The organism is Enterococcus sp. DIV0970a (assembly GCF_051711265.1).
GTDB lineage: Bacteria > Bacillota > Bacilli > Lactobacillales > Enterococcaceae > Enterococcus_D > Enterococcus_D casseliflavus.
In genome coordinates this window covers 1,384,111-1,614,796 of the sequence record NZ_JBIOMF010000001.1, presented here as the reverse complement: position 1 = coordinate 1,614,796, position 230,686 = coordinate 1,384,111, and the positions used below count along the sequence as shown (strand labels likewise).

Annotated in this window: 229 protein-coding genes and 3 pseudogenes (1 of these 232 cut by a window edge); 40 read left to right on the top strand and 192 right to left on the bottom strand. The window is 40.7% G+C overall.

Translation table 11 applies throughout. The annotated features are described in order from the left end of the window. Positions 1-38: 38 nt before the first annotated feature. The 5 genes from IGK14_RS07625 (at position 39) to IGK14_RS07605 (ending at position 3,528) form a co-directional block, all read left to right on the top strand. On the top strand, positions 39-368 hold the full coding sequence (locus tag IGK14_RS07625; protein ID WP_010748221.1) for a helix-turn-helix transcriptional regulator: 330 nt from the start codon (positions 39-41) through the stop codon (positions 366-368). Between the two features lie 8 nt (positions 369-376). Beyond that, positions 377-850: an ImmA/IrrE family metallo-endopeptidase gene (locus tag IGK14_RS07620; RefSeq protein ID WP_010748220.1), complete on the top strand. Its 474-nt coding sequence runs from the start codon at positions 377-379 to the stop codon at positions 848-850. Positions 851-861: 11 nt separating this feature from the next. After that, complete coding sequence (locus IGK14_RS07615) at positions 862-1,929, top strand: type I restriction endonuclease (RefSeq protein ID WP_010748219.1); 1,068 nt, start codon at positions 862-864, stop codon at positions 1,927-1,929. Between the two features lie 9 nt (positions 1,930-1,938). Continuing rightward, on the top strand, positions 1,939-2,280 hold the full coding sequence (locus IGK14_RS07610) for a hypothetical protein (RefSeq protein WP_010748218.1): 342 nt from the start codon (positions 1,939-1,941) through the stop codon (positions 2,278-2,280). 96 nt (positions 2,281-2,376) lie between these two features. After that, positions 2,377-3,528, top strand: a complete 1,152-nt coding sequence (locus IGK14_RS07605; RefSeq protein ID WP_010748217.1) for a site-specific integrase — start codon at positions 2,377-2,379, stop codon at positions 3,526-3,528. 109 nt (positions 3,529-3,637) lie between these two features. On the opposite strand, the gene lepA is transcribed toward IGK14_RS07605, so the two are convergent. Beyond that, a complete protein-coding gene (lepA, locus tag IGK14_RS07600; RefSeq protein WP_005226023.1) occupies positions 3,638-5,473 on the bottom strand; it encodes a translation elongation factor 4 in 1,836 nt (611 codons plus the stop codon). A gap of 145 nt (positions 5,474-5,618) precedes the next feature. On the opposite strand from lepA, the gene IGK14_RS07595 reads away from it, so the two are divergent. The 4 genes from IGK14_RS07595 to IGK14_RS07580 all read left to right on the top strand — a co-directional run bounded on the left by IGK14_RS07595 (position 5,619) and on the right by IGK14_RS07580 (position 8,498). Beyond that, a complete protein-coding gene (locus tag IGK14_RS07595; RefSeq protein WP_438711966.1) occupies positions 5,619-6,833 on the top strand; it encodes a GNAT family N-acetyltransferase in 1,215 nt (404 codons plus the stop codon). Between the two features lie 51 nt (positions 6,834-6,884). After that, the gene (locus IGK14_RS07590) at positions 6,885-7,370 is read left to right on the top strand and encodes a nucleoside 2-deoxyribosyltransferase (RefSeq protein ID WP_010748216.1); all 486 of its coding nucleotides are present in this window, start codon (positions 6,885-6,887) and stop codon (positions 7,368-7,370) included. Further along, positions 7,371-8,036, top strand: a complete 666-nt coding sequence (locus IGK14_RS07585; RefSeq protein WP_010748215.1) for a hypothetical protein — start codon at positions 7,371-7,373, stop codon at positions 8,034-8,036. Between the two features lie 276 nt (positions 8,037-8,312). Further along, the gene (locus IGK14_RS07580) at positions 8,313-8,498 is read left to right on the top strand and encodes a hypothetical protein (RefSeq protein ID WP_005226019.1); all 186 of its coding nucleotides are present in this window, start codon (positions 8,313-8,315) and stop codon (positions 8,496-8,498) included. Positions 8,499-8,559: 61 nt separating this feature from the next. Here the strand turns inward: IGK14_RS07580 and lepB are convergent, their stop codons facing one another. The 4 genes from lepB to clpB all read right to left on the bottom strand — a co-directional run bounded on the left by lepB (position 8,560) and on the right by clpB (position 14,554). Then, a complete protein-coding gene (gene lepB, locus IGK14_RS07575; protein ID WP_010748214.1) occupies positions 8,560-9,129 on the bottom strand; it encodes a signal peptidase I in 570 nt (189 codons plus the stop codon). Between the two features lie 166 nt (positions 9,130-9,295). After that, positions 9,296-10,249, bottom strand: coding sequence for an ABC transporter ATP-binding protein (locus IGK14_RS07570; RefSeq protein WP_010748213.1), 954 nt, complete (start codon positions 10,247-10,249; stop codon positions 9,296-9,298). Continuing rightward, positions 10,246-11,787 carry an ABC transporter permease/substrate-binding protein gene (locus IGK14_RS07565; RefSeq protein WP_010748212.1) on the bottom strand — a complete coding sequence of 514 codons (1,542 nt, stop codon included), beginning with the start codon at positions 11,785-11,787 and terminating at the stop codon, positions 10,246-10,248. Before IGK14_RS07565 ends, IGK14_RS07570 begins: the two co-directional genes overlap by 4 nt. A gap of 163 nt (positions 11,788-11,950) precedes the next feature. Next, positions 11,951-14,554, bottom strand: a complete 2,604-nt coding sequence (gene clpB, locus IGK14_RS07560; protein ID WP_010748210.1) for an ATP-dependent chaperone ClpB — start codon at positions 14,552-14,554, stop codon at positions 11,951-11,953. 309 nt (positions 14,555-14,863) lie between these two features. Between clpB and IGK14_RS07555 the strand changes: the two genes are divergently transcribed. Beyond that, entirely contained in the window at positions 14,864-16,390 is a 1,527-nt protein-coding gene (locus IGK14_RS07555; RefSeq protein WP_010748209.1) for an ABC-F family ATP-binding cassette domain-containing protein, read from the top strand. A gap of 38 nt (positions 16,391-16,428) precedes the next feature. On the opposite strand, the gene IGK14_RS07550 is transcribed toward IGK14_RS07555, so the two are convergent. From IGK14_RS07550 to IGK14_RS07495, 12 genes are all read right to left on the bottom strand, one after another. Next, positions 16,429-17,460, bottom strand: a complete 1,032-nt coding sequence (locus tag IGK14_RS07550; RefSeq protein WP_010748208.1) for a lysylphosphatidylglycerol synthase transmembrane domain-containing protein — start codon at positions 17,458-17,460, stop codon at positions 16,429-16,431. Positions 17,461-17,487: 27 nt separating this feature from the next. Then, positions 17,488-17,760 (bottom strand): DUF1294 domain-containing protein, encoded by a 273-nt coding sequence (locus IGK14_RS07545; RefSeq protein ID WP_010748207.1) that lies wholly within the window; start codon positions 17,758-17,760, stop codon positions 17,488-17,490. A 33-nt stretch (positions 17,761-17,793) separates the two neighbouring features. Beyond that, positions 17,794-18,702, bottom strand: a complete 909-nt coding sequence (locus IGK14_RS07540; RefSeq protein WP_010748206.1) for a diacylglycerol/lipid kinase family protein — start codon at positions 18,700-18,702, stop codon at positions 17,794-17,796. 99 nt (positions 18,703-18,801) lie between these two features. Next, a complete protein-coding gene (gene pepT / locus IGK14_RS07535) occupies positions 18,802-20,034 on the bottom strand; it encodes a peptidase T (RefSeq protein ID WP_010748205.1) in 1,233 nt (410 codons plus the stop codon). Positions 20,035-20,045: 11 nt separating this feature from the next. Continuing rightward, entirely contained in the window at positions 20,046-21,164 is a 1,119-nt protein-coding gene (locus tag IGK14_RS07530; RefSeq protein ID WP_010748204.1) for a Nif3-like dinuclear metal center hexameric protein, read from the bottom strand. Next, positions 21,161-21,856: a tRNA (adenine(22)-N(1))-methyltransferase gene (locus IGK14_RS07525; RefSeq protein WP_010748203.1), complete on the bottom strand. Its 696-nt coding sequence runs from the start codon at positions 21,854-21,856 to the stop codon at positions 21,161-21,163. Before IGK14_RS07525 ends, IGK14_RS07530 begins: the two co-directional genes overlap by 4 nt. Positions 21,857-21,951: 95 nt before the next feature. Continuing rightward, positions 21,952-22,413: a hypothetical protein gene (locus IGK14_RS07520; protein ID WP_010748202.1), complete on the bottom strand. Its 462-nt coding sequence runs from the start codon at positions 22,411-22,413 to the stop codon at positions 21,952-21,954. 24 nt (positions 22,414-22,437) lie between these two features. Further along, complete coding sequence (gene dnaI, locus IGK14_RS07515; RefSeq protein ID WP_005226006.1) at positions 22,438-23,367, bottom strand: primosomal protein DnaI; 930 nt, start codon at positions 23,365-23,367, stop codon at positions 22,438-22,440. Further along, entirely contained in the window at positions 23,367-24,743 is a 1,377-nt protein-coding gene (locus tag IGK14_RS07510; protein ID WP_010748201.1) for a replication initiation and membrane attachment family protein, read from the bottom strand. The genes dnaI and IGK14_RS07510 overlap by 1 nt, the downstream gene beginning before the upstream one ends. A 13-nt stretch (positions 24,744-24,756) precedes the next feature. After that, positions 24,757-25,227, bottom strand: a complete 471-nt coding sequence (nrdR, locus tag IGK14_RS07505) for a transcriptional regulator NrdR (RefSeq protein ID WP_005226004.1) — start codon at positions 25,225-25,227, stop codon at positions 24,757-24,759. Positions 25,228-25,430: 203 nt separating this feature from the next. After that, positions 25,431-26,072, bottom strand: coding sequence for a FusB/FusC family EF-G-binding protein (locus IGK14_RS07500; RefSeq protein WP_010748200.1), 642 nt, complete (start codon positions 26,070-26,072; stop codon positions 25,431-25,433). Positions 26,073-26,319: 247 nt separating this feature from the next. Continuing rightward, a complete protein-coding gene (locus IGK14_RS07495) occupies positions 26,320-26,658 on the bottom strand; it encodes a hypothetical protein (protein ID WP_016609515.1) in 339 nt (112 codons plus the stop codon). A 168-nt stretch (positions 26,659-26,826) separates the two neighbouring features. Between IGK14_RS07495 and IGK14_RS07490 the strand changes: the two genes are divergently transcribed. Beyond that, on the top strand, positions 26,827-27,606 hold the full coding sequence (locus IGK14_RS07490) for an ABC transporter ATP-binding protein (protein WP_154694445.1): 780 nt from the start codon (positions 26,827-26,829) through the stop codon (positions 27,604-27,606). A 174-nt stretch (positions 27,607-27,780) separates the two neighbouring features. Here the strand turns inward: IGK14_RS07490 and coaE are convergent, their stop codons facing one another. From coaE to IGK14_RS07355, 27 genes are all read right to left on the bottom strand, one after another. After that, complete coding sequence (coaE, locus tag IGK14_RS07485) at positions 27,781-28,374, bottom strand: dephospho-CoA kinase (RefSeq protein WP_010748198.1); 594 nt, start codon at positions 28,372-28,374, stop codon at positions 27,781-27,783. Then, a complete protein-coding gene (mutM, locus tag IGK14_RS07480; RefSeq protein ID WP_010748197.1) occupies positions 28,371-29,213 on the bottom strand; it encodes a DNA-formamidopyrimidine glycosylase in 843 nt (280 codons plus the stop codon). Before mutM ends, coaE begins: the two co-directional genes overlap by 4 nt. Before the next feature lie 15 nt (positions 29,214-29,228). Then, on the bottom strand, positions 29,229-31,874 hold the full coding sequence (gene polA / locus IGK14_RS07475; RefSeq protein WP_154694444.1) for a DNA polymerase I: 2,646 nt from the start codon (positions 31,872-31,874) through the stop codon (positions 29,229-29,231). A gap of 125 nt (positions 31,875-31,999) precedes the next feature. Further along, positions 32,000-32,692: a Bax inhibitor-1/YccA family protein gene (locus IGK14_RS07470; RefSeq protein ID WP_010748195.1), complete on the bottom strand. Its 693-nt coding sequence runs from the start codon at positions 32,690-32,692 to the stop codon at positions 32,000-32,002. Beyond that, entirely contained in the window at positions 32,685-33,158 is a 474-nt protein-coding gene (locus IGK14_RS07465; protein ID WP_005225996.1) for a MaoC family dehydratase, read from the bottom strand. Before IGK14_RS07465 ends, IGK14_RS07470 begins: the two co-directional genes overlap by 8 nt. A 141-nt stretch (positions 33,159-33,299) precedes the next feature. Then, the gene (gene murC, locus IGK14_RS07460; protein WP_005225995.1) at positions 33,300-34,634 is read right to left on the bottom strand and encodes a UDP-N-acetylmuramate--L-alanine ligase; all 1,335 of its coding nucleotides are present in this window, start codon (positions 34,632-34,634) and stop codon (positions 33,300-33,302) included. 114 nt (positions 34,635-34,748) lie between these two features. Then, complete coding sequence (locus IGK14_RS07455) at positions 34,749-35,213, bottom strand: SprT family protein (RefSeq protein ID WP_010748194.1); 465 nt, start codon at positions 35,211-35,213, stop codon at positions 34,749-34,751. Then, the gene (locus IGK14_RS07450) at positions 35,210-37,396 is read right to left on the bottom strand and encodes a Tex family protein (RefSeq protein ID WP_010748193.1); all 2,187 of its coding nucleotides are present in this window, start codon (positions 37,394-37,396) and stop codon (positions 35,210-35,212) included. The genes IGK14_RS07455 and IGK14_RS07450 overlap by 4 nt, the downstream gene beginning before the upstream one ends. Positions 37,397-37,533: 137 nt before the next feature. Next, on the bottom strand, positions 37,534-38,268 hold the full coding sequence (locus IGK14_RS07445) for a metallophosphoesterase family protein (protein ID WP_010748192.1): 735 nt from the start codon (positions 38,266-38,268) through the stop codon (positions 37,534-37,536). Between the two features lie 165 nt (positions 38,269-38,433). After that, a complete protein-coding gene (locus IGK14_RS07440) occupies positions 38,434-38,805 on the bottom strand; it encodes a VOC family protein (protein WP_005225991.1) in 372 nt (123 codons plus the stop codon). A gap of 22 nt (positions 38,806-38,827) precedes the next feature. Next, a complete protein-coding gene (locus IGK14_RS07435; RefSeq protein ID WP_005225990.1) occupies positions 38,828-39,241 on the bottom strand; it encodes a DUF1149 family protein in 414 nt (137 codons plus the stop codon). A gap of 92 nt (positions 39,242-39,333) precedes the next feature. Continuing rightward, a complete protein-coding gene (locus IGK14_RS07430; protein WP_010748191.1) occupies positions 39,334-40,386 on the bottom strand; it encodes a SepM family pheromone-processing serine protease in 1,053 nt (350 codons plus the stop codon). After that, on the bottom strand, positions 40,376-40,870 hold the full coding sequence (gene coaD / locus IGK14_RS07425) for a pantetheine-phosphate adenylyltransferase (RefSeq protein ID WP_005231326.1): 495 nt from the start codon (positions 40,868-40,870) through the stop codon (positions 40,376-40,378). The genes IGK14_RS07430 and coaD overlap by 11 nt, the downstream gene beginning before the upstream one ends. Before the next feature lies 1 nt (position 40,871). Next, positions 40,872-41,426: a 16S rRNA (guanine(966)-N(2))-methyltransferase RsmD gene (gene rsmD, locus IGK14_RS07420; RefSeq protein ID WP_010748190.1), complete on the bottom strand. Its 555-nt coding sequence runs from the start codon at positions 41,424-41,426 to the stop codon at positions 40,872-40,874. 100 nt (positions 41,427-41,526) lie between these two features. Then, the gene (locus IGK14_RS07415) at positions 41,527-41,871 is read right to left on the bottom strand and encodes a YlbG family protein (protein WP_005225986.1); all 345 of its coding nucleotides are present in this window, start codon (positions 41,869-41,871) and stop codon (positions 41,527-41,529) included. Then, positions 41,858-42,286 carry a YlbF family regulator gene (locus IGK14_RS07410; protein WP_005225985.1) on the bottom strand — a complete coding sequence of 143 codons (429 nt, stop codon included), beginning with the start codon at positions 42,284-42,286 and terminating at the stop codon, positions 41,858-41,860. The genes IGK14_RS07415 and IGK14_RS07410 overlap by 14 nt, the downstream gene beginning before the upstream one ends. Beyond that, entirely contained in the window at positions 42,273-43,403 is a 1,131-nt protein-coding gene (locus tag IGK14_RS07405) for a CAP-associated domain-containing protein (RefSeq protein ID WP_010748189.1), read from the bottom strand. Before IGK14_RS07405 ends, IGK14_RS07410 begins: the two co-directional genes overlap by 14 nt. Positions 43,404-43,418: 15 nt before the next feature. After that, entirely contained in the window at positions 43,419-46,847 is a 3,429-nt protein-coding gene (locus tag IGK14_RS07400; RefSeq protein WP_010748188.1) for a pyruvate carboxylase, read from the bottom strand. A gap of 22 nt (positions 46,848-46,869) precedes the next feature. Next, the gene (locus IGK14_RS07395) at positions 46,870-48,033 is read right to left on the bottom strand and encodes an FtsW/RodA/SpoVE family cell cycle protein (protein ID WP_005225982.1); all 1,164 of its coding nucleotides are present in this window, start codon (positions 48,031-48,033) and stop codon (positions 46,870-46,872) included. Positions 48,034-48,035: 2 nt separating this feature from the next. Next, the gene (locus tag IGK14_RS07390; protein WP_010748186.1) at positions 48,036-48,335 is read right to left on the bottom strand and encodes a YlaN family protein; all 300 of its coding nucleotides are present in this window, start codon (positions 48,333-48,335) and stop codon (positions 48,036-48,038) included. A 370-nt stretch (positions 48,336-48,705) separates the two neighbouring features. Continuing rightward, a complete protein-coding gene (locus tag IGK14_RS07385; protein ID WP_438711953.1) occupies positions 48,706-49,740 on the bottom strand; it encodes a diacylglycerol kinase in 1,035 nt (344 codons plus the stop codon). 10 nt (positions 49,741-49,750) lie between these two features. Beyond that, positions 49,751-51,181: an Asp-tRNA(Asn)/Glu-tRNA(Gln) amidotransferase subunit GatB gene (gene gatB, locus IGK14_RS07380; RefSeq protein ID WP_005225979.1), complete on the bottom strand. Its 1,431-nt coding sequence runs from the start codon at positions 51,179-51,181 to the stop codon at positions 49,751-49,753. Next, the gene (gene gatA, locus IGK14_RS07375) at positions 51,178-52,650 is read right to left on the bottom strand and encodes an Asp-tRNA(Asn)/Glu-tRNA(Gln) amidotransferase subunit GatA (RefSeq protein ID WP_010748184.1); all 1,473 of its coding nucleotides are present in this window, start codon (positions 52,648-52,650) and stop codon (positions 51,178-51,180) included. The genes gatB and gatA overlap by 4 nt, the downstream gene beginning before the upstream one ends. Further along, positions 52,650-52,955, bottom strand: coding sequence for an Asp-tRNA(Asn)/Glu-tRNA(Gln) amidotransferase subunit GatC (gene gatC, locus IGK14_RS07370; protein ID WP_010748183.1), 306 nt, complete (start codon positions 52,953-52,955; stop codon positions 52,650-52,652). Before gatC ends, gatA begins: the two co-directional genes overlap by 1 nt. A gap of 215 nt (positions 52,956-53,170) precedes the next feature. Then, positions 53,171-55,201, bottom strand: coding sequence for an NAD-dependent DNA ligase LigA (gene ligA, locus IGK14_RS07365; RefSeq protein ID WP_438711951.1), 2,031 nt, complete (start codon positions 55,199-55,201; stop codon positions 53,171-53,173). 13 nt (positions 55,202-55,214) lie between these two features. Then, positions 55,215-57,458, bottom strand: a complete 2,244-nt coding sequence (gene pcrA / locus IGK14_RS07360) for a DNA helicase PcrA (protein ID WP_010748181.1) — start codon at positions 57,456-57,458, stop codon at positions 55,215-55,217. Positions 57,459-57,670: 212 nt separating this feature from the next. Next, positions 57,671-59,137 carry an alpha-amylase gene (locus tag IGK14_RS07355; RefSeq protein WP_010748180.1) on the bottom strand — a complete coding sequence of 489 codons (1,467 nt, stop codon included), beginning with the start codon at positions 59,135-59,137 and terminating at the stop codon, positions 57,671-57,673. 205 nt (positions 59,138-59,342) lie between these two features. On the opposite strand from IGK14_RS07355, the gene IGK14_RS07350 reads away from it, so the two are divergent. From IGK14_RS07350 to IGK14_RS07340, 3 genes are read left to right on the top strand one after another with little or no spacing between them, the layout of a single operon-like run. After that, on the top strand, positions 59,343-60,098 hold the full coding sequence (locus tag IGK14_RS07350; protein WP_005225973.1) for a DeoR/GlpR family DNA-binding transcription regulator: 756 nt from the start codon (positions 59,343-59,345) through the stop codon (positions 60,096-60,098). Beyond that, complete coding sequence (pfkB, locus tag IGK14_RS07345; protein ID WP_010748179.1) at positions 60,095-61,012, top strand: 1-phosphofructokinase; 918 nt, start codon at positions 60,095-60,097, stop codon at positions 61,010-61,012. Before IGK14_RS07350 ends, pfkB begins: the two co-directional genes overlap by 4 nt. Positions 61,013-61,025: 13 nt before the next feature. Next, the gene (locus tag IGK14_RS07340) at positions 61,026-62,951 is read left to right on the top strand and encodes a PTS fructose transporter subunit IIABC (protein ID WP_010748178.1); all 1,926 of its coding nucleotides are present in this window, start codon (positions 61,026-61,028) and stop codon (positions 62,949-62,951) included. Positions 62,952-63,056: 105 nt separating this feature from the next. Here the strand turns inward: IGK14_RS07340 and IGK14_RS07335 are convergent. Both IGK14_RS07335 and IGK14_RS07330 read right to left on the bottom strand, forming a co-directional pair. After that, a protein-coding gene (locus tag IGK14_RS07335; protein ID WP_438711948.1) for an IS3 family transposase occupies positions 63,057-64,468 on the bottom strand; the annotation gives its coding sequence in 2 pieces (ribosomal slippage) (positions 63,057-64,000 and positions 64,000-64,468; 1,413 coding nt in all). A 71-nt stretch (positions 64,469-64,539) separates the two neighbouring features. After that, entirely contained in the window at positions 64,540-65,871 is a 1,332-nt protein-coding gene (locus IGK14_RS07330; RefSeq protein WP_015509617.1) for a hypothetical protein, read from the bottom strand. Positions 65,872-66,000: 129 nt separating this feature from the next. Between IGK14_RS07330 and IGK14_RS07325 the strand changes: the two genes are divergently transcribed. Next, the gene (locus tag IGK14_RS07325) at positions 66,001-66,177 is read left to right on the top strand and encodes an SPJ_0845 family protein (protein ID WP_010748176.1); all 177 of its coding nucleotides are present in this window, start codon (positions 66,001-66,003) and stop codon (positions 66,175-66,177) included. Positions 66,178-66,290: 113 nt separating this feature from the next. Here the strand turns inward: IGK14_RS07325 and IGK14_RS07320 are convergent, their stop codons facing one another. The 8 genes from IGK14_RS07320 to IGK14_RS07285 all read right to left on the bottom strand — a co-directional run bounded on the left by IGK14_RS07320 (position 66,291) and on the right by IGK14_RS07285 (position 74,043). Beyond that, complete coding sequence (locus IGK14_RS07320; protein WP_010748175.1) at positions 66,291-67,172, bottom strand: helix-turn-helix transcriptional regulator; 882 nt, start codon at positions 67,170-67,172, stop codon at positions 66,291-66,293. Between the two features lie 171 nt (positions 67,173-67,343). Further along, complete coding sequence (gene yihA / locus IGK14_RS07315; RefSeq protein WP_005225967.1) at positions 67,344-67,928, bottom strand: ribosome biogenesis GTP-binding protein YihA/YsxC; 585 nt, start codon at positions 67,926-67,928, stop codon at positions 67,344-67,346. A gap of 69 nt (positions 67,929-67,997) precedes the next feature. Then, on the bottom strand, positions 67,998-69,242 hold the full coding sequence (clpX, locus tag IGK14_RS07310; RefSeq protein ID WP_010748174.1) for an ATP-dependent Clp protease ATP-binding subunit ClpX: 1,245 nt from the start codon (positions 69,240-69,242) through the stop codon (positions 67,998-68,000). A 226-nt stretch (positions 69,243-69,468) separates the two neighbouring features. Beyond that, positions 69,469-70,752 carry a trigger factor gene (gene tig / locus IGK14_RS07305; protein ID WP_005225965.1) on the bottom strand — a complete coding sequence of 428 codons (1,284 nt, stop codon included), beginning with the start codon at positions 70,750-70,752 and terminating at the stop codon, positions 69,469-69,471. A gap of 119 nt (positions 70,753-70,871) precedes the next feature. Then, positions 70,872-71,819 carry a hypothetical protein gene (locus tag IGK14_RS07300; RefSeq protein WP_010748173.1) on the bottom strand — a complete coding sequence of 316 codons (948 nt, stop codon included), beginning with the start codon at positions 71,817-71,819 and terminating at the stop codon, positions 70,872-70,874. Between the two features lie 37 nt (positions 71,820-71,856). Then, positions 71,857-72,687 (bottom strand): RDD family protein, encoded by an 831-nt coding sequence (locus IGK14_RS07295; RefSeq protein ID WP_010748172.1) that lies wholly within the window; start codon positions 72,685-72,687, stop codon positions 71,857-71,859. Positions 72,688-72,689: 2 nt separating this feature from the next. Beyond that, positions 72,690-73,721, bottom strand: coding sequence for a signal peptide peptidase SppA (sppA, locus tag IGK14_RS07290; RefSeq protein WP_010748171.1), 1,032 nt, complete (start codon positions 73,719-73,721; stop codon positions 72,690-72,692). A gap of 31 nt (positions 73,722-73,752) precedes the next feature. Beyond that, positions 73,753-74,043, bottom strand: a complete 291-nt coding sequence (locus tag IGK14_RS07285) for a hypothetical protein (protein ID WP_005225961.1) — start codon at positions 74,041-74,043, stop codon at positions 73,753-73,755. Between the two features lie 445 nt (positions 74,044-74,488). Between IGK14_RS07285 and glmS the strand changes: the two genes are divergently transcribed. Beyond that, on the top strand, positions 74,489-76,300 hold the full coding sequence (gene glmS / locus IGK14_RS07280) for a glutamine--fructose-6-phosphate transaminase (isomerizing) (RefSeq protein ID WP_010748170.1): 1,812 nt from the start codon (positions 74,489-74,491) through the stop codon (positions 76,298-76,300). 293 nt (positions 76,301-76,593) lie between these two features. Here the strand turns inward: glmS and glmM are convergent, their stop codons facing one another. The 4 genes from glmM to nifJ all read right to left on the bottom strand — a co-directional run bounded on the left by glmM (position 76,594) and on the right by nifJ (position 83,910). Then, a complete protein-coding gene (gene glmM / locus IGK14_RS07275) occupies positions 76,594-77,949 on the bottom strand; it encodes a phosphoglucosamine mutase (RefSeq protein WP_005225959.1) in 1,356 nt (451 codons plus the stop codon). Positions 77,950-77,988: 39 nt separating this feature from the next. Beyond that, positions 77,989-79,080 carry a CdaR family protein gene (locus tag IGK14_RS07270; protein ID WP_010748169.1) on the bottom strand — a complete coding sequence of 364 codons (1,092 nt, stop codon included), beginning with the start codon at positions 79,078-79,080 and terminating at the stop codon, positions 77,989-77,991. Next, complete coding sequence (cdaA, locus tag IGK14_RS07265) at positions 79,077-79,958, bottom strand: diadenylate cyclase CdaA (RefSeq protein WP_010748168.1); 882 nt, start codon at positions 79,956-79,958, stop codon at positions 79,077-79,079. The genes IGK14_RS07270 and cdaA overlap by 4 nt, the downstream gene beginning before the upstream one ends. A 268-nt stretch (positions 79,959-80,226) precedes the next feature. Beyond that, positions 80,227-83,910, bottom strand: coding sequence for a pyruvate:ferredoxin (flavodoxin) oxidoreductase (nifJ, locus tag IGK14_RS07260; protein WP_438711944.1), 3,684 nt, complete (start codon positions 83,908-83,910; stop codon positions 80,227-80,229). Positions 83,911-84,137: 227 nt separating this feature from the next. Between nifJ and IGK14_RS07255 the strand changes: the two genes are divergently transcribed. Next, positions 84,138-84,653 (top strand): DsbA family protein, encoded by a 516-nt coding sequence (locus IGK14_RS07255; protein WP_438711942.1) that lies wholly within the window; start codon positions 84,138-84,140, stop codon positions 84,651-84,653. A gap of 86 nt (positions 84,654-84,739) precedes the next feature. On the opposite strand, the gene whiA is transcribed toward IGK14_RS07255, so the two are convergent. Genes whiA through rapZ form a run of 3 tightly spaced genes read right to left on the bottom strand, consistent with a single transcriptional unit; the run spans position 84,740 to position 87,582 of the window. After that, on the bottom strand, positions 84,740-85,675 hold the full coding sequence (whiA, locus tag IGK14_RS07250; RefSeq protein WP_005225954.1) for a DNA-binding protein WhiA: 936 nt from the start codon (positions 85,673-85,675) through the stop codon (positions 84,740-84,742). A gap of 18 nt (positions 85,676-85,693) precedes the next feature. Next, positions 85,694-86,695: a gluconeogenesis factor YvcK family protein gene (locus IGK14_RS07245; RefSeq protein WP_010748165.1), complete on the bottom strand. Its 1,002-nt coding sequence runs from the start codon at positions 86,693-86,695 to the stop codon at positions 85,694-85,696. Next, positions 86,692-87,582 carry an RNase adapter RapZ gene (gene rapZ / locus IGK14_RS07240; RefSeq protein WP_005225952.1) on the bottom strand — a complete coding sequence of 297 codons (891 nt, stop codon included), beginning with the start codon at positions 87,580-87,582 and terminating at the stop codon, positions 86,692-86,694. Before rapZ ends, IGK14_RS07245 begins: the two co-directional genes overlap by 4 nt. 320 nt (positions 87,583-87,902) lie before the next feature. Here rapZ and IGK14_RS07235 point away from each other — a divergent pair, with 320 nt between their 5' ends. Then, positions 87,903-89,090, top strand: coding sequence for an IS110 family transposase (locus IGK14_RS07235; protein WP_010748508.1), 1,188 nt, complete (start codon positions 87,903-87,905; stop codon positions 89,088-89,090). A 225-nt stretch (positions 89,091-89,315) separates the two neighbouring features. Here IGK14_RS07235 and IGK14_RS07230 read toward each other — a convergent pair whose 3' ends face one another. The 4 genes from IGK14_RS07230 to uvrB all read right to left on the bottom strand — a co-directional run bounded on the left by IGK14_RS07230 (position 89,316) and on the right by uvrB (position 96,413). Continuing rightward, positions 89,316-90,026, bottom strand: coding sequence for an amino acid racemase (locus IGK14_RS07230; RefSeq protein WP_005225951.1), 711 nt, complete (start codon positions 90,024-90,026; stop codon positions 89,316-89,318). Positions 90,027-90,029: 3 nt separating this feature from the next. Continuing rightward, positions 90,030-91,283, bottom strand: coding sequence for a carboxylate--amine ligase (locus IGK14_RS07225; protein WP_034695572.1), 1,254 nt, complete (start codon positions 91,281-91,283; stop codon positions 90,030-90,032). Between the two features lie 308 nt (positions 91,284-91,591). Further along, a complete protein-coding gene (gene uvrA / locus IGK14_RS07220; RefSeq protein ID WP_010748163.1) occupies positions 91,592-94,408 on the bottom strand; it encodes an excinuclease ABC subunit UvrA in 2,817 nt (938 codons plus the stop codon). 13 nt (positions 94,409-94,421) lie between these two features. After that, positions 94,422-96,413, bottom strand: a complete 1,992-nt coding sequence (gene uvrB, locus IGK14_RS07215; RefSeq protein WP_010748162.1) for an excinuclease ABC subunit UvrB — start codon at positions 96,411-96,413, stop codon at positions 94,422-94,424. Between the two features lie 270 nt (positions 96,414-96,683). Between uvrB and IGK14_RS07210 the strand changes: the two genes are divergently transcribed. Both IGK14_RS07210 and IGK14_RS07205 read left to right on the top strand, forming a co-directional pair. Continuing rightward, complete coding sequence (locus IGK14_RS07210; protein WP_438711937.1) at positions 96,684-98,837, top strand: amino acid ABC transporter substrate-binding protein/permease; 2,154 nt, start codon at positions 96,684-96,686, stop codon at positions 98,835-98,837. A gap of 1 nt (position 98,838) precedes the next feature. Beyond that, positions 98,839-99,576, top strand: a complete 738-nt coding sequence (locus IGK14_RS07205; protein WP_010748160.1) for an amino acid ABC transporter ATP-binding protein — start codon at positions 98,839-98,841, stop codon at positions 99,574-99,576. Between the two features lie 48 nt (positions 99,577-99,624). On the opposite strand, the gene IGK14_RS07200 is transcribed toward IGK14_RS07205, so the two are convergent. Then, positions 99,625-99,864, bottom strand: a complete 240-nt coding sequence (locus IGK14_RS07200; protein ID WP_010748159.1) for a hypothetical protein — start codon at positions 99,862-99,864, stop codon at positions 99,625-99,627. A gap of 396 nt (positions 99,865-100,260) precedes the next feature. Here IGK14_RS07200 and IGK14_RS07195 point away from each other — a divergent pair, with 396 nt between their 5' ends. Beyond that, positions 100,261-100,674, top strand: a complete 414-nt coding sequence (locus tag IGK14_RS07195; protein WP_010748158.1) for a hypothetical protein — start codon at positions 100,261-100,263, stop codon at positions 100,672-100,674. Between the two features lie 12 nt (positions 100,675-100,686). Here the strand turns inward: IGK14_RS07195 and IGK14_RS07190 are convergent, their stop codons facing one another. From IGK14_RS07190 to IGK14_RS07170, 5 genes and pseudogenes are all read right to left on the bottom strand, one after another. Continuing rightward, complete coding sequence (locus IGK14_RS07190) at positions 100,687-101,367, bottom strand: IS6 family transposase (protein WP_010748113.1); 681 nt, start codon at positions 101,365-101,367, stop codon at positions 100,687-100,689. A 394-nt stretch (positions 101,368-101,761) separates the two neighbouring features. Next, a pseudogene (locus IGK14_RS07185) lies at positions 101,762-102,007 on the bottom strand (MerR family transcriptional regulator); the annotation flags it as partial. A 952-nt stretch (positions 102,008-102,959) separates the two neighbouring features. Next, positions 102,960-103,097: a hypothetical protein gene (locus tag IGK14_RS07180; RefSeq protein WP_231435016.1), complete on the bottom strand. Its 138-nt coding sequence runs from the start codon at positions 103,095-103,097 to the stop codon at positions 102,960-102,962. Between the two features lie 86 nt (positions 103,098-103,183). Next, positions 103,184-103,399 (bottom strand): hypothetical protein, encoded by a 216-nt coding sequence (locus IGK14_RS07175; RefSeq protein WP_010748155.1) that lies wholly within the window; start codon positions 103,397-103,399, stop codon positions 103,184-103,186. A gap of 66 nt (positions 103,400-103,465) precedes the next feature. Next, positions 103,466-103,666, bottom strand: coding sequence for a cold-shock protein (locus IGK14_RS07170; RefSeq protein ID WP_005237682.1), 201 nt, complete (start codon positions 103,664-103,666; stop codon positions 103,466-103,468). 295 nt (positions 103,667-103,961) lie between these two features. Between IGK14_RS07170 and IGK14_RS07165 the strand changes: the two genes are divergently transcribed. After that, positions 103,962-104,111, top strand: a complete 150-nt coding sequence (locus IGK14_RS07165; RefSeq protein ID WP_005237684.1) for a hypothetical protein — start codon at positions 103,962-103,964, stop codon at positions 104,109-104,111. 75 nt (positions 104,112-104,186) lie between these two features. On the opposite strand, the gene IGK14_RS07160 is transcribed toward IGK14_RS07165, so the two are convergent. From IGK14_RS07160 to IGK14_RS07120, 9 genes are all read right to left on the bottom strand, one after another. Then, entirely contained in the window at positions 104,187-104,390 is a 204-nt protein-coding gene (locus IGK14_RS07160; protein ID WP_005225249.1) for a hypothetical protein, read from the bottom strand. Positions 104,391-104,717: 327 nt separating this feature from the next. After that, complete coding sequence (locus IGK14_RS07155; protein ID WP_051095333.1) at positions 104,718-105,008, bottom strand: hypothetical protein; 291 nt, start codon at positions 105,006-105,008, stop codon at positions 104,718-104,720. 218 nt (positions 105,009-105,226) lie between these two features. Next, positions 105,227-106,297, bottom strand: a complete 1,071-nt coding sequence (locus tag IGK14_RS07150; protein ID WP_010748154.1) for a chromate transporter — start codon at positions 106,295-106,297, stop codon at positions 105,227-105,229. Between the two features lie 403 nt (positions 106,298-106,700). Beyond that, entirely contained in the window at positions 106,701-107,180 is a 480-nt protein-coding gene (locus tag IGK14_RS07145; protein ID WP_010748153.1) for a GGDEF domain-containing protein, read from the bottom strand. 510 nt (positions 107,181-107,690) lie between these two features. Next, positions 107,691-108,881, bottom strand: a complete 1,191-nt coding sequence (locus tag IGK14_RS07140) for an IS256-like element ISLgar5 family transposase (RefSeq protein ID WP_121262237.1) — start codon at positions 108,879-108,881, stop codon at positions 107,691-107,693. Positions 108,882-109,229: 348 nt separating this feature from the next. Then, positions 109,230-109,586, bottom strand: coding sequence for a hypothetical protein (locus IGK14_RS07135; protein WP_010748150.1), 357 nt, complete (start codon positions 109,584-109,586; stop codon positions 109,230-109,232). A 120-nt stretch (positions 109,587-109,706) separates the two neighbouring features. Further along, complete coding sequence (locus IGK14_RS07130) at positions 109,707-111,374, bottom strand: FAD-dependent oxidoreductase (protein WP_010748149.1); 1,668 nt, start codon at positions 111,372-111,374, stop codon at positions 109,707-109,709. 17 nt (positions 111,375-111,391) lie between these two features. Further along, positions 111,392-112,471 carry an ACR3 family arsenite efflux transporter gene (gene arsB, locus IGK14_RS07125; protein WP_005237696.1) on the bottom strand — a complete coding sequence of 360 codons (1,080 nt, stop codon included), beginning with the start codon at positions 112,469-112,471 and terminating at the stop codon, positions 111,392-111,394. A 13-nt stretch (positions 112,472-112,484) separates the two neighbouring features. Then, the gene (locus tag IGK14_RS07120; protein ID WP_010748148.1) at positions 112,485-112,799 is read right to left on the bottom strand and encodes an ArsR/SmtB family transcription factor; all 315 of its coding nucleotides are present in this window, start codon (positions 112,797-112,799) and stop codon (positions 112,485-112,487) included. 1,165 nt (positions 112,800-113,964) lie between these two features. Between IGK14_RS07120 and IGK14_RS07115 the strand changes: the two genes are divergently transcribed. Continuing rightward, positions 113,965-114,132, top strand: a complete 168-nt coding sequence (locus tag IGK14_RS07115) for a hypothetical protein (protein ID WP_010748147.1) — start codon at positions 113,965-113,967, stop codon at positions 114,130-114,132. Positions 114,133-114,486: 354 nt separating this feature from the next. On the opposite strand, the gene IGK14_RS07110 is transcribed toward IGK14_RS07115, so the two are convergent. The 32 genes and pseudogenes from IGK14_RS07110 to IGK14_RS06955 all read right to left on the bottom strand — a co-directional run bounded on the left by IGK14_RS07110 (position 114,487) and on the right by IGK14_RS06955 (position 136,948). After that, a complete protein-coding gene (locus tag IGK14_RS07110; protein WP_010748146.1) occupies positions 114,487-115,728 on the bottom strand; it encodes a serine hydrolase domain-containing protein in 1,242 nt (413 codons plus the stop codon). Between the two features lie 45 nt (positions 115,729-115,773). Continuing rightward, the gene (gene dltD, locus IGK14_RS07105; RefSeq protein ID WP_010748145.1) at positions 115,774-117,048 is read right to left on the bottom strand and encodes a D-alanyl-lipoteichoic acid biosynthesis protein DltD; all 1,275 of its coding nucleotides are present in this window, start codon (positions 117,046-117,048) and stop codon (positions 115,774-115,776) included. Next, complete coding sequence (gene dltC / locus IGK14_RS07100) at positions 117,045-117,287, bottom strand: D-alanine--poly(phosphoribitol) ligase subunit DltC (protein WP_010748144.1); 243 nt, start codon at positions 117,285-117,287, stop codon at positions 117,045-117,047. Before dltC ends, dltD begins: the two co-directional genes overlap by 4 nt. 14 nt (positions 117,288-117,301) lie before the next feature. Next, positions 117,302-118,501, bottom strand: a complete 1,200-nt coding sequence (dltB, locus tag IGK14_RS07095; protein ID WP_005237703.1) for a D-alanyl-lipoteichoic acid biosynthesis protein DltB — start codon at positions 118,499-118,501, stop codon at positions 117,302-117,304. Then, a complete protein-coding gene (gene dltA, locus IGK14_RS07090; RefSeq protein WP_010748143.1) occupies positions 118,498-120,015 on the bottom strand; it encodes a D-alanine--poly(phosphoribitol) ligase subunit DltA in 1,518 nt (505 codons plus the stop codon). The genes dltB and dltA overlap by 4 nt, the downstream gene beginning before the upstream one ends. A gap of 11 nt (positions 120,016-120,026) precedes the next feature. After that, on the bottom strand, positions 120,027-120,164 hold the full coding sequence (locus tag IGK14_RS07085; RefSeq protein WP_080646975.1) for a teichoic acid D-Ala incorporation-associated protein DltX: 138 nt from the start codon (positions 120,162-120,164) through the stop codon (positions 120,027-120,029). A gap of 655 nt (positions 120,165-120,819) precedes the next feature. Beyond that, a complete protein-coding gene (locus IGK14_RS07080; protein WP_034695559.1) occupies positions 120,820-121,212 on the bottom strand; it encodes a hypothetical protein in 393 nt (130 codons plus the stop codon). A gap of 518 nt (positions 121,213-121,730) precedes the next feature. Further along, on the bottom strand, positions 121,731-122,018 hold the full coding sequence (locus IGK14_RS07075; protein ID WP_438711929.1) for a hypothetical protein: 288 nt from the start codon (positions 122,016-122,018) through the stop codon (positions 121,731-121,733). A gap of 705 nt (positions 122,019-122,723) precedes the next feature. Then, positions 122,724-123,140 (bottom strand): hypothetical protein, encoded by a 417-nt coding sequence (locus IGK14_RS07070; RefSeq protein ID WP_438711928.1) that lies wholly within the window; start codon positions 123,138-123,140, stop codon positions 122,724-122,726. Then, positions 123,089-123,757, bottom strand: coding sequence for a YcaO-like family protein (locus IGK14_RS07065; RefSeq protein ID WP_438711926.1), 669 nt, complete (start codon positions 123,755-123,757; stop codon positions 123,089-123,091). Before IGK14_RS07065 ends, IGK14_RS07070 begins: the two co-directional genes overlap by 52 nt. A gap of 220 nt (positions 123,758-123,977) precedes the next feature. Then, positions 123,978-124,727, bottom strand: coding sequence for a hypothetical protein (locus tag IGK14_RS07060; RefSeq protein ID WP_438711924.1), 750 nt, complete (start codon positions 124,725-124,727; stop codon positions 123,978-123,980). A 1-nt stretch (position 124,728) separates the two neighbouring features. Further along, on the bottom strand, positions 124,729-125,352 hold the full coding sequence (locus IGK14_RS07055) for a hypothetical protein (RefSeq protein WP_034695557.1): 624 nt from the start codon (positions 125,350-125,352) through the stop codon (positions 124,729-124,731). Further along, positions 125,345-126,187 carry an McbB family protein gene (locus IGK14_RS07050; RefSeq protein WP_010748136.1) on the bottom strand — a complete coding sequence of 281 codons (843 nt, stop codon included), beginning with the start codon at positions 126,185-126,187 and terminating at the stop codon, positions 125,345-125,347. The genes IGK14_RS07055 and IGK14_RS07050 overlap by 8 nt, the downstream gene beginning before the upstream one ends. Positions 126,188-126,276: 89 nt before the next feature. Beyond that, positions 126,277-126,522, bottom strand: a complete 246-nt coding sequence (locus tag IGK14_RS07045; protein ID WP_010748135.1) for a hypothetical protein — start codon at positions 126,520-126,522, stop codon at positions 126,277-126,279. Between the two features lie 347 nt (positions 126,523-126,869). Then, the gene (locus tag IGK14_RS07040) at positions 126,870-127,238 is read right to left on the bottom strand and encodes a BlaI/MecI/CopY family transcriptional regulator (protein ID WP_010748134.1); all 369 of its coding nucleotides are present in this window, start codon (positions 127,236-127,238) and stop codon (positions 126,870-126,872) included. Between the two features lie 605 nt (positions 127,239-127,843). Beyond that, entirely contained in the window at positions 127,844-128,080 is a 237-nt protein-coding gene (locus tag IGK14_RS07035; protein WP_010748132.1) for a DUF6075 family protein, read from the bottom strand. A 28-nt stretch (positions 128,081-128,108) separates the two neighbouring features. Continuing rightward, positions 128,109-128,231 carry a hypothetical protein gene (locus IGK14_RS07030; protein WP_438711922.1) on the bottom strand — a complete coding sequence of 41 codons (123 nt, stop codon included), beginning with the start codon at positions 128,229-128,231 and terminating at the stop codon, positions 128,109-128,111. Positions 128,232-128,273: 42 nt separating this feature from the next. Further along, on the bottom strand, positions 128,274-128,630 hold the full coding sequence (locus tag IGK14_RS07025; protein ID WP_010748130.1) for a hypothetical protein: 357 nt from the start codon (positions 128,628-128,630) through the stop codon (positions 128,274-128,276). Next, on the bottom strand, positions 128,587-128,832 hold the full coding sequence (locus IGK14_RS07020) for a hypothetical protein (protein WP_010748129.1): 246 nt from the start codon (positions 128,830-128,832) through the stop codon (positions 128,587-128,589). The genes IGK14_RS07025 and IGK14_RS07020 overlap by 44 nt, the downstream gene beginning before the upstream one ends. 26 nt (positions 128,833-128,858) lie before the next feature. Continuing rightward, positions 128,859-129,521 carry a DUF2786 domain-containing protein gene (locus IGK14_RS07015; protein ID WP_010748128.1) on the bottom strand — a complete coding sequence of 221 codons (663 nt, stop codon included), beginning with the start codon at positions 129,519-129,521 and terminating at the stop codon, positions 128,859-128,861. 113 nt (positions 129,522-129,634) lie between these two features. Then, positions 129,635-129,814 carry a hypothetical protein gene (locus tag IGK14_RS07010; RefSeq protein WP_010748127.1) on the bottom strand — a complete coding sequence of 60 codons (180 nt, stop codon included), beginning with the start codon at positions 129,812-129,814 and terminating at the stop codon, positions 129,635-129,637. A 92-nt stretch (positions 129,815-129,906) separates the two neighbouring features. Beyond that, complete coding sequence (locus IGK14_RS07005) at positions 129,907-130,236, bottom strand: hypothetical protein (RefSeq protein WP_010748126.1); 330 nt, start codon at positions 130,234-130,236, stop codon at positions 129,907-129,909. A gap of 44 nt (positions 130,237-130,280) precedes the next feature. Next, positions 130,281-130,484 (bottom strand): hypothetical protein, encoded by a 204-nt coding sequence (locus tag IGK14_RS07000; RefSeq protein WP_010748125.1) that lies wholly within the window; start codon positions 130,482-130,484, stop codon positions 130,281-130,283. A gap of 315 nt (positions 130,485-130,799) precedes the next feature. Next, positions 130,800-131,126 (bottom strand): annotated as a pseudogene (locus tag IGK14_RS06995) (DNA cytosine methyltransferase); the annotation flags it as partial. Between the two features lie 846 nt (positions 131,127-131,972). Further along, positions 131,973-132,176, bottom strand: a complete 204-nt coding sequence (locus IGK14_RS06990; protein ID WP_002290540.1) for a hypothetical protein — start codon at positions 132,174-132,176, stop codon at positions 131,973-131,975. 232 nt (positions 132,177-132,408) lie between these two features. After that, on the bottom strand, positions 132,409-132,888 hold the full coding sequence (locus tag IGK14_RS06985; RefSeq protein ID WP_010748123.1) for a hypothetical protein: 480 nt from the start codon (positions 132,886-132,888) through the stop codon (positions 132,409-132,411). A gap of 108 nt (positions 132,889-132,996) precedes the next feature. Continuing rightward, positions 132,997-133,461, bottom strand: coding sequence for a single-stranded DNA-binding protein (ssb, locus tag IGK14_RS06980; RefSeq protein WP_010748122.1), 465 nt, complete (start codon positions 133,459-133,461; stop codon positions 132,997-132,999). Beyond that, the gene (locus tag IGK14_RS06975) at positions 133,458-135,638 is read right to left on the bottom strand and encodes a DNA topoisomerase 3 (RefSeq protein ID WP_231435465.1); all 2,181 of its coding nucleotides are present in this window, start codon (positions 135,636-135,638) and stop codon (positions 133,458-133,460) included. Before IGK14_RS06975 ends, ssb begins: the two co-directional genes overlap by 4 nt. A gap of 95 nt (positions 135,639-135,733) precedes the next feature. Continuing rightward, complete coding sequence (locus IGK14_RS06970) at positions 135,734-135,925, bottom strand: hypothetical protein (protein WP_010748120.1); 192 nt, start codon at positions 135,923-135,925, stop codon at positions 135,734-135,736. 109 nt (positions 135,926-136,034) lie between these two features. After that, positions 136,035-136,325: a hypothetical protein gene (locus IGK14_RS06965; RefSeq protein WP_010748119.1), complete on the bottom strand. Its 291-nt coding sequence runs from the start codon at positions 136,323-136,325 to the stop codon at positions 136,035-136,037. Beyond that, complete coding sequence (locus tag IGK14_RS06960) at positions 136,318-136,593, bottom strand: DUF2089 family protein (RefSeq protein ID WP_010748118.1); 276 nt, start codon at positions 136,591-136,593, stop codon at positions 136,318-136,320. Before IGK14_RS06960 ends, IGK14_RS06965 begins: the two co-directional genes overlap by 8 nt. A 130-nt stretch (positions 136,594-136,723) precedes the next feature. Beyond that, entirely contained in the window at positions 136,724-136,948 is a 225-nt protein-coding gene (locus IGK14_RS06955) for a CPBP family intramembrane glutamic endopeptidase (protein ID WP_230209467.1), read from the bottom strand. On the opposite strand from IGK14_RS06955, the gene IGK14_RS06950 reads away from it, so the two are divergent. Further along, the gene (locus IGK14_RS06950) at positions 136,875-137,066 is read left to right on the top strand and encodes a hypothetical protein (RefSeq protein WP_230209474.1); all 192 of its coding nucleotides are present in this window, start codon (positions 136,875-136,877) and stop codon (positions 137,064-137,066) included. The genes IGK14_RS06955 and IGK14_RS06950 overlap by 74 nt on opposite strands. 112 nt (positions 137,067-137,178) lie before the next feature. On the opposite strand, the gene IGK14_RS06945 is transcribed toward IGK14_RS06950, so the two are convergent. Continuing rightward, positions 137,179-137,352, bottom strand: a complete 174-nt coding sequence (locus tag IGK14_RS06945) for a ChbG/HpnK family deacetylase (RefSeq protein WP_369521902.1) — start codon at positions 137,350-137,352, stop codon at positions 137,179-137,181. A gap of 283 nt (positions 137,353-137,635) precedes the next feature. Between IGK14_RS06945 and IGK14_RS06940 the strand changes: the two genes are divergently transcribed. From IGK14_RS06940 to IGK14_RS06930, 3 genes are read left to right on the top strand one after another with little or no spacing between them, the layout of a single operon-like run. Then, positions 137,636-138,082 carry a hypothetical protein gene (locus IGK14_RS06940; RefSeq protein ID WP_010748117.1) on the top strand — a complete coding sequence of 149 codons (447 nt, stop codon included), beginning with the start codon at positions 137,636-137,638 and terminating at the stop codon, positions 138,080-138,082. 21 nt (positions 138,083-138,103) lie between these two features. Beyond that, entirely contained in the window at positions 138,104-138,553 is a 450-nt protein-coding gene (locus IGK14_RS06935) for a hypothetical protein (protein ID WP_231435464.1), read from the top strand. Between the two features lie 50 nt (positions 138,554-138,603). Continuing rightward, entirely contained in the window at positions 138,604-138,780 is a 177-nt protein-coding gene (locus IGK14_RS06930) for a hypothetical protein (protein WP_010748115.1), read from the top strand. A 115-nt stretch (positions 138,781-138,895) separates the two neighbouring features. Here the strand turns inward: IGK14_RS06930 and IGK14_RS06925 are convergent, their stop codons facing one another. Together IGK14_RS06925 and IGK14_RS06920 are read right to left on the bottom strand one after the other, a co-directional pair. Further along, on the bottom strand, positions 138,896-139,234 hold the full coding sequence (locus tag IGK14_RS06925) for a hypothetical protein (protein ID WP_005225232.1): 339 nt from the start codon (positions 139,232-139,234) through the stop codon (positions 138,896-138,898). Between the two features lie 342 nt (positions 139,235-139,576). Next, on the bottom strand, positions 139,577-140,257 hold the full coding sequence (locus IGK14_RS06920; RefSeq protein ID WP_010748113.1) for an IS6 family transposase: 681 nt from the start codon (positions 140,255-140,257) through the stop codon (positions 139,577-139,579). Positions 140,258-140,378: 121 nt separating this feature from the next. On the opposite strand from IGK14_RS06920, the gene IGK14_RS06915 reads away from it, so the two are divergent. Then, positions 140,379-141,134: a Tat pathway signal sequence domain protein gene (locus tag IGK14_RS06915; protein WP_231435057.1), complete on the top strand. Its 756-nt coding sequence runs from the start codon at positions 140,379-140,381 to the stop codon at positions 141,132-141,134. A gap of 95 nt (positions 141,135-141,229) precedes the next feature. On the opposite strand, the gene IGK14_RS06910 is transcribed toward IGK14_RS06915, so the two are convergent. The 11 genes from IGK14_RS06910 to IGK14_RS06860 all read right to left on the bottom strand — a co-directional run bounded on the left by IGK14_RS06910 (position 141,230) and on the right by IGK14_RS06860 (position 153,456). Next, positions 141,230-141,685 (bottom strand): S-ribosylhomocysteine lyase, encoded by a 456-nt coding sequence (locus IGK14_RS06910; RefSeq protein WP_008382180.1) that lies wholly within the window; start codon positions 141,683-141,685, stop codon positions 141,230-141,232. Positions 141,686-141,697: 12 nt separating this feature from the next. Then, on the bottom strand, positions 141,698-142,342 hold the full coding sequence (locus IGK14_RS06905; RefSeq protein ID WP_010748111.1) for a class I SAM-dependent methyltransferase: 645 nt from the start codon (positions 142,340-142,342) through the stop codon (positions 141,698-141,700). Between the two features lie 2 nt (positions 142,343-142,344). Then, positions 142,345-143,490, bottom strand: coding sequence for a cystathionine gamma-synthase (locus tag IGK14_RS06900; protein ID WP_010748110.1), 1,146 nt, complete (start codon positions 143,488-143,490; stop codon positions 142,345-142,347). Further along, entirely contained in the window at positions 143,480-144,445 is a 966-nt protein-coding gene (locus IGK14_RS06895) for a PLP-dependent cysteine synthase family protein (protein ID WP_010748109.1), read from the bottom strand. The genes IGK14_RS06900 and IGK14_RS06895 overlap by 11 nt, the downstream gene beginning before the upstream one ends. A 409-nt stretch (positions 144,446-144,854) precedes the next feature. After that, positions 144,855-145,955, bottom strand: coding sequence for a glycerol dehydrogenase (locus IGK14_RS06890; protein ID WP_438711914.1), 1,101 nt, complete (start codon positions 145,953-145,955; stop codon positions 144,855-144,857). A gap of 187 nt (positions 145,956-146,142) precedes the next feature. Further along, positions 146,143-147,312: a molecular chaperone DnaJ gene (gene dnaJ / locus IGK14_RS06885; RefSeq protein ID WP_010748106.1), complete on the bottom strand. Its 1,170-nt coding sequence runs from the start codon at positions 147,310-147,312 to the stop codon at positions 146,143-146,145. A 126-nt stretch (positions 147,313-147,438) separates the two neighbouring features. After that, a complete protein-coding gene (gene dnaK / locus IGK14_RS06880) occupies positions 147,439-149,268 on the bottom strand; it encodes a molecular chaperone DnaK (RefSeq protein ID WP_005225936.1) in 1,830 nt (609 codons plus the stop codon). Between the two features lie 52 nt (positions 149,269-149,320). Further along, positions 149,321-149,908, bottom strand: coding sequence for a nucleotide exchange factor GrpE (gene grpE, locus IGK14_RS06875; protein ID WP_010748105.1), 588 nt, complete (start codon positions 149,906-149,908; stop codon positions 149,321-149,323). A gap of 38 nt (positions 149,909-149,946) precedes the next feature. Continuing rightward, on the bottom strand, positions 149,947-150,990 hold the full coding sequence (gene hrcA / locus IGK14_RS06870; protein ID WP_005225934.1) for a heat-inducible transcriptional repressor HrcA: 1,044 nt from the start codon (positions 150,988-150,990) through the stop codon (positions 149,947-149,949). A gap of 183 nt (positions 150,991-151,173) precedes the next feature. After that, on the bottom strand, positions 151,174-152,364 hold the full coding sequence (gene hemW, locus IGK14_RS06865; protein ID WP_010748104.1) for a radical SAM family heme chaperone HemW: 1,191 nt from the start codon (positions 152,362-152,364) through the stop codon (positions 151,174-151,176). A gap of 444 nt (positions 152,365-152,808) precedes the next feature. Further along, positions 152,809-153,456, bottom strand: coding sequence for a hypothetical protein (locus IGK14_RS06860; RefSeq protein ID WP_010748103.1), 648 nt, complete (start codon positions 153,454-153,456; stop codon positions 152,809-152,811). A 117-nt stretch (positions 153,457-153,573) separates the two neighbouring features. Here IGK14_RS06860 and IGK14_RS06855 point away from each other — a divergent pair, with 117 nt between their 5' ends. Continuing rightward, positions 153,574-154,440, top strand: a complete 867-nt coding sequence (locus IGK14_RS06855; protein WP_051095331.1) for an aldo/keto reductase — start codon at positions 153,574-153,576, stop codon at positions 154,438-154,440. 137 nt (positions 154,441-154,577) lie between these two features. Here IGK14_RS06855 and iadA read toward each other — a convergent pair whose 3' ends face one another. The 4 genes from iadA to truB form a co-directional block, all read right to left on the bottom strand. Then, positions 154,578-155,762, bottom strand: a complete 1,185-nt coding sequence (iadA, locus tag IGK14_RS06850; protein WP_010748101.1) for a beta-aspartyl-peptidase — start codon at positions 155,760-155,762, stop codon at positions 154,578-154,580. A gap of 30 nt (positions 155,763-155,792) precedes the next feature. Beyond that, positions 155,793-157,484: a putative basic amino acid antiporter YfcC gene (gene yfcC / locus IGK14_RS06845; protein ID WP_170927566.1), complete on the bottom strand. Its 1,692-nt coding sequence runs from the start codon at positions 157,482-157,484 to the stop codon at positions 155,793-155,795. A gap of 239 nt (positions 157,485-157,723) precedes the next feature. After that, on the bottom strand, positions 157,724-158,677 hold the full coding sequence (ribF, locus tag IGK14_RS06840; protein WP_010748099.1) for a riboflavin biosynthesis protein RibF: 954 nt from the start codon (positions 158,675-158,677) through the stop codon (positions 157,724-157,726). Between the two features lie 2 nt (positions 158,678-158,679). Then, positions 158,680-159,606 (bottom strand): tRNA pseudouridine(55) synthase TruB, encoded by a 927-nt coding sequence (truB, locus tag IGK14_RS06835; protein ID WP_010748098.1) that lies wholly within the window; start codon positions 159,604-159,606, stop codon positions 158,680-158,682. Positions 159,607-159,728: 122 nt separating this feature from the next. Between truB and IGK14_RS06830 the strand changes: the two genes are divergently transcribed. After that, the gene (locus IGK14_RS06830) at positions 159,729-160,307 is read left to right on the top strand and encodes a phosphatase PAP2 family protein (protein WP_005235629.1); all 579 of its coding nucleotides are present in this window, start codon (positions 159,729-159,731) and stop codon (positions 160,305-160,307) included. 51 nt (positions 160,308-160,358) lie between these two features. Here IGK14_RS06830 and rbfA read toward each other — a convergent pair whose 3' ends face one another. The 12 genes from rbfA to IGK14_RS06770 all read right to left on the bottom strand — a co-directional run bounded on the left by rbfA (position 160,359) and on the right by IGK14_RS06770 (position 170,818). Continuing rightward, positions 160,359-160,709: a 30S ribosome-binding factor RbfA gene (gene rbfA, locus IGK14_RS06825; protein WP_005225925.1), complete on the bottom strand. Its 351-nt coding sequence runs from the start codon at positions 160,707-160,709 to the stop codon at positions 160,359-160,361. 32 nt (positions 160,710-160,741) lie between these two features. Then, positions 160,742-163,501 (bottom strand): translation initiation factor IF-2, encoded by a 2,760-nt coding sequence (gene infB, locus IGK14_RS06820; protein WP_016249837.1) that lies wholly within the window; start codon positions 163,499-163,501, stop codon positions 160,742-160,744. A gap of 12 nt (positions 163,502-163,513) precedes the next feature. Next, complete coding sequence (locus IGK14_RS06815) at positions 163,514-163,816, bottom strand: YlxQ-related RNA-binding protein (protein WP_005235626.1); 303 nt, start codon at positions 163,814-163,816, stop codon at positions 163,514-163,516. After that, entirely contained in the window at positions 163,809-164,105 is a 297-nt protein-coding gene (gene rnpM, locus IGK14_RS06810; protein ID WP_005225922.1) for an RNase P modulator RnpM, read from the bottom strand. The genes IGK14_RS06815 and rnpM overlap by 8 nt, the downstream gene beginning before the upstream one ends. Positions 164,106-164,121: 16 nt before the next feature. Next, positions 164,122-165,336 carry a transcription termination factor NusA gene (gene nusA / locus IGK14_RS06805; RefSeq protein ID WP_008378144.1) on the bottom strand — a complete coding sequence of 405 codons (1,215 nt, stop codon included), beginning with the start codon at positions 165,334-165,336 and terminating at the stop codon, positions 164,122-164,124. Between the two features lie 21 nt (positions 165,337-165,357). After that, positions 165,358-165,831 (bottom strand): ribosome maturation factor RimP, encoded by a 474-nt coding sequence (gene rimP, locus IGK14_RS06800; protein ID WP_005225920.1) that lies wholly within the window; start codon positions 165,829-165,831, stop codon positions 165,358-165,360. A gap of 207 nt (positions 165,832-166,038) precedes the next feature. Continuing rightward, positions 166,039-166,377: a DUF2752 domain-containing protein gene (locus IGK14_RS06795; protein ID WP_170927565.1), complete on the bottom strand. Its 339-nt coding sequence runs from the start codon at positions 166,375-166,377 to the stop codon at positions 166,039-166,041. Next, positions 166,377-166,811, bottom strand: a complete 435-nt coding sequence (locus IGK14_RS06790) for a DUF4234 domain-containing protein (RefSeq protein ID WP_008378150.1) — start codon at positions 166,809-166,811, stop codon at positions 166,377-166,379. The genes IGK14_RS06795 and IGK14_RS06790 overlap by 1 nt, the downstream gene beginning before the upstream one ends. A 150-nt stretch (positions 166,812-166,961) precedes the next feature. Continuing rightward, a complete protein-coding gene (thrS, locus tag IGK14_RS06785) occupies positions 166,962-168,902 on the bottom strand; it encodes a threonine--tRNA ligase (RefSeq protein ID WP_010748094.1) in 1,941 nt (646 codons plus the stop codon). Positions 168,903-169,213: 311 nt separating this feature from the next. Continuing rightward, positions 169,214-169,390 (bottom strand): 2-hydroxymuconate tautomerase, encoded by a 177-nt coding sequence (locus IGK14_RS06780; protein WP_005225916.1) that lies wholly within the window; start codon positions 169,388-169,390, stop codon positions 169,214-169,216. Between the two features lie 88 nt (positions 169,391-169,478). Further along, positions 169,479-169,976 (bottom strand): ASCH domain-containing protein, encoded by a 498-nt coding sequence (locus IGK14_RS06775; RefSeq protein WP_010748093.1) that lies wholly within the window; start codon positions 169,974-169,976, stop codon positions 169,479-169,481. Next, complete coding sequence (locus IGK14_RS06770) at positions 169,946-170,818, bottom strand: aminoglycoside 6-adenylyltransferase (protein WP_010748092.1); 873 nt, start codon at positions 170,816-170,818, stop codon at positions 169,946-169,948. Before IGK14_RS06770 ends, IGK14_RS06775 begins: the two co-directional genes overlap by 31 nt. Before the next feature lie 140 nt (positions 170,819-170,958). Here IGK14_RS06770 and helD point away from each other — a divergent pair, with 140 nt between their 5' ends. Beyond that, positions 170,959-173,238 (top strand): RNA polymerase recycling motor HelD, encoded by a 2,280-nt coding sequence (gene helD / locus IGK14_RS06765; RefSeq protein ID WP_010748091.1) that lies wholly within the window; start codon positions 170,959-170,961, stop codon positions 173,236-173,238. 57 nt (positions 173,239-173,295) lie between these two features. Here helD and IGK14_RS06760 read toward each other — a convergent pair whose 3' ends face one another. The 24 genes from IGK14_RS06760 to fabT all read right to left on the bottom strand — a co-directional run bounded on the left by IGK14_RS06760 (position 173,296) and on the right by fabT (position 191,995). Beyond that, positions 173,296-173,955, bottom strand: coding sequence for a hypothetical protein (locus tag IGK14_RS06760; RefSeq protein WP_005225912.1), 660 nt, complete (start codon positions 173,953-173,955; stop codon positions 173,296-173,298). A 215-nt stretch (positions 173,956-174,170) separates the two neighbouring features. After that, positions 174,171-174,893: a YebC/PmpR family DNA-binding transcriptional regulator gene (locus tag IGK14_RS06755; protein WP_005225911.1), complete on the bottom strand. Its 723-nt coding sequence runs from the start codon at positions 174,891-174,893 to the stop codon at positions 174,171-174,173. 79 nt (positions 174,894-174,972) lie between these two features. After that, positions 174,973-176,139 carry a nucleotidyltransferase gene (locus tag IGK14_RS06750; RefSeq protein WP_010748090.1) on the bottom strand — a complete coding sequence of 389 codons (1,167 nt, stop codon included), beginning with the start codon at positions 176,137-176,139 and terminating at the stop codon, positions 174,973-174,975. Positions 176,140-176,166: 27 nt separating this feature from the next. Next, positions 176,167-176,895 carry a class I SAM-dependent DNA methyltransferase gene (locus IGK14_RS06745; protein WP_034695540.1) on the bottom strand — a complete coding sequence of 243 codons (729 nt, stop codon included), beginning with the start codon at positions 176,893-176,895 and terminating at the stop codon, positions 176,167-176,169. Beyond that, complete coding sequence (gene rsfS, locus IGK14_RS06740; protein WP_034695537.1) at positions 176,895-177,236, bottom strand: ribosome silencing factor; 342 nt, start codon at positions 177,234-177,236, stop codon at positions 176,895-176,897. The genes IGK14_RS06745 and rsfS overlap by 1 nt, the downstream gene beginning before the upstream one ends. A gap of 11 nt (positions 177,237-177,247) precedes the next feature. Then, entirely contained in the window at positions 177,248-177,847 is a 600-nt protein-coding gene (gene yqeK, locus IGK14_RS06735; protein ID WP_005225907.1) for a bis(5'-nucleosyl)-tetraphosphatase (symmetrical) YqeK, read from the bottom strand. Continuing rightward, a complete protein-coding gene (locus IGK14_RS06730; protein ID WP_005225906.1) occupies positions 177,837-178,478 on the bottom strand; it encodes a nicotinate-nucleotide adenylyltransferase in 642 nt (213 codons plus the stop codon). The genes yqeK and IGK14_RS06730 overlap by 11 nt, the downstream gene beginning before the upstream one ends. A 12-nt stretch (positions 178,479-178,490) precedes the next feature. Next, positions 178,491-178,802, bottom strand: coding sequence for a ribosome assembly RNA-binding protein YhbY (gene yhbY / locus IGK14_RS06725; RefSeq protein ID WP_154694434.1), 312 nt, complete (start codon positions 178,800-178,802; stop codon positions 178,491-178,493). A gap of 15 nt (positions 178,803-178,817) precedes the next feature. Next, positions 178,818-179,936: a ribosome biogenesis GTPase YqeH gene (gene yqeH, locus IGK14_RS06720; protein ID WP_154694433.1), complete on the bottom strand. Its 1,119-nt coding sequence runs from the start codon at positions 179,934-179,936 to the stop codon at positions 178,818-178,820. A gap of 1 nt (position 179,937) precedes the next feature. Beyond that, a complete protein-coding gene (locus IGK14_RS06715) occupies positions 179,938-180,462 on the bottom strand; it encodes a YqeG family HAD IIIA-type phosphatase (protein ID WP_154694432.1) in 525 nt (174 codons plus the stop codon). 360 nt (positions 180,463-180,822) lie between these two features. Further along, on the bottom strand, positions 180,823-181,548 hold the full coding sequence (locus IGK14_RS06710) for an amino acid ABC transporter ATP-binding protein (protein ID WP_154694431.1): 726 nt from the start codon (positions 181,546-181,548) through the stop codon (positions 180,823-180,825). 16 nt (positions 181,549-181,564) lie between these two features. Further along, the gene (locus IGK14_RS06705) at positions 181,565-182,254 is read right to left on the bottom strand and encodes an amino acid ABC transporter permease (RefSeq protein ID WP_154694430.1); all 690 of its coding nucleotides are present in this window, start codon (positions 182,252-182,254) and stop codon (positions 181,565-181,567) included. Positions 182,255-182,276: 22 nt separating this feature from the next. Next, a complete protein-coding gene (locus tag IGK14_RS06700; protein WP_005225899.1) occupies positions 182,277-183,122 on the bottom strand; it encodes a transporter substrate-binding domain-containing protein in 846 nt (281 codons plus the stop codon). Positions 183,123-183,312: 190 nt separating this feature from the next. Beyond that, positions 183,313-184,098 (bottom strand): acetyl-CoA carboxylase carboxyl transferase subunit alpha, encoded by a 786-nt coding sequence (locus tag IGK14_RS06695; protein WP_015509573.1) that lies wholly within the window; start codon positions 184,096-184,098, stop codon positions 183,313-183,315. Beyond that, entirely contained in the window at positions 184,091-184,960 is an 870-nt protein-coding gene (accD, locus tag IGK14_RS06690; protein ID WP_005225897.1) for an acetyl-CoA carboxylase, carboxyltransferase subunit beta, read from the bottom strand. Before accD ends, IGK14_RS06695 begins: the two co-directional genes overlap by 8 nt. 12 nt (positions 184,961-184,972) lie before the next feature. Next, complete coding sequence (locus tag IGK14_RS06685; protein WP_005225896.1) at positions 184,973-186,337, bottom strand: acetyl-CoA carboxylase biotin carboxylase subunit; 1,365 nt, start codon at positions 186,335-186,337, stop codon at positions 184,973-184,975. 7 nt (positions 186,338-186,344) lie between these two features. Further along, complete coding sequence (gene fabZ, locus IGK14_RS06680; protein WP_005225895.1) at positions 186,345-186,773, bottom strand: 3-hydroxyacyl-ACP dehydratase FabZ; 429 nt, start codon at positions 186,771-186,773, stop codon at positions 186,345-186,347. Between the two features lie 4 nt (positions 186,774-186,777). Next, positions 186,778-187,260, bottom strand: a complete 483-nt coding sequence (gene accB, locus IGK14_RS06675) for an acetyl-CoA carboxylase biotin carboxyl carrier protein (RefSeq protein ID WP_128487921.1) — start codon at positions 187,258-187,260, stop codon at positions 186,778-186,780. Next, complete coding sequence (gene fabF, locus IGK14_RS06670) at positions 187,261-188,499, bottom strand: beta-ketoacyl-ACP synthase II (RefSeq protein WP_005235583.1); 1,239 nt, start codon at positions 188,497-188,499, stop codon at positions 187,261-187,263. It abuts the gene before it with no gap. 12 nt (positions 188,500-188,511) lie between these two features. Further along, entirely contained in the window at positions 188,512-189,249 is a 738-nt protein-coding gene (gene fabG / locus IGK14_RS06665) for a 3-oxoacyl-[acyl-carrier-protein] reductase (protein ID WP_008378189.1), read from the bottom strand. 9 nt (positions 189,250-189,258) lie between these two features. Further along, entirely contained in the window at positions 189,259-190,182 is a 924-nt protein-coding gene (gene fabD / locus IGK14_RS06660) for an ACP S-malonyltransferase (RefSeq protein WP_154694429.1), read from the bottom strand. Between the two features lie 123 nt (positions 190,183-190,305). Next, entirely contained in the window at positions 190,306-190,530 is a 225-nt protein-coding gene (locus tag IGK14_RS06655; RefSeq protein WP_005225890.1) for an acyl carrier protein, read from the bottom strand. A gap of 52 nt (positions 190,531-190,582) precedes the next feature. After that, positions 190,583-191,545: a beta-ketoacyl-ACP synthase III gene (locus IGK14_RS06650; protein WP_005225889.1), complete on the bottom strand. Its 963-nt coding sequence runs from the start codon at positions 191,543-191,545 to the stop codon at positions 190,583-190,585. Between the two features lie 9 nt (positions 191,546-191,554). Then, complete coding sequence (gene fabT, locus IGK14_RS06645; RefSeq protein WP_008378199.1) at positions 191,555-191,995, bottom strand: fatty acid biosynthesis transcriptional regulator FabT; 441 nt, start codon at positions 191,993-191,995, stop codon at positions 191,555-191,557. Between the two features lie 320 nt (positions 191,996-192,315). Between fabT and IGK14_RS06640 the strand changes: the two genes are divergently transcribed. Continuing rightward, a complete protein-coding gene (locus IGK14_RS06640; RefSeq protein WP_154694428.1) occupies positions 192,316-193,257 on the top strand; it encodes a GIY-YIG nuclease family protein in 942 nt (313 codons plus the stop codon). A 68-nt stretch (positions 193,258-193,325) separates the two neighbouring features. On the opposite strand, the gene IGK14_RS06635 is transcribed toward IGK14_RS06640, so the two are convergent. The 7 genes from IGK14_RS06635 to IGK14_RS06605 form a co-directional block, all read right to left on the bottom strand. Further along, the gene (locus tag IGK14_RS06635) at positions 193,326-193,556 is read right to left on the bottom strand and encodes a YkuJ family protein (RefSeq protein ID WP_005225886.1); all 231 of its coding nucleotides are present in this window, start codon (positions 193,554-193,556) and stop codon (positions 193,326-193,328) included. 83 nt (positions 193,557-193,639) lie between these two features. Continuing rightward, positions 193,640-194,515, bottom strand: coding sequence for an NAD(P)-dependent oxidoreductase (locus tag IGK14_RS06630; RefSeq protein WP_016610191.1), 876 nt, complete (start codon positions 194,513-194,515; stop codon positions 193,640-193,642). A gap of 74 nt (positions 194,516-194,589) precedes the next feature. After that, positions 194,590-195,822, bottom strand: a complete 1,233-nt coding sequence (locus IGK14_RS06625; protein WP_005225884.1) for a glycosyltransferase family 4 protein — start codon at positions 195,820-195,822, stop codon at positions 194,590-194,592. 31 nt (positions 195,823-195,853) lie between these two features. Next, on the bottom strand, positions 195,854-196,864 hold the full coding sequence (locus IGK14_RS06620) for a glycosyltransferase (protein WP_154694427.1): 1,011 nt from the start codon (positions 196,862-196,864) through the stop codon (positions 195,854-195,856). A gap of 266 nt (positions 196,865-197,130) precedes the next feature. Next, positions 197,131-198,858, bottom strand: coding sequence for a phosphoenolpyruvate--protein phosphotransferase (gene ptsP / locus IGK14_RS06615; RefSeq protein WP_005225882.1), 1,728 nt, complete (start codon positions 198,856-198,858; stop codon positions 197,131-197,133). Beyond that, complete coding sequence (locus IGK14_RS06610; protein ID WP_003126335.1) at positions 198,858-199,124, bottom strand: phosphocarrier protein HPr; 267 nt, start codon at positions 199,122-199,124, stop codon at positions 198,858-198,860. The genes ptsP and IGK14_RS06610 overlap by 1 nt, the downstream gene beginning before the upstream one ends. A gap of 160 nt (positions 199,125-199,284) precedes the next feature. Next, positions 199,285-199,476 (bottom strand): hypothetical protein, encoded by a 192-nt coding sequence (locus tag IGK14_RS06605; RefSeq protein WP_154694426.1) that lies wholly within the window; start codon positions 199,474-199,476, stop codon positions 199,285-199,287. 270 nt (positions 199,477-199,746) lie between these two features. Here IGK14_RS06605 and IGK14_RS06600 point away from each other — a divergent pair, with 270 nt between their 5' ends. Continuing rightward, on the top strand, positions 199,747-202,011 hold the full coding sequence (locus IGK14_RS06600) for an ATP-dependent Clp protease ATP-binding subunit (RefSeq protein WP_231473511.1): 2,265 nt from the start codon (positions 199,747-199,749) through the stop codon (positions 202,009-202,011). Between the two features lie 148 nt (positions 202,012-202,159). Then, a complete protein-coding gene (locus IGK14_RS06595) occupies positions 202,160-202,471 on the top strand; it encodes a DUF1827 family protein (protein WP_005225878.1) in 312 nt (103 codons plus the stop codon). A gap of 162 nt (positions 202,472-202,633) precedes the next feature. On the opposite strand, the gene IGK14_RS06590 is transcribed toward IGK14_RS06595, so the two are convergent. Both IGK14_RS06590 and IGK14_RS06585 read right to left on the bottom strand, forming a co-directional pair. Next, positions 202,634-203,761 (bottom strand): helix-turn-helix domain-containing protein, encoded by a 1,128-nt coding sequence (locus IGK14_RS06590; RefSeq protein WP_438711900.1) that lies wholly within the window; start codon positions 203,759-203,761, stop codon positions 202,634-202,636. A gap of 640 nt (positions 203,762-204,401) precedes the next feature. Continuing rightward, positions 204,402-204,869: a hypothetical protein gene (locus tag IGK14_RS06585; protein ID WP_154694423.1), complete on the bottom strand. Its 468-nt coding sequence runs from the start codon at positions 204,867-204,869 to the stop codon at positions 204,402-204,404. Positions 204,870-205,901: 1,032 nt separating this feature from the next. Between IGK14_RS06585 and IGK14_RS06580 the strand changes: the two genes are divergently transcribed. Further along, the gene (locus IGK14_RS06580) at positions 205,902-206,405 is read left to right on the top strand and encodes a hypothetical protein (protein WP_081117359.1); all 504 of its coding nucleotides are present in this window, start codon (positions 205,902-205,904) and stop codon (positions 206,403-206,405) included. A 20-nt stretch (positions 206,406-206,425) separates the two neighbouring features. Continuing rightward, on the top strand, positions 206,426-207,481 hold the full coding sequence (locus IGK14_RS06575; protein WP_154694422.1) for a hypothetical protein: 1,056 nt from the start codon (positions 206,426-206,428) through the stop codon (positions 207,479-207,481). Positions 207,482-207,661: 180 nt separating this feature from the next. Here IGK14_RS06575 and IGK14_RS06570 read toward each other — a convergent pair whose 3' ends face one another. The 8 genes from IGK14_RS06570 to IGK14_RS06535 form a co-directional block, all read right to left on the bottom strand. After that, positions 207,662-208,360: a hypothetical protein gene (locus IGK14_RS06570; RefSeq protein WP_081117357.1), complete on the bottom strand. Its 699-nt coding sequence runs from the start codon at positions 208,358-208,360 to the stop codon at positions 207,662-207,664. Between the two features lie 664 nt (positions 208,361-209,024). Further along, positions 209,025-210,605, bottom strand: coding sequence for a peptide chain release factor 3 (locus IGK14_RS06565; protein WP_005225872.1), 1,581 nt, complete (start codon positions 210,603-210,605; stop codon positions 209,025-209,027). A 191-nt stretch (positions 210,606-210,796) separates the two neighbouring features. After that, on the bottom strand, positions 210,797-211,612 hold the full coding sequence (locus IGK14_RS06560) for a MetQ/NlpA family ABC transporter substrate-binding protein (RefSeq protein ID WP_081117356.1): 816 nt from the start codon (positions 211,610-211,612) through the stop codon (positions 210,797-210,799). A gap of 5 nt (positions 211,613-211,617) precedes the next feature. Then, positions 211,618-212,286 (bottom strand): methionine ABC transporter permease, encoded by a 669-nt coding sequence (locus IGK14_RS06555; RefSeq protein WP_010748069.1) that lies wholly within the window; start codon positions 212,284-212,286, stop codon positions 211,618-211,620. Then, positions 212,273-212,998 (bottom strand): ATP-binding cassette domain-containing protein, encoded by a 726-nt coding sequence (locus IGK14_RS06550; RefSeq protein ID WP_081117354.1) that lies wholly within the window; start codon positions 212,996-212,998, stop codon positions 212,273-212,275. Before IGK14_RS06550 ends, IGK14_RS06555 begins: the two co-directional genes overlap by 14 nt. Positions 212,999-213,009: 11 nt before the next feature. Further along, positions 213,010-214,026 (bottom strand): lipoate--protein ligase, encoded by a 1,017-nt coding sequence (locus IGK14_RS06545; protein WP_074934723.1) that lies wholly within the window; start codon positions 214,024-214,026, stop codon positions 213,010-213,012. A gap of 238 nt (positions 214,027-214,264) precedes the next feature. Continuing rightward, positions 214,265-215,641, bottom strand: a complete 1,377-nt coding sequence (locus IGK14_RS06540) for a hemolysin family protein (RefSeq protein ID WP_005225867.1) — start codon at positions 215,639-215,641, stop codon at positions 214,265-214,267. A 112-nt stretch (positions 215,642-215,753) separates the two neighbouring features. Then, positions 215,754-216,869, bottom strand: coding sequence for an AI-2E family transporter (locus IGK14_RS06535; protein WP_005225866.1), 1,116 nt, complete (start codon positions 216,867-216,869; stop codon positions 215,754-215,756). A gap of 144 nt (positions 216,870-217,013) precedes the next feature. On the opposite strand from IGK14_RS06535, the gene IGK14_RS06530 reads away from it, so the two are divergent. Then, positions 217,014-217,448, top strand: a complete 435-nt coding sequence (locus tag IGK14_RS06530; protein ID WP_010748065.1) for a GNAT family N-acetyltransferase — start codon at positions 217,014-217,016, stop codon at positions 217,446-217,448. Positions 217,449-217,515: 67 nt separating this feature from the next. Here the strand turns inward: IGK14_RS06530 and IGK14_RS06525 are convergent, their stop codons facing one another. The 4 genes from IGK14_RS06525 to recX all read right to left on the bottom strand — a co-directional run bounded on the left by IGK14_RS06525 (position 217,516) and on the right by recX (position 221,203). After that, the gene (locus tag IGK14_RS06525) at positions 217,516-218,478 is read right to left on the bottom strand and encodes an N-acetylmuramoyl-L-alanine amidase (protein ID WP_081117297.1); all 963 of its coding nucleotides are present in this window, start codon (positions 218,476-218,478) and stop codon (positions 217,516-217,518) included. Between the two features lie 159 nt (positions 218,479-218,637). After that, on the bottom strand, positions 218,638-219,171 hold the full coding sequence (ntdP, locus tag IGK14_RS06520; RefSeq protein WP_005225863.1) for a nucleoside tri-diphosphate phosphatase: 534 nt from the start codon (positions 219,169-219,171) through the stop codon (positions 218,638-218,640). Positions 219,172-219,264: 93 nt separating this feature from the next. Further along, complete coding sequence (gene mutY, locus IGK14_RS06515) at positions 219,265-220,416, bottom strand: A/G-specific adenine glycosylase (protein WP_081117298.1); 1,152 nt, start codon at positions 220,414-220,416, stop codon at positions 219,265-219,267. Then, a complete protein-coding gene (gene recX / locus IGK14_RS06510) occupies positions 220,409-221,203 on the bottom strand; it encodes a recombination regulator RecX (protein ID WP_270792441.1) in 795 nt (264 codons plus the stop codon). The genes mutY and recX overlap by 8 nt, the downstream gene beginning before the upstream one ends. Before the next feature lie 114 nt (positions 221,204-221,317). On the opposite strand from recX, the gene rlmD reads away from it, so the two are divergent. After that, positions 221,318-222,694, top strand: coding sequence for a 23S rRNA (uracil(1939)-C(5))-methyltransferase RlmD (gene rlmD / locus IGK14_RS06505; RefSeq protein ID WP_081117300.1), 1,377 nt, complete (start codon positions 221,318-221,320; stop codon positions 222,692-222,694). A gap of 71 nt (positions 222,695-222,765) precedes the next feature. On the opposite strand, the gene IGK14_RS06500 is transcribed toward rlmD, so the two are convergent. From IGK14_RS06500 to IGK14_RS06485, 4 genes are read right to left on the bottom strand one after another with little or no spacing between them, the layout of a single operon-like run. Next, positions 222,766-223,326 carry a hypothetical protein gene (locus IGK14_RS06500; protein WP_179135488.1) on the bottom strand — a complete coding sequence of 187 codons (561 nt, stop codon included), beginning with the start codon at positions 223,324-223,326 and terminating at the stop codon, positions 222,766-222,768. Positions 223,327-223,342: 16 nt separating this feature from the next. Further along, positions 223,343-224,548: an ABC transporter permease gene (locus IGK14_RS06495; protein WP_154694420.1), complete on the bottom strand. Its 1,206-nt coding sequence runs from the start codon at positions 224,546-224,548 to the stop codon at positions 223,343-223,345. Further along, positions 224,545-225,219 carry an ABC transporter ATP-binding protein gene (locus IGK14_RS06490; RefSeq protein ID WP_081117303.1) on the bottom strand — a complete coding sequence of 225 codons (675 nt, stop codon included), beginning with the start codon at positions 225,217-225,219 and terminating at the stop codon, positions 224,545-224,547. Before IGK14_RS06490 ends, IGK14_RS06495 begins: the two co-directional genes overlap by 4 nt. Next, positions 225,203-226,432: an efflux RND transporter periplasmic adaptor subunit gene (locus IGK14_RS06485; protein WP_438711895.1), complete on the bottom strand. Its 1,230-nt coding sequence runs from the start codon at positions 226,430-226,432 to the stop codon at positions 225,203-225,205. The genes IGK14_RS06490 and IGK14_RS06485 overlap by 17 nt, the downstream gene beginning before the upstream one ends. Before the next feature lie 244 nt (positions 226,433-226,676). Here IGK14_RS06485 and IGK14_RS06480 point away from each other — a divergent pair, with 244 nt between their 5' ends. Continuing rightward, positions 226,677-227,822 (top strand): sensor histidine kinase, encoded by a 1,146-nt coding sequence (locus tag IGK14_RS06480; protein ID WP_081117305.1) that lies wholly within the window; start codon positions 226,677-226,679, stop codon positions 227,820-227,822. Between the two features lie 18 nt (positions 227,823-227,840). Further along, a pseudogene (locus tag IGK14_RS06475) lies at positions 227,841-228,517 on the top strand (response regulator transcription factor). A gap of 145 nt (positions 228,518-228,662) precedes the next feature. Here the strand turns inward: IGK14_RS06475 and glyS are convergent. Beyond that, positions 228,663-230,686, bottom strand: partial view of a glycine--tRNA ligase subunit beta gene (glyS, locus tag IGK14_RS06470; protein WP_034868511.1) — the 3' portion only. Its footprint extends 49 nt past the window's final position; only the last 2,024 of its 2,073 coding nucleotides appear in the window; its start codon lies beyond the right edge, outside the window; it ends in the stop codon at positions 228,663-228,665.

Sequence of the window (230,686 nt, the reverse complement as noted above, 5' to 3'; positions counted from 1 at the left end):
AATATGTAGTATATAATTTTTGATGAAGGAGGGATCCCATGTTAAAAGATAGGCTTAAAGAGTTACGAGCATCTAAAAAAATGACACAAGTTGAATTAGCAAAAAAGCTCAATGTGTCACAGCAAACAGTAGGTAGTTGGGAAGTTGGCAGGGCCGAACCCAGTTCTGAAGCTTTAACAAAGATAGCGACCCTCTTCGATACTACAGTGGATTACTTACTTGGAATAGAAGATAAGAAAGCTGCCATTAAGATTTCATCCAAAGTGGACACCATAGCAGCTCATATAGATGACAATGTTACCGATCAACAAATGGATGAAATTTTAAACTTCATTGAATTTATTAAAAATCGGGACCATAAAAAGTAGGTGATCGATTGCAATTGTCCGAAGAATTAATGTCAATGTTTCCTGACCTTACTTATAATATAGAACCATCTATGCCTGATTCTCAGAAAGGGTTACTGATTAATGATGTGATCTATCTCAATCCCAACCAAGAACGATATGAAATGAATAGCACCTTGGCAGAGGAACTAGGTCATTACCTCACCTCTTACGGGAATATTGTATTACAGGATACGAATGAGAAACGTAAACAAGAACGCCGGGCCAGAGATATTGGCGCTACTTTGGTAGTTACACCATACGATATAATAAACTGTTTTGAAGACGGTTGCAGAACCGTTTTAGATTGTGCGGTTCATCTTGAAGTCAGCGAAGAAACTTTTAAAGACGCTGTTAAGTATTACGCTCGTAGGTTCACAGGGATTAAAACAGAAAACAACTACACTCTCCTATTCCAACCGGATGGGACCGTAGCAGTTTTAAAATCATTTAATAATTTTTAGGAGGGGTTTCGTTGGAATTAGAAAAGTTTAAAGATGATTTGAAAAATTTGGGTAAAAGAGTTACGACGCTAAAAGATAATATTGCTACTGAAGAAGCCACAAAAACATCTCTAATTATGCCTTTCTTTGCTAGTTTAGGATATGACATATTTAATCCTACAGAGTTTGTACCTGAGTTTACAGCTGATGTAGGTATAAAAAAAGGTGAAAAAGTTGATTACGCAGTAGTATTAGATGGAAAACCTATGATACTTGTCGAAGCAAAATCTATTAATGAAGTATTAACAAAACATGATTCTCAGCTGTTCCGCTATTTTGGTACAACCGAATCAAAATTTGGAATTCTAACAAACGGAAAAGAATATAAATTTTTTACTGATCTAGACGAACCAAATAAAATGGATCTAACCCCTTTTCTTTCCATTGATATAACGAAAATTAAAGATTCTCAAATACCTGAATTAGTTAAATTCCATAAAGATAACTTCGACATAGATAAAATTATAAGTAGTGCATCAGAACTTAAATACTTAAGCAATCTAAAGACTTATCTTGATAAAGAATGGGAAAACCCTAGTGATGACTTCGTTAAATATTTATTAGGTGAAATATACGATGGAATGAAAACAAAACAAACCGTAGATAGATTTCAACCTATTATCAAGAAAGGTTTAAATCAATATATCCAAGAGAAAGTTAACGACAAACTTAATGCTGCGTTAAAGACTTCTACAACACCAGATGAAGTTATTATCGAAGACAATGATGAAGAAATCATAATTAAAGATGGTGGAGAAATTGTTACCACACCAGAAGAATTGGAATCATATACTATAGTTAAAATCGTTCTAAAAGATTTGATTTCTCTAGACCGTCTGTTTTATAGAGATAACAAAAGTTACTTTAACATTTTGCTAGATGACAACATTAGAAAATGGATATTACGTGTGAGAATTGGAAGTGCAACTAGTAAAATTGAACTCAACAATGAAGAAAAAACAGTATTTGAAATTGACTCACCTATAGATATTTACAACTATTCAGATGATATTATCAATGTAACGAAAAAATTCTTGTAGGAGGATAATATGAGACTCTTTAGTAAAAAAAATAAAAACGCTCCTACTGCAATGCAAAAAGCTACGCAATCTGTAATGCTAAGCATTCAATCTGATAGTAGAGGTAAGGTTAAACTGACTCAAAGCTCGAAAAGGCTTATACAAATGAATCCTGGAGAAGTTCAATTCATTGAAGAAAAAGGCAAGATTTATACTTTAAATAAGGTTGATCTAGACATCATTCCTAATTCAAAACATTCAAGCGGATTGCTTTACCTAACTGATAAAGATAATGGTCAAAAAATCGTTATCGGGTTTCAAGTTTCAAAGGACGCAGGAATGTTCTTGAAAACATTCATACCCGCTTTTTGATTAGCCTTCGGGCTTTTCTTTTTCAATACAAAAGAACATACGTTTGTATGTTTCTGGCGTATTTATATACAAAACAGGTTTTAAGGAGGGATTGTCATGAATGGACATGTGCGGAAAATTGGCGGTAAATGGCATTACGTAATCGAAATGGCAAAAGTTGGGGGCAAACGCCAACGTATACAAAAAGGCGGTTGGAATACAAAAACAGAGGCACAAGAAAAACTAAGAGAGGCCTTAAGTCTTTATAAAGATGGAGGAAAAGTTGATATTAAGGAAATGAGTGTTTCTGATTACTTTGACTACTGGATGGAAAACTATGTTGAAAAGAAGTTAAAATACAACACTCAGAAAAATTATCAAAATGCGGTTAACAAATACATAAAACCAGAAATTGGCAAATACTATCTCAGCTCTATTGGGCCAGCAAGATTGCAAGAGTTGGTAAATAAATTACCTGATGGGTTTAGTACCCCACTATCTAAACATTCAGTTGAAATTATGTTTACTGTTTTAAAAGGTGCATTCAAAAGAGCAGTCTATCCTTGGCAAGCAATCAATAACAATCCAATGATCTACGTTGAGATGCCATCTTTTGAAAACAAGCCTAAGCAAACACGTGACGATATGAAAATAATCACTATGGAGCAGTATCAGGCTATTTTAGATAGCAATCCACCTTCTAGCCCCTTTCATCTACCATTAATGATCGGGTTTCATACTGGATTACGCCGCGGTGAGGTTTGCGGTCTCCAATGGTCCGATATTTCATTTGAGGATCAAACATTGACTGTGGATCGCATCATGCTTCAAGATAAACATGGCATACAGTTAGGAACACCAAAAACGCAATCTAGTTTTCGAACAATAGCAATAGATGATATTTTGCTCCAAGAATTAAAGAGAGTCCGCAAGCGCCAGTCTGAGAATAAACTTCGTCATGGAAAATACTATTTTGATAGTCAATTTGTTTGCACTAAGGAAAACGGTGAACCTGTCACACCGAATTCAATCAAATGGCATAGTGGAAAAGTAAAAAAAGAATTAGGATTCGATTTCAACTTTCATTCCCTTAGACACACACATGCCACTATGCTTTTGGAGGATGGTGTAAAGCCTAAAATAGTACAAGAAAGACTTGGCCATTCCAGAATTTCAACTACCATGGATAAGTACGTCCATGTAACGAAAAAAATGAGAACAGAAGCTGTTGATATATTCGCCCAAAGACTAAGAAGATCATCAAATTAGAATTTAGTTTTCATAAAAAATGTCGCCCTAAAATAAATTAGGGCGACAAATGGGCGAATAAAAAATGAAAATTAGATTTTATTATCAAATATTTTCAAACAAACCCTTGCTATTTCTTCGGTTCATCCTCATCCATTTTCAGAACAGCCATGAAGGCTTCTTGCGGTACTTCGACGGAGCCGATTTGTTTCATCCGCTTTTTCCCTTCTTTTTGTTTCTCTAGGAGTTTGCGTTTTCGAGAAACGTCACCGCCATAACATTTCGCCAATACGTTTTTACGCAAGGCTTTGATGTCGGAACGCGCAACGATTTTTTGTCCGATGGCTGCTTGGATCGGTACTTCAAATTGTTGTCGTGGGATCAGTTTTTTCAGTTTTTCAACGATGGCTTTACCGCGTTCATAAGCAAAGTCACGGTGAACGATAAAGCTTAACGCATCGACTTTTTCAGTATTCAGCAAGATGTCCATCTTCACTAGCTTGCTAGTTCGGTAACCAGACATTTCGTAATCGAGTGATGCGTACCCTTTGGTGCTGGATTTCAATTTATCAAAGAAATCAAAGACGATTTCCGATAGTGGGATCTCATAAACGACGTTCACTCGATAATCATCCAAGTAATCCATCGTGACAAAGTCTCCCCGTTTGCGTTGGGACAATTCCATTACAGCACCGACGTAATCATTAGGCACCATGATTTGTGCTTTGACGTAAGGTTCTTGTACGTTTTCAATCGTGACTGGTTCAGGAAATTCTGCTGGGTTATCAACGACCACCATTGAGCCATCTGTCTTGTTGACATGATAGATTACGGATGGTGCAGTCGTAATCAACTCAAGGTTAAATTCACGTTCTAGCCGTTCTTGCACGACATCCATGTGTAATAGGCCTAAGAAGCCGCAACGGAACCCAAATCCTAATGCTTGAGAGGTTTCTGGTTCAAATTGCAATGCTGCATCATTCAATTGTAATTTTTCCAATGCTTCTCGAAGGTCGTTGTAGCGTGAAGTATCGATTGGGTACAATCCGCAATAAACCATCGGATTCATTTGACGATAACCAGCTAAGGCTTCTTCTGCTGGATTGTTGGCTAATGTCACCGTATCCCCGACTTGGGTATCTTTAACGGTCTTGATGGCAGCAGTGATATACCCAACATCGCCCACCATCAACGCATCTCGTTGAATGGCTTTTGGTGAAAAGACACCAACTTCCGTAACATCAAAGGTCTTGCCATTGCTCATCATTTTGATTTTATCTCCAGGTTTGACCATCCCGTCCATGATGCGGACGTTTAAGACCACCCCACGATAGGAATCGTACACGGAGTCAAAGATCAACGCTTTTAGCGGTGCTTCAATATCACCTGCTGGAGCTGGGACATACTCAACAATTTGTTCCAAAATGTCTTCGATCCCAATACCTGCTTTGGCACTTGCTAAAACAGCTTCACTGGCATCGATACCGATCACATCTTCGATCTCTGTTCGTACTCGCTCAGGATCGGCAGCTGGCAAGTCTATTTTATTAATGACTGGTAGGATCTCTAAATCATTGTCTAACGCCAAGTAGACGTTTGCCAATGTCTGTGCTTCGATCCCTTGAGCTGCATCAACGACGAGCACGGCGCCTTCACAAGCAGCCAAACTGCGGGAAACTTCATAGGTGAAATCGACGTGCCCTGGGGTGTCGATCAAATGGAAGATGTAGGTTTCGCCGTCTTTGGCGGTATAGTTAAGTTCCACGGCATTTAATTTGATTGTGATTCCTCGTTCACGTTCAAGATCCATGGAGTCTAATAATTGGTTTTGCATTTCTCGTGACGTCACCGTATGGGTTTGTTCCAAAATACGGTCCGCCAATGTTGATTTCCCATGGTCGATATGGGCGATAATGGAGAAATTACGAATCTTCTCCTGTCGTTTTTTCATTTCTTCTATGTTCATGGATACGTTCCTCATTTCTTTTAGTCAGCTTTTCTATTATACCAACGAAACGCCAATAGATAAAGTATTTTTCTTAACCGTTATTTAGACATATTCATTCAGGTTTTGCTATACTAGAGCTAGCAAATAAATTGGAGTTGAAAGAATGGACAATAATTTTCATCAAAATCTACATATTCGAGCGGTGGAAGAAAAAGACGTTGATCAGTTCAATGAACTGTTAAGCTATGTTTTTCAGATCACTGAATCGGATATTGAAGAAAGCGGCTATGAGAGCAAACGGGAAATGATCAAATCTAAGCGCCCGATCTTAGAGCTTTCCAAGGTCTTTGGCTGGTTCAATGAAGACAAGTTGATCTCACAAATCGCCGTTTATCCTTGTGAAGTCAATATACACGGCAAATTGATCAAAATGGGCGGAGTGACCGGTGTTGGGACCTACCCAGAATATGCCGGACATGGCCTGATGAAAGACTTGATCAAGCTTGCCTTAGAAACGATGCGGGAAGATCAGCAATGGATCTCCTACCTTTATCCATACAATGTGCCCTACTATCGTCGCAAAGGCTGGGAGATCATGTCCGACAAGCTGACCTTCAAAATTCGTGATACCCAGCTTCCGAAAACCAAAGAAGTCCCTGGGATCGTAGAGCGCAAAGAAGTGGATGACCCTGATGTCTTTACTGTCTACAACCAATTCTCCCGCGACAATCATGGTGCCTTGCAGCGGACCTCTTTTCACTGGGAAGAGTATTGGCGCTATGAAAATGAAGAAGAGCGCACCGCGGCTGTTTATTACAATGCCAGTGGTCATCCGACTGGTGTACTTTTTTATTGGGTAGCCGAAGAAGTCTTCCATGTAAAGGAAATGTTCTACTTGAATCAAGAAGCCCGCAATGGTCTTTGGAATTTTATCTCTGCCCATTTCTCAATGGTTTATTGGGTCAAAGGAGACATATATTCAAATGAACCCCTGTCCTTCTACTTGGACGATAGCCAAATCAAAGAAACCATCGAGCCTTATTACATGGCGCGGATCGTCGATGTTGAACAGTTTTTGAAAAACTTCCCATTTGAAGCCTTCCAAACACCCATTCACTTTGTTGTTTCCGACCCAGTTGCCGATTGGAACAACGGGATCTTCGGTGTCCAATACAATCACGGGGAGATCGTGGTTTCAAGAGAAGCCATCGGAAAAGCGGTCCAGCTGGATATTCAGACATTGTCTTGTCTGTTGATGAATTACCGCCGCCCAGCTTACTTAGAGCGTGTGGAACGGCTAAATACCGATTCAGAAACACTGGCATTACTGGAATCGATCATCCCTGATATGGAAGCCTATTTCAGCGATTATTTCTAAACAACGAATCAACAAAATGTACAACTATGAATGATTAAGGAGTGTTTTTGAATGAAACTATATTTTGCTGCTCCCCTGTTTGCTGCTAGTGACCTGCGCTACAACGCCGAACTTGTTGCGTCGATTCGTCAGCAGTATCCGCAGCTGGAGATTTATTTACCTCAAGAAAATGCCGCGATCAATGATAAATCCGCCTACGCGGATAGCAAAATGATCGCTTTGGCAGATACCGAAAAAGTGCTGGAAAGTGATTTGATGATCGCTTTGCTGGATGGTTTGACCATCGATGCTGGGGTTGCCTCTGAGATCGGTGTCGCTTATGCAAAAGGCATTCCTGTTTTAGGGCTTTATACGGATAGTCGCCAACAAGGTGCCGACAATCAGCAAAAGCTGGCAGCATTACAAACCGTTGCGGAAAATCAGTTCCACTATGTCAATCTTTATACGGTGGGGTTGATCAAGCTAAACGGGGAAATTTACTCCTCTGAAGCAGCCCTTTTAGCTGGCTTAGCCGACTATCTTTCGGAGGACAACTAAATGGGGCAAAATTATCAGCGACTGCAAAAGGTATTCACTATTTTCGGTATTCTCGTGTTTTGTTTTTCTTTGTGGGAATTTTTCCGCGGGGTCTATCCGCAAACACAAGGAATGATTTTTCTCGCCCAAGCCTTGCTTGGGATTTTATTGATCTTCGTCCCAGAAATGAGTAAAAAGTTCTTAAAAATCCAGCTACCAAATGCCACCGTCTACTTTTATTGGTTTTTCTTGCTGATCTCTGTATTTATGGGGACGATCTTACATTTGATCGAAACCATTGCTTTCTGGGATAAAATTCTGCATGCGGTAAGCCCAATGGTCTTGACGGCTGTCGGCTATGGACTGATCTGTCTCTTACTAAAAGAAGTGCCTGTTTCAAAAGTTTCGCCTTGGTTATTTTTACTGATGGGCTTTGCTTTTGCTGGCTTGTGTGGTATCTTCTGGGAGTTTTGGGAGTTTATCTGCGATTCCGTTGGTGGAATGAACCTCCAACGTTATGCAACCTTAGATGGCACCCCATTTATCGGTCGTGAAGCATTAATGGATACGATGGGCGATTTACTGACCAACACGATTGGTGCTGCCTTGATGGGCGTGATCGCATATGTGCAAGGTCGAGGGAAACCTGATTACTTTGAAAGTTATCGAATTAAAAAATTATCATAAACGACCATAAAAAGCTTGTTGAAACCAGCGTTTTTCAACAAGCTTTTTTCTTTTGTTCTTTTATTCATAAAGAAAAATTTATAAAAATACTTAAATAACACATCTTATTTTTATAGATTCGCTGTCTATCAAGGTTTGACCTTTCTTACACTTCCCTATAAAACGGTTACAACTACAAGAAAATTCCCTCGTTTAATCATTTTTATTTCCCCAAAAAACCATGGTCTGTTATAATTACATTATTCATTTGACATTGCGTCAGTAAAGGAGAGGCTTATGGTTCTAACAGTGTTTTTTATTTTATGCTGCTTGATTTTTTCATCGATCACCTATGCGTTCTCTAAAGATGCCCGAAAATTTGTCCAACCTTTATCAATCAAAATTATTTTTATTGCATCAGCTATTATTGCGGTTTGGACAATGTTCTTTTCTATGGTTGCATTTGTCGCTTGGGTCATCTAAAAAACATTCTTGCCAGTTGCGATCGTTTTCGCTGCACTGGCAAGAATGTTTTTTCTTTTGATTAAAATAGTTTGATTTGATTCAATGGCCAAAAGCGCAGCAGCACTTTCCCTTCCATTTGATCTTCCGTTACAACCCCGAAACTGCGACTGTCTCTAGAGATCAAACGATTGTCTCCCATCACAAAATAGCTGCCATCAGGCACCGTTACTGAGAAATCTTCCGTAAACTGTTCCGCACCAGCGGCGATTTGCTGAAACATTTCGCGATAAGAATATTCGTCTTGTAATTGATCGTCTGCAAATTTCTCTTTAAACTCATCTAAATAGGGTTCTTCGTATACTTCTCCATTGATCGTTAGGACATCATCTTTCATCTCGATGGTATCACCGGGTAAACCAATCAACCGCTTGACAGCGATTTTACTTGGATCATCTGGTTCAACACATATCACGATGTCTTGTCGGTCATAGGAGGAGATTTTTGATGCAATCAAACGCTGTTTATCTGCCAACGTCGGGTCCATAGAATGGCCACTGACTTGAACAGGGGTCAGGACAAACAGACGGATGAGAACCACGGCGACGATAAAGAAAAGCAGTAACCAATTTTCTTTGAGAATTTTTACCATAGCTGCTCTTTCGCTCCTTTAATGCATCTTTTGTCATCAGCGACAGCTTGTTCTGCCATTTTGACAAAAGATATCTTCCTCAATCTTACGTGGAATTTTTGCTTTGAGCAAGAGAAATCATCGATTTTAAAAAATTTATGATATTTCTCGTTGAGAAAAGAATCGTTTACGTTCGATCACGACTCAAGAAAGCAAACACATCTTTTCGACGTAGACTCCCTATCAGTTGGTGATTTTCTTCGATCACCACCGTCTCATGACTCGCAAATAAAGTATACAACTCATTTAATGGCGTAGATGCTGCAATTTTCGGGTCAGCTTGATTGATGTCATTGCTGAAAAAGTTCATCCGTATCAAATCTCCTGCTGTGACCAGTTTTGCTTCGTCTTCCCCGGTTTCTTCAAAGAAGCTTTTCACAAAAGCGGTCTTCGGTTGTGAAACGATGACTTCTGGTGTATCGCATTGAACGATCTTCCCTTGATTCATGACAGCAATGCGCGTACCTAGTTTTACCGCTTCTTTCATATTATGAGTGACAAAAATGATCGTTGTCCCAAGCTCTTGGTGCAAATCAAGGACTAGCTCCTGTAAGGAATTACGAGAAATTGGATCAAGAGCACTAAAGGGTTCGTCCATCAGAATAATTTCTGGGTTAGCAGCTAACGCTCTTAAAATCCCGATGCGCTGCTGCTCTCCTCCTGACAACTCTTTAGGCATTCGATGGCGGTATTGCTCTGGGTCAAGTTTGACCTGTGTCAGCAAACGATCCACGGCTTCTGAGCGATCTTTTTTCGACCAACCTAACATCTCTGGGATCACTTCGATATTTTGTTTCACATCCATTGTCGGAAACAGGGCGATTTGTTGGAGAACATACCCCATTTGCCAACGCATTTTTTGGATATTGTATTCTTTGATCCGTTTTTCTTTGAAGTAGATATCGCCATCCGTTGGTTCTGACAACGCGTTGATCATCTTCAAAGTCGTCGTTTTCCCACTCCCAGAAGGACCGACCAAAACAAAGATTTCTCCTTTATTGATACTCAGATCTAATTGATCGATCACTAGTTTTTGATCAAACTTTTTACTGACGTTTTTAAATTCAATAATTGGTGTCATTCTTGTCCCTCCTTAATTAATCCTTCGTCTATCAGGAAGGTACGTGCGACTTCTGCTGGATTTTTTCCTTCGACATTGACCTGATAATTCATTTCACTCATTTGTTCTTCGGTGATTTTCCCTGCCAACTTTTCTAATGCACGGACGACTTCTGGATGTTCCTTGGCAAAGGCTTCTTTCATCAAAGGCGCTCCTTGATAAGGTGGAAATAGTTCCTGATCGTCTTCTAGAATAACTAAGCCATATTGACGCAATTCACTGTCCGTGGAATAGGCATCCAGTAGATTGATATCGCCATTATTGATGGCTTGGTAACGCAATGCTGGTTCCATACTTTGGACACTTGGAAAATCTAGCCCATAAAGTTCTTGGATCCCCGCATATCCGTCCGTCCGATCAATGAATTCGAGAGTGAAGCCAGCTTTGATTTGATTTTCGATTTTCTTCAAATCAGAGATCGTGGTTAGTCCATTTTCCTCAGCAAATTCTTTTTTGACAGCCAACGCATAGGTATTTTGATACGCCATCGGCTGAAGCAAGGTCATCTCAAACTGATCCTTCAATAGATTGACTGCTTCGGTATAGGTTTCGTCGGAGTCAAGGTTTTGACTCGCAAGCTCTTCTGGTACCTCAACTAAACTCTCCAAGACGGTACCAGTAAACTCTGGATATATATCAACTTGACCATTGTCCAATGCGCTGAATAAGAAAGAGGTTTTTCCAAAATTTGGCTCTAGTTCAACTTGGGCATCAGGGTCTTCTTGTTCAATCAATTCTTTGTACATGTTGATCAAGATATCTGGTTCAGATCCTAGTTTCCCTGCGATCGTAATGGTTTTGGGAGCAAAAAATCCGCTTTGTGAGAAGGAAACCCCACCAATCAGCAAGATGATTGCTGCCAACGTGATCAAGGTATAGCGCGGTTTTAAATGTTGCAGGTAACGAATCAGGGTACTGAAAACAATCGCCAACAAGGCAGACCCGATCGCACCAATCAACGTTAACTCAGGCGCATTTCGATCGATCCCTAACAAAATAAAGGAACCTAACCCGCCAGCGCCAATCAAAGCGGCTAAGGTCGCTGTTCCGATGATCAAGACCAGCGCCGTGCGAATCCCAGAAATTATGACAGGCAAAGCAATCGGCAATTCGACTTTGATCAATCGGCGCATCCGAGACATACCAAATGCCGCAGCAGCTTCTTCGATTGATGGATCGATCTCCGAAAGGCCAATATAGGTATTTTGAAAGATCGGCAATAACGCATAAATAACTAATGCGATCAATGCAGGTGGCGTTCCGATCCCCACGAATGGAATCAATAAACCTAACAGTGCCAGTGATGGAATCGTCTGTAACACACTCGTTATTTGTAGGCCGACTTCCGCTGCCCGTTTATGATTAACCAGCCAAATAGCTAAAGGAACAGCAATAACGATCGCCACGAGCAGCGCAATGATCGACAATGACAAATGTTCAAAGACAGCTGTCAGCAATTCCCCTTTTCGCTCATTCAACGTTTCAAAAAAAGTATTCATCTTTTCATTCCTCTCCTACTCCATAAGAACAGTATAATCGAAGTGCGAATTTCCTCCAAACAACAAGCAAGGAGAACTTTTTTGTCATATGTTGAGAGACAAAAAAACGATGGCTGCCAATGAAATGGCAACCATCGTTTTGTATTTATTTGTTCTCTTTTTATTACTCGGTCATTGGCGTATTTTCAAAAACCAGCTGATCGTTCAATAATTCGATCGTGACTTGGGTCTTTGGTAAGACTCTGCCAGCAACGATTTCTTTTGCCAATGGGGTTTCGACTTCTCTTGTGATAAACCGACGGAGAGGTCGCGCACCATATGCTGGCTCATAAGCACTTTCAGCGATCCAGCGTTTGGCTTCTTCAGTGATCGTCAACAGTATATCTTGGACTTCCAGTCGTTGTGAAAGCTGTGCGATGATCTTGTCGACGATGCCTGTCACATCGCTTAGACTAAGCGGTGTGAATAAAATCGTATCGTCGATTCGATTTAAGAATTCTGGTTTGAAATGACCTCTCAAGAGATTACGGACAGTTTCTGCGACAGTTTCTGGGATCGTCCCTTCTGCAGTCACGCCATCTAGCAAGACTTGAGAGCCGATGTTGCTAGTCATGATCAAGACGGTATTTTTGAAATCAACGACGCGTCCTTTTGAGTCTGTCAAACGGCCATCATCAAGCACTTGCAATAAGATATTGAAGACATCTGGATGGGCTTTTTCGATCTCATCCAATAAGACGATCGTGTATGGATTGCGTCGAACGGCTTCGGTCAATTGTCCGCCTTCTTCAAATCCAACATAGCCTGGAGGGGCACCGACCAAACGAGACACCGAATGTTTTTCCATGTATTCGCTCATATCGATCCGAACCATATGCTCTTCAGAGTCAAAGAGGTTGACCGCTAACGCTTTCGCTAATTCGGTCTTACCGACACCGGTCGGTCCTAAGAACAAGAAGGAACCTAATGGTCGATTTGGATCTTGAAGACCAGCTCGGGAACGAATGACTGCATCACTCACGGCATCGACTGCCTCGTCTTGTCCAATCACTCGTTGATGCAAGGTCTCATTTAATTTCAAAAGTTTTTCTCGTTCGCCCTCCACTAATTTCGCAACAGGGATTCCTGTCAAGCGGCCCACGACTAAGGCGATCTCATTTTCTGTCACTGACTCTTGAACCATCCGAATGCCTTCGTCTTGGTTTTTTTCTTCTAATTCAGCGAGTTCTTTTTCCAGTTGGGGAATCGTCCCATGACGAAGAACAGCTGCCCGTTCCAAATCATAGTTATTTTCAGCATCTTCCAACTCATGCTTGGCTTTATCGATCTCTGCCCGTTTATTGGAAACTGCATTGACTTCTTCTTTTTCCGTTTCCCACTGCATTTTCATGGTATTGACTTCTTCACGCAATTCCGCCAATTCTTCTTGTAAAATGCCTAAACGTTTTTTCGATGCATCATCGGATTCTTTTTTCAGTGCGGCTTCTTCGATCTCCAATTGCATCAAACGTCGAGTGACCTGATCGAGCTCGGTAGGCATCGAATTCATTTCTACCCGAATCGTGGCACTTGCTTCGTCGATCAAATCGATGGCTTTGTCTGGTAAAAAGCGGTCCGTGATATACCGATCAGATAAGGTCGCAGCAGCAACAAGCGCATTGTCATGGATATTGACGCCATGATGGATCTCGAACCGTTCTTTCAAGCCACGTAAAATCGAAATCGTATCTTGAACGGTTGGTTCCTGTACCAGCACTTTTTGGAAACGACGTTCCAAGGCTTTGTCCTTTTCCATGTATTGACGGTATTCATCAAGGGTGGTTGCGCCAATCGTATGCAATTCTCCCCGTGCCAGCATTGGTTTTAGTAAGTTTCCAGCATCCATGCTGCCTTCCGTCTTACCAGCACCTACAATATTGTGGATCTCATCAATAAAGAGAATAATCCGTCCATCGGCTTTTTTCACTTCTTGTAAGACGGCTTTCAAACGCTCTTCAAATTCACCTCGGAACTTGGCACCTGCGATCAAGGCACCCATATCCAGAGAAAAGATCGTTTTGTCTTTTAGGTTTTCTGGGACGTCTTTTCGCACGATCCGTTGAGCCAATCCTTCAACAATGGCTGTTTTACCAACCCCCGGTTCACCAATCAAAACGGGATTGTTTTTTGTTTTCCGAGAAAGGATGCGAATCACGTCGCGAATTTCTTCGTCTCGTCCGATAATGGGGTCCATTTTTCCGCTGCGGACTTGTTGGACCAAGTCAACGCCGTATTTTTCTAATGCTTTGTATTGTTCTTCTTGATTTTGTGAGGTCACACGATCCCCTCCTCTTAATGTTTCGATCGTTTGCTTGATTTCTTTCGCGGTGATTCCTTGTTTCTTTAAATACACCGTCAATGGATGATTTTTCAATTTCATCAACGCATAAAGGACGATTTCTGTGGAAAGATACTCGTCTTGAAATTCATTTTTTAATTGATCTGCCTCAGACAAAAGATGAAACAGATTTTGACTCATGGATTGACCATAACGAACATTTCCTCCTTCAACCGAAGGCAGTTCATCTAGTAGCTGGTCGACTTCCTTTTCAAATGCATCGACATCAAGGCCTGTATCCGTATAAAAATTGCGGCCGAATTGATTGGCTTGCAATAAAATCTTCCATAAATGCGGAATATCGATTTCTTGGTGGTGACGCGTCATGGCAATCTGCTGTGCTTCCGCGATAGCACTCTGTAATGTAGTCGTCATTTTTTCTGGGTTCATACTTTTCCCTCCCAAAATGGTAGTCAGAAAAATTAGTACGCTGCAAGCAGCATCCTTTTTTCTACTCTTGTATTATACAATATTGGTCAGTAATGGTCAAAAGATTTCCCTCGAAGATCAAGATTTTTTTCAGTATTCTTTCATGAAAATTGACAGATAGGAAGCCGCAATGGTATGCTAGGTCCTGATTGGTCAGGAACAATCGATTTTCCTGATCCTTTTGATCGCTCTTTGGCGATAGTTATTCAGTAAGATTATCTACTTAGCTGTAACGTCTACTGTTTACAGCTTTTTTATATGGAGGAAACGATGTTAACATTAACAAATATTAGCCAACAATTTGGCGACAAATTGCTTTACGAAGATGTTTCCGTTCAAATCAACCGTGGGGAAAAAGTCGGGTTGATTGGACGGAACGGCGCCGGCAAAAGTACTTTAATCAAAATCATTACAGGAGAAATTCTCCCAGACGATGGCTTTGTTCAATTTCCGAAAAATTTGAAAATGGGCTATTTGGATCAATATGTCAATGTTGATGAAACGCAATCGATCCGTGATTTTTTGCGCTCTGCCTTTGCAGAAGACTTCGAAAAAGAACAACAGATCGCAGATCTTTATACTGCTTATGGCGAAAGTCTTGACGATAAGCTTTTAGAAAAAGCCGGCGAATTGCAAAATCAATTGGATCAAGGGAATTTCTACCAAATGGATACATTGATCGATGATTTAGCAGAAGGATTAGGTATTTCGGTTCTCGGCATGGATACCCCCCTTGCTTCCTTAAGTGGTGGTCAACGCTCAAAATTGATCTTAGCAAAAATGCTGCTAGAAAAACCCGACATGCTGATTTTAGATGAACCAACCAACCACTTAGATGATGAGCATATCAAATGGCTGGTTGAGTTTTTACAGGACTTTACTGGTACCTACTTAGTCGTTTCTCATGATCGTCAATTCTTGAATGAAATCACGACCCATATCATTGATATCGAATTTGGCAAGCTTTCTAAGTATACGGGGAATTTAGACAAAGCATTAAAGCTAAAAACGCTGCAAAATGAAAGTTATATGAAGCAATACGAAGCACAACAAGAGCATATCAAGAAAACCGAAAGCTATATCCGTAAATACAAAGCTGGTTCTCGTTCAACAATGGCAAAGAGTCGTGAAAAACAATTGGCAAAAATCGAACGTTTGACCCCACCCCAAGATGTCCCTAAACCGCATCTAGGATTTGATTTGGCACCGATCGTTACGACCTTGGCATTAGAGACGACCAATCTAGTGATCGGTTATGACCAAAAGCCTTTACTATCGCCAATCAACCTAACGATCCGCTATGGCGAAAAAATTGCGATTCGGGGATTTAATGGGATCGGTAAATCGACGTTGATCAAAACAATACTTGGTGTGATCCCTGCAATTGAAGGAACCGTTTCTTACCCACAGCATACAAAGTTTAATTACTTTTCTCAAGATCTTGACTGGGAGTATCCATTACAGACGCCTCTGCAATACCTCGAGGATCTTTTCCCAAAGGCAACCAATAAAGAATTGCGACGACAACTTTCTCGTGCGGGATTACCTAGCCAGCTTGCTCAAGAGGAATTGAAATTATTAAGTGGTGGCGAGCAGACAAAAGTGAAGTTAGCTGAAATGATGTTGATCAAAAGCAACTTTTTGATTCTTGATGAACCGACCAACCATATCGATCAAGACACGAAAAACAATTTGGAAGAAACCCTGGCAGCTTTTCCCGGAACCGTTCTGATCGTTTCCCATGAAGCTGAATTCTATGAATCCTTTGTTGATCGGATCATTGATTTGAAAGACTAAAAAAAACGCTTATCCTCTACTCGAAGATAAGCGTTTTTTTAACTTTCCACTTTTTCTTTTCTAAGCTCTGTCAGCTCTTGGCTAATGTCTTTGCGCTTTTCTTTCATTACATATGCAAAGCCAATAATGAAGGGCCAAATGAATGTCGCTAAGCGATACAGCAGCATAGAAGATGCTGCATCGACTGTGCCGACTAATGGACCAAAAAGCAGCATATAAATAAATTCAAAGGAACCGATCCCTGCCGGTGTTGGAATCACTCCGGACAAGACGACGGCAAAGCTGATGAAGGATAACGTCAACAAGAAATCGATCTCTGGGTGCTGCACGACAAGAATCACATAAGGGATCACGTACCAAGGCAGCATCTTCAAAAGATTCCAAAGGTAGATGCGTAAGAAAGCGGTCCGGTCGGTAATGATTGCATTGACCGTTTCTCGCAAAGAATAGATCTGGGTGTTGCATTTGTCAACGATCCCTCTTAACGTTGCACTTTTGAATAGCTTATTGCTGACAATCACAAAAAAGACTTGAATGTTGATACTGACAGAAAGTGCCAATAAAGCGGCTATGATCAAAAAGACGAGTACGATCCCCGCCAATATCACCCAAATCATATTCGGCGCATTGTCATAGAATAACGAGAATTGAATGATCAACCCAGCGATCGCATAAGTCAATATGGCAAACTTATACATCACCATGTGTAAGGTGGTGACCCCAACCCCTTGTGACAACTGCAAGCCATTTTTACGATAAAAATTCACCTCTGAGATCAAGGTGCCCGCGCCAAACGTCACGATCCGATAAAACCCACTGTAACAGACGGTTAGAAACCCCGCCTTGGTGGTGAATTCCGGTTGGAAATTCACAGCAATCTCTTTGACCGTTCGTCCTTCAATCACTAGGTACAATGTGCCAAGCCCCATAACCAGTAAAACGACGAGAAAGCTGGTCTCTCTTAGCCCCGCTAAAATTTCCATCATCGAGTTACGGACAAAAAAATACATCACACCCAGAATGCCTACTAATAAAAGTAAATTAAGGGCGAACTTCACTTTAGTTTTCATATTAACTCCTTGCTTGTTAAACCGAATTTATGCAAAAAAGACCATCAGCAGGATAGCAAAAACGGTGCCGAAAGCAAAAAAGAAATAAAACTTCTTCTTTCTTGTTTTATGGCGAAACACGCGTTGCGCGATCAAACCGCCTAATCCGCCGCCAATCGCCCCCATAAAAAGGAGATTTGCTTCGGGAACCCGCCAACCTTGTTTTACTGCCTGATATTTATCATAACCCATCAGACAGAAAAGATAAAGATTGACTGCAATTAAATAAAACCACAATGGATTGTAAATCAGTGCATCCATCCATTTCCTCCATATGATTGATCGTAGGGACCATTATTTTGATTCTTGTGCTTCTTCAGGTACCAACATCGTCAACCCGTGCTTGATGACTTTCATCTCGATTGGCAGATCATCCGTTGGATCGCCGTCGGTCCGAGTATGAACCGTTTTTTCTTTCGCCTTGATCGAGACCTTTGCGGCAGTGAAATATTCAACACTTGGTACTTTGGCAATTCTACCACGAATAATTCTTGGCAAATACAAAATAAACCGTAAAATGTTCAATTTTGGCAAAAGAATAACATGGAACAAGCCATCGTCAGGTTTTGCTTCTTCATCAAAGTTCTTAAACCCACCTGCTGAATTCGACATGACGATCGTCAGTAATTGACTTTTCCCCTGCCATTTCCGTTCGTCAGCGATGACTTCCAATTTGTATTGTTTCTTTTTGATCAACAGATGAATGAACCGTTTCATAAACGCCAACGGACCGTACTGTTGTTTTTCTTCTTGGGAAGTTGCTGCTGCAGTATCTGCTAAAAGACCAATGGTCATCGTCGAGATCATTACTTGATCATTGACCATCCCATAATCGATCGGACGTTCAACCCCTGTTAAAATATTCTCAAACGCTTCTTCTGGCTTGACTGGAATACCTAACATTCGAGCGAAGTTATTTACCGTTCCTCCAGGAATGATCCCGATCTTCAGCTCATCCAGCTTTTCTTTGAATGTTTGCAGCCCATGATGGATCGTTCCATCCCCACCAATAATAACAATCGTATCGACCGCATGTTTCTTGGCTGCCTCTTTAACATCCTCAGGGTCAACATCGGGATTTGATGCTTGTAAAAACACTTGATGCTCATCGCCTTGTTCGTTCACATAGGCTTGGAATTTTTCTGCTGTTTCTTTTGCTTCACTTTTCCCCGCTGTATCGTTGTATAATACGAGAATTTTCATACTATTCACATCCTAATAAAAGGCCGGGCCTTACGCAAGACCTGCGTGAAGAGTTCCCAGCCCTAAAGTTATTCTTTTCTTTCAATGAAGAAGCTGCTGCTATGCTTGCGCATTCAGTTCGGCGATTTTCACGATCACATCGGTCGCTTTCATCATTGATTGTAGTGAGACGAACTCATAACGTCCATGCATATTTTCTCCACCAGCAAAGATATTCGGGGTTGGAATCCCTAGATAGGAGATTTTCGAGCCATCCGTACCACCACGGACAGGTTCTGTCATCGGTGTGATTCCAACTGCTTTCATCGCATCTTTCGCTAAATCAATGATGCTCATATCTTTTTCGATGATTTCTTTCATGTTGTAGTATTGATCATATAGATGAACGTGCACTCGTGGTTCATCAAAGCGAGCATTCAAGCTTTCTTGAACCGCTAATAATTGTGCTTTTCTTTCTTCGAAATGACTCCGGTCATGATCTCGAATAATGTATGCCATTTTCGCTTCTTCTACTGAACCACTAAGGCTCATCAAATGGAAGAACCCTTCTGTCCCTTCGGTTTTCTCAGGAACTTCATCAGCAGGTAGCGCATTTTGAAAATCGACTGCTAGTTGCAAGGCGTTGATCATGGTGTCTTTAGCAGTTCCAGGGTGGACATTCTTTCCTTGGATCGTAATTTCAGCTTGCGCCGCATTGAAGGTTTCGTATTGCAATTCTCCTACTGGACCGCCATCCATTGTATAGGCAAAATCAACATTGAAATCTTCCACATCGAATTTATCGGCACCAACACCAATTTCTTCATCAGGGCCAAATGCGACTTTGATTTCCCCATGCTTGATCGTTGGGTTTTTCAGTAAAATTTCCATGGCTGTCATGATTTCTGCAATACCTGACTTATCATCAGAACCTAATAAAGTGGAACCATCAGTAGTGATCAAGGTTTCGCCAGCATAATTTTTTAAATTCGGAAAATCTTTTGTGTTTAATGTGTATTTTCCTTCTTTATCTAATTTAATGGTCGATTCGCCATCGTAATTTTCGATGATCTGCGGATCAACATTTTCTGCATTAAAATCGGCGGTATCCATATGGGCGATAAAACCGATGGAGCGCACGTCATGTTCGACATTACTTGGTAATGTTGCGATCACGAAACCATTGGATTCATTGTAGTGAACATCGCTTAATCCTAATTCTTCTAGTTCTTTTTGCAGTTCTTTAGCAAACGCGACCTGTGTTTGGGTGGAAGGGGTTGTCGTACTTGTCGCATCCGAGCGAGTTTCTGTTTTAACATATTTTAAAAAGCGAGGCAATAAATTTTCGTACATAAAAGATTCTCCTATCTATAGTCAAATGGATTTGTTGAAGTGGTGGAAGGAACAAAGGTCACAGCCCAGTTCTCTTCTGCTTTCCACTGGTTGAATTTCTCAATAAACCGAGGAATACATTCCTTTTCTATGTTATGCCCTGGATCGATCCCAATCAACCCATTGGCTTGCATGTCATGGGCGAAATGGTAACTGATATCGCCAGTGATGTACACATCCGCTTGATGGCGTAAGGCATCCGAATAAAACGATTGGCCACTGCCACCGCAAATGGCGATTCGCTGAATTTTTTCAGGTGCACCAGGAAAGCTGACGAGGCGTAAAGCAGACAAACCAAAGCGCTCTTTGACACGTGCGACAAACTGATCAAGGGTAAGAGGCTTAGCGAGATTGCCAACCCGTCCGATTCCATAGGTCTTCGGCAAATTGTCTAAGGCATACAGATCATAAGCTGGCTCTTCGTAAGGATGAGCAGCGATCATTGCCGAAAGGACCTTTTTCTCGATCGTTTCTGGAAAAATGACTTCGATTTTCGCTTCTTGCACCTGTTCTTCTTTTCCGATCTCACCGATGGCAGGATGCGCCGCTTGCTGTGGTGTAAAGCGACCGGTGCCAATCAATGAATAGCTGGTGTTTTGGTAATTGCCTTGCTGACCAGCACCAGCTTTTCCTAATACCTTTCGCAATGCTGGTGCCGATTCAACAGGTGTAAATACAGCTAGTTTCTTCATTTTTACTTGATGGGTTTGCTTCAAGTACGTATCTGGTTCAACTTCTAGCAGTTCACAAAACCAATCGTTCAAACCGTCTTCAATAATATCCATATTGGTGTGGGCGGCGTAAACGGCGATATCATGCTTGACGAGATCCATCAACATCTTTTGTTGCGGATCATCGGTCAGCAAGCGGTTCAAAGGGCGAAAGATCGGTGGATGTTTCGCGATGATCAAGTCGATCTTTTTCTCGATGGCTTCGGTTACCACTTCTGGACGGACATCAAGGGTCATCATGACTCGCTCGAGGGGTTTGTTTAATGTACCAACATGCAGACCAACAGGATCGCCTTCTTCTGCCAACCATAATGGGCAATATGCTTCAAAGCGTTTGATAAATTCTTGACCAGAAATCATGCCAGTACCTCCTTGATCCATTCGATTTGTTCTTTCAATTCATTCATTTTCTCAGCAGGTGGTTCTTTGGCTTTCTCTAACTCTTTGACCACTCGTTGACGCTGCTTCAATTCATGCTGCCATTTTTTATAAAAAACTGGATTTTTTTCTTTTAATAAAAAGGGACCAAAAAATAATTGCTGGGGCGTGTACGTCGCTTTTCCAGTTTCCGCAACGATGATTTCGTAATTTTTGTCATTTTCTTCTAACAGCACTTCATGAATGATCGTAAAATTGTGATCAACGAGCCATTCCCGCAAAGTCCTTTCGCCAACATTCGGTTGTAAGACCAAACGTTTGACCCCCGCTAAGCGATTTTTTCTGCTGCCTTCTTCTAAAATAGAGCGAATCAAAGTCCCCCCCATTCCAGCAACAACAACCGTGTCGATCTTATCTGCTGGCTGAATAGCGTCCAATCCGTCTGCTAAGCGCACCACGATCTTCTCTGTTAGCCCGTTTTTACGTACTTGTTTACTGGCAGAATCATAAGGTCCTTGAACGACTTCTCCAGCTACAGCATAAGTGATTTTGTTCTGCAGCATCAATGCCACAGGTAAATAAGCATGGTCGGAGCCGATGTCGGCGATACGTGCTTGGTCGGGAATTTGTTCGCCCACGCAAGCCAAACGATCCGATAATGCATGTTCGTTCATATTGTCACTCCTTCTTTCGTAGTATAACACGCTTTCCATAAATAGAAAAAAATGTGCGTCTTGACTGTGGTGCCATTGCCAAGGCGCACATTGCATTAATCGTTCACTAATTCAACCTTTTGAATCGAGTTACCGGGAATTTGCGGTGGGATCGACATCGTCATGATCGGGACGCCTTGCAGCGACACTTGGACTTTGTCTCCTTCAACTAACTCCTCGATCTCTCCTGAATAGGCCTCGATAGGGACATGGAGAATGACCCCATCATTTTGAAAACTTTGGACGACTTGATCCTCATCTTCAACTGCCGCTACGTCTTTCAAAAATAATTGAAAGGTATCATCTGAACCTGCTCGGGCATCTTCTTGGATAATACCAGTAAAAACCGTCGCTGTTTCGCTCTCTGAAGAACTATTGGCAACGGAACTAGCATTCTCACTTGATTCAGAAGGCGTGTTATCGCCACTTGATGCATTGTTGTTTTCGGGACTGCCACAAGCCGTTAACAGCAGCACTGCTGCTAAGGACAAGCCTAGAATCACTTGTTTTTTCATCATCATCTTCCTCCAGTAATGGTTTTTTTAGGCATCATTTCGTCGATTTTTGCCCGTCATTTGGATCTCTTGTGTCAAGTAACGAATACGCTCCATAATACGTTTGGCTTTCAATGGTTCGGATTCGCCGCGTTGCGTTACTGAAAGATGCTGCTCTAACTCATGCATGGTAAAATTCGAGGTGAAGAACGTCGGGAGTTGCTCTTGCATTCGGTATTGTAGAATCACACCGAAGACTTCATCACGAATCCAACTGCTCATCGCATCCGCACCGATATCGTCCATCATTAAGATTGGGGCTTTTTTCACTGCGTTCAGCTTATCCCCCACCTGATCTTTGCCGATTGCTTGTTTCATCTCTACTGCAAATGTCGGGAAGTGAACCAATGTCGTCGTGTAGCCTGCCTCCGCTAAATCTCTGGCGATCGCGCCAAGCAGATAGGTTTTTCCGATCCCAAAACTCCCCACAAAGTAAAGTCCTTTATGAAATTCCTGTGGATTGGCTGTCAACTCACTAATAAAATCAACGGCAGCTGCGATGGCCTCCATTCGGCCAGGCGTTTGCTGATAATCTGCAAAACTTGCTTCTTGTATATCTTTAGGCATATCCATCGCTTTGATGCGGCTGCGGATCTCTTCTTGTTTCTGATATGCCAGTAGCTCTTTCGTTGGTACGTAGGTGACGTCAATAAAATGAAAATTTAACGCTAAGCGCGGCTCATAGCCCGGTGCGATCATGGATGGATCATTGATGCGGAATTTCCGCTTTTCTTGGACGAACTCATACAGTTTCGCATAGCTTTTTTGAATATCTGCTTCGGTCAATACCTCTTCATTTTCGGCAATAAACGCTTTGACATCAGGATCTTGTAAAACCTCTGCCATCATTGCTGAAAACTGATCACGGTAATTGCGTTTATCCAATAGTTTTCCTAAGTTTTTCCCTACATCTTCCATTACTTGTCACCAGCTTTCTTATGCAAGTAGTTTTGCAGTTTTTTATCTAATTCTGCTTGTCGCTCTGGCGTTAATGCTGTCTCTTCCACTGGTTTTTCAGCCCAAGAAGGCAGCTTTTCTTCGCGAATGATTTTTTTGCCGCTGGTTTGTGGTCGGCTGCGTTTTTCCTTGGCACTTCGAACAAGGCTCCGAACATGTTTGATGGCATCTTCTGCCGTGCCAATTTTTAATTCTGACCACTGGGCGGCGATATTGTTCACATAATTTCCTGACAAAGCGGCATTGTTTTGGACCACCAAGACATAATGAACCAGAACATTGATCACACTATTAGGCAATGGTGACCGTTCGACAAGGCTCTTGATCAGCCATTGTTCTGAATCCGTCATGAAACTGTTTTTCTCCGCTTTGATCGCCTTGAGAAAAGCGATCGGTGCATTGTTCTCACTTTCTTGAATCAATAAGACATCATTTTCTGAAAAACCATTCTGTTTTAAGGTATTGAAGCGGCGCAACTGACTTTCCGCTTGGGGATCTTCTCTTTTTGATGTTTTCGTAAATGTTTGTCGTGATTTCTTCATGATGGCTTGTTCCAGCTTTTTCTGGTCGACCTCGCCTGTTGTCAAAGAAACATTGTCCGCCATCAAATCCAACAATTCCAACACATCATAGCCATATAAAGAATGGTATAGAACTAACTTTTGTCGAAAACTTGGTGTGAAATTAGCGGCACGGATATACCGACGCTGCGCTTCATATAAAAGAAAGTCCCAATCCAACTGCTTTTCATCAAGCACCAAGTTCGCATTGGTTTCTTGAAAGGAATCACTGACTGCCTGTAACGTTTCTTCATGTGAAGCAAAACGTGCGGTATTTAACCCATAGGCGGCTGAGAAGGATTGGGTCACTTCCTGATAATCGGTCAAGGAACACTGCTTTGGTTGATACAGCTTGACCAGCTGATCAAATTTACGCTCCCCGACTCTTTCCAACAACAGATAGGCATACAATTCATCTTGAAAAAACGCTGCTGGATGGACCGGTTCTTGCAACCAATACAGATACGAGCTCCCGTTTTGAGCATCTGCTTTCTCATAAGACTTTAGCAAGCCGATGCCCTCTAAGTTTTGCTTGGCTTTTATGAAGCGAGGCATTCCCGCATTCATGGCATTCAAGATATCTAGATGCACGGTCGTCATCGACTCCTCGCCAGAAAAGCTTTGGGCTTGGACATCACTTGCGAGTGTCAAATACAACGCTAAAGCATCACTTTCAATAATTGGTTGATACAAATAAATGAGGGCGTCTTTCCCTTCCGTTGTAAGTGGACGGCTTTTGAACACTTTGTACGATTGATTCGGTAAACTATTGCCCACTTGTTGTCCCCCTCTATTCTTGTGGTTCTTTCGCTTTTTCGACGATGTCTTGTAGTTCTTTCAAGAAAACTGACATGTCTTTAAACTGGCGATAGACACTGGCAAAACGGATATAAGCGATCTCGTCTAAATCAACTAAATCTTCCATCACATACTCACCAATCTGTGTTGTAGAAATTTCATTTTCACCAAGAGCACGAACACGACTTTCCACATGATCGACGATCGTTTCCATCTGATCCATTGTCACTGGACGTTTTTCAGCAGAACGAATCAACCCCCGTAGGATTTTTTCTCGATTGAATTCTTCACGGGCACCATTCTTCTTAATCACAAGTAGGGGTGCCTCTTCGATACGTTCAAATGTTGTAAAGCGATAGCCGCAATTTTCGCATTCACGACGGCGGCGAATCACACGTCCATCATCGGCTTGTCGACTATCAACTACCCTAGAATTGTTATGATGACATTTTGGACATTGCATAGTTCCACCTCATTTTCTCTCTTATGCGCTTACGTATTTACGTAAAGTCATCGGTTTCTATGATTAATTATAACATGAAATCCGTTGGTACAATAGCCAAAGTGGTTTATTCTGTTCATTTATTACAAAATTTAAATAATGTTATAACTACTGTTTTTTTGAATTTGAAAAAACGGCAGAAATCTTTCTGCCGTTTCATTTCGTTATTTATCTTTCATTTGCAGCAAAGAAACAAAGTCATGCAAATTTGCTGGCTTTTCCATCTGCTGATTGCACCGTTGGCTATCACGGCAAATATAGTTTCCCCGTTTGGTATACGTTCCATCGCCATTGCTTTTCGTCAGAGAAAGAAACATTGAGACATTCCCTTCATGCTGGCACAAGGGACAGATTCCTTTCTTGACCTCGGTTGAGACATGACCGTGAAGTCCTGTAAAGCCCTGCTCAGTGGCAATGATCATAAACTTGCTTTGACTACCGATATCATCCCAAGAAAGATAGGTGGTCTCTTTTAAATCAACGGAAGCAAAATCAGGTATTTTCAGTTTTTTTACTTTCCGAAACATTTTTTCAATTTGTTTTGTTGTCGGGACCTGAAAGGGTCGGACGTACTCTTTGAGTTCTGTTAACAGCTCATTGCTGCGACTGATCGTCATCCCCGGTTGAAAAAAAGCAGCTAAAATTTCACGTGGTGCTGTTTCTTCTTCAGGAAAAAATTGTTCTATGGCGTCTTTTGTCATCGTTTCAACCGTTTTGATCGTTCGAGGATCATTGACCGATTGATACGTTCGTACTAATTGGTATACTTGATGTTTAATTGAATGAAATTGGTAAGGTTCGATCATAAAAAAGCCTTCTTTCTAATTTTCCGTTTCCTATTGCGGCTGTTCTACTTTCTTGACAGTCGTACACAATGCATAAATAAGCATTTGATGACCACCTCCCAATTTCTTTGCTGCTTTCCATGCGATCTTAATGGATTATAATGAGAGGTTGAGAAATTGTCAACTGTGCAGGTGGTTGTCTTTCAACCTCTCTTGTCTCATTAACCCAAAAATGCCTCGTCTAGAAGACGAAGGCATCCATGTTTGTTTATAATTTATCTTCAATTCCTGTGTAATGCTTCAGCTGGTCTGCATCCCGTCGATCATTCGAAGAAATTTTATTTGCATCGGGATTTTCAGCTCGCAATAGTTCTTCGCTGCTGACATTTTCAGGGGTGGTTCGATCATTGCGGGCATCACGCTCATCATTTTGATCATCTAGTTCATTGACTCGTTTTTGATCGTGCTCTTTCTTGATTTGACCTTCTTGTGCTTGTTCTTTTCCAGAGTGGGCAAGTTCTTCATTGTTGGTCCACTCACCGATTTTTTCTTTGGCTTTGCCAACGATCACATCTTTTTCATCTTTAAAAGTACCCATAGTTATCATCCCTCCTGTATAGTTTCATCATAACAAGCATTCTGATTTCTGACAAAAGATATGAATGCGATACCAAACAGTCAGCAAAATGTTTTTCTTTATGCTATAATATGAGCGATTATTTTCTGAATATTCATACAACTGGAGGTGAAGAACCTGTTTAAGGTTCGACAATAGATGGCAATCCTCGATTTCCAACAGGTTTCTTTCGTTCGCGACAAGAACTATTTATTAAAAGCGATCAATTGGCAAGTGAAAAAAAATGAGCATTGGGCGATTTTAGGTCTGAATGGTGCTGGCAAAAGTTTATTACTCCAAATGATCACGGGAAGCTTATGGCCTTCTTCTGGTCAACGAACGGTCTTAGGTGAGCGTTACGGAAAAACGTCTGTGCCCGATCTTCAACGGCGCATTGGTTGGGTCAGTTCAGCGCTGCAAAGCAAGTTTTATGGTCGCGATCTCGCCGAAGAGATCGTTCTTTCGGGGCTTTATTCCAGTATTGGTCTTTACGAGTCCTACGAAGAAGAGCAGCTGATCCAAGCAAAAGCGCTTTTGGCTGACTTAGGTCTGTCGCATCTGATACATCGTTCCTATCACGTCCTTTCGCAAGGGGAAAAACAATTTGTCATGATCGCACGTGCCATGATGGCACAACCAGAGATCCTCATTTTGGACGAACCTTGTACGGGCCTTGATCTATTTGCGCGAGAAGAACTGCTAACCCGTCTGGAGGCTTTTTCACAACTGCCGAATACGCCGACTCTTCTTTACGTTACCCATCATACGGAAGAGTTACTACCGATTTTCACTCATTTGTTGATGTTAAAAAACGGCGAAGTCCACGCCGCTGGTCAACGAGAGACGATTTTTACTGAGGAGGTTCTCACCTCTTTTTATGATCAGCCAATCGTTCTTCACCCCTTTTCCAGCAATCGTGTGATCGTGACCCCAAAATAAATCAGGGCTGGTACTTTGATGTTTAACCATTCATACACGATCGTCTTACTTTCCAAACCAAACAGTTTCCGACATGTTTCAGCGCCAGTTGTTTTTTAAAAATGATAGGGCTAGGTTTGCTATTGAAAGACAAATAGCAGGTTCCCTTTTGCTGAAGGGAACCTGCTGTCTTATCTATTTGTTTAAGGATGCTAACCAATCATCGATCTGCTGATTGAGTTGGGCGATCGTTCCTTGATTATCAAAGACAATATCGGCCCGTTGTTTCTTTTTCTCAATTGAAAGCTGACTGTCGATTCGTTGTTGCGCGTCTTGCTCACTCAATTGATTACGTGCCATCAACCGCTCTTTTTGAAGCGCTTCTGGCACATAAATGACTGCGGTTTGATCCATGTATTGGTCGTAGTCGGCTTCATATAACAAAGGAATGTCAACGATCAACAAGGGCACCTGCTGCCTTTTTTCTTCGATCTGAGACAAAATCTCTTGTCGAATAAATGGCGACAGCGTCTGATTCAGCAAGCGACGTTTTTCTGGATCATTAAATATCAGGGCACCGAGGGTTTGCCGATCCAGGTGCCCGTCATCGGTCAAAATCTGCGGACCAAAGGCTTGTGTCACCGCCTGCAAGCCGTCCGTATTCGGTTCAACGACTTCTCTGGCGATGATATCGGCATCAATAATCGGTAAGCCCAGTGAGCGAAAATGCGCGACTGCGGTACTTTTCCCAGTGGCGATCCCGCCAGTGACCCCTAAGACAAAGCTCATTTGCTGGACCTCACATGCAATTTTTGGCACTGAGGACAAAAGTGCGTCCCCCGTTGGGCAACCTTGGTTTTAACGATTGGTGTCCCGCATCGCCCGCAAGGATTGCCCGTTTGGCCATAGACATTTAATGACATTTGGAATTTTCCTGCTTCGCCCAATGCATTGAGATAGGTCCGAATGGTTGTCCCCCCTGCTTCAACGGCGCGTTCCAGGACATCGATGATCGCTTGATGCAACACGTTGGCTTCTGCTGGGGTGAGCGAATCTGCTGGTTGTTCTGGATGGATCTTCGCTTGCCATAGCGCCTCATCTACATAAATATTGCCCAAACCAGTCACAAGTTTTTGATCTAACAAAAGGGGTTTGATGGCTTTTTTAGACCGCTTCAATCCTTGCTCAAATGCTTCTAATAAAAACAATTCAGGCTTAGGCTCAGGACCTAATTGCATGATGCCTTTATAGGCTGCGCTTTGGTCTTTATCCACTAAAGTCATACGACCAAATTTTCTTACATCATGGTAATTTAACTGACTGCCATCCGTAAAATGGAAAATAACATGTGTATGCTTATCGACAATCGGGTCTGACTCAAAATACTCGTACTTGCCTTCCATTCGTAGATGAGAGATCAGATCATAATCTGTCAATTTAAAAATCAAAAATTTTCCACGTCGTTCAAATTTTTCAAAACGTTGCCCTTTCAACAGTGCCGAAAAGATCGGCACTTCAGGACTTTCGATGATTCGCGGCCAAAGGATATCGACCGATTCGATCGTTTTATTTAAAACAAGTTTTTCAAGTCCTTTGCGGACCGTTTCAACTTCTGGTAATTCAGGCACCTCTGTTCACCTCATTTATTTTGCATCGTACCATGTTTTGCCCCAATTGCTGTCTGTCAGTAAAGGGACATGCAATGCAACGGCTTGCTCCATCACTTCTTTCACTAAAGCGTCAAGACGAGGCAATTCAGATTCAGGTACTTCAAAGACTAGTTCATCGTGTACTTGCAGCAGCATCGTTGCTGCTAATTTTTCTTCTTTCAAACGTTTCGCCAAATCGATCATGGCAATCTTTAAGATATCCGCCGCACTGCCTTGGATCGGTGTATTGATGGCGGTTCTTTCCGCAAAAGTCCGAATATTGAAATTGCGCGAATTGATATCAGGTAGGTAACGACGGCGATGATACAAGGTTTCAACGTACCCTTTGTCCTTCGCCTCACGAACCACATCCTCCATATACGTTTTCACACCAGGATATTTTTCAAAATACGTATCAATGTATTGTTGGGCGGCTTTTCTGGTGATTCCTAGATTCTGGGATAAGCCATAATCGGAAATACCATAAACGATACCGAAGTTGACCGCTTTGGCTTGACGACGCATATTTGGGGTCACATCTTCTGCTTTTTCGATACCAAAGACTCGCATCGCTGTGCTTGAGTGGATATCTTGACCTTCGATAAAGGCTTCTTTCAAATGGGTATCATCTGAAATATGTGCCAATACCCGTAATTCGATTTGAGAGTAGTCAGAAGAATAGATCACCCAATCAGCTTCTCGTGGCACAAAGGCTTCACGGATCTTTCGACCTTCTTCTAAACGAATCGGAATGTTTTGCAGGTTCGGATCGACAGAACTTAAACGACCAGTTTGAGTCAAAGTTTGTACATATCGTGTATGGACTTTGCCATCCCCTTGGATCACTTTTAATAAGCCTTCTACATAGGTTGATTGGATCTTAGCAATTTGACGATAAGTCAAAATGTCTTCAACGATCGGTGCTTGCTCTTTTAGTTGTTCTAACACATCGACTGCTGTCGAATAGCCAGTCTTGGTTTTTTTGATGACTGGTAAGCCCATTTTTTCAAATAAGATCACACCCAGTTGTTTCGGTGAGTTTAAGTTGAAGGTTTCACCAGCTTCGGCGTAGATTTTTTCTTCAATTTCATGCAACCGTTGCGCAAATTCGCCCTTCATCTGATGCAAGCGAGACGCATCAACTTTGATTCCAGTAATCTCCATATCAGCTAAAATCATTGATAAAGGCAATTCCATTTCTTCAAATAGCGCTGTTTGATTCTTCGCTGCCAATTCTTCCGTAAGCTTTGGTGTTAGGTTCGTAATCGCTGCTACTTTACGGGCTAAATGAGCAAAGAAGTCTTCCTCATCCGCCGGCAGACCTTTTTTCGCACCTTTTCCATAAATCACTTCATCCGATTGGATCGCATCATAGCCATAGTGAGCGGCAACACCTGCGATGTCATTATTCGTATCATTCGTGTCTAAAAGATAAGCTGCCAATAAAACATCAAAAGCGATTCCTTTTGGTGCTGTCGTGTATCGGTTTAACGCTACGTACGTGCGTTTGGCATCATAGACGAATATTTTACGCTCCTCGTCTTTTAACCAATCGGTAAAGACTGGACTTTCAAACAATTCTTCACGATTGCTGACATAAATTTTTTCTTGATTGCCCCAAGCAACACCGACGATATCTTCCAAATGATAGTTATCCCCCATCATCTCGACATACAATGCTGTGTCTCCTTGGAACATATCTTCTGTAACTTCTTCAACGACCGAAAATAAAATGTCTTCCATCTCAACTGGTTCAGCTGTAATCTGCAACTTCTCTAAGAAGCTATTAAAGTTCATTTCTTGGTAGAATGGCACCAATTTCTCTAAATTTTTGCCTTCATATTTCAGTTTGTCGACATCGACCTCAATGGGCGCATCCACATCGATGGTTGCTAATTGTTTTGAAAGAAAGGCAATCTCACGGTCATTGATCAGGTTTTCTTTCATCTTGCTTTTTTTCATTTCATCGATGTGTTCATAGATCCCCTCAACGGAGCCATATTCCTTCAATAGCTTGATGGCTGTCTTCTCACCAATTTTGGTGACACCAGGAATATTATCGGAAGCATCGCCGGCTAGTCCTTTCATGTCGATGATTTGTAAGGGCGTTAGGCCGTCATATTTTTCAGCCACATGAGCGGGCGTATAACTTTCAATTTCGCTAACTCCTTTGACCGTAATGTCAACTTTCACGTGCTCCGTTGCCAGCTGGGTCAAATCGCGATCGCCAGATAAAACGACAACGTCAAACAGCTCTTTGTCGACTTTATTTGCCAATGTGCCAATGATATCATCGGCTTCGTAATTATCTAATTCGTAATATTGAACACCTAACGCGTTGATCAATTCGCGAATGTAAGGCATTTGTTCTTTAAATTCCCCAGGGGTTTTTGAACGTCCGCCTTTATAGTCTTCATACATCGCTGTCCTGAAGGTGGTTTTTCCAGCATCAAAAGCCACTAAAACATGTGTTGGCTGTTCTTTTGCCATCACATTTTCAAACATAGTATGAAACGCATAGATGGCATTTGTGTGCAGCCCATTGGCATTTTTAAACCGTTCTAATGAATTATGCAACGCAAAAAACGCGCGAAAAGCCACACTATTTCCATCAACGAGTAGTAATTTATTTTTTGGCATTTGATTACTCCTTTTCTCAAAAAGTTCCTCTTTATTCTATCAAAGAACGGGCACAAAAGCGATGAATTGCTTTGTTTTCTCTCTCATTTTATACAAAAAAAAAGGCGAGTTTCCTCGCACTTTTTTTAGTTGTTTTTTCCAAAGATTCGCAATAACGCAAGGAATAAGTTGATAAAGTCCAAATACAGTTGTAAGGCCATGAAAACGGCCACTCCTGTATTTGCGCCACCATTCGTTGCGAAGTATACATTGCGGATTTGCTGATTGTCATAGGCGGTGATCCCCATAAAGACAAAGACGGTCACGATCGATAAGAAAAAGTCAACCGGTTGACTGCGTAAAATAAATACATTCAAGAGCGTCGAGATGATGATCCCGATCAACAGACCATAGCCGATACGACCAACTACACTTAGATCCCGTTTGGTCATGATCCCAAATGCTGACATGACACCAAAAGTGACAGCTGCTGAAACAAATGCTCCCACGATTGATCCAAAGTCATAGATCATCAGTGTCACAGATAAGGTCAATCCATTCAAGAGCGAATAGACTAAAAAGCCAGCAACGGTCAAGGACGGATTTTTCTGCGCCTTCACCCCTAATACAATAACTAGAATGATCTGTAAGATCCAAAGACCAGTAAATCCTAGCGGAAAGTTGTCAATAAATTGCAGGGTTTGCGCTTGAAAGACTTCCCCAAATATATAGGCTGAGATCGCACTGATCGCAAGCCCAACGCCGAAGAATAAATACACTTTTGAATAAAAGCGATTTAAGCCTTGGGCTTGGACGGTTTCATTATTTAAATTATTCATCTTGTTGTTCCTCCTCATTTTCAGCTACTGCTTTTGGCGGCTGGACCATGACCACAGCATCTAAAATACGATGATCTTCTGTGTTGATCGCTTCAACCGAAATAGTTACCACGTCTTTCATTTTATCCACTTTGATCACTTCGAATTCAAAGGTCAACGTTTCATAATGATATACAGGTTCAATAAAGTTTACCGAAAAATTGACTACATGAGAGCCAGGACCAGGCAAATGTTTCGATACGGCACTGGTGATGATCCCCATCAACATAATGGATGGTACGATTGGACGCTGGTACTCAGTTTTTTGCGTGTAGTCATGTTGTATATACAAAGGATTGGCATCATTAGTCAGCCCTAAATATAACAACAGTTGATTGTCTTCGATCGATTCTGTTAAGGATAACGAATCGCCTTCCTCGATATCTTCAATACTTTTTCCTATTTTTCGCGGTTTACCTATATTCAAAATTTAATTCCTCCAAAAAGAATAGTTTCATCTGAGTATATTCTATCAGATGCCGACAAAAGTGCAAGTTCGCGGTGCTGCTTTTGCAAAAACTTCAGATGTAAAAAACTCTTGCAGCAAACACGCCACAAGAGTCTTTGATTACAACACGTTACGAGTTGTATTGCTTAATAGTTTTTCATAGGCTGTCTCAAATTTTTGCACATCGCCTGCTCCCATGAAAATCACGACAGCATTTTGATGATCCAATAGCGGAGATACGTTCTCTTCTTTGATCACAGTTCCACCTTTTTGAATTTTCTTGCCTAGATCTTCAATTTTAACATCTCCTCGTGATTCACGAGCAGATCCAAAAATGTCACATAGATAGACATGGTCTGCAAGATCCAATGCTTCCGCAAATTCATCCATTAAAGCGATCGTACGGGTAAAGGTATGCGGTTGGAAGACAGCAATAATTTCTTTCTCTGGATATTTTTGACGAGCGCCATCGATCGTTGCTTTGATTTCTGCAGGATGGTGGGCGTAGTCGTCCACGATCGTCATATCCGCCACGATTTTTTCGCTAAAGCGGCGTTTCACTCCAGGAAATGAAATCATCTCAGCAGCAACTTCTTTCATATCTAATCCTTCTTTGTAAGCCACAGCGATCACACTTAATGCGTTGTTGATGTTGTGCTGACCAAACGCTGGCAAGACAAAATGGCCAATATTTTCACCATGGATAAAGACGTCGAACTCTGAACCTTGGGTGGTGCGTTCAATATTTTTTGCTTGGACATCGTCGTTATCGTTGACGCCGTAATAGTAGATTGGGACATCGGCTTCAAGTTTACGCAAGTATTCATCATCACCAAAAGCAAAGATGCCTTTTTTCACTTGACTTGCCATCGATTGAAAGGCTGAGAAGACATCCTCGATCGAGTGGAAGTAGTCTGGGTGATCAAAATCGATGTTGGTCATGATTGCATAATCCGGTGAATACGCTAAGAAATGACGACGGTATTCACAGGCTTCAAATGAAAAGAATTCCGCATCAGGTTCCCCATGACCAGTCCCATCGCCAATCAAGAAACTTGTTGGACGGATGCCGCTTAAGACATGAGAAAGCAATCCTGTCGTACTGGTTTTCCCGTGAGAACCGGTCACCGCAATACTCGTATAGGGCTGAATGAATTGGCCAATAAAGTCATGATAACGAGTAACTTCTAAACCAAGTTCTTTTGCCCGTACGATTTCTTCGTGGGTGTCAGGGAAAGCATTCCCTTGGATAATGACCATTTCTGGTTGAATGTTTGCTTTATCGAAAGGCAACAATTTGATCGCTGCTTTTTCTAGATCACGTTGAGTGAAGAAATATTCTTCCACATCAGAGCCTTGTACTTGGTAGCCTTTTTCGTGCAGAATCAAAGCCAATGAACTCATACCGGAACCTTTGATTCCAACAAAATGATGTATTTTGTTTTGATTTTCCATTATTATAATCCTCTTTTCTCAAATCCGCGTCGTAAAAAAACGCGTGTATTGACAAATATCAGGTTGTCACACGACCTACATTATCATACAAAATGAAAAAAATAGCAACGAGTTTTATTTTTCGACTTGACTTTTCTCATCATTTCCTATTTCTAGCAAACGTCCACGACATTTTCCACAAACATATTTTTTGATATCCACACGTCGCTGCCGTCGAATCTCGCAGCCGCAATTTTGGCATCGATAGCGATGTTTGGCTGTCCTTTTGGCAGGAGGTGCATAACGCAAGCCTCCCGTTCTTGCCAGCAATGCTTTAAAGGCAGGATCTTGGTGACGGTGACCAAGACCTGCTAAGTGCAAATGATAGTGACACAATTCATGCTTGATAATGCCGATAAAAACCTCCATTCCGTGTTCAGTGAGCATCGCTGGATTGAAATCCAAGTGGTGATCACTTAGATGGTAGCGGCCACCGGTTGTTTTTAAGCGAGAATTAAACACCGCTCGATGCATGAATGGTTTGTTGAAAACAGACAGCGACAGCTCTTCCACCAACCGCTGCAGTTCTTGTTGGGTCATTTGGCATTTCCCGGATCGACCATGGTTAAACTGATACGGCCTTTTTTGACATCTACTTGCTCGATCCAAACGGTTACGACATCACCGACGGAAACAACGTCTTTCGGATGCTTTACAAACGAACGGCTCAGCTTCGACAAATGCACCAGGCCATCTTGTTTGACCCCGATATCAACGAAAGCACCAAAGTCGATCACATTTCGAACCGTTCCCTTCAGTTCCATTCCCGGTTTTAGATCCTCCATACTCAACACATCTTTACGCAATAATGGGGCTGGCATTTCATCACGCATATCGCGTCCAGGCTGCATTAACGCCTTTAAGATATCCGTGATGGTTTCTTTGCCGACTGACAATTTTGCGGAAAGCTCCGCTGGGCGTAGTTGGGCAAGTTTCGCTTTATTTTCTTCCATTTGCTCTTTCCCTAGCTCCGCTAAAGGAATACCCGCGATCGCCAAAATTTCTTTGGCAGTGTCATAACTTTCTGGATGGATCCCGGTATTGTCCAAAATGACTTTTCCGCCAGGTATCCGCATAAAGCCGATCGCCTGTTCATAAGCTTTTGGACCTAAGCGAGGGACTTTTTTCAGTTGATTCCGCTGCGTAAATACACCATTTTCTTCTCGATAAGTCACGATATTTTGAGCAGTGGTTTTATTTAAACCAGCTACATGCTGCAAGAGTGCCGCACTTGCGGTATTGACGTCAACGCCAACTTGGTTGACAACAGTCTCAACAACAAAATCCAATTGTTCAGCGAGGCGTTTTTGCGAAACGTCATGCTGGTATTGTCCGACGCCCACGGATTGTGGATCAATTTTGACTAATTCTGCCAAGGGATCTTGCAGACGGCGACCAATACTGATGGCGCTGCGTTCTTCCACTTGCAGATCAGGGAATTCTTGACGAGCGATCGGACTGGCAGAATAAACAGAAGCGCCTGCCTCATTCACGATCACATAATATACTTCTTGATCGATCAATTTTAATTGTTCAGCGACGAATTGCTCTGATTCCCGACTCGCAGTCCCATTACCGATTGTGACCATCTCGACTTTATAGGTTTGTAATAAGCGACGAAACACTGGTCCGGCAGCTTCTCGCTTATTCATAGGCGCTGGTTTATGAGGATAGATCACTTCGATCGCTAGTACTTTTCCAGTCTCATCAATGACGGCTAGTTTACAGCCTGTACGATACGCTGGATCAAAACCTAAAACGACTTTGCCCTTCAATGGCGGCTGCAGCAACAGATTGCGAAGATTTTCTCCAAAAATCGCAATTGCTTGTTCGTCAGCTTTTTCTGTCAATTCATTGCGGATCTCTCGTTCGATGGCTGGTGAAATAAACCGTTTCAGCGCATCAGCAGCTGCAGCTTCAACAAAACCGGCTGCGGGTGAATCCCTATTCGTGATCAATTTGCGACGTAGGTAATCCATGATTTTTTCTTCATCTGCCACAAGGGCGACCTTCAAGATGTTTTCTTGTTCCCCACGATTAGTGGCTAAAATTCGGTGGGATACCATCTTATTGATAGGATGCTGGAAATCGTAATACATTTCATAAACGCCTTTTTCATCTTTTTCAGCATTTTTGACCGTGCTTTGATACAGTCCTTTGTTTGTGTAATAGCTGCGGATCCAACTACGAAACTCTGCAGTATCACCAACGCCTTCTGCAATGATCTCGTGCGCGCCTGCTAAGGCATCTTCTACAGTAGGAACAGCATCACTGATAAATTCGGCCGCTTTTTCTTGAACGTCACCTGCTTTTGGGAAGCTTAACAGCCACTGAGCAAATGGTTCCAAGCCGTTCTCTTTGGCGATCGTCGCTTTGGTGCGTCGTTTTTGTTTATAAGGACGATACAGGTCTTCGACGGCCTGCATTTTTGTCGCAGCTAAAATCGCCTGTGATAGTTCAGGCGTTAGCTTTTCTTGTTCTTCTATCAAACGCAAAACCTCTTGCTTGCGTTTCTCTAAGTTTTCTAAGTACTGGTATCGCTCTTCTATTTCTCGAATCTGAACTTCGTCAAGTCCATTCGTCATTTCTTTACGGTAGCGGGCAATAAAGGGGACGGTATTTCCTTCTTGCAATAACTGCAACACCGTACTGATTTGTTTTTGGGTAAAAGCGGTTAATTCTTGTTTTACTAAATCAAGTACCTCTTGATTCATTTCTGCCATTTGTTCTCACCTTTCCTTTGTTGCTTTTGCTATTTTAACATAAAAAAGACAGCCATTGAGCGAACAAGATTGCACGAAAACAACGTTGCTTTCGCGGCTCTTGTTATGGCTGCTTTTGTCTTTTCTCAAAAAGACTTTTAAAAGTCTGGTTGCCAAGGACCTGCTAAATTTTGGTATTCGATGTCCTGAACGATCCCTTTGTCATCAAAAATCACGCCATGCACCGATCCACCAAATACTGCCCCGCCATCGATGCCGATTTTGTCGTCTTGTTGCCAAAGATCCGTCGTCTGCATATCTCCATGCAGCATGGGCGTGATGGTATGGCCAAAAACGATCGTTTTTCCTGTACGGTTTTTCCCTTTATGAAACGGCTCGCGAATCCAGATAAAATCATGGTCGGCGGTCTTACGCCAATCTTTTTTACTTAAATCCACGCCCGCATGAACAAAGAGATACTTTCCCCATTCGTAATAAAGCGGTCGCTCCATCAAAAACTCTATTAAGTCTCGATAGCTACTGCGGATCATTAAGGCGATTTCCGTCGGCGAATACTCCTCAGTAGCGCCTGTATGCAAAAGACTTTCAATCGTTTCTTTGCCGCCATTGCGTACGTAAGCGGCAAACCAATCCTCAGGGGCATTTAGAAATTGCAGAAAATACTCCTCGTGATTGCCGCGTAAATAAATCGCTTGGTATTCTTCGACTAACTTTTTTCCCAGAAAAAAACACTCTTTTGACTTCGGCCCCCGATCATTTAAGTCTCCAATCATAAGCAGCTGATGGAGCTTAGGGTCATAATCGGTAAGAAGTTTTTTAAACAGATCGGCCATTCCATGAATATCACTGATTGCATATAGATAGTTTTGCATAGTCATTTCCTCCTTAAAGGCAATTGATTCTCTTGTTATCAATTTTAGACCTTTGCCTGTAAAATGTCTTGCAATAAAACGAAAAAACCAACCATTCGTCCTGAACAGTACGACAACATAAAGTCGGGTTCAAAAGGACGAATGATTGGTTACGATCGACAAAAGCTATTTTCCTGAAACAGCAAAATAATTGCCATCCGGATCGGCAAAATTGAAAACCAGTTGTTCTTCCATCTGAATCAATTCACCCACTTCTGCTTCCATCTCTAAAAGCTTCTTATAAAGTGTCGTAATATCTTCTGCAAAAAACATGATCGATGGGGAATTCAAAGCGACTTCAGGTGAATGTGTTTCGATAAACTCACGGTCATATAAGACAAAATGTGCCTCCGCCTCTTTTGATGGCGCGATTTCAACGACGGATGTTCCATCAACGGTTTGTTGTTCAATGATCACAAACCCTAGTTCTTGCCAAAACTCAACTGCTTTCGTCACATCGTCAACGTATAGCATCACTTGCATTTGATTGGAAAACAATGGGCATCCCTCCTATTTCTCGTTATTCGTCTGCTTCCTTCGCTTCTTGCGCAGCGTTCGAATTGGTATTAAAGTTCAATTGTAAACCTGGTTTGTCGGTCACGATCTCTGTCACTTCATAAGTCAAGCGTTTGACGATATCAAACAAGGGCTCAACCAAGCGATCAGTTTCGGCTTTCGTCAAATCCTCTCCAGAATTGACTTTGCGATTCAAAATATGATTGACTTGTCCGACACGTCCTGACAAAACGTAATCAGGGAACACCAATTGGAATTCTAAGCGGGCACCAATAATACTGTTTTTTTCCATATATTCTTCATCTTTGACTTTTAACGGCGCAAAGCCGACATTCAATTTTGTTTCCATTTCTTTGTCTTTCGGTTTCATATCAAAATGATATGCTTCAACGATCGGTTGTTGTCTTTTTAATTCCACTAGATTCACACTCCTTATCTAAAAGTATAGCATAACCTTTTCTTTGAGCCTACTGTATTCTTTAGACAATAAAAAAAACGGCAAGTGCCGTTTTAATTTGCTTCTTTTAGTGTTGCTAGGTAGTCCAATGCATCTTGAACATTGGCGATCGGAACGATTTTCATGTCTGTGTCTAACTTCTTCGCTGCTGCCACTGCCTCTTCGTAATTCGTTTTAATGGAAGGATCTATTTCACGCTCTTCATCAGTGATTTCATCGTCCGGAGCAAAAAAGATTTCTGCACCACTTTCGCTGGCACTCGCTACTTTTTTGTCAATCCCACCGATTCGACCAACCGTCTCATCAGCTGAGATCGTTCCGGTTCCAGCAATATTATGGCCTTTACGCAAGTTATCTCCAGTTAGCTGTTCATAGATTTCAAGGGTGAACATCAACCCAGCTGAAGGCCCACCGATATTGCCAGAATCGATCACGATCTCTTCATCAGAAGTGATCTCTGTATGATCGACGAGTGAGATACCGATCCCGGCTTTTTGATTGCTTTCCAGTTCAATTAATTTGCCTTTTGCTTCTTTTTCTTCGCCATCTTGCAAGTAAGTCACGGTGATCTCATCACCAATGGTTTGACTTTGTACATAGTCGATAAAGTCTTGGCTACTTTTAAATTCTTTGCCATTGACAGCGGTGACGGTATCTCCCACGGATATTTTCCCCGCAAAACTGGAATTTGGATCGATCCCCATGACATAGACCCCTTTATAGGTCATTTCATAAGGCAAGTCTGCCAGCTTTAATGCTTGCTCAATCGCACTATTTTGCGAGGATTCCATATAATAGCGCTGGATGCGATTGTACTCCTCATCTGTCGCACCGCCTAAAAGTTCTTCCTCACTGATCAAGTCTTGAAATTCATTGAATTTTGTTCCAATCGCCGTAAACACGGTAGCCTGTCGAATCCCGACACTGGTTAAAGAAAAGGAGCCAGCTGAGGTGTCTTCTTTTTGATTGACGGTAATCAATTCTTTTAAATCGATCGTTGCACCGGGTTGCTCGATATAATAAGGAATCGGCAAAAAGGCACAGGCTGCGATGATCAGCGCTAAAACAAACAGGAGAACATATTTGATCGTTGATTTAAGATTCATTGGTATCACGCTTCTTTACTATAGCATCGTAGATATTTTGTGGTAAATATTCCGCCACATCGCCGTTAAAGGTTAAGATTTCTTTCAACAAACTGGAGCTGATGAAACTATGCTTTGCATCTGCTAAAAGAAAGACGGTCTCCAGGGAAGGTTCTAAGTGATGATTCATTTCCATGATGTCCCGCTCATACTCATAATCTTTCACACTGCGAATGCCTCTAAGCAGAAACTGGGCGCCTAGTTTTTTCGCGATCGTGACCGTCAGCTCCGTTTCTTGCGCCAGAATCTTGACGTTTGGAATATGAGCGAGGGCTTCTTCAATTAGATGAACTTTTTCTTCACTTGTAAAAAAACTTTTTTTATTGGTATTTGTAAAAACACCCACGATCAGTTCATCAAAAAGCGTTGCGCCTCGCTCAATCAGATCCACATGACCTGACGTCAGCGGATCAAAACTTCCTGGAAATAAAGCAATCTTTTTCATGTTATCCCTCATTTCTATAGATCGTCACCGCAGATATGCCATAGGTTTGGGCGCGCATCAAATGCAAAGAACCAATCTTTTCTGGCAAGACGATGGACTTATCTGTTTCGCAAACCACATAAGCAAACGGACGAATCAATTCATCCTTCAGCATAGCTTCTAGCTGTTGCAGGATCTCTTGCTTTGCGTAAGGTGGATCTAAAATTAGATAGTCAAAGCTTTGTCCCTCAGCTGCAAACTGGCGTAAGGCTTGATTGGCATCCATTTTTAGTACCGTGAACTTTTCTGGTTCTTTGGTTATTGCAATATTTTCACGGATCACTTTGATAGCTGGAAAACTACGGTCGACACAAACGGCATGCTCCGCACCACGAGAGACCGCTTCGATCGCTAAGCCCCCGCTCCCACTAAACAGATCCAGTACAACTCCTCCATCTAAATATTGCCCTAACATGTTAAAGATCGCCCCTTTTACTTTGTCTGTCGTGGGGCGAGTGTTATCTCCAGCAAGACTTTTTAATCTGCGGCCACCATATTCTCCGGCTACTACACGCATGCGTTTTTCCCTCCAAGATCTTCGTAAATACAAATATAGCACTGTTTCTATAAATAGCAATAAAAAAATGGCGGTGACTCAAGGCACCCCCACTTTTCTATTACACGTTTTCTGCCAATCGAATCATCGTATTTTTTTCTTCGATATCAAACCCTTCATCTTTCACTGGATAGGCTGCTGATGTACCAATTTTTTCAGCAAAATCCATTTCGACATCTGGTCGATAGGAAGCTTCAACTTGTCGAACAAAGTGAAACTGCTCGATTTTTGTTTTTTTGCTTTCGTATTCTTCTTCGTTCAAATACATGACCACGTATTTCATTTTGCGTGACACATAATGAACGAAGCCAAAACGACGCAAATTTTTTAGTTGACGTAGGCTGTAGACCCATACGATCAATCCTCGACGCTTCTGCATCGTAAAAGGCGTTTTATCCTCGTGCATGACAATTTCCTCCACAACTTGATTTTGATTGAAAAAAAGGACTTCCAGCATCCACTTTGACAGTTGGTGAAAAACACGTAGAAATCGCTACGGTCAGTTCATCCAGCAAACGCTGCAGCTGCGTTTCACTCCAGCGGTACTCGCTCACTTGCTCATTGAGATCCAGCTGTCGCTTAGCTGTGCGCATCGCACGCTTTTTCTCTTTGAAATCAGGGGCATATGCGCCGTACGCTTCAATTCTTTCAAAATCCAGCTTTTTTTCTAAAAACGTTCGCATCAATTCCTGAGCAACAGGATCTTGATGCATGGTTTGTTTCGCTATTTGATAGTTTCTACACGTTTCACTCGCTTTGATTGCCGTTACAAGTGAATCGATTTGATCTTCAATCTCGAAAAAGGCTTCATCGTAAATCATCTGATGTACTATCCTCGGTCCCTTCTACATCTTCTTGCACTAAGACTACCATATTTGCTTCAGAAAAAGCAATTCCTATCTTTTCTGATTGTTCATGGGTCAAACGTTCAGTAAATCTTGGGTTACTGAACCAAGATAAAATAGTAAAGGTTGGATCATAGACAGGCGCTTCAAAAATCGAAGCAGAAGCCTCTAACTCCTTCGCTGCTAATAACTCCTGCCACTCATCGTTCGTCAAAACAAAATTACTCGTTTTTTCCGAAGAAAGAGCACGTTGATAGGAATGGATGCGTTGAGAGGTCAAATGATCCGATAGATTATTCGTCAAATCCGCTAAAAGTCCGACCGCATCTTGATGCGTCTGGGTATCTTGTACAAAGCTTTCCAAACCGATTTGATTACGAAGCTTATCAATAATGACAAAGGCTAACGTCTCTTTTTCAAGATCAGCTTGTGTTTGGTCAATCGTTTGCGAAACTTGAAACAGCGGTCGTTCTCCTTCTGTCAAGGGATAGGGTGCTAACTTAAGCAGGGTCGTCTGATCCAAATAAGTGATCGCCTGCAGTTGAGCCGTTTCTTGATCAAAGAATAAAACAGCAAATGTCCCATTATCAAACGCTACTAAGGGTCGGTAGTTCATATCTTCTTCCATCAACTCAAAACTGATGGTGCGATCATTTTGTGTCAAGGTAAAATTTGGATAAATCATGGTCAGCTCAGTCAAGTCAGTCAAGGTCATGCCCATTGCAAAGGGCGCTAGGGAAGATCCCCCGGCGCCGATCACTTTGATTGCCTGCACACTCTCACCATCTGTATTGATCTCAACATATTGCTGATCGTCTAATTGATTGTAGACCCGAATTTCAAACTCGTAGCCCGAGCGATACGTTTGAACTGGAAGCCCGTAGATTTCTTCAAAATCAGAAACAGGCTCCCCAATCAATTCAGCTAATCCTTGGGCTGCGATTGGTTCATAATTCATGGTCGTTGGTGCTTTGATTGGGTTCTCGATCGTCATTCTTGAATCTGAAGCGTTTTGCATGAATACTGGCTGCAAATACACGATTATCAGGGCTAGGACAAATAAGCCGCAAAATAATAATCCCCTTCGCTTCATCTGCTGATCGACTCCTTATTTTTCTTTGACTTCAATCAGAAGGTCTCCTGACTGGATTGGTTCCCCATCGGTTACGTAAACATGCTCAACTACACCAGAGAAGCGAGCTTCGACGGAAGTTTCCATCTTCATCGCTTCAGTGACCATCAACGTCTGTCCACGTGCCACTCGATCACCTTTTTTGACTAATACTTCTAAAACTGAACCACTCATGGAGGCACCGATTTGTTCTTTGTTCGTTGGCTCTGCTTTGCGTTTTGTTTGAACAGAACTGATGATCGAACTATCTTTCACAACGATTTCTCGTCGTTGACCGTTCAAGTTAAAGAAGAGGGTCCGATTGCCTTCGATATCTGGTTCACCGATTTCATCGAGACGAATGATCAAAATTTTGCCTTTTTCTAATTCGACATTGATCGTTTCGCCTAAGCGCATACCATTAAAGAAGGTTGGTGTATCAAGGACTTTTACATCGGCAAACTGCTCATACGCTTTTCGATAATCAAGGAAGACTTGCGGATACATCAAGTAGCTCAAGACTTCTTCGTGTTTTGGTTCATAGCCGATTTTTTCAGCTAGTTCTTGTTTCACTTCGGCAAAATCAACTGGTTTGGCAAAGGCTCCTGGACGTTCCGTAAAGGCTGGGCGTCCTTTTAAGATAATGCGTTGCAATTCTTTCGGGAAACCACCGACTGGCTGACCTAACTCGCCTTGGAAGAAGGTGATCACTGATTCTGGGAAACTCAATGTATCGCCTTTTTCAAAAATATCTTTTTCTGATAAGCCATTTTGTACCATGAAGAGCGCCATATCGCCCACGACTTTCGAAGAAGGTGTCACTTTCACGATGTCTCCAAACATCATATTGACTTCATGATACATTTCTTTGATTTCATCCCATTTTTCGCCTAAACCAACGGCTTTGGCTTGTTGCTGGAGATTGGTATATTGTCCTCCTGGCATCTCATGCTTGTACACTTCCGTTTGAGGGGCGTTCAAGCCATTTTCAAAGGAATGATAGTACATGCGGACATCTTCCCAATAGTGATTCAATTGTTGGATATTATCCACATTGATCTCTGGGCAACGCTCGCCGTTTAAAAGAGCATAATACAAACTACTCATACTTGGCTGACTCGTTGCGCCACTGATAGCTGACATAGCGACATCCACGATATCAACGCCAGCTTTGGTAGCTGCTGAGTAAGTGATAATCCCATTCCCGCTGGTATCATGCGTGTGCAGATGGATCGGTACATCGATCGTATCTTTTAACTCACTGATCAAACGATAAGCCGCTTGCGGTTTTAATAATCCAGCCATATCCTTGATCGCAATAATATGGGCACCAAGATTTTGCAATTCTTTTGCCATATCTTTGTAATATTGCACCGAATATTTTTGGCGGGATGGATCATTGATATCCCCTGTATAACAAATCGTCGCTTCTGCAATTTTCCCCGTATCACGAACAGCTTGGATACTTTTCTCCATTTGTGGGACCCAGTTCAAACTATCAAAGATTCGGAATACATCGATTCCTTGTGCCGCAGATTCTTTGATGAATTCTTCCAAAACATTGTCTGGATAATTGGAATACCCGACAGCGTTGGAGCCTCTAAACAACATTTGTAAGAGTGTATTCGGCATTTTTTTCCTGAACATCCGCAATCTTTCCCATGGATCTTCTGTTAAGAAACGGTACGCAACGTCAAAGGTTGCCCCACCCCACATTTCACTTGAGAACAATTGTGGTAGGCCAGCTTCCGTCATCGCGGCAATTTTCTTAAAGTCATGGGTTCTTACACGAGTTGCCAACAAACTTTGATGGGCATCTCGGAAGGTTGTATCCGTCAGTAAGACATTCTTTTGTTGACCGATCCATTCAACGACACCCTCGGCACCTTTCGTATCTAAAATATTTTTGGCGCTGACAAAATCAGGCGTTGCTTGGATGTGTTGTGGCATCCGTGGTTCATTGTAGAAAGGTTTCTTTTGTTTTTCGATTCCCGGGAATCCATTGATCGTGATTTCACCGATATACTTCATGGTTTTGTTTCCACGGTCACGAATCCGAGGGAAATTGAATAGTTCTGGCGTATTGTCTATAAAAGTCGTTTTGGCTTGACCAGAACGAAACGCTGGATGAGAAACGACATTTCGCATGAAAAGAATATTTGTTTTTACCCCACGTACACGGAATTCTTTCAAACAGCGCATCATTTTTTGAATTGCTTGGTCGAACGAAGCAGCATGCGTACAGACTTTTACAAGCAGCGAGTCGAAATAAGGGGTTACCACCGCACCGGCATAAGCATTTCCGACATCTAAACGAACCCCAAATCCACCCGGAGAGCGGTAGGTATCAATCTTACCAGTATCTGGCATAAAATTATTCGCTGGATCTTCTGTCGTCACACGACATTGGATCGCAACACCCTCAAAACGAATGTCTTTTTGTTCAGGAATCCCGATTTCTTTATGCAAGTCTTTGCCTTGTGCAATCAAAATTTGCGTCGTCACGATGTCTAAATTGGTGATCATTTCAGTGATCGTATGTTCCACTTGGACCCGTGGGTTTACTTCGATAAAGTAGAATTTGTCGCCCTCTACTAAAAATTCCACGGTTCCAGCATTGATATACCCGACATGCTTCATTAGCTGAACGGCTGCTTGGCATATTTTTTCCCGTTGTTCATCAGTCATTGACACACAAGGTGCCACCTCGACTACTTTTTGGTGGCGGCGCTGAACCGAGCAATCACGTTCAAATAAGTGAACGACGTTTCCGTGCGTATCTCCTAAAATTTGGACTTCAATATGTTTTGGATTACTAATGTATTTTTCAACGTAGACTTCATCACTACCAAATGCCGCTTTGGCTTCACTTTTGGCACGTTCGTAGCCGTCTCTTGCTTCTTTTTCATCATGAGCGACACGCATGCCTCGCCCACCGCCCCCAAGGGCTGCTTTGATCATGATTGGATAATCATGTTCGTTTGCAAAAGCTAAAACGTCATCGATCGATGCAACTGGACCGTCAGAGCCAGGAATTGATTGAATTCCGGCCTCGATCGCTGCTGCTTTTGCTTTGATCTTGTCGCCAAAAATATCTAAATGATGGGTGGATGGTCCGATGAAAATCAAACCTTCTTCTTCACAGCGTTGAGCAAATCCCAGATTTTCTGATAAAAAGCCGTATCCAGGATGGATTCCTTCGGCACCGGCCTTTTTCGCCGTGCGAATGATATCTTCAATGTCTAAATACGCATCGATCGGACGTTTGCCTTTCCCTACTAAATACGCTTCGTCTGCTTTAAAGCGATGGACGGAGTATTCATCCTCCGCAGCATAAATTCCGACAGTTTTGATCCCAAGTTCCGCACATGCGCGGAAGACACGGATCGCGATTTCTCCACGATTGGCAACAAGAATTTTCTTCATCTAATCCACTCCATTCAATTGATCAATAATTCAAATAAACCTGTTTCCTCTTTTCTTCGGCACTGATATTTAACACAAAACCGATACAAATCGATAGCATCAGCAAGCTTGATCCACCTTGACTTAGAAATGGGAAAGTGATTCCCGTCAATGGGATCAAACCAGTGATTCCACCTAAGTTGATAAAAATCTGAGACATAAATAATGTCCCTATACCTATGCACATCATGGAATTAAAGGGATCTCTTGAACGGATACCGACAAGAAAGATTCGTCCCACCATATAGAACAAAACACCTAAAATGATGATCGATGGGATCAGCCCTAATTCTTCCATAACGATCGAAAATATATAATCGGTGTGCGCTTCGTTTAAAAAGCCACGTTTTTGGATACTATTTCCAAGCCCGCGCCCGAACAGCCCACCGTTGAACATTGCGTAATACCCATTAACCATTTGATGACCTGTATTGTATTCATCAGCAAACGGGTTCAAAAAAGATGAAAAGCGACTATAGACATAGTCGGGTAAAAGCTTACCACCGGTTAGATTCACAAACAAGACGATCAACATACTACCGATAATACCTGCCACACCTAATATTAAGGTATACAGGTAATTCAATCCGCTAGACAATAACACGACAAATGCCAGCAACATAACGATTACAGCATTCCCTAAGTCGGGATAAAGTGCCATGATCCCGGTGTAGACAAAAACGATTCCGATTGGACGCCAAACCGTTTTCCAAAATTCTTGTTGGATACCTTTTTGACGATAAGATAGCGTCACCGATAAAAACCAAATCACAATAAACTTTAAATACTCTGCTGGTTGAATGGAAAAGCCAGCAATCGATAACCAACCGAGTGCCCCATTTCTTCTTGGGAAAAAGAAGGCAGCGATCAATAAGAACAAGATGACGATCATGGCGATCTGGACAAATTTTTTGTTCCGAAAAACATCCGTTTTCATTTTATACATGACAGTGATCGCTATTAGGCTCACCAACCAAAATAATGTTTGATTGATGACGTAAGAAGCAGCTGTCGTCGGTTGTGTGGCGGTCATCGCAACATAAGATGTGGAACTATAAACCATCATCAAGCCCGTGACACACATAACAATATATGGTAATAAAATACTATAATCTAATAAATGTCTTTTCTTTACTTTCTCTGGCAAGTTTATGCCTCCTTGCCAATGTCAGGTGTCCGCTGGTCCTCGTAGACCTCGCTATACAATTGGTTCAAATCTTTTTCAAGATCCGCCATCAATTGCTGCCCTGTTTGATTATCAACGATCCCCAAGCGGATCGCAAATGCCACTTGTCGTGATAGACCATACATCTGGGTATCAACCACTTCTTCAAATGCTTTGCATTGTGCGATACATAAACTATTTTCTTGGTTTCGGATCAGCTTTTTGATTCGTTCTGCGTCATCTCTCAGCAGATCAAGCGCTTTTGTAGAATCGATTTGCTCCATTCCGGTCCCCCCATTTCTTCGTTTCACCATTATAGCATATTCTTATTCGCTTTTGCATCCATAGATTGGATAGAAATACGGAAATAACGAACTTTAATGAGCATATATTCGAAAAGTTCGCTTTTTGATGATTATCATTCGTGTTTTGGAAATTTTATTCGTTTTATTTATATGATCCGCGCCCGATCTCGTGAAACAAAGGCAAATCGTGAAACACTTTATAAAAAACGTCCTTTACTAAAATTTAAGAAAAGCTATTCTATCAAGTATTCGAAAAAAAATCGGTGTCTGCTTTTCCACAATTACGTTTTAAAAAAAGAACAGGTCCAAAAGTCCCTGTTCTTTCAACTCGCATGAAAAGAAAAATCGTTTACTTTGTTTCGTCGCCGATCTTGCCCTCCCCATTGATGTCCTCATCGGAAAGACGTTCGACTTCTTTAATAAAACCTTCGCTCATCTCTTGATAATTTTGCTCACCAACGACCGCATCGTCAGGGATTTGATCGACATTTGCAAAAAACTCAATATGATTGTGTAGGTTTTCAAAGCGCATAGGAGCATCTCCGCCGTATTCGCCATCAAGGTTGATCATTAAACGATTGACCTGTTCTGGTGCGTCTACTTCAAGAAAAGATGTTTTCGTATAAATCAGACGACGATCGTTGATGTGTTTTCCACCATTCATCATTAAAGCGACTAAGTGGACGATCTCAAAAATATTGGCCGTTTTGACAATGATCAACGAAAATTTCCCATCGTCAAGCTTTGCATCAGGCGCAATCTGTTCAAAGCCCCCCACTGAATTCGTCAGCCCTAAAAAGAACATCGACGCTCCGCCAATGTATTCTCCGTCTTCATACTTTAGATGCATTTTGATTGGTTTGACACGAGGGAGTAATTCCGCTCCTTTTGCTAGATAAGCTAAGTAGCCAAAAACACTTTTAAGTTCAGAAGGAACATCGTAGGTCAATTCCGTTAAGTGCCCACCAGCAGCAATGTTGATAAAATACGTGTTAGGTGTTTTTCCGACATCCATTTTCACTGTCTGCTGCTTCAAAATCACTTCCGCAGCTGCTTTGATATCCGTACGGGGAATTTTTAGTGCTCGTGCGTAGTCATTGGTCGTGCCTCCAGGAATGATCGCCATTTTTGGTCGCTTTTCTAAAGGAGCGATCCCATTGACGACTTCATTGATCGTGCCATCCCCACCGGCAGCTACCACCAAATCAAAACCAGCTTCGCCGGCTCTTCTTGCTTCATCACGAGCGGAAAATGGCGCAGCGGTCGTGGCAAATGCACTCGCCTCATAACCGCCAGTTTCCAAAACATCTAAAATATCTGCTAAGTTTTTTCGAATCAATTCTTTCCCAGATGTCGGGTTGTAGATTACTCTTGCTCTTTTCATCGCTTGCCTCTTATCGCTTTGCTAGTTCTTCTTGCAACAGCTTGTTCACAACGCCTGGATTCGCTTGTCCTTTGGTTGCTTTCATGATTTGACCAACTAAGAAACCGACTGCGCGGTCTTTTCCGTTTTTGAAGTCATCGACGGATTGTTGGTTGTTATCTAATACTTCATTGATCATTGGTAGTAATTGCGCAGGATCTGATAATTGGATCAATCCTTTGGCTTTTACGACTTCTTCAGCGTCGCCGCCGTTTGTGATCAACTCTTTGAAGACTTTTTTCGCAATCTTCGAACTGATCGTGCCATCGGCGATCAAACGAATCATTCCCGCTAAATTGTCTGGGGTTAATTTCGTTTCTGGCAGTTCCAATTTCTCGCTGTTCAGATACGCTGAAACTTCACCCATCAACCAGTTAGAAGCTTGTTTAGGATCAGCACCAGCATCGATGGTTTTTTCAAAGAAATCGGACATTTCTTTCGATAAAGTCAAGACCATTGCATCATATTCTGGTAAGCCCAATTCAGAGATGTAACGGGCACGACGTTTTTGCGGCATTTCTGGCAAGCTTTGACGTACACGTTCGATCCATTCATCATCGATCACAAACCGTGGGATATCTGGTTCTGGGAAGTAACGATAATCAGAAGAACCTTCTTTGACACGCATCAATAAGGTTTTGCTGGTCGCTTCATCAAAACGACGAGTTTCTTGTTGGATCTCGCCTCCAGAAAGCAATACTTTGGCTTGGCGTTTTTCTTCAAATGCCAACCCTTTTTTCACGAAGGACATAGAGTTTAAGTTTTTCAGTTCTGTTTTTGTTCCGAATTGTTCTTGGCCGTAAGGTCGCAACGAAATATTCGCATCACAACGCATGGAACCTTCTTCCATCTTCACATCGGATACTTCTGTAAACAAGATGATTGAACGCAACGCTTCTAGATACGCATATGCTTCTTCTGGTGAACGCATATCCGCTTCGGAAACGATCTCGATCAAAGGGGTTCCTTGACGATTTAGATCAACATAAGAATAACCGCCTTTGCCGTGCATGTTTTTCCCAGCATCTTCTTCCAAATGAACTCGCTCGATGCGAATCTTTTTCTTTTTGCCTTCCACTTCGATCTCGATCCACCCATCATGACCGATCGGTTGATCGAATTGCGAAATTTGATAGGCTTTTGGATTGTCGGGATAGAAATAGTTTTTGCGGTCGAAATGCGTTTCTTTTGAGATTTCACAATTCAGCGCGAGCGCAGCTTTCATCCCAAATTCGATAGCCGCTTTGTTCATTACTGGTAAAACACCTGGATAGCCCCAGTCGATCACATTCGTGTTGCTATTTGGTTCAGCGCCAAAGTGAGCAGGTGCTGGAGAAAAAATCTTTGATTCTGTTTTTAATTCTACGTGGACTTCAAGCCCAATGACTGTTTCGAAGTTCATGCCTTATCCCCTCCTAAAATCACTGGTTTTTTCGTGTGGAAATCAGTTGCTTGTTCAAAGGCATAAGCCGCTTTATACATGGTTGCTTCATCAAAATGTTTCCCAATGATCTGCAAGCCGACTGGCAGTCCTTCAGAAAAACCTGCTGGGATCGACATCCCAGGCAGTCCTGCTAAGTTGACAGGAATGGTTAAAATATCATTCAAGTACATGGTGATCGGATCATTGATGTTTTCTCCAATACCAAATGCTACCGTTGGTGATGCTGGGCCAATGATCAAGTCGTATTGGCTGAAGACCTTATCGAAATCTTGTTTGATCAACGTCCGTACTTGACCGGCTTTTTTGAAGTAGGCATCGTAGTAGCCAGCACTTAGTGAAAACGTACCTAACATGATCCGGCGTTTTACTTCTTCCCCGAATCCTTCACTGCGAGAATTGACATAGACATCTTCTAGATTGCTGACATTTTCTGAACGGAAACCATAACGAATACCGTCAAAACGTTGCAAATTAGAACTTGCTTCAGAAGAAGCGATGATATAGTAAACGGCTACCCCGTATTTTGAGTGTGGCAAGCTGACTTCTTCCACAGTCGCTCCTAACGCACGGAAAGTGTCCGCTGCTTTTAAGATTGCTTCTCGAACGCCTGCTTGGATCCCTTCACCTAAGTATTCTTTAGGCAAAGCGACTTTCATTCCTTTGATATCACCCGTCAAACCTGCTGTAAAATCAGGGACAGCAGCGCCTGCTGACGTACTATCTTTCGCATCAAACCCACTGATGGCATTTAGTGCAAAGGCATTGTCTTTCACACCACGCGTCATCGGACCAATTTGATCTAAAGATGATGCAAACGCGATCAGACCAAAACGAGAAACCCGTCCGTAGGTTGGCTTCATCCCGACGATCCCATTGAAAGCTGCTGGTTGACGAATCGAACCACCCGTATCGCTACCTAATGATAGGGGGACTTGTCCAGCTGCAACGGCAGCTGCCGAGCCACCAGATGAACCACCAGGTACTTTTGTTTCGTCCCAAGCGTTTTTCGTTTTCTTAAAGAACGATGTTTCGGTACTTGCGCCCATGGCAAATTCATCCATATTTAACTTACCAACTGGAATCATGTCTGCTTGGTAAACTTTGTCCATAACGGTCGCATCGTAAATTGGATCAAAATTACCTAAGATTTTTGAAGCAGCTGTTGTCCGCAAATCTTTGGTAACGATGTTGTCTTTGATTCCGATTGGAATTCCCGCCAACACATTGCTTTCAGTGATGCCTTTTTGATCGATGGCTTGTGCCAATTCCTGCGCTTTTTCTTCATTCAACGCTAGAAACGCATCGACTTTCGGCTCTGTTTCTTTAATGCGAGCAAAGGTTTCGCTCGTTAAGTCTGTCGCAGTAATTTCCTTTGACACTAATAAGCTGTGTAATTCTTCTAAGCTTTTTTTATATAATTCAGTCATTAGGCACCCGCCTCCCCATTATCAATGATTGCAGGCACTTTGATAAAGCCTTCTTCGGATTCTGGAACATTTTTCATTAATTCATCACGGTCCCAGCCGCCGGTCGTTACATCTTCACGCATCACGTTGATCGTTTCTGCGACATTCGATGTGAATGGTACTCCTGTGGTGTCCACTTCTTCAAGTGTTTCAACCATATCAATAATTTTCCCTAGCTGAGAGGTAAACTCATGTAATTCATTGTCTGAGAATGAAAGTTTTGCTAGTTTGGCAACGTGTTTGACTTGTTCTTCGCTGATCGCCATAAAATCCTCCTCTTTCTCGTATCCGTAATCTATGTTTACGTTTTTCCAATGTATTGTATCATTTTTTTAACAAATCATGAAATAGAATTTGAAAATTATCAAATATAATTGCAAATAAAAGCAGAAATCATTTCTTTCCTCGTAGTGCAGGGAAGAAATGATTTCAATTAGACAAGAAAAAACAACTGCTTCTCGTCTGTGACAATGCTTAAAGGTTATTGATCTGCCGAATGACTGCCTTCGATCGCAGCCACCATTTGAGCTTCATCCCAAACGGTGACACCTAGGGATTGTGCTTTGGTCAGTTTGCTGCCTGCCTCTTCCCCAGCAACAACGATATCGGTCTTTTTCGATACACTCCCTGTTACCTTCCCACCGAGATTTTCAATTCGTTCCTTGGCTTCTTCACGAGTGAAGTGACTTAATTTTCCTGTTAAAACGACGGTTTTCTCTTTAAATGGTGATTCGACGTCTTCCAACTGTTCATTTCTAAGCCCCAAATAAGCAAAGTTGACACCCGCTCTTTCAAGTTCATCTAACAGGTCGTGAACTTCTTGATTGTCAAAATACGTAACGACACTTTCAGCAATCGTTGCGCCGATAGCTTCTAGCGAAATGATTTCTTCTTCCTTGGCTTTGCTGAGCGCCCGCAGATCACCGAAATGTTCTGCTAAAATCCGAGCCGCTTTCGCACCGACATGACGGATGCCTAGCCCAAAAATCAAACGTTCAACCGAATTTCCTTTACTTTGATGAATCGCCCGCAACAGGTTATTGGCTGATTTCTCTTTGATTTTATCAAGGGTCAACAATTGTTCTTCTGTTAAAAAGTACAAGTCGGCCACATCTTTAACTAAGGATTTATCGAACATTTGCTCTAAAACACGGGGCCCTAAACCGTCAATGTTCATAGCATTCCGTGAAACGAAATGGCTGAGTCCTTCTTTGATCTGTGCTGGACACTTTGGATTGATACAACGCAAGGCAACTTCTTCATCTAAATGGATCAGCTCACTCCCACATTCGGGACAATGTGTAGGCGATTCAAAGGGTTGACTTGCTTCTGTTCGTTTTTCTTCCAAGACTTTCGCAACCTCTGGAATAATGTCCCCCGCCTTATAGATGATGACCGAATCGCCAATGCGGATGTCTTTCATTTTAATGAAATCTACATTATGGAGACTGGCACGGCTGACCGTCGTTCCAGCAACACGAACAGGGGTCATAACAGCGGTCGGTGTCACAACACCCGTCCGTCCCACGGTCCATTCGATCGTTTCGATCACTGTTTCCGCTTCTTCCGGTGGAAACTTATATGCCGCCGCCCATCGGGGTGCTTTTACGGTAAAGCCTAGCGCATCTTGATCTTTGAAATTATTGACTTTGATGACTACGCCGTCAATCTCATAGGGAAGCTCACTGCGCTTGTCATGAAACTCTTCGATATATGCCCAAACCTCATCGATGGTGTGACACACTCTGCGTTCGTGATTTGTACGAAAGCCTAATTGATCCAGTTCATTCAATGCTGAAAATTGATCATTGGCTTCAATTGGTCCAAAGTCAGCTAGTGTGTACAAGAAGGTGCTTAAGTTTCTTTGGGCTGCGATCCGTGTGTCTAATTGTCGCAAGCTTCCAGCCGCTGCGTTTCTAGGATTGGCAAAAACTTCCGCCCCTTCTTCTTCTCGCTGTTGATTCAATTTCAAAAACGAAGCCTTTGGCATATAGCATTCGCCGCGAACTTCCAACGAGATCGGTTCTTCTAATTTCAGTGGAATCGATTTGACGGTCTTTAGGTTTTCTGTAATGTTTTCACCTACCGTACCATCTCCTCGAGTTGCTCCCCGAACAAAGCGCCCTTCTTCATATTTCAAGGAAATTGACAATCCATCGATCTTTAACTCGCAGACATAATCTACCGCTTTCCCCAGTGCTTTTTGAACACGGGCATCAAAAGCCACGATTCCTTCTTTGTCAAAGACATCATTCAGGCTATACAGCGGAATATCATGCGTGACCTTTTCAAAGCCAGGTAAAATGATACCGCCTACTCGTTGGGTGGGTGAGTCTTCGGTTACTAGCTGCGGATAATTGGTTTCAATTTCAACCAGTTCTGCATACAGCTGATCATAGAGATAATCTTCCACGGAAGGCTGATCTTTTACATAGTATTCGTAAGCATACTGATTTAATTGTGTGCGCAGCTCTTCTGCTCGTGATTGGATTTCTTTTAAAGGGACATCCATCCTAATATCCTCCTTATTTTTCAACTTTTTCAATCGGCGCAAAGGCCGCCAACAATCGTTTGACGCCTTGTTGTGGGAACGCCACATCTAATTCAACATCTTGCGCGCTGCCAGTCGTCCGAACGACCGTACCGATTCCCCATTTTTTATGTTGTACTTTCTCGCCTACTTGCCATGTATTACCAGCTGCAGAAGTCTGTTGTTTAGAAGCGACGGTCGTTTGACGCGGTTGTGTATAGCTCGGTTTGAACACTTTTGGTTGAAACGGTGCAGCAGCTTTCGGCTGTGAACGCTCGCCTAATGATTGCAGCAGATCTTGTTCGATCTCTTCGATAAACCGAGACGGACGATTGTATTGGGTCCGACCGTATAATGTTCTGGAAAAAGCGTTGGTCATAAAGAGCTCTTCCTCGGCACGAGTGATTCCCACGTAAGCAAGGCGCCGTTCTTCTTCGAGCTCGCTTTCTTCCATTAAGGCACGAGAAAGCGGGAAGATATTTTCTTCCAACCCAATCAAAAATACCACTGGAAACTCTAGTCCTTTTGCAGCATGTAAGGTCATCAAAGTCACTTGACTACTTTCTTCTTCATAACTATCGACGTCTGACAATAAAGCTAAGTCATTTAAGAAAACACTCAACTTCTCATCTGGTGCATCTGCATCGTCTTCGTTTTGCGCCTCAAATCGTTTGTCGAATTCTTGGGTAACCGATAAAAATTCTTCCAAGTTTTCAAGTCTAGCTTGTGCTTCTAAATTATTCTGGTTGACTAACTCTTGACGATAACCCGTTTTTTCTAATATTTCTTTCGTCAGTTCGGTTACTGATAGGTAAGGAACCATCTGGGCGAAGCCATCCATCATCATCCCAAAGCTTCCTAATTCTTTGCCAGCCTTTCCAGAAATATTCGCTAACTCGACGTTCATGGCTGCTTCTAACAATGACCATTCATGAAGATTCGCAAACGCTCGTAGTTTCTCGACGGATGTCGCACCGATCCCACGTTTTGGTACATTGATGATTCGTTCCAAGCTGATGGAATCTCGCGGATTGGCGATCGCCGATAAATATGCCAAAATATCACGGATTTCTTTGCGGTCATAGAATTTTCTGCCGCCGACCATCGTATAAGGAACGTTGGCTTTTAAAAGCATTTCTTCAATGATCCGTGACTGGGCATTGGTCCGATACAATATCGCAAAATCACCGAATTTACGGTTCTTTTCTGCAATTTGTTTCTGCATTTCACTGACGATAAATCGCGCTTCATCTCGTTCACTATCCCCGCGATAATAAGTGATCTTTTCCCCATCACGATTTTCTGTCCACAGATTTTTATCTGGACGGTTGCGGTTATTTTTGATTACTTGGTTTGCCGCATTTAAAATCGTTTGCGTTGAACGATAGTTTTGCTCTAACAAAATCGTTGCGGCATCTGGATAGTCCTTTTCAAAGTCTAAAATATTTTGCATGTTGGCACCACGCCAACCATAAATACTTTGGTCCGCATCTCCAACAACACAAAGATTTCGAAAACGAGCGGCCAATAAATTGACCAGCGTGTATTGGGCGTGGTTGGTATCTTGGTATTCATCGACATGGATATAGTGGAATTTCCGTTGATAAAATTGCAGCGCATCTTCATTGTCTTGGAAGAGGCGGATCGTATTCATGATTAAATCATCAAAGTCCATGCATTGATTGTTGCGCAACTCTTTTTGATATTTTTCATAGCAACGACCTACGATCTGCTCAAATAGACTACCTTCCATGGCTTGGTAAGCTTCAGGTGTCAACAGCTCGTTCTTGGCATGAGAGATCGTTCCCAAAATAGAACGAGGATCATATTTTTTGGGATCGATATTCAATTCTTTTAATACCCGTTTCATCAGGGTATTTTGCTCAGAAGAGTCAATGATGGTAAAATTCTTTGAATAACCGATACGATCAACATCCCTGCGCAAGATTCTGACACACATCGAGTGGAAGGTTGAAACCCAAACGTCTTCACCACCCGATCCTAATAGTTGACTGACCCGTTCTTTCATTTCACGTGCCGCTTTATTGGTAAATGTGATGGCTAAAATATTCCATGGATTTACATTTTTTTCTTCTATTAAATAAGCGATTCGGTGGGTTAGGACACGGGTCTTCCCGCTTCCTGCCCCTGCCATCAGCAGCAACGGTCCTTCCGTATGCATAACGGCTTCTTTTTGCCGTGGATTCATGCGTTCAAGTAATTCACTTTTGGATGACATGATTTTAAACATCCTTTCTTTCTCAATCTTCTCAATTATAGCATTATCCGGGAAAGGGGAAAACCGAACGCTTTGAAAACTTTTAATTAAAAGCGCTTTGATTTTTTCCCTTACGATTCATGCGATTTTTTCAAGAGAAAGCAGGCTTGATTTGTTTACATAATAAAAAGGCTGTAAACCTACCAGCCTTTTTATTCGTTTGAAGATTTTGGTTAACTAAAGTACTTCTCCACTAGTTTTTCATTTACATAAATCGAGACTTGCCCATCATTGACCGGGAAAACACCTTTTCCGGTATCATCTAAAACAACTTTCGCTTCATTATTCTTTAATATATCCACGAATGTCTCTCCACCATGGATCGCACTGATAGTCATTTCTTTTTCCGCTCCTTGGGCATTGGTCATCACGACCGCTAATCCAGAAAGCTCATGTTCATAATCGCCAGTTAATACCCAGCCAATGCAATTAGGATCATCGAAATAATCGACTTGATTCCCGAATGCAAGCTTCTCCCGAAGTTTCAGCATATGGACCAGTGCATCCCCGACAGGGGCGATTTCTTGCGCGGGAATCCCAAATAAATCCCCCCAGAAAACTACTGGTACGCCAGCTTTACGTAAAAGGATCAATGAATAGGCATGGACTTTGAACCATCCGTCTATCCAAGATTGTAAACTTTGCCCAACCTGCGTGTCATGATTATCCACAAAAGTCACTGCATAATCTTCGCGAGCGGCGGTCAACGTCCCTGCAAAAATTTGGCTCATATCGTATTCGCCATTTGAGTGAGATGCTTCATATAAATTGTAGTGCAATGGCACATCAAATAAATAAATCAAATTTCCTGAAGAATCTAAATACTCTTCTAATTTTGGCAGATCCCCTGACCAATATTCTCCGACAACAAATAGTGGTTTGCCTTTTTCCTCACGTCGGTTTAAGATCCAATCCGCATAATAGTTGAACTCAATGTGTTTGACCGCATCTAGTCGATACCCGTCAACGCCGGTCAGTTCTTGGTACCATTGGCCCCATTTATTGAGTTGTCCCACTGTTTCGGGATTTTCCATGTCCAAATCACAGCCCATTAAATAGTCGTAATTGCCCATCTCATCATCCACTTGGTTTTCCCAGCCCTTATCAGCGAAGTTAAAAATCCCGTGGTCTTTGTTGCGATCATCATAATCGACACCAGAAAAATTATGCCACGTCCAAACGTAATCATTGTACGTCCCCTGACGTCCTGGGAATGTGAACTTGGTCCAAGCTTCGATTTCTTCCTCATCACTGATCGGTTCATTACGGTTTTCGGTATTGTATTTAACCGCTGGAACGACTTCTTTTTCATCGGCACCAATCAAGTGATTGAAAACGATGTCGGCATAAACCTCTATTCCTTGTTCTTGCAGTGCTTTGATGGCTTCGAGGTATTCATCCTTTGTCCCATATTTTGTTGGCACTGACCCCTTTTGATCGAATTCGCCTAGATCATAATAATCATAGACACCATACCCAACGTCTTCGGACCCAGCTGTCCCTTTATAGGCAGGCGGCAGCCAAATTGCGGTAAATCCATACTCTTTGATTTCTTTACTCATTTCTTTCAATTTGTTCCAGTGCTGGCTATCTGCCGGCAGGTCCCATTCGAACCCTTGTAAAATGACTTTGTTATTCATTTATTTATCCCCCCTTACTTCAATTAAGCCAAATAATAGTAAAAATTGTCAAATATAAGGATAGCTATTAAATCAAAATGACGGTTATCATGACCGTTTATGACCGATTCCATTTATTCACGCTTTCATTTTGAATGTTTTTTACTGTTTATGATTGATTTTGAACGAATCATATGGTATCATGGCAAGTGAAGAGGTGATGAAAATGCTTACAGAGGAGCGTCATCAAGCGATTTTGGCACGATTGGAACAAGAAGAGATCGTCAAGGTCAGTGAACTGATTCAACTGTTGGATGCTTCAGAATCAACGATCCGTCGAGACCTGCAAGAGTTGGAAGACAAAGGATTTTTAGTCAGAATTCACGGCGGAGCCAAGAAAAGTCAGCAATTAGGCTTCGAACCAAACATGTCAGAAAAAACGGCGAAGTTTCAAACGGAAAAGCAAAAGATAGCAAGAGCAGCTGCCCAGACGATCAAAAATGGTGAAGTCATTTACTTAGATGCTGGCACAACGACCCTCGAAATGATTCCTTTCCTATCGGCTATCACAGGCCTTAAGGTGGTCACAAACTCCGTCAAACACGCTTCCCTATTGATCGATCACGGGATCGACACCATGATATTAGGGGGAACCATTAAGATATCGACCAACGCTGTGTTAGGGATCAATGCGGGTGAACAACTGCGAAAACTACGCTTTAATCGTTGCTTTATGGGCATGAATGGTGCTCATTCGGAAGCAGGATTCACAACACCTGATCCAGAAGAAGCCCTGATCAAGCAGATCGCTTTAGAGCACAGTCAACAAGCCTATGTCTTGCTAGACCATTCCAAATTTCAGCAAACAACTTTTGCTCAAGTTGCTTTTATCGAAGGGGCTACGATCATCACCGATTATTGTCCCAAAAACTATTTAGCGAAATTCAGAGCAAAAACAACCATTATGGAGGTAATACAATGATTTACACAGTAACACTCAATCCATCGATCGACTTTATCGTCCACGTCGATCATTTGGAGATCGGTGCCCTTAATCGAATGAAACAAGACTTTAAACTACCTGGCGGTAAAGGAATCAATGTCTCACGGATTTTGAATCGAATTGGCATCGCCTCGACTGCCCTTGGTTTTGTTGGCGGATTTACTGGTCGTTTTATTGAAGAGTGGCTGACCAAAGAGGAAATCAACAGCAACTTTACGCAAGTCGCTGCCGATACCCGGATCAATATCAAACTAAAATCCGGCGAAGAAACAGAAATCAACGGCCTTGGTCCAGTCATTCGTCAGCAAGAAATCGCTGAATTGAAACACCAATTAGCCGCTCTTTCTGCCGAAGACATCGTCATCCTATCAGGAAGTAAACCAGCTGGTCTTCCAGCTGACTTTTATAAAGAATTGATCAAAATCGTTAAAGAAGCGGGTGCGGAATTTGTCATTGATACGACCGGCGCGGAACTTTTTGATGCTTTATCCGATCAGCCTTTGCTGATCAAACCAAATAATCATGAATTAGCCGAACTTTATGAAACTTCTTTTTCAACAATCGAAGATATTTTGCCTTATGGTCAAAGAATGCTAAAGGATGGCGCTAAAAATGTCATCGTCTCTCTAGGCGGCGATGGCGCCCTGCTCTTTACTGGCAATGAGATCTATCGATCCAATGTGTTGAAACGACCTTTGAAAAATTCAGTTGGCGCTGGAGATTCCATGATTGCTGGATTCATTGGGCGTTATGCAAAGACCAAAGATGTGGTTGAAGCATTCAAATGGGGGATCGCTTGTGGCAGTGCCACTGCGTTTTCAGATGATTTAGCTGAAGCATCATTTATCGAAGAATTATTACCGGAAGTCAGAATTGAACAAGTGAATCTATAGGAGGATGGAAAAAATGAAAATCAATGAGTTGATGCTGAAAGATGCCATGATCATGGACTTGCAAGCAACAGATAAAAAAGGTGCCATTGATGAAATGGTCGCAAAATTATATGCTGTCGGACGAATTTCAGATATCGAAGTCTACAAAGAAGGAATTCTTGCTCGAGAAGCTCAAACATCAACAGGGCTAGGTGACGGCATCGCAATGCCCCATGCCAAAAACAGTGCTGTCAAAGAAGCGACGGTCTTATTCGCAAAAAGTAATGCGGGTGTCGACTATGAGGCGTTAGATGGACAACCAACGTACCTCTTCTTTATGATCGCAGCACCAGAAGGAGCAAATGATACTCATTTACAAGCATTAGCAGCGCTATCGCGCTTATTGATCGATCCAGATTTCGTTGCTAAATTAAAAACAGCGACGACTGCTGATCAAGTACAGCAACTTTTCTCAGAAGCTGAGGCACAGCAAGAAGCCGATGCTTTAGCAGAAGAAGCGGCAAACCAAGAAGCAGCACCTGCTAGCGAACGTCCCTATATCGTCGCAGTTACAGCTTGCCCGACAGGGATCGCCCATACCTATATGGCAGAAGATGCTTTGAAAAAGAAAGCCAAAGAGCTTGGTGTTGACATCAAAGTTGAAACAAATGGTTCAGAAGGAATCAAAAATCGTTTAACAGAAGCTGATATCGCCCGAGCTACTGGTGTAATCGTAGCTGCTGATAAAAAAGTAGAAATGGATCGCTTTGACGGCAAACATTTAGTAAACCGTCCTGTCAGTGATGGTATCCGTAAAACCGAGCAATTAATCAATGAAGCAATGAGCGGAACTGCTCCTGTTTTTCATGGTAGCGGCCAAGCTTCTGATAAAGAGGATGCTTCTGCTGATGGTTCAGTCGGTCAACGAATCTATAAAGATTTGATGAATGGTGTTTCTCATATGCTGCCATTTGTTATTGCCGGTGGAATCATGATCGCTATTTCCTTCATGGTGGACCAGTTCATGGGTGTCCCTCAAGATGCCTTGAGTCAATTAGGAAACTACAACCAAGCAGCTTCTTGGTTCAATCAAATCGGTAGCGCGGCATTTGGTTTTATGCTACCTGTCTTAGCTGGATTTATCGCTTCAAGTATCAGTGACCGACCTGGATTGATCGTCGGTTTTGCAGCAGGTGCGTTAGCAAATACAGGTGGTGCTGGTTTCTTAGGTGCCTTGATCGGCGGTTTCTTAGCTGGTTACGTCATCAAGTTCTTACGTTCATTATTCAAAGGCTTACCAAAATCATTAGAAGGAATCAAAACGATCCTCTTCTACCCTGTTTTCGGCCTATTGATCACTGGCTTCTTGATGTTACTGATCAACGTGCCAATGAAAGCTATCAACGACGGTTTGAACAGCTTCTTGACTGGCTTAAGTGGTACCAACGCAGCTTTACTTGGCGCTTTGTTAGCAGCGATGATGGCAGCCGATCTAGGCGGCCCAATCAACAAAGCCGCTTATGTTTTTGGTACTGCAACATTGGCAACGACCGTTGCTGAAGGTGGTAGCGTCGTGATGGCATCTGTAATGGCGGGCGGAATGGTTCCTCCATTAGCAATCTTTGTCGCAACGTTATTGTTCAAAAATAAATTTACAAAAGACCAAAAAGAAGCAGGTTTGACAAATATCGTCATGGGGCTGTCCTTCGTCACAGAAGGTGCGATTCCATTTGCAGCAGCAGATCCACTGCGAGCGATCCCAAGCTTTATCGTCGGTTCTGCCCTGACTGGTGCACTTGTCGGTGCCTTTGATATCCAATTGATGGCGCCACATGGTGGGATCTTCGTTGTCCTATTATTATCTAAACCAATTTTGTTCTTGCTATTCATCTTGATCGGTGCGATCGTTTCTGGCGTCGTATTCGGTTTGTTGAAAAAAGCGCCTGAGCAAACAGCTTAATTGAAAAGACCCACAAGATCCTCGTGATCTTTGTAGTGACCCCAAAAAGTTAGACTTTTATGGAGTGGAGAAATCCACTCCTTTTTTGTACGATAAGATTAACTGTTAGACAGCTGTTTTTACAGCTTCTCGAAACTGAACCGGACTTCGCCAATTTAATTTCTTTTTGATGCGTTTATGGTTGTAATAATAGATATATTGGTCAATTTTTGTTTTCAATTCATCTAAACTCCGATAGACTTCTCCATGAAAAATCTCTTGCTTTAATAAACCAAAGAAGTTTTCCATAGGTGAGTTATCTAAACAATTCCCTTTACGAGACATACTCTGGAAGATTTTATGCTGCTTCAATTTATTCTTATAAGCATTCATTTGATAGGCCCATCCTTGATCTGAATGGAAGGTTCTACGAAATGGACAATCATTTGTCATCTGGATTGCTTCTTCTAATCCTTCCATTATGGCTAGTGCGTTTGGTTTTTCAGAAATCCGATAAGATAGAATTTCACTATTGTAGAAATCCATGAAAGGATCTAAATACAGCTTTTTCTGACGAACGACACCTGTGGTGTCTACTTCATAATACTTAAACTCTGTGGTGTCAGTTGTAATTTTTTGGTGACAGATATTTGTATAAAACCGACGATGAATACGATTTTTGGCGACAGTACCAACCTTCCCACGATAAGAATTGTACCGTCGAGATTTTCGAGTGTAAGACTTTACTTCGATACCTAGTTTTTTTATCAGGCGTTGAATCTTCTTTTTATTGACATGAATCCCTTGATTCTCTAATTCTTTTTTTAGTCGCAGACAGCCATAGTCTTTATGCTCTTTGCGAATTTCAAGCATTTTTTCTTCAATTTCTTGGTCTGGGTTTGGTCTGTCAAACCGTTTCTGCCAATACATATAGGTTGCTTTAGGAAATTTCAATGTTTCAAGAAGCTCAACTAGTTTGAATGATCCTCGGAGGCTGGCGATGATTCGTGCGATTGATTCTTGCGTCTTTGCTGGGCTTCCTGTTTTCGCAGCTTCCTCAACTCTTTTAAAAAGGCATTCTCAATTTGAAGGGATCGGACTTGCTTTTCTAATGCCTTGATACGCTCGCGTTCTTCAGTTGTTGTATTTTCTTTTTTGTTTTCTTTTTTTCTAGTCAAAGTAAGTGGTCGCCCTTTCTCTTTTGAGAGCCCCTCAATACCTGCTTCTCTGAAATTACGCATCCAATTGGCAATAAGCGCAGGGTTGTTCATTTCTAAAGTGCTAGCAACTTCTCGATAGGACATCTCACTTGTTTGATATAACTCTAGCGCATTTAACTTAAATTGAACAGAATATTTCTGATTTTGATGCTTTCTCAATAGACCTTCCTCTCCGTATTCACGATAGGCATTCACCCAATTACTTACTTGAGACTTGCTTGAAATACCGTATTTGTTGGCAAGATACCGATATCCGCCCACGCCACTAAGATATTCTTTAACGATTTTTAGTTTTAATTCAAAAGGATATTTTGCCATACAAATAACGACCCCCAAAAGTTAGATTTTTTGGTCTAACTTTTGGGGGTCGCTTCACTTGCGGGTCTTTTTCATTCTTGATTGGTAAAAAGCTGCTGCTCGACTAGCTTTTGGGTGTTCATAAAATACACTCGTAGTTTTTTCCCATCCTTCTTTAGATTGACCCATGTATATTTGCGCGTGCGGTGCAGATAGCCAAAATGAACATCAGGCATGGCCGCTTTCAAAGCATCTAGCGGTAAGTGCTTCAAAGCAGTCTCCGGCAAATAAAATTGCAGGCAAGCAGTATAGTCTTTAAAACGATCCTCTGAATATTCAATCTCAAGATGGCTACGAATATAGAATGAATAAGCCTCTACTCCATCGTCTATCGTTAGTTCTGGCTTTAATACGATATAATCCATCATGCGCAACCGCTCTTGATCCACCCAAGGAAAATACGCTTGGGCATTCAAATACCCTTTCACTCTCCGCTCTTGATACTCTTCGTTCACGAGGTCGAAGCTTCTGGTGACAAAATGTGTCGCGCTTCGTTTTGTTGTTGGCTGCAGTCGATCATTTTGGTATTGGATGGTTTGGATCAAGTGATCGCCAAAGGCATATTCAATATATGGTTCTCTCAAAATACCGACCCCGTTATCCCAAGTCAATTGATCGATTCCAGTTTGATCGCGAAACAATCGCTGGTAGGATAGATTCAATTCGTGATCCCACTGGAAAGGATCTCGATACAATTCCACCATCACAACCCCTTGGTCTCTTACCTGCACTTGCTCCACCTGCTGCGCATCAGTAATGATCACCTGAGGAATGATATGCGCGTAGAATGCCGAAAAGTACATGCGCCAGCAAGAAGTCAGTGTATAGCCATTGTAAAAGACGTCGTAACCAGAAAACTGATTGCAGTCGATGACGATTTCTTGTTCAAAGTTTTTCCGCTTCGGTAACGCGTTGATTTCAGCAATCGATTGAAAATTTTGCCTTTTCTCGATTCCCTCGACGTTATGCATCAAGTACTCATCATATGAACGCAAATAGCCGAACAAGCCATCTCTTTGCATCGTTTCATCGAAGTAACTTAAAATCACGGGTTTTTGCGTGGAAAATACGTCTTTCGTAAACAGGTGCCGTTGTAAAACAGCCTCTTGAATGATATGGATACTGGACTCATTTTGGCCGTCCGTCACAATCAATTCCGTATTGATTTTTTCAGGGGCGCTATGCAGTAGTTGACTGACCTCATCCAAATCATAAGGTTTCTTTGCTTGCTGATTGTAGTAGTATTCCGTCGGCTGATAGCTAAGACGAACCAAAGCGAACCAATTTTCAATCAACAAACGCAACTGTGCTGCTTCCATTTGGGTTGATTGTAGAAAGCCATAGATTTTTTCAGTTTTGATCATCGCTACCCCTCTTTTCTATCCCCTTTCTTTAATTATAGTAAAGGGGGAAACGATTGAACACTATTTCGCTTTTTTTTGATGAAATCTACCACCGTTCGTGGTAAACTTAAGGCGCTTGGAGGTGAACCTATGGGCTTAAAATTCCAACGAGAAGACTCGCTAGATAAAATGTTTGATGATTTTGCCTTTCTTCCCGATAACGACAAAGACAAGAAAAAGCAGGAAAACGATATTGAGCGTTTCTTGAAAAACGAATCTGATGAAAAGAAAAAAACACAACCTAAAGATAGTAAGAAAGCAGACTAATAAAAAAGGCAAAGGACGCGTCAGTCCCTTGCCTTTTTTTACTTGTCGAAATAGAAAATGAGCCACTGAAGCTACATAAGTTCAACGATCAGAATCATCATCTAGAGGTTTTCTTATAGCTCTTCATACAACATGCTTTGACGTAATCGCACCAAGCCAATGGTCAACAAGCAAAGAATAAAAAAGATGGTTGCTAAGATCGTCATCACGAAGATCACCACAAAAATCGGTGAGCTTGTAAAACGAATCATTGGTTCAAAGATAGTGGTTTTAATCAAGTCAGGGATCTCAGAGACTAAGAGTTGTTGAATCGCTTGGTTAAAATCTTCCGTTGATGAATTTGCGGGCAAAACAGCCATAAAACTCCCTACACCATAATTTGCGACCCCAATCCAAGCAATTGCGACATTTGCTAGAGCGAGCCAGCCAACGCCAAGATTACCGACAACGATCGAACCGATAGCAAGATTGCCAATCCCAACTAATAAGCCAAAGCAGAGATTCCCTATTGCAATGACACCGATACTGACTGTCCCAATTCCCAACATTCCGAAGGACAATAAGCCAATCGATAAAAAGCCTAAACTGACAACCCCCAAAGCAATAATCCCTTTGGCTTTGACACCAAGGCTAAACCAGCCGCTGGCAGTTGGTAGCTCTTTCATCAGCACAAAAAACGCTCGAACACTCGTCACTTGATTCAGTAATAAGAATAAATTGGGAATCAAAATGTGCATCAACGGAAGCCGCAGAACCGTCCGTTCACTTTTGTATTCATAATAGTAGGTTTCTTTCTTTTCTTTTAATAGGTCTTCCACTGGTGTGCCTAATAAATCGGCTAGACGGACCAATGTCTCGATGTCTGGCAACCCATTTCCTCGTTCCCATTTTGAAATGGCCTTATCAGAAACAAATAACCTCGCAGCTAATTCCTTCTGTGTTAAATTATGTCTTGATCGATACTCTTTTAATTTTTTACTTAATGATTCATGCATTCGACCACACCTCCTTGTTACAAGTTTAACAAATAACAAGGAGATTTTCGCTAAAATGGAGCAAATTCAGCACTCTACGCTGCGTAGAATAGCTTAAATCAGCTGATTTCCACTGTAAAATGAGAAAAACCGAAGCAAAGGACTTTCTTGCTTCGGTTTCCTAAATGATAATTATTTTATTGCTGCTTCAATCGCTTTCCACGCTTCTTCTTTTCCTTGTTTGGTAATGGAAGAAAAGAGGATAAACGTATCTGCTGGATCAAAGGATAATGCTTTTTTGATCATGCTTTCATGCTTGTTCCATTTCCCACGAGGGATTTTGTCTGCTTTGGTGGCGACCACGATCACTGGAATCTCGTAGTATTTCAAAAACTCATACATTTGAATATCTTCTTGTGAGGGGGCATGACGCAAATCAACAAGAGATACGACTGCACGCAGCTGCTCTCTTTGTTCAAGATATGTCTCAATCATTTTCCCCCATTTCGCTCGCTCTGTTTTCGATACTTTTGCATAGCCGTAGCCGGGGACATCGACAAAATGCAACGTATTTTCAATCAAATAAAAGTTCAGCGTTTGCGTCTTCCCAGGTTTTGATGAGGTACGGGCTAAATTTTTACGATTGATCAATGTATTGATGAAGGATGACTTTCCGACATTTGAGCGGCCTGCTAAGGCAATCTCCGGTAAAGGTGTAGCTGGATATTGTGCTGGAGAAACGGCACTGATGACGATTTCAGCATCATGTACTTTCATCGAATCGCTCCTTTCTATTTTTTCAAAAAGAAAGCCGGATAGCAATGAAACTATCCGACTTGGTCTCGATTAGACTGCTTTTTTGGTCTCTTCATTGTAAATGATTTTTGGTTCACCAAGTCCTTTTGCCGCTTCTTCCGTGATGGTGACTTTTTGGATCGACTCATCAGAAGGGACATTGAACATGACATCCATCATGATATTCTCGATGATCGAACGCAACCCACGAGCACCGGTATTTCGCTCAATGGCTTGCGCAGCAATGGCACGCAAAGCCTCTGGCTCAAATTCCAGCTCGGTGTCATCTAATGCCATTAACTTTTGGTATTGTTTGACCAGCGCATTTTTTGGTTCAGTCAAAATATGCACTAAATCATCTACTGTTAATTTCTCTAGGGCAGCCATCACTGGCAAGCGGCCAATAAATTCAGGAATCAAACCGAATTTAAGCAAGTCTTCAGGAATGATTTGCTGCATCACACTTTCGCCTTCTTCAAGACGCTTATTGTTCGTGCCAAAACCAATTGTTTTTTCACCTAAACGGTTTTTAACGATGGTTTCGATTCCGTCAAACGCCCCGCCAACGATAAAGAGAATATTGGTGGTATCAATTTGGATCATCTCTTGATGTGGATGTTTCCGTCCACCTTGTGGCGGTACACTAGCAGTCGTTCCTTCTAGGATCTTCAGCAATGCTTGCTGTACGCCTTCACCGGATACGTCACGAGTAATCGATACATTTTCACTCTTACGGGCGATTTTATCGATCTCATCAATATAGATGATTCCTTTTTCTGCCATTTCTACGTTATAATCAGCAGCTTGTAACAGTTTCAAAAGAATGTTTTCCACATCTTCACCGACATAGCCGGCTTCTGTCAAACTGGTTGCATCAGCGATTGCAAAAGGCACGTTTAGTGAACGTGCTAACGTTTGTGCCAAAAATGTTTTCCCAGAACCTGTTGGTCCGATCAAGCAAATATTGCTTTTTTGTAATTCTACATCTTCTGCTGTCGTTTCTACATTGACCCGTTTGTAGTGATTGTAAACCGCTACAGCCAATGTCCGTTTCGCACGATCTTGTCCAATCACATATTCATTGAGAACATTCAGTAGTTCTTGCGGTTTCGGCACTTCGGTAAATTCACGAATTGCTTCTTCGTAAAACTCTTCATCAATGATTTCTTTACACAAATCGATGCATTCATTACAGATATAGACCCCAGGACCTGCAACGATCTTTTTCACCTCTTCTTGCGTTTTGCCACAAAAAGAACAACGAACAGCTTCATTACCGTTTGTATTATCGTACATACTGTTCACCCCTTGAAAATTTTCCAACCTATTTAAAGGAGTGGAATTTTGTTTACTAACTTTGCAGTCTTAAACAATCATATCATAACTTTTTTGAAAGAAAAAGTTCTTTTTACGTTGCCTAACGTTTTCTTATCATTTGTTAGTAATTGTTAAACTAGCCCCTCTTACTCCCAAGAAAAAACGGCAAACACCGCTAGATGTTCGCCGTTTTTAAGCATTTTGCTTACGCTTCTTTTGCAGTACCTGTGACAAGTTCAACTGCTTTCTTCATCGTGATATCATGTTTCAACATGTCTTCTGTTAAGACGCGTTTGATTTGATCCACTGGCATGTTGTAAGCTTCAGAAAGTTCTTTGATTTCGTTTTCGATATCTTCTTCTGTTGCTTCCAAACCTTCTGCTTTAGCGATTGCTTCAATAACAAGGTTTGTTTTCACGCGGGTTTCTGCTTCACCTTCAAATTGTGTGTGCAGATCTGCTTCAGTTGAACCAGTTAATTGATAATACATTTCTGGTGAGATTCCTTGACGTTGCATGTTGTTCAAGAATTCATCCATTGAACGGTGTACTTCATCATGAACCATTGAATGTGGTAATTCAACGATTTCTGCGTTTTCAACTGCTTGACGGATCGCAGCTTCATCTTTTGCATCTTCAGCTGCTTTTTCTTTTGTTTCAGTCAATTCAGCACGGTATTTTTCTTTTAATTCAGCTAATGATTCAACGCTGTCATCAACGTCTTTTGCGAATTCATCATCTAATTCAGGAAGTTCTTTTGCTTTTACTTCGTGAACAGTTACTTTGAAGACTGCTTCTTTACCAGCTAAATCTTCTGCTTGATAATCTTCTGGGAAAGTAACGGTAACGTCTTTGCTATCACCAGCTTTTGTTCCTACTAATTGTTCTTCAAAACCAGGGATGAATGAGTTTGAGCCAAGTTCAAGTGAGTAGTTTTCACCTTTGCCGCCTTCAAATGTTTCTTCCCCTAAGAAGCCTTCAAAGTCGATAACGACTGTGTCGCCATTTTCAGCTGCTTCGTCTTCTTTGATAACTAATTCAGCTTGTGCTTCTTGTTCACGTTTGATGCGTGCATCCACGTCTTCTTCTGTTACTTCACGGTCTTGTTTTTCAACTGTTAATTCTTTGTAATCACCAAGTTTCACTTCAGGTTTTACAGTAACTTCTGCTTTGATAACCCAATCTTGGCCTTTTTCCATGCTGTCAACGTCGATTTTTGGTTGCGCAACAGGATCGATCCCTGCTTCTTTTACAGCAGCTTCATAAGCTTCTGGAAGAACAGCGTTCAATGCATCTTCATACAACGCTTCTTCGCCGTACATACGGTTAAATACTTGGCGTGAAACTTTCCCTTTACGGAAGCCAGGTACGTTAAGATTGCCTTTCACTTTATTGAATGCAGTCGTCAAGCCTTTTTGGATTTCTGCTTGAGCGATCGTAAATGTCAAAACACCATCATTGGTGCCTGTTTTTTCCCATTTTGCAGTCATTTATTTCCCTCCGAATATTAATTGATTTACATATGAAATAGCTTCATGCATACCTTTAAATAGTACACTAACGTTGTTTAATTGTAAACATTTTACCATGAAAGTTGCGAATTTTTCTTTCAGCGAATGCTCAATCGTAGGATATTGCGTAGGTGTCGTTTGCGTTCTTCTATTTCATTCACTGCTTTTGGCTGTTCTTTTTCTTCAAATAACCCACGATAATCTTCAATGTAGCTTGCCACCCATGCTTTTGCCTCCTCTTTTGCAGGTAAAAATGGGTAGCTGATGGCTAAATGATCATTGATCTCTGCTGAGACGCTTTCTGCTAAAATCGGATCTTCTTGGGCGATCGTTTCGTCAATCTCTTTCTGGATCGCTTTAACAGCGGCATCTTCTTGCAAAAGTTTTAACTCTTTCGGAACGATTCGCTGCATATTCCCAAGGTAATCGATCAGTTCAAAAGGTTCGTCCACTTCAAGACGCACGAGCTCATCCACTAATTTGGGCAGTAAATATGGATTTTTGATGGAAGCTAACGTTTCATGCATCAGCGTGACAAATTGTGGTTTGGTAATGGCTTGGGTAAAAACGTGCCATTCTGTTGCACTCACCGGTTGATTGGCTTCATCTAATGCACGTAAATGCTTGCGTTTCCCATGAAAATCTTCCAGTCCTAAAATTTGCTGAACTTCTTCTACCTTTGCTAATTCACTTGCTAACTGTTCCTGATAGCGGCTTGCAATTTTTGTTTTTTTACCTAATGTAAGCCAGCGCCGAGCTTTTAAATACTGACCATCCAAGATCAGCAGATGACCAATTTGTAAATACCCGTCGGTTTCTTTTAGATAATCATCCAAATAGTCTTCCGCCAGATCTAACGCTTTGGCAAAATCATTCAACTGTTGCAGACATTCAACCAGCCATTGATTGATCTCAAAACTGGCATTTTTTTGATAGAGTTCATTGTACAGGCAAAAAGCTTGCAAAAACTCCTTTGACTGGTAGGCTTTTTCTGCCGCCAGCCGAAGCCGTTCATTTGGTCCTGGGAAATCAATCGTCTCGCCCATTCTCGATCCCTCCTTTACTACTTGCTTGATCTGCTAGTTAGTTTTGTGCGCCAATCATTACGTGATTGGCATCCACTTGTTTATTGAAAGCTTTGATCAGATTAATGGTCACCACACTGGTTTCTGCAAAATAATCCGCAGCCTGCTGCTTATTTTTATTAAAGGCGATCGGTAAATAACCAAGATAAAAGAAAAGATTGAATTGTAATACGTAGCGTCCGCAAAGCTCGCGAATCAACACAGTTTGCCAGCTGAGTTCTTCCTCTACAAAAGAAACCACTCGAATGCCAAAAAGCATTTTTCCAATCGTTTGACCATGATTTAGCTTTGTCATTAGAACAAAATAGCCTAGATAGATTGCTAAGGCACAGATGTTGTAAAGGCCGAACCGCTGATTGGTTGCCGTTAAATTCGCTAGATTGTAGATACTACCGATCGTTATTTGGGTAATCGCTCGGATTACCAACACATCAACGAGATAAGCAAAGAAACGAATCCAAAACCCAGCAAAAAAGTAGCTAGGAAAATCATTGAAGAACCGTCTGTCTTCTGCCTGTTTTTCAGGTTCTTCATACCGTTGCCAGGCTTGTTGTTTTTCCTCGATCTCGCTTTGGGTATACTCTTCTTCCCTAAAAGACGTCAAGACTTGTTGGTAAAAATCATCGGGATGATTTACTTGTGCGTTCCTCATCGCTTTGTTGGCACTTACTGGTTCGGTTGTTTCTGAAACCTGTGCCTCAGTTGGCACATCCGTATGACCGGTTGACGGTGTCGAGGTTTCCCGCTGTTCCCTTTGATCGATTGACGTACTTGTGTGATTGTCATCCCTTGACGATGTGCCAGCGGAATACTTGTTTTTCTCTGTCATAGTCATTCACCTCCATAGTAATAAAGAGGTTTCGGAGCATCGCTGGTTCCAAGGCTTTCCATCAATTGGATCACTCGCTCTGTGTTTGATTCTTTTAATCCTTGCAGTTCGGCTAAACTTGAACCTAACCAAGTAGAAGCAAATCCAGTAGAGGAAACATCATAGCTGAAAATCTCGGCATCTTCCAAGCCTAGATCTGCTTGCATTGCTGCTAATGTATCTTCAGGAAAACCGATTTCATCCACTAAACCAACGGACACTGCTTGCTGCCCATCATAGATGCGGCCATCAGCGATCTTTCTAACGGCTTCTTCTGTCATGCCACGTCCTTCTGCTACGATTTTTACGAACCGACCATAGGCATTGTCGACATAGGTCTGCAAGACTTCCTTGTCGGCTTCTGTGGGTTTTCTCGTTGATGAACCTACATCTTTTAGTGCGCCACTTTTATACGTATTGTCTTCGATCCCTAGCTTTTCGAATAAGCCAGCATAGTTTAGCCCTGACATGATCACCCCGATTGAACCAGTAATGGTTTCATCCGTTGCAAAAATTTTATCAGCACCTGCCGAGATATAATAACCGCCACTGGCTGCCATGTTTTTCATACTGACATACATTGGAATCCCTAACTCTTTGATTTTTGCTAACTCACGAGCGATCTCCGCACTTTCATAGACGCCGCCTCCTGGGGTATTGACTTCCATCAAGATGCCCCCAATAGTTGGATCTTCTTGGATCATCCGTAGTTCTTCTAAAAATCGCTGATGATCATAAGATTCTGTTGTGAATAAGCCACCACTGGAGCTGCTGGCGATGGTTCCTTCTAAAGATAAGCGAACAATACGATTGTCTTGATCTCCGGCAACTAACGTTGTCTCTTCGATCGCATTACTTCCGTAGAACAAAGCATTTAACCCTTGCAGCGTTTGAGTTTCCTCTTGCTCTGGACGATTTGTGATTACTGAAAAAACCCCCGAGCAGATAAATAACCCTGCTGCGATCGCCGCTGCGATCCATCTTCTTTTATTCATTTTCCCACCTAACTTTTCACCTTTCCCATTTTTAGTATAGATTTTTGATGACGATCACTGCTTCTTCGTCTCCAACCGCATCAAATTTCTCGCTTTTTTCAGCTAAGACGTAGCCACCAAAAAATTCCTTTGTCAGTTCATCCTGGACTTCGAATGTTTGCGCGGTTTCCACGGTGACTGATCCAGGCAAAATTTCTTGCAAGCTGTCCCAGCCCGTATCCAACATGACCTTTGTTTCATCTGTGACATTAGGATCTTTTTCTATCGCAGCTACCATTTTCTTTAGCTCTGAAAAAGTCATACAATTTACAAATTCTGGCATTTCATTCCCTCACTTTCTTACTTTTTTATTGTAGCGAACTTAAAAAAAAAAGCATAGCTTTATGAGGAAATTTCTTGGGAATCTTATTCGACAAAGCTATGTCAGCTGTTTTGATTTCCTTTAAACAGGTTCAAATCAACCTTACCAATAACTATACCAATTATTTTTATATAACTTTTAGTTGACAGAAACAGGAATAAATATTATGATATTGCTTGTATTTCTATAAAATATCTCACAAGGAGGATAGATAGACCAATAAGGATAGCGCCTGATCTGGAAACAGATGACGAGGAAAGAGTTTATCGAAACATTCGGCGGATGACTCTAGGGACTGCACTCTACAGGCAAGAACAAATCTCATCGTAAGGTGATGACAAAGACTTGCTACGCAGATAGAAATACATAATGCCAAACTAAATTTTTTGAAAGTAGGATTATCATTATGTGTGGAATTGTAGGAATCGTAGGAAAATCAAATGCAGAACGAATTATTTTGAACGGATTGGAACGCTTAGAGTATCGCGGCTATGACTCAGCAGGTCTTTATGTCGCTGATCGGACTTCGGATCACTTAATTAAAGCCCAAGGAAGAATCAAAAACTTGGAAGAAAAAGTGACTTCTGAAGTAACAGGAACGATCGGTATCGGACATACCCGTTGGGCGACCCACGGCAAGCCATCAGAAATGAACGCTCATCCTCACACTTCAGCAAACCAAGCACTCGTGTTGGTTCATAACGGTGTGATCGAAAACTTTGAAGAGCTTCATCAAGAATATTTAAGCAACCACCAATTTGAAGGTCAAACAGATACGGAAATCGTTGTTCATTTGATTGAAGCATTGAAGGAGCAAGACAACAGCACGACCAAAGCAGCCTTTAAAAAAGCTTTGTCCTTGATTCGCGGCTCTTATGCCTTTGCCTTAGTAGAAAAAAATGATCCAGAAACCATTTATGTTGCCAAAAACAAAAGTCCTTTATTGATCGGTTTGGGAGATGGGTTCAATGTCATCTGCAGCGATGCCTTAGCAATGCTCGATCAAACGACTCATTTTGTTGAGATCGAAGATGGCGAAATGGTGACCGTAACAGCCGATGCGATCGAAATCGAAGATCCAAAAGGAAACCTTGTGTACCGTGAACCTTATGAAGCACAACTAGATCTGACTGACATCGAAAAAGGAACATACCCTTACTACATGTTAAAAGAAATCGATGATCAACCAACTGTGATGCGCCGCTTGATCCAAGAATATCAAGGAGAATCTGGTGAAGTAGTGATCGATCCAGCGTTAAAAAGCGAACTTTTAGCTAGCGATCGGATCTACATCATTGCTTGTGGTACTAGCAATCATGCGGGCTGGGCAGCAAAAGCCATTTTAGAAAAACTAACACAGATCCCTGTTGAGGTTCATTTATCTAGTGAGTTTGGCTACAACATGCCATTGTTGTCAGCAAACCCCTTCTTCTTGTTCTTATCACAAAGTGGTGAAACGGCAGATAGCCGTCAAGTATTAGTGACGATCAACCAGTTAGGTCTTCCTAGTCTGACGATTACCAACGTTGCTGGTTCTACTCTTTCTCGAGAAGCGAACCATACCTTATTGCTTCATGCTGGTCCAGAAATCGCTGTTGCCTCTACAAAGGCGTATACTGCACAGATCGCAGTGATGACGTTATTAGCAAAAGCCATTGGTGATGAAAAAGCTGTTCCTGAAGCATTGGACTTTGATGTTTTCCATGAACTAAGCATCGTTGCTTCTGCAATGGAGGCTTTAGTGGATGAAAAAGCTGTTATCAGTCAATTTGCTGAGGATTTCCTTTCCGAAACCCGTAATGCGTTTTACATTGGACGTGGAAATGATTACTATGTATCGATGGAAGCGGCATTGAAATTAAAAGAAATTTCTTATATCCAAGCGGAAGGCTTTGCGGCTGGTGAATTAAAACACGGCACCATCGCGTTGATCGAAGAAGGTACACCAGTGATCGGTGTGATCACGGAAGAAGTGACCGGCTCTCATACGCGAGGCAATTTGAAAGAAGTCGAATCTCGTGGGGCTCATACCCTTGTGATCGTTAGCCAAGAATTAGCAAAAGCGACTGATCAAATCATTTTACCAAACGTTCACCCATTGGTAACAAGCTTAGTGGCAGTCGTTCCAACACAGCTGCTGGCTTACTTTGCCACTTTACAGCGCGGATTCGACGTTGATAAACCAAGAAACTTAGCAAAATCCGTTACCGTTGAATAAGTTTTTTAAAAGATTGAAACCGAATTGGTTATTTTCTGTATAATAAAAAGAACTCCTCGTCCGATGACTCGATCGTTCATAGGGGTTCTTTTTTTTCTTGTTTTCAGTACAACAAATCCGAAAAGACTTTTAAAAGCAACTATCCTTCGCAAGGCTTGCCCACTGCGTCTCCTCTGTTAAACGTTGCCGACAAATTCGTTGACAAGTTTCTCTAATTCGCAAGTTGGCTTCTTGCTGGTAAGTAGACAAAAGAAGACGACCAAAGGATATCTTTGATCGTCTTACTTCTTCATTTATTCCGCACCGATTTCCTCTCGAACGACCGCTGCGATTTTTTCAACATAGTAATCGACTTTTTCAATGGTTGGCGCTTCTGCCATCACCCGAAGCAATGGTTCTGTTCCTGAAGGACGAACCAAGATACGGCCTTCGCCGTTCATTTCTGCTTCTGTCTCTTCCACGATTTTACGGATAGCTGGAACATCCATCGCGCCATTTTTATCTGTCACTCGAATGTTGACAAGTTTTTGTGGATAGATCGTTACCTCTCCTGCTAATTCCGACAGTTTCTTGCCCGTTTGTTTCATGATATTCAATAGTTGAATTCCTGATAGCAAACCGTCACCTGTCGTATTGAAATCCAAGAAAATCATGTGACCTGATTGCTCGCCACCAAAATTATAATCGTTTTTACGCATTTCTTCGACGACATAACGGTCACCGACTTGTGTGATGACATCTTTCAGTCCAATTGCTTCCACTGCTTTATGGAACCCTAAATTGCTCATGACTGTTGTCACGATCGTTCCTTGGTTCAAGCGCTTTTGCTCCGCTAAATATTTCGCACAGATATACATGATTTTATCGCCATCAACGATGTTTCCTAGTTCATCTACTGCGATGACCCGATCACCATCTCCATCAAACGCAAGACCAGCATCCGCCCCTTTTTCAACGACAAATTCAGCTAACGCTTCAGGGTGAGTCGATCCCACACCATCATTAATGTTCAACCCGTCTGGAGACGTCCCCATTGTGAAGAATTCTGTTTCTAGATCGGCAAACAAACGATTGACACTTGTTGCTGTTGCGCCATTTGCTGCATCAACACACACCGTGATTCCTTCCAAATCATCAGGAATCGTTTGACGTAGAAATTGAGAGTATTTCAACAACCCTTCTGGAAACTCATCCACTGTTCCTAAGCCATCGGCAGAAGGACGTGGAAGCGTATCTTCCGGTGCATCAAGTAATGCTTCAATTTCAGCTTCTTGTTCATCGACTAATTTAAAGCCATCATTCCCGAAAAACTTGATGCCATTGTCTTGTGCAGGATTGTGAGAGGCAGAGATCATTACACCTGCACTCGCTTTTTGCACTTTCGTCAAGTACGCAACACCCGGTGTAGAAATAACACCTAATTGGAATACCTCGATCCCGACAGATAATAGTCCAGCAATCAATGCATTTTCTAGCATCTGTCCAGAAATCCGTGTGTCCCGTCCCACCAAAACGCGGGGACGGCGGTCACCAGTTTCATGTTGACTTAATACATAGCCGCCGTAACGACCTAATTTAAATGCTAATTCAGGTGTCAACTCCTTGTTTGCTTCTCCTCTAACACCATCAGTACCAAAATATTTTCCCATTTTAATAACCTCTCTTATTCATTCTCTACAGTCAAACGACTAAGAACTGCTTGTCGTCGTGCTGCTTGCGGAATTCTCTGTTTGTTCTTGCGTCGTGTCGACTGTCGAAGAATTGGCTTGAGAATTCGCACTGTTCGTTGCTTCATCGCCATCATTGTTTGATTGATTCTCAGTAGTTGTTTCTGCAACCGGAGTGATTTGGATAGTCACTACTGTTGGATTGATCGTTGTTCCCTCTGGTACTGGAATCGTTACTGTCCGTTCGGTCGTGGTTGTGATCTCACTAACATCCACTGGGACACCGATCTGCTGGGTCTCATCCAAAATACTTTGTGGTCCTGTTAGCACCGCACTGATACTACTCATCCGGTAGATGTAATGAGAGATCCCATCTGGTGTTGTCCCCTGTTGAGTGACAAACAATTCAATTTCTTTGCTTGGTGCTTCCATCATCAATACCACATCGACCGAATCTGGCTCAGGAATGATCGCTAAAGGATTGTTTTCACTATCCCAAGCCTCGATCGTTCCATCCACCGTGATCGAATCGCCAGTAATATCATCTGGATTCACGATCGCTACCACTCGGTCAATTTCTGCCAGTGTCTTGTCGCCAGTAGTGATCTCTACTTCTTGCGGTTCAACACTCATTGAATCAACGCCGTAACCACTCGTTGCTCCATCAGTCGAGATGACTGGCTCAACGGTAAACGTTTGGGTGACTTTTTTCTCGATCGTCACAGTGACGGTTTTGGGTTCGATTTCGGCTGTCACACTTGAGCTAAGATTTTTCACTTCTAAAGGGACCTCATGGGTTCCTTCATCAAGTCCAGTCAAATCAGCAACTACTCGAAAGCTCCGCGTTTCCTCGCTACGTTCAGCATTCAATTGCACCCGATTTCGACTAGACAAAGTCACGTCTACTGTTGTTTCAAATCCTTGGATAAAGTATTCATCTGTGTCATAGGTGGTCTGAATCGGTACATTATCGATCTCTTCCTCATAAGGATTTGAAGTTCCTGCAAGGTTGACTTGCAGGCTTGATCCGCTGGCGATGAAAAACAGAACCAGACTAAAGAACAGCGCTAGTATACCATAAAATACGTTTTGACGACGTTCTTTCTTGATCATTTTCTTCCTCCTTTGTTGACCCCTTCAAAGAAAGATTGCAGCAAGTTGCGTTTACCAGGCTTTTCTTCTGGCACTAATTCGCGATTCAATACGTCGAGATACTCTTGTCGCGAAAGCTCAGTAAGCATCCGATTATTCAGGGTAATACTGACGTCTCCCGTCTCCTCTGAGACGATAATGGTCAACGCATCACTAACTTCTGAAATCCCGACAGCCGCTCGATGGCGCGTCCCAAATTCTTTGGGAATCAACGGACTTTCTGACAGTGGTAAGTAGGCACTAGCAACAGCGATCTTATCATCTCTTAAGATGACTGCACCATCGTGTAGCGGTGTATTGGGAATAAAAATATTGATCAGTAATTCGCCCGTCACGTCCGCATCTAAAGGAATCCCCGTTTCAATATATTCTTCTAACCCCGTCGTCCGTTCGATCGTGATCAATGCACCAATTTTTCGTTTTGCCATATATTGAACAGCTTTGTCCAACGCTTGGACCAACACTTCATCCCGTCGTTTTTCATTCTTAGAAGTCTTGAAGAAAGAGCTACGGCCAAGATGCTCCAGCCCTCGTCGAATTTCTGGTTGGAAAATAACAATCGCGGCGATCACCCCATATGTGATGACTTGATCCATCAACCAAGATAGCGTCTTTAATCCTACGATACCTGCCAAAAACCTTAGAACAATGAATAGGCCGACGCCTTTAAACAACTGGATCGCTTTTGTTCCTCGCACAAGCTGGATTAGCTTATAAACCAAGTACCAAACAACGATCACATCTAAAACATTTACAAAAAATGACCAAGAAAATATATCAAATGAGAGCAATTCTCTCCAATAATCTAAATTAAAAAAATCCCTGAAATTTATCAACATAAACAGCCTTCCTTTATTCTTAAGACTTCAGATAATAGTATAACATAGGACCTCTTCAAAGATTTGAAAAAAAACAAATTTATGAAAAAGTTTTGAAAAAATAAACAGCTCTTTTACTTAGTTTACCATTATCCTGAAATCATTGTTTGTCAAAGGTCTTAGAAGATTTCATCTAAACGAGCTTCTTGCACTCATTTCTTAGGAAAAACAACAAATGACCCTAAAAAACGGGTCAAACCGTTTTTCAGGGCCATCCCTCAGCGAGCGATTACTCTTGCTGACGGCGCTTTGCGCGCGCTGCACGCCGTGCTGCTCTTTCAGCGAGCTGTTCTTCGCTTAACGGCTGTTTTTCTCTTCGTACACGCTCCGTTTTTACTGCCGTTGGTTGTTCTGCATCAGTACTTACCTTTTTTTCAAGCTTTGCTCGTATTTTTTCTTCTTGACCTGCTAAGCGGGCATAGTTGTAGAAACGAGTTTTCGCATCTGAAACGGTTTTTTCAAACAACGCTTGCGCCGCATTCGGATTGGCAGACTGCAAGGATGCAAATCGAACTTGTGTCTGCATAAAGGCAGGCATTTGATCAAATGCTGGCTTTTTGAAATCGAGTGTCATTGGCTGTTTCCCTTTTTCTGCCAACAGCGGGTTATAGCGGTAGAGACTCCAATACCCCGATGCAACTGCTTCTTGTGCTTCTTTCAAGGATTGACGCATTCCGCCTGCAAGACCGTGGGTGATACATGGCGTATAGGCAATGATGATTGACGGTCCTGGGAACCGCTCGGCTTCTTCAAAGGCTTTGATCGTTTGCATTTGATTGGCACCAGATGCGATTTGTGCGACATAGACATGTCCGTAGGTCATCGCCATCATTCCTAAATCTTTTTTGGAAACAAACTTGCCACTTGCAGCGAATTTAGCAATGGCCGAAGTCGGTGTCGCTTTAGAGACTTGCCCCCCTGTATTAGAATAGACTTCATTATCTAACACGAGAATATTGACGTCTGCACCAGAAGCGAGAACATGATCGATACCGCCAAACCCAATATCATATGCCCAGCCGTCACCGCCTATCATCCATTGGCTTGGCTTAACAAACAAATCTTTCTCCTGCAAGATTTTGTTCAGCTGAGGTGCTGTGGCAGCTTCAGCTTCTAAGGCGGCGATCAATTTTGCTGCTCGCTGTTGCGTCCCAGCACTTTCTTCTCGATGAAGGTCCCAATCATCAATCAAAGCCTGCAATTCTTCTGATACATTGGCTTTCAACGACTGCAGCTGGGCCGCTAATTTCTCCCGTCGGGTTTGGTTGGCTAAGAACATGCCATAGCCATATTCGGCATTGTCTTCAAACAACGAGTTTGACCAAGCTGGCCCTTGTCCTAAGTGATTGGTTGTATAAGGGGAAACTGGTGAGGTTCCACCCCAAATCGAAGAGCAGCCGGTCGCATTGGCGATCATCATGCGATCACCAAACATTTGGGTCAATAGTTTCACATAGGGGGTTTCCCCACAGCCCGCACAAGCACCAGAGAACTCCAACAAAGGTTTATTGAATTGAGAGCCCAAAACAGTTCCTGGTTTTGCTGGATTTTCTTTTTGACGTAAAGTCATCGCAAAAGCCCAATTTAAAGCTTGTTCTTTTTGTTCTTCGTAAGGACGCATCGTCAAAGCTTTCCCTTTGGCGGGACATGCTTCCACACAAAGGCCGCAACCTGTACAATCTTCAACGGAAACTTGAATTCGATATTTTTGCCCATTCGCGCCTCGCATCTCTCTGACGATAAAGCCTTCAGGTGCTTCGGTTAATTCATCTTCATCTGCCAAAAACGGACGGATCGCCGCATGAGGACAGACAAAAGCACACTCATTGCACATGGTACAGCGATCTGATAGCCACTCGGGCACTTCAACAGCGATGCCCCGCTTCTCAACCGCTGTTGTCCCGACAGGGATCACCCCTTCAGTCATTTGATTTCGTACGAGGGTACCCACGCTTAGTTGGTTGCCTTCTTGACGGTTGATGGGTTCCACGATTTCCCGCACAAATTGTGTTGTAGCAGTGGATGTCCTCTTCGGTACTTCGATCGTTGCCCACTTGCTTGGAACAGGGATTTCTTGTAATAATTCGATGGTGCGATCGATGGCTGCTTGGTTCTTTTCAACGATCGCCATCGATTTGTGCCGATAACTTTTCAGCGCCTCTTCTTTTAAAATCGGCAAGATTTCCTCGGTCGGAATGATGTTTGCCAAGTAAAAGAAGGCTGTTTCCATCGCGGTATTGATCCGCCCACCTAAGCCGACTTCCATTGCCAACTGCATGGCGTTAATGGTATAAAAACGGATCTCGTTTTCAGCAAGATAACGTTTCATTTTCTTCGGTAAATTTTTTAAGATTTGCTCTTGTGACCAGGTCGTATTTAATAAAAAGGTTCCGCCTTTTTTGAGTCCTTTCAGCAAATCATACGTATGCAAATACGCAGGCGTATGACACGCAACGAAATCCGCGTGTTCGATCAAATAGGTAGAACGAATGGGGGTATCCCCAAATCGCAGATGAGAAACCGTTAGACCACCAGATTTTTTCGAATCATAATGGAAATAGCCTTGTCCATATTTTTCGGTATGGTCACCGATGATTTTGATTGCTGACTTATTTGCCCCGACGGTCCCGTCAGAGCCGAATCCCCAGAATTTCGCTTGGAAGGTGGATGGATCAGTTAGATCTAGCGTGCCCTTTGATGGCAACGACATTTGCGTCACATCATCCGTGATCCCAATGGTGAAGCGTTTCTTTTGGCTCGCTTTTGGCTTGAGCAATTCGTCATAAACGGCAACGATTTGATCAGGTGTCACATCTTTTGACCCAAGACCATAGCGTCCACCAATGATCGTCGGCCGAATCGCTGCATCATACATGGCACTTTGCACATCCAAAAGCAATGACTCGCCATTGGCACCAGGTTCTTTGCTGCGATCCAATACAGCGATACTTTTAACGGTAGCAGGAAGTTTTTCTAAGAAGACTTCTAGTGGGTATGGTCGATACAAATGGATCGACAAGACCCCCACCTTGCGGCCTGAAGCGCATAAATGATCCACCGTCTGCTGGATCGTTTGCGTTGAGGACCCCATCGAAACGATGACTTCTTCGGCGTCCGAAGCACCATAATAATCCACTAAATCATAGTTGGTTCCTCTTAAAGCATTGATTTTTTTCATGTAAAAACGAACGATCTCAGGCAATGTTTGATAATGCTGATTGATCGTTTCCCGCTGTTGAAAATGGATATCAGGATTTTGATTCGTTCCACTCGTCGTCGGGTGATTCGGGTTCATGGCTTTTTGTCGAAAGGCAGTCAATTTTTCATGATTGACCAACTGTGCCAATTCCTCATAATCTAAGACCTCTATTTTTTGAATCTCATGACTGGTTCGAAACCCATCAAAAAAATTTAAAAATGGGATATTGGCTTCGATAGCTGCTAAATGAGCGACTGGCGCTAAATCCATTACTTCTTGAACACTGCTTTCCGCTAACATAGCAAAGCCTGTTTGTCGGGTGGCCATTACATCGGTATGATCTCCAAAAATATTCAAAGCATTGGTGGTCACTGCTCGGCTGGCGACATGAAAGACGCCTGGCAGCATTTCCCCAGCAATCTTGTACATATTTGGTACCATTAATAAAAGTCCCTGGGATGCCGTATAGGTCGTCGTTAAGGCGCCCGTTTTTAATGAGCCGTGAACCACACCGGCCGCCCCTGCTTCAGATTGCATTTCAACCACTTTCACCGGCTGCCCAAAAAGATTATGCTTTCCTTGAGCAGACCACTGATCCACTAATTCAGCCATGGTTGAACTAGGGGTTATCGGATAGATCGCCGCAAGTTCCGTAAAGGCATAGGAAATATAGGCTGCTGCCGTATTGCCATCCATTGTTTTTCTTTTTCTCATCTATATAACTTCCTTTAATCATCATTTTGCACAATAAAACACAATTCATTATAGCTGAAAATCAAGGAATATAAAAGCACAGTCAGGGGATTTTTCTTAATTTCGTGAAACTAAATACATAGTATTCAGCTCATTCTCCTCCTCTTTTCACAGACTTAAATCAAAAGACCTGAGGCTTTTCTTTCAGTAGAAACTTCGGTAAACTAAAAGAAAAAGGAGGAATCTTAATGGATATTTCAATCATCAAAGCACAGGAAACAAATGCGGTAACAGGGATACATATCGGAGACCCTTCCGCTAAACCGATCGTCGAATTTATGAATTTGCGCTGTCCTTATTGTCGGCAATGGTTTGAGGAATCGTTACCGATCTTAAGTGAAGCTGTCGCAGCTGGGAAACTACGCCGTGTCATCAAATTATTCGACAAAGAAAAAGAATCATTGCGACGAGGCAATGTGATGCACCGCTTTGTTTCCAGTACAGATCCTCAGGCAACGATCGCTGAGATCACAAAAATTTATCAAACACAAGACGAATGGGGGCATTTATCTTTACCTGAAGTGGCAGAATATGCGAAAAATACCTTAGGGCTATCTGAACAAAACCATCCTGCGATCGCAGGAGAAATTGTGGAAGAAGCGAAAGACGCCAACATTCAATTTGTGCCAACGATTATCTTAGATGGGCACATTTTTGATGAATCGATCTCTGCTGAGGAATTAACTGCATTGATCAATGAATAACCACTAACAAAAAACAGGAGCCGATTTGACGCGAACTTCCACGTCAAATCGGCTCCTGTTTTTTGATTCATTTTTATTCCATTCGACTAACTGACTTGTTCCCGAAGATGATCGGCAAATTCGTTGATTTTGCGAATGCGATGATTGATTCCTGATTTCGAGATCGCTCCTGATGGAATCATTTCCCCTAGCTCTTTCAAGCTGACCTCGGGATGTTCCAAACGCAATTCGGCGATTTCTTGCAGCTTTTCAGGTAAAGCTTGCAAGCCAACTCGATCTTGAATAAATTCGATATTGTCGATCTGCTTCGAAGCAGCGTCGATCGTTTTGTTCATATTGGCGGTTTCGCAATTCACCAAACGGTTGACTGAGTTACGCATATCACGCACGATCCGCACGTCCTCGAATTTCAGCATGGAATTGGTGGCACCGATCAGTGTCAAAAAATCAGCGATTTTCTCAGCGCCTTTCAAGTAAGAGATATACCCATTTCTGCGTTCTAATGCACGGGCATTCAATCCATATGCGTTTAGCATATCGCAAATATCTTGGTTATGCTCCTCGTAGATGGAATAGATCTCTAAATGATAGCGGCTGGTTTCTGGATTGTTGATGGACCCAGATGCCATGAAAGCGCCTCGTAAATAGGAACGCATTTTTTGAGTATTGCCCATGATCTCATCAGAAACATGGCTTTGAAACATCAGCCCGTCCATGATATCTAAGTCCAAAAGCACGCGCTGTGTATCTTGCTTCAAACGAACGATGTAAACGTTGTTCTTTTTTAATTTCATTTTACGACGGACCAGCAATTCGCTGCGCACGTCGTAATGATCTTTTAGTAACGAATAGATGCGTCTGGCGATCGCCGCGTTTTCTGTTTGAACGTTTAAAACAAATTGTTGGTTGTTGATACTTAATGACCCATTCATCCGAATCAAAGCGGCCAATTCTGCCTTGGCATGTTCGCGATGAACTTCTAATGCGGTCAATTCTTTTTTTACTTCTGCTGCAAAGGACATAAAAAAATCCCTCCTTTCTTAGATTTTGGCCCCGTAAACGATACGTAGAAGTTCTTCAATCACTTTATCTCCGTCATGAAAAACTCCGCCATCTCTAAGCTCCAGAAAGTCAGCTGAAATGACACGGCTGGCTTCTTCTCGCAGTCCTTGGAAATCGTGTTTCACTTGTACAAGATATTCATCATAAATCTCTGGGTCCATATACCCTTCTGGAACTTTCTCGGTGTTGACTAACACCGTATCAATAAAGGGTTTGCCTAAATGCTTATGCAGGACCCGCACATGGTCGGCATCACTAAAGTGTTCAGTTTCACCTTTCTGGGTCATGATATTACAAATATAAACCGTTTCAGCTTGTGTTTCCAACATTGCTTGGCCGATCTCGCTAATCATGAGATTGGGCAAAATACTAGTAAAGAGACTACCAGGACCCAAGACGATCATATCTGCCTCCATAATTGAAGAAACAACTTTACGAGCTGCTTTCGGCTCATCATTATTTTCTTGATTACGAACAAAGACCCGATCGATCGTTTTGCGATCAACCGCGATCTTGGACTCTCCTACCGCTTCGGTGCCGTCTTTAAAAACAGCGTGCAACACCAATGGCAGATCTGACGAAGGATAAACTCGTCCATCGATATGCATGATTTTTGACAAAATTTGAATGGCTTCATAGGTACTGCTGCGCATTTCAGCAATCGCCGCAATTATCAAGTTCCCCAGGGCATGATTGGCTAAAAATTTGTCTTCGGCTTTAAAACGGTATTGAAAAATATCATTATACAGTTGCGGCATATCAGATAGAGCCGCCAAAACATTGCGCAGATCCCCCGGTGGCGAGATAGAGGAAACCAAATTGCGAATCTCTCCGCTGCTACCGCCATCATCAGCGACCGTAACGATCGCTGTGATGTCGACACCCTGATTCCGCAAGCTCTTCAGGATGACTGGTAACCCAGTTCCGCCACCTACCACAACGATCTTCGGCTTTCTGATCCGGTACGTTTTCATTTTCATGAACGATTCACCGTCTCTTTACGCTTATCTTTGTCGCGATGAGTAATATTGACGCGATAGTCTTCTGCCAAAACCGCACCGATGCGCTCAGATAATGCAACTGAACGGTGTTGGCCCCCAGTACAGCCGATAGCCACCGTCAAGCTGCTTTTGCCTTCCTTGACATAGCCTGGCATGATCGTTTGCAACAGTGTACTAAATTGCTGATAGAATTCTTCCGTTTCTGGAAAAGACATGACGTACTCATACACGGGTTCATCTTTACCTGTTAAGGGACGCAACTCTGGAATGTAATGGGGATTCGGTAAGAAACGAACATCCATCACGATATCAGCATCGATCGGCAAGCCATACTTGAAGCCAAACGAAAGTATTTCAATACGAAACCCTGTCTCATGAGAAGCACGAAATTCTTGATTGATTTTTTCTCTCAATTGCCGTGGGGTCAGCGTCGTTGTGTCGATAACAATACTGGCACGCGTCTTCAAATCGTTTAAGATCGCTCGCTCTTTGCGAATGCCTTCCGTAACTAAGCCATCCATCGCTAATGGATGTGCTCTTCTCGTTTCTTTGTATCTTGACACCAATTCATTGTCCGATGCATCTAAAAAGAGCATCCGGGTGTCGATAAAATTCGTGTTTTCAATATCGATCAGCATACTTTGGATTTCTTCAAAAAACGATCTTGAACGCAGATCGACAACTAAGGCAATTTTTGTCACTTTTCCTGATTCTTTGATCAGTTCCCAAAATTTAGGGATCAAGCTTGGGGGCATATTATCGATACAAAAGTACCCCATATCTTCAAAACTCTGGATAGCGACCGTTTTGCCGGCTCCGCTCATCCCAGTAATAATGACCAATTCTAAATGATCCACTTCAGTCATAGGTAGAACTCCTTGTATATTAGAGTTAGGGTTTTAACCTTCCGGTTTTGATTGGATAACCCTATGAACCATCGTTATTTTAATTTGGTATTAACTCATTCATTTTGAGATAATATATTTATTGGATTGAGAGGCTATGCCGTTGCCTCCTTGAGTTTTGAAGCTCGTAATCGAAAGACTGGCACCTCTCTCTGATAAGTGGATTACGTATGAGTTAGATGTTGAAAGTTTTTGCTTTACTCCGTATCTCGTACAAGGTAGTGACGCTTTTCAGTTGAGCGGGTTTCAATCCAAAATATTTTTTTAGAAAGGTCAAATGTATGTACTTCTTAGGAATTGATATCGGCAAGCGAACTCACGTGGCTTCTTTAATGAGTGAAGAAGGTAAAGTGATCCTAAAAGGTTTTTCTTTCCCTAACACTACTGAAGGAGCTGATTCCCTGATTGAGCGGCTTTCAAAATATTCAGAGACTCCCGCTGACTTTATTGTCGGAATGGAAGCTACGGGTCATTATTGGCTCTCCATCTTTTCATACCTCCACGAATCAGACTTTTTGATTCACGTTGTGAATCCTCTTCAAACCGATGGCTGGCGCAAAGGAACAGAAATCAGAAAACGAAAAAATGATATTATTGATTCTGTTTTGATTGCTGACTTGATGCGTTATGGTTCCTTTGTAGAAACAGTATTGTCTGATGAAAATGTTTTTTCGTTAAAACAACTTTCACGTTACCGAACCTATTTAGTAGGTACCGCAAGCGACTTCAAACGAAAAATCATAGCTGTACTAGATCAAGTGTTTCCTGAATATGCATCAATTTTTTCTAAACAAGGTATTTTCGGAAAAGCGTCTAAAGAGTTATTGCTTGAGTTTAGTTCTCCTATAGAGCTAGAAGAAATTTCGGCAGAAACGTTGGCTCAATACTTAGCTGAGTTAAGCAGGAACCGAATAAAGCCAGAGAAAGCAGATCAATTGAAGCAAGCAGCTTCTAACTCCTTTGGAGTGAAATTTGCTCAAGAAGCTTTTACATTTCAATTACGCTCCATGATTGAACAATTGAAATTCATCGAAAGCCAAGTAAAAGAAACTGAAAAAGAAATTAAGCGCATAATGAGTAATTTAGACTCTGTTATTCTCACAATCCCTGGAATCGGCCCTATAAATGGCGCGACAATTCTTGGTGAAATTGGAGACATTCGCAAATTTTCTAATCCGAAAAAACTGGTTGCTTATGCTGGCATAGACGCGTCTGTGTCCCAATCTGGGCAATACGAAGCAACACATAATGTTATGAGCAAGCGTGGATCTCCATACTTACGAAAAGCCTTGTTTTCAGCTGCTCTAGTTGCTTCTCAATGTGATCCTGTTTTTCGCGCGTTTTATCAGAAAAAAATTTCTGAGGGAAAGCATCATCTGACGGCCTTAGGTGCTGTTTCTCGTAAGCTTTGTTATGTGATTCATGCTATTTTAACTAAAAATGAACCTTATAAGATTGTTTCCGATTAGCTATTGAACAATCAAAAAAATCTAATAGTGAAAGGTCTATTTGTTGTACTCATTTTTTGGACTTAACTGTTATAAAATATTTTTTTGATTTAGCTAATTTTCACTTGACTCTATATAGTTAGTCTTTCTGAAACAACTCTATTATATCATGCCGGGCGTATCATTGGAACACTGGCATAAAAAAAGACGTTAGCTCAAAAAATGCCGCTAACGTCGCTATCAGCTTTAGATTGCTTGGCGATTTGCCAATGCTTTTTCGATCGTCCGATCAACTAAAATCGATTGGGCATCGACGACTGGATAAGGATTGTCAGTCACAAATTCATCCATCAAGGACAACTCGGTACATCCAAGCACTACGCTTTCACAGCCGATACGTTCGGTGACTTCTTCCAGTATCTCAAAGTAAAGTTCTTGATCCAAATGATCATTTTCTTTGATTCGATCATAGATCAATGTATTGACCTTTTTTTGGATCGTCGGCTCTGGAAGATAGACGTCAAGTCCGAACTTCCGCAATTCTTTTTCATAGATGCCAGCTTTGACACTGCCTTCTGTCCCAAGAAAGGCCACTTTTCCAGTGACGCCTTTTTCAAAAACGACTTTCGCAGCCTCACGAGGCATATGCAAAATCTCGATCTCAGTGGCAGCTTGCAGCTCATCAAAAAAATAATGGGCAGTGTTACAAGTCAACACAATAAAATTTGGCTTTAACAAATTTTGTTTTTCGATGTCGTCCATTAAATATGGAACAGGGTTTTCTAACGTGTTGTCTAAAATATATGCCGTCCGATCCGGGACTGTCGCATGATTGAATAAAACATAGTTCAAGTAATCTTGGTCTTTATGGGTCTGTGTCCGTCGGTTTAAAATGCGGACAAAACTTTCCGTCGCTAACGTTCCCATGCCGCCTAAAATACTAAAAAAATTCTCCATCTTCTAGCCTTCTTTCGTATGGAAATACGTTTTGAATCGTTTGTTGTACAGATGGAACATTCTCTTTAATAAAATCCAACGCTTTAGAGATAAGTCTTCTTTGTAAAAGACAGTCGTTCCCCAGCGATTCTCTGCTAATAATTTTTTTGCGCGTTCTTTCGCAGGATTTTCTTTTGCATAAGTCAAGAAAATGTTTTTTGGTACCCCTAGCCATAATTTCGCTTCAGGCGCGTCAGCTTTGCCATAAACCGTTTCTGTGTAAGGTTTTTCGAAGACTAAATCCTCTGTGATGAACTTCGCCAGATTCAATCCGCTTAAGGTAATAAAGAAACTGCTTCTTCCTTGACGCAAGTTGATTTCAAATAATTTATATTGACCGTCTCGCGCATCATATTTCAAGTCAAAATTGGCAAATCCAACATATTCGATCTCTTTTAAAAACTTACGGATCATTTGATAGATTTGATCATTTTCATCTGGAATGATCACGACATAATTCCCAACAGCTCCAGGCGTTGGATCCTCTAACAAAGGATGACCTAAGCCCATCACGCGAACTTCGTGATTCTCATCAACATAGGCATTTAAGACCCGCATGTTGCTGTCATCGCCAGGAATAAAATCTTGGACGATCATTTCATATTGATAACCCGCTTGATAAATGCGAGAAACGATTTCTTCAAATTCTGTTCGATTGTCAATAATGAAGGCTTTTTTGCGCCCTTCAAAATCAACTGACAGCCACGCGACACTATTTGCTGGTTTCAAAGCCACAGGAAAATCAAAAGGCAGCTCTCCTTTGAACGTTCCTTCCGTCAACAGTTCAGGTGTTAAAATGAAGGTCTTAGGATAAGGCAAGCCATATTCCTCGCAAACTTCGTAAAAACTGACTTTATTGATCAACCGTTTTAATAAGGAATAGTCATTGGCAATAAAGGTATAATAAGGCTTCAATTCTTCTTTATGCTTCGCTAACAGTTCTGCATAGCCATCGCCGCAGGGAATCAATAAATATTTCATGGCAGGATCGTTGTAAGTATTTTTACCTAACTTGATCAACGTCTCAGTGAATCCTGGATCATGGTCAAAACCTTCCACTTGATTGATTCTAACAATTTTACTAAAGCGGGTTGGCGCAAGTTCCGCACCAGCATAAGCAACTGATTGAATGCCATATGCTTCGTGGAATGCTCTGGCCATACCATAAACATTCATATCGCTTCCTAATAATATGGGAAGAAAATTTTCCTGACTCATCAAAAATCACTCTCTCTTTTGAATACGAAAAACGACCTCTCTCGTTTCGTTTAATTACAATAGAATTATAATACCACAAAGAAAAAAGCAATCAAAGTATCTATCTTTGATTGCTTTCTCCCACTTTGAACGGATAGAACTTATAGGCAGTTTATTCAATGCGAATATACGTATACCTATTGCTATTCTATCAAATAAAATTTTGATTTCAAGCCCTTATCATGAAATTTGCAGATATTTCACGCTTCCTTAAACTTTAGCGAAACCTATTGACAGACAAGTAAAAAAGTGAGTGCTCTTTTCCTTGCTTAAAGGACTTTTTTCAAATAATGACCGGTGTAGCTTTCAGAAACCGCAGCAATTTCTTCTGGTGTACCAGTTGCAATGATCGTTCCACCGCCTTCGCCACCTTCTGGACCTAGATCAATCACATGGTCCGCTGATTTGATGACATCCAAGTTGTGTTCGATCACTAAAACGGTATTGCCAGCGTCGACAAATCGTTCCAAAACTTTCAACAAACGGGCAATATCATCCGTATGCAGACCAGTCGTTGGTTCATCTAAGATATAAAAACTCTTGCCATTGGAATTTTTGTGCAGTTCACTGGCAAGCTTCATCCGTTGCGCTTCCCCACCAGACAAAGTAGTCGCTGGTTGTCCCATCGTGACATAACCTAGACCGACATCGACGATCGTTTGCAATTTTCGATGGATTTTAGGAATATGTTGGAAAAATTCCACTGCATCTTCCACGGTCATATCTAAGATTTCCGAAATATTTTTTCCTTTGTAATGAACTTCTAACGTTTCTGAGTTATAACGTTTGCCATGACAAACCTCACAAGGTACGTAGACATCAGGTAAGAAGTGCATCTCGATCTTGATGATTCCGTCCCCTTTACATGCTTCACAGCGTCCACCTTTCACATTAAAACTAAAGCGGCCTTTTTTGTAACCACGGACTTTCGCCTCATTGGTTTTAGCAAATAAATCGCGGATGTCATCAAAGACACTGGTATACGTTGCTGGATTGCTTCGAGGCGTCCGACCGATAGGGCTTTGATCGATATCGATCAATTTCTCAATCGCTTCATAACCAGTAATGGTTTTAAAGCGACCAGGCTTGTTCGAATTCCGATTGATTTTTTGCGCCAAGGCTTTTTTCAAAATTTCGTTGACTAATGTCGATTTACCAGAGCCAGAGACCCCAGTAACGGCGACGAACTTTCCTAATGGAAAATCGACCGAAATGTTTTTCAAGTTATTCTCAGAAGCACCGGTCACACGAATCTTTTCACCATTGCCTTTGCGGCGTTCCGTTGGTGTCGGGATTTGTCGTTTTCCTGATAAGTACTGACCTGTTAAGGAAGACGCATTGGATGCGACTTCATCAGGAGTGCCTGCAGCGACGATCTCACCACCTGCGTGTCCTGCACCTGGACCGACATCGATCAAGTAGTCCGCTGCCCGCATCGTGTCTTCGTCATGCTCAACGACGATCAGGGTATTCCCAAGATCACGCATTTTCCGCAATGAATCTAGTAAGCGATCGTTATCCCGTTGGTGAAGACCGATCGATGGCTCATCAAGAATGTAAAGCACCCCAGACAAATTGGAGCCGATTTGTGTTGCCAAACGAATCCGTTGCGCTTCCCCACCAGAGAGTGTGCCTGATGCACGACTCAAGGTTAAATAGTCCAATCCGACATTTTTCAAGAAGCTTAAACGATCATCGACTTCTTTCACGATCGGACGTGCGATCATTTGCTCTTGTTCCGATAGTTTCAATTCTTCGACAAAGTTCAACGCATTGTTGATTGCCATCTCGCTCATTTCACCAATGTGTTTTCCGTTGACTTGCACGCACAGCGCTTGAGGGTTCAAACGATAGCCATGACAAGTTTTACAAGTCAATTCCGTCATATACAAACGCATTTGATCACGGGTGAAATCAGAGTTGGTTTCATGATAACGGCGCTTAATATTTGGTAAGATTCCTTCAAAAGCTACCTCAACATCACGCACGCCACCGAAATCATTCTCATAATGGAAATGGAAAATTTCGCCATTCGAACCATTCAAAATAATGTCTTTGTGTTCTTCTGGTAGCTCTTCAAAGGGTGTGTCCATATCGATATTGAACTCTTGACAGGCTTGTTCCAGCATTTGCGGATAGTACTGTGAACTGATTGGGTTCCAAGGTAATAGTGCGCCTTCACGCAACGTTTTGCTTTGATCGGGAATCACTAGGTCGACATCGACTTCTAGCTTCACACCAAGACCATCACAGTCTGGACAAGCACCAAAAGGCGCATTGAATGAAAAGAGCCGTGGTTCTAATTCACCAACTGTAAAGCCACAATACGGGCAAGAATAATGTTCACTGAAAAGCATCTCTTCTTGACCAATCACATCGACTACCGCATAGCCATCAGCTAAACGTAATGCCGCTTCAAAGGAATCAAACAGACGAGAACGGATGCCTTCCTTTACAACGATTCGGTCAATGATGATGGCAATATCATGCTTTTTATTTTTTTCTAATTCAGGCGCTTCGGAGACATCATAGACTTCGCCATCCACCCGCATCCGAACATAACCTTCTCTTTGGATACGTTCGAAGACTTTTTTGTGCTGCCCTTTCTTTTGATAAACGATAGGTGCCAACAATTGGATCTTGGTGCGTTCTGGTAATGCCAAAACTTCATCCACCATCTGCTCAACCGACTGACTAGTAATCTCAATATGATCATTGGGACAGATTGGGTGACCGATTCTGGCGTAAAGAAGCCGCAGATAATCATTGATTTCAGTAACCGTCCCCACTGTTGATCGCGGGTTCTTGCTGGTGGTTTTTTGATCGATAGAAATCGCTGGACTAAGTCCATCAATGCTATCTACGTCGGGTTTATCCATTTGCCCTAAAAACTGACGGGCATACGCCGATAGACTTTCGACATATCGGCGCTGTCCTTCGGCATACAACGTATCAAATGCTAAGGAGCTTTTTCCTGAACCCGAAAGACCAGTTACAACAACGAGCTGGTCTCTGGGAATCGTCACATCGATATTTTTTAAATTATGGGCCCGTGCCCCATGGATCACGATTTTATCATTTGCCATATTGTTTCTCCTTCTAATCAGCAGCTTTTAGCTCAAGAATAGTATCTCTCAAGGTAGCAGCCGTTTCAAAATCCAGTGCTTTCGCAGCATCTTTCATTTCTTTTTCTAATTTCAACAACAAGGTTGCTTTTTCTTCACGACTCAGCTCTTCATAAGAAGTCGTGGTGTATTCGCCAGTTTCTTCCGCCACTTTCGTGATTGCGATCAGATCGCGAATCTCTTTGATGATGGTTTTCGGTACGATTCCATGTTCTTCGTTATAGGCTTCTTGAATACTTCGGCGTCGCGCTGTTTCGTCGATCGCTCGCTGCATCGAATCGGTCATTTTATCGGCGTACATGATTACTTTTCCTTCTGAGTTACGAGCTGCTCGTCCGATGGTTTGGACTAATGAACGCTCGCTGCGCAAGAAGCCTTCCTTATCGGCATCAAGGATCGCAACCAGGGAAACTTCTGGGACGTCTAACCCTTCTCGCAATAAGTTGATTCCGACCAGTACATCAAATTCACCGAGACGCAGGTCGCGAATGATCTCTGTTCGTTCCAATGTTTTGATGTCACTGTGCAGGTATTTGACTTTGATCCCTAATTCTTTAAAGTAATCCGTCAAATCTTCAGACATTTTTTTCGTCAAGGTCGTAACAAAGACCCGTTCATTTCGCTCGACTCGCTCATTGATTTCTCCTACGAGGTCGTCAATTTGACCCATAATCGGTCGTACTTCGATCACCGGATCTAACAGACCAGTCGGACGAATGATTTGTTGAATGACGGTATCGGTTTGATCGTATTCATATGGTCCAGGTGTTGCTGAAACATAGACGATTTGGTTGACATGCTTCTCAAATTCTTCCAAGCGTAGCGGACGGTTATCCAGTGCAGAAGGCAAACGGAAACCATAATCCACTAACATTTGTTTTCTAGCACGGTCACCATTATACATCCCACGAACTTGCGGCATGGTCACGTGGGATTCATCAATAACGATCAGAAAGTCATCAGGAAAGAAATCTAATAACGTATAAGGCGGTTCGCCTTCTTTTCGTCCATCCATGTGGCGAGAGTAGTTTTCGATCCCTGAGGTATACCCCATTTCTCGCATCATTTCAATATCATAGTTGGTTCGCTGCTCTAAACGCTGTGCTTCCAACAGCTTATTTTCTGCTCGCAAAACTTTCAGCCGTTCATCGAGTTCACTTTGGATCGAAGCAATCGCATGTTCCATATGGTCTTCATTGGTCACAAAGTGAGTTGCTGGAAAGATCGACACATGTTCGGTGTCACTCATGATCTCGCCCGTCAAGGCATCGACTTCACGAATCCGATCGATTTCATCGCCAAAAAACTCAATGCGTAACGCTCGCTCATCACGAGAAGCTGGGAAAATCTCCACAACATCGCCACGTACGCGAAAACGTCCCCGTTGAAAATCGATGTCGTTTCGTTCAAATTGGATCTCGATCAATTCTTTTAATAGTTGATCGCGAGACTTTTCCATCCCTACTCGTAAAGAAACAACCTGTCTGGCATACTCGATCGGCGAACCTAAACCGAAAATACAAGAGACAGAAGCTACAACGATCACATCGTTTCTCTCTAATAAAGAACTTGTGGCCGAGTGACGCAGCTTATCGATTTCATCGTTGACACTGGAGTCTTTTTCGATGTATGTATCACTGGAAGGAACATACGCTTCTGGTTGATAGTAATCATAGTAACTGACAAAGTACTCGACCGCATTATTTGGGAAAAAGTCCTTGAACTCGCCATATAATTGTCCAGCCAGTGTTTTATTATGGGCAATGATCAATGTCGGTTTATTGACTTCCTTAATTAGATTAGAAATCGTATAAGTCTTACCGGTCCCAGTGGCTCCCAACAAAATCTGTGCTTTTTTTCCACCGACCACCCCGTCAACCAATTGATGGATCGCTTCTGGTTGATCCCCAGCTGGTTGATATTTTGATACTAAGTCAAATTCATGGGAAGTTGTTCTTTCGATCATCTTCATTCCCCCTCGATTATTCTAAACGACAACAAAAAAAGAAAAACTCGCTGCCGCTTTTCCATAAATAAGTATATCATAGCGAACATACTTTCGCCATCATTTGCTATGAAAGTTTCATGCGATTAAGCATAACTTAACATGTTTGATTTTCTAACATCTGATGTGAGGTTTAAGCAATTTTGTCATATTTTTAAAGAGAAAGACTTGTGTGTTGGAGAAATAATCCATATAATCTATAAATACGTTATATCTAAAGGGGGAATTTTCTTGAAAAGAAAACACATGTCCTTCGCTTTAATCGCGCTGATTATCAGCATTTTTACGCTATCAGTAAAGTCAGCAAGTGCGGAGGAAACTACGTATAAGATAGGAACAGATTTAACATTTGCTCCTTTCGAATTCCAAAATGAAAATAATGAATACGTTGGGATCGATATAGATTTATTAAACGCGATCGCTGAAGATCAAGGTTTTGCAGTTGATTTACGTCCTTTAGGTTTTGACGCCTCCATTCAAGGCGTGCAATCAAATCAGTTAGATGGCATGATTGCTGGGATGAGCATCACTGATGAACGTAAAGAAACGTTTGATTTCTCAGATCCTTATTTTGATAGTGGGATTCAAATGGCGGTAGCTGCGGACAATGACAGCATTACTAGCTACGAAGATCTTGAGGGCGAAACGGTCGGTGCAAAGGTCGGTACCGAAAGTCCCCGCTTTTTAGAAGAAAATAAAGACCAATATGGCTACGACATCAAACTTTATGATGACGCTACTGGGTTGTATGGCGCTGTACGCAATGGTACTGTGGCAGCCGCTTTTGATGATTATCCAGTGCTTGGCTATGCCATCAACAACGGCGAACCGATGAAACTTGTCGGCGAACCTGAAAAAGGTGCTTCTTACGGATTCGCTGTCAGAAAAGGCCAAAATCAAGAACTACTTGAAAAATTCAATGCTGGTTTAGCCAACATGAAAGCTTCTGGCAAATACGACGAAATCGTCAATACTTACATCACAACGTCTGATTCAGATGCAGACACCAGTGAAATGGTGAAAGTCGAACCAAAGAAAGATGTTTACCGAATTGCCAGTGACTCCGCCTTCGCTCCATTTGAATTCCAAAATGAAGACAATGAGTATGTAGGGATCGATGTTGATTTAATGAATCGGGCGGCAGAATTGCAAGGGTTCAACATTGAATTCAATTTCATCGGTTTTTCAGGAGCTTTGCAAGCCTTGGATGGTAACCAAGCAGATGGGATGATCGCTGGGATGACGATCACTGATGAGCGTCGCCAATCCTACGACTTCTCAGACTCTTACTTTGAAAGCGGCATTCAGATCGCTGTAAAAGAAGGCAATGATTCCATCAATTCCTATGAAGATCTAGATGGAAAAACCGTTGGTGCGAAAGTGGGGACAGAAAGTGCAGACTTCTTGATCGCCAACGAAGAAAAATATGGCTATTCGATCAAATATTATGATGCGGCCGATCAATTATATGCGGCTGTTAACGGCGGACAAATCGATGCCATGATGGATGATTATCCAGTGATTGGATATGCCATCAGCCAAGGTCAAAAACTAGTGACACCGATTGAAAAAGAATCTGGCGGTCAGTACGGTTTTGCGGTGAAAAAAGGCCAAAATCCTGAACTGATCCAAATGTTCAATGAAGCATTGAAAGAAATGAAACGGACTGGCGAGTACGATCAAATCATCAATAAATACATTGAAGATGGCTCTGCCACAGAAAAACGAGTGGATGAATCAACGATCACTGGTTTGATCAGCAACAACTATAACGTCTTATTAAAAGGTTTATGGAATACCCTTTTACTAGCATTGATTTCTTTTGCCTTAGCATTAGTGATCGGCATCATTTTTGGACTATTTAGTGTTGCTCCAATCAAAGCATTGCGGGTTTTTGCAGGGATCTATGTTGATATCATTCGTGGTATTCCTATGATGGTATTGGCTTTCTTCATCTTCTTCGGCCTTTCCGATGCCATTGGTATCACGATTCCCGACTTTGCAGCCGGGGTCATTACATTGACTTTAAATGCCAGTGCCTATATCGCTGAGATCGTCCGTGGCGGGATCAATGCGGTGCCAAAAGGTCAGATGGAAGCCTCTCGTAGTTTGGGGATGACCTACACTCGGACAATGCAGAAAATCATTTTACCGCAAGCGATCAAAATCATGATTCCATCTTTCGTTAACCAATTCGTTATCTCGTTAAAAGATACAACGATCATCTCGGTTATCGGAGTCGTAGAATTATTGCAAACTGGGAAAATCATCGTTGCTCGGACTACGCAAAGTACCTATGTTTACTTGATCATCGCGATTATTTACTTAGTCGTGATCACAGCTTTAACGAAACTTGCAAAAGTTTTAGAAAAGAAGGTGAAATAGCATGAAAGAAAAAATCTTAGTTGAAAATCTTGTAAAAAAATACGGCGACAATACCGTATTGAACAATATCAATGTTTCAATCGCTGAAGGAGAAGTCGTTTGTGTGATCGGTCCTTCAGGATCCGGGAAATCGACGTTCTTACGCTGTTTGAACCGCTTAGAAGAACCAACCAGCGGCGATATTATCGTTGACGGCGCACATCTGATGGATAAAAACACCAATATCAATGCTGTTCGTCAACATATCGGCATGGTGTTTCAGCATTTCAATCTCTTCCCTCACTTGTCGGTTTTAGAAAATATCATTTTAGCACCGATGGATCTAAAAAATGCTTCTCGGCAAAAAGCGGAAAAGAACGCAATTCGTTTATTAGAAACGGTCGGTTTGGCAGATAAAAAAGACATGCACCCTGACAATCTGTCTGGAGGACAAAAACAACGGGTGGCGATCGCTAGAGCTTTAGCAATGAATCCCGATGTGATGTTGTTCGATGAACCAACCTCCGCACTCGATCCAGAAATGGTTGGCGATGTACTCAATGTTATGAAGGATTTGGCAAAACAAGGAATGACCATGGTGATCGTAACTCACGAGATGGGTTTTGCCAAAGAAGTAGCAAACCGTGTGATGTTTATTGACGGCGGGAACTTCTTGGAAGACGGTACACCTGAGCAAATCTTTACCAATCCTAAGCATGAGCGTACCAAAGACTTCTTAGACAAAGTATTGAATATTTAAAAAAGCCTCTGCAACAGTCCACCGAAGGAACTGTTGCAGAGGTTTTCTTTATTGTTTGTTCCGTTTCGTTTCATCTGCGATCCGCTTTTGATTTTCCCCCAAAAACACTTTTGTATCGATGGGGTTTGCTTTGTTCGCCCCGCCGATGCCAGTATCAACCATTTTCCCCCAGCCCTTCAACGGCTCTTTCCCCGCTGCACGAAGCTTGGCATTTTTTAAACGTAACGCCTGCTTTTTTGCTTCTTTCCTCGTTTGTTGTTTCGCTTGCCATTGCTTTAAGATGCTCATATTCCTTCCTCCTCTCCTTGTTATGAAAAAACATTCCTTACATAAATTCTTAGCAAACGGTATGCTGGTTCCTGTTGACCTGGTAAGAGTAAACAGGGTTCGCCTTTTAAATAGTAAATTTTTATTGAGTAGTTAAATCTATTATAACATTTCCTTTTCACCATCGTAAGCTGCAGATACCAATTTTACTAAAACCACGAAAGGATATTGGAAATCAAGTAGCCAGAACGGAAGCAACATGTTACACTTATTAAACAACACTCCCTCCAAACCTAAATAGGCATACAAACATTTTTCTTTTTTATTTTATAGCAACTGACGGGATTTTTCTAATAAAAAACCAACATTAAAATAACAAAGAAAAGTAGCGAAAATCATTTTGGAGGAACCTATCTTATGAAAATCATCTTTTTATTTCCCTTACTAATGTTACTCTCCCTCTTTCTCACTGGCTGTACCTTAATTGACGAAATCATGGATGACACCACCAAGAGCAGTTTTTTACCAGAAGCAACGTCGTCTTCTCAATCTTTGTCAGCTGATTCTGAAACTATAGCTTCTTCTTCCAGAACTGAGAACCACACATCCGAACCCACATCTGAAACAGCTCGTTCTTCTGATGACTTTGCACAAGCTCAGAGCAGTACCGAAACAGCTGCCCCTCAATTTTCGTATTGTGAACAATTGCAGATCGGGCTGCCGCGACGGTGGAATCGAACAGTCAACAAAGACTTACTCCACCAATTGCAAGAAGGAATGTCCTGCGATGGTTCTGTTGCAAAGTCTGAAACTCAAAAACACTATCTCTGACCAACCGTCAATCTAAGCAGGTATTCCCATTAATATTTTGATTTCAGTAGAAACTGAAAAGCCGAAGAGTGTTCCATTTCTTCGGTTCTTTTTATATATTCCTCGAATGGTCTCCATCCCCTTAATCGTGGATGAGGCAGTCCGGAGACTTCGATAAAATTTATTCCGTCGCTTAATTGGCCTATGATCTTGTTCTATTAAATTGTTCATATACTTCACAGTTCGATGCTCTGTTTTGGTGTATAATCCGTTTCTCTGTAACTTTCTAAATGCAGATCCTATAGAGGGTGCTTTATCTGTTACGATGACTCTAGGTTGTCCAAATTGTTTATGGAGTCGCTTTAAGAAAGCATACGCCGCCTGAGTATCTCGTTTCTTTCGTAACCAGATATCTAAGGTTAAACCGTCCGCATCAATCGCTCGATAGAGATAATGCCAACGCCCCTTAATTTTGATATAGGTTTCATCCATTTTCCACGAATAGAAGGACTGTTTATTTTTCTTTTTCCAGAGATGATAGAGGATTTTACTGTATTCTTGAACCCACCGATAAATCGTAGTGTGACAAACATTTATTCCACGGTCATAAAGCAATTCCTGAACTTCACGATAGCTCAGATTGTAACGTAGGTAATAACCAACAGCGACAATGATGACGTCTTGTTGGAATTGTTTGCCTTTAAAATGATTCATCTCTCAAGCCTCACTAACCTTTTTTCTTACATTTTACAATAAATACAGGAAATTAAAAAACTTCGCAACAGAACCGCTTTACTTTTATTCTTAATAAGTTTTGTAATAATTACTCGACACGGTAGTTCGTTAGCTACGCAGCCACTGATCGTTGCATAGTTTCTGACATTGTTCTTATGATTCAGTAACTCTTATTCCGTTTGACTCCTAATAGTTCATGGGCGAAGCGCGTCCGTCTAAAATAGTTGTTTCTATCGTTTGAACCTCATTGACAATTTTTGGAGAATCTTACCATCCCTTTTCAGCAGTTAAATGTAAAATTCTTTAATAGCTACGCTTATTTTTCATCCAGAATGATAACCTCCCAAATTTTTCCTTCTATCTATATAGCATCATTTTGTGCTTCACGTGATTGAGCTAGTTGAGCAAAATCAATTAAAGATTCAATCGACAATCCAGCATTTCGCAAGTTTTTTGCTAGATAAATCCAATTTAAATCATTGGTAGTATAATCTCGGTAGCCGCTCTCGTGGCGGTGAACGGGTGGTATCTCGCCAACACGCTCATAATAGCTTAGTGTATCCACACTTAAATAAAACATTTCAGCTGCTTTTTTATATTCATCGAATCTCCTCCTCATTCTTCTTATTTATAATAAACCATGGAGTTAACTCTAGAGAAACCAGAAGCCTCTTGTCTCTATGCTAATACTACACTAAATACCTCCTCACATTACGTAGACTATTAAAATATTAAGCAATAGATAAAATCAGTTAAATGCAACTTCTCATATTCTAATGCTTATTAAGTAAGAATAATGTTAAAATAAAAAAACGAAGAGTATTCGGCGCAGTCCAGAAAAACTTCCCCAAGTTTTCTGTGCCGGTACTCTTCTTAGATTAATGCATGTTGCTTAATCAGCCTACGCTATATATTTCTTTTTTGCAAGTAATTACGATGTAGAAGCAATGCTTAGGAATCCCTTACGTTTTTTCTATTTTTACTTTTGACTTCTTTTAAGTGCTATACTGGATAAGTACCATGAAAGTAGGTGTTCAAATATGAATACTAATTTTTATCCAGTGGAAGTTTTTAGTTCGGACTACCGTTTATATTCATCAAAAGCAAAAACAAATTTGTATGATTTTCAATCGAGACCACCTTTGATCACGTCATTTGCTGTGCTAAATTTGAAAGAGTTGCGCAATATTCAACTCAAATTATTTATTTACGATATTGATATCGAAAAATTTTCTACTTTAGAGGAAGCTAAATCTAGATGTAACTCTCTTATGTATAAATAATTTAACTAGCTGATCATAGCTAGTTTTTTTGTATATCTGTATCTAATGAACTAAATGTTCATCCTTAATCTGCTTAATAAAAAGAAATATTTATCGCTAAACTTATGGTGGCGGATTTAGAAGTTTATAGATTAGCGAATGACACAGAAATATCTGCCATCTGCTATGGGTGAATCAGATAAAATATATTTCTGGATGGTTCCTTTGAAGAGTTTTTCTCCTTCACAGCAACCTTTTAAAGAAGTATACACTTTTTCAGAACCATCCAGATAATAAACATTGATTCCCTTAATTAATCGGAGAACGTCGTGTACAAGAAAGTTGATCTCCTAGATATTTCACTTGATTAACAATCATTGGGTCATTAAGCCAATTTTTGTTAAGTGTCAATTTTACGATTAACTGATGAATAGCTTCTTTTTGCATTTTATTCCTCCACTCAAACCAATCGTCTATCCAGTTTACATATACATAGTACGTGATTAAAAAACTCAATCTATTCTTCATTGATTTCAGTTACTCATTAAATTTTTATAATTTATAACTGTTCTTTCCGTAGTATTCGTCACTTCTGAATTTGAAAGGGTTACAACTGCCGAATTGCTGAGTAGCTTTATAATTGTTCCAGCTGCTTGTTTTTTTCTATATCGAAATATGACCTGTTGATCTATATGAAAAGCTTGGCCTTCTATTGAAAGTTGTTGTGGTTTCCATTGTGAAAAACTCATTCTTACCCCTCCTTTGAAGTATGAAAAAACCGCCTCACACATGTTGAGACGGGTTAAAAGGCACTTTTATGCTTTATAGATATTAGCAGCTTGCAAACCGCGTTGACCTTCTTCAGTATCAAAAGTAACTGCTTGACCTTCATCTAAAGATTTAAATCCATCCGCTTGAATCGCTGAAAAATGAGCAAAGACATCTTGACCATCTTCTCCTGTAATGAACCCAAAACCTTTATCTGAATTAAACCATTTTACTGTACCTTTATTCATACTATTTCCTCCTTGTGCATCATTACGAATGCGTTTTGTTGCAATAATTGTTTGATAAGCAAAAGGAGAGTATAAATTTATGTATAGCACTCTTAATACGTTTCAAAGTTTATCACTACAAGTAGTATACCACACAAACTCTTTAGTTGCAACTTTACATAAAAATATTATTTTTTTATAAACTTATCACTCACTATACACTATTTTATTTTTAATGTGCTATACTATCTATATAGAATTTCGCTATGAACGTTATCGTTACCTTTCGTCACTATTTGAGAGAGGAGAATGTATTATGACATTCACTAACAAAACAATTGATTATCGTGTTACTTTGGACACTAACTTAAACTTGTTTATTGTTTTTTCTAAAAATGATGAAACCAAAGTGGCAACCGGTACTACAATCGAAAATGCAGTACATGAATTAGAAAAACTAGCATAAGGAGTGAAACTCTCTAATGGCCAAGCTCTTTTCATATTAAAGGCAGCTACTTGTAAGAATGAGTAGCTGTCTTATTCATTTTTTGTGTGCTAATTTGCTAAAAATGATCTCCATTGTTTCAAGTGTATCGATATCCATCTGACACAACCAGAGAAATACCTTCTTTTCCTCCTCCGTCCAAGTAGTTTTTGGATAGGCGGAAAGAAGTTTCAGATATTTTACACGTTGGATACTAGATGACAATAGCCAGTGCTGTTCAAAACTCTCACTTTCTTCCATATCATCCCTCCAAAATGGTATTACCTACAGTTAGACATAGCAAATGCAAGTAACTTTTAACTAAAAAATATCACAAACTAGCAAGCCAATCATCACAGATTAAAAATTGCTTTTTTTATGTTAATAAAGCAGTACATCTATTTATTGTCTCCTATTCTTAGATCCAGCTTCAGCTCGATTTTAAAATAGAGCAAAATCCTATAATTTCTGATCCGTTAAAATCAATATTGTAGAATTCATAATCATTTTTTATCAAGCAATCATTTATTTAAAAACCATTCACATAAGTAATAATTAACTTTTCGAAACCTAAGACTTTAAGGAATATTATTTTATTCTATAGTGGTTTTCCGATAATGCTTCCACATAATATCTTAATAACTTGTAATCTTTTTCATCAATACTTTTTATTATTATTTTATTTCCAAATAACGATCTGTGTGAACTTTTTAAAAGTCTGTGATGTATCTGATTTACAATCAAATACTCTACTTCTTCGTCCTTCAAGTTAGGATCAGTAATCTTTTCTAAATCCCGATGAATATAATTATATTCTAAGTGAGACGCGTCATTAATAACTCGTTTAAATTCTTCTTTCTCAACTTTCAGGAAAATCACGTCCTTCCCTTAATAAAAAACTCAGCGAAAAGAGAGATTAACTAACCACTTCTGCTATTTAAAAATACATATTACGTAATCAAATAAATTTCAATTCAACATCAGATATCTTTACAATAGTATGTTACCCCTTACCTACAAAAAAATCTATTGTTTTTATACATAAATACCCTAACATTCTTATGCAAAACTCTTATCAATAGATCATCTAATCTAAATCATAAAAATAGACCTAATAGAATTCCCCCTAAAATGAAGAATGCAGAGTTAATTTTGTATTTAAGAATACCTAATAGACTAATAAAAAAAATTAAAATGAAATACCTTTCAACAAATATATTTTGTCCTAATTGGATGGTAACATTAGCCATCAATGCTAATGCTGCCGCATTTATACCAATTAACATTTTGGAAAATGTATTGGATTGTTTAAGCTTGGAAAATAGTGGTGCTAATATAAGAACCAGTAGAAACGATGGTAAAAAAATCCCTACTGTAGCTACCAAAGCACCTGGGATACCGAAAAGTAAATATCCAATAAAAGTTGCTGTAGTAAATACAGGCCCAGGAGTAAATTCGCCTACAGATATGGCATCTATCATTTGAACTTGGGTCAATACTTGTAACTTATCAACAAATTCTGATTGGATAAACGCAAGTAATACATAGCCACTACCATATAAAAGTAAACCTATTTTCAGGAAAGTTAAAAATAAAATTGAGAGACTAAATGGCTCTATGACATAATTTTTAAAATTCCAATCTTTTTTTATTAATAGTAAGAGTATTGCGGCAACTATTAACACAGTGAGTTCCGAAGCACCAAAAACAACCAAAAGCAGAGACAGGCAAAAAACAATAAATGTAGACATATCTTTTATAGCTGTTTTAAAAAGCTTTATTAGAGCTGCTACAATAATTGCTACAATGACAGGCTTTATATACTCCAGAATTGTTTGAACTCTAGGAAGGTCTCCATATAATTTATAAAAGTGCCCTATAATCATTACAATGACCATTGCTGGTAAAATAAATGAAATACCTGCTAAAAATAATCCCCATTTTCCAGCACGCCGATGACCTAATATAATTGCCATCTCTGTAGAGTTTGGACCAGGAATCAAGTTAGTAAATCCTAATAAATCTAGAAACTCTTCCTTAGACATCCATTGCCTTTTATCCACGACTTCTTCTTCCATCATAGCGATATGAGCAGCTGGTCCACCAAAAGCAAAGAACCCAAGTTTTGAGAACACTTTAACAATCTCGATGTATTTATTTTCTTCCATAAGCCCTCCAATAGTATGAGAAATATTAAGTTATGTGCATGATTTGTTATATCAATGACCGGTTTCAGTTTATTAGATCTTTACTTTCCAATAAATAGTTTAGAAAAGGACGCAAAGAGAAAAATAGAACTTTCTCTTTGCGTCCTTTGATGAAACCTTCTGAAAAATGATAAATATATTATCATTACAGTAGATTTACTCACCTATAAATATAAAAGCAACATATAAAAAGAAGACTTCCCCAATCTGCTTTCCCCGCTACTCTTTTAATGAGACACACTAGAAAATTTTAGAACAATTATTTATATATAGCAAGTAAAATGCCCTTGTTAAACAATACTATTTTAATGAACCGTCCAAGAGATCTTGATCAAGCCAAAATCATGTTTAATTGCATAATAAATCAAGAATAAACAACAAGTGTGTTTCTACCTCTTTTTTTTGCAGCATACAGCGCTTGATCAGCCTGATTGATGAGTTCATATACATCTAAAGAAGAATCATACTTAGAAATGCCAGCAGAAAAATAAAGCGTAATCTTTCTTTCCCCTCCAATATTCAACTTATTTTTTAATAAGAATGCCTGAAATCTTAATATAGTCTTTTGAACAGACTTTAATGTACTGTCTTTGAAAATAACTAAAAATTCTTCGCCTCCATATCTATAAACCTCTACTTGATCTTGGTGTGCTTCACTAAGAAAAGTTGTTATTTTTTTTGAAAAGAATATTAAAGCACGATTTCCTGTAATGTGTCCATAGTGATCATTAATTCTTTTAAAATGATCTAAATCCATCATAACAAAAATAAGCTTTTCCTTTTCAACCTCTGTCATACTATCTACGTCTTGATTTAAGCTTCTAATATTTTTAACTTTCGTCAATTCATCGTAGTTTCTCCCAATAAGTTTTCTATTTATATCTTTTAAGAATTATTTTTGAGTACTTAGATAGTATTGCCAAGAAATACAAATAATTATAGACCCTATAAACAAAGATAGATATTCCCAAAAAGTAAGTTTATATTCAAAAAAGAGCATAGAATTCAATCCAGCCATCATTAGAGTAATTAAAACAAAAAATATATAAAACGGTATCTGTATTTTATATTTATAAAAGCTTTTTTTAATTACGAAACTAAAAGTGAATGCCAGTATACTAGAACTAGAATACTAAGTAATGTCTTGATATCAATAATACTTATTACGATAGTCTGATAAACACCATCATTAGAGCCAATAAAAGAAAATAATTTTTCATTTTGAATGAGTTAAAGTATAAGATAAATAAAGGTAATGTATATTCATAATAAACATACCCCACATTATTTATCGAAAAAGTTAGGGAGCGTCAATAATTTTGTGTAAATGATTCTTCCCTACTGCAGATTGTTTCTAATTCTCAATCAGTTGGCTTAGCATTTGTTCAAGTTCGCCTTCGGCCTGTTGAAAGCCTTTATGACTGCGACCTAGGAATTTTTGGTTGTAAGTATCAAAAGACGAGACTAAGAAACGTTCCATCGACTCTTCGTTTTGGAACTGTTCCTTGCGGTGGCTGTATTTCTTGATTTGCTTATTAAAGGATTCAATCAAGTTCGTAGAATAAATACTCTTGCGTATGGCCAAGGGGAAATCATAGAAAGTGAGCAAGTGATCGTTCGAAAGAATCGATTCAACCACTTTTGGATAGCTGGTTTTCCATTTTTTCGCAAAAGCACCACGTGCTTCCAACGCCACCTCTTTAGATGAGGCTTGATACACCATTTTAAAATCATCACAGACTTCCTTACGATTATTGACACGCACTTTGTGACTGATATTACGGGAAACGTGTACACAACAATGTTGAAAACGAGCTTTGGGATAGAACCGACTAATCGCTCCTACCATCCCCTTTAAGCCATCCGTGATGAACAGGAGGACATTTTTCAAACCGTGCTCTTGAAGGTCCAATAAAATTTCCTCCCAAATCGTGATGGATTCAGTCGGTGCAATCGCATAGCTCAATACTTCCTTTGATCCGTCCGGGCGAATGCCAACTGCGATATGAATAGCTTCCTTGGCGACGGTTTTCCGCTTTAACGGAATATACGTTGCGTCCATATAAATAGCAGCATAACGGTCATGAAGCTCCCGCCCTTTAAACGCCGTTACCTCTTCTGTAAATGATTTTGTTATATTGGACATGGTTTGGGGCGTGTAGTGATGCCCATACATTTTCTCAATCAAGTCTGCGATTTCCGACATGGTAATACCTTTTCGGAAGAGGTGAATGACGGTCTCCTCTAACGTGTCATTCGTCCGTCTATAAGCAGGAACAGTCTGTTGCTTGAACTCACCATTGCGGTCGCGCGGAATCTGGAGATGAAGTTCCCCATACTCGGTCTTGACCGTACGGTCATAGGAGCCGTTACGAGAATTACCCGTGTTAAAACCAATGCGATCATACTTTTCGTAATCTAGGAAAGCCGTTAACTCCGTTTTGAGAAGCGTATTGACTGCTTTCTCCAAATGGACACGGAATAATTCATTCAAATCGCCTTTGTTCGCTAGAGTCTTTAGAATTTCTGTAGTAGAATCGTTCATAAGGAAGTCCTCTCTTCTGTGAATGTGTTGTGGTAACTCTATTCTACAGAAGGGACTTCCTTTTTTCTATTTACACAAAATATTTTACACTCTCAAAAGTTATGATAAAATACATTTGCGATACAAATAATATTAAACCAATAATTATTTTAAAAGAATATCGTAAATGGAGTTTCTTAAAATTTTTTACAAATAAATCATAGGAAATAAGTAAGCTAATTACTATAATTGAATACAATATTACATAAAGCAAATGTAAAAGTCCCATAGACATTTCTCCATTTCTTTTTTACTGTATACCAAGACTATAAGTATGAGATTTTACCTTTTCATTCCAACTATATAAATTTATTTTGCATATCTTTTTGTTTCTCTTATTTTATCTAGAATAAAACTTGTTTGACTATAATCAGTTAGTTCACGTATTACTTTTTTCACCGTACGATCAACTGCGCAAATACCAAACATATCAGAATAGAAGTCAGTTATTGATTTGATTGGACTAAACAATTTTTCTGATAATTCAGTTTTTTTTGAGTAATTCATTTCTAAGTACCCTTTGTCTACTAGCCGATCAATAACTAAATAAGCTGTATTCAGCTTAAATTCTGGGTATTTTTTTACAAAGTTACGTTTTGTTATCCCTCCCTCGCATTCATATAATGAAATCAAAACTCGGTATTCAATTTTAGTTAAATCTACCATCTTCAATTTCACCTCTAGTAGTCCATAATATATAAAAAAATGAAGCTTGAAAAAAATACAAATGTTACATCAAACCTCAAAATAAGTTTCTTCCTAATTATTCCAATATTTGTAATTCTATCATAATTTTTGTATCGTTTCACAAACTTCTTGATAGTTTTTATTTCCTCCGGATAAATTATAAACTTGTTTAAATCCTTTGTTCAGTAAAATATTTTGTGCTGCATTTCCAGTAACGCCTTTATTACAATAAGTTACTGTCACAAATTCTTTATCCAATTCCTCATATCGATCTCTTAACTCAGCTAAAGGTATGTGAATTGCTCCCTCAACTTTCGAAGTTTCAAACTGTTTTCTTGATCTGGTATCAATAATTTGTAATTTCTCGCCGCTATCAATTCTTCTCAATAGCTCTATAGGGGTCATTAACGGGGTATCATTATTTATATCGTTGTTCAAAGCCATCCCAGTATAATGAATGGGATCTTTTGTTGTAGAAAAAGGTGGAGCATATGCTAAATCCAAGTGAAATAAATCTTCAGCAGCTGCGCCAAATGAAATAGCAGTAGCAAGCACATCGATCCGCTTATCTACCCCATCATAACCTATGATTTGAGCCCCAAGTATCTTCCCATTTTCTTTATTTGCGATTGCTTTGATCACCATTTCTTTACCATTCATATAGTCCGGCTTATTAGGTTTAATATTATATAAAGTAGTAATAGCTATATTATTTGCTAAAGCATCTTTTTCTGTGAGACCAGTTTGAGCAATTGTTAAATCAAAGAATCGTAAAATACCAGTTCCTAAGATTCCCTTGTGTCGTAGATTGCCACCTGTAATAACATCTCCTGCGATCCTTCCCATTTTATTGGCTGTTGAAGCTAAAGGTCGATAAATTGGTCGCCTAGTTATGCGATCAAAACTTTCTGCAACATCACCTACAGCATAAACATTTGGAAAATTGGTTTCTAACTTATCGTTTACTTCTATAGCTCCGGTAATTCCTAATTTAATTCCCATGGATTTTGCTAATGCGGTGTTCGGCTTTACTCCGGTAGCTAATACAAAAATATCTGCCGAAAAGATAGTTCCTTTAGCCGTTTCAATAGACTTCAGACTACCATCACCGTTAACTTTTCTGACGGTTTCTTCAGGGAAAAAGGCAGTGTTTTTCCTTTTCATTTCATTAATGATTCTTGAAGACATGTCCCAGTCTAAATGGGACATGGGATATTTACTTCGTTGAAGTAACGAGACCTCAAGACCTAGTCTCTGTAACTGCTCGGCCATTTCTAAACCAATATATCCAGCACCAATGACAACTGCTTTTTTTGGCTCGTTTTCATCTACAAACTTCTTGATACTTTTCCCACTCGAAATATTTTTCACCTGAAAAACATTCTCAAAATGTCTATTAACAAATATTTCTGGGGTATTATAAACCGATCCTGTGGCCAACACTAAAACATCAAAATTATTGGTAAATGATTTTTTTGTAATTAGATTGATTCCGTGCACCAATTTTTTATCATAGTCAACCTGAGTTATTTCATGAGAGGTATGAATATCTACGTCGTACCTTTTTTTAAACCATTCAGCATTACGAGGCGTCAGTTCATCAAAGTTTTCCACTTCTCCCCCCACTGCATATGGAATCCCACAAACTGCGTAAGACACATCCATATCTTTATCATACAAAACAATCTCTGCATCTTCCGTATTTCTTCTTGCTTTTGCAGCGACACTTGTTCCAGCAGCGACAGATCCAATAATGATGATTTTCATTTCTCCACACCTATCCTTTATACGTTCTTGATTTCACTCAAAGATTCCGGATTTATGAACCAGTCTTTTGTTTTATTAGAAACCTTAACTAAAAGTAACATAACTGGCACTTCCACAAGTACGCCTACGACTGTTGCTAAAGTTGCTCCCGACTGTAATCCAAAAAGTGATATTGATACCGCTACTGCCAACTCAAAAAAGTTACTTGCTCCTATCATTCCAGCAGGAGAAGCAATATTATGTGGCAACTTCCAAAATCTTGCCCAACTATAAGCAATTGTAAATATTAAAATCGTTTGAATCGTTAAAGGAATTGCAATCAATAAAATATGCAATGGATTAGCAATGATTCTTTCACCTTGGAAGGAGAAGATAATGATCAGAGTTAGTAATAAACCAATAATCGTCACTGAATCAAATTTCTTCAAGAAGACATTTTCAAAATAGGTTAAACCTCTTTTTTTTATGATCAACACTCGAGTAATGAAGCCTAAAAACAATGGAACAACTACAAAAAGAACAGTAGACAGTAATAAAGTAGCTAAGGGGACACTTACATTATCAACACCTAACAAGAAAGCAACAATAGGTGCAAATAATACTAGGATAATTAAATCGTTGATTGCGACTTGAACCAAAGTATAGGCAGAGTCACCTTTTGTTAGGTAGCTCCACACAAAAACCATCGCTGTACATGGTGCTGCTCCTAGAATAACTGCACCAGCGACGTATTCTTTTGCTAGTTCTATTGGAATCAATTGTTGGAAAATCACATAAAAAAAGAGTGCTGAAATGCCATACATCGTAAACGGTTTAATAAGCCAATTAGTAACGCACGTGATAACTAATCCCTTAGGTTTTTTAGCAGCACGAACAATACTGGTAAAATCAATTTTTAACATCATAGGATAAATCATCAACCATATCAAAATAGCCGTTGGAATTGAGACCTGAAAATACTCAAATTGACTTAATGTATCAGGAATAGCTGGAGCAAACTGTCCAATCAATACTCCGATTATCATACACAAGATTACCCATAGAGTTAAATACTTTTCAAAAAAGCCTAACCCTTCAGCTTTACCTTTTGATTTCATTTTTACTTTCCTCCTACTTAGATCCTTCTTTTACTTTGCATACACAGTTGTCTTCATTATTTACAAGTAATTGTTGAATAGATTCCATAAATTCTACAACAAATTCTTCCCTCAATGAATAATGGTGCCATTGCCCTTTTTTACTTACACAAACGACACCCGCTTTTTCAAGTACTTTCATATGATGAGAAAGTGTAGGCTGCGTAAAATCAAAATATTCAAGTAAATCACATGCACACAAACTACCGCAAGAAAGCACATCTACTATTTTCATACGATTTGGATCCGCTAGAGATTTTAATACTAATGAAAGAGATTCATAATTCATTCTTCGACCCTCCTTATATAGATGGTTGTCTATATATGTAATATAGACAACCATCTATATAAGGTCAAGTTGTTTACTCATAATTTCTAAGTAAATAGGAATTAATAGCATAGTTAGTACTCTCACTATAGGTTAATTTAGCATAGAAGAACTGTTAAAGAATATTCTATCTTGAACTCTTTTATAGTTATAGCAATCAAAGAGAGCTCATAAACCCTTAAGTTTTTGACCACATCCAAGATTTGTCCTAATACTCATAAACCTAAATTTTAATTGAACAATGATTTAGCTACGAGTTTATGAACACAAAAATAGAGTGATACACATAAATTACAGTATCTAAAAAGAGTGTCCAGAAATTAGTCATTTTCTGAACACTCTTACTCAAAATAACTCATTATGAATTTTTTATGATTCGAGAAAGCTTTTTGCACAATCTACATGGACACTATTAATGATTTAAAAATCTGTTTAAAGGAGTGTCCAACAGAGTATACTCTGCTGGCCTTTGAATCCCCTAACTAAACGATGTGCTGAAAAAAGAAAATATCTATATAAATATAGTATGATTAATTATTTAACTGATGACTAGATTTATAAAATAATTTAAAAAAGTAATCAGCTTCAAATTCCAACAAGATATTTTTTTTTAAGAGGAGTAGATGAAAAGGATTTTGAGTTTCGTATTTTCTGAAAAACAATATCTATAAAAATATTTACGATAGCTAAGATTGAAATAGAAATTGAAGAAAGAGGAGATATAAATGAATAGAATCATAGTTACAAGAAAACAATATTGCCATTCCATTAAATAGTGAAAGAACCTCAAGATTCAAATATAAACCATCATTGGTACAGGTAATCTTGTAGTTTGTTTGATAATAGGGCGCCATTTGATGGAAGAGTAGGGGTCGAACTATCATGTTGCTTAAGAGATCGAGATTTTTAGTTAACATAAACATTTACATGTTTTTAATTATATTGATTTATAGCTTTTTAAAAGAGACAACTTTGTATAAAATCTATGTTATGTAAACTGAAATTATTCATACATCATTTTTCAAATATAATTAGCATTTTATACTTTTTTGAATTAAAATAGACTTAAGATTTAGTAGTAGTGCCAAAAATAAAAAAAGAAATACTATTATTAGGAGGAAGCATTATGGCAAACATAAAATATGTTGGTAATGACACAAAGAAATCTGAAAACGGAAAAATTCATAGAAAAGAAGGTAATTATACTGGTTGTGGAGCAAGAATTGATGACAATCCACAAGATTGGCAGTCTACGACTTCTTCTATCACTTGTGAAAAAAAAGGCTGTAAATAGAACCACCTCAAAGTATTAATTTAAAAATTAATCGGATAAGCAATATAGCACAGCTTTGGCCGCACTATAAAATCTAAATATGAAACCGCTATCTTGGTTTGTATGTATTTTAGTTATCACTTACTACTTAGTGATAGCTAATAGATTGTTCCATATCAATTCTGAATAAGAACCATACATTGTTTCATTGTTAATACACAGATAAACAAAAATTTTTTAATATTTTATGCCGAAGATGCAGTATTGATACATAAAATCTGCGATATCATAAAAATGAGTCCTATCAACAGAATTATAATATTTAGACAAAGGAAATCAAGCATATATCATAATTGATTTCCTCATATAATTTGATTAAAAAGAGACATCAATATTTGAAAGCGGATGATACAGTTGATTCATTAATTCCGTGTCGCTTTTACGTCCACGATTAGAGAGCAGAATCACACTAGTTTTATTATCTTTAGAAAACAACCCAAACGATTCGAATCCTCCTTTACCACCATGAGCACGGAAATAAGTCCCTTTGTCATAAAAACCTGCTGCATAGAATCCGCCAGCGGCTGGTTGCCACATTTGCTCCAGCGAAGCTTTATCTAACAGTTTCCCATTCAATAATAAATCATAATAGCGATACAAATCGCCAACTGACATATAGAGATTTCCAGTTCCTACCTCAGCTGCCAAGTTAGCTGAGGAAATATCGTTAGGGTTCCCATAAGGATCTGTTTCACCATCCGTTTTGTAATTGACCGTAGGATGATCCTGCTGCAAAAAAACTTTATATAAGAAAGAGTGTTTCAACCCATTCTTATTGATAAAATAATCCGTTAACAGCATATCATAACTTTTTCCTGTTACTTTTGTCAAAATGCCTGCTAGTAAATTGTAGTTGATGGGACTGTATTTGAATGTTCCTTGGGTTCCGGATAAGACAGCATGTGCAGCATCCCAGTCGAGAATCTGCTGCACGTCTTCCAGTCCTTGGGGATTTTCTGAAAGCTTGAGTCCGGAAGCCATCTGCAGCATTTGCTGAATCGTAATATTAGCAGCACCAGGAATATAGGGATAAAAGCGGGCTAACGTATCTGTCAAGGATAATTTCCCGTCCCTAACTGCTCGCATAATCAAGACAGCTGTTAGACCTTTTTGTATCGAGCCAATATTGAATAATGTTGTCGGAGTATTTTTAATATCAGCTGCCTTGTCCGCATATCCGTACCCTTTATGCAGCAGGACTTTCCCATTTTTTACAACCAATGCACTTCCGATAAAGCCACTGGAAATAATTTTCTGATCGTAGATAGCTCCTTCAGGTGTGATGACTTCTTGATTATTAATGAGATTGTCATAGTTTCCCGCATCCAACAAGTCCTGTTTCTTGTTGGATGCGGGCTGCTCATTTTTGGAAGAGTAGCTGCTGGCAGTACTGGAATGTACAACTTGCTCACTGAAATGATCAGAAGCATCCGTTGGTTCCGTTGGTAAAAACAAGTAGTAGAGGCCAATGAGACCACAAATAATCACAAGGATATCAATCCCAAGCACTAGTTTATGAACGTTTCTTTTTGCATGTTTTTTCGTATGTCTACTCATTGAATAAAGCCTCCAGCATTTCTATTCTCCAACAGTCCTCCTTTTTCATTCCCCCTGAATATCTTTTGGTGCTTCTTGCTGCCAATTTTTGGATAGAAAATAATGGTTGATTTCATAAGATGGTTTCTCTTTGCCCTTAGAATCCAAGAATGGCTGAATGTATTCATCTGCTGCTAGCCAGCCACGCCAGCCTAAGTGAATCGTATCTTCCATAAAATAGGGTTGATTGCCTTTCGTTGATAAATCAGCGATATTCATAAAGCCTTGACTTCTTAAATGGTAGCGGATCTTTTTGTCAAAACCAGTCAACACCTCTTGCGGTAAGCCAGTATAATCCATCCACTTCTGATTGATAGGCGGAATCACAAATAAGACATCCACATTGTTGCGAGCAAATTCTGTCAGTACTAGTTGAAAGTCACTATATTCTGGTCCAAAACGATAATCCCATTTCTTTTGAGAGCCTTTCATTTTATCTATGCGGCTTTGCAGATTATGTTGGTAAAAAGAATTCTTGATCCCTAAAGAATTATTAGTCGTTTCTGCTTTTCCTTCATTATCGGCTACTTGTTCTATTTGAGCGAGATTATAGGTAGAAGGTAATTTCTTTGCAGCAGCAGTGATTTTGTCAGTCAAGTTATGCCCCAACCCAAGACCACTAAAAAGCTCATCTTCCCGTTTCAAAATAGATCGTTGCAGATCAATCTGTTTTTTCTGCCAATCAGTTGGTATCTTACCGGATTTCACTTCATTCAAGACTTGTTCCGTCAAGCGATTTTCTCTCACTTTCGAATAGTCTAAGAGACGTTCGGCATAGTATTGATCGGTGTCAGAGATTTTCTTTAACGAAGAGAGCCAATCGTACACATGCTGTTCGGAATAATGATGGTTGAAATAGTCTCCTTTCAACCCTTTAGGAACGAACCATTGAGGGGAAACGATGAAGACTGCTTTTTTCCCTGCTAATTCTTTCGCCATTGATTGAATGATGGCGTACTGGGTCAGCGACTGGGTGCCAGGTGCACCAATCAAAAATGGCGTATAAGAACGGTGATATTTCTGCACCAATACGGAAGGATGTGTGGCACTCACACGGTTTAGTTCGGATGAGCCAAAAAATGGGACATATTTTCCTGTTGCTATTGCCTCATTTTTGATATGATCCCCACGAAACACCGCATCATTCATTGCCGTCGCCGCTTGAGCGATGACTTTCGGATCGTGGCTATTGATCTTCCAAGGGCCAAGGAAGAGTCCCCCGACAAGAATCACCGCACAAAGAAGCGGTCCAAAAGCCGTGAATAGTCGTTTTTTCATCATCGGCTTTGCAGCGTGTCGACTTTCTCAATGATTTTTGCTGGTGTATTCCACTCTGCCCGGTCAAATTCTGATACAGGAAACTCAATTCCTAACCGCCCTTCTAGTTCAACCAGCAATTGAACAGATCCTAATGAATCTAATAATCCTCCATCAAAAAGATCGATTGTTTCGTTTTCTTTTACTTCGTCACTTCCTGTAACTGATACTAAAATGTCTAATACTGCTTCTTTGGTTGTCATATTCTTTTCTCCTTTTATTTAACGAATAATTTGTCTAATATTCCTGAGAAAATCAGGAAACTAAAGCAAACTGCTTGGAAGGTCAATACAGTGGACACCGCTTTGGTTAGTTTGTTCGAAGGTAGATTTCCTTGTTTTTTCTTCCAACGGATCCACGCATCATTTCCGCAAATCAGTGTCGCATGATATACCCCGTATAAAATGTAATACCAGGTAAGACCGTGCCAAATGCCCATTAATAGAAACAGGGCGAAATAACCGACATTAGATGCTACTATACGACTTTTGAAAACTTTCTTTTTGATCAGGGTGAACATCAATCGCATGTATACGTAGTCTCGGAACCAAAAAGACAGACTCATGTGCCAACGATTCCAGAATTCTTTGATATTGGGCGCCAGAAAAGGTTTATTGAAGTTAGCTGGTGTATCATAACCCATGAAGTTGCTGATACCAATTGCAAATAAACTATAACCAGCAAAATCAAAGAACAGATACATACTATAGACATACATATACCCTAGCATTCCCCAAGAGAACAGTCCATTTTGCAGGGCTTCTTTGGTCACGATCGGTAGTAATACTTGACCGAGATAATAACCAAGAATGAACTTATACAGGAGACCTAGCATTATTTTGGCGACTCCTTTGTTTAAATAGTCGAGATACACTTCTTTTGTCGGTGGATTCAGCAGATCTTTCTCAAAGCGACGATAACGATCGATCGGTCCCGAAGAAATCGTTGGAAAGTATAGTAAAAACTGGATATAACGCCAAGGATGGTATTCTTTGATCAGGCCATCCCGTATCTCCATGATCATTTGCACCGATTTGAAGGTCAGATAAGAGATGCCCAAGAAATAAATCAGTGAGGCATGCCCAACAAAGAAAGGGGTGACTTTACTCAATGCCAATGGTAAGATCGCTGCTACCACTGCACCATAAAAGACGCCTGAAGTATTTGCTCGTTGACGATGCTGATAATAGCCATAGACGAGTAATGTCTGATACACGACGTACCCGATCAGCGCCAGACCCTGCTGCCAATATTCACCACCAAAACTTACGTACAATACCGCTAGTGTGAGTAACGTTTGATACCATTGCCAACGCTTTTGTTTGAACAGCAGCACAAGCATCATCGGAAGCAATCCTACCATTAGCCAAATGAAATAGGTGGGATTTGCATAAGGAATCATATGCTGCAGGTTCATGAAGGATTCACCTCATTTGTCAGCCGTTTGCGGTCGATTTTGCCATTTGCCGTATGGGGCAGATGCTCAACATAGATAAATCGCTGCGGGATCATATACTCCATCACCGTTTCACTCAGTGAAGATTTGATGGCTTTTGTCAGTTGAAACTCTTTCTCGAAGGGGTGCGTTTCGGGAACGACATAAGCAATCAACTGTTCCACTTTCTTTTCTTGATATTTAGGGACTACGACGGCTTGTTTGACCCACGAACTATTGCTTAAATGATGGTCAATCTCTTCTAGTTCCATTCGATACCCATGGAACTTCACTTGAAAATCAAGACGCCCTTCATAATGCAACAAACCATCTTCCGTCATTCTGCCGCTATCGCCGGTTCGATACGCTGGTTGCCCTTCATGGACAAAAAATGCCTCTTTTGTTTTTTCGGGATTGTTCAGATATCCTTTTGAAACGCTAGGACCACTAATGATAATCTCACCTACTTGCCCTTTAGGAACTAGTTGATCTTCTTCCATAAAGAAAACCGTCGAATCTTCTTTCACATACCCAATTGGCACCCGATCATATTGCTCCAGTAATTCTTCAGTGATTTGCACGCCGGATACGGCAACAGTCGCTTCAGTAGGTCCATAAGTATTGTAGATTTTTGCATTCGGAAAACGTTCCAGTAGCTCTTGAGCGGTTTTTTTCGGTAGTTCTTCCCCACAGAATAAGAAACGCTCCAACTGAGGAACGTGCATCCCGTCAAAGGTCTCTTCCATCAAACATAGTTTCATAAATGAAGGTGTTGAGATCCAAACATTGATAGCCAATTGCGGCAAAATCGCAAATAATGTTTTGAAGTCATTAATGACAACCTTTTTTAAAGGTACCAAGCAGCCGCCAGAAGTTAATGCTGGGTACACCCCCATGACAGAGAGATCAAAGGAATACGGTGCCTGCGCCAAATAATACATCCCGTCGCGTAAGGAAAAATCTTTCAATGTCCATTGCACGAAACTCAATAAATTCCCGTGACTAATCTGGACTCCCTTAGGGATGCCGGTCGTTCCTGATGTAAAGATGATGTAATAAATATCATCTTTTCCGAGCGTTTTTGCGTTACCTAAATTGCGCCCGCTTTGATAAATTTCTTCCAATTGATTTATTTCTAGCATTGGAATCATTGTTTCCGGACCTTGCCAGTCAGCTACACTAATGATCAAATCTGGTGTAGCCACAGAAAGGATCAATTCAACACGCTCTTTTGGTGTGGTACTTTCAATGGGGATATATGCCCGACCAGTTTTGGAAGCTGCCAAAAAAGCTGTCAGCATGTCAAATTCTAACTCGCCATAAACAACAATCGGTCCGCGAGTTTCCAACGTTTCCTCGAAATAGGCAGCTAATTGATTGGATCGAGCTGCTAATTGTCCATAAGTATATACTTGGTGATCTTCCCGGTAGGCAATCCTCTCTGAATCTTTTTTTGCCCACTCTTCAATGGCTTGCACAATATTCACCACGTTCATGAACATTCCTCCTAAAATTCATTATAGATAAAGGTGCCACCTTGCACGTTTTTATAGTGATAAAGATAAATTATCATAACGATAACAAAAAAATATAAAATAGTTTTCCACACAAAAGTAAGTACATGACTCTCAGGTCTATTATTCATAAATTTTTTCACAAAATTTCACCTCATGATAATATTCTGGAACCATTTTAATATAATTCAATAATACGAGACATTGATTTGTAGACTATAATCCTTACAATTTGGTAAGATTATTCTATGTTATTTAAACTTAATAAGGTTATGGTTATCCTATTAATATATAATGTATCTGGTCTATGAAAAATTGAATATTTTGTTTCTATTACTTACATCAAACGAATCGCTTCATGTGATTAATTAATCAATATAAATTATATGAAAAATCTCAATTATATTAAGATCTTATGGATTTTCCATAATAAAATCGAATTGAAAAAACACAGTTTGCGATTTTTTTTACAAAGGTTAAAATTTTTTAATTACTTAATTCAATATTTCTCTCAATTTCCTTAAGTTTCTCTTTCAAAACTACTTTATCAGACAAACGCTTAATTTTATTAACCAATTTATTTATTTCTTCATATTTTTTTCGATATGTTCTGCTTTACTTTATCTCCGCTATAGCAATCATTTATAACTTCCTCTGTATGATTAATTAATTTTATTTGATATTTTACTTCTCTTAATAAACCTTTTATCACTCGTTTCCAATTATCTTCTTCAAATATGTCTATATTTATAGAATCTATTGTTTTAATATCAACATTGTATTCTATCACAATATCTTTCCGAACAGTTGAACCATTAATAGCCGGAGGGGGGATTGAAAGATTTCATTTACTGAATTTTGTACAATTAGTTTTTGTTGAATAATATTACATTGTTTACTTATTGCTTCAAATTGATCTGTTTTCAACTTTTCTCTGGGATACTTTTTCTTAAAGCTATGTATTTGTTCATTTAATTTTAGCAATAACTGGTTAATCGAAGATACCCTTTGATAATTTAAACTTTTTGATAAAAATCCTAAGTCATCTGAAAAGCTATCAATGACTTTTCCAATAGATCCTGAACTTTCTAAACTTAACAATTTTTGCTCAATTTCATTCCTTTCATTTTTGTATTTATTTTCTATGTAAGCTCCTAATCCACCAAGCAGAACTACCATAAAAAAAACAACACACCCACTAAGCACTAGTATCGTAACATTATACTCTGTTACTCTCTAAATAAAACATTTCTGACCTAATTAATTGAGCTGCTTGAGAATCTATAAAATGGGCAATTAAAAAAGGATCAAAAACTTTTAAGTTTCTGACCCTCTGTTTTTTATATTAAACTCCTGAAATTAATTTTAAAGTTATGATTTTTATCAATCCTATTTACTTTCATTGATAATAGAACTGAAATCTAAAACATGTAAATTATCAAGGGAAAGGTTCTCATGGGCTGTCAATATAAAATTTGCTTTCTTTTCTCTACTCATTGTTTTTATTATAATCATTAGTATGTCTCTTGTTTCTTGATCAAGATTGCTAAAAGGCTCGTCTAGAATATACCATTTCCTTTCTATACTGAGAATTGAAAGGATGTATACTAACCTTCGTTCCCCACCTGACAATAAACCTAATTTCTTTTTCTTATACTTTTCAAAATTTATATCAGGAAAGTATGTATCTAATAAATTCAGGAAATTTTTTTTTTTGATTCATTGGTCAACCCCTCAACAAAGTGAATAAACTCATCTACAGTTAATCGACTATAAAAAGTAAAGTTCTGGCGCATATAAATACAACTATTATTATTAATTATTTTACTATTTTTCGGAAGTGGATTTCTTAGACCACTAATATAATCTAATAATAGCGTTTTTCCACTACCGTTTTTCCCTTTCAAATAAGTAATTCCTTCTTCAAACTTACAATTTATTTCCTTTTCAATCTCTTTTATAAATAAATTTTCTATAACAATCACAAAATCATCTACTTTCTCTAGATAACGGTTTAAAGAAAATAATACTAGGTATACTTACTATAATCAGTATTATACAAATCAGGAAGTAAGACACTGGAAAATCACCTGATATTAAATCATTCATCACATCTCCAATAATAATAAAAGGATTGATGTAATTTACTGGTGTATCTATTCCTATCAATACGAAAAATAAAAATATTACCATATTACATATGGATGAAACGGTCGACGAGTAAAGATTTCTTAAGTAGGTTATATTATATCCGATGAACGCTACAGGTAAAACTACTATAATTGTTATCAATGATAACACTGTTAAATGAATATAATTTAAATTGAAAAATAAGGCAGGTATGAGGTTAAACATAGTTAAGCAAACAATAGAATAAATTAGTTGGGTAAGAAGTAGTCCAAAAAAGAATTTTATAGGTATCCACTTTATAGAAAATATTATGGATAGTGCACCAGTATCTTTCTCATTTAAAGCAAACAGTCCTACACCGTAAACAAAAGCATTGAATACAATATATATCCACCAGTAAGTTAAATCATAAACGGTTGTTATATTCCTGCTGTTAAAAAATAGCATTATACTAGGCAACCCTAGTGACCAAAAAAAAGATAGTTTGTCTTTTAATAGTAATGATATATTTAGTTTGCAGATAGTAATGACATTTGACATAATATTCTCCTTCGATGAATTTATGGAAAAGGAATATACTCTATGCTTTTATCTAGTTCTTTTCCACAAATCGACTGAACAAAAGCATACACACTCTCATTATATAAAATAGGATTCATGTGTGGAAACCAATTCTCATCAACCACTTTTACCACCTTCAAATGAGGAATGGGCTGATACGAGTGAAACAAACTTATAACTGGATCCATTTTTAATTTTTCTCTACATTCTTTTTGCCATAATTTAAAATTAAATTTAAGTTTACTTTCAAATTGACAATCTTCCATATTCTTTAGTAAATATGAATAGTTTCTACAAAATTCATTGGTCGATAATTGATCAAAACGTGAATGATATAAATCTTTTTTTCTATCATCAAAATCTTTTAAAGTATTAGATTTAGCAGTCTTACTAAAATCCGTTGCAAAATACTGCAAAGCTTCAATCTGACTTTTTTTATAGCTTCTTCTAATACATTTGAAGTACCTAAACCTATACACTTAGAATTTTCACTATATCCAATACATAAAATTACATAAATCTTATCTGAGATAGATACATTGAAGTAGTTTGTGTTATCTACATAATTTTTTAAATAATTGTCTACTGACTTTATTTCTGTAAAATTACTGATAGATATTTTTGGAGCTGAAGTTTTAGTCAAATAATTTACTATGAATGATTGCCTTTCAAAGAACTCGAAAAATGCTGTTCTTATTACAGAGTTTGAATCTGTATGAGATGCCATCCCATTTGAATCAACAAATCGATCTCTAGATAAAAATAGGCCTTTAGGCATCATTTTAGGTATGTTTTTACTCAAATAATTTACATGTGTGTGGTTTTCGAATGAATCGTTGGTATTTATCAACACTTCTCTTTCAAAGAACTCTCCAAAAACTTTTTTTAAATTTGATGATCTATTGTCAAACCCAACTTCATAAGCTTGTACATGTTGCTTATCTTCTCTAACTATATAATTATTGAAGTGGTGGTTTAAAAATAAGCCTTTTTTCGAGAAAATTCTACTATCATTTAATAGGAATCCATTCATTTTTATCTTCCCTTTCAAACTAAGAAACAATCAAATTCTGTAGCATTATAATCTATATTTGAAATAATTTTTTGTTTCTTCGATAATCTTATAAGTCTCTTTGAAGGCAAGCAATTTAGCAGATGCTTAGAAACTAATTTTATTGTTTTGACATTATTTTTATGATTATTTTTTCCATTTAAAATAACCACTTCTGGAAAAGGAATGTCCTTGTTTAGCATTAGTTTTTTTGAATAAGATTATCAATACCTTCTTCACAATGATAACTATTCCTTTTTTCTATTTTAGAAAAAATAAAATCATAAATCTTTTCTTTATCTTTAGGAACCGATTGATAAAACCGTGAATCTTCATTCTGATAATTTTGCCACTCGATTATTTTATTCTCGATTATTGACTTTTTGACAGCCTCCTCAATGGTTTGATTACAAGATATTCCGCACCCAGTGATTTGTCTTTTATATAAACTGATCGTTATAACTGTGTAATAGTTTGATAGATTTCTTGTAGCTAAACAAAGATGTTCGTCAGCTCTAAAATTCAAACTTTTAATTAATTGTTTTTGTTCATTTGATAATTCAACATTAAGCCTTTCTCCAATATCTGTGTACCATAGTAAAAACAACTCATTTTTTTCTATTAACTCTGACAAAGCTTTCTTTAAGATTTGACACGATTCTATACCTGTAGCAGTGCCTGTTGTATCGATATATCCATATGCTGATGTTTTACCATAGCTAATGTATTTACCTTCAGCTGTGAACCCTCCTACACCAAGCAAAAACCTTTCCAGATATTCACTATAGCTTTTTTTCATTGCGAGTTCTTTGGTCGTGCTTATAGATGTTCCATCACTTGGATTGTAATAGTTTCCTTTTTTAATCTTGTTTCCGTTTATATAGAACAGTTTCCTCTCAGTACTCTGATAGTTCTTTGTAAATCCATAAGACGTATGAATTTGTGAAAACATATTAGCTTCCTCCAACAACTAAATCTGATTCAATCAATAAAGCTAACTTAGGATTTATTCCAATATCTTTTACAAATTTTTGATGATTTTTAAAAAGGGAGATAGATTGCATGGGAACTCCTTTATATGCCCGTTCTCTAATGTTCATTGTATGCTTAATACCATTAAAAAAACTAGCCTTTCCATAAATGAGTAAACTTTTCTCTAAGTCTAGAAGCCAAGATACAATAATGTCACTGCTCCAGTTATTATCTGTTATTACCTTGTTACTTATTTGTAAGATTTGATCACTATAAACATCAAACATGTAAGAGCCTGGTTTAAGTCCTTCTACAAATTTATTCACATAAATTACTGGAAAACATAGAATCATTTGATTTGTTTTAACAAAAGATTTTAAGTTCTCGAATATTTTTAATAATTCATTTGATCCGATTGAATATATAGAATAGCTTTCAATTACGATGTCAGGGGTATTTAAGCGACTGAAGTCTACTAATTCTTTATAATTTTCTAATTTCATTTCTTCTTTTGGTAAAGAGAACTGGTACATCTTTAAAATTTTCTTTTCGATTTCTTTGTCAACAAATTGTGATTGATACTCATTCCAATAGTACTTATTCATAACAATCACACATTTCCCAAAAATAACAAGTATCATAACTCAATGAAAAGTCATTTAAGTCAATCTTTAAAACATCATCAATTATACTATAGTTGGCTTTGGACATTTTTTTCTCTTTGTGTAGTTGATTGATTACCGGTAGCCAATCACTTTTATTTAACAAACCATCATATTGAAAAAAACCTTTCTCATTGTAAAACAAATCTACCATAACTTGAAAATTCAAATTATTTTTACCTGATTGACTACCTCTTAGTTGAGATTCAATACTATAAAAGAAGCATAGAGGGCAAGGGTTTCCCCATCTAGGAGAATAATAATTACTAAGGTAAAGACTATGATTGTATGCAAAAACAAATTTATATACATTCGTACTATCTTTATTTATAAAACTAACTATTTCTTTTAACTTTTGTAAACTAAAGGGATCTAAACAAACAATAATTAATTTATCCTCGTAATTTTGATCTTTAAATTCGTCGAGTGACCTTATCTCGTGATCTTCTTTCCAAATATCTCTAGACAATTCTAAAAATTTCGAGCTATTTGAGAAGATTACTATATCGTTTATACTTGATAAATATGTACTGTTCTCTTCCTTAATGATTGATGAATCCATTAAAAATTTTATTGATTCATTAGCAATATTCTCTTCTTTGAAAATTACCATAAAGTCATTAAAAGTAATATTTCCGATTTTATTTTCTTCCATATATCTGAGAAAATTAACTAGCACTTCATTTTTAGTTGCAAAAGAATTATCTTTAGTTTGGATTATTGTTGTGTTTTCATCTTCTAATTCATATATCAAATATGGATTAACTACATATTTCAATCAAAACCCCTCCAATATTTATACTACTAGCTTCCGATATAAATCATTAATAGGAGAGAAGATAAGACTTCTCTCCTATTAAAGTAAATCTATTTGGTGAAAACTTTCTCTTGAGAAGAAGCTCCTGCTCCACAACAGCAGCAGCAACAACAACAGCAGCAGCCACCGCCACCGCCACCGCCGCCACCGCCGCCACCACCACTACCGCCGCCTTTACTAAGCGAGATAGATGTGTCAGCAAATGAAGAACCTAAGCTTGAAGAAAATGATGTAAATAAACTTTGGGAAATAAGAGAGTCTTGCATTTTAGACTGCTGTTTATCTTTAGTACCCATATTAAAACCACCTTCCATAATATTAAGAAATAGCTAGCAATTTCTTAATATTATGGTAAATTACAAACAAGCACCTTGTCAATCTTTTTTTAATTTAAAACTATTTAAATAACAATATGATGATAGCCTTTTTTAATGCTGTTTAAAATAGCTAACTACAAAATTAAATAAGAAAAACTTTAATTAACTGAATATTTAGAAAATACAAAATAAGTTAAATCACACAAACTATTATTATTTTTTAAAAAAACTGTATATTAAAATAACATGATAATTAACAAAGTAAATTATATCACTAGTTATAATTATTACTTAACTTAGGACTATAAAATCGTCCATCAAAAACTTTAGCCATTATTATTTATGGCATTTTTTCTTTCCTTTATGAGATTCAAAAAATATTCCGTTTGCTGTTTGGTATTTAAAGAACTCACTGCGTGGTTAACTAATTTCTGTACAACAACTTCTCCGTACTCATCTTTTATAAAATCTACATAAGGAATGCTCGGTCTGTAAGCCCGTGCTAGCACGTTCTGAGAATATTTGATCTCTGCTACTGTCAGATATCCTTTATTTAGTAGGCTACTTATCACCGCAGCAGTCGTATTTTTGTTTAGTTCCGGCAATATTTCTAATAATTCATGTTTAGTCAAAGACTGATTTAATTCATAAAAATAGCACATAATTTGATATTCAGATCTACTTAATTCTGACATAATAACCCCTCAACTTTTTCAGTGCTTCTCTATCTGTAAAATATAGAAACAACCAATAGTAAAAATAAATATATGATAGTATCTAATATAATCCATTGTTTCCTACCATTTGTTGCTTTGGTAGAAAAAAAACAACTTATACCATATAGTATTAAAAATAGCATTGATAATGAATAACCTTTCAAGCATTCAGTTAAGGTTATATCTACCAAAATTAGAATTAGAGGTACCATATATACCCATGCATACCACTTTCTCACATGGTGTGGTAACTTACTAAAATTTGAATTCACACATAAATCTCCTTTTAGATATTTTTTAACTTTAATACATATTACATCACACGAAATTAATAATAAAGTTTTAATTTATAAAAATAGCGCAATAATTAAAAATAGTGTTTAATATTTACCCCCTAGCTTATTTTGTTTACACTTTATTCATTTTTATCACAGAAAAATACTTATCTCCCCTAATAAATGAGCATAGCAAATCTTTTTTGTAAACTCTAATTTATGCATTGATTAAGGACTTCATTAGCTGTGAATAAAAAAGGACGTGCTAAGCACGTCCTGGAGTTGAAACTATTCTTTTATGGAATTGAATTAGTAGAACTGCAGCCTTATGTCGATTGCGTTCTTGGCCAGCTGATAGCCAGCTTCATCAACACCAGAAAATACTTCTAACGGCGAAATATTATACCTCTTGCCGTTTTCGAATTCATAGAAATCTTGATTGGTAAACAAGTTATAGGCTAAAGCAACCAGTCGTTGCTCCCCACCGGATAAAGTGCCATCAAACCATAGGTCACTATTGATTTCTTTTTGGACAAAATTAACCATCGAGCGACGTTGGTTAAATAATCTTTCATCACCAGTGAAGATAAAAAACCAAGCTACGCCAATAAGGATCTCGAAGATCTGTAAAGCTCAATTCATCCATCATAAAACTAAATCTGGCAATATGTTCCTTGTTTAGAAATAATTCTTCCATTATTGTTCCTCCTCTAATTGGTTTTGACCATTCCTTCAGCAATTACTCAAACGTTACTTTTGCAATTTCAAAATCAAAATACCTTCCAGATACCCAGTCTACATGACCGCTATCTGTAAAAGTTTTGCGGATCACATCCTCTTCATCTTTTAGCGCAAGTATGGCGTCAAGGATTGCCTTTGCTTCGTTCTCCTTAAAAATACCTAACTCTTCTTTTCTTTGCGTAAATTGCAAATTTTCAACCGTCGCAGCGTTACTCAAAAATCCCATCAGTTCCTTAGAAAAATGGTTGAAAACGATCACTGTCCAAACCTTTTCTCCTCTATCTTCAAGAGAAATTAGTTTACCGCCTACATCATTCTTCATTTGGTTTGACCAGGATAAAGTGATCTCTTCCATCGACCTTCTGATACTCTCGTTGACACTCTTTACATAAATAATGACCATTAGGATAAAGAACGTCCCCTTTTCTGACACGAACTTGTTTTGCTAACTCACCGCAATCACATTTGATCCAGCTAGGCGGCCAGTATAAGCGTCGATTGTAGGGCGTTATTGGTACTTTCCATTGCCCACCGTAACATTGTCTTTCTTCAGCCATCTTTATAAACTCCCTTCATCACTCTATTAAGCACCTAATCGATCCTTATCTTTAAAGCGGACACTTTCTGCATAACCCGCGTAAAAAGCTTCCCAATCCCTCACGGTATGAGAGGTATCTTTCCCAGGTACCAGTCCAATCTTTTCGACTTCAGTCTGAACCACTTCAGGTACTTGCAAAGCCAATTCATAGCCGTTTGTCAGCACTTGTTTTCGAAATGTTTGCGACAAACCTTTCAAGTATCCTTCCAAATAGTCTTGTTTTAACTGCCATTTCCGTTTGTATTTTCGTCTGATATCAGGCAACTGAAGAAATTGCCTTGCGCAGTAGCTGGCACTACCACGAGCATACTCAAACGTGATTTGAGCAATTTGTACATCGGACACGATCCCAACAAAGTGAAGTTCAATCGGTTTTCCGGACACATAGTAATACCGGACACGAAAATTTTTAGCAATGATCCTCGCTAATCGGTAAAGCCATTTTTGTGGCCGGCCTTCATAAATCACCGTATTGATCACTGCTTCTGACTTTTGTTCTTGCTTATAATGAAAAACGTCTGATTCATCGATATTATGCTGAAGCATCAACTCTTGTGCTTTTGCCAAGGCTGACATCGACTCTTCGTCATTGGCATCATTTGCAAGAGCTAATAATTTTACGATTTTCTTTTTGGCTTTTTCATCCATTGGATCTCACGTTTTGTCTGATTTTAGTTTACCACGTATTGAATAACGGTTTCACTGATAAAAGTAATGAGTAAAAGTGATAGCACTTCAATGAAATAGAAAATAAAGTGCGGTCACTTTCTGAGCGCAGGAATTTCAAATCCCGCTTTTTCTTGCTCAAGCAACATATCTAAAGCGATACACATTAATTTCGATTCACTTTTTTTGTACTTAGTGTTCAAGTGCTTCAGTCCCTGCTTCCTCTTTTCATTAAGCGTTACAGGAAGACGTGTATTTCCTTTTGCAATAGCCATAACTCGCTCTCCTTCATTGAAACGATCGTAGATTTGATAAAAGACGCAGCGAGCGTAAATCACACTCGCCGCAGCTTTGAACCGATTCTTTTCTACTGATTGTTTTTCATGACTTCCTTTGCTTCTTCTGTAAGGGGAAAGACTTTTGCAACAGCCATGCCACAAGGAATTGCCCCTACAGCTTCCTCACAAATGACACCAGCTTCTATCAGCACCTTTTCAATGCCCGTATTTTCAGACCACCCTTTGATTGCGACGTAATCCTGTCTGATCCCGATACTCGTGTTCACCGTGGCCGTGGCAACCAGCTCTTCTTCAGACTGACCTCTTCTTTTCTTAGTCAGTTGAATCGCTACATTGTTATTATCTTCATAGTGATCAAATATCACAGTACATTTTTTTTTATTTAAAACGGCATTCATTATTTTTCCTCCTAGAGATAAGGAGTTGCATTATCAAGCTCTGATTATTCAGTGGCTTCTTCTTTTAATTGATCCGCAAGTTTTGTAAGCTTGGCGGCATTATCAAATCGCATTCTTTCTATAGAAGACCTTTTATGAGCAAGATCTGCAACAGTTGTTGCGGCAACTCCTGATTTTTTTTGAATTTCATACAATGATTTTCCACTTTCAAAAAGCAACCATTCTATCTTATCTTTATCTGCGTACATCTTTTTTCCTCCTGAAAGGAGTATGACAATTAAAACTTGCCACTACTCACAATTATGGTATATTTTGAGTAGTAGCATTCCTTGCACGGTTTTGTTACTTGCGCTTGTTCTGACCCCATCAGAATAAGTGCTTTTTTTTATTTTGCAGTAGTGATCCCTCCCTTTTTTATCCGTATACCGGATCATCAGATAGTTATAGATCCTTTCTAAAAATTAAATATATCGGTATACCGTTGTATTTTTTATACCACGGTATACCGATACTGACAATCTATTATTGCTTTTTTTTGATTTTAATGGTCAAAAAAGTTGGTTTTAACCAATTTGGAAGTGTTTTGCTATGAAATAAATGACTGATACAGTAACCGAATTTCCAGCTTGTTTGTACAGCTGACTGTCCGAAGTCTTTTGTTCATACCTGCAGTTATAGTGATCAAGCCCGTTACTGATTATTTCTTCAGCGATCTGCCTACTACCGAATTTCGCTGCCAAAAAGGCCCAATCAGGAAACGACTGCAGTCGCCAACATTCAAGTGGTGTTAGTTTCCGGATCTGAAAATCATCGGTTACTACGACTCGCTGACCACCAGTAAGGACGGTATTTGATTGCTGATTTCCCACACGTGCCCGACGCTTAGTATTTACCTAAAGAAGCAATATCCGTTTTTATCTCACTGTGTAAATTGATTCATCCTCATGATATTGAAATCTCTTTCATTAATTTAAATTTAGCGTTATACTATAAAAAAAGGAGATTAAACTATGACGAAAATATGTTTTATGCTAACTTCCAATTCTGGTATAGGAACGACTACAATATTTGCTACCCACGCTAAACGTAATATAGATGATTTATTAGCTTATTTTTCTAATTATTATAATGTAACAGCAAATTAGCCAGAAGATAAAGATACTGTCGATATACTTGTTATCCCAGATTCCTTTGGCGCATTCATTAATGAACGTAATCTACCTGTTATTAAGGTACCTACAATTTTATTTTTAGAGAGAAACTTTGAGAAAATCAAGGTTTATATTGATAATTATTTTTTGGAAATTTCAAAAAACAAAATTCAGATAGACAAAATATAATTCATTATTTAACAGTAACTCTATTTCATGTCTCAGCATTTTCCATTGTTCACTCAGTTTCTTCATGCGCATGAAAGGTATTTCAAGTACCTGATGGATTAAGAATACCGAGGAAATGGTTTGTTAAATTACGGAACAATGGTGGTACTTAGGCCTTTTTTAAGAAAGAAAAGCGATCTTTTTTGCCCTCCACGTTCCAGCCGCCTCCACCACTTAGGAGGGCAAAAAAATAGACGTGCAAGGCACATCTGTAGAGCAAAAGGTTGATATTTCACTGAAATCTTGCTATACTAATTATGTAAAGAGGAGTTGCGCTAACAACTCCCCTACAGCACCGTTTAAGACGGTGGCAGTTTTATTAGTTAAGAAATAACCGCATCCTGCTAAAGTTGACGGTTATTTTTTTGCATTCTTTTTTCGTTTCTTCTTGCTTTTACGCTTAGAAGAACGAGTGTTTATAATCGTATCTGCTAGTTTCACACATGCTTCGATTAAACCAATAAAGGCTAACAAAACAGGCGCTATTGCTAACAAAATGCCGATTATATCCACATCTTGCAAAAGGCTACTCCTTTCTTCAGATTTCGATAGTACATTCATAATGCACCACCTCACTTTCAAAAAAAGCGCCACCGTCACAAACTTTACTGTACTCATATTATACCATAACTCACGCTAAAAACCTATATTTATCAAGGGTTTTAGCGTTTTTTTTATACCTGAATTCAAGCGAAAGGCTTGTTCCTTCTGTCGCTCCAGCCACCGCCACCGCTCCTTCAGAAACCGTGTTGCTGACACAACCCGAAGTGATCGATAGAAAAAAATACCAGGATCAGGCAGAGATCTCTTGTTCTTTTAAAGCCAAAATAGACAAAGCATTCGCAAACTGCAGTAAGCCTAATTGAGAATCATCGACGATCACATTTTTCTGATAATGGATCCGATCGCTCACATGATTGATTGATAGTCCGTAGACAAAACGCATCAAAAAAATCTTTCGTCTCCGATCGGTGATTTCTGGTTTATATGGATGGCTAATGGCCGTCAGACCCAAAGAAAACAAGTGGTGAAAATAAAGAAACTCTTGTTTGAACTGCTGATTTTCTTGAACAAAGCTAGAGTGTTTGATTTCTGGTATATCTTGGTCTAAGAGCGAATACGTTGAATGGATCGGCGGCATCCTCGTCAATCCCATCCTTTCCCTTGAAACAAGATAACTAGAGAGCATCGATCCGATCTCTCCTTTGGTTTTATCCCAATCGATCACCTCTTTTTCAGGTAATTCAAATTGGTGAACATCAAATAATCGCACATTATTCCTCTTTTCATGATAGGTGATACACACAGCTGTCGTTTACACCTAAATAATTTCTTTTTTAATTCAAAAAAGACCTGGAAAAAGATCCCAAGTCTTTGTTTCTCAAAATGGTAAATCATCATCTGGTAAATCGATTGCCGAGCTGCTTTGTGCAAATGGATCCGTTTCTTTTTTAGGTAGCGGCGGCGGTGTTGGTTTGCTTTTTTCAGCTGTTTCGTTGGATTCATTCGAACGCTGCTCAGACACATCTTTTGATTCCATTAATTGAAACGTCTCTGCCACGACTTCTGTGACGTACACTCGCTGTCCTTGTGGGTTATCGTAAGATCTTGTCTGAATACGTCCAGTCACGCCGAGAAGCGTCCCTTTCTTTGCGTAATTGGCAAGGGTTTCGGCTGGTTTGCGCCAAATGACACAATTGATGAAGTCAGCTTCTCTTTGACCGCTTTGATTGGTAAAATTTCGATTCACGGCCAAAGTGAACGTGGCCACTGCAGCACCGTTCGGTGTAAATTTTAATTCTGGATCTCTCGTTAATCTTCCTACTAATACGACGTTATTGATCATGCTTTATTCCCTACTTTCTTTGCTTTTTTTGGCGCATTGACAAATGATACAAAAGTGATCTGTCCCGTATCGCTCAACTTGATTTTTGCATGATAGGTCGTCTTGTCTGCCTTTTTGATTCCTGAAACCACGGTTTCTTTCCCGACTAACAAATCCTTCAGATTGGTTTTCGTCAATTTTTTCTTCCGGAACTGATCAGATAACGTAAACGTACAGTTAGGATAATTCGAACAACCGTAGAAAGACTTTTTCAACACCACATTTCCGCCACATTTCGGACATTTACCGATCGTCTGCTTATCAGCTTCTTTTTTGACTTCCGCTTGGTAGGTGTGGAAATTCAACTTCTGAACATCATCTGGTACGTGTTCGATCAAATGCACGATAAACTTCTTGATATTGGCAATAAAGGTCTCTTGATTCCCTTCTTTTTTCCCGATTTTCTTTAAGTACGTTTCCCATTTTGCCGTCATTTCAGCACTCGTCAATAAGTGCTGGCTCTCGACTGCCTGGCACAGTAATTTTCCTTTTTCGGTAACGATCAATTTATTTTTTTCTACTTTGATATATTCTTTTTGCTTCAGTGTTTCAATAATGCTCGCACGTGTCGCTTCTGTACCGATTCCTTCGACTTCCTGAAGGATCTTGATTGCTTGTTCATCATCTACGGTCTTATTAGCCGTTTTCATTGCTGTAAGCAACGTGCCTTCAGTAAATGGTTTCGGCGGCTGCGTCTCTTTCTGCACGCTTTTTACCTCCGCTTGAATCGCTTCACCGATCATCACAACTGGTAATGTTTGGCTCTCTTCGTTCTCCTTGTTGGTATCGGCTTTGAATAAGATCTTCCATCCCTCGACTTTTGGCACTTTTCCCGTCGCTTTAAAACAGAGAGTTGACACCATGGTTTCTATTACGGTTTCTTCATAAGTGTAATCTGGTAAAAACATGGCGATCGTTGTTTTCATGACGAGCAGATAGATTTTCTTTTGTAGATCATCTAATTTATTAAAGGCTGACTCACTTGCGACTTGCTTCGTTGGAATAATGGCGTAATGCTCTTGCACCTTACTTCCATCGACATATCGCTTTCTTGGCTGATCTTGTGCCATGGGTTCATCTATGGATAAAAAACGGGCATAACTGTCGTAATTCGCTTTTAAGTATTGAAATTCACTGTCTGTAATAAATGGTGTATCTGTTCTTGGATAGCTCAACAATTTTGCTTCATACAGTCCTTGCATGGCTTTCAACGTCTGACTGGCTGTTGCTTTGTACAGCTGATTGATTTTTGACTGCAGACTGCTCAATGAGAATAAATTGGGACTATTCGTTTTCTTCATTTTTGTTTGAAGATCTTTGATCGTTCCTGGTTGTGTGCCGATTGCAGCGCCCTTAGAAGAAACAAAGGAAAGTAGTTCCTCTTTAGTAGAAAAACGTTGTGACGGGCTTAATAGGGCTTTGAACGAGCCAGTCGTTGCCTTGATCAATGATTCGATTTCATAAAATGGTTCTTTTTTAAAATGCTCGATCATTTGTTGGCGTTGATAGATCATGTAAAGCGTTGGTGTTTGTACTCGTCCAAGAGAGAACGTTCCATTTGCTCCTTTTGAACGAAGATTCAACGTGTATAGCATACTCCCGTTCATGCCAATGAGCCAGTCGGCAATTTGCCGTGTCTGTGCTTCTTGATAAAAAGGATAATAGTCCATTCCTGGCTTTAAGTTTTGAAACCCACTACGAATCACATCTTTTTCAAGACTATTGATCCATAAACGTTTGTATGTTTTTTTAGTAGAAAAAGCGCCTGATTCATGAATGATCGACCAGGCGATATTTTCCCCCTCTCGATCACTATCTGTTGCAATTATGATCGTATCAGCTTTCTTTAACAGTCCGGAAACGATCTTAAATTGTTTTTTCTTATCAGCTGCGACCTGAAAATCGTATTGTTGCGGAAAGATAGGCAATGCATCCAATGCCCAATTCTTCCATTTTTCATCATAATGTCCTGGTTCTGCTAATTCGACCAAATGGCCGAAGCCAAAGGTGATAAAGGTCTCATCTGAAAAAATTGGATCTTGGATCTCAAAAAAGCCATCCTTTTTCACGCTATGCTTTAAAGCACCAGCATAGGAAGCTGCTTGACTTGGTTTTTCTGCTAATATCACGGTAGTCATTAATTCCACCCCATTCATTATTTTTCTTCTCAAATAAAAATAGGATAGATATCAATCCATCTATCCTATCAACACTTCTATTTCATGATAAGTGGCTAAATCGTAAAGGTTTCATTGTCGATTATTTTTTGTTGATTACTTGCTAGTCTATGAGTATATAGATTCTTGTAGAAAGACTGTTCTTCTTTGTCAGTGGCATTTTCCATAGCAATTCTCAACTCTCCTAATTTATACTGTTTGAACGCTTCGTACATTTCAGATAATTCTATTCTTTTTGGTTGATCCATAAGAGTCCTCCTTATAGGCATAACTGTTTCAAAAATATGGCAACGGCTAATACCTATTACCTGAATGATTTTATCAATCATTCGTTTCATCATTAGTAGATTCGATAGATTATTGACTAATATGATCTTTCGCTTTCATTTTTTCCATTTCCTTCTTAATTTTAGCTTTTTTAGATTGATCCGCACTTTCATATATACCTAATAAAGCAAACAAGCCAACGAAAGGCATTAAAATATCTCTAAATGAAACCGTCAATTTACCTGTTACAAATAGATATATGACAATTAAGCTAAACACAATAGGCAGAATAGCTCCTAAATATTTATTACCTAAATAACCGGCGAAAGATTGGAACCCAATGATTGCGACAATAAAAAGTATCTCCCAAAAATTATTCATTCAAACTCTCCTTATGTTTTTCTATAATTATTTTTGCTGCATCCAAAGTAATTTTCTCATTTATTACCATATTCATTACCTCTATTTCAAACGAATCTTTAATAGCATCAACAATTTTTATTTTATCGATTAAACGATCCAATCTTAAACGAACGGTAGGATAGCTAACCTTATATTCCTTAGCAAGTTGCTTTAAAGAACCAGAAGACAATAAAAACCGTTTGATAAATTCTTGTTCCTCATATTCTAAATGAAAGAACCAATCCACTTGACCACTCCTTTAATATTAACATTATTTATTAAATTTTAACATTATTAAAGTTTTTACGCAATATATATTATAATTATTTGAAAATATTGAAGAGTTTTTTTCAAAAGATCAAGTTTCTTTATGCTTCCTATGCACCAGGTATCAGAGCAATAAAATTATAAGAACTATGAACGATCATAGAACCATAAGCTTTTTTCGTTTTGAGAGCAACCCAGGAATAGACAAGGCTGTTTAAAAAATAGGGCAATAGAAAAACTTGCCCATTTAAAACAGAAAAAATGAAACTAGAAAAAAAGACTGCAGCTGGCAAGTTCGTACGTCGAATCAAAAAAGGCAACAGTTTGACCCGCATCAAGTATTCTTCAATGATCGGTGCCATTACAATAGAGAACGTTGCGGCAGAAATGGAAATTCCGTGTCTTGCTTCTGGAAGTCTAGGCAGCATTGGATGCATCAACGTAAACCGATAGTCTTCCGTTCGTTCACTCAGCCAATCTATCCAAAGCTTTAAACCGGTCTCTACAGTAGGAACGCTGTGAGGTACTAGGTCTTGTCTCAGATCGTACCAGTCAAGATGATTAATCAGCCTTTTTGATTCGTCCACTCACGTAAAATCGGGATTAATTCCGGATAATACAGTTCGAGCAGCATATGCGTATCAAAGTAGCTTATAGTTAAGCCGATCCTAGTTAAATAGTCCAGTTGGGCATCAAACTCTTTTATCACTTCAGCTTGATCGATTTGCCCCCCTGGCAGTCCAAATCTGGGAGGGAAGAGTCCATTTACCTCAATCAGCGAAGAATTTGACTGGCTTCAGTCATTGGAAACCACTTCAGATAGTCCCATTCCGATGTATCCTTAACAAGAACAAGCAAGTGGACGGATTTATAGTCCACTTGCTTGTTCGATAAATTTATTTGATATAAATATATTGATTCGATATAATTTTCACAATATTTAAACTTTTCAAAATATTAAATGTTCGAGTAAGAAATTCGAAGAAAGGAGAAGATAAGAAAAATATGAAGTGCTCAAAAAAATGGTGATTGTAGTTATTTTGTTTTTTGTGGTATTGAGTGGGGGAGTTACAGGACTTGCTACAGTTCAAAACAATAAACTCTCTGATTTGTATTCCCAAGTTTCAACATGGGAAAAAACTGGGAGAACGTATACTACCAATGAAAATGATATTGGGTATTCTGTTGTTGAACTTAATACTGAAAATATATTCGAAGTGCCAGCCAGTCTTCCTATTACAGCTACAGATTATGAAAATGGCGTATTAGTTGATTACGATGGAAATGACAATGATTTTCAAGTGACATGGACAAAAAGCGGAAATATCAGTGAAACGGTACACATGGATTCGAGTTTTAACGTTATAGACGAAACAACTGGAAAAACAGTTTCTAGTGAAGATATAAAAGTTGTTAAATATGTTTTTACTAATGCGAAAGATAAGTGGAATCAAATCAATCAAAATTAGCAATAGTTTGAAGTGTTGTGCATGAAGAAATATTTGTTTTTATTGGGAGTAGTTTTGTCTTTGGGCGTATTGTTTTCTAAAAATGTTGAAGCTTCAGAAACGAAGGTTGCTACTATTGACGACGAAACGGTAGTTTTAGAAAAAGTTGAAGACTTAGAAACAATTAGCTCGATTTTAGAAGAATATGGTTACTCGACAGAAGAAGTTGGATCTGTATATAAATATACTGTTGAAGATCCTATACCAGTTTTTAATCGCACACGTGCTTACAGAGTGGATGTTCTATCTGCAGCTTATAGAAAGCATAAAATTGCTACAGGAGCAGCAGTTGGGGACTATTATAATAAGCGCTATAAGGCTTTAAATGTTCGAAATGGTTATGAATGGGTAAGTGGGTATGCAATTTATATCAAGCAAGTAAGCACGACAGAGGAAGTTCTGGATCATATTCGAGTTTATAATACATGGTAATATGCCATCTAAAAAAGTGATTCTTGAAAGGAAATAAGAGGTATTTAGAAATGAAAGTATTATTAGGCTCACAAGTAGACATTCTATTTTTAAACGATAAAATAGAAAATATTAGAGGTACAGTAATAAATATTTTTGAAGATTCTATGAGAGTAGAAGTTGAAACAACAAAAAAGCACTTAATCATATTGAAAACAGCAATCGCAACAATAACACTTTTGGATTAACTCAGTTAGTTTAAATATTAGTTAACACAAGACGCCCGTCAATCAAACGATTGACGGGCGTTCTTTGTGATTTTCAATTGGTCTAGCTATGTTGAGAGCCTAAAACGTCGGTAAATCAAGCTTCTTCTCTTTGGATCTTTTGTGAAGAAATCGGGGGGACGAGTTGGAACGGTGTTATGTTCCAAGCTGGACTCGCCGCAAGATAAGCGAAATGTTGCTTTTCTAACAAGCGTAAAATGCAGCGGACTTGATCCGCTGTTTTGTCGGACGTAATAGCCAGGCATTCCACAAAGTCAGCAGGCAAGGAGAAAACGGAACGATTCGCTGTCTGCCAGCCGCTGACGATCGTGGGATCAAATTCATACCGCCGACAAAAATCACTCACCGACAAACCAAGGTGCCCCACGATATACGCAGTAATCGGATAGCTGTCAACATAAGCTGAAAACGACATACACAATTCATCCTTTCAACGCTATCTTAGGTTTCACGGAAAAAGTGCCACCACTTCTTCTGTCTTTCTTGTTTCAGTCGCACGACTTCATTTTCAGGAGTAAATTTCCCCTTATGTTCTGAGGGGGTCTCATAACCACTTTGAGACGTTTTAAAATTTTTGGTATCATTGTTGGATTCTTTGTTTAAATCTTATGAGAAGTGTTCCTGCGACGTCAGAAGCAGTATTTGTTTGTTCGCTTGCAAAGTTAGTTGTTGTTGCTGATCAAGAAGTTTTTGTTGTTGGGCTGGTTCTGTTGCAAAGTCTGAAACTCAAAAACACTATCTCTGACCAACCGTCAATCTAAGCAGGTATTCCCATTAATATTTTGATTTCAGTAGAAACTGAAAAGCCGAAGAGTGTTCCATTTCTTCGGTTCTTTTTATATATTCCTCGAATGGTCTCCATCCCCTTAATCGTGGATGAGGCAGTCCGGAGACTTCGATAAAATTTATTCCGTCGCTTAATTGGCCTATGATCTTGTTCTATTAAATTGTTCATATACTTCACAGTTCGATGCTCTGTTTTGGTGTATAATCCGTTTCTCTGTAACTTTCTAAATGCAGATCCTATAGAGGGTGCTTTATCTGTTACGATGACTCTAGGTTGTCCAAATTGTTTATGGAGTCGCTTTAAGAAAGCATACGCCGCCTGAGTATCTCGTTTCTTTCGTAACCAGATATCTAAGGTTAAACCGTCCGCATCAATCGCTCGATAGAGATAATGCCAACGCCCCTTAATTTTGATATAGGTTTCATCCATTTTCCACGAATAGAAGGACTGTTTATTTTTCTTTTTCCAGAGATGATAGAGGATTTTACTGTATTCTTGAACCCACCGATAAATCGTAGTGTGACAAACATTTATTCCACGGTCATAAAGCAATTCCTGAACTTCACGATAGCTCAGATTGTAACGTAGGTAATAACCAACAGCGACAATGATGACGTCTTGTTGGAATTGTTTGCCTTTAAAATGATTCATCTCTCAAGCCTCACTAACCTTTTTTCTTACATTTTACAATAAATACAGGAAATTAAAAAACTTCGCAACAGAACCTCTATTATCATGAGTCGTCTAAAAAACTTAGGAGTTGAAGGATAAAATGAAAATGAATCGTCCTCAGAAAAAAATCCGGGAGCATCGCAGAAGAAGTCTTTTGCTTTGTTTGGGCATTAGTTGTTTTTTACTCGGAGCTGTCCTCTTCTACAGCGAAAATCAACCAGCAGCTGCCTACGAGCAGTTTTTAGAGATCGATTACTTAACTGCTTTACTGGAAGAAAGACCTTCCCCTGAATCCATCAGCGATCTTGGCCTCGATCTCATCAAACGTAGTGATCGGGTAAACCAAGAGCGCAGTGCCATTAACCGAAAGCGGCGCCGCGAAAATGTGATCGTCACGGAAGAGACTAGAAAAGTTTTTTCTCCCGATCAAGGAGCAATGGTTGATGAAGTAAGAAAAGTAACCACTCGTTTACCTGATTCAGCCATTGATTTGTTATCAACGATGGCTGACAGCAGCGCTCTCGAGACAAAAAGAGTTCCTTTAGGTTCAAGGGACAAACTGTCCAAAATCAGCTTTAATTTTGACTCCGATAACGCGGGAAATGAACATTTATCGAGAATCACATTGGTTGATGTCCCAGAATTTTTCGGTATTGATTTCTCACAATTCGGGAAAGAGGATGATATTGAGGAGATCAAAGAGACATTGATCGAACAGTATGGTTTAGATGCTCACATCAGAGACGTTAGCGCCATTCGGAGACTTTTCTTTGTTCATGAAGGATTTGAGTTTTACATTAGTCAAACCTATAATCCAAACGGAGTCGGCATCACTGTCCAAGCAGTAGAACCATAAACAAAAACTATCGAACCCCCGTCTCTTTGCGGGTTTAACAAAAAAGGCGTCTGCGAATCCAAACGCAGGCACCTTTTTTCTACTTCTATTTTTATTTAGGCAAAAACGGTCGACCAATTGTCACGTTCATCAAGAAATTCTTGCGCTAATTTTTGCGCACCCTCTAAGGTATGGTTCGCCGCCCAACCGCATTGCACTTCATTGCTGGCAGGTACTTCAGTTGCTTGCAAAACGTCCTTCATGGTTTTTTCTAGGACGGTCAAAATCTCTTCATAATCGTCGTGATTCAAGACAGTCAAATAAAAGCCGGTTTGGCAGCCCATTGGTGACCAGTCCACGATATAATCCGCATGATTACGAATCAATTCTGCCGTCAAATGTTCTAGCGAGTGCAGACTTGCCATATCCATATGCGCTTGGTTCGGCTGCTTCAAACGGACATCATATTTGATGATGGTATCATTCGTTCCTTGTTTTTTATCGGCAACCCGTACATAAGGTGCTTTGACTTTCGTATGATCCAAATTAAAGCTTTCAACATTCATTTTCATTGTACTTCTCTCCTACTCTTTTTGTGCTTCCACAAGCCAAACATACTCATTGATCTGCTTAAAACGACTGGTAAACCCATGCTGACGAAAGTATCGTTCGATATCCGCTATAACTGGATAGTACTCTCTTTGCAGATCAGCGGCTAGTCGCTGGTGACCAGCTTGCCGTGCTTCATCGATTCGTTCCATTTGGTGGGCTAGAGAAAGAAACATCGTATCCCCGAAAAGCACTTTCCCGCCTTTGGGCAGCATCGCAGCATATTTGCCGATTGCCCGTTGTTTTTCGTCCTCCGTAAGATGATGAAAAACATAGGTAGAAACGATCGTATCAATGACATCCGTGATCTCAGGAAAAACCTCCATATCACCATCTACAAAAGTCACTTTAGAAAGACTGGGTTTTGACTTGGCGATTCGCCGCATCTCTGGCGATGGCTCGATTGCCAGCACGTTTTTTCCTTGATCAAGCAGAGCTTGTGTTAGATTTCCAGTTCCACTACCGAATTCTACCACAGACTGCCCTGCTTTTTCAGCAATTTCAGCGAGTAACTGTTCATATTTGAAAAAAACCGCTCGATATTCTTCATCCTTACCTGCAACTGTTTCATCGTACTCAGCTGCCCAGTCAGAAAAAATTGGAATAAACTCTCTCCCCATCACTAGCTACCTGCCTTTTCAAACGCTTGCTCTAAATCTGCCTGCAGATCCTCACCGTTTTCGATGCCGACCGACAACCGAATCAAGCCATCTTTGATCCCAGATTGCTCACGAATTTCTTTAGGGATCGAGGCATGGGTCATCACGGCTGGCACTTCTACCAAGCTTTCCACGCCACCTAAGCTTTCTGCTAAAGTAAAAATCTTTAATGATTCAACAAATTCTGCTGTTTTCGTTTCATCGTTTAGTTCAAAAGATATCATACCGCTATACCCAGACATCTGTGATTTGGCGATCTCATGTCCTTCATGGGCAATCAATCCTGGATAATAAACCTCTGCGACAGCTGGATGTGCCTGTAAGTAGTGGGCAATTTTCATCGCGTTGTTTTGATGTGCTTCCATCCGCAAAGCAAGTGTTTTGATGCTTCGTTGGATCAACCAGCTATCATGAGGCCCCAATACACCACCAATGGCGTTTTGTAAAAAAGCAATTCTTTCGGCGATTTGCGGCTCTTTGGCAACCGCTAACCCAGCTACTACATCACTGTGTCCACCGAGATACTTGGTAGCACTGTGAATCACAATATCTGCGCCTAATTGTAGTGGCTTTTGAAAGTAAGGCGTCGCAAAGGTATTATCCACGATCGTCAAAATGTCCTGTTTTTTAGCTAGTTGGGCAACGATTGCGATGTCCGTGATCTTCAATAATGGATTAGTCGGCGTTTCCAGAAAGATCGCTTTGGTTTCTGGAAGGATGGCTGCTTCAACGGCAGCTAGATCATTGGTTTTGACAAGTGTATAAGACAATCCGCTTTTTTCTAATACTTGATGGAGCAAACGAAACGTCCCGCCATATACATCATCCCCTAAAATGACATGGTCTCCAGTCTGAAACAGCGAGAAGACCGCATGGGTGGCTGCTAATCCTGAGGCAAAAGCAAACCCTTGGGCGCCTTCTTCCAGATCCGCAATCAATTCTTCTAAGGCAAAACGAGTTGGATTGCCTGAACGACTGTATTCATATTGCTTTGGCTGACCAAGAGTATTTTGCCGATAGGTTGATGTTTGGTAAATTGGCACACTAACAGCACCAGTCATTTCGTCTTCGCTGATACCGCCGTGGATTACTTTTGTATTAAAATGCATGGTTTACTCCTCCTATGAATGGGGTGATTGCTGATTCACCCGCATAAATCTGTTTTGATAGATAGCGATCGCCTCCATCTGGAAAGACGGTAACGATCGAGCTTCCAGTTGGTAATTCGAGGCTTTCTTTTACTGCTGCTGCCATTGCCGCTCCACTTGAACTTCCAACAAGCAGACCATAGTTTTTTGCCAAGTAACGCGTAAAAGCAAAGCCTTCCGCATCACTGATCGTATAAATTTGATCAATAAGCAAATCGTCAAAAAATTGTGGAATGAACTCAACACCGATCCCTTCAATCTCATGTCCATGGGCAGGCCCGCCATTTAAGATCGATCCTTCTGGTTCAACGACAGCAAGTCGAGTGCTTGATTTTTGCTTCTTTAAGTATGTTGCGACACCCGCGAAGGTCCCCCCGCTGCCAGCTCCAGCAACAAAGCTGTCAATTTTTCCAGATAACTCCTGAAAGATCTCTGGGCCTAAGGTTGCTTGGTAGGCTGCAGGATTGTTTTGATTGTGAAATTGCATTGGCATAAAACTATTTGGCAGCTGTTTTGCTATTTCCTTTGCTTTTTCAATCGCCCCTTGAATGCCCGCTTCAGTGGGCGTATGAACGATGGTCCCGCCCAACGCTTCAATCAGTTGCTGCTTTTCAAGGCTAAATTTTTCAGGAATGACAAAAATCATTTTTAAGCCATACTCGATCCCAGCTAAAGCTAAACCAATTCCAGTATTTCCCGCTGTCGGTTCGATAACGGTTGTCTCATGATCGATCACATGCTCACGAAACGCTTCATCGATCAAATACTTTCCTAAGCGGTCCTTGATACTTCCACCAGGATTTAAATACTCAAGTTTCGCATAGATGGTACTTCCCTTTTTGCCGCCAAATGCTGCGGCATCAAATTCAAAGAATGGGGTGTGCCCAATCAATGCTTTTATATTATTAACGATCATTGCTCGACTCCTCGCTCAACTTTGTTTGGTACAGCTCGTATGCTTCATGTACTCATTTTCGTTTGCTATCATCAGCCGTCGCCAATGAAAGCGGTAAAAAACAGCAAACAAAAAGGGGTACTGACTATTACATCAGTACCCCAAAAACATGTCGGCTTATCCGGATAGAAGTGAATCACTAAAGAAACTTCAGCGATCTTCTGCGACAAAGGAACTAATAATAGGCATGACAAATCGGTATGCTGCTTTTTGCACCATACAACAACAACAGGTAGTTTGTGTGTTGACGTTTGTCATGTCTTGTTCCCTCCTTTAATTTGCTTGTTATCAAAATAGCACGACTCTTTTTTATTGTCAAACATTTTTTGAAATCACCGAGCACACATTGATGGTCTTTAATAAAATAACATCATAGAGGATAGTAAGCACTCACATAGGCATCCACGGCTTTGATCGCTGCTGCAACATCTTCTGCAGAAACCGGAAATGGCATATTGTGGATCGTTTCCCCTTCGATGGTTGCTTGCTCGCCAATTTTTAATAGGTCTGCATCGCTGGCTTCCGCAAGATGCATGTCGGATAATGTCGTCGGTAATTCTAATGCCTGATACAATTCTATATATTGGTCGAGCTCTTCAGGATCTGCATTTTCCAGCATCAATTGAGTGAGTGTTCCGTAAGCAACCTTCTCACCATGGGTCAGATCATGAACGTCTCCTTCAAGGGCTGTCAAGCCATTATGAATCGCATGAGCTGCTGCCAGACCTGCACTTTCGAAGCCTAATCCACTAAGTAAAGTGTTGGCTTCCACGATTTGTTCAAAAGCTTCGGTAACGACTTGTTTTTTATTTGCTTGATAGGCTTTTAAGGCATTCTCAAAAAGGATCTCTTCGCATTTTTCAGCGATCGCCATGCTGGCAATTGGTTGCACGCCGCCAACCATATTTTTACTATGGCTTCGAGCAACAGCACGTGCCTCGACATAGGTTGCGAGTGCATCCGCAATACCAGCGGCTAGCAATTTGGCAGGCGCTTTGGCAATCACAGCGGTATCCACTAAGACAAGTTCAGGATTTTTGTTATAAAAACGATACTTTTCAAAACGACCTTCATCAGTATAAATAACAGAAAGTGCCGAAGTTGGTGCATCAGTGGAGGCAATCGTTGGCAAAACAGCGATCGGTACTTTCAATTCATCCGCAACAGCTTTCCCAGTATCGATGGCTTTCCCACCACCTAATGCGGCAATCACTTCGATTGATTCACTTTTGGCTTTAGAGACGATACGATCGATTTCATTTGCAGAAGCTTCTCCACCAAAAATTTCTTTTACCGGATCTAACTCGGCTGCTTTTAGGTTCTCAAATAGTTCTTCACCGGCAATTTTCCAAACAGTTTCATCGGTCAAAAGCAGCACTTTCTTTCCTAAATCTTTGATATGGGATAACCCATGCTTCAAGACCCCTTTTCCTTGAAAGTATCGTGACGGACTCGCAAATATTCTTTCCATTGTATCTCCTCCTTTAATTGGTCTACTTTTATTGTGACACACTAAGCAAGCGATTTCAAAGGAAAAGAAAAAAAGATGGCCAAGAAGATTCGATTCTTGCCCATACTACACATTTATAGCCATACAAACACTCATGCCCTTATAAAACGGATGGTTTTATAAGGGCATGAGTTGGATTTTTTCATGGTTACTTCTTTTTCCCACCAAAAGCATCTTTCATTTTATCAAAAAATCCTTCTGGTTGTTGTTCGTTCGTTTCATGGCCACTGGCTTTTGCATAAGCCCGCAATGCCTCTTTTTGTTCCTCATTTAAGTTCTTAGGTGTGATCAGCTTCACTTTGACCTGTTGATCGCCATTGCCGCCTCCCCGTAAGCGAGGGGCTCCTTTACCGCGTAAGCGGAAGTTTGTGCCTGTTTGCGTACCAGCTGGAATTTTTAATTTCACATTCCCGTGAACCGTTGGTACATTGACTTCGTCGCCTAAAGCAGCTTGGACAAAGTTTAACGGCAGTTCGTAATAAATTTCCGACCCATCACGGTCAAAAATATCACTTTCTTCTACTCGGAAAACAACGTACAGATCGCCATAAGGACCACCATTGGTGCCAGCTTCTCCTTGACCAGACAAGCGCATTTGTTGTCCATCTTCGACACCTGCAGGTACGTTGACTTTCACACTGTGTTTTTTCTTTTCATGGCCAGTACCATGACATGTTGTACATGGTTCTTTGATTTCTTTCCCAGTTCCATGACAAACATCACAGGTTTGACGGCTCATCACACGACCAAGCGGTGTTTGACGTTCAACATTGATGGTACCTGCACCATGACATTTATGACAGGTTTCTGGTGAAGTACCTGGTTTTGCCCCGTTCCCACCGCAGGTATGACAGGTTTCTTCACGATTGTATTGAACAGTTTTTTCCACTCCGAAAATCGCTTCTTCAAAGGAAAGATCAACCGCATATTGCAAGTCCGCTCCTTGTCGAGGTGCATTAGGATTGGCTGCTCTGCCGCCTCCACCACCGAAAAACGATTCGAAAATGTCTTCAAATCCACCAAAACCGCCACCGGAGAATCCGCCACTGTTAAAGCCACCGAATCCACCGCCATAACCGCCTCCGTAGTTCGGATCGGTACCAGCATGACCATACTGGTCATAAGCAGCTCTTTTTTGGGAATCACTTAATATTTCATAGGCCTCAGAAATCTCTTTAAACTTTGCTTCTGCATCAGGTTCTTTATTGATGTCTGGATGATATTGTTTTGAAAGCTTACGATAAGCTTTTTTGATTTCTTCATCCGAAGCCCCTTTTTGTAGACCTAAGACCTCATAATAATCTCTTTTGTCTGCCATTGGCTTCCCTCCACTCTATTCTTGCGTCTCTCGTATTTTAGCATATAATTCGCTCTAGAAAAATACGTTTCGCAAATTCATAAGAAAAAGCCAAAGCGGTGACTTTGGCTTTTTCACAAACAGCGATTATTTATCGTCACCGTCTACTTCTTCAAAGTCGGCGTCAACCACATCGTCTGCGCCGCCTTGTGCAGCTTCTGGATTTTCTTGTGCTTGTTGTTGTGCTGCTTGTTCGTATAATTTAACAGTTAAGTTTTGTACGATTTCATTCAAAGCATCACGTTTCGTTTTCATTTCTTCTAAGTTGTTTGCTTCAAGTGCAGCTTTCAACTCATCACGAGCTTCTTCCGCTTTTTTGACTTCGTCTGCATCCACTTTGCCTTCAAGCTCTTTCAATGTTTTATCAACAGTGAACAACAAAGCATCGACGTCATTGCGTAGATCAACTTCTTCTTTGCGTTGTTTGTCGGCTTCAGCGTTTGCTTCAGCATCTTTTACCATGCGTTCGATTTCTTCATCTGATAAACCTGAAGATGATTTGATCGTGATTTTTTGTTCTTTTTGTGTACCTAAATCTTTTGCAGAAACATTGACGATCCCATTTTTATCGATATCAAATGTTACTTCGATTTGAGGGATGCCACGAGGTGCTGGTGGAATATCCGTCAATTGGAATCTACCTAATGTTTTGTTGTCAGCTGCCATTGGGCGTTCTCCTTGCAAGACATGGATATCAACGGCTGGTTGATTGTCTGCTGCAGTTGAGAAGACTTGTGATTTACTTGTAGGGATCGTTGTGTTACGATCGATCAGTTTTGTGAAGACGGCACCCATTGTTTCGATACCTAATGATAATGGTGTAACGTCTAGTAAGACGACATCTTTCACATCACCTGTGATCACGCCACCTTGGATCGCAGCACCCATCGCTACCACTTCATCTGGGTTTACTGATTTGTTTGGTTCTTTATTGGTTTCTTTACGAACAGCATCAACTACTGCTGGAATACGTGTTGAACCACCAACTAAGATGACTTCATCGATTTCTGATTGTGATAAGCCAGCATCTTTCAAAGCTTGGCGTACTGGAATTTTTGTCCGTTCGACTAGGTCTGCGGTCAATTCATCGAATTTCGCACGAGTCAAGGTCATTTCCAAGTGCAATGGACCAGCATCACCAGCTGTGATAAATGGCAAGCTGATTTGAGTACTTGTTACACCTGACAAGTCTTTTTTCGCTTTTTCAGCAGCATCTTTCAAACGTTGCAAGGCCATTTTATCTTTTCCAAGATCAATGCCGTTTTCTTTTTTGAATTCTGCTACCATGTGATCGATGATTTTGTTATCAAAGTCATCCCCACCTAGGTTGTTGTCCCCAGCAGTTGATAATACGTCAAAGACGCCATCCCCTAATTCAAGGATCGATACGTCGAAAGTACCGCCACCTAAGTCAAAGACTAGGATTTTTTCATCTTTATCTGTTTTATCTAACCCATAAGCTAAAGCTGCAGCAGTTGGTTCGTTGACGATCCGTTCTACTTCAAGACCGGCAATTTTACCAGCATCTTTGGTTGCTTGACGTTGCGCATCGTTGAAGTATGCAGGAACAGTAATGACTGCTTTTTCAACTTTTTCACCTAAATAGTCTTCAGCAAATCCTTTGATGTATTGAAGAACCATTGCGGAAACTTCTTGTGGTGTATAGGATTTGCCTTCAACTTCTACTTTGTATCCAGCTTCACCCATATGGCGTTTAATAGAAGAAATCGTATTCGGGTTTGTTACTGCTTGGCGTTTTGCAACTTCCCCTACTTGGATCTCACCGTTTTTGAATGAGACAACAGAAGGTGTGGTACGGTTTCCTTCTGGATTCGTAATGATTTTTGCTTCGCCGCCTTCAAGGACAGCAACAGCTGAGTTTGTTGTTCCTAAGTCGATACCGATAATTTTACTCATAAGTAATACACTCCCTTTTTTAATTTAAACATCTACTTATAGATAGAAAGAACTATTGTGCAACGATGACCATGCTTGCACGCAAGACACGATCATGCAATTTATACCCTTTTTGCAAGACAGTAACGATTGTGTCTGCCGGTGTTTCATCAGAGGCGGGTACAGTCTGCACCGCTTGATGCAAGTTCGGATCAAACATTGCACCTTCAGCAGGAATCTCTTCGATTCCCTCTTCTTTTAAGGCTTGACGCAGACTTTCAAGAACCATTTCAACGCCTTTTTTCAAATTCGCAGCTTGGTCTTGATCGACATCTGCTGCCATCGCTCGTTCCAAATTGTCGATTGCTGGCAACAGTTTTTTGCCAAGATCTTGCGAGCGGTATTTTTGTAAAAGTTCCCGCTCGTTGCGGTTACGTGAAGTGATATTTGCGATCTCTGCACGAGCACGCAGGAATTGATCTTCCAATTCGTTATTCTTTTCTTGCAAAAGTTCCAATTCGCTTTTTTCCACTGCTTCTTCCTCTGGTTGAGGAGTCTGTGCTTCAGTTTCAGTTGATTCATTTGAAGATTCAGTTGTTTCTGCGGTTTCTTCAGCAGATTTATCTAATTCTTCATCTAAACGCTCTTCTTTTTCCGTCACGTTTCAACCATCCCTTCTACGATTTGTTTCATTGCCGCTTATTCATTGGCAGCGTCTAATGCGCGATAATAATCGGCCAATTTTTTTGCTAACTCGCCTCGAAAAACTTCCATCAATCCAAACATCCGTGAATACGGCATACTTGATGGACCTAATAAAGCGATCGTTCCTTGTCCATGACCTTCGATTTCATAGCTGGCTTGGATCAAACTCATATTTTGTAACAAGTCGTTGCCAAGCTCAGAGCCGATTCTGATTTGAATCGCAGAATCTCTTGGCGCCAGCAGCTGTGTCAGCTGATCTGCGTTTTTCATAAATGAATACATCGATTTGAACTGACTAACATCTTGCGTCGGTTCAAAATCCAGAAGATTCATTCGCCCGCCGACGAAGATTTTTTCTTCAAAAATATGGCTCAGCATCGTATCAAATAGATCAACGATTCCGTCAGTCGTTTGAAAATACTTATGCAGAATCATAGGAATCTCGGTTCTTAATCGATGGTAGACCGTCATTAGAGGTTCACCGATCAATTTGTCGTTGATGATCCTTACCATTTTTTCCAAATCTTCGCTGCTCATTGATTCAGGAAGAGTAAAGACTTGATTTTCGACATTCCCTTTATCCGTCACGATGATCGCGATGATCTGTCGTGCATTCAAAGGGACGATTCGAAAGCCCGTCAATTTCCTTTCCTTCATATCTGGCCCGAGAGACAACGCTGTATAGCTAGTCAAGTTGGACAAGATCGTGGCAGACTGCTGGATGATTTCATTGATTTCATGAAAATCTTTTCCAAAAGAATGACGAATGGTTTGAATTTCGTTTTGGTCAACTTCAGATGGCTTCAATAAGTGATCAACGTAATAGCGATACCCTTTTATTGATGGCACACGCCCTGAAGATGAATGTGTCTTTAACAGAAGTCCAGCTTCTTCCAGCGCCTTCATCTCATTACGAATGGTGGCAGAGCTAGCTTCAACCCCATCTTCCATCAATCGCTTCGAGCCCGTGGGCTGACCAGTATTCGTATAGTTTTGGATGATGAGGTGTAAAATCATTTGTTGTCTAGGTGTCAACATTTTATCCACTCCTCCGTTAGCACTCATTCCTATTAAGTGCTAACACGATTATAAATATACCATATTTGCTAGGAATGTCAAGTATTTGCATCACTTTTTTAGCACTCTTTCTAAGAGAGTGCTAAAAAAAGAAATCAAAAAAAGAAGCAGCGCGAAATGGCTACTTCTCTTCCTTGTTCTTTCTTATTTTTCTCCATCCAAGAGAAATGCTTCAAACACTTCGTTGCCAATGAACATCCCAGCTTTCGTTAAAAAGACACGATCACCTTGACTAGCCAACCAGCCTTTTTGAATCAACTGTTCGCTAGTTGAACCATAGATTTCCTGAAAAGACTTTCCGAATTTTTCTGCAAAGCGTATTTTTGAAATGCCAGCCTTTTTACGAAGGCCTAAAAACAGTTCCTCTTCCATTTGATTACTGGTTGTCAATTCTTCGGTTTCATGGATTGGCAATTGATTTTCCTGCAATGGTTTCAAATAATGCTGGATTGGACCTTTATTCTTGTAGCGGGTCTGTCCAAGATACCCGCTGGCGCCTGCCCCAAAGCCAAAATAATGTTCATTGTTCCAATACACTAGATTATGCAAGGACTCATACCCTGGTCGTGCAAAATTACTGATTTCATATTGATTCAAGCCAGCTTTTGTCATCGCGGCGATCGCCTCATCAAACATCTGCGTTTCAGCTTCTTGAGAAGGCAGCGCCATTCTCCCTTGGCGAACCCAGTTCATAAACATGGTTTTGTTTTCTAAAATCAAGGAATACATCGCATAGTGAGGCAACCCGAGATCAATCGCTCGCGTCAGTGTATCACGGAAGCTTTCTATGCTTTGTCCCGGAAGTGCATAGATCAAATCGATCGTCACATTCTGAAAATCATGTTTTTCTAGCAGCTGTATGGTTGAATAAACATCTTCAGCGGTATGCTTGCGGCCAATTTTTTTAAGCAAGCGATTATCAAAGGTTTGGACCCCCATCGACAAGCGATTGACTTGATGGTTTTTCAAAACCAGCATTTTTTCTTCACTCAAATCACCAGGATTTGCTTCCACGGTAAACTCTTTGGTTGTGTGGGTCGGCAGCAATTCATGCACACCTGCAAGCAATCGATCCAGCTGGTTCGCCGAAAGCGACGTTGGCGTCCCGCCGCCGATATAAATCGTTTCCGCCTCATTGATAGGCTGACGCAAGAGGGTCAGCTCAATTTCTTTTAGTAACGCTTCGATGTACTCATCCACTGGCTGCCCTTCTAAAAACACTTTGTTGAAGTCACAGTAGTAGCAGATATGTTCACAGAAAGGTATATGTATATACGCAGAAATATTTTGCGCGCTTTTTGTAGATGGATCGTTTATTGTTTGACCTTCAGGCATTCCTAAGTGATTCTCCTCTACCTTCTTTTTTTGCTCCCATCGCTGAGAGCATCGGCACTCATTGTAGCATAGTTCTTAGAATTCTCCTATCACTTGGACTATTTTGGGTAAGAAAAAACACCACTTCCAAGAAGTGATGTCTTCAAATAGTCATAGCAAAAATTAAGAGCACTACTCTTATTAAGTACGGTAAAATACCGCTTTTGTTCTTATCCCGCCCAGAAAAAAAATCTGTTTGTTACAAGAACTAACACTTCCCCCAAACTGTTAGCGCCACAATAGATAAGCTGTTGCTGACGGCTTACTTAACAAGAGCAGGACTCTTATTCTTGAAAGACAATTGCTTGTCTTATCTGACTTAAGTATACCTTTTTTAAAAAATTAAGTCCTATCATCTTTTTCACCAGTCTATGAAAACGATGAGAATCATCCCCTTGGCGACCGTTATAGAATGTGCAGCAAAATATCGATCAGATAGCGGATCAACCGATACGCAATAAATAAGAAGAAAATATTTCCCAGCAAGAATTGAAAAACATTGCCGATCGATCCCTTAAAGGAGCGAAAGCTGAAATAACGCGACCAACGATTGAACCCGTTTTGGCGATTTCGTTTCAAACGATACGCTTCATCATACTTCATTTCCAAGAGATCATAGTAAAAAAGCATCAAGGGTTGTTGCACAAAGAAAACTTTTTTATAGCCTGCCATCAACGTGTACTGCTTATTATTGGAAGGGAAGTTGCGATTGCCGTTTTTCTTCACGCGCATCGTTGTTCCATCGTTCATTGGGAACGCATAATGATCCTCGAATTCTGTCAGTTGATGAATTTGCGGCACCTGATTTTCTTCTTCAAAAGCACGTACGACCTCACTCGCTTTCTGAGAAAGTGAAACCAGCCACGCCATCATCCCTAGCAAAATACCTAGCAAGATGATATTTAAAAGCAAACTTTCTTGTAACAAAAATAAATAACCTAAGATAATCAAAATCGCCACACCCAGGGCAATCATTCTTCTACGGAAATAACTGCGATACATCAATTCAAAAGAGCGCCGATAATAGGCAAAATCTTCTTTTACAAAATCCATTTTTTCCACATCTTTCTGCGTTTAGGTTGCTGATAATGTATCAAAGATCCTTTTGAAAGTCAATTTTCCTCAAAAGTTTCAGCGTCTGATTTGTTTCAAACAAGAAAACGTTTTATAATGGAAGATGTAACAAAAAAAAGCGATGAAAGTAGGTTGAGATACGTGATATTACAAGAAACATTTACCTTGCAGAACAAACTGACAATTCCTAAGATTGGCCTTGGAACCTGGCAATCTTCTCCAGAAGATGCTTACAACGCAACAAAATTTGCCATTCAAAACGGTTATCGACATGTCGATACAGCGGCAGTATACAAAAACGAAGAAGCGGTTGGGAAAGCTGTGCGCGATTCAGGCGTTGCCCGCGAAGAAATTTTTGTTACCACGAAAGTACCTGCTGAGTTGAAGACCTACCAAGAAGCAGTTGATAGCATTGATGCTTCTCTAAAAAAACTTGACTTAGGGTATATCGATTTGATTTTGATCCACGCTCCTCGTCCTTGGAAAATCATGGGAAACAATCCAGAAAACAAAGATTTTTATCTTGAAAACATCGATGTTTGGAAAGCATTAGAAGAAGCCTACTTAAGTGGGAAAGTAAAATCAATTGGTGTTTCCAACTTCGATCAAAAAGATTTACAGAATATTTTTGATCATTGCGATGTGAAACCGATGGTCAACCAGTTTGTTTACCATATTGGACGTACAAATGAAGAATTATTGGCATTTTGTAAAGACCACGAAATTTTAGTGGAAGGCTATTCTCCAATCGCCACTGGTCGTTTACTCGATAACGATGCAGTGAAGACGATTGCGGAAGCTTATGGAAAATCTATTCCACAACTTTCAATTCGTTACTTGCTACAAAAAGACATTCTGCCATTGCCAAAATCCGTTCATGAAGAATACATTGCTGACAATGCCAAAGTTGACTTTGAAATTTCTGAAGAAGACATGAAGAAATTGGATGCGTTGCAAGCTTAAGAATGCTTACGTTTAATTGAAAAAAAGCAGTCCGATCAAGTCCAGTAAATACTGGTCATGGATCGGGCTGCTTTTTTTCTTCTAAAACTCTGTTTACAAAAACAATCGTTTCTTAGTCTGTCAAAGCTGGATTCTTCTTATGTTAGTTGCTCAAAGGTACCCCACACTTTTACTTCTTGTTTTTCTACCATCGTTCTGCCTTTCGCTAGAACCGTTTCTACTACTAATGTTTCTTTGTTCAGCAAGCAAATATCAGCATCCATCCCTGCTGCAAGACGTCCCTTTTGATCAAGCTTCAATACTTTCGCTGGATTAGAAGTGATTGCTCGAATGGCGATCTCCAATGGAATCTGCTCTTTTTGGACTGCTTCTTTAATGCCTACCATCAGCGCTCGCGAACTACCGACACCCAGACCTATGAATTGATTGTTTTCATCAAAGTACGGGAGGCTGCCTTGCCCATCAGAGGTCATGGTAAATTGATCCAGCCCGATCCCTTCTGCTAACAAACGCTTCAGTCCTTTACTGAAGCGAACCTCATCGTCTTCTTTTTCCCAGAAATCAGGATCCTCACTCGCTGTAAAATCAATCGTTCCACCCATTTTTGCAAAAGCAATACTTGCTTCGAAAAGCTCGCTGGTCCGATTGGCATGTGTCGGTAAAAATTGGCTGATTGGAATCTCTGTTTCTTCGATAGTTCGTAAAAGCAGCTCATATTTTCTCTTTCCTCCACCTAAGTGGACGTTTACGATGCCTGCTTTTCCAGAAAGCATCCCACCAACACGGGCATCCGCCACCGCGCGGGTAAATTCTTCAAAACTCGGTTGTGAAGAACGATGGTCAGAAACGGCAATTTCACCGATACCAATAATTTTATCGATAGTCAAAAAATCTTGGATGATGGAATCCGTGACGGGCGTCAAAGGCAATCGATACGAACCGTCATAAAGATAAGTCGTGATGCCTTCCGCCTCTAGTCCACGGGCCTTACTGATCAAGGCAGTCATATCTCTGCCTACTCCGTCAGTACCTAAACAGCCAACCACTGTCGTTACCCCCGCAGAGGTCAGCTGAGACAATTTCACTTCTGGTGTCCGGTTTTGAAAGCCGCCTTCCCCGCCACCACCTAAGATATGAAAGTGGCAGTCAATAAAGCCGGGCACAGCGAGTAACCCTGTGCCATCGATTTCTTCAAGAGGGACACCTGGGAACCCTCCTTCGATCGAATCTTGAATAGCAATGATCTTGTCTTCGCTTAATAGAATATCTTTTTTTCCTAAATAGTCAGGCGCGTAAACCTCTGCTTGTCGTATCACCTTCATGAGTGCTTCCTCCTTGTGTCTGATTGCTTCTTATTGCAAGCCGATCGCGACCGCAATAAAGATGAAGATCGTTCCTAATACAAATAAGAAACCTTGCATTTTGATCTGGAATTTCGCCCATTTCACCCATTCGATTCTTGCGACACCTAGCACACCGATCAGACTTGCCGATACTGGAGTGAAGGCATCCATGAAGCCTGAGCCTAATTGATAAGCCAATACAGCGATCTGTCTTGAAACACCTAAAAGATCAGCTAATGGCGCCATGATCGGCATGGTCAATGCAGCCTGACCTGAATTGGAGGTCACGATCAAATTGAAGAAGCTTTGGAAAATGTACATGAACCATGCCCCAATAAATGCTGGAACATTGCTTAACAAACCACCGATGCTGTGCAAAATCGTATTCAAGGCTGACGGCACGTTGGCATCAGAACCGCCGAGAACCAGAAGAATCCCTTTGGCCATCCCTACAACGATTGCAGTTCCCGCTAATTCTGAGGCTCCTGATTGAAAGGCACTCGCCACATCATTCAAGCCCATATTTTCTAATTTGAAAAGAACCGCTATGATTCCTGCCCCTAAGCCCATAACAAAGAATTGAGAAGCGATCTCGGGAATATAATAGCCTTTTTGTGTCACACCCCATACGATCCAGATCAAGACCGCCAGCATTTCAACCAAGATCAATTTATGACCTAATAAAAATGGTTTTTGCTCACTGGAGGTTTTTTCAAGATGATTTCGAAAATACGCATCTGATTGATACGTGAGCGATTTCTCAGGATTCTTGCGAATTCTTTCGGCATAGATCATGAGGTATCCTGCGGATAATGCGGTAACCACGACCCACATGATGATTCGGAACGTTGCGCCTGAAAGAACGGGAATACCTGCGATCCCTTGAGCCACTGCCACACTAAATGGACTCATCCACGAGGTGGCATTCCCAATCTGGGAGGCGACATAGGTGACAGTGACCGCCACGATCGAGTCATACCCTAATGCGATCACGAAAGGCACCATGACCATCGAAAACGGAATGACTTCTTCTGCCATCCCAAAAGTAGCACCACCAAATGAAAAAGCAAAGAACAACAGCGGCAATGCCAAACGTTCTAATCCACGGGTTTTGCTGATAAATGCAAAGATCCCCGCATCGATCGCTCCCGTTTGCATGATAATACCAAATGCACCACCGACCACTAAAATCAGTGCTGCAATCCCTACTGCTGAGCCGTATTTGTCGCCAGAAACCAACCCTTCAAAAACAAAATTTAAAAAGCCGAAACCGCCAAAGTCATCGGTTCCCCAAACCTTGGCTGTTTTATGCAGTTTTTCTGAAGTATCATAAATCTTTTCGCCATAAAGGCTGTAAAGGGTGTCATCCGTTAGCCCGACCTCATCTAATTGACTCTGGGACAACTCTTTAGGCCCTTCAGCTAGAACAGCTGCTAAAGCTTCAGGATCGACATCTAATTCTTCCAGCTCTTGTGGATCGTCTTCCAATTGATTCAACTGTTGATAGACGTATTCGTTATCTAACGGGTAGGCATAACGAAACGAATCTTGCATCAAGACCGTTCTGGTACTTATGTCCCCATTTGCATCGGTATACTCGATTTCTTGTGTACTAAATTTCCCAGCAGGAACTAAGAAAGTCAGCAACCATGCCAACAGCACGACCCCAAAAATGATGACATACGTATGCGGCGTTTTCATTTTGGTTAAATCTTTCTTTTCTTTCCCCTTTTTCGCTTTTTTTCCAATTGTCACTTTTTCTCTCCCTTTCCCTTTGCAGCGTACTGCATAAATTATCATTTTAGCCTATTTTTTAGTATATCGAAAAAACGTTTTTTCCTCATGGGGAAAGCATTAGAATTCAAATAAACTACGTTATAAAAAGAGAGAAAAAGAAAAAGTGAAAAGAAGCCAGAAACGCTTCTTTTCACTACGAATGACTAGTTTTCTTCAGAAAGCCCATCAAAATAAGCTTCAGTGTCTCGTTCATCTTGCTTTAATTGCTCGATCAACGCTTGTGCGCCATTGAAAGCGACTTGATCACGTAAGAAATGATGCCAACGGATCGCCACGGTTTCACCATAGATATCTTGGTGAAAATCGAGAATATAAATCTCTACTGTTAACTGGCGACCTTGACCAAACGTATCATTGTGACCAATCGATCCCATCGATGGATACCACTTGTCACCAACTTTGATTTCCGTCACATAGACGCCTTCTTTTGGCAACCGAACGGTGCTCTTCACTTTGATATTTGCGGTTGGAAACCCAAGTTCTCGTCCTCTAGCATCACCGTGAACGACGGTTCCTTCAAATTCATAAATATACCCTAACAAGCGATTGACTTGCGCCATATCACCATTTTGTAGTGCAGAGCGAATGCGTGTGGAGCTGACCTTTTCCTCATGAAACGATTCTTGCGCGACAGTCACGACTTCAAAACGTCCTTCTGCATAGGTTGGCAAAAGCGCCATGTTGGCTATCTCTTTCTTGCCATAGGTATAGTCAAAACCTGCAACAACAACTTTTGCATGCAGTCCGATCATGTATTCATCTACAAATACTTGCGGTGCCAAATTTGCAAAAGCAGAAGTAAATTCAATGATATAAAGAATATCTACCCCAAGTTGTTCCATGTGCGCTTCTTTTTGCGGCAAACTGGTCAGGTATTGCATTTTTTCAGGATCAACCTTTTGAAAAACGATCGAGGGATGCTGATTAAAGGTCATCAACGCCAATTTTAACCCTTTCTCCTCTGCAATCTTTCGTCCTGTTTCAATGACTTTTTGATGACCTAAATGCACGCCATCGAAAAAGCCTAAAACTAAGACGATCTCCTCATCAGGAATCGCTGCGTGATCATAAGGGTGTCTTATTTCAATGATTTCCATATTCATTCTCCTATTTCTGTACGGATGACTTTTACCGGTTTCATCATATCCTGGTATTTGTCATGAGCTTTATAGATACTGATCAATTGTTCTCGATAAAAAATCGCCACTAATTCCTCTGGGCGCTTTGGTAATCCAAACGCGCTGAAGGGCAAACGCATGCCATTTTTTACTTTCTGCCAGAGGTCTGCATCGATCGTCACTTGAAGAAATTCTGATACCCCATATTCCACCGGTAGCAGTAGTTCCGAAACACGTTGTTCATCGACTGCCTTTTGCACCTCTGCAATCGTGTAAGATTGTTCTTTAGAAAAACCACCGCTTTTTAAGCGAGTCAAATCAGACATATGCGCGGGTACACCCAGCAATTTCCCTGTGTCGACCGCTAACGTGCGAACATAAGTCCCTTTTCCACAAGAAACTTCAAAACGCCAGCTTTGCGTATTGTCCTCATGAAAAACCGGCTCTGAAATTCGTTTGAAGGAATAAATATCTGCTTTGCGCTGTGGCCGCTCGACAGTTTCATTGTTGCGAGCATATTCGTAAAGTCGTTTGCCATTGACTTTGACCGCCGAATACATCGGCGGGATCTGGGTAATCGTCCCCGTCAACTGTTTCATTGCCTGATCGATTTCTGTCTTCGTAAACGGACGAGTTAGTGCTTGTTGTTCAACGATATCCCCCGACCGATCTTCTGTAGTGGTACTGAAGCCCAAGGTGATTTCCCCGGTGTAGACTTTTCCAGAATCAACCAAGTATTCGACGATCTTCGTTCCTTTTCCGATACAAACGGGCAAGACACCATCCACGTCAGGATCTAGTGTGCCGCTGTGTCCGATTTTTTTTGTCTTTAATATTTTTCGTAATTTAAACACGCAGTCGTTACTTGTTTGTCCACGCTCTTTCCATAATGGTAAAATCCCGTCCATCGTATTCCTCCATTTCACTTCAACTTGCTTATTATAACATATAAAAAAAATTCATTGCACGACAAAATCCTTTTCGCTCCTTCTCATTACATGATAAACTAAGCATATAAGGAGGTCCTAAAATGGTTGTTTTAACGATAGGGTCATTTATTGGATTTGCCATCTTTTTGATCATGATTCAGCTCGGCACGATGCAGCGTTGGGAAGAAGCGTTTGCTTTGCAGATCATCCAAAGCCGTACGCCTTCTTTGACGCGCATGATGCACTTTTTTACCAATTTAGGAAAAGCCTTTCCGACAGTTGCGATCGCTTTACTATTGTTTGTCTTTCCATCATCGCGGGCGGATCTTGCACCAAAAACAGCAGTCAGTATCTTCATAGTATCAGCAGCTGCTTACCTGATCAAACGGATCGTCCGACGAGATCGTCCGATCGATCATCGTTTAGTTGAAGAAAAAGATCACAGCTTTCCTAGTGCCCATGCTGCCACATCCGCTGCCATGTACGGAACGATCGCCTTGAATCTTGGACAATTGGTTCCCTCAGCAGTCCTTCCGATGACTCTGCTGGCAGTTTTGTTAAGCTTTATGATCGGCTTTAGCAGAGTCTACTTAGGGATCCATTTTTTAACAGATGTGATCGGAGGCTGGCTCTTGGGGACAGGTGTTGCTGGACTGGTAACTTTACTGATGAATACCTGATGCTCTTTTCAAATAAAAAAGAACAGCTTCGATTGGAAGCTGCTCTTTTTTTTATTCTTCTGAGTGCAATGCGCGAATCATTTCATCAATTTTATTCCCGTATTGTACTGATTCATCCAATTCGAATTGGATTTCTGGAACTTTATAGAGCGTTAACGCTTGACCTAATTCACGACGAACCAAGCCAGTTGCTTTTTCCAGTCCTGCTTGGGCTTTTTGCTTATCTGAAGCTAAGTCCGTTAGGGTGCTGTAAAAGATCGTTGCTTGCTGTAAATCACCAGTTACTCGTACATCTGTGATCGTCACATCTTGCACGCGAGGATCACGAACTTTTTTACGAAGAATTTGATTGACTTCTTTTAAGATTTCTTGCGCCACTCGGCGATCTCGATAGTTAGCCATTCAAAAAGCCTCCTTGTATAGTTGTCATTCCGTTATTTTGTCGGTACTTCTTCCATGACATAGCCTTCGATCACGTCATCAACTTTAAGATCGTTGAATTTCTCGATCATCGCGCCACATTCAAACCCTAGCTTCACTTCTTTGACATCATCTTTGAAGCGTTTCAAGCTGGCAAGTTTGCCTTCATAGATAACGATGCCGTCACGAATCACCCGTACGCCACTGTCACGGCGAATACTGCCTTCCGTTACGTAGCAACCTGCGATCGTGCCCACTTTAGATACTTTGTATGTTTCACGAACGATCATTTGACCAGTGATTTTTTCTTCGAATTCAGGATCAAGCATCCCTTTCATCGCGGTTTCGATTTCTTCGATCGCTTTGTAGATGATGCGATGCAAACGAATATCGACTTTTTCCGCTTCCGCTTGCTGTTTGGCTTGCGGTGTTGGACGGACGTTAAATCCGATGATGATGGCATTACTTGCTGCTGCTAGCGTTACATCACTTTCATTGATTGCACCAACAGCTGAATGGACGATGTTCACTCGCACACCTTCAACATCGATTTTCTTCAATGAAGCAGCTAATGCTTCAGCTGAACCTTGTACGTCTGCTTTGATGATGACATTTACTTCTTTCAGTTCGCCTTCTTTTAGACTTTCAAACAAGTTATCCAATGTCACACGACTGCTTGATGCGCGTTGCTCCATCAAAGCACGTTTTGCACGTTCTTCTCCCGCTGCTCGAGCTGTTTTCTCGTCTTCAAAAGTAACGAAACGATCACCTGCTTGAGGCACATCATTCAATCCTGTGATTTCGACTGGAGTAGCAGGTCCAGCTGCTTTATCACGACGACCTAAATCATTCGTCATTACGCGAACACGACCGAAAGTATTCCCTACAACAATTGGATCACCTACATGAAGAGTCCCTTGTTGAACCAATAGTGTTGCTACAGGACCTTTGCCTTTATCAAGGCGCGCTTCAATAACGGTACCGATCGCCCGTTGGGTAGGATCAGCTTTCAAATCTTCGACTTCTGCTACTAAGAGGATCATTTCAAGCAATTCTTCAATGTTTTGCCCAAATTTCGCTGAAATTTCAACAAAGATCGTATCGCCGCCCCAAGCTTCAGGAATCAGCTCATGTTCGCTTAATTCTTGCATCACGTGTTGTGGGTTAGCACCTGGTTTATCGATTTTGTTTACTGCCACGATGATCGGCACTTTTGCTGCTTTCGCATGGTTGATTGCTTCCACTGTTTGTGGCATCACTCCATCATCAGCTGCGACAACAAGAATCGTGATATCGGTGATACTTGCTCCCCGTGCACGCATACTGGTAAAGGCCGCGTGTCCAGGAGTATCTAAGAAAGTGATTGGTTTGCCATTGATGTCGATTTGGTAAGCCCCAATATGCTGGGTGATTCCTCCAGCTTCACCACTTGTTACGCGTGAATGACGTAAAGTATCAAGCAATGTTGTTTTCCCGTGGTCAACGTGACCCATGATAGTCACAACAGGTGGTCGTGATACTAAATTCTCTTCAATTTGTTCTTCTGCTTCGAAGAATTTATCGATGTCTGCGATATCCACTTGAACTTTTTCTTGTGGTTCGATTCCGTAATCGGTAGCAAGCAGTTCAATCGTATCTTTATCTAAAGGTTGGTTTTGATTGACCATAACCCCCATCATAAAGAGTTTCTTGATGATCTCTGCTGGTTCACGGTAGATTTTTTTCGCGATATCCGCTACGTTCATGCCTTCTGAATATTCCAATACTTCTGGTAGCTCACGGAATTTACGTGCTGGAACTGGCGGTTTCTTTTCCGTCTGCTGACGGCCTTTTTTCCCTTTTTTGTTAAATTTATTGCGATTGTTGTTGTTGAAATTGTTATTACGTCCACCGTAGTTTGACTTGCCGCGGTTTTGATTTCCTCCACGGGAATCATTCGAGCCTTGCGGACGGTTATTGTTACGGTCTGCCCCTTGCGTATTTCCTGCAGATTGAGCGGCCGGACGGTTTTGTTGCCCTTGGTTATTTGGACGGTTTTGCTGTCCTTGGTTTGTTGGGCGATTTTGTTGCCCTTGATTATTCGGACGGTTTTGTTGTCCTTGGTTTGTTGGGCGATTCTGTTGCCCTTGATTATTCGGACGGTTTTGCTGTCCTTGATTGTTCGGACGATTTTGTTGCCCTTGGTTGTTTTGACGGTTTTGCTGTCCTTGATTGTTCGGACGATTTTGTTGCCCTTGGTTGTTTGGACGGTTTTGCTGTCCTTGGTTTGTTGGGCGATTTTGTTGCCCTTGATTATTCGGACGGTTTTGTTGTCCTTGGTTTGTTGGGCGGTTTTGTTGCCCTTGATTGTTACGATTCTCTTGGTTATTCACTCGATTATGACTTCCTTGGTTATTTGGTCTGTTACTTCCTTGACTGTTCGTGCGATCTACTTGTCCTTGACCAGCAGGACGGTTATTGCTTTGCGTAGTTCGCTGTTGACTTTGATTGTTATGACGGTTTTGGAAGTTAGGATTATTTCTTTGCGTTTTAAATTTCTTTTGTTCTTGTTTTTCCGGCTGGTTGGCTGGTTTCTGATTTGCGGGATTTGAGTTTGCAGATGTTTTACCATTTGGATTGCCGCCTAATGACTGCTGCAATTTTTGCGCCTCTCCATCTGAGATCGCGCCCATATGATTTTTGACATCAAAGCCTAAAGATTGTGCTTTTTCAACAACCTCTTTGCTCGACTTATTCCATTCTTTTGCAAGTTCATAAATTCTTTTTTTTCCCATGCAATCACCTTCCTAACCTAATATTAATTCCTGCACCTTCCTTGCAAATCCTTGATCTAAGATGCCAATGACCATTCTTGGTTTCCCAATGGCCGCACTGATTTCATCAGCAGAAAATGCATCTAGGAGCGGAATTTCGTAATAAGAACTTTTGTCCTTAATTTTCTTTTGTGTATTTTTACCAGCATCACTGGCGATAATGACTAAAGCAGCTTTCTCATTGCGAATCTCTTTTAAAGTCATTTCTTCACCAGTTACTAATTTCCCAGCACGCATGGCTAGTCCTAACATATTTAATGCTTTGGTTTTATTCATTTGCAAATAACTCTTTTCGCGCTTTTTGGTGCGTTACATAGTCCAATAGTTCTTGGTAAAATTCATCTGTCAATTTCGTTTCCAGCACTCGATCCAAGATACGCTTATCCCATGCTTTCTGGGCTTCAGCCGGTTCGATCGCTATATAAGCTCCCCGACCTGGCATTTTTCCTGTCGGATCGATGGAAACAACGCCTTCTTTTGAACGAGTGATACGAAGCATTTCTTTCTTAGGTAGCATTTCGCCTGAAATCACTGATTTTCGTAAAGGAATTTTTCGTTTTTTCATCACGATCTCACCTCAACTATTTTTCGTCAAACTCAACATTTTCATAATCATCCGCAGTCATGTCTGATGGAAGGATCGCTTCATCAACTGTTTCTGCAGATTCTGTTGCTTCTGTGCTGATTTCTTCAGCAGCTTCTGAAGCGTTGGCATCATACTCATCGATATAGTCGCCTTCATCCAGCTTCGCATAAAATTCTTCCATGTCTGTTTCTGATTTGATATCGATTTTGAAGCCAGTCAATTTGGCTGCTAGACGAGCATTTTGTCCGCGTTTACCGATCGCCAATGATAATTGGTAATCAGGCACGACAACAGTACATGCCTTCGGATTATCAACGTCGAAAATAACGTCGCTGACTTCTGCTGGATTCAACGCATTGGCGATGAAGATCGCTGGATCTTCATTCCATTCCACGATGTCCATGTTTTCGCCTTTTAGTTCATTGACGATCGCTTGAACCCGTTGACCTTTAGGACCAACACAAGTGCCGACTGGATCGACGTTGGCATCAAAGGAACGAACAGCAACTTTGGCACGATCCCCTGCTTCACGAGCAATACTTACGATCTCTACAGTACCATCATATACTTCTGGCACTTCTTGTTCAAATAATCGGCGTAGCAAATCTGGATGGCTACGGCTAACGAATACTTGAGGGCCTTTCGAAGTATTTTCAACACGAGAAACGAATACTTTGATCCGATCATGGGGTTGATAAAACTCATTTGGCATTTGGTCTTGTTTTGAAAGCACGGCTTCAATTTTGCCTAAGTTTACATAGATATAACGATTGTCTTGGCGTTCAACGATTCCTTGCAGAATGTCTTTTTCGTACGCACTAAATTCGTTATAGATAATGTTTCTTTCTGCTTCACGGACCCGTTGCAAAATGACTTGTTTTGCCGTTTGCGCCGCAATACGACCAAAGTCTTTAGGCGTTACTTCAAAACGGATTTTGTCGCCGATTTCATAAGCGGGATTGATTGTCATCGCTTCTTTTAATGAAACCTCTAGTTGCGAGTCCATGACTTCTTCTGTCACTTCTTTGACTGCATAGACGTGGATGTTGCCTTTTTTCTGATCAAATTCAACTTCCACATTTTGCGCTTGCCCGTAATGACGTTTGTACGCTGAAACCAATGCCGCTTCCAAGGCATCGATGACAATCTCTTTTGAAATGCCTTTCTCTGCTTCTAATGCATCCAATGCATTCAACATTTCTTTACTCATGATTCTTTCATTCCTCCGTGTTTAAAATTGAATGGCTAAACGAGCTTTGGCAATATTTTTCCGGTCGATCGTTCGTTCTTTTTCTCTGGTTTTGATTCGGGTCTTAATAACTAGCTGATTTTCGTCGAATGACTGTAAAAAGCCTTCGAACTGTTTTTCTCCATCAATCGGTTGATATAAAGAAACATGAATGTACTCGCCGACTGCCCGTTGATAATCTGCTTCTTTCTTCAATGGACGCTCGGCGCCAGGGGAAGAAACTTCCAAGAAATAGGCCTGTGGAATAGGATCAGGTTCGCATTGGTCTAATTGTTCACTAAGTTGTTCACTGACAAAGGCACATTCCTCGATATCGATTCCGCCTTCTTTATCAATGAACACACGAAGAAACCAATTTTTCCCTTCCTTCACGAATTCTACTTCAACTAATTCAAATTTTTGCGCATCCAGAATAGGGGTCACTATATCTGTAACAGTTTCCACTACCGTACTCACAACATCGCCTCCTTTATTTCTCAACGAAACGAACTTCATTCCATTAAAAAGAGTGAGCGAAAAAACCGCTCACTCACTCTAAGTATCATTACATTGTAAATATAACACAATTTTCATAAAGATTCAACTACTGTCGCATGTTCCCTTCGCTTTCAGAAAAAAACAAAGTATTTTCTTAAAGATTTTTAATGCTTGGGTGAATGGCTGTTAGTGAATCACTTGACCAATCCGACGTAGTAGTTGTGGGAAAATGCTCTCTGGATCAAAGTCCATTGGCGCGTCATGTGGGAAATGAAGCCAGAGCCGACCACCATAAACCACTAGTACCAAAAGTGTCAATGTCACCCACAGGTTGTGACTGTAGTAAAGTTTGCTGATTTTCGGATTTTTTTTGAATAAAACAATTCCGAATACGATCGGCACTAACCAAAACAAGGGATGAAAATGCAGCGCACCTTCAAGATCACCCTGAAATAAGTGCAAATAGGCGCGCGTCATGCCACAACCTGGACAAGGAAACCCCGTTAACCATTTAAACGGACAAATCAATAATCTACCCAATCATCTGAATCAGACGAATCGTTTGTATTGTTAGATGAGGTCATGGCATTTTGATCAGCTGCTTCCCACATTTGGTTCATATCTCCTTGTAAAATCGCCATGTTGATGAAATCAAAAGCAAAAAGGCTCAAGACGACAAAAAGGATTTTGTTGTCACTTAGACGAGGCATATTCGCTCGTTGTTGTGCACTCATAAAGATATCCGCGATTCGATACCACCAATAAATTTGGTACAATCCGCAAGTAAGGATCGTGAGTAAAATCGACGTTTCTGGCGAAAGACGATTATCCCCGCTGTATTCTGCCAGCTCTTTGGTTGTTTGGTACATCCAAAAGAATGTATAAATGCCACAAGTAATAAATGTTAATAAAATGACCGATACAACCGATTTCTTTCTAACTCCGTAATTATAATTCATTACAAACTCCTTTTCTTTTTTCATTTTTGCCACTTATCAATTATACTACAATATAATCATCGTAACAAAACCTATTTGTTTATTTTTATGAATTTAGACAAAAAAGCACCGTCTTAAAGAAGGTACTTTTTCGCTTCATCCATTATAAAACTATTTTCGACTATAGTTTTTCACTTCTGCAGCCATTGCATCAACAAACAGATTCAATTCTTCGACTTGGGTCTCTTTGCTGCCGTAGCGACGGATATTGACTGTCGCGTCATTGACTTCTTGATCCCCAACAACGATTTGGTAAGGAATTTTTTGGGTTTGTGATGCGCGGATCTTATACCCCATTTTTTCGTTGCGGTCATCCACTTCTACCCGCAGTCCTTGTGCCTGCAAACGTTCTTTGATTTCGTAAGCATAGTCACTGTGAGCTTCGACTGAGACCGGAATGATCGATGCTTGGATTGGTGCCAACCAAGTCGGGAATGCCCCTTTATAGACTTCTGTCAGGTAAGCCACAAAACGTTCCATCGTTGAAACGATTCCGCGGTGGATCACCACTGGACGGTGATTGTTTTCGCCATCTTCACCAACATATGTTAGATCAAACCGTTCAGGCAATAAGAAATCCAATTGGATCGTTGACAAGGTTTCTTCCATACCTAAAGCTGTTTTCACTTGGACATCTAGTTTAGGTCCGTAGAAAGCTGCTTCACCGTCAGCTTCAAAATAATCCAATTCTAATTCATCCATGGCCGCTTTTAGCATTGTTTGCGCATTTTCCCACATCGCATCGTCATCAAAATATTTGTCTTTGTTTTGTGGATCGCGATAACTTAAACGGAAACGATAGTCAGTAATATTAAAGTCTTCGTAAACGCCCACCATAAGATCCAGTGTCCGTTTGAATTCTTCTTTGATTTGATCAGGACGAACAAATGTATGACCATCATTTAAGGTCATTTCCCGAACCCGTTGCAACCCTGATAGTGCCCCTGATTTTTCATAGCGGTGCATCATTCCTAATTCAGCGATCCGAATTGGTAGTTCACGATACGAATGGATGTCATTTTTGTAAACCATCATGTGATGTGGGCAATTCATTGGTCGTAGAACCAGCATTTCGCCATCCCCCATATCCATTGGTGGGAACATGTCCTCGTGGTAATGATCCCAGTGCCCTGATGTTTTGTATAAATCCACGTTTGCCATGATTGGTGTGTATACGTGTTGGTACCCAAGGCTAACTTCTTTATCCACGATATAACGCTCGATCGTACGACGGATCGTTGCTCCTTTTGGCAACCAGAAAGGCAAACCCGCGCCGACTTCAGGGGACAACATAAACAATTCTAATTCTTTCCCTAATTTACGATGATCGCGTTCTTTTGCTTCTTCTCGTAAACGAATAAATTCCTTCAAGTCTTTCTTATCGAAAAAGGCTGTTCCATATACCCTTTGCATCATTTGATTATCAGAACTTCCACGCCAATAGGCTCCGGCTACTGATAACAATTTGTACACTTGGATACGACCTGTCGATGGGACATGAGGGCCGCGGCATAAGTCAACAAATTCTCCTTGCTGATAGGCAGTAATCGTTTCGTCATCTGGTAATTCTGTGATCAACTCAACTTTGTATGGATCTTCAGCAAAAAGGGTCAACGCTTCTTCTTTTGTTAACACGCGGCGTTCGATTGGCAGATTTTCTTTGATGATCTTCATCATCTCTGCTTCGATTGCTGGTAGATCTTCTGCAGTTACTGGGTTTTCCCCATTGTCTGTGTCATAGTAAAAACCAGAATCAATTGCAGGTCCTACCCCAAACTGGATCGATGGATAGAGTCTGCGCATGGCTTGAGCCATTAAATGAGCTGTCGAATGACGAAGTAAGCCTAAGGCGTCTTCATGATCGGGTGTCACGATCTCAATCGTTGCATCTTCTTCGATCGGACGTGAAAGATCGATCAGTTGTCCATTGACTTTTCCAGCTAAGGCTTTCTTTGCAAGACTTTTCGAGATACTTTCAGCAATCTCTTTGGTTGTTACCCCAACAGCAAATTCTTTTTTTGCGCCATCAGGAAATGTAATAAATAATGACATATGAATGTCCTCCTTTGATGATTTCAATCAATAAAAAAAGTCCTAGTATCGGTTACGATACTAGGACGATCACTCGTGGTTCCACCTATTCTTCAAAAACAGAAAAAGTCTGTTTTCCTCTTCATGAGATAACGGTTCAACCGCCTCCGTTTCAACAGAGGTCTTAAAAAAGTGGTCATCCTTTGGTTTTCTTCTAGGAAATTTTCAGCCAAGATTTCCCTCTCTTATCGAAGACTCTCAAATTCAGGTGTCTTTTTTATTGATCGATTATGGCTCAATTAAACCACTCTCTTGATAAAAAAGCAAGAGAATTATTTCCAATCACCATTCACAGCATAGGTTCCTTGCTTCATTTCATTGATGATAACATGGATATGCTCTTTAGGGGCGCCTGTATTTTTATGGACCGCCTCAGTGATTTCTTTCATCATATTCGTCAGTTGCTCTTGCGAACGTCCTTCAACTAGTTCGACATGGATAAATGGCATACGACTTCCTCCTTTGTTTGCTTTTGATTATACACCTTTTTCAAAAAGACAAAAACTATTACCTTGGTTTCCAAAGAAAACCATGACTTTATTCTTCCTGATAAACGACACAAAACTTTTCGCAAACACACAGCATTTGATCGTGAAAAGACAACCCCGCTGAGGCATAAGCTCGTCGAAAAAAAGCTTCATGAACACGGCGCCAATAAGCCAAAGTGCGATCTCCTTCCCCTTCTAAAAAGGCAAAGTCTGCTGTCACCTCATCAAAAGGCACGATCGACACTGACTCTAAGTAAAGAACAGCTTTTGGTACATCCGACCCATTTAAAAGGACACTATAGGTTCCTGATTGCGGCAATGCTTCTTGCTCGATTTCATAGAGCGCAGCGGCAGATGTCGTTGGCGTCTTTTTGCCAGCTAAAACCAGTGCTGCCAGTTCATCGGCCATTTGTGGTGTATCACCAAAGGACCAAGCATCTTCATAGGTCAAAGGAGATTGATTTCTTGGATTTGCTTTTAAAAATCGCTGCCAAAACGCCTGAATCTGACAGTCTTTTATTTTTGATTCTCTGGTTTCATCTGCCAATTTTTTTCACTCCAATACTTCGTATATGTTTGGACATTCTCAGCTTCTTGCCAATCATATGCCAGCCCTAATTTCTCGCTGATGTTCTTTGCTTGGCCATCAAAACGTTTTTGCATCTTCAAAAGTGACTGACCGCAGGCAGTGATCGTGGAAAAATCAAGCAATGAGGTCAATTCCCGCCACTCCTTTTCCGTTAGAAACGACTGTAGGTATTTATGATTTTTCCCTGTACTCACCTGAAATTGCTGAGCTTGGGCAACGAACAAATCTTCAATCCATAACAATTCTTGCCAACAAATAGTGTATAAATGATCCGCAGCATAAATCAGCTGCTTTCGAAGCAGCCCTTTCACGACATACGTGCTTACCCACCAAAATTCGTTGCAGTGTTCCTTAAAAGCGGCTTGGGTCGGGCGCTTGATCCAGTAATGCGAATGATTTGCTTGATTAGCAAAACTTAGTATTTGGTCTGGATCAAGCAGCGGCTGCAAGCCTGGTTCGTTAGCCAGACGATCGACCAGTGCAAGAGGACATAGCATGAGATCGATTCTTACTCCGTCAAAAAAATGCATCAAGTACGTAAAACACCCGCCCAAGCTTGGCGGATAGATGGTGCTAGCTTCCGGTGTTTGCCTGATCATGATCGGTCCAAAGGCTTCTAACCATGAAGAATCATCGACCAAGGGCTGAATATCATCCATTACGTAAACCACATCAAAGTCTTGCAAAAAATCTTTTGGCGCCTGTGGATCGGTCCGTGAACCAGATAAACCGATGGCACGTGCCCCAACACGTTGCCCCACAGTCAGGATCAATTGGTGCAATTCTGCTTCTTCCCTCACCGTCTCCACCTCTTTTTCGTTTCGTTTTTGAACACCTAAGCTCTTTTTATAAATATTAGCATAGTTTCTTTTTTTTCACGACATTCGCAGGGAAAATATGCTATAATTTTATGTCGCAATTTTTTTAAGGAGGATCCTTCGTGAACGAACGTCAAAAAGAACAACAACATGTCAATGAAACCATTGCTCTGATCCACAGAGAACAAGCGATCCTTTCGCAGCAAAAACAAGAGTTAGCCGCTAAAATGGATGATCAATTAAAAGAAATTGCCGATAAGAAAATTCGCGGGGGCGACAGTGAAGCCTTTTATGAATCAGTTATCGAGTACCAGCAGCATGAACAAGAATTGCTGATAAAATACCAAACCGCAGAATCACAAGAAAAACGCGTCAAAACCTTAACAACGATGGCGGGCAATCCGTATTTTGCTCGAATCGATTTCAAAGAAGAACAAGAAACCGAGACCCTCTATTTGGGGATCGCTTCATTGCGAGACAAAGATGAAGAAACGATCGTCATTGACTGGCGCGCACCGATCGCCAATCTTTATTATGAAGGAGAGCTTGGTGAAACCTTCTACGAAACAGACACTGATCGGTTTACGGTAGAATTGCTTTTGAAACGCCAATTTAAAATTCAAAATGGTGAAATCTTGTCGATGGTCGATACTTCGGAGATCATCAATGACGAATTTTTGTTGGAAATATTGGATGAAGCCTCTTCTTCTCAAATGCGTAACATCGTTTCGACGATCCAAAAAGCACAGAATCAAATCATTCGTGATACCACCAATAAATTCTTACTGATCGAAGGGATTGCTGGAAGTGGGAAAACCTCTGCTTTGTTGCAGCGGGTCGCCTTTTTACTTTATCGGAATCGCAAATGGTTGGACGAAAAACAAGTCTTGCTGTTTTCACCCAATCATTTGTTTTCTGACTATATTTCCATGGTCCTGCCTTCTTTAGGTGAAAGTGAAGTGCCCACAAGAACCTTCCACCACTTTATCCAATTGATTCTGACTGGCTATGAAGTGACGAAAGAAACCCAACAAGAAGAAACCTTTTTAAGCGGCGATGATGATGCCATTGAAAAAATCAAAAGTAGTCTTTTCTTGGTGGAAAAAATCAACCGTTATGTCCGTTCGATTGCACCGATCGGTCCCTTGTTCCGTGATCTAAAAATCCAAGGGCAAACCTATTTGACAAAAGAACAGATTCGCCGCTGGTATCAAGAAACCAATAACGAACTGCCGATTTACCAAAGAACCCAACTGCTTCAAACGAAATTATTAAAAAAAATCGGCGGCTTGGAAAAAGATGAAGCCAAAAAAGACTGGGTCAAAGAAGCGACCGAAGAACAATTGCAACAAGTATTTGCCAATGATCCTCATCAAGAATACAGCGAAGAAAACGAACGCCGTTTGCGGAAGAAACTTAGACAGCAGATCGTCCGCAAGAAATTCCGTTCCTTGACGCGGGGAGTGAAAAACTTTCAGTTTATCAACCAAGCCAAGCAATACTTACACTTTTTACAATCGGTTGAGTCTGCTGCAGTCAAAGAAACTGGCATCGAGGCTGCGGCTTGGCAGCAAAGTATTGCCGATATTCGACAAGGCATGCGCCAAAGACAGATCAAACAAGAAGACGCCGTTTTGTTTTTCTTACTGATCAAACAGCTTTATCCTGTTCACGTCGAAGAAAAAGCTCGGTTTATCTTTATCGATGAAATGCAGGATTTTCCACCAGCACAAGTGGCCCTACTGCGTCAGCTTTATCCAAAGGCTGGCATCACCCTATGCGGCGATTTGAATCAAAAAGTGTACGGCAATGAAACGATCGTCGGGGCATTAGCAGAATTATTCCCCCGCGAAAGTGTGAAACGTTATCAATTGAAAACCAGCTATCGTTCGACTAAGGAAATCACAGATTTCGCCAATCAATTTTTAGTTGGCAGTGATCAAGTGGAATTGACGTCTCGTAAAGGGGCGGTACCAACAATTGTTAAAGGAACTGCATCTGAAAATCTGGCTTTCCTAGAAACCAGTATTCGTGAAGACGCTGAGAATCAGCGTTGGCGCACCGCGATCATTTGTAAAACCGCAAAGGATTGCCAGCAGTTATATGCCCAGCTGTCAGAAACAATGCAGGAACAAGTGCAGCTGATCACCTCTGAAGAAGACTTCATGAAACGCAATGTGATGATCTTCCCGGCCTTTTTAGCAAAAGGGCTAGAGTTTGACCAAGTATTTGTCTGGACACCAGGTGCCACTTTCGTGACTGAACAAGACCAATTGATTTTTTATACAATGGCGACACGGGCGATGCATCAGTTGACCGTCCTCACCCAAGAGGAATTGCCGCTGCTAGCAAAAGCTGATCCTACCACTTATCAGTTCCAAGAAGCATCAACGATCGGATAACAAAAAACATCACTTTCGGCGAGTTCCCAAAGGAAACAAGCCGATCGTGATGTTTTTTTAGCCTTTTAACTCGCCAATAAATAAACGGGTTTCTGGATAGCGCATCCCAACGATGGTTAAAATCATTTGCAGCTCAGAAACGTGTTCGGGATCTTCTGGAACAAATAATTTTGTATGTCGTCCAATGCTGCCGTTATCGATCAAGCGATGGGTACGATTCCACTCACTAAATTCTTCAATCGTCGTAAAGCGACTAAGAGGAAAGCCAGCGCCATCCAGAATTTCTGTCAATCGAAAAAGTACATATGAACTGTCGATGACAAATTCTTTTCTATGAGGCAAAGCACGCGTTCGTTTATAATCAATAATTGCTTTTTCTGGTCGGTGCTCTAAAAGCCAATCCAACAGCAAGAAGAACCCTTCCATTCGATACTCATCGATAAAGAGCCGTTCAGAGTATTCCGACATGCGAAAGACTAATGGAATCAAGAATCGCTCTTTATAAATTAATAAGGGTGCGCGATCAACGACGACATTTAAATAACGATTCAAATAAGAAGAGCCACGATAATCACCTAGACGATACCCTTCTACCCCATACTTTTGATATTTCCGACAAAGAGCCGAGCAGTCAGAAATCGATACAGACACTTCTGCTAGCTTTTCAAAACCACTTAAGATTCGATTAAATGGCTCTAAAACGATTTTTTCTTCCATGTCTGCCCCCCTAACGATTTGTTTGCTTATGTAGTAAATCATAACACATAAAATGTATAGAAACCAACTGAAAAGATGATCAACACAGAAGAATTTTCAGTAAATGAGCAACGCTACCGCTTCATTATTTCTCTTGCATAAGCGACAAAGTCTCTACATAAAAAAACATACTAAAAAAATGGCAGCCAGATTGTCTCTAGGCTGCCAAGTGACACTTATTCTTCCGCATCTGCCACATTGTGATAGACGTTTTGTACGTCTTCAAGATCTTCTAACACATCGATCATTTTTTCGAATTTTTCTAGATCGTCACCCGTCAAGGTTACTTCATTTTGAGGAATCATTTGCATTTCTGCAATTGAGAATTCAGTGATTCCTTTTTCTTTCAAGGCTTCTTGAATGGCATGGAAGTCACTTGGTTCACCGTGAACGATGATTTGTCCATCTTCTTCAACAACATCACGAACATCGATCTCTTTGTCCATCAAGTATTCTAAAATTTCATCTGCATCGTCACCGGCAAAGCCAAAGAGTGCCGTGTTATCAAACATATAAGCAACGGCCCCTGAAACACCCATATTCCCGCCGTTTTTACCAAAAGCAGCCCGAACATCGGCTGCGGTACGGTTGACGTTATTTGTCAGCGTATCGACGATCACCATTGATCCATTTGGTCCAAATCCTTCGTATCGAAGTTCTGAGTATTGTTCATCGCCAGAACCTTTGGCTTTTTCAATCGCACGGTCAATAATGTGTTTTGGCACATTGTAGGTTTTCGCACGTTCGATAACAAAGCGTAATTTTTGGTTCGCGTGAGGATCAGGATCACCCGATTTTGCTGCTGCGTAGATTTCGATTCCAAATTTTGCATAAACTCGGCTATTGTTTGCATCTTTAGCAGTTTTTTTCGCTACGATATTTGCCCATTTACGACCCATGATTTCACTTCGCTTTCTTGTTTTTAAAAATCCTTATTCATTATACTTGTCAAATGGCGTTCTGTGAAGTAATTTTCACTTATTTATCAATAAAAAGCGGAATTCTTTGAAAATTTTGTTCTGTGATTTGGGGATTCCCTTGCTGATAGATCTGGTCGATCCGCAATGACAAGCCATAGCGCTGTGCTTCTTGCTTACCAAATTTAGCGATCAGCGGCAGGGTCAGCTCTTTTTTGACCTCTTTTAAATAGTGCTGCCCTTGCTTCGTATACCCTAAGACTCGAATAAAGGAATGTTCTTGAGCTTCCTTCATTTCAGCTTTTGTCACTTGGAACAATACATAACAAGTAAGACGCTGCAGCCGCGTTTGGGTATAACGTTTCGTCTTTAACAACTTGATAAAATCTGCAAAAGAATCCGCCGCCGTCACATATTGTTTTAGTCGATATTCTAATCCTTCTTCCATCTGGTAAATAGCAGCTAATTTTTCGAGCGGGGCAGAGATGATCTGGTATTGAAGATACGGCCAAAAGTCTTCCCAATCGACTGTTGCTTGTGAAAGAAAGGTTTGTGTGGCTTCAGGAACAAAATCCGCAACAGCTGCACCCTGTTTGATTGCTTGGCGAATGGCTGTTGCACTGGCGATCGTGGGATGATCGAATTGTTCTGAATGATAAGACGCCGCAACGCGTTGGATGGGGACCAGGCGCATTGGTTTTTCATAATGCAGCACTTCCCGTGCATACGCCATACCCAACAGATGATTGGGCTGGTCTTTTTCTGCATGGTACTCAGGATATAGCTCACTGAGGACCGCACTCATTTTTTGACTATAGGTAGTATTTTGCCTCGCTAAGCGTTGAAATGCGGCATCGATCATCAGTTGATTTTCTTTTTCAAAGTGAGCAAACTTGGCATAGTCGAAGGGTTGTTTCGTATCTGTGCCAAAGCATAACAACTCACATTGCAGATCCTGCAGAATCCTAATCGCTCCCGATGCAAAAAAATCAGCAGAGTGGACGGCCCAAGCGGGGGGCAATTCGACGATCAAGTCTACCCCATGTTGTAGTGCTGCTTGAGCTCGCTGCCATTTATCGATGATTGCTGGTTCGCCACGCTGTAAAAAATTTCCACTCATCACCGCAACGACGACATCAGCGTTCGTTACTTGCCGTGCTTTTTCCACATGGTATTGGTGTCCATGGTGAAAAGGATTGTATTCTACGACTAGTCCGCAAGCCTTCATCGACATCCCTCCTGTTTTACATAACGGTTACTTATGGCAGACAAAAAACCAGCGACGGCTTTTTTCATTTGGTTTCGTATCGATAAAATCAGCATAGCATTCAACATTAGCAAAACCAGCATTTTCTAACATTCTTAAATAGCTTTCAAGAGGATAGGTTCTTTCTTGATGAAGCTCATCTAAGCGTTCAAACAACCCATTCTCTTGTGCAACAAAAAAGGTCAAGAAGTGTTCAATGCTATGGTCTTTTTCGCCTTGATAGCTTTCCCAAAGAAAGGCAAATTCATCGGTTTGGTAATGATAGCTATAATCAGGAAAGACTTCATCGATTTGATATACGGAATGCACATCAAATAAAAAGACGCCATCTTCTTCTAAACAACTGTAAACACCATCAAACACTTGCTGCACACTCTGCTCGTCTTCCATGTAGCAAAGGGAGTCAGAATAGCAGGTAATTGCTTGATAGGTGCCAACATCTACGAGATCCAGCATGTCACCCGCAACAAATTGCACAGCCGCCTCTTCTTTTTCAGCCCGTTGACTAGCGATCATCAGCATCTCTTCTGAAAGATCTAACCCAGTCACGTCAAAACCAGCCTTGGCAAACTCAACGGCTAACGCACCAGTTCCACAAGCCAATTCTAACAGCTGTTTTCTTTTTCCTAAATGACGACAAGAAAAATCCAGCCACTTTTTATAGAGACTGGAATCCATTACTTCGTCATAGACAAATGCGAAGGTTTCGTAAGCCATTACGCCACGACCCATTCATTAAGATCCACAAGCGGCGCATCAGACCATAATTTTTCTAGGTTGTAAAAAGCACGTTCTGAGGCACTGAATACGTGAACGATCACGTCACCTAAGTCGATCAAGACCCATTTTCCACCATCTTTTCCTTCGACACGGCGAACAGATACTTGATTTTCTTCTTCTTTATCGATGACTTCATCAATGATCGCATTGATTTGACGTTCGCTATTTCCTGAACAGATCACAAAGTAATCTGCTAGCAAAGAGATTTCCCGCACATCTAATGCCATAATATCTTCGGCATGTTTTGAATCGGCGGCTTTTACAGCAATTTCTAATATTTTCTGACTATCTATGGTAATTCCCTCCTATATTTGGCTACCCAAAAATTGTAGGTTTCGATCGTTTTTGGGTAGATAACTGCTTCTGTTTCGATCAAATGAAGCAAGGTATGTTTCGTTTCGTAAGCAACAGCGGCATCTAAGTCAATCATTGCGATCTCTCTGGCTTCAACGACTCCAGGAAACGTACGTCCGGGTTCGATATAATCTGCCACATAGATGATTTTATCTAACAGGCTCATCTTAGCAGCTCCGGTGGTGTGCAAACGGATCGCTTGTAAGATTTCTTCGTCATCGATTTCTAATTCTCGTTGAACGAAATCAGCACCGACGAGTCCATGCCAGATAGCATTGTTCCAGTTCAAGAGATCCAAGTCGAATCCGTCTCTACGAATGACTAATTGAAATTCTTCATCGCTGCGTTCTTTCGCATAATCATGCGTCAAGGCGGCGATGCTGGCTTTGACCGGTGAAGCACCATATTTTTCCGCAAGGGCAACGGCCGTTTTTTCGACACCTAACACATGCTCAAAGCGCTTTTGACTCATCTGCATTTGGACCTTTTGCATCAAAAGTTCCCGTTCTGCTTGTGTGTAGTGTTCACTCTTCATCCAAGTACAACCCCTTTTCTTGAATATAGTGTAACACATTATCTGGCAATAAGTAGCGAACCGAACAACCTTGTTGCACTTTTTTACGAATTGTTGTTGAGCTGACATCCATTAGCGGGATATCGATCCAAATAATCGGGTATGGGCTATCGATCGGCACTTCTGGACGACGAACCCCCACAAAAGTCACCAATTCCATCAGCTCATCGATTTGATGCCATTTTGGTAAATAGTTCACCATATCCCCGCCAATGATAAAATAATAATTGGTATCTGGATTCTTAGCTGTCAATTCCCGCATCGTATCAACCGTATAACTCTTACCTTTTCGTTCCAACTCAATGGTCTCTACAGCAAATCGCGGATTATCGGCGATCGCCAACTCCAACATCGCCAAGCGGTGCTCAGCTGGGATCGTCTTTTTCTCATCAACATGAGGCGGTAAATACTCAGGCATGAAATAAACTTTATCCAGCCCTAATGCTTGCCCTACTTGCTCACCCATGACCAGATGTGCGTAGTGTACTGGATTAAAATTCCCACCAAGAATGCCCACTTGCTTTTTCGGTACAAGTTCTTGTGTTTGTGTCTCTAAAACCGTTTGTACCTTACCAAATGTTTGTCCTTGCATGCCTTCTCCCTCCTAAATTGAACGAACTTTGCTTGAAATCGTTTGGTATTTTTCTTTGCTTGACGGTTTGAATAAAACGATCACTCGTCCGATGATCTGTACCACTTCACAGCCGACTTTCTCACGGATCGTATCAGCTGCTTCGTCAGCAACCTCATCGGTATTTTGGAGCAATGAGACTTTGATCAATTCTCGTTTTTCTAGCGCTTCTTCAATTTGCGCCATCATCGCGTCATTCAAGCCGCCTTTGCCGATTTGAAAAATCGGGTTTAAATGGTGCGCTTCACTTCGTAAAAATCTTTTTTGTTTTCCTCGTAAGTCCATATTCTTCCTTCTTCCTTATACTAATGCTTTACGTCTAAGCACATCGACACCCTTTGGCGCCCACCCAGCGATGACACACGGTTTGGTGATCGTGATCCAGCCAAGTCCAGCAAAAACGATATCGGTTTTTTCTTTGATTGAAAATTCGAAACGGACGAGTTCAGGAAAATCCGCCACTTCATCTGCTCGCGGCGGCTGCAGCAGCCCACCAACATGTTTCTCATAAAACTCATCGGCTTTCGTTAATTTGGTCCGATGGATCGCCACATCATTTGCTACATAAGCAATAAATGAACTGCGTTCTCCTTGAATGAAATCAAATCGGGCAAGTCCTCCTAAGAACAAAGTTTGTTCTGGATTCAACTGATACACCTTTGGTTTGATCTCTTTGGCTGGTGCCACGATTTTCAGATCTTTTTTACCTAAATAATGCGCCATTTGATGACGATGAATGATTCCTGGTGTGTCGATCAAGAAGTGTCCGTCATCCAATGGAATCTCGATTTTATCCAATGTGGTTCCTGGGAAACGCGAAGTCGTGATCAATTCGTTGATCCCCGCTGTTTGTTTGATGATTTGATTGATCAATGTTGATTTTCCAACATTCGTCACACCCACCACATAGACATCGCGTCCTTCACGATACGTTTCGATCGCTTGCAGTAAAGCTTCCGTTTCACCTGGCTTCTTGGCACTCGTCAATAATACATCGAAGGGTCTTAAACCAGCTTCATGAGCACGTTCCTTCATCCATTGGGTCATCTTCGATTTTTTCAAAGATTTTGGCAAAATATCCACCTTGTTGCCCACTAATAAAACAGGATTATTGCCGACAAAGCGGTGCAGTCCTGGGATCAATGAACCATTAAAATCGAAAATATCAACGACATTAACGATCAAGGCTTCTTTTTCCCCGATTTCATTCAGTAGACGCAGAAAATCATCGTCGGTAAGGGAAACATCTTGGATCTCATTGTAATGGCGCAAACGGAAGCAGCGTTGACAATAGACTTCTCCTGATTCAAGTCCTTTTTCTAATGCGGATTGCGGGGTGTAGCCCAATTCATTGGGGTTCGTTGTCTGAATCACTGCCCCGCAGCCGATACAGTGAATTTCTTCGATTCCTTCTGTCATATTAAATTCCTCCACGCCATTTTAACTCTGGGTTGTGCTTCAATAAATAGTTCATGATTTTTCTTTCTGCGGCTCGATTAAATTGGGTTTTCCAAGAATCCGTTGGGATCACTGGTTTCACTAAAATACTGCGAACACCGGCACGATTGGCACCTCGTACATCCGTCATGATTTGATCGCCGATCATCACGACCTCTTCTTTTTCCAAGCCTAATTGTTGATAGCCTTGTTTGATCCCTCTTGAAAAGGGTTTTAATGCGCGGTGTACGTACTTTAAACCAAAGGGCGCAACTGCCCGTGCCACTCGTTCACTATTGTTGTTGGAAACGACAACTACCGGTATCCCAGCATTTTTCATTTCCAGTAGCCAGTTTTTTAGTTCTTCGGTTCCGTCAGGATTGTTCCAAGCAATCAAGGTATTATCAAGATCGGTCAAAATCCCTTTGATCCCCTGTGCCTTTAGTTGGCTAGGGGTGATTTTATAAATCGCATCGACCATCCAAGTCGGTTTATAATTTGAAAACATAGAATCTCCTTTACTATCTGATTTCTTCGCATGTTAAAAGTCGGCGACTAGTCATCGATCCACATAGTCGATCTTTAAAAAGAAACCGTACTAGCTGTTGACAAGCAAGCAGGCAGTTTCTAAAAGGATCAGACCTCTTCAACCTGTAATTATACAATAGAATCTTTTTGAATACTAGCAAGTGCGCTAGTTTCTGCAGGTTTCTTGTAAAAGAACTGAAAAACGAAGGTGTCGAAACAACAGTTTGTTCCATCACTTCTTTAAAGTAGTCTTTTTTTCCGTCAAAAAAGCATCCTTTTACTGAAAGGATGCTTAGAAAAAGTTCAAAATTGTCATTTGCAACTGCGAGCTTCTCGCATTTTACAATACTTTACTTAAAAAATCAATGGTTCTCGGGTTTTTCGGATGATCAAAGAGCTGTTCTGGCGTTCCTTCCTCCATAATGATTCCCTGATCCATAAATAAAATCCGATCCGCGACTTCCTTCGCAAAGCCCATTTCATGAGTGACGATGACCATCGTCATTCCTTGCTGAGCCAAACGCTGCATGACGGACAATACTTCGCCAACCATTTCAGGGTCTAACGCTGAAGTCGGTTCATCAAAGAGCATCACGTCTGGTTCCATTGCCAAGGCTCGTGCGATAGCGATCCGTTGCATTTGTCCTCCAGAAAGACTTTGAGGATAGGCTTTTGCTTTGTCTGGTAAGCCGACATCATTTAGTAGTTGTTTTGCCAACTGATCAGCCGCCGATTTTGCTACCTTCTTGACTTTCGTCGGGGACAAAGTAATGTTTTCTAAAACTGTCATATTCGGAAAAAGATTAAAATTTTGAAATACCATACCCATTTTTTCACGCATCTTATACAAATCATTCTTTGGATCGGTAATATCGGTTCCTTCAAAAAAGATTTTTCCGCTTGTCGGTACTTCTAATAGGTTCAAACAGCGTAAAAACGTGCTTTTTCCTGACCCAGATGGCCCAATCACCACAACGACTTCTCCTTGAGCGATCGTCGTTGTGATCCCTTTTAGCACTTGATTGCTGCCAAAGGTTTTGTGTAAATCTTGAATATCTAACATCATAGCTTGTCTTCTCCTTTTAACGACGATAGCCTTTGCCTAGTTTCTTTTCCCATAAACTCAATAGTCGCGAAGTCGTAAACGTCAAGATGAAGTAAATGACCGCCGCCACATAGAAAGGCGTTAATGGTTGGAAAGAACTGGTGACAACGATCTGCGCACTGTTCATCAGCTCGTAGATGCCGATCGTTGAAAGCAAAGAGGAATCCTTGATCAAAACGATAAATTCATTGCCTAGTGGCGGCAAAATGTTGCGTAGTGCTTGTGGCAATACAACATAACGCATCGTTTGAAAAGGCCGCAACCCTAAAGAACCCGCCGCTTCTGTTTGACCGTAATCAACGGCATTGATTCCCCCTCGGACGATCTCAGCAACATATGCCCCAGAATTAAGCGAGAGCGCAATGATCCCAGGAAATAGCCGCCCAAAATCAAGACTCAACACGCCGATCGAGACCGTCGGCAAGGCAAACATTCCTTGCAAAAGACCAAAAGCGATCAATATCTGCACCAGCATCGGTGTGCCGCGGATGACTTCAATATACGCATTAGAAAACCAGCGCAAAGGCGTCACTTTTGATAATTTCATTAGGGCGAAAATCACCCCTAGAATCGTTCCAAAGATCACGGTGATGATAGAGATCACGATGGTGATCACCACACCAGAAAGAAAATAAGGGTAATATATCGCTAAAAAGGATAAATCCATAATTGTGTCTACTCCGTTCTATCTATTGCGCCGCATTTTCGTTGGCTAGATCTGTGTTCTTTTGTACATACTCATCGATTGTACCATCTTCAATCAATTCTTTCAAAATACTGTTTAGTTCTTCTTGTAATTCGGTACTCCCTTTAGGTAAAGCAATTGCATAAGAATCGCCTTCAGATGCTTCTAATGCTACATCAGTGATCACGAGGTCATCATTTTGTGCAACATACGATTCAGCAACCGCACTTTCAAGGACCAAACCGTCGATCGAGCCTTGTTTCAATTCATTGACTAGATTCGGAACTTTGGCGATGGAAACCAATTGCGAATCAGCTAATTGATCTTGAACGATCATTTCTTGGATCGAGCCTTTTTGAGCGCCTACTTTTTTGCCAGACAAGCTTTCGATTGAATCAAATGCCGATTCATTGTTTTTATTAACAACTAATTTTTGTTCTGGTGTAAAATAGTTATCGGTGAAATCAAAAGTCTGTTTACGTTCGTCAGTTGCTGAGATGCCTGAAACAGCGATATCGGCTTTCCCTTGTTGCAAAGCAGTCAAAACAGCATTGAAATCAAGGTCCAAAATATTCACTTCGACACCAAGACGATCAGCGATCTCATTGACCATATCGATATCTGCGCCCACGATCGTATCTTTGCCATCGATCAAGGCATGAAATTCAAACGGGGCAAAGTCAGCAGAAGTTGCCACATTTAACACACCAGCTGCTTTGATGGCTTCCAATTGATTATCCGCCGAACCGCTGGCACTAGAACTTCCAGTACTCGATGAGCCGCCATTCCCACAAGCTCCTAAAACCAAAATCCCCGTCAATACAACAAGTGCTCCAAATAATTTTTTCATTAAAAACGCTCCTCTTCAAAACAAATATTTATGCAATATAATCTTCTTATATTCAGAATATATACATAATAGCACAGAATAATTAAATTTTAAACTAAAAACTTCGCCATTTGTACGATTTATTCAATAACACTTTTAATAAAAAAATACTAGGATACCCATCCTCTAATCAGAGTGGATATCCTAGTTTTTAAAATCGGCGAAAACGTTGATACCTTGCCTCAAGCAATTCATCTGTTTGCAAGGTAGAAAGTTCGGCAAGTTTCTTTGAAATTGCCGCTTTCATCTGTTCCATCAATTGCTCTTTCGGTAAAAAGGCCTCTTCATGGGTTTCAGCAATCACTTTTTCAATAACACCGAGTTCATATAGTTCTTGAGCTGTGATCTTCATCAAGCCAGCAGCTTCTTTGGCACGGCTGCCATCTTTCCATAGGATCGAAGCAAAGCCTTCGGGAGATAAAATGGCATAGATCGAATGTTCCATCATCCAAACCTCATCGCCTAATGCCAGTGCTAAGGCACCGCCGCTGCCGCCTTCACCAATGATGATTGCCAAGATCGGCACCGTTAAATCGGACATTTCCATCAAGTTACGGGCAATCGCTTCGCCTTCTCCGCGCTCTTCCGCGCCAATACCGCAAAACGCCCCTGCTGTATTGATCAATGTGACCACAGGTCGCTGAAATTTTTCTGCTTGCTTCATTAAGCGTAACGCTTTGCGATAACCTTCAGGATGTGGTGAGCCAAAGTTTCTGCGTAAATTTTCAGGCAGATTACGGCCTTTTTGAATACCGATCACGGTCACTGGCTTGCCATCTAAACAAGCAATGCCGCCAACAACGGCTTCATCTTCGCCAAACAGACGGTCTCCATGAAACTCTTCAAACTCAGAAAAAATGCCGTCAAAGTAATCCAGTGCCGTCAAACGGTCTTTGCTGCGAGCGAGTTCAACGATCTCGTGGGCTGCTCTAGTCATTGCGATCCCATCCTTTCCGCGTATGCAAAGAAATCAAATGGTGGATTTTCTCCCGCAAGTTCGTCCGTGGAACGATTTGATCGACAAAGCCATGATCTAACAGAAACTCTGCCTTTTGAAAGTCTTCAGGTAGTTCCTGACGAATGGTTTGTTCAATCACACGTCGTCCAGCAAAACCGATCAAGGCTTGCGGTTCTGCCAGGATGATATCCCCTTCCATCGCAAAACTAGCGGTGACGCCACCGGTTGTCGGGTCCGTTAAAACCGTTAGATAAAACAAGCCAGCTTTACTGTGGCGTTTTACCGCGGCAGAGATTTTTGCCATTTGCATCAGCGACAAAATTCCTTCTTGCATCCGCGCACCACCTGAAGCGGTAAAAAGAACAACTGGTAGCTGTTTTTCGATCGCACGTTCAAACAAACGGGTGATCTTCTCCCCCACGACCGTTCCCATACTGCCCATGATGAAATTCGCATCCATGATCCCGATCGCTAAAGGCAATCCTTGAACTTTTGCTTCTCCTGTGAGGACAGCCTCATGCAACCCAGTTTTTTCTTGCATTTGTGCGACTTTATCCAAATATCCAGGAAAATCAAGAGGATCTTTTGTGGTTACATCTGTGTCCCATTCTTCAAAACTTTTCTCATCAATCGTGATAGCGATCCGTTCCCAGGCACTGATTCGGAAATTATACCCGCAGTGAGGACAGACTTTCTCTGCCCCCATCTCCTTCGTATAAAGCGTTCGTTTGCAACTAGGACATTTCGCCCAAAGATTATCTGGTACGACTGGTTCGTTCGTTGGCAGCTGACCTCGATTAGGATTGATGCGAATGTAGTTTTTCTTCTTAAATAAAGCCACTCATCTTCCCTCCTATTGTTCAGGTGTCCAATTTGGCAGAAATTCCTCTTGTAAAAAGGCGGTTGTATAGTCTCCCGCAATCACTTTCGGGTGACTGATCAAGTCCATTTGGAATTCTGCATTCGTAATGACACCATCGGTCACTAATTCGGCTAACGCCCGCTGCATCTTCATCAACGCTTCGAAACGGTTCTCGCCGTGAACGATCACTTTAGCGATCATAGAATCATAATAAGGTGGAATCGTGTAGCCAGAATACATGGCACTGTCTACACGAACGCCTAGGCCGCCACTTGGTAAAAACAAATTGTTGATCTTGCCTGGTGACGGTGCAAAATTGAAGGCTGGATTTTCTGCATTGATCCGACATTCGATCGCCGCGCCCGTCATCTTGATGTCTGCTTGCGTCAAACCTAGCGGTTCACCACTAGCGACTTCAAGTTGTTTTTTGACTAAATCAATGTTTGTCACCATTTCGGTGATCGGGTGTTCCACTTGGATTCGAGTGTTCATTTCCATGAAATAAAACTCCCCAGTGTCCGCCATTAAAAACTCGATCGTGCCAGCATTACGATACCCTACCGCTTGTGCGGCACGCACCGCTGCTTCTCCTAGTTCTGCTCGCTTGCTTTCAGAAATCACCACAGAAGGGGATTCTTCCAACACTTTTTGGTTGTTGCGTTGTAGCGAGCAATCGCGTTCACCAAGGTGGATAATATTACCAAAAGAATCACCTAACACTTGCACTTCTATGTGTCGAGCAGGATAAATGATTTTTTCAATGTACATTTCATCGTTGCCAAATGCCGCTTTCGCTTCTTGCTGCGCCGAAGCAAAATGATGAGGCAATGCTTCTTTATCGGCGACTTTCCGTATCCCTTTACCGCCACCGCCGGCCGCAGCTTTGAGCATGACTGGGTAACCAATCTCTTCAGCAATCGTTAAAGCTTCTTCCACATCAGAAATCGCGCCTTTGCTTCCGGGAATGACCGGTACTTCTGCTTCGATCATCAAGCGTCTTGCATTGATTTTGTTTCCCATTGCATCGATAGTCTCACTCTTTGGCCCAATAAAGACGATATTGCATTCCTCGCACATCGCAGCAAAGCGGCTATTCTCTGAAAGGAAGCCAAATCCAGGATGGATCGCCTCAGCCTTTGTGACGATCGCAGCGCTTAGGATCTGCTGTACATTCAAATAAGAGTCGGCTGCTTTGGCAGGTCCGATACAAATCGCTTCATCGGCAAGCTCTGTATGCAACGCTTCTTTATCTGCTTCTGAATAAACGGCGACCGTTTGAATACCTAATTCGCGACAAGCGCGAATGATACGTACGGCGATTTCGCCACGGTTTGCGATCAATACTTTAGAAAACATGTCTCACCTATCCAATCATGAAAGTCAATTCTGCTTCCGCCACTTTTTTCCCATCAACATAGGCAATTCCTTTGCCGATGCCAGCTGCAGATTTCACTTTGATTATTTCTACTTCTAAGATCAAGGTATCGCCTGGTGTTACTTTTTTTCTGAATTTCGCTTTGTCTAAACCGCCAAAGTAGGCAGTTTTCCCACGAAAATCTTCCAATGATAGCAATGCTACAGCACCTGCTTGCGCCATTGCTTCCACGATCAATACTCCGGGCATCACTGGTTCATGGGGAAAATGACCTTGGAAAAACGGCTCATTGATAGTAACGTTTTTCTTCGCAACGACCCGTTTGCCTTCTTCTAACTCCTCTACCCGATCCACTAAAAGCATCGGATAACGATGAGGGATGATTTCTTTGATTTCTTGAATCGTTAATGCGCTCATTGCTTTACCCTTCTTTCACACGGAATAATGGTTGATTGTATTCAACGATTTGTTCGCTTTCAACCAAGACTTCAACTAATTCGCCATCGACGTCGCTGACGATTTCATTCATGACTTTCATCGCTTCAACGATACAGAGAATATCACCTTTTTTCACGTGATCGCCGATTTGTTTGAAGTTGTCTTTATCAGGACTTGGTTTCAAATAAACGACACCCACTAATGGAGAGACAACTTCTTTGCCCTCTAAAACAGGTTTTGCCGTTTCTACTGTGTCCGGTGTTGCTGAGACAGCAGGCGTTGGTGCAACAGGAGTTGGCGCAGCATTCGCTGCAGGAGCAGGCGCAGGTGCAGAGGATGCACTTTGTAGCCCACTTGTCGTATTTTTATTAAAATAAAGTTCAAATGTCTCTTTTTTTAATTGAAGCTCAGTTAACGTCGATTGATCGAATTGGCTGAGCAGCTCTTTTACCTCATGTGTTTCCAATTACGCTTCCTCCCAACGTTTCAGCAAGATCACTGCATTATGACCGCCAAACCCAAGTGAATTACTCATGGCATAGGTCAATTCTGCTGGTTGGCTTTGATTGATAACAACGTTCAAGTCGATCTCAGGATCTTGTTCTGTCACGTTGATGGTTGGTGGAATAAATTGATGTTGTAATGCTAATAGTGAAGCAATGGCTTCGATTCCACCAGCCGCCCCAAGCAAATGACCAGTCATTGACTTTGTACTGCTGACATATGGTTTTTTATAGTCTTCGCCCAATCCGTATTGGATCGATGTCGCTTCTGCACTGTCATTGGCAGGCGTGCTTGTACCGTGGGCATTGATGTAGCCAACTTCAGCTGGGGTGATCGATGCTTCTTGCATCGCCAATTTCATTGCTTTTCCAGCACCTGATCCATCAGGATTTGGCGCAGTCATATGGTAGGCATCACAGTTCGCACCGTACCCTACGACTTCACCTAAAATCGTTGCCCCACGTTTTTGCGCATGCGCCAATGATTCTAAAATGAAGACGCCAGCGCCTTCACCCATGACAAACCCACTACGATTTTTATCAAACGGAACGGAAGCTTTGTCAGGGTCTGATTCAGTGGTTAACGCCGTCAGAGACGCAAAACCAGCAATACCGATTTCACAGATCGTCGCTTCTGAACCACCAGCGATCATGACATCTGCGTAGCCATGTTTGATGTTCCGAAAAGCTTCACCGATTGAATGGGTACCAGAAGCACAGGCGGAAACAGTCGTCGTACAAATGCCTTTCGCACCTACCCGTAACGCAATGTTGCCGGCAACCATATTTACGATCGACATCGGTACGAACATTGGTGATACCCGATTTGCTCCTTTGTCATGCATCCGAATCACTTGGTCTTGAATCGTTGGCAAGCCGCCGATCCCTGAACCAACCATCACGCCAAAACGATCCACATCAATGGTTTCTGTATCTAACTTCGCCATTTCCATCGCTTCTAACGCCGCATAAATTCCATAAATGGAAAAAAGATCCATCCGCTTCGTATCTTTTTTAACGAAGTACTTTTCTAACGGAAAATCTTTGACTTCAGCGGCAACTGAGATCCCTGTTGCTTCTGCGTCAAATTTTGTAATCGGGCCGATGCCGTTGGTCCCGTTTTGTAAACTTGCTAAAAATGTTTCTGGGTCATTTCCGATTGGAGAAGTGACGCCGTATCCTGTAACTACTACTCGATTCATCTATTCTTCCTCCTACCCTTGCATTGCCATCCCGCCGTCTACACTGATCACCTGACCAGTGATGTAGGGGCTTTTTGCTAAAAAGACTGCTGTTTGCGCAACATCCTGTGTGGAACCAAAACGCTGTAATGGAATATTTGCCAATGATTGTTCTTTGACTTTATCCGACAGCACTTCAGTCATCTCTGTTTCGATAAATCCTGGGGCGATCGCATTGCAGGTGATCCCCCGAGCGGCACCTTCACGAGCGGCAGATTTCGTAAAACCGATCACGCCAGCTTTACTTGCCGCATAGTTGGCTTGCCCGATATTTCCCGTCAAGCCGACCACACTCGTCAAATTGATGATGCGGCCTTCTCGCAGCTTCATCATTTTTTTCAACGCGTGCTGCGTCATATTGAAGGTACCAGTCAAATTGATTTTGATCACTGAATCAAAATCTTCGGGTTTCATTCTCAACAATAATTTGTCATTCGTGATCCCGGCATTATTGACTAAAATGTGGATCGGTCCGACTGCCGCTTCTGCTTCTAAAAGCATGGCTGCCGCTTGATCAAAATCAGAAATGTCCCCATTGATCGCTACACATTTCACGCCGTAGCTGGTGATGCGATCGATCAGTGACTGGGGAATTTCTTTTCGTCCATTTAAAACGATATTCGCTCCTTCTTTGGCAAAGGCTTCCGCGATGGTAAAACCGATCCCTCGCGAGCTACCAGTTACAAAGACGTTTCTATTTTGCAGATCCATAAATTCCTCCTAATTGAATCGGGCTAGTGTATCTGCCAACGTTTGGCTATCTTCTACACGCGCAGTCTGGATTTCTTTGTCTATTTTCTTCATAAAACCGCTCAATACTTTTCCTGGTCCGATCTCGATGACTTGTTGGATGCCAAGCTGCTTCAGTGTCGCAATGCTTTCGTAAAAACGCACTGGCGATTTCACTTGCAGCGTTAACAGTTCCTTGATTTGGTCTTGCTGCATTGGCTGCGCGGTTGTATTGCTGATGACAGGTATTTGCAACTCATCAAAGGTGATTTGAGCTAATTCCTGTGCTAATTGCTGCGATGCGGGTTCCAACAAAGCAGTATGGAAAGGACCGCTGACATTTAAAGGAATCACCCGTTTGGTTCCAGCAGCTTGTAACAATTCCACCGCTTTATCCACTGCCGGCGCTTCACCGCCAATGACGATCTGCTGCGGCGTATTGTAATTCGCTGGTGTCACGATCCCCACTTGACTTGCTTCTTTACAGATTTCTTCAATCGTTTCAGCGGGTGTGTTCATCACAGCGACCATTTTCCCAATACCTGCTGGCGCCGCACTTGCCATATAACGACCGCGCTTTTGCACCAATGCGACTGCTGTCTGGAAATCAAGCGCACCACTAGCGACTAAGGCTGTATATTCGCCTAAACTCAAGCCAGCAACAGCATCTGCTTTGATTCCTTGCGCATCCAAAAGTCGCCAAAAAGCCGTACTTACCGTTAAGATGGCAGGCTGCGTATATTCCGTCTGGTTTAAACGTTCGTTTTCAGTAAAGCATAGCTCGGCCATATCATATCCTAGAATGGTGCTGGCTTGTTCAAACGTCTCACGAACGATTGCTTCTTGGTGATAGAGCTCTTCTCCCATTTGGGGGTACTGTGCGCCTTGACCGCTAAATAAAAAGGCTGTCTTCATCTTGCACTCCTTCATTACTTTGATCGTTGTCGTTGGAGAACATGGCTTCTTGCAGTTCGTCTATGAATCAGCAAAAACACGTTCTTAAAAAGGAAAGGCTAGGCTGTCTGCCTAGCCTTTGTTTTATGCTTGTTGTTTTTCTACATATTTAACTAGATCTTCAACGGTTGTGATACCATCTTCTGTTTCGATCTTCACATCGAATTCATCTTCGATCTCGTTAATGATTTGGAAAAGATCCAAGCTGTCTGCTTCTAAATCTTCTTGGATGTTTGTGTTCAATTTGATTTCTTCTTTTTCTTTTCCTAATTCTTCTGCTACGATTTCTTGAATTTTTTCGAATACCATGTGTATATTCCTCCAATGTGTTTTTCAATAGTAATTTTGTTTCGTGAACAAGTTATAAGGTGGCTAACATAGTTCCCCATGTCAATCCGCCGCCAAAACCTGAGAACACCACTTTTTGACCACTGCCAAGTGACAGTGTACCTCGTTTGATTTCTTCATCTAGCAATAACGGAATCGAGGCTGCCGAAGTATTGCCATAATCTTGCATATTTTGCAAAAATTTCTCACGGGGCTGCTTCAGCTTGCGAGCAACTTTGTCTAAAATACGTGAATTTGCTTGGTGAAGCAAAAAATAATCGATTGCTTCATCTTGTGTCAGATCATTGATCGAGGCGACCACATCACGCGTCGCAAAATCAAAGATTTCTCGTCCAATCATTTGCATACAAGCACTATACGCCGGAGCGTTTTGTGAAAAAGGATTCTCATTCGTTCGAAAACCAGATGTTAAGGACATGCCTCGCGTCCCATCTGCTTTTAAAGACTCTTTGAGCAAATGCTGCTCTGAAGATGCTTCCAGCAATAGACCGCCGGCACCATCTCCGAATAAAACAGCCGTCGAACGGTCGTTCCAATCCAAGACTTTTGAAAGTACTTCTCCACCGATGACCAATCCTTTTTTAGCGCCCGTTCGAATCAGTTTTTCAGCCATAGACAATGCATACACGAAACCAGCACATGCTGCACTGATATCAAAAGCAAAGGCATTGACTGCCCCAATCGCCCCTTGGACTTGGCAAGCAACCGCCGGTGTATTGAAATCCGGTGTGATCGTCGCTACCAAGATAAAATCTAGACTTTCTGCTGAAAGCTGAGCATCTTGCAAGAGCGTTTGAGCGACGCGAATACAAAGGTCTGAAGTGTTTTCGCCAACAGCGACTCTTCTTCGTTTGATTCCCGTGCGAGAATGGATCCATTCATCTGAAGTATCCATCAAATTTGATAGATCATCATTTGTTACGATTTTTTCTGGAACATAACTTGCAGTCGCGGTAATTTTTCCAAACATATTCATCCATTATTCTCACTTATAATCTTGTAAAAAGTCATGCAGATTTTTCAGTGCTTTCAACAGTGCCTGTTCCTCTTCAGGAGACATCTGACTCAAGACACCTTTCACCATCTCACGATGAAAATGCTGATGAACACGATAAAGGAGTTTTCCTTTTTTCGTCAAACCTAGTTTGACGACTCGCCGATCATCTTCACTGCGAATCCGTTCTACATATTCTTTTTTCACCAAACGATTGATCGCGATGGTCAAAGTCCCAACAGTGATCGAAAGCTCTTTGGCAACTTCAGTCGTGGTCTTTTTTTTGTACATCCCGATGGCTTCGATGGTATGCATTTCGGTAATTGAAAGGTCTTTGAATTGAGATTTTTTCAATTCAGATTCTTCAATCACTAAGATGTCATTAAAGACGCTGACTAAGTAGTCATTAACTGTTTCTAAATTGGGTTCCATAACCTTCACCATCCGAATACTTTGATAATCAAATCATTTGATAGTCAAACTATATCGGAAGTTATTGAGAAATGCAAGAATTTTTTCGAACTTTTTTTATTTTTAAGCGCATTTTTATTTAAGAATTGATTTTCTAAGATTCTAAAAGCTGCGAGTTGACAAAATAATCTGTTTCCGTTAAAGAGAAATTTCCTTTGAATGTCAAAGTTTATCATTGCGTTGCCTCCACTCTATTTCTAATTTTTTCTTGTCAATGGCCAGCAAACGTTGCTCTCTTACGCTTCATCTGCTACTCTTTGGAGGAAGGAGAGGAACGATCGATGAATCCGAACAAAGAGTTTTTAAAAAACAAAGCAAATGCACTGCCTGAAAAGCCTGGTGTTTATTTAATGAAAGATCAGCACAACGAAGTCTTGTATGTAGGAAAAGCCAAATCATTGAAACAGCGTGTCGTTTCTTACTTCCGAAAAAATCAGCAGCATGCCAATAAGGTGCTTCGACTTGTTTATAATGTCGTTGATTTTGAAACGATCGAAACAGATACAGAATTGGATGCACTATTACTTGAATGTCGTTTGATCCAAGCTTTTCATCCTATCTACAACCGACAAATGAACCATTCAGCCAACTATTGCTTTGTTGACTTGACGAATCATACCTTCACGATCACTCAAACACCACAAATTGGCAGTTATGGCCCCTTTCGGCAAACAAAAAAATTGCCAGCATTGTTTCAATTATTGTCAGAAACCTTTCAATTGCCGACTGTCAACGAACTGACGCTATTAACCTTACGTAAGCAGCTCCCTCAAATGGATGCGTATCCCTTGGAAGAGAAGTGGCGGGAGATCGGCTGTTTTTTTGCAGGAAAGAAGACCGACTGTTTTTCACTCCTTAAAAAACGCTTGGCATACCTGATTGATCACTTATTGTTTGAGCAAGCTAGTGTACTGCAGCGCGAGATCCATTTAGCAAAAAGCTTTTACCAAGAAATCGTGAGGGTCAATCAGTTTATTCAAGAACCAGAAGTGATTTTTTCTATTCCCCTTGACTTAGAGGAGCCAGGATCACAGACGACTCAAATCAAATACTATCAAGTTAGCTTTGGCAAGTTGATCCAAACAAAAGTTCTTTCTCCCGAGGAAACATTCCAGCCACTCCCGCCAGCAAGCGCTGCGCTTCCTTTAGCCCCGGAAGATCTCGATCCATTAGGGATCATCCTTAATCACTTGTATCGCCAAGAAAAAGCAGCAGATAAATAAAAAACAGCAAGCCCAAGTAGGCTTGCTGTTTAGAAATGAGAAAGCGACGACGAACGTCCCACTCATTCTTATTGGATCAAATCATAGATTTCCATGGCTACAATATCAACATTATCAAATTGATAAGATTGACTTGATTCTGCTTCCGTTAATTCAAACGTTTCTGTCGAATTGTCATAAGTAACGGTACATTTTTCGACGCCTTCTTTTTCAAAACGACGTACTTGAACTTCATTGTCTTGCGCTTCGACCATCGCTTCTAAACGTTTGATGATAGCGACTAATTGCGAACTTTTCATTCGTAAGCCTCCTTTTTCTGTCCGTTATATTGTATCAAAACATCCTCTATCTTGCATTGATTTTTCGTATTTTTTTTGTCATTTTAAGATTTTTTTCCATCTTGCCACCAAAGTTTAATCAGCGCCTGCGTTCCGTCATTTTCGAAGCCTTTTTCAGCCAACTGATCATACAATTTTTTAGCTAAAGCGGTGCTTGGCAAATCCAATCCCATCTTCTTGGCCTCATCCAAAGCGATCCCCAAATCTTTGATGAAATGTTTGACAAAAAAGCCTGGTGAATAATCCTCTTTTAGGATACGAGGACTGTAATTCGTCATGGACCAATTGGCTGCCCCACCGCCAGAAAGCGTGTCAATCACTCGTGGTAAATCAAGACCCGCTTGGTTCGCATAGACCAGCATTTCTGTCATCCCCGTCATGGTTCCGGCAATCATGATCTGATTGGCCATTTTCGTATGCTGACCCTTCCCTGCCCCTCCTTGAAGTTGAAACGTCTTTCCTAATACTTCAAAAAGTGGTTTTACTTGTTGGTAAGCTTCTTCATCGCCACCAACCATAATCGTTAGCGTGGCGTTTCTCGCACCAAGATCCCCACCAGAAACTGGCGCATCGATACTCGCTGCTCCTTTTTCCTTCGCTGTCTGGTAGATTCGTTCTGCCAAATCAGGTGTACTGGTGGTAAAATCCACCAATGTTTTGCCCGTCACAGCCGTTTGAAAAATCCCTTGAGGCCCATAGTAAACCTCTTCAACGTCGGATGGATAACCAACCATTGTAAAGATGATTTCACTTTCTGATGCAACTTCTGTTGGGGTGTCACACCAAATTGCTCCATTCGCAACGAGTTCATCTGTTTTTTCTTTCGTCCGATTGTAAACATTCACTGTATGTCCGGCAGCTAAGAGATGACCAACCATCGCTTGACCCATGACACCAGTACCGATAAATCCTAATTTCATGCAGATCCCTCCAAAATAAAAAAGTTCATGTCTTTAGTATACGCTAAAAACATGAACTTGCGAAAATTTTCTGTTTAATCGATCGTTCGGCGAAAGGCCTTTAATTTTACTTTGAATTTTTCTAGCGTCTGCTCGGTTTCTTTTTCGATGCGTTCTGTTTCATAATAAGCGACCATATCATGGTAGAAAGATAGCATCGACTCACCGAAGCGCAATGCCGAGATCTCGTACATTTTTCTAGCAAGAACTTCGGGATCAGCAGGAATTTTTCGTTCATAATAATCAATAAATGCTTTTGCGAAATCCCGATCACTCTCATAGGTGACGCCTAAAGACGGATCGTCGATCAAGGTATTTAAGTAGTCATTGCCTTCAACGACTAACGGTGTTCCAGCAGCCATTGCTTCCGTGTAAGTCAGTCCTTGTGTTTCTGATGTGGACGCACTAACGAAGTAATCCGCAGCGTGGTAATAGATCGCCACTTTATCATTTGCCACTTCGCCGACAAATTGAACATGGTCAGATAGAGCCATATCCACCACTTTTTCTTCTAATTTTTCTTTATGCGGACCTTTCCCAACGATCACTAATTGCGCATCAGGAATCTTCGTTAAAATTTCTGGCATGCCGTCGATGATTGCTTGGATATTCTTTTCATAAGAAATACGACTGAGGGAAAGCAGCATGGGTTGATTCTCAGTGATGCCCAATTTCTCCCGCAATTCTTTTTTCATGTCAGTTGTAATATCCGGTCGGCGAAACTTCTCAACTTCGATCCCAGTGGGGATGATCCGCATTGGTGAAACCACACCATACCCTCTCAGCGTATCGATGACCCGTTCACTTGGACAAACAACACCTGTCGAGTGGTTAGCAAATAGCCGTGAAAGATATTTCACGTGAGATGGCCGCAAGACCTTCCCGTTGGCGATGTAGTGCAAGTAGTCTTCATACATCGTATGGTAGGTATGGATCACAGGAATCTGCAATTTGCGCCCCACCATTTTCCCCAACATCCCAGAGCCAAACTCGGTATGGGTATGGATCAATTCCAACTCTAATTCTTTGGCGATCAAATAGGCATACAACATGCCGCGAACCACGATTCGCCGATCTTTGAAGGACACAAACGGGACACTTGGCATGCGAATGATATCTTCTTCGTCCAGATCAGCATTGGGATCGGTCGTAGTAAAGATATACACTTTATGGCCTTTTTTCTCAAGCTCTTCTTTCAATGTCTTGATCGATGTCGCCACACCACTTACCTGGGGGAAGTAGGTGTCTGTAAAAAATCCGATTTTCAAAACGGTACCTCCAAACTTTACATTAGTTTCTTCATTCCGTATTCATCACTTTTGTATAAACTTCTTTTAGCTCATATCCGATTTCATCAATACTCTTTTGCTTAGCCGTTTCATAACCCGCTTCACTTAACTGTGGTAACGTGCCTTCCACGATTCCTTTGATTTTCTCAATAAATCCTTCATTGGTTTTTTCCATGTATGCATTGCGCCCATTACTTAGCCACCCTTTATAAACAGGAATATCCCGAACGAGCACATTTTGGCGGCTGGCTAACGCCTCAAGGACGACGATCCCTTCTGTTTCTTCATAAGAAGGAAAGAAGAATAAATCGGCAGCGGAATATGCGCCTTCGATAATGTCTCCTTTGATATAACCGGGAAACAACACATTTTCTGGATGGTCTTCATTGACGAGGTCGCGGATCTGCTTAGGAATCGTCATCATTGGTGTATGGCCAAACCAGATAAACGTATACTCAGGCAATTGCCTAGCTATCTCTACAAAATCAAGAATGCCTTTTCGTTCAAAAAATAAACCGACGGATATAATGACTTTTTGATCTGGTAAGAGCTTGAAATACTCACGAAAGGCTTTTTCTTTCTCTTGATCCGGCTGATATTTGTCAAGATCGATGCCGTTTGAGATCGCTTCGATCGGCACTTGGATACCATACCCTTCCAAAAGTTCTTTCGAATAAGGAGTCGGGGTGATCAACTGATCGGCTCTAGAATAAAGATTGATCAAATATTTTTTATATAATGGCGAAAGCTGGTTTGAGCCGATAAATGAATTCCGAAAATCCTCTTCCGTAGAATGGGCATGGTAAATCACTTTTTTCCCTTGTCTTTTGGCTTTGTTGACCATGTGCATACTATTGATCCCATACGTGTTGATGTGAAGAATGTCATAATCCTCCTCATTTTTATCAAGAGTAAAAGGAATCCCGACAGATGTCAGTGCTCGTTGCTGATGGGCCAACGCTCGACCGATACCTGATTTAGCTAATAATTTTTCTCCTTCAAAATAAAGAAGTACTTTCAAAGATGATTCCTCCTTGGAAATGCTTATATCTGATATTAGTATACCATAGGCAATCGGAGACATACTCCTACCATGGTCCTAGATTTTGTTCCCCATTTAATCATGATACGTGAAAAACCTACGGAATCATAGCTTTATACAAAGATATGACAAAATTGTTCGTTTTCTGAAAAAACGTGCAGGCTATTGCAAGTCAAATCGAACAAGAAGGCTTCTTACTAACAAAAAAAAGGCAACAAGCAAAATTGCTTGTTGCCTAGAAATGATTAGTTTACATACTGTTCGATTAGCTCAACAACTTCTTCCATTGTATCGCAATCTTCTAAAGCACGTTTTGCTAATTCTTGCATGTCAGTCGTTGACAAGCGTTTCATTAAGCTACGTGTTTTCAGAACAGATGTTGCACTCATTGAGAACTCATCTAAGCCCATACCTACAAGAAGTGGCACAGCAGTTTGATCGCCCGCCATTTCTCCACACATACCAGCCCATTTGCCTTCAGCATGCGCTGAATCGATCACGTTTTTGATCAAACGTAAAATTGATGGGTTGTATGGTTGGTACAAGTAAGACACGCGCTCGTTCATGCGGTCTGCAGCCATGGTGTATTGGATCAAGTCATTGGTACCAATACTGAAGAAGTCAACTTCCTTCGCAAACTTGTCTGCTAAGACAGCAGCTGCTGGAATTTCGATCATGATTCCGACTTGGATCTCGTTAGAAACCTCAACGCCTTCGTCAATCAATTTTTGACGCTCTTCTTCATACATTTTCTTCGCAGTACGGAACTCTTTCAATGTTGCCACCATTGGGAACATGATACGTAAGTTGCCGTGAGCAGAAGCACGTAACAACGCACGAAGTTGGGTACGGAACATGTCATCCCCAAGTTCAGATAAGCTGATACGCAATGCACGATAGCCTAAGAAAGGATTCATTTCATGAGGCAATTTTAGGTAAGGAAGTTCTTTATCGCCACCGATATCCATTGTACGGACAACCACTGGTTTGCCAGCCATTCCTTCTAAAACTGCTTTGTATGCTTTGTATTGGTCTTCTTCTGTTGGGAAATCAGGAGAATCCATGTACAAGAATTCAGTACGGTATAAACCGACTGCTTCTGCACCATTGTTGTGGACACCTTCTAAATCTTTTGGCGTTCCAATGTTCGCAGCTAATTCAAAGTGCTTGCCATCAGCGGTAACTGTTTCAGCATCTTTTAATTTTTCCCATTCTGCTTTTTGTTCTGCGTAGGCTTTCCCAGCTTCAACAAATTCAGCTGCTTGGTCATCTGTCGGGTTGACGATAACGTCACCGATAATACCGTTAACAGCTAAGATGTCGCCCGCTTTCACTTTTGCAGTGATCTCCATTGTTCCAACAATTGCTGGGATTTCAAGAGAACGTGCCATGATAGCGGAATGAGAAGTACGTCCACCGATATCTGTTACAAAAGCTTTTACAAAGTTGCGGTCTAATTGTGCAGTATCACTTGGTGTCAAGTCATGCGCAACAACGACTACTTCTTCGTTGATCATTGAAGGATTAGGCAAAGTCACATTCAGCAAATGCGCCAAGATACGTTTTGCGACATCTTTAATGTCAGCTGCCCGTTCTTGCATGTAAGCATTGTCATCCATTGCTTCAAACATACCAATATACATGTCAGTAACTTCTTTCAACGCAGCTTCTGCATTGACTTTGTTATCTGTCACGTTTTGTTTGATTTGACCAATCATCTCAGGATCTGAAAGAACCATTAAATGAGCATCAAATACTTGTGCTTCTGCTTCACCTAAAGTTTGCGCTGCTTTGTCACGGATTTGTTGTAATTCCGCTGTTGACTTCGCTAACGCATCATCTAAGCGTGCTTCCTCTGCTGCAGTATCTTCAACTGATACTTTTGAAAAAGATAAATCAGGTTGTACTAACAGGTAGGCTTTCGCAACGGCTACACCATCACTAGCAGCAATTCCTTTTAGCATCTCAACCATTATTCAGACAAACCTTCTTTTTTCATTGTTTCTACGATTGCAGCGATTGCATCTGCTTCGTCAGCACCTTCAGCAGTGATAGTTACATCAGAACCTTGGCCAACGCCTAATGACATTACGCCCATGATTGATTTAAGGTTTACTGATTTACCTTTGTACTCTAAGTTGATATCAGAGTTGAATTTGCTTGCTGTTTGAACCAATAATGTAGCTGGACGTGCGTGAATCCCTGTCTCAGCAACTACGTGAAAATCTTTCTTTTCCATATTGATCAATCTCCTTTATGATACGTTTTTTTGTGTGAAGGCAAAATTTCCATGCATGCAATGACACCCGAAAAAAATCGCCCTTTCAACTGTTAAGATTACCATTTTTTTCCTCGATAGACAACCGTTTTCTCTTAAATAAACGATTGAAATAAATGTCCTATTTATTTTCTTGCACATAACGGTAGATGATCTTCCCATTTAAGCCCGCTTCTCCGACAAAAGAAGACCGATCTTCCAACTGGAGCCAGACATCTCTAAACGCCAGGAATTCTGGCTGTTGGACAATCAATTCTTGGATCTCTCCAATGCGCAAACGCGTTATTTCTGAAGCAAAATCTCTGTTCTCCATCCTCAATTCTCACCTCTTTCTTTCTATTATAATGGAATTACTTTTTATTTAAAAGACGCTTCTGCTAATGAAAGAGCGGCAAAAATTTTTACGAGTAAAATTCTTGCAGTCTGACAAAAAGTTAGTATAATAGAATTATGGTCAGTAAAGGTCAATAACACATTACCTCGAAGATGACCGTTTCTATGCACACAGCCCCTTTTCTTTTACAAGTGTAAAAAAGCGCCGTAAAATAAGGGTGTTGGAACAAATATGAAAGGTCGTGAATCTATGCTTTGTCAAAATTGCGGCAAAAATGAAGCGTCTATTCATTTATATGCCAGTGTCAATGGTCAAAGAAAACAACTCGATTATTGTCAAAGTTGTTACCAAAAATTAAAAGCTCAATCTGGGAATGCTGCAGCTGCAATGGCGCAAGATCCTTTTGGATTCGGCAATATTGATGATCTATTTCGTCAAATGTCTCGCCAGATGCAGCAAGGAAATACCCCTTATGAACAAACCCCTCCGACGCAAACCGGCGGTAACGGTTTTGTGGGTGGACAGCCTCCACGCAATAACCAAGCACCTGCAGGTCTGTTAGGAGAATACGGTATCAATATTACTCAAATGGCTCGTGATGGCGAAGTCGATCCAGTCGTTGGTCGTGATTCAGAGATCAAACGAGTGATTGAGATCCTTAATCGTCGAACAAAAAACAACCCTGTGCTTATTGGTGAACCTGGGGTTGGGAAAACTGCCGTCGTTGAAGGGTTAGCCCAAAAAATCGTTGATGGTGATGTACCACAGAAACTAATGGACAAAGAAGTCATTCGTTTGGACGTTGCGTCTCTTGTACAAGGCACAGGTATACGTGGCCAATTTGAAGAACGCATCCAAAAATTGATTGAAGAAATCAAGCAAGCAGAAAACGTGATTTTGTTTATTGATGAAGTCCATGAAATCGTTGGCGCTGGTGCAGCGGGCGACGGAAATATGGATGCTGGAAACATCTTAAAACCAGCTCTTGCCCGTGGAGAACTACAAATGGTCGGAGCAACGACGTTAAATGAATACCGCATCATCGAAAAAGACGCTGCTTTAGAACGCCGTTTGCAACCAGTACGTGTGGATGAACCTTCTGTGGAAGAAACCATTCGTATTTTAAAAGGTTTGCAACCACGTTATGAAGATTATCATCATGTGAAATATACTGATGAAGCGATCGCAGCTGCCGCTACCCTTTCTAACCGATACATCCAAGACCGATTCTTGCCTGATAAAGCAATCGATCTACTAGATGAAACAGGTTCTAAGAAAAACTTAACGATCCAAATCGTTGATCCAAAAACGATCGAAAAGAAATTACAAGAAGCAGAAGAACAAAAACAAGCTGCCTCTCGAGAAGAAGATTTCGAAAAAGCTGCTTACTATCGCGATCAAATCAATAAATTGCAAAAAATGAAGGAACGCCAAATCAGCGAAGAAGAAACGCCAGTCATTACCGAAAAAGACATGGAACAAATCGTTGAAGAACGGACAAATATTCCAGTTGGTGAATTGAAAGAAAAAGAACAAACGCAATTGAAAAATCTTGCGGATGACTTGAAAGCTAAAGTTATCGGACAAGATGAAGCGATCGATAAAGTAGCCAAAGCGATCCGCAGAAATCGGGTCGGTTTAGGCAAACAAAACCGTCCAATTGGCTCTTTCTTATTCGTCGGGCCAACCGGTGTCGGGAAAACCGAATTAGCAAAACAATTAGCCTATGAGATGTTTGGTTCTGAAGAATCAATGATTCGTTTCGATATGTCAGAGTATATGGAAAAACACAGTGTATCCAAACTGATTGGCTCTCCTCCTGGTTACGTTGGCTATGAAGAAGCGGGTCAATTGACTGAAAAAGTTCGTCGGAATCCATATAGCCTGATTTTATTAGACGAAGTGGAAAAAGCCCATCCTGATGTATTGCATATGTTCTTGCAAATTCTCGATGATGGTCGTTTGACGGATGCCCAAGGACGTACAGTCAGCTTTAAAGATACCTTGATCATCATGACAAGTAATGCTGGAACTGGCAAAGTTGAAGCCAACGTCGGCTTTGGCGCAGCGCGTGAAGGCATCACTCGTTCCGTGTTAAATCAATTGAACAATTACTTTACGCCAGAATTTCTCAATCGCTTTGACGGGATCATCGAATTCAAGGCACTTAGCAAGGAAAACTTGTTATCGATCGTGTCCCTTATGCTGCATGATGTCAATCAAACACTTAGTCATCAAAAATTGCATATCGATGTTCCACAAGACGTGCAAGAAAAACTGGTCGATCTAGGTTACAGTGCAACGATGGGTGCTCGCCCATTGCGCAGGACCATCCAAGATCAAATCGAAGACGGGATTGCTGAATATTATCTTGAGCATCCTCAAGTCCGTCAGTTAAAAGCACAATTGGAGGATTCCGATAAAATCGTTGTAACTTCAGCCGAATCCTCTGAACTTCCTGAAGAAACACCTTCTGCTGAAGAGGAAAAACCATCGGAAACAGATGAGCAATAACGTGTCAAAACGGTGACCAAACCGTTCGTTTTGCCAGACAACCATGTTTTGCCAAAAAATTGGGTAATTCCGAGTTGTCTGGCTTTTCTTTTGAAAAAAAACGACCTATAATGTTATTAATAAATACATAGAATGTGAGGTGAGTCTGGTGAAATTAATCAACGTTACAAACAGCCATTCTCGACTAGTATTGAATCAACTTGAAAATACCGACGCAGAACTTGTAAAGGTTTACACTGCCGGAGACACGACCGTGATCTTTACCTCAGCGCCGAACCACAATGAAATTTTGCTGATCAATAAAAAACGGAATATTCGCCCGACGGAAGTAGAAGAAATCAAAAATTACTTCTTGAAAAAATTACCTGATGGCTCCTATGATCCTGCTACGATCTCTGTGATCCAAATGCCCGAAGTGGTAGAAATCTCCATCAAAAAAACGTTGTCTTCCTCACGTTAGCTTTGCCTAATCACGTGTTTAAAAAATATCTATAAAAGGTGACTGTCGCAGCCCTCTTTTATAGATATCTTTTTTTGTCTTCTCTCCTCCTTCTTTCGCCTAGTACTTCGACCAACGCTACCTGATAGTCAAGCAAAAAAAGAGAGCGTAACGCTCTCTTTTTCAAGTATATTTATTAGAAATCATCGACTGGATCATCACATGTAGATTGTGCCAATCCTTGGTACTATGAACATTGCCAAAAAATGTAAATTTCTGTGACTCATTATGGATCAGCACGCCATCAGAAACCAGTATGTCTGAGTCTCCTAAGTTCGAACTAAAGTGAATCACATTTTCATTGTAAATTTTCAATAGTTTGTTCTTAATGACCGGAATATATTCTGGGTGGTTCAAAAGAGAAATACCAATGCGAATCGGTTCCTCTTTTTGGATAGGTAAATAAGATGCTGTAATCTGAGCGATTTTCCTTAAGAAAAGGGCTTCTTTTTCTATTACAAACGAATGGCGCTGCAAGACGGTCGCAATCAGCTCCTCCACCTCTAATACGCGTTCGTTCGTAGAGGACAAATCTTCAGTAGACACAAAACTATCCAAAAAGAGATGAAGACAGCCCCATGTATTCATCACTAATTCATAGGTAAGAAACGCTTCGATCGCTTTGGAAAGATCATACTTTTGCGACAAGACAGCCACAACATCGGCAGAAAATTCGACCAATGGATTCCCCGAGAGGTTTCGCAGCTGTTTCCCCAAAAGAAGTTTCTCTTGATCCGAGATCGTTTCAGGTATGAAGAGAAAAACCCAGAAATGATAAAAAATCTGTTCTTTCTCGATATCTTGCTGACTTCTGATCGGCAGCAGCTTGATCACTTGCTTTTCCCCATTGAGTTGCTTGATTTGCTCATAAATAGCGATGGAAGCTTCGTCTAATTCATTGACGATATAGCCCCTCAACACCGCATTCTCAATGATTGAAAAAATAATGTCGTGCTTCACTTTTGTAGTTTTCAACGGCTCATATTCTTTCGCAGCTAATTCAACGCTTGCACGGGTGCGCTGATTGATGTAAACATTGCAAGCCATGATCTCAACTAAATAATGGTACATCCGCACACAAGGCTCTGCCCCTGTCAGATCAATGGAATCTGTGTTGTTATTGATAGTAATCGGGACATTTTGGATAACCAGCATTTTTTTCAGATAGCTGATCAATTTATAACAATAAGAAATACTAAAAATCAATTCTTCTGAGATGTCCACCATACGGGTCTTTCTTTTTCTTAACAAATAGGATAATAGACGATAATAAGGAGATTCACAAAAATATGCAGGCTTTGTTCTTCGTTTAATTCTCGTGACAAATAAACGGTTCTCTTTTTCAACAAAAAAATAGACTCGTCAAAGGTCGTAAACTCTCTCATATCTTCGGCGATTTCATTGATCAATATTTTCACCTGATACAAAGATTTGTTTATCGTTTCACATATTTTATCGAGAGACAGCTGCTTCTCCAAAATGATATTTCTAATAATAGTTAATTTATCTACCTGTTTTTTGGTTAAATAAAACCTATACAACTTTTCTATATACTCCAAAATTTTTTACCCGCCTTATTTAAAAAGTATCCTAGTTTCCAATTATAGTAAAATAAACTTAAATTTGAGCCTCTTTTTTCATTAAACGGACAATTTTAATAAAAACTTCAGAAAAATCCCCGCTTCTTTAAAACAGAACGGGTGAGAAAAACTTGTGAAACGATTCTTACCTTTTGTAACAAAAAAGTGTTGGAAACCATTAAAAAGATCCTGGGAATTAGCTGTTTCCATAGACTTAGAAAAAATTCGTATTCTTTCATTGATTGGTAAGTGACTTGGAGAGTAAAATCATTTTCTAGCTGGACAAACTTCTTTGAGGAATCAAGTTCATTTCAAAGAGCTTGTAATATAATATCTTCTCTTTTTAGCCAGCAATCTTTGTATTCATAAATGTTGATTATCGACAATTCATCACTCATCTCATTAATTGACCGCATAATTTCTTCATCATCCGAATCAACATTGCCAATGACATGCAAATCATAATGAATACCAGATTTATCCACGCACTCAACGATATAACTGATGACATCTCCCCAAAAATGTTCCAATCGATGCGTGCCTCCTGCTTTTTCTAGCCTTGAACGTTCAGCGATACACAAAACGTTTTTCGAAGAGTATTGCAAGATGTTGATTTCCCCTAGTGATTCTGCTAAGTAGTCAAGAACCGATTGCCGATCATCTTCTTGATCCACAATTAAATTTCTCTCTAAAATCGTGTTCGTCTTGTTGCTGAAAAAGCGCACAGTCAACATGGTAGCATTCTTTTGTCCACTGAAATTTATTCTGGTTTGCAGCATTTTGATTCACTCCTTAAAAGAACTTTGATCCTCTGCTATTAAGGATATAGTAAGAACCAGCTGATTTTTATCGTCTTTTTTTCAAAAAAACTACAAATAAAATAATCATTGTCACTCTTTTTCTTTCTACTAACTAAAAGACCTGACGATTAGAAACGAGAGGTAACTTCATAAAATTAAGAAAGACAAAAAAAACTCTTTCAAAGCTTTCTTCAAAGAGTCTGATTGTATATTCCTAAAAAATTATGCTTCCTATTAAAATCTATGATTCATGAGATAGCCATCCCATACAGTTAGTTTTTGAGATATCATCATAATAAAACAAACATGAACGTTTATTATTAAAACAGGAGTACCCCTTGATTTCTCTGTCGTGTGAACCTAGAAGATTTGTAGGGGCAGATTACAAATTGAATGAAAACGTTAATTGATATTTTTTAAATAAGTAACTTTGATATACCTATCCAATAGGAATACATATATAGAATCATACTTTTCAATCCCCACCCTACGCAACTGTTCGTACGTGTAAAGCTACTTCCAAAATAGTTTCTTAAAAATGATAGAAAGTTGGTTTCTATTGAATTGCAGGGTTCACTAAAGAAATATCAGACATGAATTTTCAGAAAGGCTTTTTCTGATACTACTGACCCAAAGCAAATTTTCAGAGACTACGAATAACTTTTTTTCTTTTTTTAGGTCCAATCCTAGTTGGAACGACAATTCTTTCAATTCTGAGAAGACTTTGACTTAAAATAAAAGCCAAAATATAACCCTGCAACAAATTTACTTTCATAGTCATTATTACCGAATTGATAATTCATAGACAGAAAGATCGGTCGACTTGATAATCAACATGATTTGACCACTTGAATATTTTATTAAATTATTTTATAAAAAAATCAGATTAATAAAATACTTTCTACTTTTTCATTAAAAATAGCGAAAAAACGGATAATAACTTAATACACCCTCATTGTATACTTTATTTAAGCAGTAAATCATCTGCAAAAATTAAAGTGAGGTTTTATTATGAAAAAAGTTATTTTGGGTACTACATTCATTGCATCTTTGTTGTTAGCCGGAGGAGTCAACGCATTTGCCAATACTATAGCAACAATTACCGAACCTATTGAAATTGAAGTTATTGATGGTGATGCAACATTCACTTTTAATAAAATGGAGCTATCAAATCCCATACAAATTACAGAAGCATTATTGGAGGGAAATACTGGAATTGTGGAAGGATCTGTATCTAATGTGGGAGGAACATTACAAAACTTAACTCGTTCTCCTAAAACAGTTAATATTTCCGTAACGGCACCTAATGACAGTGGCATAAGCATTATCGGAAGTAACCCTTCTTCTTTAGAAGCAAGAGCGATTGAAGTTGTTTCAACACCTGAAACAGAAACAGAAATAGCATTTACCATTAATAGAACATTTGCTTTGTTACAAGAAACTGATGATAAACCTGTAATTACAATAACAGCACAAGACGGTACTCCTGATACTGGTGAAACTCCACCACTATAATTTTCAGAAGGAAAAAAATCATGAATCATACATTCAAACACAGAAATTCTTTTCTAAGGATTTCTGTGTTGCTTCTCTTACTAACACTGATCAGCAATACAAACATCCGTAATGCAAATGCCGATGAGACGACGAACTCACTGAAACTTACTCTGAGAGAAACGGAGTACAAAATTTCAGATAATACCTTGAGTATTTCTCCGGAAAAGGAGACGGCGTATACTGTTGAAATTTTACTAGAAAATGTTGGATCTGGTGACTCATCCATTGTTGTCACGCCTTACACCTCTACTGCTCTCTCACGAGAATCGGCTATCATCTATAGCGAGGACTTGACTTTACTGCTAGATGAGTATAACTTTTCAAATTATGCATTGATCGAATCAGAAGCATTAGATGACGATGATCAAATCGAGATTCTCCCAAATGAATCCGTTCTTGTGACCGTTACAATCACTCTTCCAGATGATCCTGCACGTGAAGGAACCGTGATGGGGGCAATCAATTTTAGTCAGATCATGGGTCTTGAAACAGCAGAAGATTCAGTCGGTATCAAATCTGTGTATGAGTCACTTATTTTTATCAACTTACTTTTTAGTGATGTAGAAGAGATCAAAGATGTCGTTTATGAAGACTTCTCCTTTGTTGCTCTTCAGGACACGGCAAACCTACAATTTTATGCACTCAACTATAATCCTATTTTAGGCAACTTAAACAATGCGCTCTATGAATTAATAAACCCCAATGGAGAAACAATTGCCTCTGGGGAATTAGCAAATTCCGTTCTTTTAACGCCGTTAACCAAATCAAGAATGCAGATTCCTCTAATAGACGATAGTGAACTTATTGCAGGAGAATACCGTTTAACAATAGAAACAACTAGAAAAGCGATCACGACTACTTTTTCTTATGAGAAAGAAGACTTGGATAACTTCAAAAAAGAGAACCGTCCAACGAACACTGCCGATGTTCAGACAAATAATCAAATCCTTATCTGGATCATTTTTGTTCTCGTTGCAGCGTTGGCAGTTGCAGTCATTTACATTTTAAAATCAAAAAGAAAAAGAGAGGGCTAGTGTTGTGACCCCAAAAGTTAGCTTTTAGGACTAACTTTTGGAGGTCGCTTCAAAGCTCCTTTTTTAGTACCACCAATTAGTCACAAACTTGTTCCAGCAAAAGCACTTTTCACCTAGTATTAGAAAAAGATGTGCAAAAAACCGCTCCTATTCAGCTAAGCGGTTTTTTCTACACTTGTTTTAAACATATCTTTTATCAAAAATCACTTCTTTTATAAAAATTGTCGCTATCTCGTACTGGCACTCTTCCTCTAAACGATCCTCATGGACAGTATCATCATTGATATCCTCAAGTGATTCTTCTTGGCTGAATGAATCATTCTCTAATGAGTCTTCTTCCTCTGGGCGTTCAGATTCATCTTCAATGCCATTGTCTTCTTGCTTTTCATCGTCTTGGTCTTCATCTGTCAAGTTTTCATCTGGAATCTCTTCTTTTTCCTCATCCGTCTGATTCATTTTTATATCTTTCGTAAAGGTCTCTGAATCATCAATTGCTGTAAACGTGACTGATAGGTAGTACTCAGAGTTAGAATCAAGATATTCCTTTATGTTCAATGTTGCAGCTACGTTAAGAATCATTGATGCTTCATCAGTATCCTCAATCTGAAAGATCATCTCTTCCGAACCGTTCACGCTGTTTAGTTCTGCTGAAAATCCTTCTCCGACAGCCGTGATCGTTACGTCAAAAGCACCTTCACTGCCATTGCTATTGACGGTCAGCTGAAGATCTTGTGTGGTTTTCAACAAATAATAGTGTTCGTCCTTAAAGTCAATCGTGTTCAAATCAAAAATCAACGTTTCGGAAACCTCATCAGCTGCAGTCTCTATTGTTGGAAAGAAAAATATCGCCGAAAATATGAATAACAAACTTTTTAGCACTATCTGGTCCCCTTTCTGGTTTCAGAAATCACTTTTATTTAATAAATAATCATTTGCTTTAGCAAAATCGATAGATAGATAACTAGTAGACTAGCAATAAGACTAATTCATTTTTTGAGTCGCGAAGCCATGGTTCACCAACTGAAAACTTAAACCATCTGTAGAAGAGCTTCAAATGAAGTTTCAAGGGCTATCACCGATTCATGTTCAGATAAAGAAAGTTTAGTCTTCACTAGTAGCATCTGACAAAAAAACATTTCCCTCAATCAAATGATTAAATGACCTTTATCACTGGCAATCTATTCTCTGCTTTTCCTCTACTTTCAAACAAGTGAAAATTTCCTGAATCATCAAATGTGCCTATGATATTTTTCTATTCATTTCAAATGCATTTCCTTGTGGTCACCTTTAATACTACGCTCTTTTTCCGACTCATTTTATCTTCTTTTAAAAGAATGGTTATAAATTAGGATAATTGTCTGATCATTGGACGATTGCCCCCAATCATGCAACCTTCCTTCTGTATCAAAAGCACGTTTTCAGCAAAAAAAGCCCCTTCTTATCCATTTGGATAAGAAAAGACTTTCTACGATCGTTCAATTAAAAAAGATCAGCCTTACGTACAAAGTTGTGCATACCTAGACAGTCTCGCGGGAATCGACTCTTACATCAAACTCTTCAATTCGACGTCTGGGTACTTATCTGCGAACCAGCGCATCGCAAATTGGTTCTCAAACAAGAACAATGGCTGGTCGAAACGGTCTTTCGCTAAAATGTTACGACTGGAGCTCATACGCTCATCCAAGTCTTTCGGATCGATCCAACGGGCAATCTTGTGGCCCATTGGGGTCATAATGACTTCGGCATTGTACTCATTCATCATGCGGTATTGGAAAACTTCAAATTGCAGCTGCCCGACAGCACCAATGATATACTCATCACTAAGATACGTCTTGTACAACTGGATGGCTCCTTCTTGGACCAACTGATAGATTCCTTTGTGGAAAGATTTTTGTTTCATCACATTTTTTGCAGTGACTTTCATAAAGAGTTCCGGAGTAAATGATGGTAGCTCTTCGTAAGCAACTTTTAGTTTTCCTTCATAGATCGTATCGCCAATTTGGTAATTTCCCGTATCATAAACCCCGATGATATCTCCAGCGACTGCTTCTTCAATATTTTCTCGGGTATCTGCCATAAATTGTGTCACATTGCTGAGTTTCATTTTTTTGCCAGTACGCTCAAGTGTCACGTCCATGCCTCGTTCAAAGGTTCCTGAACAAATACGGACAAAGGCGATCCGGTCACGATGGGCAGGGTTCATATTTGCTTGGATCTTGAATACAAACCCAGACATTTCTGGTTCATAAGGGCTGACTTCATCACCAGCCAAAGTTTTGTGACCGTAAGGCGCTGGTGCAAAGGACAAGAAGGTTTCCAAAAAGGTCTGCACGCCGAAATTCGTAAGGGCGGAACCAAAGAACACGGGTGTTTGATCGCCTCGTGCGATTTTTTCTGTATCAAAGGCATCGCCAGCTTCTTGCAACAATTCCACTTCTTCTAAAACTTGTTGGAACAGCCCATCTTCGGCAAATGGATGATCTGCAGGAAATTGTCCATTTTCATCTAGGGCAACTAAACGTTCCCCACCGTGATTGTCTGGACGATAAAATTCGACCCGTTGGTTATGGATATCATACAGTCCTTCCAAGCCTTTCCCCATGCCGATCGGCCAATTCATTGGAAATGATTCGATCTCTAAAAGATCTTCTAGTTCTTCTAATAATTCTAATGGTTCGCGGCCATCACGGTCGAGTTTATTGATAAAGGTAAAGATCGGAATACCACGTTTTTTAACGACCTGGAAGAGTTTTTTCGTTTGCGCTTCAATCCCTTTTGCGCTATCGATCACCATGACCGCACTATCCACCGCCATCAAGGTACGGTAGGTATCTTCAGAAAAGTCCTCATGCCCAGGGGTATCTAAAATATTGACCCGTTTGCCTTGGTAATCAAACTGCATAACAGAACTGGTAACGGAGATCCCCCGTTGTTTTTCAATTTCCATCCAGTCGGACTTTGCGAAATTCCCAGTCTTTTTCCCTTTGACCGTACCAGCTTGGCGAATCGCGCCACCGAATAATAATAATTGTTCTGTGATGGTTGTTTTCCCCGCATCCGGGTGGGAAATAATCGCAAAGGTACGGCGACTATCTACTTGTTGTTTTAATTTTGGATTATCCATTGATTTTATTGCTCCATTTCTTGTATTTACAATGCGAACAGTGTCTATTTTAACCTGTCGCTAGTTTTCTGACCAAATCAGTATATCATGGATAAGGGTGATAAAAAAGCAAAAAAAGACAAGAAACCCCTTTGACTACTCTCTTTTAAAGAGTTAGGCAAAGGGCGTTCCTTCCATTTGATGGAAATAAATTAAAATGCTGGCAGTAAGGTATCGCTATGGTCGTTTTCTAAAAATTCGCGAACTTTATCGCTAGTCATGGCACGGCGCAAAACGGCGATTTTTTCAGAATCTTGATTGTCTTCTCGAGCAACCAATGAGATAGCAAAGCGATCATCGATCGTTTTTTCTAAGAAAAGTGCATCAGCTGGTTTCAAACCGATTTTCGCAATATAGGTTGGGTAGTTGTATACCAAGGATACATTCGGCTCATCATAGGCTTCCGCAAGATTCAGTAAATCAACAGATAACCATTCAAAATTTTTCGGATTTTTGGTAATGTCTTTTAAGGTCCCATTGACACCAACGCCTTCTTTAAGGGTGATCAATCCTTCTTCTGCTAAAATCGCTAACGCTCGACCTTCGTTAGACACATCATTCGGCAATGCGACTTTTGTTCCTTCTGGAATATCATTGATATCCGTATACTCTTTGGAATAAAAACCGACTTTTGCATTGTAGATTTTATCTAATGCCACTAGGTTTGCATCTTTTTCTTCATTATACATTTGCATATATGGTTCATGTTGCGCAAAGTTGGCATCGACCTCGTCATTATTCAGCAGCTCATTGTACTGGATATTGTCATTGACTTGGACCAACTGGATTTCCCAGCCATCTTCCACTGCTTCCGCTGCAACTTTTACGACATCGGTCATTGGCGTCGTTTGCGAAGCGACCTTGATGATTTTCTCTTCGCTCGCCTCATCCGAACCCGTACCGCAAGCCCCCAATACACCTAATGCCAATACACTCAATCCTAAAACAAATCCTTTTTTCACTTTCATTCCTCCTATTTTCGTTTATCAAGTTTTCTTGCTGCTTGATTGCCAATCCCTTGCAGGATAAAGACCAAAAGAATCATGATGATAATTGCAAAATACATGACGCCATATTCATAGCGTTGATAGCCATAGCGGATCGCAAAATCGCCGATACCACCACCGCCGACGATCCCCATCACCGTCGAATAAGAAACCATACTGACTGCTGTCGTCGTTAAAGATAAAATCAATCCGCTTCTAGCTTCCACTAGTAAAAACGACCAAACGTATTGCCATTGACTGACGCCAAGGGATTTCGCCAAATAAGAAACTTCTTCTGGGACATCCAGCAGTACTTGCTCCGTCAAACGAGCAAAAATACTCATAGCAACGATGCTCAAAGGGAAACTGGCGGGAATTGGTCCAAATGAGCTACCCAAAAGCATTCGCGTCAGTGGAATCAAGGCTACGACAAATAATAGAAACGGAAATGAGCGGATAATCGTCACAACGAGATTCAAACCCTCATAAAGAAATGAGATTTTTTTCCCACGACTGCGGCTAAGAAAGAGCCAGACACCTAGCGGTAGTCCTAAGACAATGGCTGCGAGCATCGAAATCCCCATCATGATCGCTGTTTCTTTCAAAGACTGAAGTAATTCAGGTAAATAATACAAAATACTCTCACTGATCGTCATGCAGCAAACTCCTCTCCACTTTGTCCACATAAGAGCTTTCTTTGCGGACAATTGGCTGCGGATGATTGACAAATTCCGCCGCAAAGACGGCATCTTCCAATACAAACACGCGTTGACAAATTTGTCTAACTGCGGTTAGCTCATGACTAACGAAAATGACTGCTGGCTGAAACGTCTGTTGAACTTTTTGCAGTAAAGCAAGTACATCGGCTTTCGTATCTTCATCCAGCGCACTAGTGGGTTCGTCACACAGCAAGATTTTCGGCTCACGGATCAACGCCCGTGCGATAGCTACTCGTTGTTTCTCCCCACCGCTCAACTTGGCTGGATAAATGTCGACTTTGTCTTCCATCCCAACAAATGAAAGCATCTTCAACACCTTCTCCGATGATTTCCCCATTAACTTCAAGGGCAAATAGACATTTTCAAAAACGGTTCGATTGTGTAACAGATTGTAATTTTGAAAAATCATGCCGATTTCCTGCTGCGCATGTAGCAGTTGCTTTTTGTTTAAGGGATCGATTCGTTTCCCGTCAAAGAGCAGCTCCCCACTGTCAGGTGTCTCAATTAAGTTCAAAAGCCGAAGCAACGTTGATTTCCCCGAGCCGCTTTTGCCGACGACCCCAACAATTTCCCCCGGCTGAACAGCAAAAGAGAGACCATCTAGGACGCTTCGATCGTAACGCTTTGTGATGTTGATGGCTTCTAGCATCTTTTTTCCTCCTAATCAAACAGCAACGCAAGAAATTCAGCGTTAGTCATCTGATGGATAAATTGCTCGATGGCAATATCCTTTAGCAAGCGGCTAATGGTGTTTTGTTCAAAATCAATACCTCGTAGCATCGCTTCAAGTTCACTGATCTCTTTTTGTCCAAAAAAATCACCGGTAATTTGAATCGCTGCAATCTTGCCTTTGTTGACAGTAAAATCGACTTCAACGATCCCAACCTGCGCAAACCGCTTTCTTTTTTGCCATTCAAAAGCAGGCGCTTCATTAAAAATCCACTCATTGTTCGCGTAACGTTCTTCAAACAACGTTTGGATTGCTTGGCGATCCGCATCCGTCAAGACGATCTCTTGCTCACTGATTTCATCAATCGATTCTACTTCATAGATTCGGCAAAGGAGTGTATCTCGAAATGCCTTGGTATCCATTGATTGGTATTGTTCTGCCAAATACGGTTTAATATTCGTCACACTTTTCCGTACGGATTTCGTTGCTTTAGAGGCAATTTTTTCTTGGGCAACGTGTAGGACTTTTGTTAATTCTTCTAGATCCACATCATACATCAATGTGCCATGAGAATACGTTCGACCTTTTTTTGTATACATCGCATTGCCAGAAAACTTTTTCCCATCAATGAACAGATCATTGCGGCCATGTACTTCTACCTCCTTGGCTCCCATTGCCGCTAAGCCTTTCATGATCGGTTGTGTTGCACTTTGGTAGTCACCAAAACTCGTGGCATCTTTTTTGGTGACAAAACTAAAGCTCATGTTGCCTAGATCGTCATAAACTGCTCCACCGCCAGATGTCCTGCGAGTCAACACGATATTGCGACTCCTTAAATAGTCAAAATCAATCTCTTGATACGCATTTTGATTTCTGCCGATTATAACACATGGTTTTTGTATGTATAACAGAAGACAAGGTTCTGAAACATCTACGTTATTCATTAAATACTCTTCAGTTGCCAAATTGTAACGGATATCATCACTAAGCATACGGTAAAATTTCATTTCAAGCCCCTCGTTCTTATTAGATTTCTATGGATATTCTCGCTTTTCTTACGGAAAATTGCAATCAAAGTGCTTAACGATAAGATACACGTGTTTTTTTATCTGTTTTTAAACTGTATTATTGATTAGATTTATCGTAACCGTTTCTTACAAACAAATCAAGGGGAATAAGTAAAAAAAGGAACAAAAAAGACCAAAGCAGTTGCCTTGGTCTTTCTCATTTCATTCATGCGGAACTTTAACGGCGAGGCTCATCTTCCTCAAAATCTTTGCGGAAATAGCGGCGTTCTTCTTCTGGTTCCACTTCGCCTTCTTCTGGATCATGGAAGATTACACGGATCTTCAAGACACGTGATCCTTCCATTTCTTCAGAAATCAATTTCACGTTATCCACTTCAAAGGAAAGTTTTTCTCCTTCATCTGGAATCATTCCTAAAGCAGTGATCAGGTAGCCTGCCATCGTATCGACGTCGCTCATATGCAAGCTCATATTGAAAGCTTCATTGAAATCATCGATCAGCATCCGACCTTGGATCACGTATTCTTTATCAGAGATTTTTTCATAAAGCTCTTCGACCTCATCGGATTCATCATCGATCTCACCGACGATTTCTTCAAGCAAGTCTTCTAACGTAACTAACCCAACGACTCCGCCGTATTCATCAAGCAAGATCGCCATTTGGTTTTGGGTTTTCTTTAATTCATAAAGCAAATCATCGATAAAGACTGTTTCTGGAACAAACAATGGTTCTTGCAAGATCTGCTTGATGTCCATTGTTTCAAAGCCGTATTTGTAGGCACATTTCAAAAGGTTTTTGGTATGCAAAATCCCAACGACTTTGTCTTTATCTTCATTATATACAGGAATACGAGAATAATTTTCTGCTAAAATTTCAGTCAAAATTTCTTCTACTGAGTCATTGATATCCACCATAAAGGCAGAGGTTCGGGGAACCATGACTTCACGGGCGACTTTCGTATCTAATGAAAAGATCCCTTGCAGCATCTCTAATTCATCTTCTTCGAAGACTCCTTCTGTTTCCAACATATACCGCATTTCATCACGGGTCATCTTTGTGTCTTCATCGTCAAATTCCATTGGAGTGATCCGCGCCAATAAGCTTGTTGAAGCAGATAAGAACCAGACGAAGGGTTTTGCAATAATCCCGATCGTTCGAATCACACCAGAAGTGAACTGGGCAACTTCTTCTGATTTGTTCATGGCGATACGTTTTGGATACAACTCACCGAAAACGATCGACACATAGGTCAAGATCGCTAAAACGATAATGTTCGCTAAGCTTTTAGCCGCCGTTCCCCCACCTAATAAAGGTGCCAGACGGGTCGACAAGGTATCTGCCAGAGATGCCCCAGATAAGATATTCACCAAGGTAATCCCAACTTGGATCGTTGACAAGAAATTTGTTGGATTATCAATGATTTTCAATAATTTTTGTGATTTGACATTTCCTTCTTCCGCTTTTTGCTCCACACGGTTTTTGTTGACTGAGACGACTGCGATCTCAGAGGCCGCTAGAAAAGCGTTGATCAATGTCAAAACGATCAATAATAAAATTTGCGCTAGAAGCGACTGACTCTCGGGGTCAGCATTCATAATAGCATTCTCTCCTTATTTTTTCATATTCTAAAAAAAATCGTGGGCTTAGCCCACGATAAAATCCTATCACAAAGTTTTTTTCTTTGCAATAAAAAACACCAGTCATTGATTACTCGATCAACCGTTCTTGATTTTTCTTGATTTTGTCATCTTTGATCAGACGAACAATAAAGACCACGATCGTCCGACAAATTGCGTAAAACGGTACTCCTAAGAAAATTCCCAGCAAACCTGCCAGATTTCCAGCGACCAATAAAACCAAGATGATCGTTAATGGATGGATCGCTAATGATTTTCCGATCACATTCGGGTAGATAACATTTCCATCTAATTGTTGGACGACTAGTACCACGACACAGCACAGCAATGCGCGGAACGGTTCATCAAAGACCGTCACTAAGACTGCTGGAATCAAGCCAAGATACGGACCTAAATAAGGAATCAAGTTTGTGACCCCTGCGATCACCCCAAAAAGAAAGGCATAGTTGACGCCGATCATCCAGTACCCAATAAACGTGAAGGTAGCGACAAAAATACATTCGATCGCTTGCCCACTGATGTAATTGGATAATGTCTTGTTTAAGTCACCTAGCAACCCAACAATCTGCTCTCGTCTTCTTTCTGGAAAGACAGTTTTCAGATTAGGAACTAGCTTTTCTCCATCCTTCAACATGTAGAAAAGGATGAATGGGACTGTAACGATGATCATCGTCGCGGAAGCAATCGTACTGACGATCGATCCTAAGCTAGTGGATAACCCACTAAGAAACTGCTGCAGCAAAGAACCATAAGAAAGATTTAGGTTTTCTAACTGCTGCGCGATATCGATTTGTTTGAAAAATGGATCATCTGCGATTCTTGAGATCCAGCTTTCCATATTTTTGGCAAATGTTGGAATATTTTCCGCCAATGAAGTAATCTGACTCACCAGATTAGGAATAACGCTGACAAAAATCAAGATGATTGCTGCTACTAATAACAATAGAACCAATATGACAGCAAACAGTCGTTTTATTTTTGTCGTTTTCATCAAAAATAGGACGATTGGATTTAGCAGATAATACAGAAAGCCAGCAATCAATACTGGTGCAAATAAAGTAGAAAAAAACGTACCGATCGGTGCAAATAGAAAATTGACTTTACTTAACACAAACACGAGTGTCACTAAAACCAATGCTTCCAATGACCAAAAGAACAGTTTTGATTGTTTGAATTTGTCGAACAAAAGATTCCCTCCCTTTTTTATAACATTATAGTTGATTTTGTAAAAAAAAGCTTGCGACTTTAGCCGCAAAAAAAAGAAATTTGTAAAAAAAGTGGTATACTAATAAAAATAACGGAGAAATCATAGCTGAGGTGAGTTTTTTTTATGCATATCGCACAAACAAAAGATACGCTAAGTGAGATCTATTTGGCGTCATTGAAAATACGAAATCAAGTGTTCGTAAAAGAGCAAGGGGTTCCATTAGCATTAGAAGTAGATGAAAATGAGGCATTGGCTGTTCATTTCGTCTTATATGACAATGACAATGAAGCAGTCGCAACCTTACGTTTTTTACCGATCTCTGATCATGAGGTGAAATTACAGCGAATGGCGGTGCCAGCTGCTCATCGAGGTTCAGGCTACGGCAGGCAGTTGATCGAGGGAGCGGAAGCTTTCATTCAAAAACAAGGAATCAAAAAAGTCACGTTAGGGGCACAATTAACTGCCAAAGAATTTTACTTGAAGTTAGGTTATCAGCCTGAAGGCGATGTCTTTTTAGACGCGGATATGCCCCATATCAAAATGAGCAAAACCTTTTAACGAGCAGTGATTACTTAAAACAGCGACCACAAAACAGATCCTTCCTCTGTTTTGTGGTCGCTGTTTTTTATTCCTCTGCTTCAACGATCTCTTCAATCGCTGTCAGCAACGCTTGCGCCACCCTTTGATCATAGCCTTCACTTGTAATCACCGCTAAATCAGTGTCACTGTTCAAATAGCCTAACTCCAACAAAACTGCTGGAATATATTGCTCTCGTAAAACATAATAGTTACCAAAACGAGTGCCGTTGGAACTCAATGCCACTGAACTACTCAAACTGGAAGTGATCGTTTCTGCCATCTCTTTTGCCCCAGTATAGTAATAGTAAGTTGTCAGTCCTTGAATGCTATTTGGTAGCTCTGAATTATCGTAATGAATGCTGATAAATAGATCTGGTTCCTCCGAGAGTGAAGCTGCAGTAATTTCAGACAGCGCTAAATAGCGATCTTCGGTGCGTGTATAACTAACTTGAATTCCCGCTTGGGTCAGTACTTCGCCAATCGTTTGGACGGTGGCTAACGTCAAATCTTTTTCCATGATCGTTTGATCCGTTGACAGTGCCCCAGAATCTTCGCCGCCGTGCCCCGCATCAAGAACGACTTTAAAGTCTGACAATTTTTTTGGAGTCTCCGAAAGTGGAACTTCTTGGATGGATGCAGAATGCTTTTCAATGTAACCCGTTATTCCATCGTCTGTTTGGATTTCAACCATCTCTTCTGTTTGACTAAGTACGGTTGCCCAACTTCCACGGTGGATCTTCCCGATGACGGTCTCTTGACTTGTTGTCTGATAGATCGATACATAATCGTTCTCACTTTCAATCGCTGCATCGTATTCTGAGGGATCCACGTAAATTTGGACCATGCTTGCCGTTTGTGCGACCTCTTCTGCTTGAGCGTCCGACTCGGTTCGAGCCGTGCTTTCTTGGGTCTCTTCTTGAACAAAATGATCATTTCTCAACACAGCAAAACCTGCCGCAAAAAGTAGAATCATGGTAGTACCGATAACAAGCTTCCCTTTTTTCTTCATTTGCTTCCCCCACTTTTTCTTGGTCTTTCTATCATGGGACTAGCAGCTTAAACAGAACTTAAAGGCAACTGCTAGAAGCAACCCTCTCACAGCACAAAAAAACTTCAACCGAAATGGTTGAAGTTTCTCGGGAAAAATGAGCGATCCGACCCATTTCACTTATTTTTGAGACAACTGCTTGTAGCGATCATACCAAATGTCCACATACCCTTGCGAAAAGGGTCCTTTGCCATTATTGATCCAATCTACTAAAATTTTGACATTTTCTTTCAAGATAAAATCAATGTCTTGCGGATATTGCATAATCTTACTGTGCAATTCATACTCATCCACATCTAGTAAACGTTTCTCGCCATCAGGAAATACTTTGATATCAAGGTCATAATCGATATATTTCAATGCCTCTTCATCAAGTAAATACGGTGAAGCAAGATTACAATAATAGGAAACCCCCTTTTCTCGAATCATTGCAATAACATTAAACCAGTATTTTTTATGAAAATATACAATTGCTGGTTCACGGGTAACCCAGCGTCTTCCATCTGATTCGGTCACTAATGTATGATCGTTGACCCCTATCACTGAGAATTCACTGGTCTTTAAGACCATCGTATCCCGCCACGTTCGATGCAAATTGCCGTCATGTTTGTAGCTTTGAATGCTGACAAACTCTCCTTCTTTTGGAACTCGCATAGCAACCCTTCCCTCAGCAAGAAAACTTGCGTTTTGTTTGGGTGTTCATTACACCGACATCGTTAATATTATAGCAATAAAAGAAAGCTTTGCCTAGAAATCTTTATCGAGTTTCTGATATTTCTTTAATTGATCCACCAATTTCTGCTGGGGTTTTGGGAAAACATAGTTTTGAAAGGATTCTTTTGCTGCCCATTCGCTGTCTTGTAACGTGAGCTCTCCACGTTTTCTGCCGTAAAATAAAAGGACGTGCCATTTCAAATGACTAAAGATATGAGTGATTTCGCCAAAATGTCGTTTTTGCCAAACGACAGGTAGATCAGGAAAAATCTCGAGCGCATCATCTTCGGCAATCAAATCCAACTGCAGCTGCTCCTCTTTTGCCCATGTTCGCTGCAGAGCCTCGTACTGTTCTTTCGTCACTTCTACCAAAGGAAAATGCCACATAGAAGCCAATAAGCCTGTTTCAGGTCGCTGCACGAGTAAAAACGAGCCTTGATCTTCGATGGCGCCTGCGATGTAATAGACATCTTTTGGCTTTGCTTTTTTCGATTTCACTGGAAAGTCTGTTTGTCGATTCTCCGCATAAGCAAGACAATACTGACTGATGGGACACTCTTCACATTTCGGTGTAGTGGGTGTACAGATTCGTGAGCCAAGATCCATCAAGGCTTGATTAAACTCACCAGGTTCATCGGGGGAAATGATTGTTCTCATCGCCTCGTCAAATGGTCTTCGGCTGCTGGCTTTCGCAATATCTGCTTCGATACAAAATAACCGACTGACGACCCGCATCACATTTCCATCGATTGCCGGTTCTGGCAAGCCAAAAGCAATACTGCCAATCGCTCCAGCTGTGTAGGGACCAATTCCTTTTAATGAGCGAATCTCTTCAATTGATTGGGGCATTTCTCCGTCGAATTCGGCAACGATTTGCTGGGCGGCAGCCTTAAGGTTACGGGCACGAGAGTAATAACCTAAACCTTCCCAAACCTTTAAAAGCTTTTGTTCTTCGGCTGCCGCCAAGTCTTGGATCGTCGGGAATTGTTCCATAAAACGATAGAAATAGCCAATCACTGTCTCCACTCGTGTTTGTTGAAGCATGATCTCTGAGATCCAGATTGCATACGGATCGTTGGTCGCCCGCCAAGGGAGATTGCGTTTTTCTTTATGATACCAAGTTAAAAATGTTTCTTGGAACGTCTTGATTTTTTCTTCATCCCAAGTTTGCCATTGCTTACTCATCCATTACTTCCTCATCTAAGAATCGTTGTATATCATCGATGGCAAACCCTTTTTGATAAAGGCCTTGCTTGATTTTCATTTTTCGTTTCATCAACAGTAACCGCTGATGCCGCCGCATAAGTCGGGCACCTTCTCTTTGGAGCGCTTCATTTTCTTGGTCCTCATCTTTTTCCATCGGTAATTCATCCAAAATCATCTGAATGACTCCTTGATGAAAACCTTTTTGCATCAAATGCATTTTTATCTTTTGGATCATTTCTTTATGGCTTTTGTTGTGAAAACGACGCATCGCTTTTTCAGCCGTATGATAACCGACTTCAAACTGCATTTCCTCGGTATACAAAGGCAATACTTCCTGAATCACGGAATCTTTTAATCCTTTTTTTCTCAGTTGCTGACTGATGACCACGGGTCCTTTATCACTCATGCGGACTTGGGTGCGAATGTAGCTTTCTCCGTAGTTTTTGTCATCGATCAAATTCAACTCTTTAAGACGTTCAACGACTAAGTCTCGGTCTTGTTTTTCGATTTCTTTGTCTTTCAAATAGGTACGGACTTCCATTTCAGAACGCAGCTGATAGCTGATATAGTTCATGGCTTGCTGCAATCCTAAATCAAACCCCGCACTTTTTTTGATTTCTTTTAATTCTTCTTCACTCAGTTCCTTGCCTTTTAATAGCCGAAAACGGACCAAAAGATCTTCTGAGACCCGCAGCGTTTCACCTTCTGATGTCGCCACTTCATAAAATGGTCCTTTTCCTTTATCGATACGAATAATTGTATTCATCTTCTTCACCTCGCGAACGTACATTCTATTTTACCACAACTACGATGAAATTCCTTCTAATCAAGCTGAAAAAATGTGGTAAAATGAACTGACTATTTTATTTAAGGAGTTCACATGGCAAATACACAAGTCCAGCTTGGACAAAAACTACAACTAACGATCAAACGCTTGGGGATCAACGGAGAAGGCATCGGGTATTACAAAAAGCTGATCATCTTTGTTCCCCGTGTTCTACCGGGGGAACAGGTCATTGCCGAAGTCACCAAAGCATCTCCCCGCTTTGCTGAAGCTAAGATGACCAAAATCATCAAGCCAAGCAGCGATCGCATCCAACCACCCTGCAAGTTTTACGACCGGTGCGGCGGCTGCCAATTGCAGCACTTAGTCTACGACAAACAATTAGACTTCAAAAAAGACCTATTGAAACAAGCACTTGAAAAATTTAAGCCAAAAGGCTACCAACAGTTTGAACTAAGGGATACTTTAGGCATGGATGTTCCTTGGCATTACCGCAACAAAGCACAATTTCAATTGCGTTACAACAGTCAAACCAAACGAATCGAAGCGGGTTTATACGAAATGGAGTCTCATCGCTTAGTCGCCATTGATGATTGCCTCGTACAAGAACAAGATACGCAAAAAGTGATCAACGGCATCGTCCAATTGTTGAATAAATACCAGATCCCGATTTACGATGAACGCAAGAACAGCGGGATTCTACGGACATTGATGGTTCGTATCGGGATCGCGACTGGCGAAGTTCAAGTCGTGTTCATTACCAACTCTGTCAAACTGCCGCAAAAAAATGCGCTGATTCGCGAGATCAATCAGCGCTTGCCGCAAGTCGTTTCCATCATGCAAAATGTGCAAAACAAAAAAACGTCCGTCGTCATGGGAGAGGAAACGATTCATCTTTGGGGCAAAGAAGCGATCGAAGAACGGTTGAATGAACTGACCTTCGACTTGTCCGCCCGCGCATTCTTCCAGCTTAATCCACAGCAAACCAGCATCTTGTATCAAGAAGGGTTAAAAGCCCTTGACTTGAGCAAAAATGAAACAGTCGTTGATGCCTATTGCGGTGTGGGAACGATTGGGTTGAGCGTGGCTCCATATGCCAAAGAAGTCCGCGGCATGGACATTATTCCTCAAGCAATTGAAAATGCCCAAGAAAATGCACGCCGCATTGGTGCCCAAAATACCCATTATGAAACGGGGACTGCTGAGGAGCTCTTACCAAAATGGTTCAATGAAGGCTTCAAACCTGATAGCATCATTGTTGATCCACCAAGGACAGGCTTGGATGAACGATTATTGCAAGCTTTGCTGAAACAACCACCGAAAAAGATGGTCTATATATCTTGTAATGTTTCTACTTTAGCAAGAGACTTGGTCCAATTAGCCAAAGTGTTTCACGTAGAATATCTGCAATCAGTAGATATGTTTCCACAAACCGCCCGCTGCGAAGTAGTGGTAAAATTGACCCGAAAATAAACACTCGCCTGACAAATCATCTTGTGATCTGTCAGGCGAATATTGTTTTCGTTGTCTTTTAAGCATAACGATTAATTGATTTGTAAGACGAGGACTTTCGTGGCAATAAAGGTGTCACCTACTCGCTGCCCATAAAGACTTACCGATCGTTCAAGCTGCAGATCCGCACGTGAGCCCTCCACGATTCGAGAATTATGCGATTGTGCATCATATAGAATTACTTTTATCTCAGTCTCGCTAGTAATCGTAAAGGATAATCTTTCCTCAGATGCGATCGCCATATCAAAGACTTCGCCGTCTTCCCCTGTTCCTTGAGAAATGTTCGTCAATTCCATCTCAAAACGATCACCATCAATAAGAATGAGTGTGCCCGTTTCATCTGCTTGTGCCAATTCCTCATTCGCTCGCTCTGCATCAGTCTGAGTCACTTGTTGCGCTTTTGTCTGATCGGTTTGATCGTGATTATTTTGCGTCTCGTCTCCACTTTGACTCGATTGTGTTTGCGTTTGCGCCGTATTGATTTGATTGTTGATGGGTACGTTGTCGTTGTTTGTCTGTGGGTCATTCGCAGCAACACCACAACCACTAAGTAATGCCACAAACAAGATAATCGCTGTTTGACTTTTTTTCATAAAAAACACCTCCCTTTTATTCATAGCGTAATGCTTCGATCGGTTTTAATTTCGACGCTTTATAAGCGGGTAAGTAACCAAAAATAGTACCGATCAGCATTGAAAATGACACACTGATCAAAATGGATAACAATGAGATCGTCATCGGATACTCTAACAGACTCAAAGCGATCAGACTGATCAACAGACCGACGATGATGCCAATCAGCCCCCCGATCACCGATAAAACGATTGCTTCTGTCAAAAATTGCTGCAAAATCACTTTACGTTTGGCACCCAATGCTTTCTTCAAACCGATCTCTCTGGTACGCTCTGTCACACTGACCAGCATCGTATTCATTACACCGATCCCACCGACGAGTAAGGAAATGCTAGCAATTCCCCCCAGTAAAATCATATTCGATCGATTGATATCATCGGTCATTTTCTGCACTTCATCATAGTTGCGGATGGAAAAAACAAAATCTGAAGGCGGAATACTCTTGGTCAATTCATGGCTGGCTTGAACGACTGCTGATTCTAAGACGTCCGCATTCGTTGCCTGAAACAGCACTGTTGGCCTTTGGTTGAGCTTTCCTTCGACGAAACTTTGGCTGCCTCGAGGGATGAAGACATATTTCCCTGACAGTTGCTCCGTGTCAGAAACAGCTACGCCAACGATGCGAAAGGGCGTCCCATTGATTTCGATCAGTTGATTGATAGGATCACGATACGAGAAAAAAATTTCCGCCAAATCTTTCGTAATCACCGCAACTTGCTTTTGTGTCTGCAATTCGGTTTCAGTCATTGCTCTGCCAGCAAGGATCGTATGGGGCAAAATTTCAAAGAACCCGCCATCCATGCCTAGCACTGTCGTATCGGTTTGCTGGTCTCTTTGGAAAACTGTCAGATTGGCTTCATAGAACAAGCTAACGTTCTTGGCGTGATCAATGGTCAGCAACTTTTGCAGCTCTCCTTCTGATAGTTGCGGGGCATAATCAGGCAAACGATCATTTCTGCCGCTTTCGCCCGCTAAAAAAGCACTTCTGGCGTCATATTCAATCCGCATCGAGTTAGTATCACCACCAATCAGCTGCTTTTTCATGTTCTCAGTATTTCCGTTGATGATACTCACAATGGAAATGATCGAGGCAATCCCGACAATGATTCCTAGCATCGTCAACAAGGAACGCAAACGATGCTGGTAGATTGCGTGAATGGCTAAGCGAATATTTTCGGTCATCTTGTGCCCTCCTCAACAACTTCACCATCTTTAATGACGATTTGCCGCTTTGCATAGTCCGCGACTTCTTGTTCGTGGGTAATCAAAACCACTGTTTTTCCATGATGGTTCAGCTTAGTAAATAACGCCATGATCTCATGACTATTAGCGGTATCTAAAGAACCTGTCGGCTCATCTGCTAAAATCACATTTGCTTCTCCTGCTAATGCCCGAGCGATCGCTACTCGTTGTTTTTGCCCCCCTGACAACTGATTGATCCTAAAATCGATCCGATCCCTCAATCCGACACTTTCTAAGGCGTGAATTGCTCGAGTCGTTCGTTCTTCCTGATTGACACCAGCATACAAGAGCGGTAAGGCAGCATTTTGTAAAACGGATAGTTTGGGCAACAGTTCAAAATTTTGAAACACGAAGCCGATTTTTTGATTGCGGATCTCGGACAGTTCATCTTCACTCATTTGACTGGTATTTTTACCATCAAGTAGATAGCTGCCCGTTGTTGGCGTGTCTAAACAGCCAATAATATTCATCAAGGTCGACTTGCCTGATCCTGATCGGCCCATGATGGAAACAAACTCGCCAGCATTGATTGTTAAGTTGATTTTTTTCAAAACGTGAATTTCGCTAGTGCCCTGTGGGAACGTTTTGCAGACATCAATCAGTTGGATCATTTGGTTTCACATCCATTCCTTCTTGGATCCGAACTGTTGGGAAGACGAGCACCACTTGCATATCCAGTTCACTTTCTAACAGATACATGGCTTCATCCGTTTCATCTTCCATGATTTCCACGGATAGTTTACTGATTTTATGGTCCTCAACGACGTAGATGAAGGGCCTATCTTCTTCATAAAACACGAAAGATTTGGGCAGCTTGATCGCGGTTTGCTCTTCCTCAATGCGTTCTACAAAACAATGGATGCCAATACTAGGTGGCTCTTCACTTTCATCCAAAACGACCTCAAAACTAAATTGCGACAAATTGGGGTTTGAGCCTTGTTCTTCAACCACTACCGAAGGCTCTTTCATATCCCCAACTCGGGTGATCTTTCCAGTCCATCGCTGACTGCCGCCATTACGGTCTCTAAGTTCAACCTTTTGACCAGGCTCAAGTTGATTGCGGCGAAATTCATCCACAGTCCCTTTTAAAAAGATCCGACTGGTATCAACGATCGTCATAAAAGGATTCTCTGGGGCCGCTTCACTTGCGCTTCGATTCATTTGTCGCTCGTCCACGTCTTTAACGATTCCATCAATTTCGGCTTCCACGACGTCTGAGCCATGTTGCTCTTTGACTGAACGTAGTTCTAATTCTGCCCGTTCCAGCTCTAATTCGGCATCGCCAATGCTGCTTTCCAAGTTTTGCGCTTCTAGCAGTAATTGACTTTGCTGCATTTCCAAATCGGTTTTACGATCTTCCAGCCCTTCTTTGTCCTCTTCTTCCGCACTGGCAATTTTTTGTTTCGTCTCCTCCAGCTGATTCGTTACCTTATTGTATTGTTCCCATTTTTGATTCGTTTGCCGTCTTGCTTGTTCCACAGCTCTCGAGCGATTTGCCGTCGCCTGTTCTGCTTCTTTAATGGCCAAAGCTACCTCAGGGTTAGAGTAAACAAAAAGAGCTTGCCCTGCTTTGACTTGATCCCCTGCCTCTACTTTTTTCTCAACAACTGATCCTCTTGAGCTATCCACCTTGACTTCAACCGTTCTTGCTGGTTCAACGACTCCTACTAAGTAAAAATCTGCTCTCGGTTGCAGATCTTGCAAAGTTATTTGAGTGATGGAAGGTTCTTCACGACGAGCAACCCCCCAGGCACTCGTCCAGCCTAAACTGCCGATGATCAGTAAACTACTGATGATCATGAAACTCTTTTTTGATTTGTTCATATGCTTTCTCAAACATCTCACCTTCCTGATTGGTTAATCGAATGACCACCTTTATTTAACCATTGAATCAATTTCCGTTTTGAACGTTTCTCTTAATATCTGCTGAAGATTTCTTAAGAAAATAAAATTTTTCCGTTCTTTTTTTATTAATATGAAGAATTCTTAAGAAGAATTAGCTATTCGCTCCTACTCCTCTTTGCTATAATCAAGAAAGAATCAAGAACGAGTTAGAAAGGACTGTTTCATGCGTAGTAAATATTCTTCATTTGTCTTTTTTCTGGTTGGCTTCTTCTTATTGGTAGGAGCCTTATGGCTATTAAAGGAAACGAGACTCATTCAAATGGTGCTGGATAATTTTTTTTCAAACCTCGTTTTACAGGAAGTTGTGGAATCAAGTGATGGCCAAGGCGGGATGATCCTTGGTACATTTGTCGACTGGCGCCCTGTTAAACAATTGTTCTTGGCATTCTCCCTCTTTCTCGTTTTTGCCGTTACCTTGATTTGCTATTTTATCTATCGTTATGTTTCAAGGAAAAAAATTGCAAGGATCGCCGAAGGAATTCAGCTCTTTTTCTCTCAATCGGAAGCAAGTTCGACGGGCAGCCTAGCGATCGATCATGAATTATTAAAAATAAAAGATTCGATGAACCGCAATGAGGCTCTTTTAAAGGAAGAAACACAGCGCACCAAGGACTTGATCACCTATTTGGCGCATGACTTGAAGACTCCCTTGGCTTCAGTGATCGGCTATCTCAATCTATTGTTGGATACGAAAAACTTGACCAATGAACAAATGACGCAATCCTTGACGATTGCTTTAGAAAAGTCTGAGCGTTTGGAAACGCTGATGAATGAATTTTTCGACATCACCCGTTTTAATCTGCAAGACATCCAATTGTATCAACGGGAACTTGATTTCGTCTTCTTACTGAAGCAAATCCAAGAAGAATTCTATCCGCTTCTGAAAGAAAAAGAACAAACCATCTGCTACTCTGGACCAGAGAGCTTGAAATTAAAAGCCGATAGTGAACAGTTGGCGCGAGTGTTAAACAATCTGTTAAAAAATGCCATTGCCTATGCGCCTGATCAAACCACGATCACAATGCAGCTAACCGTAGACGAACAAGCAGCAATTTTTATCCTAGCGAATCAAAGTGAGCCGATCGAACAAGAACAATTGGAGGCATTATTTGAAAAATTTTATCGTCTGGATCAAGCTCGTTCAACCAAGACAGGTGGAGCAGGTCTCGGATTGGCGATCGCCAAAGAAATTATTTTGGCGCATCAAGGAACGATCCGAGCTGCTAGCAAGAACAATGAGATTCAAATGATCGTCACATTGCCTTTAGCGACAAATCAACATGAAAAAACTAGAAAGTCAGTTAACTGAAAAGGAAGGTCAATACGAGTGGAAAAGATACTTTTAGTTGAAGATGAAAAAGAAATTTCAGATTTGATTGCCTTTTATTTACGAAACGAAAATTTTTCTGTCATCACTTGTGCAGATGGGAATGAAGCTCAGGTACAGATCGAGCAAAACAGCTTTTCTTTGGCGATTCTTGATGTCATGCTGCCAGATATCACTGGCTTTGACCTGTGTAAAATCATCCGCAAAAAGCATCATTACCCAATTATTATGTTGACAGCTAAATCCGAGGAGATCGATAAGATCACTGGTTTGACAATTGGTGCCGATGATTACATCACCAAGCCCTTTCGTCCGTTGGAAGTGATCGCTCGGGTGAAAGCTCAGATACGCCGCTCGACTCAATACAACGGCTCAGATCAAAACAAATTGATCGTGAGGGAGTTGGAATTAGATGTCAATAAGCGAAAATGTTTCTTGCAAGAAGAAGAACTTTCCCTGACGCCGATCGAATTTTCCATTTTAAAATTATTGATGGAGCGAAAAGGCCAAGTGGTAAGCTCTGAGGAAATGTTTCAAGAGGTTTGGGCGAAAAATATTACACGTCTTCCAATAATACCATCATGGTCCACGTTCGAAACCTTCGGGAAAAAATGCACGATACCCACAAGAAGTCCTCTTATATCAAAACCGTTTGGGGGATCGGCTATAAAATTTAACACCAAAAACCGTCCTTTCATTGTACGAAAAGGACGGTTTTCTTGGGACTGAACACAAGTAAATCGAGAAACATAGAAAAAAGCCAGAACTGATTCTTTCAGTTCCAGCTTTTTTTATTTAGAAACGTGCAACTGCAAGCTTCTTTTATTTCGTAATCAAAGCATCTAAACTAGCCACTGCCAGACTCATCTTCGCGATTTTATCCAACAAGGCAAAACGGTTGCGGCGAATCTGTTCATCTTCCACCATGACCATTGTTTGATCAAAATAAGCTTCGATCAATGGGCGCAGTGCCACTAAGCTTTGGTAGTTTTCTTCCATCGTTTGATGTGGGAACTTGTCCTCTACTGTTAAGACCGCTTCATACAAGGCAGTTTCAGAGTCGTTTTCAAACAAGGCAGGATCAATTGCTGCTTGATCCAATTCGGCTTTTTTCGCTAAATTGATCACCCGTGTCAAAGCTTCCATCGATGGTTTGAAGTCGGTGTCTTGCAGATGTTCTCTTAACATTTGAGCCGTTTCAAACAACGTACTGATGTCTGCTTGACGTGCGCCTAAGACAGCTTCGATGACATCATGACGCGTATTTTTGCTGAGTAAGAATTGACGCAGACGACCTTTCACAAAATCGGTCACTTGTTCTTGACCAGCGGCAAGTTGAATCCCAAAAACTTCTGGTTGAGCATTAATGGCTTCACGAATTTCTTCTTGCAACTGAGCAAATGGGAAGTACCAGCGCTTTTCAGCTAAGATGCGGATAATCCCGTAGGTTTGACGGCGTAAAGCATAAGGATCGTTTGAACCGCTTGGAACCATATCAACAGCGAAGAAAGCAAGTAAGCTGTCTAATTTATCCGCAATCGCTAAAACAGCCCCGATTTTTGATTGTGGCAGCTCGCCTTCTGCTGAGATCGGCATGTAGTGTTCACGAATCGCTTGGGCAACTGCTGGTTTCTCTCCTTGGATCAGGGCATATTTTTCCCCCATGATCCCTTGCAACTCAGGGAATTCCCCTACCATATTGGTCACTAAATCAAATTTATAGATTTGAGCTGCCCGTTGAAGGTCGGTCAGTTCTTCTTGTGTTAAACCAACGGTCTTCCCGATGATTTGCGCTGCTAGTCCGACACGTTGCATTTTTTCATATAAGCTGCCGATTTTTTCGTGGAAGGTGACTTGCTTAAGTTTTTCCACGCAATGGTCAATGGTCAGCTTTTTGTCTTCATTGTAGAAAAACTCAGCATCTTCTAGACGAGCGGTCAGGACTTTTTGGTTTCCTTTGATGACATTATCGATCTTCACAGCATCCCCGTTGCGGGCAGAGATGAAGTGCGGCAGCAATTCTCCGTCAAGGGTGCGGACATCGAAGTAGCGTTGATGTTCTTTCATAGAAGTAACTAATACTTCTTCAGGGACAGAAAGGTATTTTTCTTCAAAGTCCCCTACAAAGGCTGTTGGGTATTCAACTAGATTTGTCACTTCTTCTAGTAAGTCTTCATCTAAATCGATCCGCCAGTTGTTTTCTTGAGCGATCGCATTGATTTGTGCGGTGATCATTTGTTGACGTTCGCTTGGATCAGCGATGACAAATTGATGCTTCATTTTTTCCAAATAGTCGTCCGCATGATCAAACGTGACTGCCTCACCTAAGAAACGATGACCTTTTGACTCGCGACCGGTAACAATATCAAGGATTTGGAAAGGAATGACTTGCTCACCAAAGAGTGCTACGATCCAATGAATTGGTCGGATATATTCAAAATCGTAGTCTGCCCAGTGCATCGTTACTGGGAACGTCAAACTCGTGATTACTTCCTGCAATCCTTTCAATACCTCAACGGTTGGTTGACCTTGGGTATGTTTCGTTACATAGACATACTCAACACCTTTTAATTCACGGAAGGTGATGTCATCGGTTGTCAATCCTTGTCCACGAACAAACCCTTGAGCTGCTTTCGACCAATTGCCTGCATCATCTAACGCGATTTTTTTCGCTGGTCCTTTGACCTCTTCTTGCGTATCCGCTTGTTTTTCAGGAATACCGGTGACATAGACAGCCAAGCGGCGAGGTGTGGAATAGGCTTCGATCGTTGTATAAGGCAACGCATGAGCATCTAAGAAAGCTGCCGTTTTTTCTTGTAATTGTTTCATACTTGGGGTTACGACAT

Coding starts and splice junctions, on each gene's coding strand:
- IGK14_RS07405 (WP_010748189.1), bottom strand. CDS start 43,403: ATGAAGCGAAGGGGATTATTATTTTGCGGCTTATTTGTCCTAGCCCTG.
- IGK14_RS07625 (WP_010748221.1), top strand. CDS start 39: ATGTTAAAAGATAGGCTTAAAGAGTTACGAGCATCTAAAAAAATGACA.
- IGK14_RS07130 (WP_010748149.1), bottom strand. CDS start 111,374: ATGAAAATCATCATTATTGGATCTGTCGCTGCTGGAACAAGTGTCGCT.
- IGK14_RS07035 (WP_010748132.1), bottom strand. CDS start 128,080: ATGGTTAATTTTGTCCAAAAAGAAATCAATAGTGACCTATGGTTTGAT.
- IGK14_RS06925 (WP_005225232.1), bottom strand. CDS start 139,234: ATGTCGTTTTCAGCTTATGTTGACAGCTATCCGATTACTGCGTATATC.
- pfkB (WP_010748179.1), top strand. CDS start 60,095: ATGATTTACACAGTAACACTCAATCCATCGATCGACTTTATCGTCCAC.
- IGK14_RS07020 (WP_010748129.1), bottom strand. CDS start 128,832: ATGGCTGAAGAAAGACAATGTTACGGTGGGCAATGGAAAGTACCAATA.
- IGK14_RS06565 (WP_005225872.1), bottom strand. CDS start 210,605: ATGGATAATCCAAAATTAAAACAACAAGTAGATAGTCGCCGTACCTTT.
- IGK14_RS07165 (WP_005237684.1), top strand. CDS start 103,962: ATGACATTCACTAACAAAACAATTGATTATCGTGTTACTTTGGACACT.
- IGK14_RS06585 (WP_154694423.1), bottom strand. CDS start 204,869: ATGCTGCAAACCAGAATAAATTTCAGTGGACAAAAGAATGCTACCATG.
- fabZ (WP_005225895.1), bottom strand. CDS start 186,773: ATGAGCGCATTAACGATTCAAGAAATCAAAGAAATCATCCCTCATCGT.
- dnaJ (WP_010748106.1), bottom strand. CDS start 147,312: ATGGCAGACAAAAGAGATTATTATGAGGTCTTAGGTCTACAAAAAGGG.
- IGK14_RS06500 (WP_179135488.1), bottom strand. CDS start 223,326: ATGAAAAAAAGTCAAACAGCGATTATCTTGTTTGTGGCATTACTTAGT.
- nusA (WP_008378144.1), bottom strand. CDS start 165,336: ATGAGTAAAGAAATGTTGAATGCATTGGATGCATTAGAAGCAGAGAAA.
- clpB (WP_010748210.1), bottom strand. CDS start 14,554: ATGAACCCAGAAAAAATGACGACTACATTACAGAGTGCTATCGCGGAA.
- tig (WP_005225965.1), bottom strand. CDS start 70,752: ATGACTGCAAAATGGGAAAAAACAGGCACCAATGATGGTGTTTTGACA.
- IGK14_RS06575 (WP_154694422.1), top strand. CDS start 206,426: ATGAATCATACATTCAAACACAGAAATTCTTTTCTAAGGATTTCTGTG.
- IGK14_RS07385 (WP_438711953.1), bottom strand. CDS start 49,740: ATGAAAAGAGCAAGAGTAATCTACAACCCGACATCTGGGAAAGAATTG.
- yqeK (WP_005225907.1), bottom strand. CDS start 177,847: ATGAAGAGTGAACACTACACACAAGCAGAACGGGAACTTTTGATGCAA.
- IGK14_RS06780 (WP_005225916.1), bottom strand. CDS start 169,390: ATGCCATTTATCCATGTCGAACTAGTTGAAGGACGTTCGCAAGAGCAA.
- IGK14_RS07325 (WP_010748176.1), top strand. CDS start 66,001: ATGGGCTTAAAATTCCAACGAGAAGACTCGCTAGATAAAATGTTTGAT.
- dltD (WP_010748145.1), bottom strand. CDS start 117,048: ATGATGAAAAAACGACTATTCACGGCTTTTGGACCGCTTCTTTGTGCG.
- IGK14_RS07135 (WP_010748150.1), bottom strand. CDS start 109,586: ATGGTAGATTTAACTAAAATTGAATACCGAGTTTTGATTTCATTATAT.
- IGK14_RS06955 (WP_230209467.1), bottom strand. CDS start 136,948: ATGCGGGTCAAACTGTTGCCTTTTTTGATTCGACGTACGAACTTGCCA.
- IGK14_RS07570 (WP_010748213.1), bottom strand. CDS start 10,249: ATGACACCAATTATTGAATTTAAAAACGTCAGTAAAAAGTTTGATCAA.
- IGK14_RS06700 (WP_005225899.1), bottom strand. CDS start 183,122: ATGAAAAAATTATTTGGAGCACTTGTTGTATTGACGGGGATTTTGGTT.
- IGK14_RS07005 (WP_010748126.1), bottom strand. CDS start 130,236: ATGAATGCCGTTTTAAATAAAAAAAAATGTACTGTGATATTTGATCAC.
- IGK14_RS07330 (WP_015509617.1), bottom strand. CDS start 65,871: ATGATCAAAACTGAAAAAATCTATGGCTTTCTACAATCAACCCAAATG.
- IGK14_RS06525 (WP_081117297.1), bottom strand. CDS start 218,478: ATGAAGAAAAAAGGGAAGCTTGTTATCGGTACTACCATGATTCTACTT.
- IGK14_RS07470 (WP_010748195.1), bottom strand. CDS start 32,692: ATGAATAATTTAAATAATGAAACCGTCCAAGCCCAAGGCTTAAATCGC.
- IGK14_RS07285 (WP_005225961.1), bottom strand. CDS start 74,043: ATGCCAGAATTTGTAAATTGTATGACTTTTTCAGAGCTAAAGAAAATG.
- IGK14_RS06490 (WP_081117303.1), bottom strand. CDS start 225,219: ATGATCCAACTGATTGATGTCTGCAAAACGTTCCCACAGGGCACTAGC.
- ssb (WP_010748122.1), bottom strand. CDS start 133,461: ATGATCAATAACGTCGTATTAGTAGGAAGATTAACGAGAGATCCAGAA.
- IGK14_RS06600 (WP_231473511.1), top strand. CDS start 199,747: ATGCTTTGTCAAAATTGCGGCAAAAATGAAGCGTCTATTCATTTATAT.
- dltA (WP_010748143.1), bottom strand. CDS start 120,015: ATGAACGTGGTGAATATTGTGCAAGCCATTGAAGAGTGGGCAAAAAAA.
- yqeH (WP_154694433.1), bottom strand. CDS start 179,936: ATGACAGAAGGAATCGAAGAAATTCACTGTATCGGCTGCGGGGCAGTG.
- recX (WP_270792441.1), bottom strand. CDS start 221,203: ATGAATACAATTATTCGTATCGATAAAGGAAAAGGACCATTTTATGAA.
- IGK14_RS07120 (WP_010748148.1), bottom strand. CDS start 112,799: ATGAATTATGAATCTCTTTCATTAGTATTAAAATCTCTAGCGGATCCA.
- IGK14_RS07540 (WP_010748206.1), bottom strand. CDS start 18,702: ATGAAAATTCTCGTATTATACAACGATACAGCGGGGAAAAGTGAAGCA.
- IGK14_RS06550 (WP_081117354.1), bottom strand. CDS start 212,998: ATGCTAGAAGCCATCAACATCACAAAGCGTTACGATCGAAGCGTCCTA.
- rnpM (WP_005225922.1), bottom strand. CDS start 164,105: ATGAAAAAACGAAAAATTCCTTTACGAAAATCAGTGATTTCAGGCGAA.
- IGK14_RS07595 (WP_438711966.1), top strand. CDS start 5,619: ATGGACAATAATTTTCATCAAAATCTACATATTCGAGCGGTGGAAGAA.
- IGK14_RS07000 (WP_010748125.1), bottom strand. CDS start 130,484: ATGTACGCAGATAAAGATAAGATAGAATGGTTGCTTTTTGAAAGTGGA.
- IGK14_RS07565 (WP_010748212.1), bottom strand. CDS start 11,787: ATGAATACTTTTTTTGAAACGTTGAATGAGCGAAAAGGGGAATTGCTG.
- IGK14_RS07180 (WP_231435016.1), bottom strand. CDS start 103,097: ATGCAAAAAGAAGCTATTCATCAGTTAATCGTAAAATTGACACTTAAC.
- IGK14_RS06480 (WP_081117305.1), top strand. CDS start 226,677: ATGCGTAGTAAATATTCTTCATTTGTCTTTTTTCTGGTTGGCTTCTTC.
- coaD (WP_005231326.1), bottom strand. CDS start 40,870: ATGAAAAAGATTGCTTTATTTCCAGGAAGTTTTGATCCGCTGACGTCA.
- IGK14_RS07270 (WP_010748169.1), bottom strand. CDS start 79,080: ATGATCAAGAAAGAACGTCGTCAAAACGTATTTTATGGTATACTAGCG.
- IGK14_RS06580 (WP_081117359.1), top strand. CDS start 205,902: ATGAAAAAAGTTATTTTGGGTACTACATTCATTGCATCTTTGTTGTTA.
- IGK14_RS06485 (WP_438711895.1), bottom strand. CDS start 226,432: ATGAACAAATCAAAAAAGAGTTTCATGATCATCAGTAGTTTACTGATC.
- hemW (WP_010748104.1), bottom strand. CDS start 152,364: ATGCCTGAAGGTCAAACAATAAACGATCCATCTACAAAAAGCGCGCAA.
- IGK14_RS07450 (WP_010748193.1), bottom strand. CDS start 37,396: ATGGCAGAAATGAATCAAGAGGTACTTGATTTAGTAAAACAAGAATTA.
- IGK14_RS07175 (WP_010748155.1), bottom strand. CDS start 103,399: ATGAGTTTTTCACAATGGAAACCACAACAACTTTCAATAGAAGGCCAA.
- dltB (WP_005237703.1), bottom strand. CDS start 118,501: ATGAACCTGCAGCATATGATTCCTTATGCAAATCCCACCTATTTCATT.
- IGK14_RS06790 (WP_008378150.1), bottom strand. CDS start 166,811: ATGAATTATAATTACGGAGTTAGAAAGAAATCGGTTGTATCGGTCATT.
- mutY (WP_081117298.1), bottom strand. CDS start 220,416: ATGAGTAAGCAATGGCAAACTTGGGATGAAGAAAAAATCAAGACGTTC.
- IGK14_RS06715 (WP_154694432.1), bottom strand. CDS start 180,462: ATGTTTTCAAATTATAAACCGACTTGGATGGTCGATGCGATTTATAAA.
- lepA (WP_005226023.1), bottom strand. CDS start 5,473: ATGAACATAGAAGAAATGAAAAAACGACAGGAGAAGATTCGTAATTTC.
- IGK14_RS07055 (WP_034695557.1), bottom strand. CDS start 125,352: ATGAATAAGTACTATTGGAATGAGTATCAATCACAATTTGTTGACAAA.
- yfcC (WP_170927566.1), bottom strand. CDS start 157,484: ATGAAAACGCCGCATACGTATGTCATCATTTTTGGGGTCGTGCTGTTG.
- IGK14_RS07140 (WP_121262237.1), bottom strand. CDS start 108,881: ATGAACGATTCTACTACAGAAATTCTAAAGACTCTAGCGAACAAAGGC.
- IGK14_RS07230 (WP_005225951.1), bottom strand. CDS start 90,026: ATGGAGAATTTTTTTAGTATTTTAGGCGGCATGGGAACGTTAGCGACG.
- murC (WP_005225995.1), bottom strand. CDS start 34,634: ATGGAAAATCAAAACAAAATACATCATTTTGTTGGAATCAAAGGTTCC.
- IGK14_RS06855 (WP_051095331.1), top strand. CDS start 153,574: ATGGAAGATGTAACAAAAAAAAGCGATGAAAGTAGGTTGAGATACGTG.
- IGK14_RS06560 (WP_081117356.1), bottom strand. CDS start 211,612: ATGAAAGTGAAAAAAGGATTTGTTTTAGGATTGAGTGTATTGGCATTA.
- IGK14_RS07085 (WP_080646975.1), bottom strand. CDS start 120,164: ATGAATAATAGACCTGAGAGTCATGTACTTACTTTTGTGTGGAAAACT.
- pcrA (WP_010748181.1), bottom strand. CDS start 57,458: ATGTCATCCAAAAGTGAATTACTTGAACGCATGAATCCACGGCAAAAA.
- cdaA (WP_010748168.1), bottom strand. CDS start 79,958: ATGTTGATAAATTTCAGGGATTTTTTTAATTTAGATTATTGGAGAGAA.
- IGK14_RS07045 (WP_010748135.1), bottom strand. CDS start 126,522: ATGGGTACTAAAGATAAACAGCAGTCTAAAATGCAAGACTCTCTTATT.
- IGK14_RS07350 (WP_005225973.1), top strand. CDS start 59,343: ATGCTTACAGAGGAGCGTCATCAAGCGATTTTGGCACGATTGGAACAA.
- IGK14_RS07415 (WP_005225986.1), bottom strand. CDS start 41,871: ATGCACGAGGATAAAACGCCTTTTACGATGCAGAAGCGTCGAGGATTG.
- IGK14_RS06640 (WP_154694428.1), top strand. CDS start 192,316: ATGAATCCGAACAAAGAGTTTTTAAAAAACAAAGCAAATGCACTGCCT.
- uvrB (WP_010748162.1), bottom strand. CDS start 96,413: ATGATCGAAAGAACAACTTCCCATGAATTTGACTTAGTATCAAAATAT.
- IGK14_RS07205 (WP_010748160.1), top strand. CDS start 98,839: ATGAAAGAAAAAATCTTAGTTGAAAATCTTGTAAAAAAATACGGCGAC.
- IGK14_RS06760 (WP_005225912.1), bottom strand. CDS start 173,955: ATGGAAGAAAAAATCGTTTTAGAGCCATTTAATCGAATCTTAAGTGGT.
- fabG (WP_008378189.1), bottom strand. CDS start 189,249: ATGGATCTGCAAAATAGAAACGTCTTTGTAACTGGTAGCTCGCGAGGG.
- IGK14_RS07445 (WP_010748192.1), bottom strand. CDS start 38,268: ATGCAAAACTATCTATATGCAATCAGTGATATTCATGGAATGGCCGAT.
- ribF (WP_010748099.1), bottom strand. CDS start 158,677: ATGGAAATCATTGAAATAAGACACCCTTATGATCACGCAGCGATTCCT.
- rapZ (WP_005225952.1), bottom strand. CDS start 87,582: ATGACTGAAGTGGATCATTTAGAATTGGTCATTATTACTGGGATGAGC.
- IGK14_RS07010 (WP_010748127.1), bottom strand. CDS start 129,814: ATGGCTATTGCAAAAGGAAATACACGTCTTCCTGTAACGCTTAATGAA.
- lepB (WP_010748214.1), bottom strand. CDS start 9,129: ATGGTAAAAATTCTCAAAGAAAATTGGTTACTGCTTTTCTTTATCGTC.
- IGK14_RS07115 (WP_010748147.1), top strand. CDS start 113,965: ATGGCAAACATAAAATATGTTGGTAATGACACAAAGAAATCTGAAAAC.
- IGK14_RS07170 (WP_005237682.1), bottom strand. CDS start 103,666: ATGAATAAAGGTACAGTAAAATGGTTTAATTCAGATAAAGGTTTTGGG.
- IGK14_RS07015 (WP_010748128.1), bottom strand. CDS start 129,521: ATGGATGAAAAAGCCAAAAAGAAAATCGTAAAATTATTAGCTCTTGCA.
- truB (WP_010748098.1), bottom strand. CDS start 159,606: ATGGACGGGATTTTACCATTATGGAAAGAGCGTGGACAAACAAGTAAC.
- IGK14_RS06685 (WP_005225896.1), bottom strand. CDS start 186,337: ATGTTTTCTAAAGTATTGATCGCAAACCGTGGCGAAATCGCCGTACGT.
- IGK14_RS06935 (WP_231435464.1), top strand. CDS start 138,104: ATGAAGAAATATTTGTTTTTATTGGGAGTAGTTTTGTCTTTGGGCGTA.
- pepT (WP_010748205.1), bottom strand. CDS start 20,034: ATGTACGAAAATTTATTGCCTCGCTTTTTAAAATATGTTAAAACAGAA.
- IGK14_RS06920 (WP_010748113.1), bottom strand. CDS start 140,257: ATGAATCATTTTAAAGGCAAACAATTCCAACAAGACGTCATCATTGTC.
- gatA (WP_010748184.1), bottom strand. CDS start 52,650: ATGACTGAATTATATAAAAAAAGCTTAGAAGAATTACACAGCTTATTA.
- IGK14_RS06975 (WP_231435465.1), bottom strand. CDS start 135,638: ATGACTACCGTGATATTAGCAGAAAAACCAAGTCAAGCAGCTTCCTAT.
- IGK14_RS07490 (WP_154694445.1), top strand. CDS start 26,827: ATGGCAATCCTCGATTTCCAACAGGTTTCTTTCGTTCGCGACAAGAAC.
- IGK14_RS07110 (WP_010748146.1), bottom strand. CDS start 115,728: ATGAGTAGACATACGAAAAAACATGCAAAAAGAAACGTTCATAAACTA.
- IGK14_RS07605 (WP_010748217.1), top strand. CDS start 2,377: ATGAATGGACATGTGCGGAAAATTGGCGGTAAATGGCATTACGTAATC.
- IGK14_RS06555 (WP_010748069.1), bottom strand. CDS start 212,286: ATGACGATCAGTGAGAGTATTTTGTATTATTTACCTGAATTACTTCAG.
- glmS (WP_010748170.1), top strand. CDS start 74,489: ATGTGTGGAATTGTAGGAATCGTAGGAAAATCAAATGCAGAACGAATT.
- IGK14_RS07065 (WP_438711926.1), bottom strand. CDS start 123,757: ATGAATGGATTCCTATTAAATGATAGTAGAATTTTCTCGAAAAAAGGC.
- IGK14_RS06940 (WP_010748117.1), top strand. CDS start 137,636: ATGGTGATTGTAGTTATTTTGTTTTTTGTGGTATTGAGTGGGGGAGTT.
- IGK14_RS07400 (WP_010748188.1), bottom strand. CDS start 46,847: ATGAAGAAAATTCTTGTTGCCAATCGTGGAGAAATCGCGATCCGTGTC.
- IGK14_RS07200 (WP_010748159.1), bottom strand. CDS start 99,864: ATGAGCATCTTAAAGCAATGGCAAGCGAAACAACAAACGAGGAAAGAA.
- IGK14_RS07295 (WP_010748172.1), bottom strand. CDS start 72,687: ATGACAGAGAAAAACAAGTATTCCGCTGGCACATCGTCAAGGGATGAC.
- IGK14_RS06950 (WP_230209474.1), top strand. CDS start 136,875: ATGAAACTAGAAAAAAAGACTGCAGCTGGCAAGTTCGTACGTCGAATC.
- fabT (WP_008378199.1), bottom strand. CDS start 191,995: ATGGAACCCAATTTAGAAACAGTTAATGACTACTTAGTCAGCGTCTTT.
- IGK14_RS07455 (WP_010748194.1), bottom strand. CDS start 35,213: ATGACCCAACAAGAACTGCAGCGGTTGGTGGAAGAGCTGTCGCTGTCT.
- IGK14_RS06900 (WP_010748110.1), bottom strand. CDS start 143,490: ATGCATTTTAATACAAAAGTAATCCACGGCGGTATCAGCGAAGACGAA.
- IGK14_RS07025 (WP_010748130.1), bottom strand. CDS start 128,630: ATGGAAGAGATCACTTTATCCTGGTCAAACCAAATGAAGAATGATGTA.
- IGK14_RS07410 (WP_005225985.1), bottom strand. CDS start 42,286: ATGATTTACGATGAAGCCTTTTTCGAGATTGAAGATCAAATCGATTCA.
- glmM (WP_005225959.1), bottom strand. CDS start 77,949: ATGGGAAAATATTTTGGTACTGATGGTGTTAGAGGAGAAGCAAACAAG.
- rsmD (WP_010748190.1), bottom strand. CDS start 41,426: ATGCGTGTAGTAGCCGGAGAATATGGTGGCCGCAGATTAAAAAGTCTT.
- IGK14_RS06730 (WP_005225906.1), bottom strand. CDS start 178,478: ATGCAAGGACAAACATTTGGTAAGGTACAAACGGTTTTAGAGACACAA.
- IGK14_RS06530 (WP_010748065.1), top strand. CDS start 217,014: ATGCATATCGCACAAACAAAAGATACGCTAAGTGAGATCTATTTGGCG.
- IGK14_RS06905 (WP_010748111.1), bottom strand. CDS start 142,342: ATGGGGAGAGAGTTTATTCCAATTTTTTCTGACTGGGCAGCTGAGTAC.
- IGK14_RS07190 (WP_010748113.1), bottom strand. CDS start 101,367: ATGAATCATTTTAAAGGCAAACAATTCCAACAAGACGTCATCATTGTC.
- fabF (WP_005235583.1), bottom strand. CDS start 188,499: ATGAATCGAGTAGTAGTTACAGGATACGGCGTCACTTCTCCAATCGGA.
- polA (WP_154694444.1), bottom strand. CDS start 31,874: ATGCCAAAAAATAAATTACTACTCGTTGATGGAAATAGTGTGGCTTTT.
- infB (WP_016249837.1), bottom strand. CDS start 163,501: ATGGGAAAAAAAAGAATTTATGAACTTGCAAAAGAATGGAATAAGTCG.
- IGK14_RS06755 (WP_005225911.1), bottom strand. CDS start 174,893: ATGGGTCGTAAATGGGCAAATATCGTAGCGAAAAAAACTGCTAAAGAT.
- IGK14_RS06635 (WP_005225886.1), bottom strand. CDS start 193,556: ATGAAAAGTTCGCAATTAGTCGCTATCATCAAACGTTTAGAAGCGATG.
- IGK14_RS07590 (WP_010748216.1), top strand. CDS start 6,885: ATGAAACTATATTTTGCTGCTCCCCTGTTTGCTGCTAGTGACCTGCGC.
- IGK14_RS07355 (WP_010748180.1), bottom strand. CDS start 59,137: ATGAATAACAAAGTCATTTTACAAGGGTTCGAATGGGACCTGCCGGCA.
- IGK14_RS06745 (WP_034695540.1), bottom strand. CDS start 176,895: ATGGCTTACGAAACCTTCGCATTTGTCTATGACGAAGTAATGGATTCC.
- IGK14_RS07525 (WP_010748203.1), bottom strand. CDS start 21,856: ATGAACGAACATGCATTATCGGATCGTTTGGCTTGCGTGGGCGAACAA.
- uvrA (WP_010748163.1), bottom strand. CDS start 94,408: ATGGCAAATGATAAAATCGTGATCCATGGGGCACGGGCCCATAATTTA.
- IGK14_RS07530 (WP_010748204.1), bottom strand. CDS start 21,164: ATGATTTCTGGTCAAGAATTTATCAAACGCTTTGAAGCATATTGCCCA.
- IGK14_RS07610 (WP_010748218.1), top strand. CDS start 1,939: ATGAGACTCTTTAGTAAAAAAAATAAAAACGCTCCTACTGCAATGCAA.
- whiA (WP_005225954.1), bottom strand. CDS start 85,675: ATGTCCTTTGCAGCAGAAGTAAAAAAAGAATTGACCGCATTAGAAGTT.
- IGK14_RS07580 (WP_005226019.1), top strand. CDS start 8,313: ATGGTTCTAACAGTGTTTTTTATTTTATGCTGCTTGATTTTTTCATCG.
- ntdP (WP_005225863.1), bottom strand. CDS start 219,171: ATGCGAGTTCCAAAAGAAGGAGAGTTTGTCAGCATTCAAAGCTACAAA.
- IGK14_RS06915 (WP_231435057.1), top strand. CDS start 140,379: ATGAAAATGAATCGTCCTCAGAAAAAAATCCGGGAGCATCGCAGAAGA.
- IGK14_RS07160 (WP_005225249.1), bottom strand. CDS start 104,390: ATGGAAGAAAGTGAGAGTTTTGAACAGCACTGGCTATTGTCATCTAGT.
- sppA (WP_010748171.1), bottom strand. CDS start 73,721: ATGAATAAAAGAAGATGGATCGCAGCGGCGATCGCAGCAGGGTTATTT.
- IGK14_RS06710 (WP_154694431.1), bottom strand. CDS start 181,548: ATGATGTTAGATATTCAAGATTTACACAAAACCTTTGGCAGCAATCAA.
- dnaI (WP_005226006.1), bottom strand. CDS start 23,367: ATGGAAGATGTAGGGAAAAACTTAGGAAAACTATTGGATAAACGCAAT.
- yihA (WP_005225967.1), bottom strand. CDS start 67,928: ATGAAAGTACATGATGCTGAAATCGTCATCAGTGCCGTTTCTCCAGCA.
- IGK14_RS07500 (WP_010748200.1), bottom strand. CDS start 26,072: ATGATCGAACCTTACCAATTTCATTCAATTAAACATCAAGTATACCAA.
- IGK14_RS06650 (WP_005225889.1), bottom strand. CDS start 191,545: ATGAATATGTTTGGAAAAATTACCGCGACTGCAAGTTATGTTCCAGAA.
- IGK14_RS07390 (WP_010748186.1), bottom strand. CDS start 48,335: ATGGAGCAAATCGATTCTACAAAAGCGCTTGATCTGCTGAGAGATGAC.
- IGK14_RS07030 (WP_438711922.1), bottom strand. CDS start 128,231: ATGGAAGAATTATTTCTAAACAAGGAACATATTGCCAGATTTAGTTTT.
- rbfA (WP_005225925.1), bottom strand. CDS start 160,709: ATGGCTAACTATCGAGATCGCCGAGTGGCGCAAGAAATCTTAAAAGAA.
- IGK14_RS07585 (WP_010748215.1), top strand. CDS start 7,371: ATGGGGCAAAATTATCAGCGACTGCAAAAGGTATTCACTATTTTCGGT.
- ptsP (WP_005225882.1), bottom strand. CDS start 198,858: ATGGTTGAGATGCTAAAAGGAATTGCTGCTAGTGATGGTGTAGCCGTT.
- IGK14_RS06545 (WP_074934723.1), bottom strand. CDS start 214,026: ATGAAATTTTACCGTATGCTTAGTGATGATATCCGTTACAATTTGGCA.
- IGK14_RS07150 (WP_010748154.1), bottom strand. CDS start 106,297: ATGGAAGAAAATAAATACATCGAGATTGTTAAAGTGTTCTCAAAACTT.
- IGK14_RS06815 (WP_005235626.1), bottom strand. CDS start 163,816: ATGAATAAAACCAAAGCATTAAATATGTTAGGACTAGCCATGCGTGCT.
- IGK14_RS07555 (WP_010748209.1), top strand. CDS start 14,864: ATGTTAACATTAACAAATATTAGCCAACAATTTGGCGACAAATTGCTT.
- IGK14_RS07545 (WP_010748207.1), bottom strand. CDS start 17,760: ATGGATGCACTGATTTACAATCCATTGTGGTTTTATTTAATTGCAGTC.
- IGK14_RS07080 (WP_034695559.1), bottom strand. CDS start 121,212: ATGGTAGTTCTGCTTGGTGGATTAGGAGCTTACATAGAAAATAAATAC.
- IGK14_RS07195 (WP_010748158.1), top strand. CDS start 100,261: ATGAAAATCATCTTTTTATTTCCCTTACTAATGTTACTCTCCCTCTTT.
- nifJ (WP_438711944.1), bottom strand. CDS start 83,910: ATGAGAAAAAGAAAAACAATGGATGGCAATACGGCAGCAGCCTATATT.
- IGK14_RS07550 (WP_010748208.1), bottom strand. CDS start 17,460: ATGAAAACTAAAGTGAAGTTCGCCCTTAATTTACTTTTATTAGTAGGC.
- IGK14_RS06970 (WP_010748120.1), bottom strand. CDS start 135,925: ATGGATCAACCAAAAAGAATAGAATTATCTGAAATGTACGAAGCGTTC.
- IGK14_RS06705 (WP_154694430.1), bottom strand. CDS start 182,254: ATGGATTTATCCTTTTTAGCGATATATTACCCTTATTTTCTTTCTGGT.
- thrS (WP_010748094.1), bottom strand. CDS start 168,902: ATGTCATTATTTATTACATTTCCTGATGGCGCAAAAAAAGAATTTGCT.
- IGK14_RS06630 (WP_016610191.1), bottom strand. CDS start 194,515: ATGAAATTAGGATTTATCGGTACTGGTGTCATGGGTCAAGCGATGGTT.
- coaE (WP_010748198.1), bottom strand. CDS start 28,374: ATGAGCTTTGTCTTAGGGGTCACTGGCGGGATCGCCACTGGGAAAAGT.
- IGK14_RS07495 (WP_016609515.1), bottom strand. CDS start 26,658: ATGATAACTATGGGTACTTTTAAAGATGAAAAAGATGTGATCGTTGGC.
- IGK14_RS07520 (WP_010748202.1), bottom strand. CDS start 22,413: ATGATGAAAAAACAAGTGATTCTAGGCTTGTCCTTAGCAGCAGTGCTG.
- IGK14_RS07235 (WP_010748508.1), top strand. CDS start 87,903: ATGTACTTCTTAGGAATTGATATCGGCAAGCGAACTCACGTGGCTTCT.
- IGK14_RS07225 (WP_034695572.1), bottom strand. CDS start 91,283: ATGAGTCAGGAAAATTTTCTTCCCATATTATTAGGAAGCGATATGAAT.
- gatB (WP_005225979.1), bottom strand. CDS start 51,181: ATGAACTTCGAAACAGTCATTGGGCTTGAAGTCCACGTAGAATTAAAA.
- IGK14_RS07430 (WP_010748191.1), bottom strand. CDS start 40,386: ATGAATCTTAAATCAACGATCAAATATGTTCTCCTGTTTGTTTTAGCG.
- yhbY (WP_154694434.1), bottom strand. CDS start 178,802: ATGGACTTACGAGGAAAACAAAAAAGATTTTTACGAAGTGAAGCGCAC.
- IGK14_RS06830 (WP_005235629.1), top strand. CDS start 159,729: ATGGTTGTTTTAACGATAGGGTCATTTATTGGATTTGCCATCTTTTTG.
- IGK14_RS06910 (WP_008382180.1), bottom strand. CDS start 141,685: ATGAAAATGAATGTTGAAAGCTTTAATTTGGATCATACGAAAGTCAAA.
- IGK14_RS07300 (WP_010748173.1), bottom strand. CDS start 71,819: ATGGGCGAGACGATTGATTTCCCAGGACCAAATGAACGGCTTCGGCTG.
- IGK14_RS06860 (WP_010748103.1), bottom strand. CDS start 153,456: ATGGATTTTGTAAAAGAAGATTTTGCCTATTATCGGCGCTCTTTTGAA.
- IGK14_RS06655 (WP_005225890.1), bottom strand. CDS start 190,530: ATGGTATTCGAAAAAATTCAAGAAATCGTAGCAGAAGAATTAGGAAAA.
- iadA (WP_010748101.1), bottom strand. CDS start 155,762: ATGAAGGTGATACGACAAGCAGAGGTTTACGCGCCTGACTATTTAGGA.
- IGK14_RS07040 (WP_010748134.1), bottom strand. CDS start 127,238: ATGTCAGAATTAAGTAGATCTGAATATCAAATTATGTGCTATTTTTAT.
- IGK14_RS06695 (WP_015509573.1), bottom strand. CDS start 184,098: ATGACTAGAGCAGCCCACGAGATCGTTGAACTCGCTCGCAGCAAAGAC.
- IGK14_RS07340 (WP_010748178.1), top strand. CDS start 61,026: ATGAAAATCAATGAGTTGATGCTGAAAGATGCCATGATCATGGACTTG.
- IGK14_RS06895 (WP_010748109.1), bottom strand. CDS start 144,445: ATGATCGTTAATAATATAAAAGCATTGATTGGGCACACCCCATTCTTT.
- fabD (WP_154694429.1), bottom strand. CDS start 190,182: ATGAAGACAGCCTTTTTATTTAGCGGTCAAGGCGCACAGTACCCCCAA.
- IGK14_RS06540 (WP_005225867.1), bottom strand. CDS start 215,641: ATGAATGCTGACCCCGAGAGTCAGTCGCTTCTAGCGCAAATTTTATTA.
- IGK14_RS07245 (WP_010748165.1), bottom strand. CDS start 86,695: ATGAAAATGAAAACGTACCGGATCAGAAAGCCGAAGATCGTTGTGGTA.
- IGK14_RS07060 (WP_438711924.1), bottom strand. CDS start 124,727: ATGTTTTCACAAATTCATACGTCTTATGGATTTACAAAGAACTATCAG.
- rlmD (WP_081117300.1), top strand. CDS start 221,318: ATGGCAAATACACAAGTCCAGCTTGGACAAAAACTACAACTAACGATC.
- clpX (WP_010748174.1), bottom strand. CDS start 69,242: ATGTACGATAATACAAACGGTAATGAAGCTGTTCGTTGTTCTTTTTGT.
- IGK14_RS06750 (WP_010748090.1), bottom strand. CDS start 176,139: ATGAAGGCTTGCGGACTAGTCGTAGAATACAATCCTTTTCACCATGGA.
- IGK14_RS06990 (WP_002290540.1), bottom strand. CDS start 132,176: ATGAATGTACTATCGAAATCTGAAGAAAGGAGTAGCCTTTTGCAAGAT.
- IGK14_RS06610 (WP_003126335.1), bottom strand. CDS start 199,124: ATGGAAAAGAAAGATTTTCACGTAGTTGCTGAGACAGGGATTCACGCA.
- IGK14_RS06495 (WP_154694420.1), bottom strand. CDS start 224,548: ATGACCGAAAATATTCGCTTAGCCATTCACGCAATCTACCAGCATCGT.
- IGK14_RS06930 (WP_010748115.1), top strand. CDS start 138,604: ATGAAAGTATTATTAGGCTCACAAGTAGACATTCTATTTTTAAACGAT.
- IGK14_RS06890 (WP_438711914.1), bottom strand. CDS start 145,955: ATGGAAAGAATATTTGCGAGTCCGTCACGATACTTTCAAGGAAAAGGG.
- dltC (WP_010748144.1), bottom strand. CDS start 117,287: ATGACAACCAAAGAAGCAGTATTAGACATTTTAGTATCAGTTACAGGA.
- hrcA (WP_005225934.1), bottom strand. CDS start 150,990: ATGTTGACACCTAGACAACAAATGATTTTACACCTCATCATCCAAAAC.
- arsB (WP_005237696.1), bottom strand. CDS start 112,471: ATGAAATCAAAAGGTAAAGCTGAAGGGTTAGGCTTTTTTGAAAAGTAT.
- IGK14_RS07320 (WP_010748175.1), bottom strand. CDS start 67,172: ATGCATGAATCATTAAGTAAAAAATTAAAAGAGTATCGATCAAGACAT.
- IGK14_RS06965 (WP_010748119.1), bottom strand. CDS start 136,325: ATGAATAATTTTTGGGAGATACTTTTTATTGTCGCAATCATTGGGTTC.
- IGK14_RS06605 (WP_154694426.1), bottom strand. CDS start 199,476: ATGGAGAACAGAGATTTTGCTTCAGAAATAACGCGTTTGCGCATTGGA.
- IGK14_RS07255 (WP_438711942.1), top strand. CDS start 84,138: ATGGATATTTCAATCATCAAAGCACAGGAAACAAATGCGGTAACAGGG.
- dnaK (WP_005225936.1), bottom strand. CDS start 149,268: ATGAGTAAAATTATCGGTATCGACTTAGGAACAACAAACTCAGCTGTT.
- gatC (WP_010748183.1), bottom strand. CDS start 52,955: ATGGCGATCAGCGAAGAACAAGTCAAACACGTTGCCAAACTAGCAAAA.
- nrdR (WP_005226004.1), bottom strand. CDS start 25,227: ATGCAATGTCCAAAATGTCATCATAACAATTCTAGGGTAGTTGATAGT.
- ligA (WP_438711951.1), bottom strand. CDS start 55,201: ATGGATGTCCCTTTAAAAGAAATCCAATCACGAGCAGAAGAGCTGCGC.